At 62.7% G+C, this 226,320-nt stretch carries 217 protein-coding genes, 1 tRNA gene, 2 rRNA genes and 2 pseudogenes (2 of these 222 only partly in view); 119 read left to right on the forward strand and 103 right to left on the reverse strand.

The features are described from left to right. The 3 genes from M1D34_RS01970 to M1D34_RS01980 all read left to right on the forward strand — a co-directional run. A 23S ribosomal RNA gene (locus M1D34_RS01970) occupies positions 1–2,496 on the forward strand; it begins 310 nt to the left of the window's first position. A 222-nt stretch (positions 2,497–2,718) separates the two neighbouring features. Then, positions 2,719–2,833, forward strand: a 5S ribosomal RNA gene (gene rrf / locus M1D34_RS01975). A gap of 138 nt (positions 2,834–2,971) precedes the next feature. Then, positions 2,972–3,048: transfer RNA gene (locus M1D34_RS01980), tRNA-Met, on the forward strand. 206 nt (positions 3,049–3,254) lie between these two features. Here M1D34_RS01980 and M1D34_RS01985 read toward each other — a convergent pair. The 6 genes from M1D34_RS01985 to M1D34_RS02010 all read right to left on the reverse strand — a co-directional run bounded on the left by M1D34_RS01985 (position 3,255) and on the right by M1D34_RS02010 (position 8,019). Beyond that, complete coding sequence (locus tag M1D34_RS01985; protein ID WP_498779751.1) at positions 3,255–3,560, reverse strand: hypothetical protein; 306 nt, start codon at positions 3,558–3,560, stop codon at positions 3,255–3,257. Next, positions 3,560–5,125, reverse strand: coding sequence for an IS66 family transposase (gene tnpC, locus M1D34_RS01990; protein ID WP_498780409.1), 1,566 nt, complete (start codon positions 5,123–5,125; stop codon positions 3,560–3,562). The genes M1D34_RS01985 and tnpC overlap by 1 nt, the downstream gene beginning before the upstream one ends. A gap of 72 nt (positions 5,126–5,197) precedes the next feature. Beyond that, positions 5,198–5,545, reverse strand: a complete 348-nt coding sequence (tnpB, locus tag M1D34_RS01995) for an IS66 family insertion sequence element accessory protein TnpB (RefSeq protein WP_018240454.1) — start codon at positions 5,543–5,545, stop codon at positions 5,198–5,200. Further along, entirely contained in the window at positions 5,542–5,904 is a 363-nt protein-coding gene (locus M1D34_RS02000; RefSeq protein ID WP_498779747.1) for a transposase, read from the reverse strand. Before M1D34_RS02000 ends, tnpB begins: the two co-directional genes overlap by 4 nt. Positions 5,905–5,994: 90 nt before the next feature. Beyond that, positions 5,995–6,921, reverse strand: coding sequence for an MBL fold metallo-hydrolase (locus M1D34_RS02005; RefSeq protein ID WP_498780411.1), 927 nt, complete (start codon positions 6,919–6,921; stop codon positions 5,995–5,997). A 151-nt stretch (positions 6,922–7,072) separates the two neighbouring features. Continuing rightward, positions 7,073–8,019, reverse strand: a protein-coding gene (locus tag M1D34_RS02010; protein WP_011970797.1) for an IS630-like element ISRm2011-2 family transposase whose coding sequence is annotated in 2 segments (ribosomal slippage) — positions 7,073–7,680 and positions 7,680–8,019 — 948 coding nt in all. Because the reading frame shifts where the segments join, the coding sequence is not laid out codon by codon here. A gap of 102 nt (positions 8,020–8,121) precedes the next feature. Between M1D34_RS02010 and M1D34_RS02015 the strand changes: the two genes are divergently transcribed. Together M1D34_RS02015 and M1D34_RS02020 are read left to right on the forward strand one after the other, a co-directional pair. Then, complete coding sequence (locus M1D34_RS02015; RefSeq protein ID WP_498780413.1) at positions 8,122–9,096, forward strand: LysR family transcriptional regulator; 975 nt, start codon at positions 8,122–8,124, stop codon at positions 9,094–9,096. Between the two features lie 177 nt (positions 9,097–9,273). Beyond that, positions 9,274–10,794 carry an FAD-dependent oxidoreductase gene (locus M1D34_RS02020; RefSeq protein WP_498780415.1) on the forward strand — a complete coding sequence of 507 codons (1,521 nt, stop codon included), beginning with the start codon at positions 9,274–9,276 and terminating at the stop codon, positions 10,792–10,794. Between the two features lie 56 nt (positions 10,795–10,850). On the opposite strand, the gene M1D34_RS02025 is transcribed toward M1D34_RS02020, so the two are convergent. Then, positions 10,851–11,576 carry an aspartate/glutamate racemase family protein gene (locus M1D34_RS02025; protein ID WP_027993364.1) on the reverse strand — a complete coding sequence of 242 codons (726 nt, stop codon included), beginning with the start codon at positions 11,574–11,576 and terminating at the stop codon, positions 10,851–10,853. A gap of 31 nt (positions 11,577–11,607) precedes the next feature. Next, a complete protein-coding gene (locus M1D34_RS02030; RefSeq protein WP_004434214.1) occupies positions 11,608–12,234 on the reverse strand; it encodes a flavin reductase family protein in 627 nt (208 codons plus the stop codon). Between the two features lie 134 nt (positions 12,235–12,368). On the opposite strand from M1D34_RS02030, the gene M1D34_RS02035 reads away from it, so the two are divergent. Next, complete coding sequence (locus tag M1D34_RS02035; RefSeq protein ID WP_004434209.1) at positions 12,369–13,046, forward strand: GntR family transcriptional regulator; 678 nt, start codon at positions 12,369–12,371, stop codon at positions 13,044–13,046. A gap of 80 nt (positions 13,047–13,126) precedes the next feature. On the opposite strand, the gene M1D34_RS02040 is transcribed toward M1D34_RS02035, so the two are convergent. The 9 genes from M1D34_RS02040 to M1D34_RS02080 form a co-directional block, all read right to left on the reverse strand. Further along, entirely contained in the window at positions 13,127–14,131 is a 1,005-nt protein-coding gene (locus tag M1D34_RS02040; RefSeq protein ID WP_498780419.1) for an ABC transporter ATP-binding protein, read from the reverse strand. Further along, complete coding sequence (locus tag M1D34_RS02045) at positions 14,128–15,111, reverse strand: ABC transporter ATP-binding protein (RefSeq protein WP_027993365.1); 984 nt, start codon at positions 15,109–15,111, stop codon at positions 14,128–14,130. Before M1D34_RS02045 ends, M1D34_RS02040 begins: the two co-directional genes overlap by 4 nt. Then, positions 15,104–16,597: an amidohydrolase family protein gene (locus M1D34_RS02050; RefSeq protein WP_498780421.1), complete on the reverse strand. Its 1,494-nt coding sequence runs from the start codon at positions 16,595–16,597 to the stop codon at positions 15,104–15,106. The genes M1D34_RS02045 and M1D34_RS02050 overlap by 8 nt, the downstream gene beginning before the upstream one ends. Beyond that, entirely contained in the window at positions 16,597–17,793 is a 1,197-nt protein-coding gene (locus M1D34_RS02055) for an amidohydrolase family protein (RefSeq protein WP_498780422.1), read from the reverse strand. Before M1D34_RS02055 ends, M1D34_RS02050 begins: the two co-directional genes overlap by 1 nt. A gap of 5 nt (positions 17,794–17,798) precedes the next feature. Continuing rightward, positions 17,799–18,749: an ABC transporter permease gene (locus M1D34_RS02060; RefSeq protein WP_010970062.1), complete on the reverse strand. Its 951-nt coding sequence runs from the start codon at positions 18,747–18,749 to the stop codon at positions 17,799–17,801. 34 nt (positions 18,750–18,783) lie between these two features. After that, positions 18,784–19,752: an ABC transporter permease gene (locus M1D34_RS02065; protein ID WP_004434190.1), complete on the reverse strand. Its 969-nt coding sequence runs from the start codon at positions 19,750–19,752 to the stop codon at positions 18,784–18,786. A 60-nt stretch (positions 19,753–19,812) separates the two neighbouring features. Further along, positions 19,813–21,375 carry an ABC transporter substrate-binding protein gene (locus M1D34_RS02070; RefSeq protein WP_498780424.1) on the reverse strand — a complete coding sequence of 521 codons (1,563 nt, stop codon included), beginning with the start codon at positions 21,373–21,375 and terminating at the stop codon, positions 19,813–19,815. Between the two features lie 277 nt (positions 21,376–21,652). Next, positions 21,653–23,143, reverse strand: a complete 1,491-nt coding sequence (locus tag M1D34_RS02075; protein ID WP_498780426.1) for an amidohydrolase family protein — start codon at positions 23,141–23,143, stop codon at positions 21,653–21,655. A 77-nt stretch (positions 23,144–23,220) separates the two neighbouring features. Next, positions 23,221–24,801: an ABC transporter substrate-binding protein gene (locus M1D34_RS02080; protein ID WP_498780428.1), complete on the reverse strand. Its 1,581-nt coding sequence runs from the start codon at positions 24,799–24,801 to the stop codon at positions 23,221–23,223. 188 nt (positions 24,802–24,989) lie between these two features. Between M1D34_RS02080 and M1D34_RS02085 the strand changes: the two genes are divergently transcribed. Next, positions 24,990–26,465, forward strand: a complete 1,476-nt coding sequence (locus M1D34_RS02085; protein WP_498780430.1) for an amidohydrolase family protein — start codon at positions 24,990–24,992, stop codon at positions 26,463–26,465. 58 nt (positions 26,466–26,523) lie between these two features. Here M1D34_RS02085 and M1D34_RS02090 read toward each other — a convergent pair whose 3' ends face one another. The 9 genes from M1D34_RS02090 to M1D34_RS02130 form a co-directional block, all read right to left on the reverse strand. After that, a complete protein-coding gene (locus M1D34_RS02090; RefSeq protein ID WP_498780432.1) occupies positions 26,524–27,837 on the reverse strand; it encodes an aspartate aminotransferase family protein in 1,314 nt (437 codons plus the stop codon). Positions 27,838–27,851: 14 nt separating this feature from the next. Next, a complete protein-coding gene (locus tag M1D34_RS02095) occupies positions 27,852–28,520 on the reverse strand; it encodes a cysteine hydrolase family protein (protein ID WP_498780434.1) in 669 nt (222 codons plus the stop codon). After that, positions 28,517–29,545 carry a branched-chain amino acid ABC transporter permease gene (locus M1D34_RS02100; RefSeq protein WP_498780436.1) on the reverse strand — a complete coding sequence of 343 codons (1,029 nt, stop codon included), beginning with the start codon at positions 29,543–29,545 and terminating at the stop codon, positions 28,517–28,519. Before M1D34_RS02100 ends, M1D34_RS02095 begins: the two co-directional genes overlap by 4 nt. Before the next feature lie 12 nt (positions 29,546–29,557). Next, a complete protein-coding gene (locus M1D34_RS02105; RefSeq protein WP_010970054.1) occupies positions 29,558–30,448 on the reverse strand; it encodes a branched-chain amino acid ABC transporter permease in 891 nt (296 codons plus the stop codon). A gap of 3 nt (positions 30,449–30,451) precedes the next feature. Next, on the reverse strand, positions 30,452–31,159 hold the full coding sequence (locus M1D34_RS02110; protein ID WP_127596057.1) for an ABC transporter ATP-binding protein: 708 nt from the start codon (positions 31,157–31,159) through the stop codon (positions 30,452–30,454). Further along, positions 31,152–31,886 carry an ABC transporter ATP-binding protein gene (locus tag M1D34_RS02115; protein WP_004434161.1) on the reverse strand — a complete coding sequence of 245 codons (735 nt, stop codon included), beginning with the start codon at positions 31,884–31,886 and terminating at the stop codon, positions 31,152–31,154. Before M1D34_RS02115 ends, M1D34_RS02110 begins: the two co-directional genes overlap by 8 nt. Before the next feature lie 51 nt (positions 31,887–31,937). Beyond that, positions 31,938–33,110 (reverse strand): ABC transporter substrate-binding protein, encoded by a 1,173-nt coding sequence (locus M1D34_RS02120; RefSeq protein WP_015007905.1) that lies wholly within the window; start codon positions 33,108–33,110, stop codon positions 31,938–31,940. Positions 33,111–33,229: 119 nt separating this feature from the next. Next, the gene (locus tag M1D34_RS02125) at positions 33,230–33,880 is read right to left on the reverse strand and encodes a cysteine hydrolase family protein (RefSeq protein WP_028010000.1); all 651 of its coding nucleotides are present in this window, start codon (positions 33,878–33,880) and stop codon (positions 33,230–33,232) included. Further along, positions 33,870–34,685, reverse strand: coding sequence for an N-formylglutamate amidohydrolase (locus M1D34_RS02130; protein ID WP_107608300.1), 816 nt, complete (start codon positions 34,683–34,685; stop codon positions 33,870–33,872). The genes M1D34_RS02125 and M1D34_RS02130 overlap by 11 nt, the downstream gene beginning before the upstream one ends. Positions 34,686–34,843: 158 nt before the next feature. Here M1D34_RS02130 and M1D34_RS02135 point away from each other — a divergent pair, with 158 nt between their 5' ends. Together M1D34_RS02135 and M1D34_RS02140 are read left to right on the forward strand one after the other, a co-directional pair. Beyond that, complete coding sequence (locus M1D34_RS02135) at positions 34,844–35,746, forward strand: MurR/RpiR family transcriptional regulator (RefSeq protein ID WP_004434149.1); 903 nt, start codon at positions 34,844–34,846, stop codon at positions 35,744–35,746. Next, complete coding sequence (locus tag M1D34_RS02140) at positions 35,736–37,049, forward strand: glutamine synthetase family protein (RefSeq protein WP_498780441.1); 1,314 nt, start codon at positions 35,736–35,738, stop codon at positions 37,047–37,049. Before M1D34_RS02135 ends, M1D34_RS02140 begins: the two co-directional genes overlap by 11 nt. A gap of 99 nt (positions 37,050–37,148) precedes the next feature. Here M1D34_RS02140 and M1D34_RS02145 read toward each other — a convergent pair whose 3' ends face one another. Then, positions 37,149–39,362 (reverse strand): TonB-dependent receptor, encoded by a 2,214-nt coding sequence (locus tag M1D34_RS02145; protein ID WP_498780443.1) that lies wholly within the window; start codon positions 39,360–39,362, stop codon positions 37,149–37,151. Between the two features lie 401 nt (positions 39,363–39,763). On the opposite strand from M1D34_RS02145, the gene M1D34_RS02150 reads away from it, so the two are divergent. The 10 genes from M1D34_RS02150 (at position 39,764) to M1D34_RS02195 (ending at position 51,038) form a co-directional block, all read left to right on the forward strand. After that, a complete protein-coding gene (locus M1D34_RS02150; RefSeq protein WP_498780445.1) occupies positions 39,764–40,231 on the forward strand; it encodes a group III truncated hemoglobin in 468 nt (155 codons plus the stop codon). A 224-nt stretch (positions 40,232–40,455) separates the two neighbouring features. After that, the gene (locus M1D34_RS02155) at positions 40,456–41,043 is read left to right on the forward strand and encodes a thioredoxin family protein (protein WP_498780447.1); all 588 of its coding nucleotides are present in this window, start codon (positions 40,456–40,458) and stop codon (positions 41,041–41,043) included. Positions 41,044–41,110: 67 nt separating this feature from the next. Further along, positions 41,111–42,754, forward strand: coding sequence for an FAD-dependent oxidoreductase (locus tag M1D34_RS02160; RefSeq protein WP_498780449.1), 1,644 nt, complete (start codon positions 41,111–41,113; stop codon positions 42,752–42,754). A 3-nt stretch (positions 42,755–42,757) separates the two neighbouring features. Continuing rightward, complete coding sequence (locus M1D34_RS02165) at positions 42,758–43,087, forward strand: 4Fe-4S dicluster domain-containing protein (RefSeq protein ID WP_010970046.1); 330 nt, start codon at positions 42,758–42,760, stop codon at positions 43,085–43,087. 17 nt (positions 43,088–43,104) lie between these two features. Continuing rightward, positions 43,105–43,941 (forward strand): ABC transporter ATP-binding protein, encoded by an 837-nt coding sequence (locus tag M1D34_RS02170; RefSeq protein ID WP_015007896.1) that lies wholly within the window; start codon positions 43,105–43,107, stop codon positions 43,939–43,941. Positions 43,942–43,952: 11 nt separating this feature from the next. Further along, a complete protein-coding gene (locus M1D34_RS02175; RefSeq protein ID WP_498780452.1) occupies positions 43,953–44,816 on the forward strand; it encodes an ABC transporter permease in 864 nt (287 codons plus the stop codon). Between the two features lie 58 nt (positions 44,817–44,874). Next, positions 44,875–45,909: an aliphatic sulfonate ABC transporter substrate-binding protein gene (locus tag M1D34_RS02180; protein WP_015007894.1), complete on the forward strand. Its 1,035-nt coding sequence runs from the start codon at positions 44,875–44,877 to the stop codon at positions 45,907–45,909. Positions 45,910–46,050: 141 nt separating this feature from the next. Then, a complete protein-coding gene (locus M1D34_RS02185) occupies positions 46,051–47,490 on the forward strand; it encodes an MFS transporter (protein ID WP_498780454.1) in 1,440 nt (479 codons plus the stop codon). 93 nt (positions 47,491–47,583) lie between these two features. After that, positions 47,584–49,578 (forward strand): transketolase, encoded by a 1,995-nt coding sequence (gene tkt, locus M1D34_RS02190; protein WP_498780456.1) that lies wholly within the window; start codon positions 47,584–47,586, stop codon positions 49,576–49,578. Between the two features lie 26 nt (positions 49,579–49,604). After that, a complete protein-coding gene (locus tag M1D34_RS02195) occupies positions 49,605–51,038 on the forward strand; it encodes a xylulokinase (protein ID WP_015007891.1) in 1,434 nt (477 codons plus the stop codon). A 16-nt stretch (positions 51,039–51,054) separates the two neighbouring features. Here the strand turns inward: M1D34_RS02195 and M1D34_RS02200 are convergent, their stop codons facing one another. After that, positions 51,055–51,789 (reverse strand): GntR family transcriptional regulator, encoded by a 735-nt coding sequence (locus M1D34_RS02200; RefSeq protein ID WP_010970039.1) that lies wholly within the window; start codon positions 51,787–51,789, stop codon positions 51,055–51,057. A gap of 333 nt (positions 51,790–52,122) precedes the next feature. On the opposite strand from M1D34_RS02200, the gene M1D34_RS02205 reads away from it, so the two are divergent. From M1D34_RS02205 to M1D34_RS02220, 4 genes are read left to right on the forward strand one after another with little or no spacing between them, the layout of a single operon-like run. Then, positions 52,123–52,893 (forward strand): SDR family NAD(P)-dependent oxidoreductase, encoded by a 771-nt coding sequence (locus M1D34_RS02205; RefSeq protein ID WP_498780458.1) that lies wholly within the window; start codon positions 52,123–52,125, stop codon positions 52,891–52,893. A 57-nt stretch (positions 52,894–52,950) separates the two neighbouring features. Beyond that, positions 52,951–53,916 (forward strand): substrate-binding domain-containing protein, encoded by a 966-nt coding sequence (locus M1D34_RS02210; protein WP_028009988.1) that lies wholly within the window; start codon positions 52,951–52,953, stop codon positions 53,914–53,916. 50 nt (positions 53,917–53,966) lie between these two features. Next, positions 53,967–55,472: a sugar ABC transporter ATP-binding protein gene (locus tag M1D34_RS02215; protein ID WP_498780460.1), complete on the forward strand. Its 1,506-nt coding sequence runs from the start codon at positions 53,967–53,969 to the stop codon at positions 55,470–55,472. After that, on the forward strand, positions 55,469–56,461 hold the full coding sequence (locus M1D34_RS02220; RefSeq protein ID WP_498780462.1) for an ABC transporter permease: 993 nt from the start codon (positions 55,469–55,471) through the stop codon (positions 56,459–56,461). The genes M1D34_RS02215 and M1D34_RS02220 overlap by 4 nt, the downstream gene beginning before the upstream one ends. A 218-nt stretch (positions 56,462–56,679) precedes the next feature. On the opposite strand, the gene M1D34_RS02225 is transcribed toward M1D34_RS02220, so the two are convergent. The 15 genes from M1D34_RS02225 to M1D34_RS02295 all read right to left on the reverse strand — a co-directional run bounded on the left by M1D34_RS02225 (position 56,680) and on the right by M1D34_RS02295 (position 70,629). Next, positions 56,680–57,438 carry an SDR family NAD(P)-dependent oxidoreductase gene (locus tag M1D34_RS02225; RefSeq protein ID WP_027993392.1) on the reverse strand — a complete coding sequence of 253 codons (759 nt, stop codon included), beginning with the start codon at positions 57,436–57,438 and terminating at the stop codon, positions 56,680–56,682. A 30-nt stretch (positions 57,439–57,468) separates the two neighbouring features. Beyond that, positions 57,469–58,998: a xylulokinase gene (locus M1D34_RS02230; RefSeq protein ID WP_498780464.1), complete on the reverse strand. Its 1,530-nt coding sequence runs from the start codon at positions 58,996–58,998 to the stop codon at positions 57,469–57,471. Next, positions 58,995–60,542 (reverse strand): xylulokinase, encoded by a 1,548-nt coding sequence (locus M1D34_RS02235; RefSeq protein ID WP_498780466.1) that lies wholly within the window; start codon positions 60,540–60,542, stop codon positions 58,995–58,997. The genes M1D34_RS02230 and M1D34_RS02235 overlap by 4 nt, the downstream gene beginning before the upstream one ends. Positions 60,543–60,546: 4 nt before the next feature. Continuing rightward, positions 60,547–61,293, reverse strand: a complete 747-nt coding sequence (gene deoC, locus M1D34_RS02240) for a deoxyribose-phosphate aldolase (protein WP_498780468.1) — start codon at positions 61,291–61,293, stop codon at positions 60,547–60,549. Positions 61,294–61,295: 2 nt separating this feature from the next. Further along, entirely contained in the window at positions 61,296–62,186 is an 891-nt protein-coding gene (locus M1D34_RS02245; RefSeq protein ID WP_010970030.1) for an SIS domain-containing protein, read from the reverse strand. Positions 62,187–62,198: 12 nt separating this feature from the next. After that, on the reverse strand, positions 62,199–63,059 hold the full coding sequence (locus M1D34_RS02250) for an MBL fold metallo-hydrolase (protein ID WP_153314626.1): 861 nt from the start codon (positions 63,057–63,059) through the stop codon (positions 62,199–62,201). After that, a complete protein-coding gene (locus tag M1D34_RS02255; RefSeq protein WP_010970028.1) occupies positions 63,056–63,988 on the reverse strand; it encodes a phosphoglycerate dehydrogenase in 933 nt (310 codons plus the stop codon). The genes M1D34_RS02250 and M1D34_RS02255 overlap by 4 nt, the downstream gene beginning before the upstream one ends. Positions 63,989–63,992: 4 nt before the next feature. Next, on the reverse strand, positions 63,993–64,946 hold the full coding sequence (locus M1D34_RS02260; protein ID WP_127596009.1) for a shikimate dehydrogenase family protein: 954 nt from the start codon (positions 64,944–64,946) through the stop codon (positions 63,993–63,995). Further along, the gene (locus tag M1D34_RS02265) at positions 64,943–65,596 is read right to left on the reverse strand and encodes a bifunctional 4-hydroxy-2-oxoglutarate aldolase/2-dehydro-3-deoxy-phosphogluconate aldolase (protein WP_107608286.1); all 654 of its coding nucleotides are present in this window, start codon (positions 65,594–65,596) and stop codon (positions 64,943–64,945) included. The genes M1D34_RS02260 and M1D34_RS02265 overlap by 4 nt, the downstream gene beginning before the upstream one ends. Next, entirely contained in the window at positions 65,593–66,237 is a 645-nt protein-coding gene (locus M1D34_RS02270) for a glucose-6-phosphate isomerase (RefSeq protein WP_107608285.1), read from the reverse strand. Before M1D34_RS02270 ends, M1D34_RS02265 begins: the two co-directional genes overlap by 4 nt. 30 nt (positions 66,238–66,267) lie before the next feature. After that, entirely contained in the window at positions 66,268–67,032 is a 765-nt protein-coding gene (locus M1D34_RS02275; RefSeq protein ID WP_013844798.1) for an SDR family oxidoreductase, read from the reverse strand. A 1-nt stretch (position 67,033) separates the two neighbouring features. Beyond that, positions 67,034–67,762, reverse strand: coding sequence for an SDR family oxidoreductase (locus M1D34_RS02280; protein ID WP_013844797.1), 729 nt, complete (start codon positions 67,760–67,762; stop codon positions 67,034–67,036). 17 nt (positions 67,763–67,779) lie between these two features. Next, complete coding sequence (locus tag M1D34_RS02285) at positions 67,780–68,874, reverse strand: glycerol dehydrogenase (protein WP_010970021.1); 1,095 nt, start codon at positions 68,872–68,874, stop codon at positions 67,780–67,782. 35 nt (positions 68,875–68,909) lie between these two features. Next, entirely contained in the window at positions 68,910–69,680 is a 771-nt protein-coding gene (locus M1D34_RS02290; RefSeq protein WP_080599775.1) for an SDR family NAD(P)-dependent oxidoreductase, read from the reverse strand. A 241-nt stretch (positions 69,681–69,921) separates the two neighbouring features. Further along, positions 69,922–70,629, reverse strand: coding sequence for a GntR family transcriptional regulator (locus M1D34_RS02295; RefSeq protein ID WP_015007872.1), 708 nt, complete (start codon positions 70,627–70,629; stop codon positions 69,922–69,924). A 121-nt stretch (positions 70,630–70,750) separates the two neighbouring features. Between M1D34_RS02295 and M1D34_RS02300 the strand changes: the two genes are divergently transcribed. The 25 genes from M1D34_RS02300 to M1D34_RS02420 all read left to right on the forward strand — a co-directional run bounded on the left by M1D34_RS02300 (position 70,751) and on the right by M1D34_RS02420 (position 97,728). Continuing rightward, entirely contained in the window at positions 70,751–71,821 is a 1,071-nt protein-coding gene (locus tag M1D34_RS02300; protein WP_498780474.1) for an Ldh family oxidoreductase, read from the forward strand. A 60-nt stretch (positions 71,822–71,881) separates the two neighbouring features. Then, positions 71,882–72,046, forward strand: coding sequence for a hypothetical protein (locus tag M1D34_RS02305; protein ID WP_498780476.1), 165 nt, complete (start codon positions 71,882–71,884; stop codon positions 72,044–72,046). Between the two features lies 1 nt (position 72,047). Then, positions 72,048–72,821 carry an SDR family oxidoreductase gene (locus tag M1D34_RS02310; protein ID WP_010970017.1) on the forward strand — a complete coding sequence of 258 codons (774 nt, stop codon included), beginning with the start codon at positions 72,048–72,050 and terminating at the stop codon, positions 72,819–72,821. 518 nt (positions 72,822–73,339) lie between these two features. Further along, positions 73,340–74,527, forward strand: coding sequence for a sugar ABC transporter substrate-binding protein (locus M1D34_RS02315; RefSeq protein WP_498780478.1), 1,188 nt, complete (start codon positions 73,340–73,342; stop codon positions 74,525–74,527). Between the two features lie 132 nt (positions 74,528–74,659). After that, positions 74,660–76,144 (forward strand): sugar ABC transporter ATP-binding protein, encoded by a 1,485-nt coding sequence (locus M1D34_RS02320; RefSeq protein WP_015007867.1) that lies wholly within the window; start codon positions 74,660–74,662, stop codon positions 76,142–76,144. A gap of 9 nt (positions 76,145–76,153) precedes the next feature. Next, positions 76,154–77,203: an ABC transporter permease gene (locus tag M1D34_RS02325; protein ID WP_498780480.1), complete on the forward strand. Its 1,050-nt coding sequence runs from the start codon at positions 76,154–76,156 to the stop codon at positions 77,201–77,203. A 258-nt stretch (positions 77,204–77,461) separates the two neighbouring features. Further along, a complete protein-coding gene (locus M1D34_RS02330; protein ID WP_015007865.1) occupies positions 77,462–78,367 on the forward strand; it encodes a LysR family transcriptional regulator in 906 nt (301 codons plus the stop codon). A gap of 178 nt (positions 78,368–78,545) precedes the next feature. Further along, positions 78,546–79,490: an ABC transporter permease gene (locus tag M1D34_RS02335; protein ID WP_027993407.1), complete on the forward strand. Its 945-nt coding sequence runs from the start codon at positions 78,546–78,548 to the stop codon at positions 79,488–79,490. Further along, positions 79,487–80,305 carry an ABC transporter permease gene (locus M1D34_RS02340; protein ID WP_010970011.1) on the forward strand — a complete coding sequence of 273 codons (819 nt, stop codon included), beginning with the start codon at positions 79,487–79,489 and terminating at the stop codon, positions 80,303–80,305. The genes M1D34_RS02335 and M1D34_RS02340 overlap by 4 nt, the downstream gene beginning before the upstream one ends. Further along, on the forward strand, positions 80,302–81,930 hold the full coding sequence (locus tag M1D34_RS02345) for an ABC transporter ATP-binding protein (RefSeq protein ID WP_248448284.1): 1,629 nt from the start codon (positions 80,302–80,304) through the stop codon (positions 81,928–81,930). The genes M1D34_RS02340 and M1D34_RS02345 overlap by 4 nt, the downstream gene beginning before the upstream one ends. Continuing rightward, positions 81,926–82,789: a serine hydrolase gene (locus tag M1D34_RS02350; RefSeq protein ID WP_027993409.1), complete on the forward strand. Its 864-nt coding sequence runs from the start codon at positions 81,926–81,928 to the stop codon at positions 82,787–82,789. The genes M1D34_RS02345 and M1D34_RS02350 overlap by 5 nt, the downstream gene beginning before the upstream one ends. Positions 82,790–82,812: 23 nt before the next feature. Continuing rightward, entirely contained in the window at positions 82,813–84,357 is a 1,545-nt protein-coding gene (locus tag M1D34_RS02355) for an ABC transporter substrate-binding protein (RefSeq protein WP_027993410.1), read from the forward strand. Positions 84,358–84,517: 160 nt separating this feature from the next. After that, the gene (locus M1D34_RS02360) at positions 84,518–85,978 is read left to right on the forward strand and encodes a M20 family metallopeptidase (protein ID WP_498780484.1); all 1,461 of its coding nucleotides are present in this window, start codon (positions 84,518–84,520) and stop codon (positions 85,976–85,978) included. A 211-nt stretch (positions 85,979–86,189) separates the two neighbouring features. Then, entirely contained in the window at positions 86,190–86,420 is a 231-nt protein-coding gene (locus M1D34_RS02365; RefSeq protein WP_498780486.1) for a DUF6429 family protein, read from the forward strand. 123 nt (positions 86,421–86,543) lie between these two features. Continuing rightward, positions 86,544–87,536, forward strand: a complete 993-nt coding sequence (locus M1D34_RS02370) for a LacI family DNA-binding transcriptional regulator (RefSeq protein WP_153314604.1) — start codon at positions 86,544–86,546, stop codon at positions 87,534–87,536. A gap of 401 nt (positions 87,537–87,937) precedes the next feature. Beyond that, the gene (locus M1D34_RS02375) at positions 87,938–88,972 is read left to right on the forward strand and encodes a sugar ABC transporter substrate-binding protein (RefSeq protein ID WP_027993414.1); all 1,035 of its coding nucleotides are present in this window, start codon (positions 87,938–87,940) and stop codon (positions 88,970–88,972) included. Positions 88,973–89,072: 100 nt separating this feature from the next. Then, positions 89,073–89,831 (forward strand): ATP-binding cassette domain-containing protein, encoded by a 759-nt coding sequence (locus tag M1D34_RS02380; protein WP_010970003.1) that lies wholly within the window; start codon positions 89,073–89,075, stop codon positions 89,829–89,831. Next, positions 89,828–90,832 carry an ABC transporter permease gene (locus tag M1D34_RS02385; RefSeq protein ID WP_027993415.1) on the forward strand — a complete coding sequence of 335 codons (1,005 nt, stop codon included), beginning with the start codon at positions 89,828–89,830 and terminating at the stop codon, positions 90,830–90,832. The genes M1D34_RS02380 and M1D34_RS02385 overlap by 4 nt, the downstream gene beginning before the upstream one ends. Before the next feature lie 20 nt (positions 90,833–90,852). Next, positions 90,853–91,716 (forward strand): sugar phosphate isomerase/epimerase, encoded by an 864-nt coding sequence (locus M1D34_RS02390; RefSeq protein WP_127595958.1) that lies wholly within the window; start codon positions 90,853–90,855, stop codon positions 91,714–91,716. An 8-nt stretch (positions 91,717–91,724) separates the two neighbouring features. Continuing rightward, entirely contained in the window at positions 91,725–92,738 is a 1,014-nt protein-coding gene (locus tag M1D34_RS02395) for a sterol desaturase family protein (RefSeq protein WP_498780490.1), read from the forward strand. Between the two features lie 81 nt (positions 92,739–92,819). Next, positions 92,820–94,061 carry an NAD(P)/FAD-dependent oxidoreductase gene (locus M1D34_RS02400; RefSeq protein WP_498780492.1) on the forward strand — a complete coding sequence of 414 codons (1,242 nt, stop codon included), beginning with the start codon at positions 92,820–92,822 and terminating at the stop codon, positions 94,059–94,061. Positions 94,062–94,127: 66 nt separating this feature from the next. Beyond that, positions 94,128–94,457 (forward strand): MocE family 2Fe-2S type ferredoxin, encoded by a 330-nt coding sequence (locus M1D34_RS02405; protein ID WP_004434108.1) that lies wholly within the window; start codon positions 94,128–94,130, stop codon positions 94,455–94,457. Between the two features lie 62 nt (positions 94,458–94,519). Further along, positions 94,520–95,560, forward strand: coding sequence for an NAD(P)-dependent alcohol dehydrogenase (locus tag M1D34_RS02410; protein ID WP_498780494.1), 1,041 nt, complete (start codon positions 94,520–94,522; stop codon positions 95,558–95,560). An 81-nt stretch (positions 95,561–95,641) separates the two neighbouring features. Further along, positions 95,642–96,367 (forward strand): SDR family oxidoreductase, encoded by a 726-nt coding sequence (locus M1D34_RS02415; protein ID WP_498780496.1) that lies wholly within the window; start codon positions 95,642–95,644, stop codon positions 96,365–96,367. 131 nt (positions 96,368–96,498) lie between these two features. After that, the gene (locus M1D34_RS02420) at positions 96,499–97,728 is read left to right on the forward strand and encodes an NAD(P)/FAD-dependent oxidoreductase (RefSeq protein ID WP_028009947.1); all 1,230 of its coding nucleotides are present in this window, start codon (positions 96,499–96,501) and stop codon (positions 97,726–97,728) included. A gap of 95 nt (positions 97,729–97,823) precedes the next feature. Here the strand turns inward: M1D34_RS02420 and M1D34_RS02425 are convergent, their stop codons facing one another. Further along, positions 97,824–98,222 carry a VOC family protein gene (locus M1D34_RS02425; protein WP_010969996.1) on the reverse strand — a complete coding sequence of 133 codons (399 nt, stop codon included), beginning with the start codon at positions 98,220–98,222 and terminating at the stop codon, positions 97,824–97,826. A 259-nt stretch (positions 98,223–98,481) separates the two neighbouring features. On the opposite strand from M1D34_RS02425, the gene M1D34_RS02430 reads away from it, so the two are divergent. Then, the gene (locus M1D34_RS02430; RefSeq protein WP_498780499.1) at positions 98,482–99,324 is read left to right on the forward strand and encodes a DUF7986 domain-containing protein; all 843 of its coding nucleotides are present in this window, start codon (positions 98,482–98,484) and stop codon (positions 99,322–99,324) included. Positions 99,325–99,411: 87 nt separating this feature from the next. On the opposite strand, the gene M1D34_RS02435 is transcribed toward M1D34_RS02430, so the two are convergent. The 14 genes from M1D34_RS02435 to M1D34_RS02500 form a co-directional block, all read right to left on the reverse strand. Then, positions 99,412–101,973: a GcvT family protein gene (locus tag M1D34_RS02435; protein WP_153314595.1), complete on the reverse strand. Its 2,562-nt coding sequence runs from the start codon at positions 101,971–101,973 to the stop codon at positions 99,412–99,414. A 260-nt stretch (positions 101,974–102,233) separates the two neighbouring features. Further along, positions 102,234–102,593 carry a cytochrome C oxidase subunit IV family protein gene (locus M1D34_RS02440; protein WP_004434089.1) on the reverse strand — a complete coding sequence of 120 codons (360 nt, stop codon included), beginning with the start codon at positions 102,591–102,593 and terminating at the stop codon, positions 102,234–102,236. An 11-nt stretch (positions 102,594–102,604) separates the two neighbouring features. Continuing rightward, the gene (locus M1D34_RS02445; protein WP_004434085.1) at positions 102,605–103,327 is read right to left on the reverse strand and encodes a heme-copper oxidase subunit III family protein; all 723 of its coding nucleotides are present in this window, start codon (positions 103,325–103,327) and stop codon (positions 102,605–102,607) included. A gap of 12 nt (positions 103,328–103,339) precedes the next feature. Next, on the reverse strand, positions 103,340–104,038 hold the full coding sequence (locus M1D34_RS02450) for a cytochrome c oxidase subunit 3 (RefSeq protein WP_498780502.1): 699 nt from the start codon (positions 104,036–104,038) through the stop codon (positions 103,340–103,342). Next, complete coding sequence (gene ctaD, locus M1D34_RS02455; RefSeq protein WP_010969991.1) at positions 104,035–105,816, reverse strand: cytochrome c oxidase subunit I; 1,782 nt, start codon at positions 105,814–105,816, stop codon at positions 104,035–104,037. The genes M1D34_RS02450 and ctaD overlap by 4 nt, the downstream gene beginning before the upstream one ends. Positions 105,817–105,849: 33 nt before the next feature. Continuing rightward, positions 105,850–106,794 carry a cytochrome c oxidase subunit II gene (locus tag M1D34_RS02460; protein ID WP_010969990.1) on the reverse strand — a complete coding sequence of 315 codons (945 nt, stop codon included), beginning with the start codon at positions 106,792–106,794 and terminating at the stop codon, positions 105,850–105,852. A 137-nt stretch (positions 106,795–106,931) separates the two neighbouring features. Continuing rightward, a complete protein-coding gene (locus tag M1D34_RS02465) occupies positions 106,932–107,318 on the reverse strand; it encodes a c-type cytochrome (protein ID WP_004434074.1) in 387 nt (128 codons plus the stop codon). Between the two features lie 200 nt (positions 107,319–107,518). Beyond that, positions 107,519–108,586, reverse strand: coding sequence for an ABC transporter ATP-binding protein (locus M1D34_RS02470; protein WP_004434070.1), 1,068 nt, complete (start codon positions 108,584–108,586; stop codon positions 107,519–107,521). Positions 108,587–108,592: 6 nt separating this feature from the next. Then, positions 108,593–109,426: a carbohydrate ABC transporter permease gene (locus M1D34_RS02475; protein WP_018095793.1), complete on the reverse strand. Its 834-nt coding sequence runs from the start codon at positions 109,424–109,426 to the stop codon at positions 108,593–108,595. Between the two features lie 4 nt (positions 109,427–109,430). Beyond that, the gene (locus M1D34_RS02480; protein ID WP_004434064.1) at positions 109,431–110,366 is read right to left on the reverse strand and encodes a carbohydrate ABC transporter permease; all 936 of its coding nucleotides are present in this window, start codon (positions 110,364–110,366) and stop codon (positions 109,431–109,433) included. Between the two features lie 97 nt (positions 110,367–110,463). Next, entirely contained in the window at positions 110,464–111,726 is a 1,263-nt protein-coding gene (locus M1D34_RS02485; protein WP_010969987.1) for an ABC transporter substrate-binding protein, read from the reverse strand. 37 nt (positions 111,727–111,763) lie between these two features. Next, positions 111,764–112,936: a PLP-dependent transferase gene (locus M1D34_RS02490; protein ID WP_004434058.1), complete on the reverse strand. Its 1,173-nt coding sequence runs from the start codon at positions 112,934–112,936 to the stop codon at positions 111,764–111,766. Beyond that, on the reverse strand, positions 112,933–113,649 hold the full coding sequence (locus tag M1D34_RS02495; RefSeq protein WP_010969986.1) for a FadR/GntR family transcriptional regulator: 717 nt from the start codon (positions 113,647–113,649) through the stop codon (positions 112,933–112,935). Before M1D34_RS02495 ends, M1D34_RS02490 begins: the two co-directional genes overlap by 4 nt. Before the next feature lie 275 nt (positions 113,650–113,924). Next, positions 113,925–114,617: a GntR family transcriptional regulator gene (locus tag M1D34_RS02500; protein WP_498780508.1), complete on the reverse strand. Its 693-nt coding sequence runs from the start codon at positions 114,615–114,617 to the stop codon at positions 113,925–113,927. Positions 114,618–114,740: 123 nt separating this feature from the next. Here M1D34_RS02500 and M1D34_RS02505 point away from each other — a divergent pair, with 123 nt between their 5' ends. The 5 genes from M1D34_RS02505 to M1D34_RS02525 all read left to right on the forward strand — a co-directional run bounded on the left by M1D34_RS02505 (position 114,741) and on the right by M1D34_RS02525 (position 120,377). Next, on the forward strand, positions 114,741–116,108 hold the full coding sequence (locus M1D34_RS02505) for a glutamine synthetase family protein (RefSeq protein ID WP_498780510.1): 1,368 nt from the start codon (positions 114,741–114,743) through the stop codon (positions 116,106–116,108). Then, positions 116,105–117,418, forward strand: a complete 1,314-nt coding sequence (locus tag M1D34_RS02510; RefSeq protein WP_498780512.1) for an NAD(P)/FAD-dependent oxidoreductase — start codon at positions 116,105–116,107, stop codon at positions 117,416–117,418. Before M1D34_RS02505 ends, M1D34_RS02510 begins: the two co-directional genes overlap by 4 nt. A gap of 185 nt (positions 117,419–117,603) precedes the next feature. Next, positions 117,604–117,753 carry a hypothetical protein gene (locus tag M1D34_RS02515; RefSeq protein WP_028009935.1) on the forward strand — a complete coding sequence of 50 codons (150 nt, stop codon included), beginning with the start codon at positions 117,604–117,606 and terminating at the stop codon, positions 117,751–117,753. 151 nt (positions 117,754–117,904) lie between these two features. Then, the gene (locus M1D34_RS02520; RefSeq protein ID WP_498780514.1) at positions 117,905–119,338 is read left to right on the forward strand and encodes an aldehyde dehydrogenase family protein; all 1,434 of its coding nucleotides are present in this window, start codon (positions 117,905–117,907) and stop codon (positions 119,336–119,338) included. Positions 119,339–119,486: 148 nt separating this feature from the next. After that, positions 119,487–120,377 carry a DMT family transporter gene (locus M1D34_RS02525; RefSeq protein ID WP_033048142.1) on the forward strand — a complete coding sequence of 297 codons (891 nt, stop codon included), beginning with the start codon at positions 119,487–119,489 and terminating at the stop codon, positions 120,375–120,377. A 5-nt stretch (positions 120,378–120,382) separates the two neighbouring features. On the opposite strand, the gene M1D34_RS02530 is transcribed toward M1D34_RS02525, so the two are convergent. Both M1D34_RS02530 and M1D34_RS02535 read right to left on the reverse strand, forming a co-directional pair. After that, positions 120,383–121,561, reverse strand: coding sequence for an aminotransferase (locus tag M1D34_RS02530; protein WP_010969980.1), 1,179 nt, complete (start codon positions 121,559–121,561; stop codon positions 120,383–120,385). 45 nt (positions 121,562–121,606) lie between these two features. Next, entirely contained in the window at positions 121,607–122,674 is a 1,068-nt protein-coding gene (locus tag M1D34_RS02535) for a LysR substrate-binding domain-containing protein (protein WP_017264593.1), read from the reverse strand. Positions 122,675–122,866: 192 nt separating this feature from the next. Between M1D34_RS02535 and speB the strand changes: the two genes are divergently transcribed. The 8 genes from speB to M1D34_RS02575 all read left to right on the forward strand — a co-directional run bounded on the left by speB (position 122,867) and on the right by M1D34_RS02575 (position 130,616). Next, the gene (gene speB / locus M1D34_RS02540) at positions 122,867–123,925 is read left to right on the forward strand and encodes an agmatinase (protein WP_004434026.1); all 1,059 of its coding nucleotides are present in this window, start codon (positions 122,867–122,869) and stop codon (positions 123,923–123,925) included. A gap of 170 nt (positions 123,926–124,095) precedes the next feature. Continuing rightward, positions 124,096–125,175 (forward strand): ABC transporter substrate-binding protein, encoded by a 1,080-nt coding sequence (locus M1D34_RS02545; RefSeq protein ID WP_010969978.1) that lies wholly within the window; start codon positions 124,096–124,098, stop codon positions 125,173–125,175. A gap of 173 nt (positions 125,176–125,348) precedes the next feature. Next, complete coding sequence (locus tag M1D34_RS02550; protein ID WP_028009932.1) at positions 125,349–126,386, forward strand: ABC transporter ATP-binding protein; 1,038 nt, start codon at positions 125,349–125,351, stop codon at positions 126,384–126,386. Continuing rightward, positions 126,383–127,237 carry an ABC transporter permease gene (locus tag M1D34_RS02555; RefSeq protein ID WP_004434015.1) on the forward strand — a complete coding sequence of 285 codons (855 nt, stop codon included), beginning with the start codon at positions 126,383–126,385 and terminating at the stop codon, positions 127,235–127,237. The genes M1D34_RS02550 and M1D34_RS02555 overlap by 4 nt, the downstream gene beginning before the upstream one ends. Beyond that, positions 127,234–128,034, forward strand: coding sequence for an ABC transporter permease (locus M1D34_RS02560; protein WP_003525654.1), 801 nt, complete (start codon positions 127,234–127,236; stop codon positions 128,032–128,034). The genes M1D34_RS02555 and M1D34_RS02560 overlap by 4 nt, the downstream gene beginning before the upstream one ends. After that, positions 128,031–128,810: a carbon-nitrogen hydrolase family protein gene (locus M1D34_RS02565; protein WP_027993106.1), complete on the forward strand. Its 780-nt coding sequence runs from the start codon at positions 128,031–128,033 to the stop codon at positions 128,808–128,810. Before M1D34_RS02560 ends, M1D34_RS02565 begins: the two co-directional genes overlap by 4 nt. A gap of 159 nt (positions 128,811–128,969) precedes the next feature. After that, positions 128,970–129,923 carry a ring-cleaving dioxygenase gene (locus M1D34_RS02570; RefSeq protein WP_318880808.1) on the forward strand — a complete coding sequence of 318 codons (954 nt, stop codon included), beginning with the start codon at positions 128,970–128,972 and terminating at the stop codon, positions 129,921–129,923. A gap of 135 nt (positions 129,924–130,058) precedes the next feature. Next, positions 130,059–130,616, forward strand: coding sequence for an NADPH-dependent FMN reductase (locus tag M1D34_RS02575; RefSeq protein WP_498780520.1), 558 nt, complete (start codon positions 130,059–130,061; stop codon positions 130,614–130,616). Between the two features lie 184 nt (positions 130,617–130,800). On the opposite strand, the gene M1D34_RS02580 is transcribed toward M1D34_RS02575, so the two are convergent. The 4 genes from M1D34_RS02580 to M1D34_RS02595 all read right to left on the reverse strand — a co-directional run bounded on the left by M1D34_RS02580 (position 130,801) and on the right by M1D34_RS02595 (position 135,267). Then, complete coding sequence (locus M1D34_RS02580; protein ID WP_234835209.1) at positions 130,801–131,418, reverse strand: RES family NAD+ phosphorylase; 618 nt, start codon at positions 131,416–131,418, stop codon at positions 130,801–130,803. A 3-nt stretch (positions 131,419–131,421) separates the two neighbouring features. Next, positions 131,422–132,387: a hypothetical protein gene (locus tag M1D34_RS02585; protein ID WP_498781687.1), complete on the reverse strand. Its 966-nt coding sequence runs from the start codon at positions 132,385–132,387 to the stop codon at positions 131,422–131,424. Positions 132,388–132,838: 451 nt separating this feature from the next. Continuing rightward, positions 132,839–134,395: a VOC family protein gene (locus M1D34_RS02590; protein ID WP_318880811.1), complete on the reverse strand. Its 1,557-nt coding sequence runs from the start codon at positions 134,393–134,395 to the stop codon at positions 132,839–132,841. Further along, positions 134,392–135,267, reverse strand: a complete 876-nt coding sequence (locus M1D34_RS02595) for an SDR family NAD(P)-dependent oxidoreductase (RefSeq protein WP_003525644.1) — start codon at positions 135,265–135,267, stop codon at positions 134,392–134,394. Before M1D34_RS02595 ends, M1D34_RS02590 begins: the two co-directional genes overlap by 4 nt. Before the next feature lie 291 nt (positions 135,268–135,558). On the opposite strand from M1D34_RS02595, the gene M1D34_RS02600 reads away from it, so the two are divergent. Both M1D34_RS02600 and M1D34_RS02605 read left to right on the forward strand, forming a co-directional pair. After that, positions 135,559–136,311, forward strand: a complete 753-nt coding sequence (locus M1D34_RS02600; protein ID WP_003525643.1) for a Crp/Fnr family transcriptional regulator — start codon at positions 135,559–135,561, stop codon at positions 136,309–136,311. 124 nt (positions 136,312–136,435) lie between these two features. Next, positions 136,436–136,822, forward strand: a complete 387-nt coding sequence (locus M1D34_RS02605; RefSeq protein ID WP_003525641.1) for a response regulator — start codon at positions 136,436–136,438, stop codon at positions 136,820–136,822. 13 nt (positions 136,823–136,835) lie between these two features. On the opposite strand, the gene cysQ is transcribed toward M1D34_RS02605, so the two are convergent. After that, positions 136,836–137,612: a 3'(2'),5'-bisphosphate nucleotidase CysQ gene (gene cysQ, locus M1D34_RS02610; RefSeq protein WP_127595911.1), complete on the reverse strand. Its 777-nt coding sequence runs from the start codon at positions 137,610–137,612 to the stop codon at positions 136,836–136,838. 393 nt (positions 137,613–138,005) lie between these two features. On the opposite strand from cysQ, the gene M1D34_RS02615 reads away from it, so the two are divergent. The 7 genes from M1D34_RS02615 (at position 138,006) to M1D34_RS02645 (ending at position 144,758) form a co-directional block, all read left to right on the forward strand. After that, positions 138,006–138,908, forward strand: a complete 903-nt coding sequence (locus tag M1D34_RS02615; RefSeq protein WP_003525638.1) for a branched-chain amino acid ABC transporter permease — start codon at positions 138,006–138,008, stop codon at positions 138,906–138,908. A 4-nt stretch (positions 138,909–138,912) separates the two neighbouring features. After that, a complete protein-coding gene (livM, locus tag M1D34_RS02620) occupies positions 138,913–140,298 on the forward strand; it encodes a high-affinity branched-chain amino acid ABC transporter permease LivM (protein WP_010969969.1) in 1,386 nt (461 codons plus the stop codon). After that, positions 140,298–141,185, forward strand: a complete 888-nt coding sequence (locus M1D34_RS02625) for an ABC transporter ATP-binding protein (protein WP_003525635.1) — start codon at positions 140,298–140,300, stop codon at positions 141,183–141,185. Before livM ends, M1D34_RS02625 begins: the two co-directional genes overlap by 1 nt. Beyond that, entirely contained in the window at positions 141,182–141,907 is a 726-nt protein-coding gene (locus M1D34_RS02630; RefSeq protein ID WP_003525634.1) for an ABC transporter ATP-binding protein, read from the forward strand. Before M1D34_RS02625 ends, M1D34_RS02630 begins: the two co-directional genes overlap by 4 nt. 25 nt (positions 141,908–141,932) lie before the next feature. Beyond that, positions 141,933–142,277 carry a DUF6867 family protein gene (locus M1D34_RS02635; RefSeq protein ID WP_003525632.1) on the forward strand — a complete coding sequence of 115 codons (345 nt, stop codon included), beginning with the start codon at positions 141,933–141,935 and terminating at the stop codon, positions 142,275–142,277. A gap of 114 nt (positions 142,278–142,391) precedes the next feature. Then, positions 142,392–143,510, forward strand: coding sequence for a branched-chain amino acid ABC transporter substrate-binding protein (locus tag M1D34_RS02640; RefSeq protein WP_003525631.1), 1,119 nt, complete (start codon positions 142,392–142,394; stop codon positions 143,508–143,510). A 304-nt stretch (positions 143,511–143,814) separates the two neighbouring features. After that, positions 143,815–144,758, forward strand: a protein-coding gene (locus M1D34_RS02645; RefSeq protein ID WP_498780526.1) for an IS630 family transposase whose coding sequence is annotated in 2 segments (ribosomal slippage) — positions 143,815–144,151 and positions 144,151–144,758 — 945 coding nt in all. Because the reading frame shifts where the segments join, the coding sequence is not laid out codon by codon here. 109 nt (positions 144,759–144,867) lie between these two features. Here M1D34_RS02645 and M1D34_RS02650 read toward each other — a convergent pair. Next, the gene (locus M1D34_RS02650) at positions 144,868–145,320 is read right to left on the reverse strand and encodes a MarR family winged helix-turn-helix transcriptional regulator (RefSeq protein ID WP_013844779.1); all 453 of its coding nucleotides are present in this window, start codon (positions 145,318–145,320) and stop codon (positions 144,868–144,870) included. 180 nt (positions 145,321–145,500) lie between these two features. On the opposite strand from M1D34_RS02650, the gene M1D34_RS02655 reads away from it, so the two are divergent. From M1D34_RS02655 to M1D34_RS02700, 10 genes are all read left to right on the forward strand, one after another. Continuing rightward, on the forward strand, positions 145,501–146,502 hold the full coding sequence (locus tag M1D34_RS02655) for an alpha/beta fold hydrolase (protein ID WP_010969967.1): 1,002 nt from the start codon (positions 145,501–145,503) through the stop codon (positions 146,500–146,502). A 121-nt stretch (positions 146,503–146,623) separates the two neighbouring features. Beyond that, positions 146,624–147,601, forward strand: a complete 978-nt coding sequence (locus M1D34_RS02660) for a 2-hydroxyacid dehydrogenase (protein ID WP_498780529.1) — start codon at positions 146,624–146,626, stop codon at positions 147,599–147,601. 65 nt (positions 147,602–147,666) lie between these two features. After that, positions 147,667–148,500 carry an urease accessory protein UreD gene (locus M1D34_RS02665; RefSeq protein ID WP_498780531.1) on the forward strand — a complete coding sequence of 278 codons (834 nt, stop codon included), beginning with the start codon at positions 147,667–147,669 and terminating at the stop codon, positions 148,498–148,500. Between the two features lie 28 nt (positions 148,501–148,528). After that, a complete protein-coding gene (locus tag M1D34_RS02670; RefSeq protein WP_003525618.1) occupies positions 148,529–148,831 on the forward strand; it encodes an urease subunit gamma in 303 nt (100 codons plus the stop codon). Between the two features lie 12 nt (positions 148,832–148,843). Next, positions 148,844–149,098 carry a DUF1272 domain-containing protein gene (locus tag M1D34_RS02675; protein ID WP_107608246.1) on the forward strand — a complete coding sequence of 85 codons (255 nt, stop codon included), beginning with the start codon at positions 148,844–148,846 and terminating at the stop codon, positions 149,096–149,098. A gap of 11 nt (positions 149,099–149,109) precedes the next feature. Further along, positions 149,110–149,415 (forward strand): urease subunit beta, encoded by a 306-nt coding sequence (locus M1D34_RS02680; protein WP_498780534.1) that lies wholly within the window; start codon positions 149,110–149,112, stop codon positions 149,413–149,415. Further along, positions 149,412–149,831 carry a lysozyme inhibitor LprI family protein gene (locus M1D34_RS02685; protein WP_498780536.1) on the forward strand — a complete coding sequence of 140 codons (420 nt, stop codon included), beginning with the start codon at positions 149,412–149,414 and terminating at the stop codon, positions 149,829–149,831. The genes M1D34_RS02680 and M1D34_RS02685 overlap by 4 nt, the downstream gene beginning before the upstream one ends. A 3-nt stretch (positions 149,832–149,834) precedes the next feature. Further along, positions 149,835–150,485: a Urease operon accessory protein gene (locus M1D34_RS02690; protein ID WP_498780538.1), complete on the forward strand. Its 651-nt coding sequence runs from the start codon at positions 149,835–149,837 to the stop codon at positions 150,483–150,485. A 3-nt stretch (positions 150,486–150,488) separates the two neighbouring features. Continuing rightward, positions 150,489–152,201: an urease subunit alpha gene (gene ureC, locus M1D34_RS02695; RefSeq protein ID WP_003525612.1), complete on the forward strand. Its 1,713-nt coding sequence runs from the start codon at positions 150,489–150,491 to the stop codon at positions 152,199–152,201. Positions 152,202–152,293: 92 nt separating this feature from the next. Continuing rightward, positions 152,294–153,240, forward strand: a protein-coding gene (locus M1D34_RS02700; protein WP_011970797.1) for an IS630-like element ISRm2011-2 family transposase whose coding sequence is annotated in 2 segments (ribosomal slippage) — positions 152,294–152,633 and positions 152,633–153,240 — 948 coding nt in all. Because the reading frame shifts where the segments join, the coding sequence is not laid out codon by codon here. A gap of 377 nt (positions 153,241–153,617) precedes the next feature. Here the strand turns inward: M1D34_RS02700 and M1D34_RS02705 are convergent. Continuing rightward, positions 153,618–153,935, reverse strand: a complete 318-nt coding sequence (locus M1D34_RS02705; RefSeq protein WP_127596088.1) for a helix-turn-helix domain-containing protein — start codon at positions 153,933–153,935, stop codon at positions 153,618–153,620. After that, the gene (locus M1D34_RS02710; RefSeq protein ID WP_028009920.1) at positions 153,919–154,305 is read right to left on the reverse strand and encodes a type II toxin-antitoxin system RelE/ParE family toxin; all 387 of its coding nucleotides are present in this window, start codon (positions 154,303–154,305) and stop codon (positions 153,919–153,921) included. Before M1D34_RS02710 ends, M1D34_RS02705 begins: the two co-directional genes overlap by 17 nt. A gap of 297 nt (positions 154,306–154,602) precedes the next feature. Here M1D34_RS02710 and M1D34_RS02715 point away from each other — a divergent pair, with 297 nt between their 5' ends. The 5 genes from M1D34_RS02715 to ureG all read left to right on the forward strand — a co-directional run bounded on the left by M1D34_RS02715 (position 154,603) and on the right by ureG (position 157,405). Next, on the forward strand, positions 154,603–155,142 hold the full coding sequence (locus tag M1D34_RS02715; RefSeq protein WP_013844776.1) for a peroxiredoxin: 540 nt from the start codon (positions 154,603–154,605) through the stop codon (positions 155,140–155,142). Positions 155,143–155,331: 189 nt separating this feature from the next. Next, positions 155,332–155,628, forward strand: a complete 297-nt coding sequence (locus M1D34_RS02720) for a putative quinol monooxygenase (RefSeq protein WP_027993121.1) — start codon at positions 155,332–155,334, stop codon at positions 155,626–155,628. A 1-nt stretch (position 155,629) separates the two neighbouring features. Then, complete coding sequence (ureE, locus tag M1D34_RS02725; RefSeq protein WP_028009917.1) at positions 155,630–156,094, forward strand: urease accessory protein UreE; 465 nt, start codon at positions 155,630–155,632, stop codon at positions 156,092–156,094. Beyond that, positions 156,087–156,758 (forward strand): urease accessory protein UreF, encoded by a 672-nt coding sequence (locus tag M1D34_RS02730; RefSeq protein ID WP_153314554.1) that lies wholly within the window; start codon positions 156,087–156,089, stop codon positions 156,756–156,758. Before ureE ends, M1D34_RS02730 begins: the two co-directional genes overlap by 8 nt. A gap of 35 nt (positions 156,759–156,793) precedes the next feature. Beyond that, positions 156,794–157,405 carry an urease accessory protein UreG gene (gene ureG / locus M1D34_RS02735; RefSeq protein ID WP_153314553.1) on the forward strand — a complete coding sequence of 204 codons (612 nt, stop codon included), beginning with the start codon at positions 156,794–156,796 and terminating at the stop codon, positions 157,403–157,405. Between the two features lie 302 nt (positions 157,406–157,707). On the opposite strand, the gene M1D34_RS02740 is transcribed toward ureG, so the two are convergent. From M1D34_RS02740 to M1D34_RS02770, 7 genes are all read right to left on the reverse strand, one after another. Further along, positions 157,708–161,019, reverse strand: a complete 3,312-nt coding sequence (locus M1D34_RS02740; RefSeq protein ID WP_028003093.1) for an efflux RND transporter permease subunit — start codon at positions 161,017–161,019, stop codon at positions 157,708–157,710. Between the two features lie 15 nt (positions 161,020–161,034). Next, positions 161,035–162,222, reverse strand: a complete 1,188-nt coding sequence (locus tag M1D34_RS02745) for an efflux RND transporter periplasmic adaptor subunit (protein ID WP_153314552.1) — start codon at positions 162,220–162,222, stop codon at positions 161,035–161,037. Between the two features lie 604 nt (positions 162,223–162,826). Further along, positions 162,827–163,819 carry an ABC transporter substrate-binding protein gene (locus M1D34_RS02750; protein WP_003525601.1) on the reverse strand — a complete coding sequence of 331 codons (993 nt, stop codon included), beginning with the start codon at positions 163,817–163,819 and terminating at the stop codon, positions 162,827–162,829. A gap of 29 nt (positions 163,820–163,848) precedes the next feature. After that, positions 163,849–164,718, reverse strand: a complete 870-nt coding sequence (locus M1D34_RS02755; protein WP_003525600.1) for an ABC transporter permease — start codon at positions 164,716–164,718, stop codon at positions 163,849–163,851. After that, positions 164,715–165,599 carry an ABC transporter permease gene (locus M1D34_RS02760; RefSeq protein WP_013844772.1) on the reverse strand — a complete coding sequence of 295 codons (885 nt, stop codon included), beginning with the start codon at positions 165,597–165,599 and terminating at the stop codon, positions 164,715–164,717. Before M1D34_RS02760 ends, M1D34_RS02755 begins: the two co-directional genes overlap by 4 nt. A 2-nt stretch (positions 165,600–165,601) precedes the next feature. Next, entirely contained in the window at positions 165,602–166,000 is a 399-nt protein-coding gene (locus M1D34_RS02765; protein ID WP_127598622.1) for an endonuclease domain-containing protein, read from the reverse strand. Between the two features lie 139 nt (positions 166,001–166,139). After that, complete coding sequence (locus tag M1D34_RS02770; RefSeq protein WP_027993125.1) at positions 166,140–166,931, reverse strand: ABC transporter ATP-binding protein; 792 nt, start codon at positions 166,929–166,931, stop codon at positions 166,140–166,142. Between the two features lie 121 nt (positions 166,932–167,052). Between M1D34_RS02770 and M1D34_RS02775 the strand changes: the two genes are divergently transcribed. Then, positions 167,053–167,466, forward strand: a complete 414-nt coding sequence (locus tag M1D34_RS02775; RefSeq protein WP_027993126.1) for a cupin domain-containing protein — start codon at positions 167,053–167,055, stop codon at positions 167,464–167,466. Between the two features lie 51 nt (positions 167,467–167,517). On the opposite strand, the gene hydA is transcribed toward M1D34_RS02775, so the two are convergent. Together hydA and M1D34_RS02785 are read right to left on the reverse strand one after the other, a co-directional pair. Continuing rightward, positions 167,518–168,972 (reverse strand): dihydropyrimidinase, encoded by a 1,455-nt coding sequence (hydA, locus tag M1D34_RS02780; protein ID WP_013844770.1) that lies wholly within the window; start codon positions 168,970–168,972, stop codon positions 167,518–167,520. Between the two features lie 177 nt (positions 168,973–169,149). Continuing rightward, positions 169,150–170,400, reverse strand: coding sequence for a Zn-dependent hydrolase (locus M1D34_RS02785; RefSeq protein WP_498780546.1), 1,251 nt, complete (start codon positions 170,398–170,400; stop codon positions 169,150–169,152). Between the two features lie 278 nt (positions 170,401–170,678). Here M1D34_RS02785 and rutR point away from each other — a divergent pair, with 278 nt between their 5' ends. Next, positions 170,679–171,320 (forward strand): HTH-type transcriptional regulator RutR, encoded by a 642-nt coding sequence (rutR, locus tag M1D34_RS02790; protein WP_003525590.1) that lies wholly within the window; start codon positions 170,679–170,681, stop codon positions 171,318–171,320. A gap of 394 nt (positions 171,321–171,714) precedes the next feature. On the opposite strand, the gene cyaC is transcribed toward rutR, so the two are convergent. Next, positions 171,715–173,388 (reverse strand): adenylate cyclase CyaC, encoded by a 1,674-nt coding sequence (gene cyaC / locus M1D34_RS02795; RefSeq protein ID WP_498780549.1) that lies wholly within the window; start codon positions 173,386–173,388, stop codon positions 171,715–171,717. Positions 173,389–173,535: 147 nt separating this feature from the next. Further along, the gene (locus M1D34_RS02800) at positions 173,536–174,435 is read right to left on the reverse strand and encodes a LysR substrate-binding domain-containing protein (protein ID WP_498780551.1); all 900 of its coding nucleotides are present in this window, start codon (positions 174,433–174,435) and stop codon (positions 173,536–173,538) included. 104 nt (positions 174,436–174,539) lie between these two features. On the opposite strand from M1D34_RS02800, the gene M1D34_RS02805 reads away from it, so the two are divergent. Continuing rightward, entirely contained in the window at positions 174,540–175,562 is a 1,023-nt protein-coding gene (locus M1D34_RS02805) for a zinc-dependent alcohol dehydrogenase family protein (protein ID WP_498780553.1), read from the forward strand. Positions 175,563–175,626: 64 nt separating this feature from the next. Here the strand turns inward: M1D34_RS02805 and preA are convergent, their stop codons facing one another. Together preA and M1D34_RS02815 are read right to left on the reverse strand one after the other, a co-directional pair. Next, a complete protein-coding gene (preA, locus tag M1D34_RS02810; RefSeq protein ID WP_498780554.1) occupies positions 175,627–176,940 on the reverse strand; it encodes an NAD-dependent dihydropyrimidine dehydrogenase subunit PreA in 1,314 nt (437 codons plus the stop codon). Positions 176,941–176,971: 31 nt separating this feature from the next. Beyond that, positions 176,972–178,333 carry an NAD(P)-dependent oxidoreductase gene (locus tag M1D34_RS02815; RefSeq protein WP_498780556.1) on the reverse strand — a complete coding sequence of 454 codons (1,362 nt, stop codon included), beginning with the start codon at positions 178,331–178,333 and terminating at the stop codon, positions 176,972–176,974. Between the two features lie 199 nt (positions 178,334–178,532). Between M1D34_RS02815 and M1D34_RS02820 the strand changes: the two genes are divergently transcribed. The 9 genes from M1D34_RS02820 to M1D34_RS02860 all read left to right on the forward strand — a co-directional run bounded on the left by M1D34_RS02820 (position 178,533) and on the right by M1D34_RS02860 (position 188,539). After that, positions 178,533–179,486 (forward strand): sugar-binding transcriptional regulator, encoded by a 954-nt coding sequence (locus tag M1D34_RS02820; RefSeq protein ID WP_003525579.1) that lies wholly within the window; start codon positions 178,533–178,535, stop codon positions 179,484–179,486. Between the two features lie 193 nt (positions 179,487–179,679). Next, positions 179,680–180,990: an ABC transporter substrate-binding protein gene (locus M1D34_RS02825; protein WP_003525578.1), complete on the forward strand. Its 1,311-nt coding sequence runs from the start codon at positions 179,680–179,682 to the stop codon at positions 180,988–180,990. A 189-nt stretch (positions 180,991–181,179) separates the two neighbouring features. After that, a complete protein-coding gene (locus tag M1D34_RS02830) occupies positions 181,180–182,052 on the forward strand; it encodes a carbohydrate ABC transporter permease (protein ID WP_003525576.1) in 873 nt (290 codons plus the stop codon). A gap of 5 nt (positions 182,053–182,057) precedes the next feature. Then, positions 182,058–182,888: a carbohydrate ABC transporter permease gene (locus tag M1D34_RS02835; protein WP_018095728.1), complete on the forward strand. Its 831-nt coding sequence runs from the start codon at positions 182,058–182,060 to the stop codon at positions 182,886–182,888. A gap of 30 nt (positions 182,889–182,918) precedes the next feature. After that, positions 182,919–183,920: an ABC transporter ATP-binding protein gene (locus M1D34_RS02840; protein WP_498780561.1), complete on the forward strand. Its 1,002-nt coding sequence runs from the start codon at positions 182,919–182,921 to the stop codon at positions 183,918–183,920. Further along, positions 183,917–184,690 carry an L-iditol 2-dehydrogenase gene (locus M1D34_RS02845; protein ID WP_498780563.1) on the forward strand — a complete coding sequence of 258 codons (774 nt, stop codon included), beginning with the start codon at positions 183,917–183,919 and terminating at the stop codon, positions 184,688–184,690. The genes M1D34_RS02840 and M1D34_RS02845 overlap by 4 nt, the downstream gene beginning before the upstream one ends. Before the next feature lie 26 nt (positions 184,691–184,716). Continuing rightward, positions 184,717–186,201, forward strand: coding sequence for a mannitol dehydrogenase family protein (locus tag M1D34_RS02850; RefSeq protein ID WP_107608235.1), 1,485 nt, complete (start codon positions 184,717–184,719; stop codon positions 186,199–186,201). Then, a complete protein-coding gene (locus M1D34_RS02855; RefSeq protein ID WP_003525568.1) occupies positions 186,198–186,872 on the forward strand; it encodes an HAD family hydrolase in 675 nt (224 codons plus the stop codon). The genes M1D34_RS02850 and M1D34_RS02855 overlap by 4 nt, the downstream gene beginning before the upstream one ends. A gap of 83 nt (positions 186,873–186,955) precedes the next feature. After that, on the forward strand, positions 186,956–188,539 hold the full coding sequence (locus tag M1D34_RS02860) for an FGGY-family carbohydrate kinase (protein ID WP_498780566.1): 1,584 nt from the start codon (positions 186,956–186,958) through the stop codon (positions 188,537–188,539). Between the two features lie 381 nt (positions 188,540–188,920). Here the strand turns inward: M1D34_RS02860 and rsiB1 are convergent, their stop codons facing one another. Further along, positions 188,921–189,715, reverse strand: a complete 795-nt coding sequence (gene rsiB1 / locus M1D34_RS02865) for a PhyR-type response regulator RsiB1 (protein ID WP_003525566.1) — start codon at positions 189,713–189,715, stop codon at positions 188,921–188,923. A 160-nt stretch (positions 189,716–189,875) separates the two neighbouring features. Here rsiB1 and rsiA1 point away from each other — a divergent pair, with 160 nt between their 5' ends. From rsiA1 to M1D34_RS02880, 3 genes are all read left to right on the forward strand, one after another. Then, positions 189,876–190,043 (forward strand): anti-sigma factor RsiA1, encoded by a 168-nt coding sequence (gene rsiA1, locus M1D34_RS02870; RefSeq protein WP_003525565.1) that lies wholly within the window; start codon positions 189,876–189,878, stop codon positions 190,041–190,043. 7 nt (positions 190,044–190,050) lie between these two features. Further along, positions 190,051–190,605 (forward strand): RNA polymerase sigma factor, encoded by a 555-nt coding sequence (locus M1D34_RS02875; RefSeq protein ID WP_003525557.1) that lies wholly within the window; start codon positions 190,051–190,053, stop codon positions 190,603–190,605. A 293-nt stretch (positions 190,606–190,898) separates the two neighbouring features. Continuing rightward, positions 190,899–192,404 (forward strand): sensor histidine kinase, encoded by a 1,506-nt coding sequence (locus M1D34_RS02880; protein ID WP_010969936.1) that lies wholly within the window; start codon positions 190,899–190,901, stop codon positions 192,402–192,404. A gap of 181 nt (positions 192,405–192,585) precedes the next feature. Here the strand turns inward: M1D34_RS02880 and M1D34_RS02885 are convergent, their stop codons facing one another. The 7 genes and pseudogenes from M1D34_RS02885 to hemP form a co-directional block, all read right to left on the reverse strand. Then, positions 192,586–193,017 carry a hypothetical protein gene (locus M1D34_RS02885; RefSeq protein ID WP_498780569.1) on the reverse strand — a complete coding sequence of 144 codons (432 nt, stop codon included), beginning with the start codon at positions 193,015–193,017 and terminating at the stop codon, positions 192,586–192,588. A gap of 47 nt (positions 193,018–193,064) precedes the next feature. Continuing rightward, on the reverse strand, positions 193,065–193,427 hold the full coding sequence (locus M1D34_RS02890) for an ElaB/YgaM/YqjD family protein (protein ID WP_003536371.1): 363 nt from the start codon (positions 193,425–193,427) through the stop codon (positions 193,065–193,067). 206 nt (positions 193,428–193,633) lie between these two features. Next, on the reverse strand, positions 193,634–194,422 hold the full coding sequence (locus tag M1D34_RS02895; protein WP_127597912.1) for a heme ABC transporter ATP-binding protein: 789 nt from the start codon (positions 194,420–194,422) through the stop codon (positions 193,634–193,636). Positions 194,423–194,430: 8 nt separating this feature from the next. After that, a complete protein-coding gene (locus M1D34_RS02900; protein WP_498780572.1) occupies positions 194,431–195,549 on the reverse strand; it encodes a FecCD family ABC transporter permease in 1,119 nt (372 codons plus the stop codon). After that, positions 195,536–196,486, reverse strand: coding sequence for a heme/hemin ABC transporter substrate-binding protein (locus tag M1D34_RS02905; protein ID WP_498780574.1), 951 nt, complete (start codon positions 196,484–196,486; stop codon positions 195,536–195,538). The genes M1D34_RS02900 and M1D34_RS02905 overlap by 14 nt, the downstream gene beginning before the upstream one ends. 57 nt (positions 196,487–196,543) lie before the next feature. After that, positions 196,544–197,604: pseudogene (locus tag M1D34_RS02910) on the reverse strand (hemin-degrading factor). Between the two features lie 10 nt (positions 197,605–197,614). After that, entirely contained in the window at positions 197,615–197,797 is a 183-nt protein-coding gene (gene hemP / locus M1D34_RS02915) for a hemin uptake protein HemP (RefSeq protein ID WP_318880832.1), read from the reverse strand. Positions 197,798–197,984: 187 nt separating this feature from the next. Here hemP and M1D34_RS02920 point away from each other — a divergent pair, with 187 nt between their 5' ends. The 5 genes from M1D34_RS02920 to hmuQ all read left to right on the forward strand — a co-directional run bounded on the left by M1D34_RS02920 (position 197,985) and on the right by hmuQ (position 200,651). After that, the gene (locus M1D34_RS02920; RefSeq protein WP_027990618.1) at positions 197,985–198,419 is read left to right on the forward strand and encodes a hypothetical protein; all 435 of its coding nucleotides are present in this window, start codon (positions 197,985–197,987) and stop codon (positions 198,417–198,419) included. A gap of 40 nt (positions 198,420–198,459) precedes the next feature. After that, complete coding sequence (locus M1D34_RS02925) at positions 198,460–199,386, forward strand: energy transducer TonB family protein (RefSeq protein WP_498780577.1); 927 nt, start codon at positions 198,460–198,462, stop codon at positions 199,384–199,386. Between the two features lie 205 nt (positions 199,387–199,591). After that, complete coding sequence (locus tag M1D34_RS02930) at positions 199,592–200,005, forward strand: DUF2325 domain-containing protein (RefSeq protein ID WP_003536357.1); 414 nt, start codon at positions 199,592–199,594, stop codon at positions 200,003–200,005. 52 nt (positions 200,006–200,057) lie between these two features. Next, positions 200,058–200,324, forward strand: coding sequence for a hypothetical protein (locus M1D34_RS02935; protein WP_027990615.1), 267 nt, complete (start codon positions 200,058–200,060; stop codon positions 200,322–200,324). Positions 200,325–200,336: 12 nt separating this feature from the next. Further along, positions 200,337–200,651: a heme-degrading protein HmuQ gene (gene hmuQ, locus M1D34_RS02940; protein WP_003536354.1), complete on the forward strand. Its 315-nt coding sequence runs from the start codon at positions 200,337–200,339 to the stop codon at positions 200,649–200,651. A gap of 237 nt (positions 200,652–200,888) precedes the next feature. On the opposite strand, the pseudogene M1D34_RS02945 reads toward hmuQ, so the two are convergent. The 5 genes and pseudogenes from M1D34_RS02945 to M1D34_RS02965 form a co-directional block, all read right to left on the reverse strand. Continuing rightward, positions 200,889–201,109, reverse strand: a pseudogene (locus M1D34_RS02945) (type II toxin-antitoxin system Phd/YefM family antitoxin); the annotation flags it as partial. Positions 201,110–201,231: 122 nt separating this feature from the next. Next, a complete protein-coding gene (locus M1D34_RS02950) occupies positions 201,232–201,606 on the reverse strand; it encodes a DUF423 domain-containing protein (RefSeq protein ID WP_498780580.1) in 375 nt (124 codons plus the stop codon). 5 nt (positions 201,607–201,611) lie between these two features. Next, positions 201,612–202,004 (reverse strand): globin domain-containing protein, encoded by a 393-nt coding sequence (locus M1D34_RS02955; protein ID WP_318880839.1) that lies wholly within the window; start codon positions 202,002–202,004, stop codon positions 201,612–201,614. Between the two features lie 127 nt (positions 202,005–202,131). Beyond that, positions 202,132–202,536 carry a type II toxin-antitoxin system VapC family toxin gene (locus tag M1D34_RS02960; RefSeq protein ID WP_498780582.1) on the reverse strand — a complete coding sequence of 135 codons (405 nt, stop codon included), beginning with the start codon at positions 202,534–202,536 and terminating at the stop codon, positions 202,132–202,134. After that, positions 202,533–202,805, reverse strand: coding sequence for an AbrB/MazE/SpoVT family DNA-binding domain-containing protein (locus M1D34_RS02965; protein WP_003536345.1), 273 nt, complete (start codon positions 202,803–202,805; stop codon positions 202,533–202,535). Before M1D34_RS02965 ends, M1D34_RS02960 begins: the two co-directional genes overlap by 4 nt. 136 nt (positions 202,806–202,941) lie before the next feature. Between M1D34_RS02965 and M1D34_RS02970 the strand changes: the two genes are divergently transcribed. The 8 genes from M1D34_RS02970 (at position 202,942) to M1D34_RS03005 (ending at position 210,422) form a co-directional block, all read left to right on the forward strand. Continuing rightward, a complete protein-coding gene (locus M1D34_RS02970) occupies positions 202,942–203,502 on the forward strand; it encodes a TetR/AcrR family transcriptional regulator (protein ID WP_498780584.1) in 561 nt (186 codons plus the stop codon). Positions 203,503–203,618: 116 nt separating this feature from the next. After that, the gene (locus M1D34_RS02975; RefSeq protein WP_064744416.1) at positions 203,619–203,891 is read left to right on the forward strand and encodes an SMR family transporter; all 273 of its coding nucleotides are present in this window, start codon (positions 203,619–203,621) and stop codon (positions 203,889–203,891) included. Positions 203,892–204,070: 179 nt separating this feature from the next. Next, on the forward strand, positions 204,071–205,126 hold the full coding sequence (locus tag M1D34_RS02980) for a dipeptidase (protein ID WP_498780586.1): 1,056 nt from the start codon (positions 204,071–204,073) through the stop codon (positions 205,124–205,126). 47 nt (positions 205,127–205,173) lie between these two features. Then, positions 205,174–206,814: an ABC transporter substrate-binding protein gene (locus M1D34_RS02985; RefSeq protein WP_003536336.1), complete on the forward strand. Its 1,641-nt coding sequence runs from the start codon at positions 205,174–205,176 to the stop codon at positions 206,812–206,814. A gap of 23 nt (positions 206,815–206,837) precedes the next feature. Continuing rightward, positions 206,838–207,899, forward strand: a complete 1,062-nt coding sequence (locus tag M1D34_RS02990) for an ABC transporter permease (protein WP_033051920.1) — start codon at positions 206,838–206,840, stop codon at positions 207,897–207,899. Further along, positions 207,896–208,828 carry an ABC transporter permease gene (locus tag M1D34_RS02995; protein WP_003536334.1) on the forward strand — a complete coding sequence of 311 codons (933 nt, stop codon included), beginning with the start codon at positions 207,896–207,898 and terminating at the stop codon, positions 208,826–208,828. Before M1D34_RS02990 ends, M1D34_RS02995 begins: the two co-directional genes overlap by 4 nt. After that, positions 208,825–209,658 carry an ABC transporter ATP-binding protein gene (locus tag M1D34_RS03000; protein WP_318880840.1) on the forward strand — a complete coding sequence of 278 codons (834 nt, stop codon included), beginning with the start codon at positions 208,825–208,827 and terminating at the stop codon, positions 209,656–209,658. Before M1D34_RS02995 ends, M1D34_RS03000 begins: the two co-directional genes overlap by 4 nt. Continuing rightward, positions 209,655–210,422 carry an ABC transporter ATP-binding protein gene (locus M1D34_RS03005; protein ID WP_003536332.1) on the forward strand — a complete coding sequence of 256 codons (768 nt, stop codon included), beginning with the start codon at positions 209,655–209,657 and terminating at the stop codon, positions 210,420–210,422. The genes M1D34_RS03000 and M1D34_RS03005 overlap by 4 nt, the downstream gene beginning before the upstream one ends. A 434-nt stretch (positions 210,423–210,856) precedes the next feature. On the opposite strand, the gene M1D34_RS03010 is transcribed toward M1D34_RS03005, so the two are convergent. Then, positions 210,857–211,774 carry a sugar kinase gene (locus M1D34_RS03010; RefSeq protein ID WP_498780589.1) on the reverse strand — a complete coding sequence of 306 codons (918 nt, stop codon included), beginning with the start codon at positions 211,772–211,774 and terminating at the stop codon, positions 210,857–210,859. A gap of 134 nt (positions 211,775–211,908) precedes the next feature. Here M1D34_RS03010 and bglA point away from each other — a divergent pair, with 134 nt between their 5' ends. Beyond that, on the forward strand, positions 211,909–213,552 hold the full coding sequence (bglA, locus tag M1D34_RS03015; protein ID WP_027990605.1) for a beta-galactosidase BglA: 1,644 nt from the start codon (positions 211,909–211,911) through the stop codon (positions 213,550–213,552). 183 nt (positions 213,553–213,735) lie between these two features. Here the strand turns inward: bglA and ade are convergent, their stop codons facing one another. From ade to M1D34_RS03055, 8 genes are all read right to left on the reverse strand, one after another. Further along, entirely contained in the window at positions 213,736–215,433 is a 1,698-nt protein-coding gene (gene ade / locus M1D34_RS03020) for an adenine deaminase (protein ID WP_153313308.1), read from the reverse strand. Between the two features lie 87 nt (positions 215,434–215,520). Continuing rightward, entirely contained in the window at positions 215,521–216,849 is a 1,329-nt protein-coding gene (gene aptA / locus M1D34_RS03025; protein WP_498780591.1) for an omega-aminotransferase AptA, read from the reverse strand. A gap of 89 nt (positions 216,850–216,938) precedes the next feature. After that, complete coding sequence (locus tag M1D34_RS03030; RefSeq protein WP_010969916.1) at positions 216,939–217,472, reverse strand: ATP-binding protein; 534 nt, start codon at positions 217,470–217,472, stop codon at positions 216,939–216,941. Positions 217,473–217,617: 145 nt separating this feature from the next. Continuing rightward, positions 217,618–217,962 (reverse strand): ArsR/SmtB family transcription factor, encoded by a 345-nt coding sequence (locus M1D34_RS03035; RefSeq protein ID WP_498780594.1) that lies wholly within the window; start codon positions 217,960–217,962, stop codon positions 217,618–217,620. A gap of 118 nt (positions 217,963–218,080) precedes the next feature. Next, the gene (locus M1D34_RS03040) at positions 218,081–218,824 is read right to left on the reverse strand and encodes a HugZ family pyridoxamine 5'-phosphate oxidase (RefSeq protein ID WP_013844757.1); all 744 of its coding nucleotides are present in this window, start codon (positions 218,822–218,824) and stop codon (positions 218,081–218,083) included. A gap of 25 nt (positions 218,825–218,849) precedes the next feature. Further along, positions 218,850–219,899, reverse strand: a complete 1,050-nt coding sequence (gene choV, locus M1D34_RS03045) for a choline ABC transporter ATP-binding protein (protein ID WP_498780596.1) — start codon at positions 219,897–219,899, stop codon at positions 218,850–218,852. Further along, entirely contained in the window at positions 219,896–220,741 is an 846-nt protein-coding gene (gene choW / locus M1D34_RS03050; RefSeq protein ID WP_003535852.1) for a choline ABC transporter permease subunit, read from the reverse strand. Before choW ends, choV begins: the two co-directional genes overlap by 4 nt. Positions 220,742–220,897: 156 nt before the next feature. Then, positions 220,898–221,854, reverse strand: coding sequence for a choline ABC transporter substrate-binding protein (locus tag M1D34_RS03055; protein WP_153313309.1), 957 nt, complete (start codon positions 221,852–221,854; stop codon positions 220,898–220,900). Between the two features lie 286 nt (positions 221,855–222,140). On the opposite strand from M1D34_RS03055, the gene M1D34_RS03060 reads away from it, so the two are divergent. The 4 genes from M1D34_RS03060 to M1D34_RS03075 form a co-directional block, all read left to right on the forward strand. Next, positions 222,141–222,728 (forward strand): thymidine kinase, encoded by a 588-nt coding sequence (locus tag M1D34_RS03060; RefSeq protein WP_010969910.1) that lies wholly within the window; start codon positions 222,141–222,143, stop codon positions 222,726–222,728. Between the two features lie 160 nt (positions 222,729–222,888). Then, the gene (locus M1D34_RS03065) at positions 222,889–223,977 is read left to right on the forward strand and encodes a hypothetical protein (protein WP_153313310.1); all 1,089 of its coding nucleotides are present in this window, start codon (positions 222,889–222,891) and stop codon (positions 223,975–223,977) included. Positions 223,978–224,038: 61 nt separating this feature from the next. Next, positions 224,039–225,187 carry a hypothetical protein gene (locus tag M1D34_RS03070; RefSeq protein WP_498780600.1) on the forward strand — a complete coding sequence of 383 codons (1,149 nt, stop codon included), beginning with the start codon at positions 224,039–224,041 and terminating at the stop codon, positions 225,185–225,187. Positions 225,188–225,190: 3 nt separating this feature from the next. Next, positions 225,191–226,320, forward strand: partial view of an AAA family ATPase gene (locus tag M1D34_RS03075; RefSeq protein WP_498780602.1) — the 5' portion only. Its footprint extends 787 nt past the window's final position; the window shows 1,130 of its 1,917 coding nt (coding positions 1–1,130); it begins with the start codon at positions 225,191–225,193; its stop codon lies beyond the right edge, outside the window.

Consider the following 226,320-nt stretch of genomic DNA (forward strand, 5'->3'; position numbering starts at 1 on the left):
GGACCAGGCCAGTGGCAATGAGGAATAAAGTGGAACGATCTGGAAAGTTCGGCCGTAGCGGGTGACAGCCCCGTACACGTAGAACACTCATTGTCCTTGAGTAAGGCGGGACACGTGAAATCCTGTCTGAACATGGGGAGACCACTCTCCAAGCCTAAGTACTCGTGCATGACCGATAGCGAACAAGTACCGTGAGGGAAAGGTGAAAAGCACCCCGACAAGGGGAGTGAAATAGAACCTGAAACCGGATGCCTACAAACAGTCGGAGCCCGCAAGGGTGACGGCGTACCTTTTGTATAATGGGTCAACGACTTAGTGTGGCATGCAAGCTTAAGCCGGTAGGTGGAGGCGTAGCGAAAGCGAGTCTGAACAGGGCGCTTTAGTATGTCGCATTAGACCCGAAACCGAGTGATCTAGCCATGAGCAGGTTGAAGGTTGGGTAACACCAACTGGAGGACCGAACCCGCATCTGTTGCAATAGATTGGGATGACTTGTGGCTAGGGGTGAAAGGCCAATCAAACTCGGAAATAGCTGGTTCTCCGCGAAAACTATTTAGGTAGTGCGTCGACCGAATACCCTCGGGGGTAGAGCACTGGATGGGCTATGGGGACTCACCGTCTTACTGATCCTAACCAAACTCCGAATACCGAGGAGTACTAGTCGGCAGACACACGGCGGGTGCTAACGTCCGTCGTGAAAAGGGCAACAACCCTGACCTCCAGCTAAGGTCCCCAAGTCATGGCTAAGTGGGAAAGGATGTGAGGATCCCAAAACAACCAGGATGTTGGCTTAGAAGCAGCCATCATTTAAAGAAAGCGTAACAGCTCACTGGTCTAAATAAGGGTCTTTGCGCCGAAAATGTAACGGGGCTGAAGCCATGCACCGAAGCTGAGGCTTACGATCTTCCTCGGAAGACGTAGGGGTAGCGGAGCGTTCCGTAAGCCAGTGAAGGGATACCCGTGAGGGGTCCTGGAGGTATCGGAAGTGCGAATGTTGACATGAGTAACGATAAAGAGGGTGAGAGACCCTCTCGCCGAAAGACCAAGGGTTCCTGCTTAAAGTTAATCTGAGCAGGGTTAGCCGGCCCCTAAGACGAGGCGGACACGCGTAGTCGATGGGAACCACGTTAATATTCGTGGGCCTGGTGGTAGTGACGGATTGCTCAACTTGTCCGGACTTATTGGATTGTCCGGGCGGGGACGCGGTTCCAGGAAATAGCTCCACCGTATAGACCGTACCCGAAACCGACACAGGTGGTCAGGTAGAGTATACCAAGGCGCTTGAGAGAACTATGTTGAAGGAACTCGGCAAATTGCACGCGTAACTTCGGAAGAAGCGTGACCCTTTTCTACGCAAGTAGGATGGGGTGGCACAGACCAGGGGGTAGCGACTGTTTATCAAAAACACAGGGCTCTGCGAAGTCGCAAGACGACGTATAGGGTCTGACGCCTGCCCGGTGCTGGAAGGTTAAGAGGAGGGGTGCAAGCTCTGAATCGAAGCCCCAGTAAACGGCGGCCGTAACTATAACGGTCCTAAGGTAGCGAAATTCCTTGTCGGGTAAGTTCCGACCTGCACGAATGGCGTAACGACTTCCCCGCTGTCTCCAACATAGACTCAGTGAAATTGAATTCCCCGTGAAGATGCGGGGTTCCTGCGGTCAGACGGAAAGACCCCGTGCACCTTTACTATAGCTTTACACTGGCATTCGTGTCGGCATGTGTAGGATAGGTGGTAGGCTTTGAAGCGGGGACGCCAGTTCTCGTGGAGCCATCCTTGAAATACCACCCTTATCGTCATGGATGTCTAACCGCGGTCCGTCATCCGGATCCGGGACAGTGTATGGTGGGTAGTTTGACTGGGGCGGTCGCCTCCGAAAGAGTAACGGAGGCGCGCGATGGTGGGCTCAGAGCGGTCGGAAATCGCTCGTCGAGTGCAATGGCATAAGCCCGCCTGACTGCGAGACTGACAAGTCGAGCAGAGACGAAAGTCGGTCATAGTGATCCGGTGGTCCCGCGTGGAAGGGCCATCGCTCAACGGATAAAAGGTACGCCGGGGATAACAGGCTGATGACCCCCAAGAGTCCATATCGACGGGGTTGTTTGGCACCTCGATGTCGGCTCATCGCATCCTGGGGCTGGAGCAGGTCCCAAGGGTTTGGCTGTTCGCCAATTAAAGCGGTACGTGAGCTGGGTTCAGAACGTCGTGAGACAGTTCGGTCCCTATCTGCCGTGGGTGTAGGAATATTGACAGGATCTGTCCCTAGTACGAGAGGACCGGGATGGACATATCTCTGGTGGACCTGTTGTCCTGCCAAGGGCATAGCAGGGTAGCTATATATGGAAGGGATAACCGCTGAAGGCATCTAAGCGGGAAACCCACCTGAAAACGAGTATTCCCTTGAGAACCGTGGAAGACGACCACGTTGATAGGCCGGGTGTGGAAGTGCGGCAACGCATGAAGCTTACCGGTACTAATCGTTCGATTGGCTTGATCGTTCCCATTGCTTATGCTCATCGAAGATGAGCATCGCAACTTTCTTTGTCCTCACGCGCGTAGCGCTGCGGACGGCGCGCGCCACAAGGCGCGACGCGCTCTGCGCTTGCGGCCTCACGGCCGCGGCGACAGACAGAAGACGTGTTCAAAACGAAGCAATCGCTTCACCAGCTTCTCAAATCGGTTCGAGCCTGCAGCGCAGGCTCAATCTTGCGCTTTGCCGACCTGGTGGTTCTGGCGGGGTGGCTGCACCCGTTCCCATTCCGAACACGGCCGTGAAACGCCCCAGCGCCGATGGTACTTCGTCTTAAGACGCGGGAGAGTAGGTCGCTGCCAGGTCTGCAAAACGCAGGATAAACAAACCGATCATCTTCTCTCACAAGCCGGACAAACTCGGCGAGATTTTGCTTCGCAAAACTCGGCGAGATCTTGGCTCGCAAAACTCGGGCGAGGTTTTGCTTCGCAAAACTCGGATAACGCGGGGTGGAGCAGCCCGGTAGCTCGTCAGGCTCATAACCTGAAGGCCGCAGGTTCAAATCCTGCCCCCGCAACCAAACACACACATACACATACACACCAAAAGGCCCGCAGCAGCGGGCCTTTTGGTGTTTGAGGGCTACCCAGCGCCGATAGGGCGGCCGGCCCCGGTACTCACTGGATTAGAACTGCCAACCGGCGGGAACCCAGGCATAGCCGGCGTCCGTCTTGAGCATTCGTGAGCGTCCGGCGAAGGCATTTTCGCTTGGTCGAGAGGCCGATATTATAGGCCGCGTTTCATCTCGTCGGCCATAACGCGTTCGACCACATCCGGATCGCATTGTTCATCGACGAGAAACTGGCGGATTCCACCATCCCATGTCCGTATGTCGGCGAGGAGATTTTGGAGTTCGTCCACGCCGTTCTCGGTCAGACCCTTTGTGCCGTATTCGGTGCCGTCGCGGACATAAAGCAATTCGCCCTCGCTGATATTATCCGAGTTGGCGGTCACCTCTTCGATCAACTCGAGGTTCTCGCCGATCATCTCAGCGACCTCTTTGAGGGTATAGATGATCCTTGAGCGTGCCATCACGCAGCCTCGCACCGGTCTTTTGCCGGAGTCCACTGCCACGGGAGCAGTTCCTCAAGTCGATCCTTCGGATGGCTCTGGATCCTGGTCAGGACGTCTGCCAGATAGGCCTCTGGATTGTGGCCATGGAGTTTAGCTGTCTCGATGATAGTCAGGATATTGGCCATGCGCTCGCCGCCCTTGTCTGACCCGGCAAAGAGCCAATTTTTTCTTCCAATTCCGAGTGGCCTCATGGCGCGCTCAGCTATGTTGTTATCGATTTCGACACGGCCATCGTCAATGTAGACGCTCAAAGCTGCCCATCGCGAGAGAGCGTATCGCATCGCTTCTGCAAGCTTCTGTTTCTGCGGCAGCGTCGAAAGCGTCGTTTCAATCCAGGCCTTAAGGTCCGCCAGGATGGGTCTGGCGTGTTGCTGGCGCAGTGTTCGCCTCTCGTCAGCCGACATGCCGCGGATACGATCCTCGATATCGTAGAGTGCACCGATGCGCGACAGAGCCTCGTCGGCGATCGGAGATGGCTTGAGCTTGATCACATCATGGAACTTGCGGCGCACATGCGCCATGCAGGCAGCTTCGATGATCTGGTTGCCGTAAAGCTTGCTATAGCCAGCATACCCATCCGCATGCATTACGCCGCTGAAGTGAGCGAGGTGTTCAGCCGGATGCACGCCCTTTCGGTCGGGGCTATAGTAATAGGCGATCGCTCCGGGCGTGGGATCCTGGTAGCCGCTGCCATCGAAGACATAGACCCAGACCCTGCCGGTTTTCGTCTTTCCTCGTCCAGGGTCGAGAACATCGACCGGGGTATCGTCCGTGTGTATTCGGTCGACCGCGGCGATATGGGCTCTGATCAGCAAGATGAGGGGCGAAAGCAGAACGGACACACGGCCAACCCAGTCCGCCATGACAGACCGGGAGATGTCTATTCCCAGGCGGTCGTACATCTCGGAGAGACGGTAGAGCGGGATGTGATCGTCGAACTTGGCGACCATGATATGCGCGAGCAACCCCGGACCGGGCTTGCCTCGCCCGATCGGCAAGGTCGGCATTTCGCCAGACACCGTCGTATCGCAGTCCTTACAGACCATGCGCTTCTCGATATGCCGGACGATCTTCACAGAAGCCGGCACATGCTCCAACACCTGGACCACCTTGTCGGCCGCCTTCAGGAAGGACATGCCACCACAAGTCGGGCAACTGCAGGGCGCTATGTACACCCGCTCTTCAGTTGGAAGGCCATCCGGCAGAGGTCTGCGTTTCGGCTTGTCGGGGGTATCATCCAGATCTGGCAGCAGGCCTTTTCCGGAACGAGCATCAGCTTCGGCGCGAGAGGCTTCGATCTCCTCGAGCATCAGTTCGAATTGCTCAATCTTCCGATCGATCTTTTCCGAAGAAGCGCCGTGCTGCCGATGTCGGAGCAGTTCCAGCTGCGCGCGCAGAAGACCGATGATCGAGTCGCGTTTGATGACTTCGGCTTCTTGCGCGCTGAGTTTCGCCGCCTGTTCAGCGACGAGCGCGCGCAATGCCAATAGCTCGTCATGACTGTCCAGCGGCGGTGCTTTCATGCCCAAAAACATAGCCGATTTGCAGCGAAAGCACTAGCGTTTTGCCCAGGATGTCCCTGTAAAATATAGCTTTTATCCCGTGCGGCCAGGGGCGGAAGTCCACGCTGGTCGGCGCCAGTCAATCCCTTCAACAAGCATCGACAACTGAGCCTGCGTCAGATGCGCAACACCATCTTTCGCCGTCGGCCAAGGAAAGTATCCGCGCTCGAGAATCTTGTAGAATAGGCAGAACCCTTGGCCGTCCCACCATAGAAGCTTGATCCGGTCGGCGCGCTTTCCACGGAACCCGAAGATCGCTCCGGACCCCGGCGCTTCCTTGATCACCGCCTCGACCATTGCAGACAGACCATCGATACCGCGCCGCATATCGGTCACCCCGCAAGCCAAGTAGACCCGCACATTTCCTGTCGGCCCGATCATGCAGCCTCAACACACGCGATCAACGATGACAGCGTCTTGCGTTCAATGTCCGCCGGAACTTTCAAACTGCGACCATTTCGTAGCTGGATCTTGATAAGCACCGGCGCCCCGCCGGCTGCCGGCATCTGCCCGAGGCTTATTTCGTTGACCAGGTGGACCGGAAGGAACGATGCTGACACATCGAAGTGGCTAAGCGTTTTCCGCCATAAACGGATCTGCGCAGGATAAATGTCATGGTGACGAGCGACATCACCAATGCGAACGCCCGGTTGATCGGCTTCAGCCAATATCGCCAGCTTCGCTTCCTTCGACCACCGCCGCCTACGCTCAACGCCGGAAATGATCTCCATGCGAGCCATGCCAACCTCCCAGATCTGATATTAGTGTCAGCACTAATGCTGGTTCTAATGCCAGAACATCGCCTAACTGGCTCGTTCAGCAAAATCCGCTCACCGGACGCTCACGAGCATTCGGCCAAGGCCCGGGAACGGATAGTGGAAGCCGAGGACGAGGAGCCGGTCTGCCGCCGCCCTGTCGAAGATGCGGCGGCGGGATGCGAGTGCGGTGTCCTTGTCGCGATCTGGCCCGGGCAACCAGGGCCGGTCGACATTGACGATCGGGTGGTAGGCGAGATCGGCCGTCAGCAGGAGCTGATCGTTCCCGGATTGAACAAGGAAGTTCGCCATGCCGGGGGTGTGGCCGAATGCTGGAAGCGTGGTCAGCCCAGTGACGATCTCCGCGCCGGCTTCGTACAACTCAATCCCGTTGGTGACGGGTTCAACGCTCCGCTTGATAGCCGCTGCGAAATTGCGGCGGAAATCCTCGGGCACCGGCATGTAGGAAAGGTCCGGAACGTTGCGGACGAAGAAGTCCCAATCGGCACGAGGCGCAAAGACGGCCGCGCGCGGAAATGCCTTGCCGCCCTCCGCTGTTCGAAGGTTGCCGACATGATCCGGGTGCGTGTGCGAGACCACCACGACGTCTATGTCCTCGGGCCGTAAACCAATGGCGGCCAGGTTCTCGAAGATGCGACCGCCTTGCGGACCCATGGTCTGCCCGGCTCCGGCTTCGAGAAGGACCCGCTTGCCATTCGTCTCGATAAGAAGCGTGTTGAGATTCAGCGTCAGCCGGTCGGTCGGCAGGAAGGCGCGCCTCAGTACGTCCTGCAACTCTGCCTCCGGCGCATTGCTGGCGTATATTCGCGGAGGGCCGCCGAGCAGCCCGTCGCTCAGCACGGTCGCCGAGATGTCGCCGACGCGAAAGCGGTAATAGCCGGCATTTCCACCTTGAGCTGGAAGCGACGCGGGGGGAGCCTGCGCAGAGGCCATGCCGGCCGGCAAGATCATTCCCGTGACGGCCGACGCGGCTGTCAGCATGATCTTCCTACGATTCAGAGTAATTTCACTCATACCTTTGATCCCGTCAAAATAGCTGATTGAGGTGCCGCATCTGATTTCGGCGTCGGCGGTAACGGCCGCGGCTATCCCTGGAGCCGTCTGTCGACTTGTTCTCTAGAGCGGTATGTATTTAAGCCCGTTCATATCCCGCCTCTTTGAAGTAGGCTGCGCATTCCTGTGGGGTGACGGCTTGGAGAATGTGGCGCAGTTCGTCATGGATTGCATCGCGTGATCTGGCCTGTGCCTCACGCAACCAGTGCTTGATTTTGGCGAAGAGCTTTTCGATCGGATTGAGATCGGGGGAATATTTCGGCAGAAAGAACAGGCGGGCGCCGGCCTTACGGATGGCGGCGCGGATCTCCTGACCCTTATGGGAGCCGAGATTGTCCAGGATGACGATGTCGCCGGCTTTGAGTTCCGGCACCAGAACTTGCTGGACATAGATGCGGAAGCGTTCGCCATTGATCGGGCCATCGAGGATAAAGGGAGCGCTGACGCGGTCGGCCCTGAGTGCGGCGACAAAGGTCATGGTGTTCCAATGGCCGAAGGGGGCGTAGCCCACCAGTCGTTCGCCGCGAGGCGCCCAGCCCCGCAGCGGCGCCATGTTCGTCTTCGTCCAGGTCTCATCGATGAAAACGAGGCGGGCGGGATCAATTCCGGGGCAGTGCTTCAGCCATCGTGCCCGGTGGCGGGCGACGTCGGGCCGCTCCCGTTCGCTGGCGACCAGCGTCTTTTTTTATAACTCAACCCCTCTTCGTGCACGAAGGTCCAGACGGCGCGATAATCCACCTTCAGGCCGCGCTCGCTCAACTCGGCGACAAGTCCGTGCAGCGTGAAGTCGCGCTCGCGGCAGCGGCAAAGCAGCCAAGCCCGGTGCGGACCGGAAAGCTTGCGGGGCTTGTGCCCACCCATCTGGCCGGGTGCGGCGCTGCCCGTCTCGCGAAACCGCCGCACCCAATCGATCGCGGTGCTGATGCCGATGCCGAAGCGCTTGGCCGCTGCCCGGCACGATAGGCCCTCGCCCGTCACCGCATCGACAACGCGTTCCCGAAGATCATTCGAAAAAGGTCTCGCCATAAAGGCCGGCCTCCTTCACCGGCCTGAATGGTGAATCTGATTTGCGCAGAAAAAGGAATCCCCTTTCCGATTCCGCCTAAATGCATCCCGCTCTAGCTAGGGATGACACAGGTCGGGCGTGCGGATAAGCTAATCAAAACCGATCAGCTTATTAAGCAGGGCTTTGCAATGCGACCACTACGGCTTGACAGCTTGGAGATCTTCGAGGACGTCGTGCGCTGTGGTGGCTTTAGAGCCGCCGCGCTTGGCAGGGGTGTTTCGTCGTCCGCCATCAGTCAATCGATCAGCGTGCTCGAAGAAGCGCTGGGGATACGGCTGCTGAACCGAACGACACGTAGCGTCGCGCCTACTGAAGCGGGCGAGCAGCTTCTCGAGCGGTTAAGGCCCGCTCTTTACGAAATCAGAACAGCGGTCGACGATCTCAATCAGCTTCGCGAGCGTCCATCCGGCACCGTGCGGATCAACGCACCGGGGCCGGCCGCCGACCACGTTCTGTGCCCTCTGACCTTTGAGTTCATGAAAGTTTATCCCGACGTCAATGTCGAGATCGTCAGCGATGCTGCGATCATCGATATCGTGGAACAAGGTTTCGACGCTGGGGTGCGCTTCGGGAACCAGCTCGCCCGGGACATGATCGCCATGCCCCTCGGCCCGGCCTTGCGATATGCGATCGTGGCCTCGCCTGATTATCTTCGCAAGCGCGGTCGACCCCACTCACCGCGCGATCTCCTACAGCACGACTGTATTCGTCGCCGCTTCCCCGGCGGAACCATGGTGACGTGGAAATTTGCGCGTGACGGCGACGAAGTGGAAATCACCCCGAAAGGTCGGTTGACATTGAGCTCGGCGCATCAAGAGCTCCAGGCCGCGCTTGCGGGATCGGGAATCGCTCACCTGTTCGAGGATTATGTCCGCGATGATGTCGAACAAGGCAGGCTTGTCGAGTTGCTCTGCGACTGGAAGCAGAAACTGCCGAGTTGGTATCTGTATTATCCGAGCCGGCGACATACGAGCGCGGCCATGCGGGCTTTCCTCGAGTACATCCGCAATCAGCGACAGCACCCCGATCTTCGATGATCGCAAGTAAAGATGAAGGCAGGCTCGGCAACCAAACCGATTCATAGGTCGGCAAAAGCGGGCCTATCGTCGTGTGGCCCAGTGGGCAGCCGCAGCCTCCGCGGGGCCCGGCGGCAAGGTCCGGGGGAACTTTGTGTTTCCGTTGTTCTTTATTGAGTGCCGTTGGAGATAACCTCGATGAACGCGCACGATGAAAGAACCGTTTCCCTATGGGCCGCGATCAAGGTCGCGCCTGATGCCGCCCCGCTCCGGCAAGATGATCACGCCGACGTTGTTGTCGTCGGTTCCGGTATTGCCGGCCTTTCGGTGGCCTATGAGCTCGCCCTTGCGGGGCTGAAAGTGGCCGTCATCGACCGCGGCCGGATCGGTGGCGGTATGACCGCTCGCACGACCGCGCACCTGACTTCCATATGTGACGACTATTTTTCCAAACTCATCGACCTGCGGGGGCGGGAGGTGGCTCGCCTTTTCCATGAAAGCCAATCTGCCGCAATTGACCGCATCGAAGCGATCCAGGAGACAGAAGCTGTCGCATGCGACTTCCGGCGCGTGGACGGGTTCCTGTTTCCGTCAACCGGAGATCAGGAGGCGACCCTCGACCGCGAACTCGATGCGGCGCGGCAGATCGGTGTCGACGCCGAAAGGATCACCGGCGTGCCGTTTGCGGGGTTTTCCGCTACACCCGCGCTCCGCTATTCCCGTCAGGCGACATTTCACCCCCTCAAGTATCTGCGCGGACTGGCCGCTGGGATACGCGCACGCGGCGGCATGCTTTATAGCGAGACGGTGGTCGAAGAGGTTGAGGAAACCAAAGACGGTGTCCGCGTTGCTACGGACGCCGGCTTCGAGGTTGCCGCAAAGTGGGCCGTCGTGGCGACCAATTCACCGATCAACGACCGTGTCGCTCTCCATACCAAGCAGGCGCCCTATCGAACCTATGCGATGTCCTTCGAAATCGGCCGCGGGCTGATCCCGGACGGGCTTTATTGGGATACCGAAGATCCATACCATTACGTGCGCCTGCAGCGCGGCGACAACGAAACGGATTTTCTCGTGGTCGGTGGCGAAGACCACAAGACGGGCGCGGCCGACGACGGGGAAGAGCGCTTCGCAGCCCTGGCAGACTGGACGAAGCGCTTGGTTCCGAATCTTGGCGTCGTGAGCCATCGATGGTCCGGCCAGGTGATGGAGACCATCGACTATGCGGGCTTCATCGGCCGCAATCCGGGTAACGAGCGGGTCTTCGTGGTTACCGGAGATTCCGGCGAGGGAATGACCCATGGCGTTGCAGCCTCGCTGTTGATCCGTGCCCTCGTTCTCGACGGCGACAGCGGGTGGCGGGGGCTTTACGAGCCATCGCGGAAGACCCTAAGGGCGATTGGCGACTACCTGTCGGAGAATTCGACGGCAATCAAGAACTTCTCCGAATATGTCGCGCCGGGCGAAATCGAATCCATCGACGCATTGCGGCCGGGGGAAGGGGCCATTGTCCGCGAAGGCTTGACCAAGGTTGCCGCCTTCCGAGATGAAGATGGCACGCTTTACCGGCGCTCAGCGTCATGCACGCATGTGGGCTGCCACGTGCACTGGAATTCCCTCGAGCGCTGCTGGGACTGCCCCTGCCACGGCTCCCACTTCGCCGTTGACGGCACCGTTCTGAATGGACCGGCTGTGTCGCCGTTGGCCGATCCCGGCTAAGCAAGCCAAGGCGAACGTCAATCACCTCAAAATAGTGTCAGCAATGGTGCTGTTCTCTAAGCACAAGCCTTGTGACCGGCCGCGGCTTTGATCCGCGGATAGGCGTAAGTGTTGACCTTGGAGGTCGCGTATCCTGCGCCAAGCAGCGCTTCGGCCATCTTTACAGCAGCAGTCACGCCATCGATCACCGGCACTCCTGTCGCCTTCTGGAGGCGGTCACATAAGGATGACATTCCCGCGCAGCCAAGGACGATCGCTTCGGCACCATCCTCGGCCTTGGCAATCTCGATTTCCTTGAGCAACAGCCGCTCGGCTCTTTGCGGATCTTCCTCGAGGGCGAGGACCGGAAGATCGATAGCACGTACTTTCCGGCAATGACGCTCGGCGCCGTAATCGCTTACCAGATCCTCGATGATCGGAACCGAGCGCGGAAGCGTCGTTATGACGGAGAAGCGACGGCTGATCGTCATGGCCACCTGTACCGCAGCCTGGCAAATGCCGATCACGGGGCCTTTGGCGACTTCGCGGGCCGCGTGCAGTCCCGGGTCGTCGAAACAGGCTATGACATAGGCGTCGACGCCCTGCGCCTCGCCCTGACGGATCTCCGCCAGCATTCCCGGAACTGACATGGCTTCGTCTGCACCACCTTCGATACTGGCCGGCGTATCGGTCGGATTGGAGGCGGAGACGTGAGTGTGGGCATGTTTGACCAGCAAGGCGCTTTCGAGTGCTTGCGCAGTCATGGAGGCTGTGGAATTGGGATTGATGAGATGAATATGCATGATGAAATTCTCGGTTGCCTCCCGTTGATGCCTATTTCGTCGGCTTGACGAAGTCGGCGATCGGCGGGGCCTTCAAAACGAACTGGCGGTCTGACGTGATGTAATTGTCGGCATGAAGCCGGGCGATGGGCTGGTAACGTTCCGGATCCACATAATGACCTTCGGCGTCAAGGCAATCGCGGCGCACATGCATGTGCACCACCTCGCCCAGCACCAGCGTGCGGCGCGGATAGTCGATCAGGCGCTCGACCCGGCATTCGAAGATGCACGGCGCCTCCTCGGCATAGGCAACATCGATCTTGCGGCACCGGGCGGCTTTCAATCCGGCCATTTCCAGCTCGTCGACCTCGCTGTCGAAGCCAAGGCCGCAGATCAACATCTGTTGAGACAACGCCATGTCGACCATGCTGATGGCAAATTCACCGGAACGGCGAATATTGACCATCGTGTCCTTTGGCTCGCCGGTCAAACGCGGCTGGATACCCAGGACGACGATGGCCGGATCATGTGAAAACACGTTGAAGAAACTCATCGGCGCAGCGTTGCTGTGCCCGCTCTCGGAGCGGGTCGTCACGAGCGCGATCGGGCGCGGGCCGATGAAATTCGTCAGCAGCCGATAGCGGCTTTGCGGCTCAATTTCTTCAAAGTCGAATTCCATCGCGGTTCCAAAATGTAGGTCTTATAATCTACAATAAGCTTTCATATTGTAGACAATATTGCAAGCCATTTGAATCCGCGAGTTGACTTTTTCACGCGCTTGGCGATTGTCTGTTTCAGCAAGGAGAACAGGGTATGCGCGAACAAGCCGCGATGTCGGTCGAGCAGATTGTCGAAAGGGTATGGCTTTCCATCGCTGAACGGCGATTGCGTCCTGGCGTGCAACTCAAAGAAGAACAGCTCGCCTCGATTTTTCACGTCAGTCGCGCACGTGTTCGTCAGGCGCTGACCGTTCTCGCACGCGACGGGCTCGTAACGATCATTCCCAATCGCGGTGCTTTTGTTTGCAAGCCATCCGTGGAAGAGGCTCGCGACGTGTTTTTCGTTCGCCAGGCGGTGGAGCGATGCGTCGTGGAGCGTCTCTGCAGTTCGATGTCGAAGGATGGCGTGAAGCGGCTCCGCGATCATGTCAAGAATGAGCGGATCGCCAATGCCGAGGACAGCACCACGGATATCATCAAGCTTTCCGGCGGCTTCCATCTTTTGCTGGCCGAACTGACCGGGTCGGATTTCCTGTTTACGACAATGCGCGACCTTATCGCCCGCAGTTCGCTGATTACGGCCGTTTACCGGAACACCACGCGCTTCAATTGCGGTCCGGACGAGCATGCCGACATCGTCAAGGCGATTGCGGCGAAAGAAGCCCAAAGAGCCGTACATCTCATGTCGCATCATCTGGAACATGTGGAGTCCGAGCTCGACTTGAGCGAGATACGCGACTTTTCGCACGATCTTCGCGCAGCACTGGCTTGAAACGGCGGAAAGCCCGCATCGTGATCTATTCCAAGATGTTGAGACGCGGGATGCGGGCGGAAAACCGCACATACTTTTCCTCATCCCGCTTCAGGTAAACGTTCCGCTATCACGTCCTCGGCCAGATGACAGGCTACCCGGGTACCGTTGCGCAACACCCGCACCTCAGGCACTTCCTTGGAGCAGCGCGCCGTGGCGACCGGGCAACGCGGGTGGAAGGCGCAGCCGGAAGGCGGCTTCAGCGGGCTCGGCACTTCGCCGCTGGCGGGCTCGCGGTTGCGGTTCGGTGCCTCGATGTTCGGAATCGTCTGCAGCAGGAGCCGCGTGTAGGGATGGCGCGGCTGCGCGAACAGCTCTTCCGTGTCGCCTTCCTCCACGATACGGCCCAGATACATCACCGCGATGCGGTCCGACATTTGACGAACGACGCTCAAGTCATGGCTGATGAAGAGATAGGTAAGCCCCAACTCGTCCTGCAGACGGCGCATCAGGTTCAGGACCTGCGCCTGCACCGACACGTCGAGCGCCGAGGTCGGCTCGTCGCAGACCAGAAATTCGGGCTCGCTCGCCAGCGCGCGGGCGATCGAGATACGCTGGCGCTGCCCGCCTGAAAATTCGTGCGGGAACTTCTCGCCATCGGATGGCGAGAGCCCGACAATGCCCAGAAGCTCTTCGACGCGCTCCGTCACCTCGGCCGCGGTCTTGCGCAGCTTCAGTTCGCGCAGCGGTTCGGCGATGATGTTCTTCACCCGCCAGCGCGGATTGAGCGAGGCGTAAGGGTCCTGAAAGATCATCTGCGCCGAGAGGGGCGCGCCGCTCTTGCCCGGCGCGAAGCGTATCCCGCCGCTCGTCGGACGATGCAGGCCGGTGACAAGGCGCGCAACGGTGGATTTTCCGCATCCGCTCTCGCCGACAATGCTGAGACAGCCGCCGGCGGGAACGGTGAAGCTGATATCGTTCACGGCCTGCAGATACTGCCGCGGCTTGCGCTCCACTACCCGGTTGAGCCAGGGAGCGGACACGTCGAAAGTCTTGACCAGCCGGTCGACGGTTAAAGCCGGGGTCTTTTGCAACGGTTTGGTCATGCGGTGCCTCCTGCGCTCAGCCAGCAGGCGCTTGCGCTCGGGCCGGCAAATATGAGTTCCGGGCGTTCGCGCCGGCAGCGCGGCCCCGCCATCTTGCAGCGCGGATTGAAGGCGCAGCCGTTGGGTATCGCGTCCAGACGCGGCATGGAGCCGTCGATCTGGTTGAGCCTCTCGACACGCGCGCCGAGCGACGGAATCGAACCCATCAGACCCTGCGTATAGGGATGGCGCGGCTGGTGCAGCACCTGTTCGACAGCCCCGATCTCGATCAGCCTTCCGGCATACATGACTGCGATGCGGTCGGCAGCTTCCGCGATCACGCCCATGTCGTGCGTGACGAGCATGACGGCGGTCTGCTTCTCCTTGCACAATTTGCGCAGGAGCGAGATGATCTGCGCCTGGATCGAGACGTCGAGCGCCGTCGTCGGTTCGTCGGCGATGACGAGTTTCGGCGACGCTGCAAGCGCCAGCGCGATCACGACACGCTGGCGCATGCCGCCCGAGAACTGATGCGGATATTGATTGACCCGCTCCTCCGGCGAAGGAATGCCGACATCACGCAGCAATTGCACGGCGCGGGCGCGGGCTTCGGCCTTGCCGAAACCGAGGTGCCGGCGAATGGTTTCGACGAGCTGTGCGCCAACCGAGAACAGCGGATTGAGCGAGGTAAGCGGATCCTGGAAAATCGCACCGATCTCGCGGCCGCGGATCTTTTCCATGGCGCGGTCATCGAGCGTATCGATGCGACGTTTGCCGAGCCAGACCTCGCCGCCGGCGATATGGCCCGGCGCTTCGAGCAGGCCCTGAATGGCGAGCCCGGTCATGGACTTGCCCGCGCCGGATTCGCCGACGACGCCGAGAATCTCACCCGGCCGGATCGACAGGCTGACATCCGACAGCGCGGTTACCGTGCCGCGACGGCTCGGAAAATCCACACGCAGGTTGCGAACTTCAATGACTGGTTCCTGGATGTCACCCATTTGCGTCCCCCTCTATCGGATAGCTGGGCGGGAAGATTGCGGCGACCGGAGGATTGTTCCAGCTCCGCTCGGGATATTTGGCGATCAGCCCGTCATATTGGGCCTGCGCCCGAATGCGCGCCTCTTGCATGTCGAAGCCGGCCAGCCGGCGATCCAGCATGGAGACGCGGCCATCGACGAAGACCGCATGCGTGATCTTGCCGGATCCCCCGGTGACGATCGTGGTGATCGGATCGATGGACGGAGCCATGACGGTGTCGTCGAGGCGGAAGACCGCGATGTCTGCACGGGCCCCCGGTGACAGATGGCCGAGATCGGAACGGCCCAGTGCCTTGGCGCCGCCGGTCGTCGCCGCATCGAACAGGTCGGCAGATCGCAGGCGGTCCGGTGCGCCGTCGGCGATGCGGCCCGTGATAAGACCCGCAAGCAGGTTCATCAGCATGTCGGCCGGCGTCGTATCCGTCCCCATGGCAATATTGATCCCGCGCCTGATGCAGGCGGAGAAGGAGTTGAGGATCGAGCCGCCACGACCCGAAACCAGCGGACAATGGACGATGGAAACGCCGTTCGCCGCGTAAAGACCGAGATCCTCTTCCGTGGCGTTGGTGGCATGCGGCGCGATGAGGCGGTCGCTCAACAGACCGTGCTTTGCAAGCCAGACCGGCGCGGTCGAGCCGTGCAGCATCCGCACCGTGTCCACCTCCATCGCGCCCTGTGCCATGTGCAGCCGGAATTTGCAGCCGAGATCGCGTGCGGCGGCATCGGTGCGCTGCAAAAGCCTGATCGTCGAGGTCTCGACACGGTCCGGCGCCAGCATGCCGCGCACCAGATCGCCATGGCTGCCATTCTGGCGCTCGATATAGGCAATGGCGTCGTTCAGACCCTGGAAGCCGCGTTCCTCATCGAAGACAGGCACCATCTTGCCCGGTGCTTCCAGCACCATGCCGCCCGAGCGGTAGGCGGGGCTGAGATAGACACGCAAACCCAGTTCGCCCGCGGCCTGTGCAGCGGCATCGAACTCGGCGACCGTTTCACCCCATTCACGGTAAAACAGCGACGCAATGGGAGCGGCAGTGGTGATACCGTTCAACAAAAGCTGGCCGAAAGCGAACCGCTTCTGAAAGGCCAGCTCCTCCTGCGTGTACATTTCATAAGGACCGGCTTCGACATAGGAGCGCGGCCAGACGCGGCCCTTTGCCCAACCGGGATGATTGTCGATGCCGAGGATGGTGGAATCGAGATCCGACAGTGCATCGAGATCGATCAGGCCGGGGCTGATCAAGGCATTGCCGAAATCGATTCGGCGGGCCACTTCCCCGGAGAAACGGTGCCCGACGAACAGAATCTCGCCGTTTTCGAAAACCACTTCGCCGTTGCGGAGAAGCCGATGGCTGCCGTCCTTATGTCCGACCACCCAGCTGGCGGTGATCAGTGTGCGCCCTTCCGGACGACGGCCGAGCGGAAGAGTATTGAAAGCTTCGCTCATTACGGCATCTCCACCACGGCGACGCCCTGACGGGCTGTGACGCGGCCGCCCTTGACGACCAGCGGACGCGGAGCGACATCCACCACCGCATGCGCCAGCGTTTCACCGGTCAGCAGGGTGAGATCGGCATTGCAGCCGACTTCGAGGCCGTAATTTTCCAGGCGCATGACATCCGCACCGCCCTGCGAGACGATGTGCAGCACATGTTCCAGATCGTGATCCGAGCGCACGCCGTTCTTCATGCCGATGATCTTGGCGCGGTCGAGCATATCCGGCTGACCCCACGGGCCCCAGGTGTCACGGATGCCGTCGCAGCCGCCGCCGATGCGCACGCCCGCTTCCTTCAGGCGCTTGATCGACGGCACCGTGGCCGAAGGCGCACCTGTCGTGAGGATGGCGACATCCAGAATGGCGAGCTGTTCGATCAGCTGGCCGACGCGCAGATAATCGTTCATGCCGAGCGCAAAGGCATGGCTGATCGCCACCTTGCCTTCCATGCCGTTGGAGCGGATGCGCTCGAAGATGAGCTCCATGGTGAAGGCGCCGAGATCGCCCGTCTCATGCAGGTGAATGTCGATCGGCACGCCATGCTTGGTGGCGAGCGCGAACAGAATGTCGAGCTGGCCCTTCGGATCGCGGTCGATGCCGCACGGATCGATGCCGCCCAGCACTTCGCAGCCCTGACGCAGCGCCTCGTCGAGCAATTCCTTCGTGCCGGGCATGACCATCAGGCCCGACTGCGGAAACGCGACGATTTCGATGTCGATGACGCCCCTGAGCTTTTCGCGCGTTTGCCAGACGCCCTCGACCAGCGACAGGCCGTGAACCGGGTCGATGTCGACATGGCTGCGGATATGCGTCGCGCCATGAGCCGCCAGACCGATCGCATGGCGCATCGACTGACGATGCGGATCGATGCCGATCTCGAGACGGTGCTCGCGTTCGAAATCGATGCGCTCGCGCAGGATCGCGGCGCGGTTGTTGACATGCCACGGCATGCCCCAGGTCGTCTTGTCGAGATGGGTATGCGCATCGATCAGGCCGGGGACGACGATAGCATTGCCGCCGTCTTCCACGGGCATGCCCGGCTCTGCTTCAAAACGCCCGAAACCGGCAATCTTTCCGTCCCTGATCAGGACATCGCAGGTTTCGCCGCCTGCCATGGGCCGGACGTTGCGGAGCAAAAGGTCGTTCATATGGCTTACCTCAGTTTCGGATTGAGAGCATCGCGCAGCCAGTCGCCGAGCATGTTGACGGCCACGACCAGCAGGCAGAGCTGAATGACGGGGAAGAGCACGATCCACCAGGATCCGGAAAACAGGAACTGGTTGCCGATGCGGATCAGCGTTCCCAGAGACGGCTGGCTCGGCGGCATGCCGATGCCCAGGAACGAAAGCGTGGCTTCGGTGAGGATCGCCATGCCGAAGTTGAGCGTCGCCGCCACCATGATCGGCGTCAGCGTATTGGGCAGGATATGGTTGGCCATGATGCGCCGGGCAGGCACGCCGATCAGCCGCGCCGCCGACACGTAGTCCTTGCCGGTTTCGACGATGGCCTGCGCGCGCACCGTGCGCGCATATTGCACCCAGGCGGATAGCGAGATGGCCAGGATGAGCACTGCAGACGCGCCGACCTCTCGCAGGCTGACGGGCAGCATCTGACGCACGACCGTCGAGACCAGAATGGCGACGAGGATGGTCGGAATGGACAGCGTGACGTCGCCGAAGCGCATCAGCAGATTGTCGATGAACCCGCCGAAGTAGCCGGCGATCAGCCCCGCGCTCATGCCGATCAGCAGGGAGAGCGCCACAGAGGCGATGCCGATGACGATGGAAATGCGCGTACCGTAGAGAATGGCCGACAGCATGTCGCGGCCCTGCGTATCGGTGCCGAGAAGATAGGGCCATTCTCCACCTTCCTCCCATACCGGCGGCAGTTCGGCCTTCCACATATCGAGCGCCGCACCGTCATAGGGGTTCTGCGGTGCGATCAGCGGTGCGAACAGTGCCGTCAGGATCAGGATCGCCAGAAGCGCGGCGCTGAACATCGCCGTCTTGCTATGCGTGAACGACCACCACACATCGCTTTGGCGCAGACGCTGGAAAAGCGAAGGACGCGTGACGGGCGGAGTTTGAGAGGTCTGGATGCTCATCGGTCTTGGCCCCACAGTCGGTTCAACGGGCACTTCAGCGGGCTGTACGCAAGCGGGGATCGATTACCGCATAGGCAATGTCCACCAGCGTGTTGAGCACGACGAAGATGAAGGAAATGATGCAGAGATAGGCCGCCATCACCGGGATATCGAGGAAGGTGACGGCCTGGATGAACAGCATGCCCATGCCCGGCCACTGGAATACGGTTTCGGTGATGAGCGCGAAGGCAATCAGCGAACCGACATTCATCGCGGTCATGGTCACGACCGGCATCAGGCAGTTGCGCAGCGCGTGGCGGAAATAGATGCGCCAGCGCGGAATGCCGCGCGCCCGGGCAAACTTCACGTAATCCGATCGCAGCACTTCCAGCATTTCAGCGCGGACCAGACGCATGACCAGCGTGACCTGATAAAGCGAAAGCGCGACGGACGGCAGCAGGATCGCCGCGCGGCCCGAAGGCGTCAGGAGCCCCGTCGACCACCAGCCAAGCTGCACGACATCGCCGCGACCGAAGGCCGGGAGCCAACCGAACGTAACCGAGAAGACGAGGATCAGCAGGATGCCCACGACGAAGCTCGGCAGCGAGACGCCGACAATGGAGATGAACTGCAGGCCCTCCGTATACCATTTGCCGCGCTTGATCGCCGTCAGCACGCCGAGGGGAAGGCCGAGCAGCAGGGAGATCAGGGTGGCAACCAGCACCAGCTCCAGGGTCGCCGGAAAGCGTTCGGCGATCAGGCTCAGCACATCCTGGCCATTGCGGTAGGAAATGCCGAAATTGCCCTGCGCGGCGTTGACCACGAACCGGGTATATTGTGTCATCAGGCCATCGTTGAGACCCAGACGCTCGCGCAGATTGTCGCGGTCGGTCTGCGTCATCTGCTCGTTGGCCATCATCTCGACGGGGTCACCCGCCAGCCGGAAAATCAGAAAGGCCAGCAAAGCGACGGCCAACATCACCATGACGGCGTTTGCCAGGCGTTTTATGATAAAAACCAGCATAGGAATTCCTCGGTCACGGGACGCTCCGGGAATCCACCTCCCCGGAGCGTCGTGATTGGATTATTCGGCAAACTGCGTCAGCCAGTGGCGCGGCTTGTTGTCCGGCAGTTGCACGATCTTGTCGATCTTGTTCGACATGACCCAGGCCATCGGCTGCTGGTGCAAGGGCAGCATCACGATCTCGTCCTTCACCATTTGCAGCGCCTTGCTTTGCAGCGCCAAGCGCTTGGTGCGATCCATTTCGGTCGAGGCCTGCACGATCAGCTTGTCGATCTCCGGATAGCTCCAGCCGCCCCAGTTGAAGACGCCGGCATTGGCCGTCTTCGTCTGAATCATCTGGAGAAGGATCGAATAGCTGTCGAGCATCGGTTCCGTGGCCCAGCCGATCAGATAGACGTCGGACTTGCCGCTCGTACGCTTCGGCGCCTGTGCGGCGGTGGGGGCAATGTCGAGCTGCGGTTTGAAGCCCGCGCGGCTCAAAAGGTTCACCAGCCCCTGGCAGAGCTCTTCCTCGTTCACATAGGCGTCGGTCGTGCAGACCAGCGTGAACGGATAGTCCGAAGCGCCAGCCTCGGCCAGAAGCTTCTTCGAAAGGGCAGGATCGAATGCCAGCGTCGTGTCCAGCTCGGGAGCGTAACCCGGAATTTCCGGCGCGACCACCGCGCCTGCCGTGCGCGACTTGCCGCGCATGACGCGCTGCTGGATCAGATCCCGGTCGAGCGCATGGGCAAAAGCCTGACGCACGCGCAGGTCGTTGAATTTGTTCTCCGAACCGTTTGCGAGTTCCGGCTTGCGGTTGAAGCCGACCATGACGGTACGCAGATCGGTGCGCTCCATGACTTTCAGGTCGGGCTGCGCCTGCAGCCGCGGCAGATCCTGCGACGGTGCGTTTTCCGTGAAGTTGACTTCGCCGGACAGGAGCGCGGCGACGCGCGTCGCCGCCGAGGTGATCGGCGTGAACTCGATGCGGTCGACGTTGGACTTGGAGGTCTTGTCCCACCAGTCCGGGTTTTTCACGAGGACCGTCTTGGAATCCGGCACCCTGCTTTCCAGCTTGAACGGACCGGTGCCATTGGTGTGATAGGTGGCGTAGCCTTCGATCTTCGCGCCGACATCGGTCGGCTTTTCCGAATTGTTGGTCTTCAGCCAGCCAGCATCGAAGACGTGGACGTTGGTGAGGTCGTTGAGAAGCAGCGGATAGGGCCCGCTCAGCTCGATATCGATCGTATGGTCGTCCACCTTCTTGGAGGACTTGTAGGCCGGCAGGTTGCCGCGAAGCGGCGAAACCGGATCGCTGACGCGCTTCAGGGATGCGAGCACGTCGTCGGCAGTGAATTCCGCGCCATCGTGGAATTTCACACCCTTGCGCAGGTGAAAGCGCCAGACCGTGTCGGAAACAGTTTCCCAGGATTCGGCAAGGGCCGGTTCGATCTTCAGATTGGCGTCGTAGCGCACCAATCCTTCATAGACATGATTGAGAAAGGACAGCGTATAGCTGTCGCCATAGGAATAGGGATCAAGCGAGTAGATATCGCGCGCCGCTCCCCATTTCAGCGTTTCGGCGTGGCCGGACAAGGTCAGGCCCATCAGCATCGTGGCCGCAAGGCCAAGTTTCTTCATCATAAGTTTGCTCCGCTTCTGGAAATTTGCGCCTCCTTTTCGGAGGTCTGTTGTCATGCACCGCCGCATCCGTCGCCGGTTGCGGTATTCTCAAACACTTGCGCCGGATGGGCGCGCACCGGGGTTGGGTGTGATTTTCCTCCTTACGACATGACCTGCCTCCCAGGTCATTTGAGGATAGTATGGCGATCGGCAAAAAGTTGTCAACGTGATTGTAGACAATATTTGTCCATTCGGCGTCATGATGTATGTCGACAAAATGCTCGATCCAGGCGAGTCCCTACTGGATCTTCCATACTGGATAGCTCGGCGAGAAGATTTTCCCGACAGGCGGATGCCGCCAACTGCGATCCGGATATTTGGCAATCAGGCCGTCATATTGTTGCTGTGCCTGCTCGCGCGCCGCAATCATGTCGATGCCGGCAACCTTGCCGTCCAGCATGGAAAGGCGCCCGTCGACAAAGACGGCCTGCGTCACCTTGCCGGAACCGCCGACGACCAGCGTAGTGACGGGATCGACGCTCGGGCTCATATGGACATCGTCGAGACGGAAGACGGCGATATCCGCTTTCGCGCCGGCGGCCAGCCGCCCGAGGTCCCTGCGACCCAGCGCTTTCGCGCCGCCGAGCGTGGCGGCATCGAACAGATCTTTCGAGAATACCGCATCCGAAGTCTTTTCGCCGATACGGCAGGCGATCAACCCGACCAGCAGGTTCATCAACATGTCGGGCGGCGCGGTATCCGTAGACATGCCGATATTGATGCCGAGGCTGCGGCAGGCGGAGAAGGAATTGAGAATGCTGCCCATGCGCGCCGAAACCAGCGGCGAATGGGCTATCGAAACACCGTGTTGCGCGTAGAGCTGCAGATCCTGTGGCGAGGCGTAGGTTCCATGCGGCGCGATCAGCCTTTCGCTCATGAGCCCATGATCCGCCAGCCATTGCGGCGCGGAAACGCCATGCAGCCTGCGCATGGTCTCGAGTTCCAGATTGCCCTGCGCCATATGAATTCTGACGCGGCAATTGAGATCGCGCGCCGCGGCCATGGTGCGCTGCAACAGGGGCAATGTGCAGGTTTCGATACGGTCCGGCGCCAGCATTCCGTTGACCAGGCCGTTATGGCGGCCATGGTTGCGCTCGATGAAATCGATCGCGTCCGCAAGGCCTTGCAGTCCCCGCGGCTCGTCGAACGCCGGCTCGATACGCCCTGGACCCTCCAGGATCATCCCACCGGAGCGATAGGCGGGGCTCAGAAAGACCCTGAGCCCGAGATCGCCCGCCGCCTCGGCCGCGGCCTCGAATTCCGCGACGGTTTCGGCCCATTGGCGATAGTAGAGCGAGGCGATGGGCGCGGCGGTGGTGATGCCGTTCAACAGCAGGAGGCCGAAAGCGAACCGCTTCTGGAACGCAAGCTCCTCGGCGGAATACATCTCATAAGGTCCGCTCTCCACGTAGGAACGTGGCCAGATGCGCCCTTTGGCCCACCCGGGCTGGTTGTCATGGACGAGCAGGTAGGTATCGAGATCGGACAGGGCGTCGAGGTCGATCAGGCCGGGGCTGACCAGCGCCGTACCGAAATCGATACTGCGCGCCACGTCCCCCTCGAAGCGCGGCCCGGCATAAAGCACCTCGTTTCGGTCGACAACGATTTCGCCGTCGGGGATCAGAGCGTGGCCGCCATCGCGCCAGGCGAGCACCCATCGTGCGGTTATCAGCGTTCTCCCATCGGGCCGTTCACCCAGAACGAGATGGCTGGATAGATCAGGTTTCATGAGATTTTCGATCCTGCTGCATATCAAAAGAGCGCCTCACCGGGGTGAAACGCTCTGATTGCGGGCTGGAAGTCGGCCTATTCGGCCATTTGCGTGTGCCAGTGGCGCGGCTTGTTGTCGGCGCGGAAATCCACGCTCTTGACCTTGTCCAGCATGCCCCAGGCGATCGGCTGCTGGTGAAGCGGGATCAGGATGGCCTTGTCCTTGGCGAATTTCAGCGCCTGTTCTTCCAGCGCGAGACGCTTGGCGGTGTCAGGTTCCTGTGCCGCCTTCTTCACCAGATCGTCGAGTTCCGGATAGGACCAGCCGCCATAGTTGGACACGCCCGTCGAGCCGCTGCGTGTGGAGAGAACCTGAGACAGCAGCGAATAGGCATCGAGTGTCGGTTCGTTTGCCCAGCTCAGATTGAACATGTCGGCCTTGCCATTGGTGCGCTTCGGCTGCTGCACGGCGCGGGGGCCCATGTCGATGGTGGGCTGGAAGCCGGCACGCTTGAGCATGTTTGCAATGCCCGAGCAGATGTCTTCCTCGTTGATGCTCTCGTCGTTCATGCACAGATAGGTGAAGGCGAGATCCTTCTGGCCGGCATCTTCGAGCAGCTTCTGGGCAAGCTTGGAATCGGCAGGCTGATAAGTGTCGAGCGACTTCGCATAGCCGGCGATTTCCGGTGCGATGAGCGAGCCGGAAGGCCGCGCCAGACCGCGCATGATCTTCTTGTTGATGAGATCGCGATCGATGCTTGCTTCCACGGCCTGACGGACGCGAAGGTCCAGGAACGGGTTCGGACGCCCGTCTTCAAGCTTCCCCTTGCCGTTGAAGCCGATGAAAACCGTACGCAGCTCCGTGCGCTTGCTTACGGTGATGCCCGGCGAGGATTCCAGGCGGGGAAGATCCTGAATGGGGGCGGAATCGAGCAGATCGATTTCGTTGGAAAGAAGCGCCGCTACACGCGTTGCCGCCGACGAGATCGGAATATATTCGATCCGGTCCAGATTGTGCTTCTTCTGATCCCACCACTGATCGTTGACGAGGAGAACGGTCTTGCTGTCCGGAACGCGGCTTTCCAGCTTGAACGGGCCTGTGCCGTTCGTGTTGTGCGTGGCGTAATTCTCGGTGTTGGACGCAATATCGGTCGGCTTTTCCGCGTTGTTGTCCTTCAGCCATTTGGCGCTGAACATGAAGATATTGGTCATGTCGTTCAGGAACAGCGCACTCGGCGCCGACACCTCGATATCGACCGTGAAATCATCGACCTTCTTGACGCCGACATAGAGCGGAATATTGCCGCGCAGGGGCGAAGTCGGGTCCGAAACGCGGTTCATCGAGGCGACCACGTCGTCGGCGGTGAAATCCGCGCCGTCGTGGAATTTCACGCCTTTGCGCAGGGTGAAACGCCAGTGTTTGCTGTCGATCAGCTTCCACTCGGTGGCGAGCGCCGGCTCGATCTCGAAGTTCGGGCCATAACGGATCAGACCTTCATAGATGTGGTTCAGGAACGCCAGATTGGATGTCGAGGGAACGGAATCCGGATCGAGCGAATAGATATCTGCCCGGCTGCCCCAACGCAGCGTCGCGGCACTTGCCGAAGTGGCCAGCGCCGGCGCGGCAATAGCCGCTGCGGCCAGTGCCGATATCAGAAACCTGTTTAAACGCGACATGAACTTCCCCTTATGACGGTCGATAGACTGGTTGGCCCGCATTTTTGGGCAGTATCATAACCGATTGTTTTATTGTCAACGATATTGTTGCCAATTATGAATCAGAACATCGACAGTCCGATACGGCACCACGGGCGCTGAAACACGCATCGAAATACCGCCAACGGCATTTTTGAAGGGAATAGGAAATGGATGGGTTCCTGCTGCTTCACGGGACGATCGTCACCGTCGACGAGACACGGCGGATCATCGACGATGGTGCGCTGGCAATCGAGAACGACAGGATTGTCGACATCGGCACATCGCAAGCGCTGGATCCCCGTCATGCCGGAAAGAAGGTGATCGACTGCCGGGGCAAGATGATCATTCCCGGGCTGATCGATGCTCATGGGCACGCCGGCCATGCCCTGATCCGCAGCATTGGCGCGGACACCAATTCGCTCTGGATGCGCATAGTGACGCCGACCTACTATCACTATGTCACCCGCGACTACTGGTATGCGGATGGCCTCGTCTCGGGCCTGGAAAGACTTCGTGCGGGCGTGACCACCTCGGCCAGCATCATCACATCGATGCCGCGCAGCGACGATCCGGTATTCGCGATCAATCATGCTCGCGCCTATTCGGAACTCGGGCTTCGCGAGATCATCTGTGTTGGCCCAGCGGGTCTGCCCTGGCCGCAATCGGTCACGCGGTGGGAAAGCGGCAAGCCGGAGCGGCGCAGCGTCTCCTTCGAGGAGATGATCGAGGGCGCCGAAGCCGTCATCGAAAGCCTGAACGGAACGGCCGACGGGCGCATCAAGGTCTTCCTGACGCCGTTCACGATCGTGCCTTCGGTCGAACCGTCGAACGCATCGACACCGGACTTTGCCGTCAATCTGACTGAAAATGACCGGATGCAGGCGCGGCGCATTCGCGAAACTGCGCGCAAATGGGGCGTCCGCATTCATTCCGATGCCTTCGCCGGACAGATACGCATGGCCTGGCAGGACAGGGAAAACGCGCTGCTGGGCCCCGATGTGCACCTGCAGCATTGCTGGGGAATTTCCCACGAAGAGATCGACATCCTGGCCGAAACCGGCACCCATGTCACCCACGCGCCACCCGGACGCTCCACCCCGATCATGGAGATGATGGCCCGGGGCGTGCCGGTCGCGATCACTTCGGACGGCGCGGCTCCGAGCCGTCATTTCGATATGCTCCAGATCGCGCGCAGCGCCCAAGCCACCCAGCACATCCTGCACAATCACGACCGCTATATCCTGCCGCCGGGTAAGGTTTTCGAGATGATCACCATCGATGCGGCCGGCGCCATCGGCATGGATCACGAGATCGGTTCGCTCGAGGTTGGCAAAAAGGCGGATATCGTCATCATCGACATGCGCAAGCCGCATCTGACGCCCAACTGGATGCCGGTTCACCGGCTGATCCACCAGGTTCTCGGCAGCGATGTCGATACGGTGATCGTCGACGGCAGGATCATCATGGAGGAGGGCAGGGTACTGACCGCCGACATGCATGAGGCGCTGGCTTTCGGTGAAGCCGAAGCAAAGGCGCTTGTGGAGCGGGCCGGTCTGCACGCTCACATGCACGATCCCGGCTGGAAGCAATTGCATCGCACGTTCCAAAGTCCGATTCCGCTGCCGCCCGTGCCGGACCACTGAACTCAGCTGATGGGAGACCAGGAAGCCCGCAAAGCGTCCGTGAATACCAGCGACGCCGTTACCAGCCGGCAAAATCTCTGAGCAAGGCCTCATCGATCCGCCCAGCCGCCACATCGGCGAGCGCCTGGCCGAGCATAGCCACACCCGACTCGGCCTCCGCCGGCGTCAATGTCAGCGACGGCGTGAGTTCGAGGACGTTGGACTGCACGCCGACATAATAGAGGACGAGACCGAGTTGGAAGGCGCGGTAGACGGTCAGCGCCGCCTGACGCGAAGCCGGTTCGCGGCTGGCGGGATCCGTCACAAGTTCGATGCCGAGGGCGAGGCCGCGGCCGCGCACATCGCCGATCAGCGTGTGGCGGGCGGTAAGGCGGTCAAGCGCTTCGCGCAGCACCTTGCCGCTTCTTTCCGCATTCAAGATGAGGTGGTCGCGCTCGATCGTCTGCAACACGGCCAGCGCGGCGGCCGCGCAGACGGGATTGCCGTGCACGGTCTGCAGCGAGAAGGCAACGCTGTGGTTCATGATGGCTTCCGGACCGACCACCGCAGAGATCGGCAGGCCGCCGCCAAGGCCCTTGCCGAAGACGACGATGTCCGGTTCGATACCGGAATGCTCGAAGGCGTTGAAGCGGCCGCTGCGGCCGAGGCCGACCTTCACCTCGTCCGAGACGATCAGAATGCCGTGCCTGCGGCAGAGCGCTTCCACCGCCTTGAAGAACCCGTCCGGCGGCACCAGCATGCCGCCGTCCGACTGGATCGGCTCGATGAAGAAGGCTGCGACCTCTTCCGGCGGCACTTCGGTCGCGAAGAGCCGCTCGAGATGGGCGAGCGCGGCGTCCCTTGCAACCTCGGGGCTGCCCGCGGCATAGCTGTTCGGATAGGGCACGAGCGTCAGGCCTTCTGCCCGACTGCCCTGTTGTGCCGGATGGCCGGAAACGCCCATGGAACCGATAGTGCCGCCGTGATAGGCCCCGTGGAACGCAAGAATGCGCGCCCGGCCGGTGGCGGCGACGACGATGCGGGCGACCGTCTCATTGGCGTCGGAGCCGGAATGGCCGAACCAGACGCGGCCGCGGGCGCGCTCCGGCACGAGCGAAAGCAGCTTTTCGGCGAGCAGCACGCAAGCCTCGTTGGCCGATGAAAGATAGCTCGCGCCCGCCTGATCGGAGAGCGCGCGGCCCACCGCCTCACGGATCGCCGGGTGGGAGTGGCCGAGGCTCGCCGCGCCCCAGGAGGCGGAGAAATCGAGAAGCTGCCGCCCGTCGTCGGCGGTCAGATAGGCGCCGCTGCCCCCGACGACCGCCTGCGGAAAAAACCGCAGATGCGCCATTTTGGAAACCGAGCGGCTTTCGCGGGCGTAGAGACCTGGCACGCAGGCAATCTCCTCTATTTGAAAAAGGTGAGAACCTCTTCGAGCGAGACGACATGGCAGTAGATCATGTTGATGATTTCCAGTTCCCGCCGGTGCAGATCGTCCGTCGCCGCGGCGCCGCAATCGTCGACGACGACCACGCCGAAACTTTCATCCGCAAGGCTGCGCACTGTCGAGGAGACGCACTGGTCGGTGAAGATGCCGCAGCAGATGACGTCCTTGATGCCCATATTGTGGAGGATGAGGCGAAGGTTCGTACCCGTCAGCGTACTGTCTGTCGTCTTTGTGACGACGATCTCGTCGCTACGCGGTTCCAGCTCCGGAACGATCTGTCCCTCGGGCAGCTCCTTCGGCAGGAGCAGGTAATTGAAGCCGGGCTTCTTCTGGCTCAGCGAGCGGTCGCGCCCGTCCGGCTTCAGGCAGGCGATGCGGGCGAAGATGACCTCCACCTTGCGCTTGCGGCATTCGTCGATCAGCCGCGCCGTGTTCGGTATCACCGTCTTGCGCATACGCTCGTAGAAAGGTTGCCAGCGGGCGGTTTCCTCAGGCGTATCCTTCGGGTCGAGATAGGTGTTCTGGATGTCGATGACCAGCAGCGCCGTCGTCTCCGGATCGAGCGCGATGTCGTCCGGCTCCTCGGCACCGGCATAGTAGAAAGATCGGTAGGCGGTCTTCCAGTTCATGCAACTGTCTCCTTCTTGCGGCGGGCGCGGGTGAGGATGTGGCCTATCTCGCGGTTCGGGAAGAGACCGCCCGGCTTGACGATCATCACGGCGATCATGGCGAGCGCGAGGACGATTTCCGTGAGGCCGACGACCTGGCCGGCGCCCAGGGCGGTGGCGTTGAGCGCGCCTTCCGTGCCGCGCAGCCCCTCATAGGCGAAGGTGACGAGAATCGTGCCCGCCACGGCGCCCGTCACGGTGTTGGCGCCGCCGATCACCAGCATGGTGATGATGAGGAACGTCTCCTTCAGATAGAAGGCTTTCGGCGCGAACGAGGTGATGAAATGTCCCCACAGCGCTCCGCCGATGCCGGCGATGAATGCGGCAAGGATGAAGGCGCGCCAGCGCAGTTGCGGAATGTCGGCGCCGAGGGCCGCCGCGGCGACCTCGTCCTCCCGCGAGGCGCGCAGCAGCTTGCCTGTCCGCGATTCCTTGAAGGCAAGCGCCACCACCACCACGATGGCTGCGACGATCGCGGCGACCGGCATGTCCGTGGTCTTCGGCAGGCCGAAGAGCGTGCGCGGGCCGTTGGTGAAGGCGCTCCAGTTGTTCATGACCGTGTAGAGCACGACGAGCAGCGCGAAGGAGGTGATCACCGACGCCGCATCCGAAAGCCGCATCAGCGGATAGGCGACGATGGCCGCGACGACGGCGGCCAGCACGCCCGCCGCGAACATGGCGAGGAGCGGCGAAACCTCCACGACCTTCATGAACTCGTAGAGATCCGGCAGCGCCATGCCCTTCATCTGAGCCGGGATGGTGAGCACGGCGGACGTGTAGGCGCCGAGGCCCATGAAGCCGATATGGGCGAAGGAGAGCAGGCCAGAATTGCCCATGAAGGTCTGCAGGCCGATGACCAGCACGAGCGAGATCAGCAGGTTGGTGGCGATACGGTCGTAGAGGCGGATGCCGAGGAGCTGGCTCCCGACGGCGATGGTAACGATGACGCCGATGAGAATGAGGGCGGTGAAATAGGAGTGTTTCATGGTCGCGCTCCCTCAGGTCCGCTGTCCGCTCGCCGGACCCCTGATGAGGCCGTCGGGGCGCCAGAGCAGGATCAGGATGACGAGGCTGAAGGTGAAGGCGTCGCGGAATTTCAGCAGATCCTGCGACAGGGTGTAGTTGAGCGTGGTGTCGATGAGGGCGAGCAGGAAGCCCCCGACAACCGCGCCGGGCAGGCTCCGCATGCCGCCGATGACCGTGGCGATGAAGGCGACGAGCAGCGGCTCCAGACCGATGCCCGGAACGACGGTGCCGATGCGGCCGATCCAGAGAATGCCGACGACGCCGGCGAGGAAGCCGGAAAGGGCGAAGGCGGACGAGATGATGAGGTTCGCCGGCACTCCCAACATGCGCGCCATGGTGAAGTTCGTCGCCGCTGCGCGCATGGCGATGCCGAGCGTCGTCCTGCGCATCAGGAAGGCGACGCCGGCGAGCAGGGCGATGGAGGCGGCGATGGTGATGAGGTTGCGGACCGGGGTGATCGCACCGCCGATCGAGACGGTCTGCGAGAAGATGTCCGGCAGCGGCACGTTGCGAGGCCGCGGCGAGATGAAGAGCAGCGCCGCGTTCTGCAGCAGGTTGGAGAAGGCGAAGGATGTGATCAGCACCGCCGTCACCGATTTGGCCCGCACCGGACGGAAGGCGGCATAGTCGGTGATGATGCCGAAGAGGATCGCCATGCCGACGGCGAGCACCGCCATGACGATCCAGGGCAGGCCCGAGCCGCTGGCGAGAAACATCGTGTAGCCGGCCACCATGATGAGTTCGCCATAGGCGAAGTTCACGAGGCGCAGGATGCCGTAGATGATGACGAGGCCGAGTGCCATGAGCGCATAGGCGCCGCCGAGGCTCAGGACGTCGATGACGAACTGGATCGCGAAAGCCATGGATCAGCCTCCCAGATAATGCGCGCTGAGGTCGCTGGTCGAGCGGATTTCCTCGGCCGTGCCTGATGCGACGATGGCGCCGAGGCGCATGACGAAGGCGCGGTCGGCGACCGCGAGCGCCTGGTTCACGTTCTGCTCGACGAGCAGGATGGTGAGGCCGGATTTCTTCAGCGTCTCGATCATCTCGAAGATGCGTTCGACGATGGCCGGCGCAAGGCCGAGCGAGGGTTCGTCCAGAAGAAGCACCCGTGGCCGCGCCATCAGCGCGCGGGCGATGACGAGCATCTGTTGCTCGCCGCCGGAGAGCGTGCCGGCCGCCTGTTTCGAGCGCTCGGCAAGGCGCGGGAAGAGCGTGTTCAGCTTCTCGAGGTTGTCGCGGTTGCCGGCCTGGTCGCGGCGGTGGATATAGGCGCCGAGCATCAGGTTTTCGGCGACCGTCAGGTCCGGGAAGACGTCGCGGGTTTCCGGCACGGTGGCAAGGCCCGCGCGCACGACCTGTTCGGGGCTCGCCGCGGTGATGTCCTTGCCTTCGAGCGTGATCGTGCCGCCGGACGCTTTCAGCGCGCCGGCGATGCACTTGATGGTCGAGGATTTGCCGGCACCATTGGCGCCGAGCAGGCTCACCAGCTCACCCTTTCGAAGCGTGAAGCTGATGCTGCGCGCAGCGCGGATCGCACCGTAGCTGACGGAAAGGTCGGTTACGTCAAGCATGGGCCGCCCCCTTGCCGAGATAGGCTTCGATAACGGCCGGGTGGCTGCGGACATGGGCGGCGTCGCCCTCCGCGATCGTGCGGCCGGAGGCGAGCACATGCAGCCTGTGGCAGAGGCGCATGATGAGACCCATGTCGTGGTCGATGATCAGAAGGCCGAGGCCGCGTTTCTCGGGCAACTCGGCGAGCGTGTGCAGCAGGGTTTCCGTCTCGGCATCGTTCATGCCGGCGGCGGGCTCGTCGAGCAGCAGAAAGCGCGGCTCGGCGGCGAGCGCCCGGGCGATTTCGACGCGGCGCTTGTCGCCATAGCTGAGGCTTTCGCCAAGCTCGTCCGCCTTCGCCGTCAGGCCGAGTTCGGCCAGCAGGCCTTTCGCGCGTTCAGCCGACACGGTGCGGGAGGCGCCCTTTGCCAGCGCCGCCGCCTCGACATTCTCCATGACCGTCATAGAGTTGAAAATGCGTACGATCTGGAAGGAGCGGCTGACGCCCGCAAGCGCGATCTCGCGCGGCGAGAGACCCGACAGCGTGGTGTCGCCGGCGGCGATCGTGCCGGTCGCCAGCTTCACCTGGCCGGTGATGGCATTGATGAGCGTCGTCTTGCCGGAGCCGTTCGGCCCGATGAGGCCGACGACCTCGCCGGCGGCGACCGAGAGCGAGACATGGTCGAGTGCGCGCAGGCCGGTGAATTCCACCGACACGTCGTTTACCGCGAGACGCGTTTCAGACATGGCTTTTCCGAAGTGATGGGGCCGGCCTTGCGGCCGACCCGAATTGACCGATCAGGGCTTAGGCAGGGATTCCGGCTTACGCCATCCGACGAAGCTCGGCTTGCCGCCCTTGAGCTCGATCACGGCCGCAGCCTTGTTCGGCACATGGCCTTCCTCGTTCGTGCCGTAGTCGAGATCGCCGGTCAGCAGCTTGAACTGGCCATCTTCCAGTGCCTTGGCGAGCGCTGCGCCTTCGGTCGTTCCGGCCGCCTTGACCGCCTCGGCGAGCAGCATGATCGTATCCCAGCCCGTCGAGACGAAGGACGTGTCCGGCGCCTTGCCGAACATCTCCTTGTAGAGCTCGATGAACTTCGGCATGTCCGGATGTGCCTCCGGGCCCATCCAGGTATGCGTGACGAAATAGACGTCGTTGCCGAATTTTTCGCCGAGCGCCTCGTGCATGGCCGGGTCGTCATAGGCGTCCCCGCCGAGAACCGGCGCATCGTAGCCCACCTCGCGCAACGCGCGGATGATCACACCGATGTCGGTGCCGTAGGAGGAGACGAAGATCACGTCCGGCTTCTTGCCGAGCGCCTGGAGACGGGCGAGCTGGGCGGAAAAATTATTGTCGCCGTTCGTGTAGGTGTCTTCGAGCAGAATCTCGCCGCCATCGGCCTTGAATTGCTCCACGAAATATTTCGAGAGCGACTTGGTATAGGCGATGAACTGGTCGGTGACGACATAGGCCGTCTTCCAGCCCTTTTCCTTCACGGCGAAATCGGCGGCCGTCGCGCCCATCGTGGTATTCCACATGGAGAGCGTGAACTGCTTGTCGCCGAGCGACCAGGAGGAATAGAGCGGGTCGGAGGCGCAAGTCGAGATGCCGACGAGGCCTGCCGATTGCGCCTCCCGGCTCGCGGGCGAACCGAAGTCGAAATCGCACGGTGCGACGATGATCTCAGCACCCTTGTCGATCAGTTCGACCGCGACATTGCCGACCGTCACCGGATCCGACTTGCCGTCGATGTTGATGAACTCGATCTGCTTGCCCAGCAAGCCGCCATTGTCGTTGAGATACTTCACGGCGACCTTCGCGCCGTTGTAGCCGGGCGTGTCGAGGGGAGCCTGAATGCCCGTCATCGAGAGTGCGCCGCCGATCAGGATCTTGTCGTCGTCGGCAATGGCTGTGGAAGAGGCAAGCGCGAAGCTCGCCGCTGCGAGAAACAGTCTGGAAGTCTTGTTCATGGTCGTTCCCCTTATTGATGCCATTCGGCAGTGATGGTTCTGCGGCCTGGTCTTTTGACCTTCTTGTGCGGACCGCTCTCGTATGCTCCTTATTTGCCTCCCGTCGGCCGTTTGGGCAGTTATTGCCCGATTTCCTTCAAAAGATCGTCGGTCGATATCTGGCGGCAATAGCCCTTGATTGCGCTCAGCGAGGTGCAGTGACGTTCCTCGGAATAGGTGCCGCAGGCATCCGGTACGAGCGTCACCAGATAGTTGAGGTCGCAGGCGTCGCGCACTGCCGATTCCACGCATTGGTCGGTCAGGAGGCCGCACAGTACGATCTGCCTCACCCCGAGATTACGCAGCACATAGTCGATATGGGTGGAGACGAAGACACTGGAGGAACTCTTCGGGAAGACGATTTCGTCCTCCAGCGGTTCGAGCTCATCGATTACCTTACCATCCCAGGAGCCCTTCGGCACGTTGAAGCCGGTGATCTTGTAGTCGAGGCTGCGGTCGCGGCCGTCCTTCGTCAGGCTCTCGATCGTCGTGTGCAACACCTCGATGCCGGCCTTGCGGAAACCGGCGAGCAGGCGCTGCATGTTCGGTATCGCCACCTCGCGGATACGGTTGAAGTAGTAGCCGTACTTGCCGGCAATATCCGCATCGGAGACATCCTTGAACTCGCCCCCCTCGCGGCTGACCGAAAAGTTCTGCACGTCGATGAACAGGATGGCGGAAGCGGCCGGGTCTAGCGGCACGTCGCGGGTGGTCAGATGGTCAGCGGCCATCATTGGTTCCTTCGATGCTTTCTGCCGCAAGCCGGAGGGGGCCGGCCAGCCGGTCCGCCCATTCCTGTTGCCCGCGGGCGTCGTTGATGAGGTCGTTGCGCACTTCGAGAAGCACATGCGGAATGCCGCGCCGCTCGCCGTGCACGGGGATCGTGTAATCGGAGAGATCGTCGACGTGGTACGGCTCGTTGAGCCTGACGGTAACGTCCGGATTGGCGGCGCGGAAGGTTTCGGCCAGTCGTTGGGCGAAACGGGCGTCGCGATTGTAGAGAAGGCCGAGTTCGAAATTCCGGACTGCGCCGGTCGCGCGCATCACGGGCGTGAAGCTGTGTACCGAGACGAGGAAGAGCGGCTTGCCGGTCGCCTGTCTCCGGTCGAGCGCGACGGCGATCGCCTCGTGCAGCGGCTGATGGATTTCCACGTAGCGGCCGCGGCGTTCGCGGTCGGACAGGTCGACATTGACCGGAACGACGGTCCCGTCGCTCTGCGCCACGAAGCAGTCCGTCGCTTCGAAGGGACGGTTGCAGTCGATGACGAGCCGGCTGTATCGCTGCAGGACGAGCGCTGCATCGAGGCGTTCGGAAATGCCGCGCGCAACACCCTCGGCGCCGACGTCGTAGGCGATGTGGCGCTCCATTTCCTCGGGTGCAATGCCGAGATCGCCAAGCGCTGCAGGCAGGGCGCGGCCCGCATGCTCGCAGGTGAGGAAGATCGTCGATCGGCCGGTGGGATTGATCCATTCTACGGGATCGGGGTCACCCGCCTGCAGCAATCCGGTCGTGTCGCGATCTGCGAGCCTGAGCATGAGATGAGATCCGTCGTGCGGTCCGGCGCGGGCCGGCGGCGCGGGCTTCGATGGCGATCAGTCAAAGAAATTTTTCAATCATAGTCAATCTGATTTTTCTATTTGACTAATTTTTTTCATGACGCGAATATTCGTTCCAGCAAGGGGAAGACACGCTGATGAGCGATGGGAAATCGTCGACGACGATCCGCACGAGGATCCGCGAGGCCGCCGGGCAGCTGACGGCCAGCGAGCGCAAGATCGCCAATGCCATTCTCGCCGATTACCCCTTCACCGGCCTGGAAAGCATTCAGGAACTGGCGGCCAAGACCGGCGTCAGCGCGCCCTCCATCACCCGTTTCGTCAGTAAGATCGGCTGCGGCGGCTTTCAGGACCTGCAACGCCAGTTGATCGCCGAGCTGAAGGAGGGCCGGCGCTCGCCCCTCGACCTCAAATCCAGCCAGAGGCCGGTCGGCCATTCGGAGTTCCTGTCGGAATATGTAGCGCGTGTTTCGGCCGTCATGGGGGAAATGACGGGGATGGTCTCGCAGGCACAGTTCGACATTCTGGCCGAGCTTCTCGCCGACCCGTCGCGCAACATCTTCCTGCTCGGCGGGCGCGTCAGCGACAGCATCGCATCCTTCCTGTCGATCCATCTCCGGCAGATCCGCAGCGGCATCTACCACATGGCCGACAACCCGGAATTCTGGCCGGAGCATGTGCTGCGCATGCGCAGGAAGGATGTCGTGCTGCTGATCGATTTCCGGCGTTACCAGCTCAGCCTCGCACGCCTCGCCGAGAACATCGCCCAGAAGCGTGGCGCGACCATCGTCGTCGTCACCGACAAGTGGATGTCGCCGGCTGCCCGCAGCGCCGATCACATCGTCGCGCTGCCGATCGACGCCGGCACGGCCTGGGACACGGTTTCGGCTGCCATGGCGCTCGTCGAGGCACTCATCGTGCGCGTCTCGGAGGCCGATTGGGAGGCAACGCAGAAGCGTATCAAGGATTGGGACGGCATCCGCTTTGCGATGCCGGGCTACGACCAGGACAGCATCAACGGGGACGCAGATGAAACGTGAGGAAATGATGGTCGCCTGCTGCGGCGATCTCTCGGGCAAGGTGCGCGGCAAGGCCTTTCCGCTGGCGCAGATGGACAAGCGCTTGCGGCGGGGCGTCGGCTGGACGCCGACCAATGTGCAGATCACCTGCTTCGACGCGATCGCCGAAAGCCCCTTCGGCTCGCTCGGAGACCTCATGCTCATTCCCGATCCGTCGACCTGCGTCAGCTTCGAAAGCGAGGAGGGGGCGCCGAAGGAGAACTTCGTTCTCGGTAACATTCGCTATACCGACGGCCGCCCGTGGGAATTCTGCACGCGCTCTATTCTCGAGGCCGCCCTGCAGCGGTTGCAGAGCGTGGCGGGTGTCACGCTTTACGGTGCCTTCGAGCATGAATTCCAGCTCAAGCACCGCCTTGGCGATCTCGGCAAGGCCTTCACGCTCGGAGGGTTTCAGGAGGAACGGCATTTCTGCGAGGCGATCATCGCGGCAATGCGTGCGGCGGGCGTGACGCCCGATACGATTCTGAAGGAGTTCGGCGCCGGTCAGTTCGAGGTGACGATGGGCCCCCAGAGGGGCGTCACCATCGCCGATCATTCGCTGATTACCCGCGAACTTGTCGGTCTCGTCGCCCGCGAGCTTTCCTATGAGCCGACCTTCACGCCGATCCGCGATCCGGCCGGGGTCGGCAACGGCGTGCATGTCCACATGAGCATGCTGGATTCGGCGGGTGACCCGGTCACCTACGATCCGAACGGCAAACATGAGCTGTCCGATGTCGCGGGAAAGTTCGTCGCCGGCATTTTGAAATATCTCGACTCGATCATTGCGATCACGGCGCCGAGCGTGGTCTCCTACCTGCGTCTCACGCCGCATCGCTGGAGCGCAGCCTTCAACAATCTCGGTTTTCGCGACCGCGAGGCATCGGTGCGCATCTGCCCGGTTTCCGACATCAGCGACATCGCCCGCGCAGCCCAGTTCAACTTCGAATTCCGTGCGGCCGATGCAACCGCCAACCCGCATCTTGCCCTCGCAGCAATCGTTCATGCCGGGGTACAGGGCATCGAGGAGGGTCTCCCGGTGCCGGAGGCGACACAGGAAGATCTTTCGCTCCTGAGCCCGGAGGCCCTTGCCACCCGTGGCTACGTCCGCCTGCCGCAGACACTCGAGGCGGCCCTCCAGCGCTTCAAGGATGATGCGACGGTGTGCAGCTGGTTCCCCGAAGGCTTTGCCGACGTCTACGTCAAGCATAAGGAGGGCGAGATAGGTTATCTTGCGGGCAAGACCCAGGCGGAGGTCTGCGCGGCCTACGAAAGCGTCTACTGAAAAGCGATAGGGACGCGGCGTCTCCCCGAGCCAGGTGCCGCCGCTGTGCACGTAAACGGCCGCGCCAACAGGCGCGACCGTCCTGCCTGGATTTCAGGTTCAGAAATCAAACGATGTCGAGAGCATGAGCGTGCGCGGCGCGCCAGCGGAAAGGAAGCCGCGCGCCGACGACGCCCAATAGTTTTCGTTGAAAACGTTGGCGACGCTGGCGCGAAGTTCGATCGGCTTGCCGCTTTCCCGCTCATAGAGATAGCGAGCCCCCAGGTCGACGCGCGTCCAGCCGGGAACCTTCTGGGTGTTTTCCTTGTCGTAATAGGTGCTGCCGCCATAGACCACACGACCCGTCAGGGTAAGATCCTCCACCCAGGGCGTGTCATACTCGCCATAGATGCTGACCGCAGTCTGCGGTATGCCCGGAACGCCTCTGCCGTCGAATGCCCCGCCTGCCGTGTTCTTCAGCTCCGCATTCATGAATGTCACGCCTCCCAGAACACGTATGCCGTTCACAGGCTCACCGAACACGGAAAGCTCGATGCCACGGTTGACCTGTAAACCGTCGATGCCGAAGATATTGTCGGCGGGATTCGTGTAGCCGCTCTCCTGGCGGATTTCGAACAGGGCAGCCGTCAGCATGAACGAGCCCAGATCGTATTTCAGGCCGATCTCCTTCTGGTCGTGGACATAGGGCGGGAAGATTTCGTCCGCGTTCGTGGCGGTGCCGGGCGCAATCTCGCCTTCCGACAGTGCTTCCACGTAATTGGCATAGACTGCCAGTTCGTCGGTAATGTTGACGACCCCAGCAACCGCAGGACTGAACCGGCCCTCCTCGTAGAGATAGTTTCGCTTGCCGACCGGGCGGTCAGGATTGCCTGGCCGCGTGTTGAAGCCGCGTGAGCGGACATCCTGGTAACGGCCTCCAGCCGTCAGCAGGAATCTGTCGTCAAAGAAGGACAACGTATCGGAGATGGCGAAACTGGTGGAAAGAAGGTCGGCAAAAGGAACGAGGTCGCTGGAGCGCGGGAAACCGCTTGTGTCGACCGAACCATCCGGCAGATAGACCGGATCGTAGATGTTGGTAGGATATTCCGGCGGCAGGCCGAGCGCACCCCGCAGGAAACTGCCGCGATCGTTTTCGTTGAGGCTTCGCGACACCGAGATCGAAAGCTGGTGGCCGACGGGGCCCGTGTCGAAATCCGAGCGCAGGCCGATTTCGCCGGAAAGGCCCTGGATCTGCTGCGGCTGGATGGCAAGGCTGGACGTAGCATCGCCGTTCGAATTCAGGATGGTGTAGGAGGACGTCAAAAAATCCTCCCGGTAGCGGCTTGCTCCACCGGCGGCATAAAGGGTCGTGTTGTCGAAAACGTCGAACTCGATCCGCCCCGCAATCATGCGATATGTGCTGTCGTGATATTCGAAGGGGTTGGCGGTGTTGATTTTTCCGTTAGGTGCAGCCGGGATTTCGATGCCCGGAACAGCGCCATTGAACAACGATGTGGGCGCGTCGATGTCCTGCTTGGACTGGTTGAGGTCAAGCGATGCGCGAACCCGGTCGCCACGATAATCCAGCCCCAGCGAAGCGACGCCCACTTCGTTTTCGCTGTGCTCGAGCCTTGTATCGCCGCCCCGGTAGGCACCGTTGAAGCGGACACCCCACTCGCCCTCGGGGCCGAAGCGACGACCGACATCCAGATGCGTCCCGAGTTGCGAGTCGGACATGTATGTTGTCGTCACACGCGTCAGCGGCTCATCGGTGGCGCGCTTTGGAACAAGATTGAGGGTGCCGCCGACCCGACCCATGCCGCCATTGACGAGCGCCGTCGGTCCTTTCAGGATTTCGACCCGCTCGATGCCTTCGAGAAAACTGCGCCTCGGATTGGCGAGATAGGGAAGGCCGTCATAAAGCGTGTCGAGATTGGTAACCGAAAAGCCGCGAATGAAGAACGAATCACGCTCGCTGAATGCCGGCGCATCCTGACGCACGGACGGATCGTTCAGCGTAACATCCGCAACCGACTGCGCCTGCTGATCGCGGATCAGCTTTGACGTCAGCGCCGTGATGCTGAACGGCGTCTGAAGAACGGGACGGTTCCCCAGCATGCCGATCCGCGCCCCGGTCGCAACCTGGTCGCCGGCGTAAGGCTCAGGAGGCTGCCCGATCGTGCTCGTTGGAGCGGTCCCTTTATTCGACTGCCCCGTGACCACGATCGTTTCCAGCACCGTCGCATTGCCATCGGAAGCATTGCCGTTCCTGGTCCGAATTCCGGTTTGCCCGTTTGGTTGCTGTTCCTGCCCGACTGCGGATGCAACCGACATAGCAAGAAGCGACACCCCCGCAAAAGCTACACGGCTCCATCGATGCGACGCAACGCTCGAAATACCCCTCGACACTCTCTTACCCCTCGATCTGCGATTGACATAAGTCCTGCGCCCGCTCGATCCTGGTACGGTTCAAACGGGCATCCACGCTGGTAAGACGATCGAAGTCGGATGATTTTTCAGGGGCTGAAGCGATTCCCGGAAAACAACCAAAAGCTGTCAGATCGAGATGAGAAGGTTGATCGGCCCGTCATCGGACACTCGTCTGGCGGCACGCCGGAGCGAACCCGTGTGCCGCCTTGTCGGGCAGATTGCCGCATTCTGCAGTTCGGCTTTTGGCGCGACGTCCGCAACCCCTATATAGTGGGCAGCATAAACGGCCGAACCGGGCGGATGGTATGAGCGACGAATTGAAGGGCCACGCTGTGCAAAGCGCGGCTATGCGCGAACGCGCAGAAGCGGAGATGAAAGCACTGGGGATCGATGAAGCGTTCATCGGAAAGCTGGTCGACACGTTCTATGCGCGGGTGCTCGCGCATCCGGAGCTTGGGCCGGTGTTCGACGCACGGCTTTCGGGACGCTGGCCGGAGCACATGGAGAAGATGAAAAGCTTCTGGTCCGCCGTTGCCTTCCGCAGCGGCGCTTACGGCGGAAAGCCGGTGCAGGCGCATCTCGGCGTCGCCAATATGTCTCCGGAGCTCTTCCCGAAATGGCTGGGGCTCTTTGCCGCGACCCTCGACGACATTGCACCGAATGAGGAAGCGAAGGCCTGGTTCATGGGCACAGCAGAGCGCATCGCGCGTAGCCTGACGCTCTCGCTCTTCTACAATCCGGCGCTCGACGACCCGGCACTCAAGCGCTCCTGAAAATTGGCGCCTCTGGCGATGAGGTGCCGCCGAGCGGACTTCCATCGCCGACTTCGATGCGCGCAGCCGATGTTCCACACCCGTGCTGACCGGCAAAGAATCCTTGCGTCCAGCACTCTCACGCCAATGATATCTACGCGGAGCCGTTCAAACGAAAATTATTGTCTACTAATTCTATATAATATACGATTTACTCCTCCTCATCGGCTTGTCAGGAGGACACCATGCCCAAGACTCAATCCAATTCCATCACACTGGGAACGCGCGCTGCGGACTTCGTCCTGCCCGACGCGGGGGGAAATCTGTTCACTCTCGCGGAATTCAAGGACAGCCCGGCGCTGCTTGTCGCTTTCATTTCGAACCGCTGCCCCTTCGTCGTTCTGATCCGTGAAGCGCTGGCGAAGTTCGCGGGAGATTATGCCGGGCAGGGGCTCGCCGTCGTCGCGATCAACAGCAATGATGCAGAGGCGTTTCCGGAAGAGACGCTCGAGCGGGTCGGCGCAGAGGTGAAGACTTTCGGCTATGGCTTTCCCTACCTCAAGGACGCGTCGCAAAGCGTCGCCAAGGCCTATGGCGCGGCCTGTACCCCGGATTTCTTCCTTTATGACCGCGAACGGCGGCTCGTCTATCACGGGCAGTTCGATGACGCTCGCCCGGGTAACGGCAAAGATGTGACGGGCGCCGATCTGCGCGCCGCCGTCGATGCGGTGCTGAAGGGTGAGGACGTCGGTACCACTCAGGTCCCATCGATCGGCTGCAACATCAAGTGGACAGCCGGCAACGAGCCATCCTGGTTCCCCACGGCCGCCTGAGCGGCGCTCTCACTGCCGGGCCGGGAAGGCCCGGCACCGCCCTCTTCATCCTGTAGATCGGTGCACCATGGCTTCGCGTCGCAATGAACAGCCTGCGGAAAACGGGCGTCTCATCGAAACGGATGTGCTCGTCGTCGGTGGCGGGCCCTCCGCCGCCTGGGCGGCACTGTCCGCCGCCGAAGCAGGCGCGCGCGTCGTGCTGGCCGACAAGGGCTATCATGGCACGAGTGGGGCCACGGCGCCGTCCAATACAGGCACGTGGTGCGTTCCGCCCGGCGAGGGCCGTGCGGCCTCCGTAGAGCAGCGCTTCAAGCGGACGGCCGGCCTTGCCGACCGGCGCTGGATGCTGCGCTCGGCAGACCGGGCTTACGAGAACCTGCAGAAGCTGGTCGAATGGGGCTACCCCTTTCCGAGCGAGGAGGACGGCAGCCTCTACGTCGCCAATCTGCGCGGCCCGGACTACATGCGCTTCATGCGCCGGCGCGTGCACAAAGCCGGCGTCACCATTCTCGATCATCATCCCATCCTCGAATTGGTCGGTGACGACAATCACATCGGCGGCGCGGCGGGGCTCGTGCGCCGCACCGGCGCAAGCTTCCGGGTGTCGGCGGGTGCGGTCGTGCTCGCCACCGGCGGGTGCGCCTTCTTCGAGCGCATCCTCGGCGGAACGGGTCTGACGGGCGACGGCTACCTGTTTGCCGTGGAGGCCGGCGCGTCCCTTTCGGGCATGGAATTCACCGGCAAATATACGCTTGCGCCGCACGGCTCGTCACTGAACAAGGGCCTTCCCTTCCGTTGGGCCACCTTCTATCGAGAGAACGGGGAGGTGCTTCGCGACGGCCGCGGCGAGCCGGTCACCAACGGCATCGGCGGCGGCGAACGGCAGGTGGCTGACGCCATGCTCTCCGGTCCGGTTTATGCCAGGTTGGACCTCGCCGAACCCGCCATGCGGGACTGGCTCCGGCGCGGCCAGCCGAACTGCTTCCAGCCCTACGACCGCATGGGCATCGACCCGTTCGAGGACCTCTTCCGCGTCGAACTCAAATATGAAGGCACGGTGCGCGGCACCGGCGGCATCCGCCTCGTTACCTCCGACTGCGCAACCGGCATTGCCGGCCTCTATGCGGCCGGTGATGCGGCGAGCCGCGAAAACGTGACCGGCGGCGTCTCCGGCGGCGGCGCCGTCAACGCGTCCTGGGCAATCGCCAGTGGCTGGTGGGCGGGCCATGGCGCGGCACAGCATGCGCGCCGCCGCCGGGGCCGCGACAATGCACGGCTGCAAGCGCTCGGCACGACGGGTCTCAGGGGAAGGGGCGAGCGCCAGGATATCGACCTCGCGGCCGCCGCCCGGACGGTGCACGACGAGATCGCGCCGCTCGACAAGAGTTACTGGCGCACGGCCGGGTCGCTGGAAGCGAGCCGCAGGGTGCTCGAGGACCTCTGGTCGAAGCTCAGCCGGACGAAGCCTGCGACCGGCATCGAACGCCTTCGCTCGCGCGAGGTCGCGTCGGTCACGGCGAGTGCGCGCTGGACGGTGGCCGCGGCCCTGCTCAGGACCGAAAGCCGCGGCGTGCATCGCCGGCGCGATTTCCCGGGAGAGAACGAATCACAGGCGGGCCGCATCATCGTCTCCGGCCTCGATCGGGTGACGGCGGTACGCGAGGACCTTGCGCTCGAGGACCTGGCGCTCGGAATGGCGCAGGAGGGCTGAGCGATGATCGAAGTCGTCTCCACCGACCGCTGCATTCGCTGTGACATCTGCGAGCGCATCTGCCCCGCCTTCGTCTTCGACCGCGACGAAACCGGCCTTCCCGTCATCGCCCGGCAGGACGACTGCCAGACCTGCTTCCTCTGCGAAATCTACTGTCCGGCGGATGCGCTTTATGTCGCCGAACAGGCGCACGGGCCGATCGGCATCACCGAGGCCGAAGTTCTGGAGCGCGATCTTTTCGGTCTCTATGCCCGATCGCTCGGCTGGAGCCGCGGGCGCGCCGGAGGGGCACAGAATGATCCGACCCGCCACATCCGTGTGGCGCAGGTCTGAATGCAGGAGAGACGAACATGGAACGCATAGCCGTCAATGGGGTGTGCAAGACCTTTACCCTGAAGCCGGGACAGACCGTGACCGTGGACGGCGTGACCTCCAACCGGATCGCGGTGCTCGACGGCGTCGATCTCAGCATCGATCGCGGCGAGTTCATCACGCTGGTCGGGCCCTCCGGCAGCGGCAAGTCGGTGCTGCTTGACGTGATTGCGGGGCTGACCGGGGCGACCTCGGGCGTTGCCAGCATCGACGGCATCGAGGTGTCGAAGCCGCATGCCCGCACGGCCTATGTCTTTCAGCAATATGCGCTCTTTCCCTGGCGCACGGCCTTGCAGAATGTCGAATATGCCCTGGAAGTGCGCGGCGTTCCGGCCGCCGAGCGGCGCGAGAAGGCCCGTCATTTCCTGCACCTCTTCGGGCTCAAGGGTTTCGAGGACCGTTTCCCCTCTCAGCTTTCCGGGGGCATGCAGCAGCGCGTGGCGATCGCCCGGGCACTGTCGACCGATCCGCAGGTACTGCTGATGGACGAGCCTTTTGCCGCGCTCGACGCCCAGACGCGGGACATCCTGCAAAGCGAGCTCTTGCGCATATGGGAGCAGATAAAGACGACCGTCGTCTTCGTCACGCACTCGATCGACGAGGCGATCTATCTGGCCGACCGCGTGGTGGTGATGACCGCCCGTCCGGCGAGGGTCAAGGAAATCGTCGAGATCGATCTGCCGCGCCCGCGCGACCTCGATATCCGCAACGGTGAAGCTTTCAACGCCTACCGCGGGCGCGTCTGGGAAAGCCTGCGCGACGAAGTGAGCAAGGCTCAGCGCGACTGGGCTCTTGCTTCCAGCTACGCCAACTGAGGGAGGATCCGATGAGCCTCATTGCAGACCGCAACCCGCCGCTGCGCAGTTCCCTGGTCCTGCGCCGAAAGCGCGCGCTGCCGAAGACGCCGACGGCGCTCGGTCGCACCTTTACCACATTCACCCTCGGGCTCCCGGCCGTCATCGCCTTTGCGCTCCTGTGGGAGATCGCGCCGCGCGCCGGGTGGATCAACGCGCTCTTCTTCCCGCCGCTGAGCCAGGTGCTCGCGGTACTGTGGGAGATGATCGTCTCCGGGCAGCTTGCCGACCACATCGGTATCAGCCTGGAGCGTGCCGCGATCGGTTTCCTGCTCGCCTGCGTCACCGCCGTGCCGCTCGGTTTCCTGATGGGCCGCTATTCGCTCTTCGAGAAGGCCTCCGATTTTCTCGTCCAGACGCTGCGCAACACGTCGCAATTCGCGCTTCTGCCGGTCTTCATCCTCGTTCTCGGCATCGGAGAAGCCTCGAAGATCGCCATCACCTTCTACGCCGCCGTCTTCTTCCTGCTGATCAACACCATTGTCGGCGTGAAGTCGGTCGATCCATTGCTCGTCAAGGCGGCGCGTTCCATGGGCACGTCGGATTGGGACCTTTTCAAGAAGGTGATCTTCCCCTCCGCCATTCCCTCGATCGTCGCGGGAGCGCGGCTCGGCGTGAAGACCTCGCTCTTCTCGGTCATCGCCGCTGAAATGCTCGCCGCGCAATCCGGCATCGGCTACCTCATCCAGCATTCCTCGCTGATGCTGGAAACCGACCGGATGTATGCGGGTATCCTGACGCTGACGATCATCGGCCTCCTGCTCAACTACCTGCTCGTTGCCGGCGAGCGGCGGGCGACGCGCTGGCGCGGTAGCGCCGAAAGCGGACCGAACTGACCCTCGTACAAAGTAGCTGCTTTCATCAACGAACCGCCGATCTCGAAAGGATTCATCGATGACATCCCCCTCGATCCGCCCGCTTCGCCGGACGCTTCTGAAACTTGCTCTGGCCCTTTCGATCCTGCCGGTCGCCGGCCTTGCGCCGGCCTTGGCCGGCGAGGCGAAGCCGGACGCCATCCGCATCGGCTCGACGGCGCCCGGCCACCTGAAATTCATTCTCTATCGCCATAAGAAGCTGCTCGAAGACGAGTTTTCGAAGGAGGGCATCAAGATCGAGCTGACGACCTTCGACGGCGGCTCGGCTGCCACCGTTGCGCTCGGCTCCGGCGCCCTCGACTTCACCTATATCGGCAACAACCCGTCGCTCCGCCTGGCGGCGACCGGTGCGGACGTAAAGCTGATCGGTCTTTCGAGCTGGAATCGCTCCAACGAAACACAGATCGTCGTGAAGCCGGATTCGCCGATCCGGAAGATAGAAGACCTGAAGGGCAAGAAGGTCGCGTACCTCTCGGGCACCGTGCGCCACTCGACCTTCGCCAAGGCACTGAAGGCGGCCGGGGTCTCGATCGGCGACGTCGAGAGCCTCAATCTCGGCATCGAAAGCTCCGGGCCGGCGCTTGCCCGCGGCGACGTCGATGCCATCGTCGAAAGCACCGGACCGGTGCAGAAACTCGTCGAAGAGGGCCAGGCCCGCGTGATCTTCGATGCCGGCGTATCGGGAAGCCCGGAATGGGCCGTGCCGCATCTCATCAGCGTCAATGGCGATTTCGCACGCAAGTACCCGCAAATCGTCGCCCGCCTGCTTGCCGTCGACGTCGCGGCAGCTCGTTGGGCGGATGCCAACCCGGAGGAAACGATCGCGATCTTCGTCAAGGAAACCGGCAACAGCGACAAGGCCGTGCGCGCGACCTATCCAAATGGCAAATTCTACCAGGATCCCGAAATCACCGATGCAGCCGTTCGCGCGCTCCAGGGGGAGGAAGCCTTCATGGCCGATGCCGGCTTGCTGAAGGGCAAGGTCGATTACCGGACATGGATCGACCGGTCGTTCTACGAAGCGGCGATCAAAAGACTTGCCGCCAGCAACTGACATGTATTAGGCCCGGGCGTCGGCGTTCATGGACCGGCGCCCCTTTCAGAGCATTTCAATGTTTCATGAAAACACCGAAGGGCTCTAACCATTTGAACCACGCACTTCCGGGCGGAAAAGCATTACCCACTTTTCCTGGAAGTGCTCTGGCTGTTCGTGATGACTTCCATTCCCTCTTCGCCGCTCCCCCTTCATCGCACCCGGATCGTCCCGGCGGTCGTCGCCGTGGCCTTCTTCATGCAGATGCTCGACAGCACGATCATCGCGACGTCGCTGCCGGCCATGGCGCATAGCTTCGACACCGACGTCGTCGCGCTCAATATCGGTTTTACCGCCTACCTGCTCGCCATGGCGGTATTCATTGCCCCCGCCGGCTGGCTTGCCGATCGTTTCGGCGCGCGGGAGGTCTTTCTGACCTCGATCGTGCTGTTCACGCTGTCCTCCGTCGCCTGCGGCTTTTCCGGCTCGCTTTTGCAATTCACCGTTGCGCGGCTGTTCCAGGGTGCGTCCGCCGCGCTGATGACGCCGGTGGGGCGCCAGCTCGTCTTGCGCGGTGCGCCGAAGGGGGAACTGGTGCGGGCGATCGCCACCATCACGTGGCCGGCCCTGATAGCGCCGGTGATCGGGCCGCTGATCGGCGCCTGGATCACCACTCACAGCGGCTGGCAATGGAACTTCTTCATCAACCTGCCCCTTGGCGTTCTCGGTGTCGTTCTCGTTGCGTCCTTCGTGCCGCGCGTACCGGGGGAGGGCGCCCGCCCTTTCGATCTCGTGGGCTTTCTCCTTACCGGCGGCGCGCTGGCGCTGACCTTGGCCGGGCTGGAGCTCTCCAGCGCCTCTGTCGGTCCCGGCCCGCTCACCATCCTGGCCTCCGGCGTCCTGACCGGCTGTTTCGCCATCCGCCATCTGCAGCGAACGCCGAATGCCCTTCTCGATATGGCAGTGCTGAAGGTTCCGACCTTTGCCTTCGCCACCCTTTCGGCGGGGACCGCCGGGCGGCTGGCGGTCAATGCCACGCCGTTCCTGCTGCCGCTGCTGTTTCAGCTGGGTCTGGGCTTCGACGCGGTGGAGACAGGGTCGCTCGTCTTGGCCTATTTTCTCGGCAATCTGCTGATGAAAAGCGTGACGACGCCGGCGCTCCGCCTGTTCGGCTTCCGCTCGCTGCTCGTGGTCAACGGCGTGATCGCGGCGCTGACGATCGGCGCCTTCGCATTTGTCGACGGCGAGACCCCGCACATGCTTCTCTTCGCGCTGCTTGTCGCCTGCGGCCTCTCTCGCTCGATGCAGTTTACCTCGCTGACGACGATCGCCTTCGCCGATGTCACGCCGGCGCAGCGAAGTGCAGCCACGACCATCTCCGCCATGCTGCAGCAGCTCGCGCAGCTACTCGGGGTCGCCGTCGCCGCGTCAATCATCCGCCTGTCGTCCTACCTGCGCGCGGACGGGGCGGATGGCGGAATGCTGATGGATATCCGCGCCGCTTTCCTTTGCATCGCGGCCATAGGGCTGGCTTCCGCACTGCGCTTTCTCGCCCTCCCGCACGATGCGGGCGTCGATGTGTCGGGACACCGCCGCCGCTGAAGCGCCTCAGGAACCAGGCAAGACTCCAGCAAATCTCCCTTGTCATGTTGTAATTACAACATTATAGGATGAAGAGATATTTGGAGGCTTCATATGTCCGACCGCCGTGCGCTGGCGAACGCCATTCGATTTCTAACTGTTGACGTCGTGCAGACGGCGAATTCGGGCCACCCCGGAACGGCCATGGGAATGGCGGACATTGCCGAGGTTCTGTGGAACGACTTCCTGCGGCACAATCCGGCCAATCCGAAATGGATCAACCGTGACCGTTTCGTGCAGTCGAACGGACATGGGTCGATGCTGACCTATTCGTTGCTGCATCTCTCCGGCTACGGGCTTACGGTTCAGGACCTGAAGGATCACCGCAAGCTGCATTCCAGGACGCCCGGCCATCCGGAATACGGAATCACGGCAGGGGTCGAGACGACGACCGGCCCACTCGGCCAAGGTTTTGCCACGGCGGCCGGCATGGCACTGGCCGAAAAGAAGCTTGCGCAGGAGTTCAATCGCGACGGCTTTCCCGTGGTCGATCACTTCACCTATGTTTTCGTCGGGGACGGCTGCCTCATGGAGGGCGTAGCGCAGGAGGCCGCCTCGCTCGCCGGCACTTTGAAGCTCAACAAGCTCATCGCCGTCTATGACGACAACAGGATCTCCATCGACGGCGAGACGCCGGGCTGGTTCGCCGACGACACGGCCGCTCGTTTCCGTGCGCTCGGCTGGAACGTCATCGCGGACGTGGACGGCCATGATGCGGAGGCAATCACCGCGGCCTTCGATGCCGCCCGCCGCTCGACCGACAAGCCGACCATGATCTGCTGCAAGACGATCATCGGCTATGGATCGCCGAACAAGCAGGGCAAGGAGGAGGTGCATGGGGCGCCGCTCGGCGTGGAGGAGGTGGCCCGCACCCGCGAGCACCTTGGCTGGAAGCATGAGGCTTTCGTCGTGCCGGATACCGTGATGCGGGCCTGGGACGCCCGCCCGCGCGGCGAGAGGGCGGAAGCCGAATGGAATGCACTTTTTACGGCCTATGAGGCAAAGCATCCCGAACTGGCCGCCGAGCTGATGCGGCGTACAGCAGGCCGGCTGCCGGACGATTTCGATGCGGTCGTGGCAAGCGAGGCAGAGCGGATTCTTGCTCAAGAACCGGTCAGGCAACCGATCCGCAAGGCTTCCAACCGCGTTCTCGGCAATCTCCTCGCAAGCGTGCCGGAGGTGATCGGTGGTTCGGCCGATGTTTCGATGTCGACGCTGGCCTGGACAGGTGCGGCGCGTTCCATCACGCCGGACGATTTTTCAGGGAATTTCGTGCACTATGGCGTGCGCGAGTTCGGCATGTCGGCAATGATGAACGGCATGGCGGCCCATGGCGGTCTCATCCCCTACGGCGCCTGCTATCTCGTGTTCAGCGATTACAGCCGCAATGCCGTGCGCCTTTCGGCGTTGATGGGCCTCAAGACCATCTTCCTCTACACGCACGATTCGATCGGAGTGGGCGAGGACGGACCGACGCATCAGCCGTGCGAGCAACTGGTGGCGCTCCGCGCGATCCCGAACATGTCGCTCTGGCGGCCGGGCAGCGAACTGGAGGCTCTCGTTGCCTGGGAATCGGCGCTGAAGCGTGAAGGGCCAAGCGTTATCGTTGCTGCGCGACAGGACGGTGCGGTTTTCGCGCACCGGAGCGGCGATCTCGACGGTATCCGTCGCGGCGGTTACGTGCTGCAGGACGCGGGCGGAAAGCCCGATATCGTCCTCGTTGCGACCGGGTCCGAGATCGGCCTTGTCCTCGAAGCCGCGGCGATGCTGGAGGGGCAGCGCAAGGCGGTTCGGCTCGTCTCCATTCCCAATGGCAATCTCTTCGCAGCGCAGGACCGTGACTATCAGGAAAGCGTGCTGGCTTTCGGCACGCCGACGGTATTTGTCGAGGCGGCCTCTCCGCTTTATTGGTACCAGTTCCTCAAGGGACCGGGTACGGTCGTCGGCGTCGACCGTTTCGGCGAATCCGCGCCAGGACCGGAAATCTACCGCGCCATGAACCTGACGGCTGAGCGGATCGTATCCGAGGCCGGTCAGTTCCTGTGCTGACACGATGATCCAATGATGGGGAAAGCATGTATCTCGGCATCGACCTTGGCACCGGATCGGTCAAAGCGCTTCTGATCGACGGCGACGGCAAGGCTGTCGCCGAGGCCGCGCGGGCCTATCCCGTCTCCTCGCCCATGCCGGGTTATGCCGAGACGTCACCCGCGGATTGGTGGGCACAAACGGTGGCGGCCGTGCGCGCCTGCTGCGACGGGCACGGTGGCGACGTTCGCGGCATCGGCCTCTCGGGCCAGGCACACGGTCTTGTCGCCGTCGGTGCAGACGCCAAGCCGCTTCGGCCCGCCATTCTGTGGGCCGACCAGCGTGCGACGGCGGAAATGGAGGCGGTGCTTGCCCTCCCGGAAGCGGTGCGGCGTCCGCTCGCCAATCCCGTTGTCAGCGGGATGGCCGGTCTCTCCCTGCTGTGGCTGCGGCGGAACGAGCCGGCCACCTATGCCGCGATTCGCCGCATTCTCGCCCCCAAGGATTGGCTGCGGCTCGTCATGACGGGCGAGGTCGCGACCGAGCCCTCCGACGCGTCGATGACGCTGCTCTACGATGTCGGAGCCGGCCGCTGGGCAACCGATGTCCTCAGCTCCCTTTCGATCGATCCCGCGATCCTTGCACCCATCGTCGAATCCCATTCGATAGCCGGCAGGTTGAGTGCGGCCGCGGCCGCCGAGCTCGGCCTTGCTGCCGGCACGCCGGTGGCCGCAGGTCTTTCCGATACGGCTTCCTGCCTCTTCGGCATGGGCCAGACGAAGCCCGGCTCCACCATCCTCCAGGTGGGATCGGGCATCCAGATCATGTCGGTGGTCGAATCCATCGAACCGCGGGTCCAGCCCTTTTACAACAGCTATCGCGGCATCGGCGGCAATCTCTACTCGATGGCCGCCCTCCAGAACGGCGGCACGGTATTCGAATGGGCCCGCACTGTCCTCGGCGCCTCCTGGGCGGAAATGTACCGCTCCGGCTTCGAGGAGAACGAAGGCAATGGCGGCGTCATCTTCCTGCCCTATGTGACGGGCGAGCGAGCGCCGCTGCTCGATCCGAACGCCTCGGCCGCCTGGGCCAATATGCGCCTTGGCTGCACGCGCGGCCAGCTCATCCGCTCGGTCTTCGAAGGCGTTGCCCTCGCCGTGCGCGACAGTTGGGATGCCTTGCGCGGTGTCGGTGTTTCGGCCGATCGGATACTCCTGACCGGGGGCGGCAGCACGGACCCGCGCTGGCAGCAGATGCTGGCGGACATTCTGGAGGTGCCGCTTGTGCCGGCACACGATCTCGGCAATGCCACAATCGGCGCGGCCTATCTCGGCGGCATGGCCGCCGGCCATTGGCGCTGCATCGAGGCCATCCCGTTCCCGGACGATCTCGGCAGGCCGATCGAACCCCGCCCGTTCCAGGGGCTCGACGCACTCCTGCCCCGGTTTCGCGCCACCTATCGTGGCCTCAAGCACGCCTGAGAATGCCGCACCGGTCTCAATAGGTCCGGTGCAGGTCGATGGTCAGCCGGGTGCGATCGGGATGGTGCCAGGACTCGTAATATTCGAGCACCTGTTTGTTCTGGTCGTAGGTGACTTCCCGGTTGAACAGGACGTAACTGTTCATTTCCACATGTAACTGGGCGGCGATCGCCTCTTCATTGATGCGGGCGAGCTCGACCTGCCGTTTGCCGGTCGTCGCCACGGCGTTATAACGCTTGGCAAGATACTGATAGAGGGAGACGTCCTCGAGCTCCTTCGACTGCAACAGGTCGGGAAAGCGCGAGTAGGGCAGGAAGTTGCGCACTACGAGGAAAACCACCCCGTCCGCATAGCGCAGGCGCTCCAGAAACACCGCATCGTTTTCGCCGATCTGCTCCGCGACATGGGCGGGCGGCTTGATGCGCTCCTGCTTCAACACCCGGGTCGTCAGCTTGAACCCGGCCTTGGCCATGCTTTCAAGCAGGGGATCGAGCTGCTGGACGAGCGCGATCGGCACCTTGCGTTCCAGCACGAAGGCGCCGCGGCCGCGCTCCGTCTCGATGAGATTGTCGTGGGCAAGCGACTGAAGCGCCTGCCGGACGACGCTGCGCGAGACGTCGTACTGCTGACAGAGTTCGCCTTCGGTCGGCAGCTTGCTGCCGGGAGGATAAGCGCCGGATTCGATCGCGGCCCGTAGCTCCCCCGCGAGCTGAAAATAAAGTGGGATGGGTGAACTGCGTTCGATGCTCATGCGAATCTCTGCCTTTCGTACCGTGGCGGGCAACTCTGCCTGTCCTACCCATGACCTGACAAGCGGACATCTTTAAATGCGTCCGACTGGTGTACCGGCCGTTGACACCCGCAGTGCATTCTGATTACGATGTACGTACAACATTACAAAAAGCCTTTCTGATATAACAGACTGGGCTGGGACATCAAATCCGGGAGTAGTGGGGGGTCGCGATCGGCTCCCGGACAGCAAAATCGAGGACCGACGGTTCGCAGCCGAGGGCCGCGCAGTTGCGCGGCCTCCCGGACGCGCGCCCGGAGGTCGGGCTACGGCATGCACAGAGGGAGGATAGGGGTGTATCTCGAACGCTTCAGGCTCGACGGCGAACTTGCGGTCGTCACCGGAGGAGGACGCGGCATAGGGCTCGCAAGCGCCGATGCGCTCGGCGAGGCAGGCGCGCGCCTTGCCATCATCGAACGTGATCCGGCGCTCCTTGAAGAGGCCCATGCGATCCTTCAGGCGAAGGGCTACGACGTCTCCGTGCACGAGGGCGACGTTACCGATCCAGCCCGGATGCAGGCAATCGCGGACGAACTAACCGTGAAAGGCGGCGCTTCCATCCTCGTCAACAATGCGGGCATCGCGCTCAGTGACATCCCGGCCGAGGACATGGAGGACGAACGCTGGCTCAAAGTCATCGACGTCAACTTGAACGGCGTCTACTGGTGCAGCCGCGCCTTCGGCCGGCACATGCTTTCGGCCGGTCGCGGATCGATCGTCAATGTCGGCTCCATGTCCGGCTTCATCGTCAACCGGCCCCAGCCGCAGGCGCACTACAACGCCTCGAAGGCCGCCGTACACCACCTGACCAAGTCGCTCGCCGCCGAATGGGCGCCGCGTGGCGTGCGGGTCAACGCGGTCGCGCCCACCTACATCGAAACGCCGCTCAACGCGCTCGTCGAGAACGACAGGCCCATGCTCGACCGCTGGCTCGATTCCACGCCCATGGCGCGCATGGGCAAGGACCACGAGGTCGCAAGCGTGATCCTCTTCCTGTCCTCCCCGGCGGCCAGCCTGATGACCGGATCGATCGTGCTTGCGGATGGAGGATACACGCTCTGGTGACCGCATCCATGCCGGATGCCGGAACGAACGAACAGCAATCAATAAGGAGGAGTTACAATGTCCAGCATCAAGACGCTTCTGGCAGGGTCCGTGGCCTTGTTCTGCCTGACCTCTGCTGCCATGGCCGAGGAGTGCAAGGTGGGCCTCACCATGCCCTCGCTCAATGCGCCCTATTTCGCGGCGCAGGTCGCTGCGGTTGAAAAGGCGGCCAAGGACCGGGGTTGCGAGATCACGACGGCGGACAGTCAGAATGACTTTTCCAAGCAGATCAACGACGTCGAGGACATGATCGCCAAAGGAATCGACATTCTGATCCTCAACCCGCGTGACCAGGAGGCGCTCGTTCCGGCCGCCGACGCCGCTACCAAGGCCGGCGTGAAGGTCGTCGTGATGGATTCCACGCTGAATCCCAAGGCCAACGTCGTCACCCAGGTCCGCTCCTCGAATGACGAGAACGGCCGTCTCGTCGGCGACTGGATCGCCAAGAAGATGAAGGGCACGCCGATCAAGATGCTCCTCCTGTCCGGCAATCAGGGCAATCCCGGCGGCCTCGATCGCCGCATGGGCGTCATCAAGGGCATCGTGGAAGGCCAGCTCGTCAATGAAGGTGCGGTCAACCTCCAGATTCTGGGCCAGGGCTGGGGCGACTGGGCGACGGACGGCGGGCTGAAGGCTGCGGAAGACCTGTTCCAGGCCCATCCGGACGCCAACCTCGTCGTCGGCGAAAACGACTCCATGGTCCTCGGCGCGGTTCAGGCCGCGAAGGCTGCCGGTCTCGATGGCATCCTGTTTGCCGCCGCGGCCGACGGACAGCGCGAGGCGCTGGAGATGGTCAAGGAAGGGACCTACGGCGCCACCGGCCTGAACGATCCGGACCTCGTCGGACGCACCGCCTTCGATATCGCCTACAAGGCCTTCAAGGGCGAGCTTCCGGCCGACTTCCCGAAGCTGCACCTGACGCCGGCCGACGTCATCTCCGCGGAAAACGTCGACAAATACTACAACCCGCAGTCCGTATTCTGATCGACGAAGAATAGGATGCACCGGGTCTCCGGTGCATCCCTGGAGAGCCAATGACCGTACTTGTCAGACTGTCCGGCATCAGCAAGAACTTTAGCGGAGTACAGGCCCTGAAGGGCGTCGACTTCGACCTGAGGGCCGGCGAAGTCCATGCGCTGGTCGGTGAGAACGGCGCGGGAAAATCCACGCTGATGCGCGTGCTTGCCGGCGAAATGAAGCCGACCTCCGGGAGCGTCAGCATTCACGGCGAGACGATGCAGCATTCCGGCGCGCGGGGCGCCGCCGGCCGGGGCATTTCGGTGATCCATCAGGAACTGGCGCTGGCGCCCGACCTGACGGTCGCGGAAAACATCTTTCTCGGGCGCCTGCCGCGCATCGTCAATCACCGCCGGCTGCGCAAGGCGGCCAGCGAAATCCTCGAACGCCTCGGCTTCGATATCGACCCCGCCACCCACGCCGGACGCCTGACCGTCGCTCACCAGCAGGTCGTGGAGATCGCCAAGGCACTCTCCAACCGGGCGCGCATCATCGTCTTCGACGAGCCGACCGCGGTGCTTGCCAACACCGATGCCGAGCGCCTGCTCGCGATCATCCGCGAGTTGCGCGCGGGCGGTACCGGCGTCGTCTACATCTCCCACCGTCTGAACGAGGTCTTCGACCTTTCAGACCGCATCACCGTCATGAAGGACGGCTCGCATGTGGAAACGCTGGAGACCTCCGCAACGGATGTCGACGCGGTGATCGCACGCATGGTCGGGCGGCAGATGTCCGCGCTTTTTCCATCCAAGGCCGGGCGTGTGCCGGGCGAGGTGGTCGTCCGCGTGCGCAACGTTTCGCGCGGCCGCAAGGTCCGCGACGTCAGTTTCTCGGTCCGTGCCGGCGAGGTCGTCGGCCTCGGGGGTCTCGTTGGTTCCGGCCGTACCGAAGTCGCCCGCCTCGTCTTCGGCGCCGACAAGATGGATTCGGGCACTGTGGAACTCAACGGCAAACCGCTCCATCTCTCCTCACCGCGCGAGGCCGTGCGCGCCCGCATCGGCCTCGTTCCGGAAGACCGCAAGCAGCAGGGCGTCATCCTCGATGCGCCGATCCGGATCAACACGACGCTTGCCAGGATCCGCAGCATATCCCGTCTCGGCTTCCTCGACGCGGGCAAGGAGCGGCAGGTCGCCGTGGCGCTTGGCGCCGAGATGCGCCTCAAGGCGTCGAGCGTCGACGCGCCGGTTTCGAGTCTTTCGGGCGGCAACCAGCAGAAAGTGGCGCTTGCCAAATGGTTTCACGCCGATTGCGACCTGCTCATCCTCGACGAACCGACGCGCGGCGTCGACGTCGGAGCGAAAGGCGAAATCTACAATCTGATCAATGAGCTCGCCAAAGCCGGGAAAGCAATCCTCGTTATTTCGTCCGAACATCAGGAACTGTTCGGCATCTGCGACCGCGTTCTCGTGATGGCGGAAGGGGCTATCGTCGGCGAACTCACCGAAAGCAAGTTCACCGAGCAGCAATTGCTGACGCTGGCAATGACCCGGTCGGCCAGGGAAAGGGATGAGACAAGCCAATGAGCATTACGTCCGCAAGCGCCGCCGCGCCCTCGTCGTTTACGCCGCGCGTTCTGGACGCGATCCGCCACTACGGCACGTTCGGCATCTTCCTGGTGCTGGTGGCCGTCGCGTCCTTCTGGTCAGATGCGTTCCTGACGGAGCGCAACCTGATGAACGTCGTGCGCCAGGTCGCCTCCGGCGCCGGCATCATGGCCATCGGCATGCTCTTCGTCGTGCTCACGCGGGGCATCGACCTCTCGGTGGGCTCCATCGCCGCCGTCGGATCGGTGCTCTGCGCCCACCTTGTCGCGGCACAGGGCTACGGCGTGCCGATAGCGATCCTGCTGGTCATTCTGACCGGCGCCGCCTGCGGCGTGGTCACCGGCTTCTTCGTCGCCTACATGCGTTTGCCGTCCTTTGTCATCTCGCTGGCGATGATGGCGATCGCCCGCGGCATCTCGCTGATCATCAGTGCTGGCCGCCCAATCACCATGGGATCGCCCGGCGCGTCGCTCGTCGATTTCGGCAGCGGCTTTCTCTTCGGCATTCCACAGCCAGCGATCCTGATGCTGGTCATCTATGCAATCGGGGGCGTGGTGCTGCTCTATACGAGCTTCGGCCGCATCGTCACCGCGATCGGCTCGAACGAGGAGGCCGTGCGGCTCTCCGGCGTGCCGGTCGAGCGCTATGTCTTGTCGGTCTATGTCATCAGCGGCGCGCTCGCCGCCGTCGCGGGCATCGTCGCTGCGGGACGGACGGGCATCGGCACGCCTCAGGTCGGTGTCGGTGCGGAGCTCGATGTCATCGCGGCGGTCGTCATTGGCGGGGCCAGCCTCATGGGCGGGCGCGGCGGCATGTTCAACACGCTGCTCGGCGCGCTGATCCTCGGTATCATCACCAACATCATGAACCTCGCCGGCGTGCCGGGTTATCACCAGAACGTCTATCTCGGACTGATCATCATCCTGGCAATGCTCATACAGTTCGTCACCGCCCGATCGCGCCGTTAGGCCACCCAAGGGGGCGAGGGGAGGTGCCCCGCGCAACGCTGGTGATCATGGTGGCGGAGGCGCTCGCCAGGGCCTTCGCCCCGCTTGCGGGGAGAAGGTGGCCGACAGGCCGGATGAGGGGCAAGCCAGAGCGGGACGAGGAAAAGTGTGCGCGGTTCTCCGCCCGATTCCGCTCTCGTGATCTTAGGTCGATCCGACCTGAAATCATCGTGATCTCACTAAAAGCCGCCGACCACGAAGCCGCCATCGACTGGCAAGTCCGCGCCGGTGATGAATTCCGCGGCAGGCGAGGCGAGGAAGAGGGCGGTTCCCACCAGGTCGTCCACGGTGCCCCAGCGCTTGAGCGCCGAACGCTGGGCGATCTTCTCCGCCGGTACCGGGTCGGTCCAAAGACCCTTCGTCATGTCGGTCTTGTGATAGCCGGGCGAGATGGCGTTGACGCGGATGCCGTCCGGGCCGAAGGCGTGAGCGAGATGGCGCGTGAGGCCGAGCACCCCCGACTTGCTGGCGCCATAGGCCGGCACGAGCGGATCGCTGACATAGCTCAGCATCGAGGCCGTGTTGAGAATGACACCGCGCGAGGCCTTCAGGAGCGGCAGGACGGCCATGGCGAAGCGCATCTGGCTATTCAGGTTGACGTCCATCACCTCCATGTAGGTGGCGTCCTCGAATTCCGCCTCGGGCCGGGCAATGCCTGCGCCGTTGACCAGAACGTCGAGCTTGCGCAGCGTCCTGGCGAAGGCGTTGATCGCTTCCGGGTCGCGCACGTCGACCCGCTCGAAGCGGATTGCCGTGTTTTCGGGGTCGGCCGCGGCAGCCTTGAGCTTTGTTTCCGAACTGCCGAGCGCGATGACCGATCCGCCGAGCCGGGCAAAGCCCTGTGCGATGGCAAGGCCGATGCCGGACGAACCGCCGGTGACGAGAATGTCCTTTCCGGCAAAAAGGTCCGGACGAAACGTATCGATGATGTCTTTCATGAATTCCTCCTCAGGCATGATAGTCGTTGTTCAGGGCCGCGTGCCGGGCGGGTGGATCCGGGCGGCAAGCGCATCCATGTCGTCATAAAGCGCCATGCTGTGATGATAGAGCCGGTCGAAAACCGGCTGGACATGGCTGTAGACCTCGACCCATGCGGGGTCCGGCGCGATTTCGTCCGCATAGCGCACATAGGCGTCCGCCGCGTCGTCCGGCCGGGAAAAGCGGCCCGTCGCGGTCGCGGCCATGGCCGCGCAGCCCATGAGGCCGCATTCGGGTTCTTGCGGCACCAGCACCGGTGTGTCGAAGACGCTTGCCTTGATCTTGAGCCATAGCTTCGTGCGGGCACCGCCGCCGGCCGCTATCATGCGCTCCAGGCGCTTGCCCGAGCTATGCTCCATGATACGGATATGACGGGCCATGGCGAAGGCGATCCCTTCCAGTATGGCCCGGTGCAGGTGCTCCATGCCGTGCCCGGCGCCGAGGCCGAAGAATTGTGCCCGTGCATTGCGATGCTGACCGAGGCGTTCGCCGGTGAGAAACGGCATGAACAGCAGTGCCTCGCAGCCGGCCGGCGCCTTTTCGGCGCGCGCGACGATGTCGCCATAGCTCAGCGCGCCGTCATGGAAGGCGCGCCGCGCCCAGCGCATGCCGTCGCCGCCGGTTTCGAGAAGCACGAAGGGAGCCCAGTTGCCTTCGATGGTGGCGACGTTGGAAATCTCCGGATCCAGCAGGGGCTTGTCGGCGATCATCGTGACGATGGCACCGGTGCCCGTGCTGTCCGATCCGAGGCCGGGCCGGCAGACGCCCGAGCCGAGCAGCGCCATCGGATAGTCCGCTCCGCCCACCATGACGGGCGTGCCGGCGCTCAGTCCTGTTGCGAGAGCGGCCTCGTCCGTGACGCGGCCGATGATTTCCAGAGGGTTGCGGATGGGCGGTAGCAGCCGGGCATCAAGCCCCATTCGCTCGATCATCGCCGGCGACCAGGCGAGCGTTGCAGGGTTCATCAGGAAGCTGCAGGAGGCGTCGCCGGTATCCATGGCGATCTCGCCGGTCAGTTGGAAGTTGATGTAGTCCTTCGGCATGATGGCGACGGCGCTGCGCCGATAGGCCTCGGGGTCGGCATCGCGCACCCATTGCAGCTTGAAGCCCGGCCAGGCCGGGGTCGGCGTGTTGCCGCTTTCGGCGAGATAGCTGTCGGGCTCGTTCTCCGCCTCGAAACGGCGCACGAGGTTCAGCGTGCGCTTGTCGTTCCAGAGCGGTGCGGTATCGCGCGTCAATTGCCCGGCATCGTCGATGAGCACGAGACCGTGCATCTGGCCGCATACAGCGATGATGGAAATGCGCTCGCGTGCGCCTTCCGCCTTGTCGAGCACGGTTCGAACGGCGGTGCAGGCCCCCTCCCACCAGTCGAGCGGTCGCTGCTCTGCCCAGCCGAACTGCGGCACGATCTGGTCGTGCTCGCGCGCGGCGATTTCGACGATCTTCCCGCGGGTGTCGATGAGCGCCGCCCGCACGCTCCCGGTACCGACGTCGATCGCGAGAAAGAGTTCTCCGGTCATGTTGCGGCCTCCCTCAATGCGGCGAGTGCGCCGGACAGTTCGTGTTGCTGCTCGGCCGCCCGGCGATAGGCAGCAAGCGCGGCCCGGTAGACCTTGCGCGCTTCCGGCGCGGGTTCGCTGCGTCCTTCCGCAACGTGCAGCGTGCGGATCGGCAGGAAGTCCTCCCACAGACCCATGCCGACGAAGGCCAGCGCCGCAGCACCGAGTGCCGCCGCCTGCTGATCGACCCTCGTCTTGACGATCGCGCAGTCGAAGACATCGGCGAAGACCTGCCGCCAGAAGGCGCTGCGCGCGCCGCCACCGACGATGATCATTTCCGGGCCGATGGCCGTCATCCGGCGCAACTCGTCCAAGGCGATCCGCAGGCCGAGTGCCACCCCCTCGAGCGTTGCGCGCAGGATGTCGGCACGGCCGTGCTGCAGGTCCAGCCCGACGAAGCCTCCGCGCACCGCCGGCCCGCCCTCGAAGCTCGTGCCGCCGCCGAGCGTCGGCACGAAGATCAGGCCGCGCGCACCGGCCGGAGCCTCGCCGGCGAGCCGGAAGAGCGCGTCATGGACGTCCATGCCGGCAACCTTGGCCGCATGCTTCACGTCCGGCAGCAGCGTGTCCGTCACCCAGTTGAAGCTCGTGCCGGAGGAAAAGATCGAGGTCGCCGAAATGAACATGCCTGGCGCCACATGGGCGAACACGAAGGGACGCACCCGATCGTCGAGGAGGGGCTCGGAAGCGGAAACGGTGATCCAGCTCGATGAGCCCATCGAGGCATAGGCGTCGCCCTCGAGAAAGGTGCGGCCGCCAAGCGCCATGCAACTGTTGTCTACGCCACCCGCGACGACTTTCACCCCTGGGAAGAGACCGAGCCGTTCGGCAATTTCGGGCAGGACGTCGCCGAGGACATCGGTGGAGGCGACGATGGGCGGGAACAGCTCCCGGCTCAGTCCCGCCGCTTCGACAAGCTCGGCGGAATAGCGCCCTGCCTTGAGATCGTAGACGCCGGTGCCCGAGGCATATGACGGATCGGTGGCAGTACGGCCGGTCAGCCGCAGGTTGATGTAGTCCTTCGTGCCGATGATCGTGCGTGTCCGCGCGAAGATGTCGGGTGCGTTCCGGCGCAGCCACATGGCCTTGAACACGGTGTAGAGGGGCGCCGGAAAACCGTTGCCGGTCGTCCGGTACCAGGTGTCCGGATCGACGCGCGTGAAGAAATCCTCCGCTTCCGCGACGGCGCGTCCGTCGGACCAGATCGGTACGAACTCCTGCAGAAGCGCGCCGTTTTCGTCGAGCGGAAGGCAGCCGAGGCTGTGGCCCGACACGGCAATGGCGCGGATGTCGCCGGCCTTTACCGCGGTATTCTCGAACAGAGTCCGCAGGCTGGCGCAAATAGCCTCCCACCAGTCTTCGGGACGCTGCTCGTGACAGGAGGACGAGGGATAGAACGTTCTGTAGGAAACGACCTCTTCCGCAATGCAGGTCCCGTCGGGACGGAATATCGCCGCCTTGACGCCACCGGTCCCGAGGTCGAATGCCGCAACGGTGTCGCCCATGGCGTCAGCCCGCCTTGCCGGCAATGTCGAGGCGGCCGCCGGGCAGGGCGGCGCACTGGCGCACGAGGTCGACGGCGACCTGCGTGTTGATGCCGAAGCGGGTGACCCCCAGACGCATCATGCCCGCGATGGCATCGAGCGAACGGATGCCGCCGGAGGCCTTGATCTCCACCGCGTCCCCAACGGTTTCGACGATGAGTTTCAGCTTTTCCAGCGTCGTGGCGCTCGGCGTCCAGCCGGTGCCGGTCTTCACGAAGGCGGCTCCGCTTTCGGCAACGATCGTCGACGCCGCCCGGATCTCCTCGTCCGTCAGATGGGCGAGTTCCAGAATGACCTTGAGCGGCACCGGGGCAATAGCCTCTGCGACGGCGCGTATCTCGTTGCGGACATAGCCGAAGTCGCCGGATTTGAGGCGGCCGACATTGATCATCATGTCGAGTTCCTGCGCGCCGTTCTCGGCAAGCTCCACAGCCTCGGCGGTCTTGGTACGGGTGCTGTGGCCGCCCGAGGGGAAGCCCACCGGACCGCCGACAAGCGTCAGGCCGCCCGAGGGGACGAGGCTTCTGAGCAGCGGCACGAAATTCGGCAGGGCATGCGCAGCGATGAACCCTTCCGCAACCGCGATTCCCGCCAGCTCCCGCACGTCCGCCTCCGTGTGGAAGGCCTGGACCGCGCTGATATCGATCAAGGCGGCGAGATCGCGAGGGGCGAGCGAGGCCGGCGGCTGGCGGCGGTTGCTTGTGTCGTTCATCTCTATGTCTCTGTGCTCGTGCGTAGGTAACGAAGATTGCGCTTCATGCCGGTGAAAAGATCGACATGTTCTGCGCCCCGGCGCAGTGCGACGCTGGTGGACAGGATGTCGACGACCGTCAGCGCGGCGATGCGGGAGATCGTCGGCGTGTAGATGTTGGTATTTTCCAGCGTCTCGACCATCAGCACGATATCGCAGAATTCGACCAGCGGGCCGTCCGACCCGACGATGCCGATGACCTGACAGCCGCTCTCGCGCGCCCGGCGCGCGGTTTCGATGATCGCCAGCGTCGCGCCGGTATTGGAGATGACGACCGCGACGTCGCCGGGCTTCAGCATGGAAACGACCATGATCTGCTGGTGGGCGTCGGTTTCCGCGCCGCAGGGGACTCCGAAGAGGGGAAACTTCTGCTGGGCGTCGCGCGCGACGATGCCCGATGCGCCGAAACCGAAGAACTCGATGCGATTGGCCTTGGCGAGCGCGTCGACGGCTCGGTCGACCTGGACCGGGTCGAGGTGATTGCGCACCCAGTCGAGGCTGGTGATCGTATAGTCGAAGATCTTCTCCGAGACCTTGGCCGGAGTGTCGTCGGCGTCGATGACCGAGTGGGTCGCGGACATGCCGAGCGCCAGACTCTGGGCGAGGCGGAGCTTGAAGTCCTGATATCCCTGGCATCCGATCGAGGCGCAGAAACGGATCACTGTCGGCTGGCTCACCTCCGCCCATTCCGCCGCCTCGGCGATGGTCGCATTGATCACGCGCTTCGGATCGGCCAGAACGAGTTCGGCTACCTTGCGGTCCGACTTGCGCAGATCCGCGCGCTTCAGCCTGATGACTTCGAGTATGTTGTTGTTGCCGCCGATCGTTTTGGGCTGGAGCGCATTGGTCGACATGGAGATCCCCGGTTACTTGGACAGTCGGTATTCGACCGACAGCTTTGCCCGATGGAGCCGTACCCTGCAATCAGCGGCCGCCGATTTGGCGTCGATCACCCGAGGGTCTTCGGTATTGAAGGCGAACATGCCGTAGTGATGGGCGATCATGTCGGACGCGCCGATCCGCTCCGCCAGCAGGCATGCCTCGTCCAGCGTCAGGTTGCCGGCAATGCCGGCCTCCGTAAGTTCGGCGCGGCGGCCGTTGACCGGCAGGAGCGCCAAGTCTACCCGGAAGGGCGATACCTCCTCGACGAGACCCTCGTAAGGGATCGTGTCACCGGAATGATAGAGGCGCGCACCCTCGGCCGCGATCACATAACCGAGGAACCTGTGCCAGCCCTCGGGGGTGCGTTCGAGTGTTTCATGCGCGGCGCGGATTGCGGTGACGCCGAGTCCGGCAAGAGGTTCGATGCGCTCGCCCGCGTCGACTGCGACAAGCCGTTCCGGCCTGACGCCGATACGCTCCTGCGCGGCAGCCAGCGCGGCGCGGGGCACGACGAAGCGGCAATCCGGGTTGGCCGCGGCGATCGGCATGAGGGTCTGTGGATCCATGTGGTCGGTATGCTGATGCGTCACGAGCACGAGGTCGACCGGGCCGAGCGCGGACGGGGCGACCGGTGCCGCCATCATGCGGTCGTGCTCGAAGCGCTTGCCGCGGTATTTTTCCGCGAGGCTGTCGGAGAGATAGGGGTCGACGACGATACGGAAGCGGTTCGTCGCGATCACGAAACCGGCCTGCCCGAGCCAGTAGAGCCGGATGCCGCCGGCGGGCGGCGCGGCGAGCCGCTCGGTAAGCGAAGCCGAAAAAGGCACGGTCGACAGCGACATCATGCGCTCTCCTCCTCCAGGGCCGAGAGAAGGTTCGTCACGGCAATCGCGGTCGCCTTGCTGACGCTCTCGTCGGTCAAGCCGCCGATATGGCTGGTGGCGATGACGCGCGGATGGCTGGCAAGGGAGCCGGGCGCCGGCGGTTCCTCGACGAAGACATCGGTCGCATAGGCCTGCAGCCGGCCCTCGTCGAGTGCGGCGCGCACCGCCACCTCGTCCACCAGTGTTGCGCGTGCGGTATTGATGAGGATGGCGTGCGGGGGCACTGCCGCCAGACGCGCCGCATCGACGATCGGGCGGCCATCGGCAGGTGCCGGGCAATGCAGCGAGACGATGTCCGCCTCCGCGAAGACCTCGTCGAGGCTCCCCCATTTGAACGGGCCATACACTTCGACGTTCGGGCGGAACGGATCATGGGCGATGACGCTGGCCCGCATCGCCGAGACGGCGCGTGCAACGCGTTTTCCGATCGCGCCGCAACCGATAATCCCGACGGTGCGTTCGGCGATTTCCTTGCCGCGCGAGCGGGGCCAGCCGCCGGCGCGGATGCCGGCCGTTTCGGCTGGAATGTGACGCAGGGCGGCAAGGATAAGCCCGACTGCAAGTTCGGCCACGCCGACGGCGTTGGCCCCCTCGGCCTTGAGGACGCGGATGCCGCGTCCCTTCAGCAGGGAGAGCGGCAGATTGTCGATGCCGGTGCCGTTGCGGCTGATCGCCCGCAGACTGTCGGCGGCGGCGATGACCCTGTCGGAAACGGGCTCGACGCCCGCCAGCCAGCCGACACAGCCCGGCACGAGATCGATCAGTTCGGCCTCGTCCGGCATGCGGCCCGGCGTGGAGAATACGAGCTCGAATCCAGCCTGCCGAAGCGGCTCGAGTTCCGGCGGCGGGGCGAGGGAGAGCGAACGGGGTGTCACGAGAATGCGCTTCACGGCGTCACCCCTTTGCCGCCTCGATGGCGATCTGCGAAATCTCGTCGAAGGCCGGCCCGGAGGTCGGAATGACGATGTCGAACACTTCCGCGATGACCTGAGTCCAGCCGTGCAGGAAATAGGTCCATCCATCCTCCACCTGCAGCCCGCGCCTGGCCTGCTGCCGTCGCGCCTGATCGAGAAAGACGAGGTCGCCGCGATAGTTGAGGTCCCAGGCGATGGCGCGCTCGGGGAAAAGGCCGGCATCGGTGATCGGCGAACCCGGCGCGTCCTTGCCGAGACCGGTCGCGTTGATCACCATGGAACCGGGCTTCAGCGAGGCCATGGCCGCATCGTTCAGCTCCGGCCGGTCGGCCAGGACATAGTCGACCTTCACGCGGGCGCCCATTGCCTCGTGAATCCGCTTCAATTCCTCGAGGCGGGGGCGCGACCGGTTGGTCACGACGATGCGCGAGGGCAAGTCGTCCCCCCGCTTTTCCTGCATGAGATGCCAGGTGATGGCGATGGTCGAACCGCCGGCTCCCATCGACAGAACTTCCGCGCCGGTTTCGGCGAAATGGCCGGCCGGCAAGAAGCCGTCGATGGCGAGACCCGATGAAATGGGGTCCTTGGCGTGGCAGACGAGCTTGCCGCCGCGTTTCGACAGGCAGCTCGTCTCATGCATCAGCAGTGCATGCGGATCGATCACGTCGAAGAGATCGCGTGCCGCATTGAACAGGTCGATCTTGTGGGTCGTGACCAGCGCGCCGAGCGACAGCGGGTCCGACTTGATGAAGGAAACGGCCTCCCGATAGGCCGCCGGGTCGGCATGAAGCGGAAAGTCGATACCTTTCAGGACCGCGTCCTTCAGGCCGAGGTGACGCGCCCAGGCGGGGAAGACCCGCATGATCGAGCTTTTCGCCGTCGTCACGCCGATGAAGTAGAAGGTTGGCTGGATCGCGGGCTGGTAGCGATTCATCGCGTCACCTCGCGTATTTCCTTTGCCCGTGCGACTGCCGCGCGCGCCTTTGCCGTGATGTCGCCCCAGCGACCTTCGCCGATGTCGGCCTTGGTGGCGATCCAGGTGCCGCCGACGGCGGCCACCGCACCGAGCTTCAGCCATTCATGCATGTTGTCGAGGCTGACGCCGCCGGTCGGCACGAAGCGGGTGCCGAGATGAGCGAAGGGGGCACTGATCGCTTCCAGCATCGACGGGCCCCCGGCCGCCTTGGCCGGAAAGAATTTGGCGAGCTTCAGGTCGTTGCGGGATACGGCCGTCAGGTCGGAGGGCGTCATGATGCCTGGAGCGAATGGAAAATCCTTGGCCTTGGCGGCCGCGACGATCTCGGCGTCGAAGCCGGGCGCGAGGCCGAAGCGCGCACCCGCGCTGATCGCTGCACGCAAAGCGTCCGGCGTCAGGATCGTCCCGGCGCCGACCAGCAGTTCCGGGCGCTTCTCGGCCATGATCGCGATCACCTCGGCGGCCGCTTCGGTGCGGAATGTGATTTCGGCAAGCGGCAAGCCGCCTTCGAGAAGCGCATCGGCCAGGGCGACGGCGTCGGAGGAGCGCTCGATCGCGATGACCGGGACGACACCGAGAGTTGCGGCTTGGTCGAACGGAGCAATCATGCGTTTTCTTCCTTCTTCTCGCGGCCATAGAGCGCGGCGACCGTCGCCGCGTCGCGCATCCGCCAGTTGGGGTTGTCGATCTGTTTCCAGCCGCCCCTGCCGTCATCGATGATGCGCGCACGCATGCCGCCCGCCTTGGCGATGCAGTCGTAGTCCTGGCCAGAGTCGGCAGGGTAGCAGAAGAGCATCACGAGATCGTCGCCGCCGATATTCACCGACCGGTGGATCCAGTACGGCGGCACGTAGCAGACCGTCTGCGCGTCGACGGCCACGACGCGGACTTCGCCCTCCGGAGATTCCAGCAGCATGAGGCCGCGGCCCTTCTGACCGTAGTAGATTTCCGGCCGGTCCGATTGCTTGTGAATGTGGCCGCGGGTGACGAAATACTCTTCGCCCACCTTGCCCGGCAGCATGCGGGTGACGCCGAAAATGAGGTCGCCGGTGCGTTCGTTGGGGCGGAACTCCGAGACCTCGTAGACGACCGTATCGTTCCAGGTTTCCTGCATGGCAGAGAATGCCGCCTCGTCGGCATAAAGACCGGCGAGATCGCGGAAGCGTTTCTGGTAGGCGCCCGTTGCATCGCTCATGGCACCGGTCCGAAGGTCGACCCGGCACCCTGCGGGCTCAAATAGCTTTGTCAAAGTGATTCCTCGTATGTCTCGTTCTTGGTATCAGGTGATCGTGTAACCGCCGTCGATCATGAGGTTCGCGCCGTTGACCATCGCGGCCGCGCCGCTGGCGAGGTAGAGTACCGATGCGGCGATCTCCCATGGCTTGGCGAAGCGCCGCGTCGGGATGGCGGCCCTGGCGCGCTCGCCTTTCTCTCCAGCCCAGCCGGTCAGCCCGAGTTCGGTTTCCACCACTGTCGGCGAGACCGCGTTGACGGTGACCCCGCGCGGACCCCATTCCAGCGCCATGCAGTTCGTCATGCCGATAATGCCCGCCTTGCTGGCGCAGTAGGCGACATGGCCCTCGATGCCGATGATCGCCGCCTGGGAGGCCATGTTGACGATGCGGCCCGACCCCTGCTCCAGCATGCCGGGGGCGATCGCACGCGCCATGAGGAAGGCACCCTTGAGATTGACGGCGAGCGTGCGGTCCCATTCGGCCGTCGGATAGCTTTCCGCAGGGGCAAGCGGCCCGATGCCGGCATTGTTGATCAGAATGTCGATCCGGCCGAAGGCTTCGGTAACCGACTTGACGGCTCGCTCGACTCCCTGCTCGTCCGTCACGTCCGCCACATGGGCGATGTGGCCGGTGCCGAGCGAAACGGCCACATCCGAAACGGCGGCGTCGCGGTCAAGAAGCGCGACGCGCGCCCTCTTCGTGGCGAAAGCTTCGGCAACTGCCCTGCCGATGCCGGTGGCGGCGCCCGTGACCACGACGGTCTTGCCACTGAAATCGAGCAGGTCGTCGAAGGAGGGGATTTCCGTCATGTCAGAATTCCTGGCCTGTGTGGGTGATCGTCATCTCCTGGAGATTGACGTCCTGCGGCAGCTCGTAGGCAAAGAGCATGGTCCGCGCGATGTCGTTTGCATCCAGCCCGCCGTCGAGCTGTTTGCGGCCGCTGTCCCAGAAATCGTAGGCGTCCTGGTGGGTGATGGTCTTGTCGATCTCCGACTTCGCAACACCGGGCGAGATGACCATGACGCGGACGCGATATGACGACATGGTCTGGCGCATGCCTTCGCTGACGGCATGCACGAAATGCTTGGTGCCGCCATAGACGTCATGGTGCGGATAGACCTTGCGGCCTGCGATGGAGGAGACATTGACAATGGTGCCGCAGCGCCGCTCCTTCATGCCGGGAGCGACCGCGTGCATGCCGTTGAGAACGCCGAGGCAGTTGATGTCGACGAGATCGCGCCATTGCGCAGGATCCTGCTCGTCGAGCCGGGCGAGACGGGAGACGCCGGCATTGTTGATGAGGCAGTCGACCGGGCCGAACCGCGCCTCACCCTGCCGGATCGCGCTTGCGAGCGCATCATAGTCACGGACGTCGGCGGCGACCGCGAGCATGTTCGGAAGCGCCATCGCCTCGATCAGTTCGGATCGGCGGGCGATCAGAAGCAGGGGATAACCGGCAGCCGAGAAGACGCGTGCGGTTTCCTGACCGATGCCGGCGCTTGCGCCGGTGATCATGACGAGCGGCTTTCTGCCGGTCATGGCTTGCCTCCCGTCGGTCAGTGGATGCTGCGTGAAAAGGCGTCGAGCGCCAGGATCGCGTCGCGCACGGCCGGTACGGTAATGGTGACCGGCGTGGCATAGATGATGTTGCCGGGCCGGCAGGCGGCTTCCGCCACGCGGCCGATCTTGGCGGGGACGTCATCGACGATGCCGAGGTCCGCCAGTTTGGTCGGCAGTCCGACGCTGCGGCAGAAGCGTATCATCGCCTCGATCTCGGCTCGGTCGCGGTTCTCCAGCATCAGCAGGCAAAGCGTGCCGAAGGCGACCTTCTCGCCGTGGAAATACCCATGCACCTCCTCCAGCACTGTCAGGCCGTCATGGATGCCATGGGCGGCCGAGCAGCCGCAATTCTCGAAACCGAGGCCCGACAGCAGCGTGTTCGCCTCGATGATGTTTTCGACCGCTGGGGTCAGCAGGCCGGCCTCGACGGCGATCTTCGCCTTGACGGCATCGCGTGTCAGCACATCCTGGCAATGCCGGGCGATCGCCATCCCGGCTTCGGTAGCGGGAAAGCCGCCGGCCACATAATTGTCGGTGCGCGACTCGATATTGGAGCGGGCCTCGAACCAGGTCGAAAGCGCATCGCCGATCCCCGCGACGAGGAAGCGTGCCGGCGCGGCTGCCACCAGCGCGGAATCGACGACGACGGCGTCCGGGTTGCGGGGCAGGCGGAGCGCCTCCTCGTAAACCCCATGTTCGGTGTAGCGCACGGCAATCGCGCTGCAGGGCGCGTCGGTCGAGGCGATCGTCGGTGCGATGACGATGCGCGCGCCAGTGTCGATTGCGACGATCTTGGCGGTGTCGGCCGTCTTGCCCCCACCCACGCCCACGAGAATATCGCTGCCGTGCTCGATTGCGACCTTGCGTACGCGCTCAATCTCCGAGGTGCAGCACTCTCCGCCGAACCGCTCGAAGCGGATATCGAGCGAGTCGCCGCAGCTTTTGCCGATGCGTTCGCTGAGTGCGTCGAACAGCACGCGGTCGATCAGGACGAGCGCGCGTTTGCCGAGCGGCGCCAGATAGGCCGCCAGCTTGTCGATCTCGCCCGCACGCTGGATGTATTTGTTCGGACCGCCGAATGCCCGTGCCATTCAATTGCTCCTATCGGTGCATGGTGGTGTGAAGGTCAGTGGATGGTGTAGCCACCGTCGATGGTGAGCACCGAGCCGGTGACATAGCTGGCGGCGTCCGAAGCGAGGAACAGCACCGCCGCCGCGACTTCGCTGGCCTTGCCCGCGCGGCCCAAAGGCGTCATGCCGAGCCAGATCTTCGACCATTCGGGGTCATCCAGACCACCCTGCGTCATCGCCGTCTCGATATAGCCGGGGGCGACGGCGTTGATGCGGATGTTGCTCTTGGCGAATTCGCCCGCGAGCGACTTCGTCAACATGTGCACGCCCGCCTTGCTGGCGTTGTAGGCGACCTGGTTCTGCGGCAGGTTGCTGATGTAACCCGAGATCGATCCGATGTTGACGATCGAGCCGCGCCCGGCCGCCGACATCGTCTCGATAGCCGCGCGACAGCACCAGAAAAGGCCGGTCAGATTGGTGTTGATCACCTCGTCCCAGGTTTCCGGCTCGAGTTTCAGGCTGTCGCAATGGCGCGCGATCCCGGCATTGTTCACGAGGATGTCGAGCCCGCCCAACTCTGCTGCTGCCTGCCTGACGACCTGCTGCGCAGCGCTCTCGTTGGAAATGTCGGCGGGCAGGTAGATCGCCTCGATCCCCTTCTGCCTCAGTTGCCGGACAGCCTTTTCGCCTTCGTCGCGCGAGCGGGCGGAGATGGCCACGCGCGCACCGGCTTCGCCAAGCGCCTCGGCACAGGCGAAGCCGATGCCGCGACTGCCGCCGGTCACGAAAGCGGCGCGCCCATTCAGTCTGAAAAGCTCAGCGTACACTTTTCCCCTCCCTGGCTGGCGCATCCCGGCGCCTCTAAAAATGTAGTTTAATTACCTTGACAATCGAGTGTCAATCCGAAAATCTAGCGTTCAGGGATGGAATTACCGGGTAAAGCACGAAATTACTACATTTATCGTGATATGGCTTCGGTAAAATGTAGCTTAGCTACAATGGGAGGGCTATTGCATGGGCGTCCGGCGTCAATGCCGTTTCCGGCCGGACCGCTGGAAGGGTGGGACCTCAGCGACGGGTTGCGCGGCGTCGTCCCTTGGCCGCCGCCGCCCCTTCAGCGTCGCGCGCCTTTGCCGCAGCCAGATAGTGTTCCCGCGTCGAGGCGATGTGCCGGCCCATGAGGTCGATTGCGGCATCGTCGTCGCTTCCCGCGACCAGTTCGGCAAGGCGCACATGGTCTTCGAACGAGGAGGCGTTGAGCGAAGGGGCGAGCGAAAGGCGGTTGCGCAGCGCCTGCACGCGGAAGGCGATCAGTTCGTAGGCCTCCAGAAGATAGGCATTGTCGGCGAGTTCGAAGAGGACCATGTGGAAGCCGCCGTCGAGAGTGCGGTAGCGTTCCGCGTCGTCGGCATCGAGTGCCTCGCGCATCTCCTTGACGATATCGGCCCATTGCCGGGTGAGCGCCTGGCGGTCGGTGGCAAGCGCCATCCGCATGGCCGCCAGTTCGAGCACCTCCCGCAGCTCGGAAAGCTTCCGGACCTGATTTGCATCCATGTCGAAGACGAACGAGCCTCTCTGCGGATGCACTTCGATGAGGCCCTGGCGCTTGAGCACCATCAGCGCCTCGCGCACGGGCGTCTTGGAAACGCCAAGCTCGCTGGCGAGCGCGATCTCCGAGAGCGGTTCGCCGAGCTGGAACTCGCCGCGCACGATACGGCTGCGGATTTGCTGCGCCGCCTGGTCGGTCAGCGATGGGCCGCGGTCAAGTGTGTTCATGAGGTCTCCCTTCCATTCAAAAGCTCGAACGCAGGCACGTCGAACCTGTCTGATATTTACACTGAGATATCAGATATGATACGTCAATTCTCGTCGCCCGCAATCTCTAGGTAGGCTTGATATGTCCGTCCAGACACTAGTTGCCCCTGATTTGCTCGAAGCGCGAGTCGAAAACGCGTTGCGCCAGGCCGGCGCTGCACAGGACTCGGCCGAAGCAGCGGTGCGGGCGATGATGCACGCCTCGCGCATCGGGGTGGACAGTCACGGCGTGCGGCTGGTGGTTCATTATGACCGCGTGCTGCGGGGCGGCCGGGTCAACGGCACGCCGAGCATGACGGTCCGCCGGACCGCGGCCGCCACGGCCGTCGTGGACGGCGACAACGCTCTCGGCCACCACGCGGCCTATGTCGCCATGGATCAAGCCATCGAACTGGCGCGCGAAAGCGGCATCGGCGCGGTCGGCGTCATTCGTTCCTCGCATTTCGGCGCCGCTGGCGCCTATGCACGGGTCGCCGCCGAGGCGGGTATGATCGGCTTTGCCACCACCAATTCCGATAGGGTGGTTGCGCCGTTTCAGGGTCGCGAGGCTTTCCACGGCACCAACCCCCTGGCTTTTGCCGCTCCGAGCGGCAGCGCGCGGCCTTGGCTGCTCGACATGGCAACCTCGTCTATCCCGCTGAACCGGCTGCTTCTTTACAAGTCCCTCGGCGTGTCCTTGCCGGCGGGGGTCGCAGTCGACGAGGAGGGCCAGCCGACCATGGAGCCTTCTGAAGGCAGGACGCTTCTGCCGCTCGGCGGTGTGGATTTCTCCTTCAAGGGCGCGGCTCTTGCCGGCGTCGCGACGCTGCTGTCGGCCATCCTGCAGGGCATGACCCTTGATCATGACCTCATGCCCATGGTCGGAACGGACGATTATTCGACTCCGCGCGGAATGGGTCATTTCCTGCTTGCCATCGATCCGGACCGATTTGGCGGACGCGACGTCTTCAACCGGGGCATGGCTGCCTATCTGGAAGCCCTGCGGGCCGCGCCCGCGCAGGAGGGGGCCGAAGTGCTGGCGCCGGGCGACCGCGAGTGGCGTGTCGAAGCCGCACGTGCGCAAACCGGCATTCCGATCGATCCCGATACCGCGGCCTTTCTTGGTCTGCTGCGGGACCCGGCCGAACCGGCCGGAAACTCCGAGGAGAATTAGTTTCATAGCCAACACGTGCCGGGGCAGGGAGCCTCCGGCCATCAACTGGGGAGGAATAACATGAAAACGATGCTGAAGCAGGGGTTGCTGGCCGCAGCGCTGTTGACCTCGACGGCGCCGGTCGCCATGGCGCAGGAATGCGCGGATGCGGATCGCAAGCCGTCTATATCCAGCACGGTTGAGGTGGGAATGACGGACCGGCAGTGCCCGGCCAGAAAGGAATGATATGTACCTGAGGAAATTCGATCTTTCCGGCCGCGTGGCGGTGGTGACGGGAGCCGGGCAGGGGATCGGCCTTGCCTGCGCCGAAGCGCTTTGCGAAGCGGGCGCGGCGGTCGTGCTGACCGACATCAGCGCGGAGCGCTGCGAAGCCGGCCGGGCCGCGCTTGCAGCCAAAGGATACGTGGTCGAGACCGACCTGATCGACATCGGCGACAGCGCTTCCGTCAATGCGGTGGCGGACCGGCTGGCGGTCAGCGGCAGGGCGGCCGACATCCTCGTCGCAAATGCCGGGATCGCCCATGCCGGCGTTCCGGCCGAAGAGCTCTCGGATGCGGACTGGGAGCGGATGATAGGCATCAATCTCAGCGGCGCTTTCCGGTCGTGCCGGGCCTTCGGCAGGCATATGCTGGCCAAGGGCAGGGGATCGATCGTCACGATCGGTTCCATGTCCGGCACGATCGTCAACCGGCCCCAACAGCAGGTGCACTACAATGCGGCCAAGGCGGGCGTCCATCACCTGACCCGTTCGCTTGCTGCCGAGTGGGCGGCCCGCGGCGTGCGGGTGAACTCCGTCGCGCCGACCTATATCGACACGCCGCTTCTGACTTTCGCAAAGGAGGACAAGCCGATGTACGAGCAATGGCTGGACATGACGCCGATGCATCGCCTCGGCCAGCCGGACGAGATCGCCTCGGTCGTGCTCTTCCTGGCCTCCGACGCCTCCAGCCTCATGACCGGTTCCATCGTCGCCGCGGATGCCGGCTATACCTGCTGGTAAGAGCAATTCCAGGAAAAGTGCGTAGCGGTTTTCCGTCCGGGATTGCGGCAAAGGGCCAGAGCAATTCCAGGAAAAGTGCGTAGCGGTTTTCCGTCCGGGATTGCGGCAAAGGGCCAGAGCGATTCCAGGAAAGGTGCGTAGCGGTTTCCGTCCGGGATTGCGGCCTTTAGGGAGGGCGGGAGCGATCCCGGTTTCATTTATCATCCTGACATGCTATACGTACAACATGATAAATAGGCGCCGACTGGAGTTTCTGGCGGCGCCCCCTTGCTCCTGGGTAAAATGTAGTCACGCTACATACCCAGTTCAGATGCCTGCCTGATTCTCTCTGGGATTTTCCATCATAGAACGGTTTGCTTGCGCTTTGTTGAAATGAAGCATGGCTTATCGCAAGCAGGACCCGCAAAAAATGTAGTTGAATTACGAAATGGCATTGTCTAGCATCGCCCTTGCGTGAGTGGGAGAGCCGGTCGGCGTCCGCCGCACGTGTGGAGGAGAATTCGAGAGGGAGGGGAGCTATGTTCAAAAAGCTCGCAAAATCATCGCTGTTCGCGGCGGCAGCGACTATCGCACTCTTGCCGATGCTGGGCGCTGTGCCGGCCGTTGCGCAGGACGGCGAAAATATCGACGTCACCATCGGTTGGGTGCCGCCGGACATTACCGGCGTCTTCAAGACGGCCACGAATTTCTTCGAGCTGGCTGCCGAGGACGCCAATAAGAACGGTTTCAACGTCAAGGTTCTGACGAAGTCGCCGACCAGCCCTACGGCCTTCGCCGAGCAGGTCAGCATCATCGAGGACATGATTCAGCGCAAGGTCGATCTCATCGCCGTTTCCCCGGCTGAAGTCGCGACCGTCAAGCCGGCCCTTGCCCGCGCCACGGAAGCCGGCATCCCGGTCGTCGTCGTCAATCTGCTCGAGCCGATCGACGGCGTTGACGTCTCGTCCTACATCGGCTTCGACAACACGCAGGGCGCGGAGGTGAGCGCCTATTCGGTCGTAGATTATTTCGGCGGTCCGGGCGTGCTTGGTACCGGCGACAAGGTCGATGTCGAACCCGGCACCTATCTCGACCTGAAGTTCTGGGAGGATATCGCTTCCAAACTCTCGGCCGAGGACAAGGCCAAGATCAAGGCGCGCGGTGCCATCATCGAGGGTGTTGCCGGGGGCTTCTACTCGACGGCCCGCCTCGAGGGATTCCGCAAGGTGCTCGAGCAGTTCCCGGGTATCGAGATCGTGGGCGGCACCTGCGCCGGCGACTGGAACCGCGAGAAGGGCACGCGTTGCGCCGAGGATATCCTGCAGGCCAATCAGGGCAATCTCGATTTCATCTGGGCGGCGTCGAACGAGATGGGCCTCGGAGCGATGCTGGTGGCCGGCTCGCAGAACCGGCTCGAAACCACGCAGGACGGCGCGGCTGTCGGTGACACGAAGGTGGCGATCTTCACCAATGACGTCACGCCGGAGTCGGTCGACCGCATAGCCGAGGGCAAGATGATCGCCGAAACGACCCATGGCTTCGCCGATTGGGGTTGGTTCGGCACCAAGTTTGCCGTCGAACTCGCCTGCGGCCTGGAAGTGCCGAAGACCTTCGACATTCGCCCGCGCAGCGTTTACGAGGCGAATGCGCGCAACTTCTATCCGGAACCGAAGCTTGAGCCGATCGACTGGAAGACCATCCGGGCGAACTGCAAGAAAGCCGACTGAGCTTCTCCCAGGGCTGCGGAGCATCTTCTCGAGAGAGGGGTGCTCCGCGCCGCCGCTTGTATGCAGATGCAAACGGCGTGCGGAGGTAGAAAGGGCACGTTCAGTGCCAGTTCCTAGCGGTAGTTGTGGGGCATGGACCAGCACGAAATCCTTCTGAAGCTCGAGAATATCGAGAAGCGCTTTCCCGGTGTCGTGGCGTTGAAGTCGATCTCGCTAGAGGTGCGCGCGGGCGAGGTGCAGGTGCTTCTCGGCGAAAACGGCGCGGGCAAGTCGACGCTGATGAAGATTCTCGCCGGCGAACATGCGCCGACGGGCGGGGAAATCGTGGTGGGTGGCCGCAAGGTTTCGGCGCTGACGCCGACGCTTGCCACGGAACTCGGCATCGGCCTCGTGCATCAGGAACTGAGTCTTGTCCCGGCGCTCAGCGTCGCCGAAAACATCCTGCTCGGCCGGATGCCGCGCAATGCTTTCGGCAGGATAAACTGGGGCAAGGCCTACGAGGACGCGCGCCGCGCTCTCGAGGCGCTCGGCGTTTCCATCGATCCGACGGCCGAAGTGCGCACGCTCGAAGTGGCCGAGCAGCAATTGATCGAGATTACCCGCGTCCTGGAGCGCGGCCCGCGCATCCTTCTGCTCGATGAGCCCACCTCGGCACTCTCGGATAATGAGCGCAGCCGGCTCTTCGATGTCATTCGTCGCCTGAAACAGCGCGGCCACGGCATCATCTACATTTCCCATCACCTCTCGGAAATTCCGATGATCGCCGATCGCGTCACGGTGCTGCGCGACGGCCTCGTCGTGGAGACGCTGCCTGCCGACGAGGCAGACGAGGCGACGGTGATCAGGCTGATGGTCGGCCGCAGGCTGGAGGAACAGTTTCCCAAGGAAACGGTGGAACTCGGGGCGCCCGTGCTTGCCGTCGAAAACCTCGCCTCCGGCCGCACGCTCAAGGATCTTTCCTTCACCCTCCGCCGTGGCGAAATCCTCGGCATCTACGGCCTGATGGGCGCGGGACAGGCCGAGATCGCCAACGCCCTGTTCGGCCTGCAGGCGGTCAAGACCGGTTCGATCGAGGTCGGGGGCAAGCGCGCGGATTTCCGGCATTCCTCTGATGCGATCGCGGCGGGGCTCGGTCTGATCTCCCGCGACCGCCGGCAGAGCCTCGTGCCGATGCAGCCGGTCGGTCCCAATCTCAGCCTCTCCTGGCTTTCCGGGAAGTCGCTTCTGTCGCGGCTCGATCTTACGCGCGAGCGCGAGGAGGGCAGCCGCTACATTTCCGATCTGCGCATCCGTCCGGCTTCCACCACGCACAAGCTGTTCTTCTTCAGCGGCGGCAACCAGCAGAAGGTCATTCTGGCGCGGTGGATGTCGAGCGGCGCGCGGATCCTGATTTTCGACGAGCCGACCCGCGGCATCGATGTCGGCGCCAAGGCAGAAGTGTTCGCGGTGATGAGCCGGCTGGTGTCGGAAGGCGCGTCAATTCTGATGATCTCCTCGGAGCTCAACGAACTGATCGGCATGGCGGACCGCGTGCTCGTCATGCGGAGCGGACGCCTCTCGGCGGAGCTGCCGAGGGAAGAGATATCGCAGCAGAACCTGCTGCGATATGCAAGCTAGGGAGTGGGAATGGATATGCGTGCGGAAAAGAACCCGGACATCCCGGCCGGTGCGGCTGGTGCCCGCAAGACGAAGTTGAAGGCGGTCGTCTTTCAGGCTGGTCCGCTGATCGCCCTGGTCCTGCTCATGACCTATCTCGCCTTTGCCACATCCAACTTCCTGACGCTCGACAACCTTTCCAACGTGGCGCGGCAGTCCGCATTCGTCGCCATTCTCGCGGTCGGGCAGACATTCGTCATCCTGACGGGCGGCATAGATCTTTCGGTCGCGGCCATCGCGGCGCTTTCCGCCTCGATAACCGCCGTCCTGCTCACGCAGCCGCTCGTGCTGTTCGGTATCGATTTCGGCTTCGTGCCGCCGCCGGTGGCGATCCTCATCGGGATTCTCATCGGCATGGCCGCCGGTGCGCTCAACGGCTGGCTCATCTCCAAGTTCAAGATCCCGGATTTCATCGCGACGCTCGGCACGATGACGGCGTTCCGCGGCGCGGCGCTGCTGGTCACCGACGGCCTGCCTGTCCCCTCCTTCAATGCCGGCCGGCAACTTCCCGAAAGCCTGATCTGGGTCGGCGGTGGCCAGCTCTTCGGCGTGCCGGTGAGCGCGCTCATCGCTCTGCTCTGCGCGGCTGCCGGCTGGTACGTGCTTCGCTACACCGCGCTCGGGCGAGCGATCTATGCCGTCGGCGGCAACCGTGCGGCTGCCCATTCGTCCGGCATCAGCATTTCGCGCACCAAGATCATGACCTATGCCATTTCCGGGTTGCTGGCCGCGATCGCGGGCATCATCCTGGTCGGGCGCCTCAACTCCGCCAATGCGCTTATGGCGGATGGCGAGGAGCTGCGTTCCATCGCCTCCGTCGTCATCGGCGGCACCAATCTCTTCGGCGGCGAAGGCGGTGTGTGGGGATCGATCATCGGCGCGGCCATCATCGGCGTGCTCGGCAACGGCCTCAACCTGCTCGATGTCAGCCCGTTCTGGCAGCGCATCGCGCAGGGCGTCGTCATCGTGGTCGTCGTGATCTTCGACCAATGGCGCCGTCGCAGCATGACGCGCGTTTGAGATCTATGAAGAGAGCCCGGCGCTGCAATAGAGCGGGATGTGGAAAAGTGTGGGGCGGTATTCGTCGGGGAGTGCGTAGTTCCAAAAGGATAGAGCGCCTTTGGTGTCTAAATGAACACTGAACACGCTCGATCTGGTGGCCACCTATTGCTTTGTCGGTGACGAAAAGCATGCTTCTGTCGAAGACACCGCCGGCCTTCCAGCAGGGCATTTCCGGCTGGTTGTGACGAAACATGCTGCCACCGAGGTGTTGACCCCATGAACATCAAGCACCTGGAAGTCCTGCGGACACTCCTTGCAACCGGTTCGACCATCGCGGCCGCGAAGGCCATGGGTCTCAGCCAGTCGGGAGTGAGCCGCATGCTGCAGCAGCTTGAAAGCGATTTGGCGATCACGCTTTTCGCCCGCGACAAGGGCCGGTTGATTCCGACGCCGGAGGCGACGGTTCTTGGGCGTGATGCGCAAAACGTGCTGCTGGCCATCGAGCGCATGTCCGGCCATGCGGAGGACCTTCGCAACGGCTCCGCCGGGCCGGAGATCGTCCGCATCGGGCTGCCGAGCAGCATGTGGGAAAATTTCGCACCCGCCATGTTGATCGACTATGTCAGGGATTTTCCCGGCGTTCGCATCGAGACATTCTTCGAGACGACGACGGCGATCACCAAACTGGTCGAGGAACGCGTAATCGACCTCGGTTTTTTGCGCATCGAAGGCGAAACGGGGCCGGGCATTGCGATCGACAAGGTTGCGAGCGGTGAAAGCGTCTGCGTCGTTCCGAAGGATCACTCGCTCGCCGAGTTGCCCGAGATCACCGTCAAGCATCTGCGAAACGTGCCGCTGATCCTGATCGGCCGGCAGCGGCCGAACCGCATGGCGCTTGACCAGGCCTTTCAGCGGGCAGGGGTAAAGCAGATGGTAAAGATCGAAACCCACACCAACAGTTCGGCCTGTTCCTATGTCGCGCATGGACTGGGCGTCTCGATCATCAGCAGCTTCTATGCGAATCTCTACCGTCACCTGCCCGTCGTATACCGGCCGTTCGTGCCTCGTGCGACACAGGAATTCGGGTTGGTGCGTGCAGCCGGAGTTCCGCTCTCCATCGCCGCCCAGGCGCTCAGCGACGCCCTCAAGAAGCAGATCCGGCTTTCGCAAGAAGAACAATAAAACCAACATATTGGCTCTTTTGAGCACTCCGTCCCATTGCTCGGCGACCTTCCGAAGCCCGCATAAGGCTATGACGAACATGCATAATATTGCGCGTCATTCCTCATTCCCGCATAGTCTGGGCCGAAGAAACCGATGATGGCTCGATTTCAACCCGACCATCAATCGTGGGGAACCGATGCTACGCTTTATCCTGAGCCGTCTGATGATGGCTATTCCGACGATCGTGCTTGTCGCCGTGGCGGTCTTTGCACTGATCCGCTTCATTCCCGGTGATCCCGCCGCGCTGATGCTGGGGGACATGGCTCAGCCCGATCAGATCGCAGCGATGCGCGTGGAGCTCGGTCTTGACAGGTCCATGCCCCAGCAATTCCTGATCTGGGCCGGCGATGTGCTGCGAGGCGATTTCGGCCGCTCGATCGTCAATGACGAGGCGGTGCTGCCGCTGGTCGTTTCGCGCTTTCTGGTGAGTGCGGAGATTGTGGTCGTCGCCGTGCTTCTGGCAAGCCTGATTGCCGTACCGGCAGGCGTGATTGCCGCCTGGCGTCAGAACAGTCTGACGGACCTGGCTCTGGTCGGAACGGCAACGGTTCTCCTGTCCATCCCGACTTTCTGGCTCGGCTTGCTGCTGCTGTTGCTGTTCGGGCTTGAACTCGGCTGGCTGCCTGTTCTGGGCTATGTCTCGATCGGCGACAATCTGACCGCTGGTTTGCTCTATCTCGTCCTGCCCGTCGTGACGCTCGTCATCCATGAAGCGGGAGTGCTGATCCGCATGGCGCGTGCCTCCACGTTGGAAGTGCTGCGTCTCGATTACATTACCCACGCCCGTGCGAAAGGGCTGTCGGAAAGCGCCGTGCTCTGGCGCCATGCGTTCAAGAACGCCTTTGGTCCGACCTGGACGATGATCGGCCTCATCCTGGGCAATCTGCTGGGCGGAATTGCCGTCATCGAGACGGTCTTCACCATTCCGGGGCTCGGCCGGCTGATGGTGGACAGCATTTTCGCGCGCGACTACCCCGTTATCCAGGGATGCCTTCTGTTCGTTTCGCTCTCCTATGTGCTGGTCAACCTCGTCGTCGACCTTCTCTACCCTCTCTTCGATCCGCGTGTTGTCGCCGAATGAAAAAGTTGACCCTCAACGGACTGATCGGCGGCATCCTGATCGCCATCCTGCTCGTCACCGCTGCCGTCGGTCTCTTCTGGACACCGTTCGACCCGATGAAACTCTCCTTCACGGCGCGGCTTGCAGCTCCCGGCCCCGCGCATCTGCTCGGCACCGACGAATTCGGCCGCGACGTCTTGAGCCGCCTGATGGTGGGCGCCCGCGCCAGCGTCTGGATCGGCGTGCTCACCGTCGGCTTCGCCACTGTCTGCGGGACGCTCATCGGCCTCATCAGCGGTTATGCGCGCGGCTGGGTGGACGGCGTCATCATGGCTGTCAACAACGCGCTTCTCGCTTTTCCCGGCATCCTGCTGGCGCTCGGGCTGCTCGCCGTCTTCGGCGCCAACCAGTACGGCATCATCTTCGCGCTCGGCATCGCCTATACGCCTTCCATGGCGCGCGTCGTGCGAGGCGCCGTGCTTTCGCTGAGGGAGCGGGAGTTCATCGAGGCCTCGCGGGTAATGGGCAATGGCGAACTTTATACGATGTTGCGCCATATCCTGCCGAACTGCGTGGCGCCGATCACGGTTCTCGCCACCTCCATGTTCGGCTGGGCCATCCTGTCGGAAAGCGCGCTCTCGTTTCTCGGCCTCGGCGTACCGCCGCCGGCGCCGACCTGGGGCAACATGCTGGCGGCCGGGCGGCCATTCCTCCAGCAGGCCGCATGGCTCGGATTGTTCCCGGGTCTGTGCATCGCGCTGACGCTGCTTGGCATCAATCTTCTGGGCGACGCGCTCCGCGACAGGCTCGACCCGCGCATGAGAGGCCTGAAATGACGATGGACAAGCTTCTCACCGTTTGCGGCCTTTCGCTTGAAGTCGCAAGAACCGGCCAGCAGGTCGTCAAGTCGGTCTCCTTCGACCTGGCGCCGGGCGAGATCTTCGGCATCGTCGGCGAAAGCGGCTCCGGCAAGACGCTGGCGACCCGAGCGCTGATCTCGCTGCTGCCGCCGACCATCAAGGTCGCTGGCGGGTCGGTGTCCTACAAGGGCCGCGACGTGCTGAAGATGAAGGAAAATGAGCTTCGCCATCTGCGCGGCGCAGAGATCGGCGTCGTCTTCCAGGAGCCGATGACCTCACTCAACCCGTCGATGACGATCGGCCGGCAGCTGGAGGAAGGACTCATCCTGCACACCAAGGCCTCGGCGCAGGAGCGACGTTCCCTCATACTCGACATGTTGAAGCGGGTCGGCATCCGTGATCCGGAGGGGGCGCTTTCCTCCTATCCGCACGAGTTTTCGGGCGGCATGCGCCAGCGCATCATGCTTGCCTCCGTCATGCTTTTGAAGCCGGCGCTGCTGATCGCCGATGAGCCGACCACGGCACTCGATGCCGTCATCCAGCGCGACGTGATGGAACTGATGGTGGAACTGACGCGGGCCGAAGGTACGGCCGTTTTGCTGATCAGCCACGATCTTCCGATGGTGGCGCGCTACACGAGCCGTATCGTCGTGATGGAAAAGGGCGCGATCGTGGAAAAGGGCCGGACCGAGGACCTGCTCAAGGCACCGCAGCATCCCTACACGAAGAAGCTCCTCTCCTCGCTGCCCTTCCGCGGCCGGCCGCGCCAGATCGATCTGACGAGCGTGCCCATGATCTCGGCCCGCGATATCATCGTGGACTATGCAGGCCGAAAGTCGCTGTTCAGGAAGAACAAGCCGAAGCGCGCGCTGCATGGCGTCAGCATCGACATTCACGAGGGCGAGGTCGTGGCACTCGTCGGCGGTTCCGGCTCCGGCAAGACGACGCTCGGCCGCACCATTGCCGGTCTCGTCACGGAAAGCGAGGGCCGCATCCGGTTCCAGGGACGGCCGCGCACTGAAAACTGGACCGATTATCGCCTCAACTGCCAGATGGTGTTCCAGGATCCTTATTCATCGCTCGATCCGCGCATGACCATCGAGGCGCTGGTCGAAGAGGCGCTGAGGCCGGTGCCGGGCCTGGATGGCAAGGCCAAGCGCAAGCGTACCCTGGAAACGCTGGAGGAAGTCGGGCTCGGGGTCGACTATGCCGGCCGTTATCCGCACGAACTCTCCGGAGGCCAACGCCAGCGCGTCGCCATTGCGCGTGCGATCGCGCGGCGCCCGCGATTCCTGATCGCGGACGAACCGGTTTCCGCGCTCGACGTGACGGTCAGGGCGCAGGTCCTCGATCTCTTCTCGGATCTGCAGAAACGCTACGGCTTTTCGTGCCTGTTCATCAGTCACGACCTCGGCGTCGTCGAACAGGTGGCCGACCGCGTCGTCGTCATGCAGGACGGCCGGATCATCGAGGAGGGAGACCGCGACACGGTTTTCGACAGTCCGAAGGAAGCCTATACGCGCCGGCTTCTCTCGGCCATTCCCGCCCTCGACCAGAACGAAAAGGGCGGCGTGACACTCAAATGGCGTCTGGAGAATTGATGTGCTAACCGATTCTGGCCCGGTGATGGAAAGGCTTGCGCAGATCTGCGACGCGCAGCCTTTCGTGACGCGCTTCGTTGTGCGCAACCTCAAGACCGGAGAGACGATCGAACGCGGCGCCGACGAGGAAACGCCTTCTGCCAGCACCCGCAAGACCTCGATCATGATGGCGGCGCTGAAGGCCGTGCACGAGGGGCGGCTGGATCTCGACGAGCCCATCACTTACGAAGCCCGCTTTGCCGAGGAAGTCGCGAGCGGCATGTTCCGGTATCTGACGCCGGGGATCGTGATTTCGTTGCGCGATGCCATAACCGGCATGATGGTGCTGAGCGACAATGTCTGCACCAAGATGGTCTTCGAGCGTCTGACGCTGGAGGAAGTCGACAGCTACTGCAAATCGATCGGCATGCACGGTACGCATCATCGCTTCCTCATTCCGCCGCTGGCCCTACCGCCGGATCATTCGCTGACCTCGGTCACGACCACGACAGCCCGCGATCAGGCCTTCCTGTTGCAGACGATCCTGGACGCGCAGACCTCTCCCGAGGCGATCGCGAAGCTCGGCACATCGCCGGAGTTGTGCGCTTATGCCTTGCAGACGCTGAAGAACCAGATCCTGCGCTATGCCATCCCGTCGCGCCTGCCGTTCGGCACGGTGGTTGCGCACAAGGGCGGCACCGGCAAGCGCGGCCGCATGAATGCCGGCATCGTCTACCGCGACGGCGCCCCCTTCTACATCATCTCCGCCTATACCGACGAAGTGCCGCAGGTCATGCCGGACGGCACACCGGGCTACACGATGGCGCTCGAGACAATCGGCAGGCTCTCGCGTGCCTGCTGGGACGGATTCCACTCATAACGATCAATAAAGAGGGTAGAACAATGAAAAAGCTTCTTCTTGCGGGCGCCGCGCTGCTCGCCATGGCCAATACAGCAGCAGCACGCGACATCACCATCGCGCAGAGTTCCGACCTGCGCAGCAACAATCCGGGCGTCAACCGCGACGGCAATACCGACAGCATCATCCTGCACATCGTCGAAGGCCTCGTCGGCTACAACAATGTCGGCGAAGTGAAGCCGCTCCTCGCCAAGAGCTTCGAGATGTCGGCCGATGGGCTGACCTATACTTTCAAGCTGCGCACCGACGTGAAATTCCACAACGGCAAACCGATGACGGCCGACGACGTGGTGTGGAACTGGACGCGCTACCTCAAGCCCGAGACGAAGTGGACCTGCCTGAAAGATTTCGCAGAAGGCGGGGCCGCGCCTGTAGCCGGCGTCAAGGCCACCGATGCGGCGACCGTCGAGATCACGCTCGCAAAGCCGTCGGCCGTTTTCCTTGGCCTGATGTCGCGTCCCGAATGCGGCTTTACCGGCATGATTTCGCCTGATTCCGTCGCTGCCGACGGCAGCTTCGCCCAGCCGATCGGGACCGGCCCCTTCATGTGGGGGGAGTGGAAGAAAGGCGAGTACATCCATCTCGAGAAATTCGCGGATTATGTATCGCCGGAAAACGAAGGAAAGCCGGACGGCATGGTCGGTTCGAAGCGGCCCCTTGCAGACGGTGTCAAGTTCATGGTCATTCCGGATGCCTCGACGGTGAAGGCAGGTCTGGAATCCGGTGTGCTCGACACGGCGGAAATCTCGCCGGATCTCATTCCCGAATTCCAGGCGAGCGACACGATGCAATTGATCGTCGCGCGCAATAACGGCAAGAATCTCTTCTACATTCAGACCCGCGACAAGGTCCTGAGTAATCCGGGCGTGCGCCGCGCCATGGCGATGGCGCTCGATCTGGATCAGCTCGTTGCTGCCGCCTCCAACGGCACGGGCGAGGCGAACGGCTCGATGGTGTCGCAGGACTCGGTCTATTTCAGCGAAACGCAGAAGAAGCGTCTTCCCTACGACATCGAGGCCGCCAAGAAGGAGCTGGCGGATGCCGGCTACAACGGCGAGCCGATCTCGATCATCGCCAACAAGCGCGGCAATGTGCCGAGCTTCCCGGCCGCCGTCATGGCGCAGGCGATGATGCAGCAGGCCGGCCTCAACGTTCAGATCGAGGTGCTGGACTACGCAACCCAGGTCGACCGACGCCGTTCCGGCAATTACCAGGTCATTTCGCAGTCGGTCGCGCCGCGCCTCGACCCCGCGCTGATGTATTCCTTCTACGTCGGCGACAAGGACGAGAACGCTTCTCTGATGTGGGACGATCCGAAAGCCATCGAACTGATGAACGCAGCCTATGCCGAGGCCGATCAGGTCAAGCGCCAGAAAATCTTCGACGAGTTCCATGAGCTCATGCTGAAGGAAATGCCGGGCATCTTCCTTTACGACATGGTCGATGTCTGGGGCGCGACCAAGAAGCTGAAGGGCCAGCCGGTCTGGCAGTCGAACGCCCGCCTTTGGGAAGTGTCGGTCACCGACTGAGCCCCTGTTACCTGTGCCGGGCGGCAGAACCCCGACCCGGCCAATCCATCATCCATCGGACCGATCCGGCGAAGCGACCTTTGCGCGTCTGAAAAGACGCGCAGCGCTGCAGGCGCCGGGCGATCTCCTGCGCCCGCCCATCGAAATACGAGGACATGTCATGAACCAAGAGGACGTGATGTCGATTGCCGCGGCGATCGAATCGATGAAACCGGAGTTTACCCGCTTGAGCGACAGCATCTGGGATTTCGCCGAGCTGAAATTCGAGGAGCAGCGCTCGTCCGGGTTGCTTGCCAAGGCTCTCGAAGACAATGATTTTTCCGTTCGGCGCGGCGTGGCAGGCATGGACACGGCCTTCATCGGCGAGTCCGGTAGCGGCAAGCCGGTGATTGCCTTTCTCGGAGAATTCGATGCACTCGCCAGCATGAGCCAGGCCGCCGGGATTGCCGAGGCGAAGCCGCTTTCCGAAGGCGCTAGTGGCCATGGCTGCGGCCATAACCTGCTCGGCGTCGGCTCGCTGATGGCGGCAATCGCACTCGCCCGGCATCTGAAGGCCAACAATCTGCCCGGGACGGTGCGCTACTACGGCTGCCCTGGCGAGGAGGGCGGCTCCGGGAAGACCTTCATGGTGCGTGCCGGCCTGTTCGACGACGTCGACACCGCGCTCACCTGGCATCCGGCACCGTTCAACGGAGTGCGCTCCACCAACAATCTTGCCGTTCTCGAATATTTCTACCGCTTCAAGGGCGTGGCCGCGCACGCCGCGAATGCTGCCCATCTCGGCCGTTCGGCACTCGACGCTGTCGAACTCATGAATGTCGGCGTCAACTTTCTGCGCGAGCACATGCCGCAGGATTGCCGGGTGCACTATGCAATCACCGATGCCGGGGGCAGGGCGGCGAATGTCGTGCAGGCGAACGCCGAAGTGCTCTACCTGATCCGCGCGCCGGAAATGCCGCAGGCGCTGGACCTCGCCACGCGCGTCGAGAAGGTGGCGCGTGGTGCAGCCATGATGACCGAGACGGAGGTGGAGATCGTCTTCGACACGGCCTCGACCAACCTCCTGCCCAACATCACGCTCGAGACCGCCATGCATGAGAACATGGTGGCGCTCGGCCCGATCGCCTTCGACGAGGCCGACATCGCATTCGCCAGATCCATTCAGGAGACGTTCTCGCAAGAGGCAATCAAAAGCAGCATCCGCCTCTACCAGATGAAGCGCGACGTCTTCTCCAACGCCAATGTCGATGGGTCGTCACCACTGCATCTCGGCCTGCGCGTATTCGAAGGCCATTCACACTTCCGTGCCGGCTCGACCGATGTCGGCGATGTCAGCTGGGTGACGCCGACGGCGCAGTGCTGGGCGCCGGCATGGGCGATCGGCACCAACCCGCATACCTGGCAGGTCGTGGCGCAGGGCAAAAGCCCGATCGCCCACAAGGCCATGGCGCATGCCGCCAAGACGCTCGCCACGACGGGTCTGTCGCTCATGACTTCCCCGGACCTGCTTGCCGCCGCCAGGGCGGAATGGCTGGAGAAGACGGACGGGAAATCCTATGTCTGCCCCATTCCGGCGGATGTCACTCCGGGATCGCATCCGCATGGTCGACCCGTCCGATGATGGCGTTTCGGCTTCGATCCTTCCGTCAGGCATCGACCGTCCCCGCCACCTCCATCTTCGGATTGCGAAATCCATCGCGATCCACGCTCCCAGCAGCTTTGCGTAGAACGGCACGGTATGGCTTTTCAGATTGGGGATGCGAACAGGGTTGTGCGGAGCATAGTAGTGCGGAGTATAAAAGAGGAAAGGAGCGCAACGAATGGATTCGCCGATGGAGATCGACAAGGATAGGATAGACGAAACGGTCCTGGCTTTGCTTTACCTCACCCTCGACGGTGACGGCCGCGCCTGGAAGGCATTCGACTGGAAAGCCCTGGATCGCCTCCACGAGAAGGGTTTCATCGGCGATCCGGTCAACAAGGCGAAGTCCGTTCGGCTTACCGACGAAGGAATCGCCCGGTCCGAAAAACTCTTCCGTGAGATGTTCTGCATCGGCAAATAAGCTTCCCCGGACGTTCTTCTCTTCTTCGAATCGCAAAAATACTCTAGCTCTTCTGCTTTGACGCAATTGCTGGCGGGAACCGCTAGGCGGTCTCCCGGAATTGCTGCAGAGGCGGCACGGGGTATGAAGCGGAAACTCATTGACGTCGCGAGGCGCGCCGGCGTCGGGCATGCGACGGTCGATCGGGTTCTGAACGAGCGCGGCGGGGTACGGCCGGAGACGGCGAAGCGGGTTCTGGACGCGGCACGGGATCTGGGGTTCGATCGCAAGCTTCCCACGCTCTACCGGCAAGGTCTGCGCTTCGAGGTGCTGCTGGGGCGACGGCAGATGCCGCTCTGCGCCAGATTGAGCGACGCCATCGTCCGCTTCGGCCGGCCGTTTGAGGATATCGTCGCGATTGAGCGGACTTTCGTCGACGAGACCCGGCCCGAACTGGTCGCGGAAGCCATTCTCAAAAGCCGCGGCAACGCGCTGGTCGTCTACGGCCAGGATCATGAACTGATCATCGATGCCATAGCCGAGGTCACATCGGCCGGAAAACCCGTCGTCACCATCGTGTCGGACGTCCCCTCGGCTCCGCGCCTAAGCTATGTCGGCATCGACCACTACAAGGCCGGGCGCTGTGCGGCCTTCTTCCTGGCGAAAATGGCGGGGGAGGGCAGCATCGTCCTGCTGTGCAGCAGCCTCTACTATCGGGCACAGGCGGAGCGGATCAGCGGTTGCCGGGACGGCATGGCGGATCATGCGGATCGGCAGTCGGTCTCGGCGCTCGTCGAACTCGACGAGAACGATCCGTTTGCGGACGAGGAGTTGTCCAAGGCGCTCGAGGCCGGCAAGGTGACGGGCATATACAATGCCGGCGTGAGCCATGCCGTCCTCGGACGCGCTCTCGCGGCCAACTGCCTCGGCCCGCCCCCTGTTCTCGTCGGCCACGACATCTCGCCGGATGCGGAGCGCATGCTGCAGGAGGGGGCCATGACGTTGGTGATAGATCAGAATCCCGACCTGCAGGTCCGCAAAGCCCTGCTTATCCTTGCGTCGCGCTTCGGACTGCCGGGCGTCGTCGCCGAGAGCCCGGTCGTGCCCTTCACCGTGCTCGTCAGGGATAGTCTCTGACGCGAGTGCTCCGTTCTCAGTGGACATGTTGCGACCCGGTCGAGCCGCGGGGTGCCTACCGTCGCGCGCATCATTTGCGTTGAGGGAATTCCCTCAAAATACCTCTAGGCCACACCATGCATGTTGCTATTCTGAAACAACCAGAGGCTGAGGTTTCGAGGAGCGGCTGCGGAGCGTGAGATGCAGGGAGTGCTGCACCTCTTCTCGCGGGCCCCCTCTGCTGCATGTCTTTCTTGATCGCCGATCAAAGGAGACATGCAGCAGATCAAAGTGCCACAGCAACTTTTGCGCGTCTGATGGGATGCGCGGCGCTGGAGGGAGGACGACGATCGGGAGGAAGCGATCGTCGGCTGGAAAGCGCGGCTTCGGAATCGGGCACACTGTCAGCCAGGGAGGAAACGATGACAGAAAAGAACGGGAATGGACGGAATGAAAGCAATGCGGGGCCCGGTGTCGGTCGCCGCCTGTTTCTGAAAACGGCGGGCATAGGCGGCGTGGCGGCAGCCAGCGGATTGGCCGCGCCGGCACTCGCAACGGGCGCAAAGCGGAAAGTCGTTTTCGTTGCGCATGAGGATATCCCATTCTTCGCCCCGGTTCGTGCCGGTTTCAAGGAGTTCGGCACCCTACGCGACTGGGATGCCCAATTCTTCGCCCGCGGCACGCCGGCAAACGTCGCCGAAACCGTGCGGCTGCAGGTCGATGCATTGAATTCCAAGCCCGATGCCGTCGGCTTTACCCGCATCAACGAGACCGCTTTCGACGAAAACATCATGCGCGCCAAGGACGCCGGCATTCCCGTCGTTCTCTACAACGTGGCGAGCGCCGGCTACGAGAAGCTGGACGTTCCCTTCGTCGGCCAGGATTTCATCCCCGCCGGCCGGGTGAACGGGCTTCAGGCCGCCAAATATGCCCATCAGCTTACCGGAAAGACCGAGGGCAGGATCCTGATCGATAATCCCTCGCCCGGCGTCAGCGCCCTGGAAGAGCGCGCCACGGGCACCGAGCAGGGTATCGACGAATACAACAAGCAAAACGGCACCAACTACACATATGAGACTTTCACCACGGCCAACAGCCAGACCGAGGCGTTGTCGCGCATCGACGCCAAGATGCGCGCAACTCCCGACGTGGTCGGCTTTGCCAGCACTGTCTCAGGCAACTGGTTCGCCGCGATCTGGGCCGAGGACAACGGAATGACCGGAAAATTCGCCAATGGCGGGTTTGATCTCATCCCGGGCGTCCTCGAGGCCATCGCCGCGGAGACGTCCCACTGGGCGATCGGGCAGAACCCCTTTGCCCAGGGCTGGGTCACGGCGTCGCTGCTCGATATGCAGCTCGAGGCCGGGTACAAGCCGTTCGACTACGACACGGGCGCCGAAGTCGTCGACAAATCGAACATCGAAGCGGTGGCCGAGCGCGAGGCGCGCTTCGGCTAAGCGAGCGGTCACGTGCGCCCCGCACGGGGCGGCACATGTCAAAGGGCGAGGGCGATACCGGCGACTTGTTTCGTCGGCATCGCTCGAGCGGGGAGGACACATGCTTCGAGTTCAAAACCTGACCAAACGCTTCGGCCATGTGACGGCCATAAGCAACGTTTCGGCCAATATCCGCAAGGGCCGGGTGACCGCTCTCCTGGGCGATAACGGTGCTGGCAAATCTACCTTGGTCAAGATGATCTGTGGAACCTATAAGCCGACGCAAGGCAGCGTCTGGGTCAATGGCAAACAGGTCCACATGGACAGTGCGCGCGATGCACTGGCCTTGGGGATCACTGCCGTCTATCAGGATCTGGCGCTGGTCGACCAGCGCAACGTGATACACAACATCTCGCTCGGCAATATTCCCACCAAATGGGGCGGGCTGGTCGTAGATCGCAAGAAGATGCGGGAGACCGCGGAAAACGCTCTCAGTTACATGAAGGCGAAGCTTCCTTCTCTCGATATCCCGGTCTCCTCGATGTCTGGCGGGCAGCGTCAGGCCGTGGCGATAGCGAGAGCCTGTGCCTCCGGCGGGCAACTCGTCATCATGGACGAACCGACGGCGGCGCTCGGGATTCGCGAGCAGCGCATGGTGCTCGATGTCGTCCACGACCTGCGGGCGCATGGCACGTCTGTTCTGATCATCAGTCATAATCTGGATCATGTTTTCGAGGTGGCCGACGATCTCCTCATCCTGCGCGGCGGCCGCGTCGTCGCGGAAGTCGAGCGCAATGCCGTCAGTCACGACGAAGTCGTTCGTCTGATTCTGGCGGGCCAACCCCGAGACGCTGACCTTGAAGAGGAGGTAGCCGCATGAGCGAGGCGAATGTGACTATGGCATCATCCACCCCGCAAGCCGCGCTCGGCAGGAAGCTCGTGGCCGCAGCGGCAAATTCCCGCGAATTGTCCGTCATCCTGGCTGCGCTCGCCATGTTCGTCGCGCTTTCACTTTCGACGGACACGTTCTTTACCGAACTAAATCTGCTGAACCTTCTGAGGCAGATATCCGTCATCGGCATTCTTGCCGTCGGCAGCACCTTCATCTTTATCTCCGGCGAGATCGATTTGTCGGTCGGCGCATTGCATGGGCTGCTGGCGATGATCTGCGCCGCCTTGGCGATCAAGATGGAGGGCAACATCTATGGTGCCGCGCTCGTCGTGGTGGCTCTGGGCGCGATATTGTCGGGCATCAACGGTGTCATCACGACGAAACTGCGCATTCCCTCCTTCATCACCACGCTCGGCATGCTCAGCATCTACAGCGGCGCGACACTGGTGCTCTCCAAGGGCATGCCGATCTCCGGCCTGCAAAACGACCTTTTCCGCTCCCTCGTCGCCGGCCGGCTCTTCGGGGTCGTTCCAGCGCAGGTGATCTGGATGGTGGCCGCGGGCATATTCGGCACCTACCTCCTGCTGTTTACCCGCTTCGGCTATAACGTCTTTGCCACAGGCGGCAACAAGAACGCGGCCAAGGCCGTCGGCATCAACACCGACCGGGTGAAGATTCTCGCCTTCGTGGTCAGCGGTATCATGGTCGGCGTCACCTCCTTCATTCTCGTCGGCTGGTTCCGTGGCGTGGACCCGCAGACCGGCAACGGCCTGGAACTCAGCGTCATCGCGGCGGTCATCATCGGCGGCACCGGCCTGTTCGGGGGGCAGGGAAGCGTCCTCGGCACGCTGGTGGGCGCGCTGATCATCGGCATGATATCGAACGGCACCGTCCTGCTGGGCGTGGATTCCTATTATGAGCCTGTGGCGCATGGAACGGTCATCCTGCTTGCCGTCATCATCGATATCTGGGTGCGCAGGCAGCGGTGAGGGCGGGCGGGGAGAAGGGAATGTCCAAGAGAATAATCTTTACACAGTCGATCTGGGCGATGGAGCGCCGCGATCCCGATGGTGCGGAACGAAGCGCCGAGGAAAACCTGGATATGATTGCTGCGGCCGGCTTCGACGGTATCAGCGGTCCGTGCGCGGAGGCGGCAGCCGCCGATGCGCTTGCGGGCGCGGCGGCCGCGAGGGGGCTCGCCGCCCAGGCGGAATGGCAGTGCTTTCCCAAGACGGTCGACGATTTGAAGCCGGTGCTCGATTTCGCGGCGAAATGGGGCGGTCATCACATCTGCCTGCAGCCCGACGTCCGGCCACGCCGCTTCGAAGATTGCGTGCCGCTGCTCGAGAGCTGGCTGAGGCTCTCGGAGCAATCGCCGATACCGGTCTGGATCGAGACGCACAGGGACCGGATGACGACCGATCTCTACTTCACGCTCGATCTCCTCGAGGCGTTCCCGACCATGGAACTCGTGGCCGACCTTTCCCACTATCTCGTCGGGCGTGAATTCGCATGGCCCGTCAGCGCGGAAAACCATGGCTACATCAACAGCATCCTCGACCGGTCCCGGGCGCTGCATGGACGGGTCGCCAGCCGCGAGCAGGTACAGATCGAGATCAGCTTTGCGCACCACAAGCCGCTGGTCGACCAGTTCCTGGACTGGTGGGAAAGGGCGATGCGCAACTATCTCCTTCGCCCGCAGGACGAGGCGCCGTTCGCATTCAATTGCGAGCTGGGCCCGCGGCCATATGCGATCACCGATCGCGACGGTCGCGACACGACGGACCGATGGGCTGAGGCGCTGCAACTGCGAGACCTCGTAAGGGAACGCTGGGCGCGGGTGCAGGGCAGTCTCGCGTCATCTGCGGCTTGAAGAACATAATGGAGGAAACGGATATGAGTGACGCTGTTCAACCCGAAAAGCCGAATACCGGCGGCTGGGCGCCGCCGAAACCCGTCGAGACGCCTCCGGTCTTCGTGTGGCCTCCCAAACCCATGGCGCTGTTCAAATGGCTGTTCGGCAAGGAGGGCTACCTGCTACCCCTCAACATTCCGATCATGCTGATCTCGACCTTCATCTGGTGGTATTTCATTCCCGACCTGGAGCGGATGAAGACATTCGAATTCGGGTGGATCGCGCAGGTTTATGCCGTCAATCTGGTGTCGCTCGTCGTCTGGACCACGATCTGGCATGCCCGTTTCTACGTGCAGCGGGCGCAGGACACTGAGTACAAGTACAACAGGCGCTGGCCGAAGGATACCGAGACGTTCATGTTCGGCAGCCAGTTGCTCGACAATATGTTCTGGACGCTGGTGAGCGGTGTCACCATCTGGACCGCCTATCTGGTGGTTACGCTGTGGGCGATGGCCAACGGCTGGCTACCCTACCTCGATATGGCGGAGCATCCCTTCTATTTCGCGCTGTTCATGTTCTTCATCGCCCTGTTCCGTGAGTTTCATTTCTACTCCGTCCACCGGCTGCTTCACTTCGGGCCGCTCTACAGGTGGGTGCACTCGATCCATCACAAGAACTCGAATCCGATCCCGTGGTCGGGCATGGCGATGCATCCGGTCGAACACCTGTTCTATATGTCCGGCGTACTCATCCACTGGATCATCCCATCCAATCCGCTCCTGGTGGTCTACCATCTGCAGCACCTGGCCTTTATGCCCGCCCCGGATCACAGCGGCTTTGCCAAGCTGGTCGTGAACGGCAAGGCGCAGATGGATGTCGCCACCTACATGCACTATCTCCACCACCGCTATTTCGAGGTGAATTACGGCGGGGATGGTTCCGTGCCGCTCGATCGCCTGTTCGGGACCTGGCACAACGGGTCGGCGGAAGCCCATGAGCGGATGAACAGGCGCTTCAAGGAAAAGAAACTCCAGCGCTGAAGTTCAAACCCACCCGTGTCCGGCCGGCCACGCCGGCCGGCGGGCTTCGGGGAGCATGGCATGAGACCTAGGAGAGGGCCGGTGCATCAGGAAAATATGGTTATCGTCGGATGCGGTCACGCTGGCGCGCGAGCGGCGCAGGCCTTGCGGACGAACGGTTGGCACGGCGGGATCACGTTGGTGGATGGCGAGGGCCGCACGCCATACGAACGCCCTCCGCTGTCGAAGGCGGTGCTGAAAGGAGAGAGCGAGGCAGAGGATGCCCCGCTCTTCCCCGCGGACTTTCTCGCGAAGAACGACATCCACGTTCTGAAAGGGGTCGCGGCCGCGGCGATCGATCGGCCGACGAGGCAACTGCGATTGTCGGATGGCGGCTCCATCGCCTATCACCGTCTCCTGCTGGCGACCGGAGCGGAGCCGCGCAACCTGATCGTGGCGGGTGCCGACCTGCCCGGTAGCCACACGCTGCGGAGCGCGGACGACGCCGCCCGGATCTTTCCTTACCTGCGGCCCGGGGCGGAGATCGTCATTGTCGGAGGCGGGCTAATCGGCCTGGAAGCGGCTGCGAGCGCCACCGTCCGAGGATGCAAGGTTACCGTGGTCGAAGCAGGGCCCAGGCCGATGATGCGGGCGGTGCCGGCAGAGCTGTCCCACGAAGTCCGCCTGTTCCATGAAAGCAAGGACGTGTGCTTCGTTCTTGGACGCCAGGTGAGCGAGTTGGAAGGCGATGGTCGGGTCCGTTGCGTTCGTCTCGACGACGGCACGGTCCTGCCATGCACAGCCGTGGTGATCTCGGTGGGCGTCTCCCCCCGGACGGCGCTTGCGGAGGCCGCGGGACTGGAAATCGACAACGGCATCGCTGTGGACCGTTTCCTGCGGACCTCTGACCCCTTCATCTATGCCGCGGGAGACGCCTGCGCTTTCGAGCAGGTCTCCGGCCCGCGCATGCGCCTGGAGTGCTGGAAGAATGCGGAGGATCAGGGAACGCTTGCCGGCCGGAACATGCTTGGCAGCGACGAAGCGTACGTGCCGTTGCCATGGATGTGGTCCGATCAGTTCGACCGGACGATGCAGATTGCCGGCCAGGCCGGAGGCAGCGCGGAAGACGTGCGGCGGCGTTGCCCGGACGGTACGCTGCTGATCTATCACCTCGACAAGGACCAGATGATCCTCGGCATCAGCGGCTTCGGCTCCATTCGCGAGGTTTCGCGGGGGGTCCGGATGGGTCAACTCCTCATGGAAAGGGGAATCCGGCCTGGAAGAAAGGCGCTGGCGGATCCGGAATTCGACCTGCGGTCACTCGCCAAGGCGGCCGTGGCCTGAAGAGCGCCGCTCCGAAGGAAAGGGGCAGAACGTTGTGGAAGTGCATAGTGAAAAGTGGAGTTGGGAATGTTGGACGATAGGAACTGGGTCAAGGCATGCGACGCGAAGAAGGTCGGCCGAGAGGATGTTGCACGGTGGGACCACAGCGGCCGCAGTTTTGCGATATTCCGGACCGCTGACGATCAATATTACGCAACCGATGACATCTGCACTCACGAATATGCTCATATTTCGGATGGTTTCGTAGAGGGGACGACCGTCGAATGCCCAAGGCACGCCGGCTGCTTCGATTTCCGCACCGGCGAGGCGCTTAATCCGCCGGTTTGCGTCAACCTGCGCACCTTTCCCGTGAAAGTCGTGGATGGCGCGGTATACATAGACATCGACGAGCGATGATGCTGGCAGGCTCGTTTGGCCTGCGGCGGTAACGGCGACCCACAGCACGAGGAGATCAGATAGTGGCAAAGGCGCTTGTACTTGAAAAGAAGGGGCAGTTGTCGCTGCGCGACATCCCGGTCCGGCGGGATCTGTCGCCGACCGACGTGCTGATCGGAATCCGCACCGTCGGCGTTTGCGGCTCCGATGTCCACTATTATACCCATGGAAAGATCGGGCCCTTTGTCGTCAACGAGCCGATGATATTGGGCCACGAGGCCGCGGGCGTCGTTCTGGAGGTCGGCTCGCAAGTCCGGCATCTGAAGAAGGGTGACCGTGTCTGCATGGAACCCGGCATTCCGGACCTCTCCTCCCGGTCGTCCAAGCTGGGCATCTACAATGTCGATCCGTCCGTACGGTTCTGGGCCACGCCGCCGGTCCATGGATGCCTGACGCCCGAGGTCGTTCATCCGGCGGCCTTCACCTATCGTCTGCCCGACCACGTGTCCTTCGCGGAAGGGGCGATGGTCGAGCCGTTCGCCATCGGCGTACAGGCCGCCCTTCGCGCGGGCATCAGGCCAGGCGATGTCGGCGCCGTCATGGGGGCCGGCCCGATCGGCATGATGACGGCACTGGCCGCGCTCGCGGGGGGATGCTCCAAGGTCTACGTGGCCGACCTCGCGCAGCCGAAGCTGGATGTCATCGGGGCCTATGAGGGTATCGAGACAATCAATGTCCGCCAGCAGGCGGCATCCGAGGCTCTCGCGGAGGCGACGGGCGGCTGGGGGGCGGATGTCGTCTTCGAGTGCTCCGGAGCCGCACCCGCAATCCTTGCTCTTCCGAGTCTTGCGCGCCCGGGCGGAACCGTCGTGCTCGTCGGCATGCCCGTCGAACCCGTCCCCTTCGATATCGTCGGTATGCAGGCCAAGGAACTGCGGATCGAGACCGTGTTCCGCTATGCCAATGTCTACGACCGCGCTATCGAACTGATCGCCTCCGGCAAGGTCGATTTGAAACCGCTGATCTCGGCGACCATTCCGTTCGACGAGAGTATCGCGGCCTTCGACCGCGCCGTCGAGGCGCGCCCCACGGACGTGAAGATACAGATCGAGATGCCGGCTTAAGGGCCGGTGGCTCGGCTCTCCGAACGCCGGCAACGTTGCCGGCCGGTACCAATCGCAAACCGACAAGCGTCTGGATTCAACATGGAATTCTCCGGAAAATCAGTCATCGTCACAGGCGGCGGCAAGGGCATCGGACGGGCGACGGTGGCGCTTCTGGCCGCGCGCGGTGCTCAGGTCGTGGCGCTCAGCCGCACGCAGTCCGATCTGGACGAACTCTCCAGTCAGACCGGCTGCCACGGCATCGTGGCCGACCTTGCCGATGCGGCGGCGGCGCGTGCCGCCATGGTGGAAGCGGGAACCTGTGACATCCTCGTCAATTGCGCGGGGACGAACGTGCTGGAAAGCCTCATCGACATGACGGATGACGGTTACGACATCGTCATGAACACAAACCTGCGTGCCGCACTCATCTGCGCGCAGGAATTCGCCCGAGCCCGCATGGCGGCCGGTGGCGGAGGAGCGATCGTGAACGTCACCAGCATCGCGGGCCACCGCGGGTTTCAGAATCACGTCTGCTACGCGGCGTCCAAGGCCGGTCTTGAAGGCGCGACGCGCGTGATGGCAAAGGAACTTGGCCCATACGGGATCCGCGTCGTGGCCATAGCGCCCACGATCACGATGACTGAGCTTGCGGCCGCGGCCTGGGCGGATCCGCAAAAGAGCGAGCCGATGATGGTCCGTCATCCCGCCGGGCGTTTCGCGACGGTCGACGATGTCGCAAGGAGCATCGCCATGCTCCTCTCCTCGGATGCCGAAATGGTATCGGGAGCCGTCCTGCCGGTCGACGGCGGGTTCCTTGCCGTGTGAGGGATCGAGCCGAGCGAGATTTCGCCGAGCAACTTCGACGTCTGACGCCTTTCCTCCGGGCTTTCCTGCCGGTTCCAGTTTATGCCCATACATGACATTGTGCGAATCTGGAGCAAACTCTGAAGACCGGGATGATGCCTGAAAGAATCGTGATCGTGGGGGGCGGGCAGGCCGGCGGCAGGGTCGCCCAGATACTGGCCGGTTCTCCCGCCAATCTCGATATTGCGCTGATCGGGCTTGAGCCGCATCCGCCGTACAACCGCCCCCCGCTTTCCAAGGGCGTGCTTTTGGGAAAGTCCGAACTGAAGGATTGCGTGATCTGGCCGCAGGGCGACGCGACGGCGGGCAGGGTGCGGTTCTATCCTGGTCGCAGGGCGGAATCGCTCGATATTCATGCGAGACATGTGATCACGGATGATGGGGCGAGGCTCGATTACGACAAGCTCGTCCTAGCAACCGGATCACGCGTGCGCCGCCTATCGGTTCCAGGTGCGGAATGCGACGGCGTCTTCACCTTGCGCACCTTCGATGATGCCGTCGCGATCGCACGGCGATTTCACAGGAGCAAGCGTCTTCTCGTCGTAGGCGGCGGCTTCGTCGGGCTCGAGATCGCCGCGGCAGCCCGTTCGCGCGGGCTCGAAACGGTCGTCGTCGAAGCGACCAACAGGTTGCTTTCGCGAATAGTCCCTCAGGAGATCGGCGCGGCCCTGGCGCGCTACCACGAGGCTGCCGGCGTCTCGTTCCGCGTGGGCTCGATGGTCGAGAAGCTTGTGGCCAACCGCTCCGGAAAACTGAAATCGGCAGTTTTGTCCAACGGCGAAACAGTTCCATGCGACCTGGCGGTGATCGGTGTCGGCGTCACGGCGAATACCGAGCTTGCCAAGGAGGCGGGATTGGACGTCCAAGTCGGCATCCGCACCGATTCGGCGCTGCGTGCCTCTGCCGACGGTGTCTACGCATGCGGAGATGCGGTCTCTTTCTGGCATCCGTTGTTCGAGCGCTATGTACGCGTCGAGGCCTGGCAGAATGCGGAGGACCACGCACGGGTCGTGGCGTCTCAGCTTCTCGGGCAGGACATGGTCTGCGACACCGTGCCCTTCTTCTGGTCGGACCAGTATGAGTGGTCGATGCAGATTGCCGGCATTCCCTATTTCGGCAGTCAACTCGTCACGAATACCGTGGAAGAGGCCAGGATCCTTTACCACCTCGATGCCCGCGGCCGCCTCGTCGCCGCGACCGGCCTGGGCCATGACAGGCTCATCGGCAGGAAGATCGCCGAGGCGCGCCGGCTGATCAAGCGGCGCGCCCGGCCGAATCCGCAGATGCTGAAGACAGGGCGGATTCAGTTGGAGGATGGTTAGGCATCAGTTGCCGCCGAACCGCACCCGCAACGATCTCTAGCCCGGGTCGAAATTCGCGAACCAGGAGGCGCTTCGGAGCCAGTCTCGTTGCGACGTCAGGATTTCTGCGCGTTGCCCGGAAGTAGACTTTGCGGCTCTCCGATTTCTACCGCATGCCTGTCTGGATCAAAGAAGCGGAACACTCGCTGCCCCCATGCTTGACGCTCTATGGGATGTATCATTTCCACGTGCGGTGCGATGTTTTCGAAGGCCGCCTCGATGTCCTCATGTTCGAAATACAACAGGAGATTTCGTCGCCCATAGGGTTCTTCCGCAACAATCGCTTTTCCCCAAATGGTTTCTTCAAGTGAACTACCCTCGTGGATCGCAAAGCCGGTCTCAAAAAGGACGAAGTTTCCGAAGTCCTCCAATACCTTCAGACCCAGTCTCTTTTGGTAAAAGTCCTTGGAGCGATCGATGTCTCGGACGAACGGGATCGGGTTGATAAAGCGCATTGGACTCCCTGTGTAAGTGCAAAGTCGTCCGGATCGGCTTCGCGCCGTGACGCGCGCAACGGAAGGTCTTCCGCACATCTTACTGGCTGTGTCGTAAACGACAACTGAACCGCATCCTTTGACGCGACGAGGGGCCGAAACTGTGAACTGGTGCATCTTTTCCAGTGATGGCGAATGACAATTCGAGTGCGGAGCGTTTAGCTTTCCGGAGGGAGAAAGTGAATGGGATTTCCCCTTTTCAGAACGGAAGGAGGCAGCGATGGCGAGCGGACACAAACTCGAGCGGCTGACGAAATGGGCATCACGTCCGGAATGGCACGAGGCGATGGAGAACTTGCTCGACAGCCATGTCTTCCTGGTCACCGGACGTTACGACCTCGACCTCGATGAGCTTGCGGATATTATCGGAGAGACGGCTGTCATGAACCTTTGGGCGTGCACGTTCGAAGACATGCTCTCGCGCGATTTCGACGGGCGCAATCTTGCCCAAGACTATCTCAAGCGCCGGGGCTGGAAGGAGAGTGCCAGCAACCGCGCCTATATCAAGGCATTGAGCGATGCGCGCATGAGCCTCTACGAAGTCAGCGGTATCAAGCGGGGTCAAGGCTTTTTCGCGCGCGATCTTATGCGCGGCGGCGAGCCGGTCTGGGTCAATGAGGGGTTGAGGACCCATGACCTCGCCGAGGGGGATCGGCTGGCTGCGCGCATCGTCGAGGTCAACGGACGCGCGGAGCTCGGCTTGGCTACCTTGTGGTTTTCGCTGGTGGCGAGCGAAGAGGTCATCGAGACTTTCGAGGAACTGAAGAACCTGAGCCGGAAGGAAATGGCCGGCATGATGACCGGCCTGGTCGAAGCCCTGGAGGCCGAGGGCGGCATGGCCGATGCGGTGGACGGGATCAGCCTCGAAGAGTTCAAACAGGCAATCGCCGGGAATGCCGGGGACGCGTCGGACGAGCCGATGGGAATCGAAGCCATTCTCGCATCCAGTCCCGAGCAGTTCACCAATATCTGGCTGGAGCATATGCTGAACAGGCTCATCGGCCCGCCGCCGGGTCTGGAGGACGATGCCGACGAGCCTGAAGAGATCGACGACCGAAAATAGGAAGGTGCGCGCGGCAGGCGTATGCGATCACGTCCCTGGTTTCACGCCGGACCGGCCTGAAACCAGGGACACTTTATCCGGCCCCGGTTACGTCCGCGGCTTCAGGTTTTCCGGATCGTAGAGCGGCTTGTAGCCGACGCCGGCGACCTCGACCGGGTAGGTCTCGGCGAAATACTCGACATTGAGCTTGCGGCCGACCTGGCAATGGGACCAGGGCAGATAGGCGAGCGCTATGTTCTTCCCGATCGTCGGACCGTAGGCGATGGAAGTGGTGTAGGAGCGGCGGCCGAGTTCGTCCACCAGCACCTCGCCGGTCTCCGGGTCCATGACCGGCAGGTTGCCGACCGGGTAGCGCTTCACGCCGTTCCTGTCGGTGTTCTCCGTCATGACGAGCGTGCAGAGCATGGCGGGCTGGTGCTCGCGCGCCTTGTATTCCAGATGCTTCGCCTTGCCGCGGAAGTCCGCTTCCTTGACCTTGGGACGGGCAAGGTCGGCCTCGATAAGGTTGTAGTGGGTGAGAAGATCCGCGTTCTGCAGGCGGAGGCTCTTTTCCATGCGGCGCGAGTTCGCATAGGTCTCGACGCCGAAGGCCATGACGCCGGTGGCGCGCAGCGCATCCCAGACGGCCAGGCCGTCCTCGTATTTCATGTGCAGTTCCCAGCCCTGCTCGCCGACATAGGAGATGCGGAAGGCGGAGACCGGCCTGCCGGCGATCTCGATCTGCTTGATCGAGGCGAAGGGGAAGTTCTCAGGATCGAGGCCCGCCGGTTCCGCCACCACCTTCTTCAGCGTCTCGCGGGCATTCGGGCCCCAGATGCCGATGGTGACGAACTTCTCCGAAACGTCCGTGATGGTGACGTCTAGGCCCCGGTCTTCCGCGACACGGCGCATATAGTGGAAGTCGCGCGGGCCGGCATCGGCGCCGTTCACGAGGCGGCAGCGGTCGGCCATGCGGAAGACGGTGAAGTCGGCCCGCACCATGCCCTCGTCATCGAGGAAGTGGGTGTAGATGCCCTTGCCGATATTGCCGTCTCCACCGATCTTGGCGGCGCAAAGCCATTCGAGAAGCTCCACATGATCCGGACCTTCGATATCCACCATGTGGAAGTGCGAGAGGTTGACGATGCCGCAATCCTCGCTCATCGCCAGATGTTCGGCGTTGGAAACGCGCCAGAAGTGGCGGCTGTCCCACTCGTTCTCGCGTACCGGAATGCGGTTGCCGTATTTCTCGAGCAGGTGCTCGTTGGCGGCATAGCCGTGCGCACGCTCCCAGCCGCCGAGTTCCATGAAGTAGCCGCCGAGCTCCTTCTCGCGCTCGTAGAAGGGCGAGTGCTTGACGTTGCGGCCGCTGGCATAGGGCTCGCGCGGATGCACGGCCGGGAAATAGATCTTCTGCGCCGCCTCGAAGCAGCGGCCTTCGATGAACTTCTCTTCGATCTGGTGCGGATAGAAGCGGGCGTAGTCGATCGAGGCGTGGTCGGTATGGGTGCGCCCGTCCGTCATCCAGTCGGCGATCAGCTTGCCGTAGGCCGGGCCGTCCTTCACCCAGATGGCGACGCAGTACCAGAGGCCGCGCACCTTCTGGCTCTCGCCGCAGGAGGGGCCGCCGGCAGCCGATACCTGCAACAGGCCATTGAAGGAGTGGCCCTCGTTATAGCCGAGCTCGCCGAGGATCGGCGTCAGTTCCATGGCGCGCTCGAGCGGCTCGATGATCTGCTCCATATCGAGGTCGCGCTGCGAGGGCGACAGGCGTGCCTCGTGCTTTTCGAGAATGTCGCGCGGATGGCAGAGGCGCGGATTGTCGGTCTCGTAATAGCCCCATTCGATCTGGCCGCCCTCGGTTGTCTTCGGGTCGCCGGTGTCGCGCATATAGGCCGAGTTGCCCTGATCGCGCAGCAATGGGAAGCCGATTTCCTTGCCGGTACCTTCGAATTCGTTGTACGGGCCGAAGAAGGTGAGCGGATGATCGACCGGCATGACGGGCAGGTCCTCGCCGACCATTTCAGCGATCAGGCGACCCCAGATGCCGGCGCAGACGACGACATGGTCGGCCATGATCGTGCCGCGATGCGTGACGACGCCCTTGATGCGGCCGTTCTCGACAAGCAGCGCAGTTGCCGGAGTATTGCCGAAGATCTGCAGCTTGCCGGACTTTTCCGCCGCATCGACCAGCTTGCCGGCAACCGTCTGCGAGCGCGGGATGACGAGGCCGGCATCCGGATCGAACATGCCGCCCATCACCTGATCTTCCTCGATCAGCGGGAACAGCTTCTTGATTTCGGCCGGCGAGACATAGTGTGCGCGGGTGCCGAAGGCCTTGGCGGAGGAAAGCTTGCGCTTGATTTCCTCCATCCAGACGTGGTCGCCGGTGCGTGCGACTTCCAGGCCGCCGATGCGGGCGTAGTGACCCATCTTCTCGAAGAAGTCGATCGAATATTGCGTCGTCCAGACCGAGAGATAGTCGTGGCTGGTGGTGTAGCAGAAGTCGGAGGCATGTGCCGTAGAGCCGATATCCGTCGGGATGCCCGACTTGTCGATGCCGACGATATCGTCCCAGCCACGCTCGATGAGGTGGTGGGCGATCGATGCGCCGACGATGCCACCCAGTCCTACGATTACGACCTTCGCCTTTTCCGGAAACTCTGCCATTGATGCGACCCTGGTTAATTTTGAAGCCGGATATTAGAGCCTGCCGCGCCGCGAGTTGAGCCTGTCTACGACATAATCATCGTGCTGCACGACCAGAATGTTGCCGGTGGCGGGCGGGGAAGGCCGCGGCCGCTGGTATGCTCATCTAGCTGATATCGCGAGAAAATACACCCGGCGGGGCGGCGAGGTACAAGCTTTTCCTCGAACAGGGAGTCGGCAGGCTGATGCGTCGCCGAAACGCGACCTTTCGGCAGTCGCTTTTACTCGCCGCCACCGAAGAAGGTGAGGCGCGTGAAGAGGACATAGTTCGATTCCGACACCATCAGCGCCACGAAGACGAGCACCAGCAGCGGGGGCAGAATGATCGCGTAGATCAGCGCCAGGCGCTCCCACGCCATATGCATGAACACGGCTACGATGAGGCCCGCCTTCAGCATCATGAAGATGAGGATCAGCGACCAGCGGAGATAGCCCTGCAGACCGAAGTAATCGACGAGGTATGAAAGAGCGCTGAGGACGAACAGCAGCCCCCAGACCAGGAGGTAGAGCTTGATCGGGTGCTGCTGGTGCTCCGTGTGGGCCGCCGCATGTTGTGCCGGATGTGTTTCCGCGTGAGCCATGATGCCCTCCCTCACCACAGATAGAAGAATGCGAAGATGAAGACCCAGACCAGATCGACGAAGTGCCAGTAGAGGCCGGTTATCTCGACGATCTCGTAGCGCCCCTTGCGGCTGGTGAAGAAGCCGCGCCGCTCCGTTTCGAAATCGCCGCGCCAGACCTTGCGGGCGACGATCAGCAGGAAGATCACGCCGAAGGTGACGTGGGTCCCGTGAAAGCCGGTGATCATGAAGAAGGTAGAGCCGAATTGGGCGGCGCCCCAGGGGTTGCCCCAGGGCCGCACGCCCTCGGCGATCAGCTTCGACCATTCGAACGCCTGCATGCCGACGAAGGCGGCGCCGAAAAGCGCCGTCAGAAGCATGAGCGCCGCGGTCTTGCGCCGGTCGCGGCGGTAACCGTAGTTGACGGCCATGGCCATGGTGCCGCTGCTCGAAATGAGAACGAATGTCATGATGGCGATCAGGATCAGCGGCATGTGCGTTCCGCCGATTTCGAGTGCGAAGACCTCGCTCGGATTGGGCCATGGAACGGAGGTGGACATCCGCGCCGACATGTAGGCAAGCAGGAAGCAGCCGAAGACGAAGGTGTCGCTGAGGAGAAAGATCCACATCATGGCCTTTCCCCAGGAGACATCCTTGAAGGTGCGCTGGTCGGAGGCCCAGTCCGACGCGAGCCCCGCCAGACCGGCGGGGCGGGGGAGCGTTTCTGCGGCGGGCTTCTTCATCGGTGCAGACATGTTCAGCGGTTCCTATGTCAGCAGTTGGCGGCAGAACTCGATCACGCCGCTGGCCCAGCCGGCAAAGAGAACGAAGAGAACCAGCCAGACAATCAGCATGAAATGCCAGTAGATGGCGCAAAGCTCGATCGACAGGCGCGTTCTGTTGCCGAGCGGTGTTTGCGAGGCATGTGCGGTTACCCGGCCGAGAGCGAAAAGCCCCCCGATGATGTGCAGGCCGTGCATGCCCGTAAGCAGATAGAAGAAGCTGTTGGCCGGATTTCCGGCGAGGAAATATCCGGCGTCCGACAGCGCACGCCAGGCGAAGAGCTGACCCGCCAGGAAAGCGAGGCCAAGGGCGAGCCCGGCCAGGAGACCGATCCGGGCTGCCTCGTCGTTCCGCCGCTCTGCCTCAACCTTTGTCCAGTGCAGGGTGATGCTGCCGGCGGCGAGGATGCCCGTATTGAGCCAGAGAAGGCCGGGCAAAGGCAGCGCGCCCCAGTCGGATGACGCCATCCGCATGAAATAGGCGCTGATCGCAAGTGAAAACAGCGCGCCGACGACGGCGAGAAATACGCCGAGGCCGATTTTTGCCGGCGGCAAACGTGTTGCGCCCCGGCGGTCGTGGAAGTGACCGACCTCGAGCCAAGGGCGCGATGTCAGGCGCTGCCCTGCGAGCCACCAGGCGATGATGGCGGCGATAGCCGCCAGAAAGAAGGCGACGATGCTCATGAGACGGTCTCGTGACTGAGGCGGCCGGGCGTCGGCTGGTTCTGCGGGATGAAATCTTCCGGCGCGCCGGGGACGCTGTAGTCATAGGCCCAGCGATAGACGACGGGCAGTTCATTGCCCCAGTTGCCGTGGGGCGGCGGCGTCTCGGGCGTCTGCCATTCGAGCGTCGTCGCTCGCCACGGATTGCCCCCGGCCTCCCGGCCATGGCGCAGGCTCCAGGCGAGATTGAAGAGGAACACGATCTGCGCAGCGCCGACGAGAAGCGCCATGACGCTGATGAAGGCGTTGAGCTCCGCGATCGAGGTCGTCACGAAAGACGCTTCGCCGAGCTCGTGATAGCGGCGCGGGACGCCGATGAGGCCGAGATAATGCATCGGAAAGAAGATGGCGTAGGCGCCGATGAAGGTGACCCAGAAATGGATCTGGCCCATCGCCTCGTTGAGCATGCGCCCGGTGATCTTCGGATACCAGTGATAGATGGCGCCGAAGATCACCATGATCGGCGCCACGCCCATGACCATGTGGAAATGCGCGACGACGAACATCGTGTCGGAGAGCGGCACGTCGACGACGACATTGCCGAGAAAGAGGCCCGTCAGTCCGCCATTGACGAAGGTGACGATGAAGGCGAGGGCGAAGAGCATCGGCAGGGTCAGATGGATGTTGCCGCGCCAGAGGGTGAGGACCCAGTTATAGACCTTGATCGCCGTCGGCACCGCAATGATCAGCGTGGTCGTGGCGAAGAAGAAGCCGAAATACGGGTTCATGCCGCTCACATACATGTGGTGCGCCCAGACGATGAAGGAGAGGCCGCCGATGATGACGATCGCCCAGACCATCATGCGGTAGCCGAAGATGTTCTTGCGGGCATGGGTGCTGATGAGATCGGAGACGATACCGAAGGCGGGCAGCGCGACGATGTAGACTTCGGGGTGGCCGAAGAACCAGAACAGGTGCTGGAAGAGGATCGGGCTGCCGCCGCCATATTGCAGCTGCTCGCCCATTTCGACGATGGCCGGCATGAAGAAGCTCGTGCCGAGCAGCCGGTCGAAGAGCATCATGACGCAGGCGACGAAAAGGGCAGGGAAGGCAAGCAGCGCCATCACCGTCGCGGTGAAGATGCCCCAGACGGTCAGCGGCAGCCGCATCAGCGTCATGCCGCGCGCGCGGCCCTGCAGCACGGTCACGACATAGTTGAGGCCACCCATGGTGAAGCCGATGACGAAGATGATCAGCGAGGAGAGCATCATGATGATGCCCCAGTCCCGGCCTCCGGGCGTGCCGGAAAGTACCGCCTGCGGCGGATAGAGCGTCCAGCCGGCACCGGTCGGTCCTCCGGGCGTGAAGAAGCTTGCGGCCAGGACGATCACGGCGAGCAGATAGATCCAGTAGCTCAGCATGTTGGCGTAGGGAAACACCATGTCGCGCGCGCCGACCATCAGCGGGATCAGATAGTTGCCGAAGCCGCCGAGGAAGAGGGCAGTGAGCAGATAGATCACCATGATCATGCCGTGCATGGTGATGAACTGGTAGTAACGCTCGGCATCGATCAGCTCGAATGTGCCGGGAAAACCGAGCTGCAGCCGGATCAGCCAGGACAGCACCAGCGCCACCATGCCGATGGCGATCGCGGTCATGCTGTATTGAATGGCGATGATTTTGGCATCCTGGCTGAAGACATAGCGCGTCCACCAGCTATGCGGATGATAAAGCTCAACATCCTCGACTTCGGGAGGCGGAAGTGCCTCGCCAATACCGGACCGGACGTCGACCATCATATCTCCTCCCCAGGGGCTACTTCACGGCGCCTCCTACTGCGCCGCTGAGGCGGCGACCGTGGTCGCCGCCGGGCCGAAGCATTCTCGCTCTTCTTTGAAAAGCGCGGATGCTCCAGTTCCTTGTTCGGTCGCAATTCCGGACGGAAAACCGCTACACACTTTTTCTGGAACTGCTCTTGTTTCCGATGATGCGGACAGTTGCGAAAAGGTCTGCTGCTCGGCGAGCCAGGCCTGGTAGTCTTCCTCGGTGTCGACCACGACGGTACCGCGCATCTGCGGGTGACCGACGCCGCAGAGCTCGGCGCAGAGTATCTCGAAGGTTCCGGTCCGCGTCGGCGTCAACCAGAAATAGGTGATCATGCCGGGCACCATATCCATCTTGGCGCGGAATTCGGGGACGTAGAAATCGTGCAGGACGTCGACCGACCGGAGCAGCATCTTGACCGGCTTGCCGACCGGCAGATGAAGCTCCCCGCCTTCGATGATGATGTCGTCCTGCCCGGCGGCGTCGTCCCGATTGACCCCGAGGGTGTTTTCGGGGGCGATATCGCGCGTTTCCGTCGTGCCCAGCTTACCGTCCGCGCCGGGCAGCCGGAAGCTCCACAGCCATTGCTGGCCGATCACCTCCACTTCGGACGCATCCTGCGGGACGGTGACGAACTGGTTCCAGACGAAGAGGCCCGGCGCCAGCATCGCCGCGACACCGAAGGTCGTGCCGGTCGCGAGCCAGCCTTCGAGCCGCCTGTTCTCCGGCTCGTAGGCGGCGGTATTGCCCGGGCGGTGGCGGAAGCGCAGGACGCAATAGGCCATGAACAGGACCACGGCGGTGAAGGCGATGCCGGTGATCCAGAAGGTTATGGTGATGGTATTGTCGATGTAATTCCAATTGGAGGCGATCGGGGTCCACCACCAAGGACTAAGCAAATGGAACAACACTGAGCCGACGGCCAGCAGAACCAGAATCACTACCACGGCCATTCCCTGTCCCTCCCCGCCGTGATCGGCCGTGAGACGAATACTTAAATCCGCAGAGTTCCAATCACAATTATTGCACGAACGGAAAATACTGGCAAATCATCGGGAAGAGATCGAATTCTCACTTCCCGCAAGTATTCCTATTTGGGATGCTGCTTCAGGTAGGCGATCACATTGGCAATCTCCTCGTCCTTCTTGAGGCCGGGGAATACCATCTTGGTGCCTTTGACCTTGGCCCTGGGATTACGGAGATATTCGGCCAGCGTCGCGTCGTCCCAGACGAGGCCACCCTTGCCCGCATCGATCATGGCTTGCGAATATTTGAAGTCAGCATGGGTGCCGGCCGTCCGGCCGATGACGCCTTGCAGCGAAGGGCCGACCTTGTTCTGGTCCTTGTCGATCACGTGACAGGTGGCGCATTTCTTGAAGACGGTGGCGCCGGCCTCGGCATCGCCCTCTTGGGCGAGCCCGGCGACCGGACAGAGCGAGAGTGCCGAAAAAGACAGGGCAGCAAGTGCAATTCGCATGATACTTCCTCAATTTCGCCCGGCGCGGGGCAAGGAAGGCTATCGTCAAATCTGCTTTGGCGGTGCTTGCTTCTCTTAAGGAATGGTGCGCCGGGGCGGTTGATACGTGCGACAGGAAAGAAGCTAGTCCATGCCGTAGAGAAGTCAATTGCTCCTTCTAGGTAAGCCTGAACCTGCTGGGCCGCCATTCGGGGCTCGCGTCAGACGCGTTTGCCCTCCGCATCGAAGAAATGCAGGTGGTGAGCGGGGAAGTGGACGGGGATCGTGCCGGACGCCGTCAGGAAGGATCGGTCGTTGGTGAAGACCTTGAAGGTCGCCCGCCCGAGCGAGAGATGCAGGATGATGCCGAAGCCGGTCGGCTCGACCAGGTCGACGCCGGCAAGCAGCGTCTCCGGGCCGTGGCCGGCAAGCACGACATGTTCGGGACGGATGCCGAGCGTCACCTTTGAGTTATTCGAAACGGGCGCGGCCGCGTCGAGCGGAATGCCGATCTCATCCGACATCTCGAAGCGCGGCGCGTCGCCCGCGTGGTAGGCACCCTCGAAGAAATTCATGCCCGGCGAGCCGATGAAGCCGGCGACGAAAAGGTTGGCAGGACGGTCGTAAAGATCGAGCGGGCTTCCGACCTGCTGGACCACGCCGCCATTCATGGCGACGATCCGGTCTGCGAGCGTCATCGCCTCGATCTGATCGTGCGTCACATAGATGGAGGTGGCGCCGAGATCCTTGTGCAGTTTCTTGATCTCGGCGCGCATCTGCTCGCGCAGGCGCGCATCGAGGTTGGAGAGCGGTTCGTCGAAGAGAAACGCCTTCGGCTGGCGCACGATGGCGCGGCCCATGGCGACGCGCTGGCGCTGGCCGCCGGAGAGCGCCTTGGGGCGGCGGTCGAGCAACGGGTCGAGGCCGAGCTTGGCAGCGGCGCCCGCAACGACCGTCGTTATCCTGTCCTTGGCCGTCTTGCGGAGCCTCAGGCTGTAGCTCATGTTCCTGGCGACCGACATATGCGGGTAGAGCGCATAGGACTGGAACACCATGGCGATGTCGCGGTCCTTCGGGGCGAGTTCGTTGACCCGCCTGCCGGCGATGCGGATCTCGCCGCCGGTCACGCTCTCAAGCCCGGCGATCATGCGCAGAAGGGTCGACTTGCCGCAGCCGGAGGGACCGACGAGCACGACGAATTCGCCGTCGCTGATCTTGAGGTCGACGTCGTGCAGCACCGGGTGGGTACCGTAGGACTTCTTGATGTTGGCGATGTCGATGGAAGCCATTGCGTATCAGCCTTTCACCGCGCCGGCCGTGAGGCCCTGGACGAGATAGCGTTGAATGAGGAGGAAGAAGAGGCAGGCCGGTATCAGCGCCAGCACGCCGGCGGCCATCATCTGCCCGAAGTCGACCGAGAATTTCGAAACGAAGGACAGGAGCCCGACCGGGAAGGTCGCCTGCGCGTTGCCGGAGATCAGCATCAGCGAGAAGAGCAGTTCGCTCCAGGCGGCGGTGAAGACGAAGCCGAGGGTGGCGGCGATCCCGGGTAGGGTCAGCGGCAGGATGATCTGGCGGAAAGCGACGAACTGCGTCGCGCCGTCGATCATCGCCGCCTCTTCCAGGTCCTTCGGAATGCCATCGAAGAAGGACTGCATCAGGAATGTCGCGAAGGGAACGTTGAAGGCGGTGTAGACGACGACGAGCCCGGTGAGGCTGTTGGTCAGCCCCAGCGGCGAGAGTATCTTGAAGATCGGCGCGACCAGCATCACCAGGGGAAACATCTGCGTCAGCAGCATCAGCGTGACCAGCCAGTATTTGCCGCGGAACCGGAAGCGCGAGAGCGCGTAGCCGGAGAGCGAGGCGAGGATGGTGACGATGACGGCGGTCGACCCGGAAACGATCAGGCTGTTGCGGAAGAACACCGGGAAGGCGCTGTGCCGCAGCACGAAGTCGAAGTGTTCGAGGCTCGCCCGCGACGGCCAGAGACGAATGCCCTCCGAATAGAGGAGATCGTTCGGCGTGACGGCGACCTTGAGCAGCCAGAAGAGCGGGAAGAGCGCGAAGGCGATATAAGCGAGGATCGCCAGGCGATGGGCAATGGTCAGAAATGCTTGCTTGGCGCGCATGGTTTCAATCCTTGCTCAGGAGCCACTGCCTGAGGATCACGATCAGCAATGAATAGGCGAGGAGCAGCGCCAGCAGCACCAGCGCGATCGCCGAGGCATAGCCGAAATCCAGCCGCTTGAACGCCTGGGTGAAGATGTAGCTTGCGACGATCTGGGTTCGGTCCGCCGGTCCGCCATTGGTCATGACGATGATGAGATCGGCGAAATTGGAGATCCAGACCGTGCGCAGCAGAATGGTGATCGCGATCGTCGGCGCCAGGAAGGGAAGCGTGATCGAAAGGAAACGCTGCAGCGGGCCGGCCCCGTCTATGCTCGCCGCCTCGTAGAGGTCGCGCGGGATCGCCTGGAGTGCTGCGAGCAGGGTGATCGCGAAGAAGGGAATGCCCCACCAGATATTGGCGACGATCGGTCCCCACATGGCAAGCTGGGGATCGGACAGGATGTTGGTCGGCTGGCTCATGATGCCGAGGGCGAAGAGCCAGTGCGGCAGCGGGCCGACGACGGGGTTGAAGAGCCAGGCCCAGTTGAGGCCGGCCAGGAAACTCGGCACCGCCCAGGGCAGGAAGACGAGCGCCTGCGCGATCGCGCGGCCATGGAACGGTTTGTCGAGCAGGAGCGCCAGTATGAGGCCGAAGGCGAATTGCAGGAAGACCGAGGCGCCCGTCCACCAGAGCGTGTTGCGCAGCGATCGGAAGAAGGCCTGGTCCTGGGCGAGCGCACGGAAGTGATCGAGGCCGACGAAACCGCCGGAGAAGGGGTTGAGCAGCTGGATATCGCGGAAGGCGTAGGAGATGCCGAGCACCAGAGGCACGAGCATGACCGTAACGATCAGGATGAGCGCCGGAGCGGTATAGAGATAAGGCGCAGAGGCGTCGGCGATCCGCTTCATCAGCGGCGGACGGGTTGCGGGCAGGCCGTCATGGCGTGCGGCATAGGCCATCGATCGAAATTTCCCCTTTTTTGACCGCCGTTATCGATCGGCGTGCCTTTTCCTGCGTCGGACGACCGGCGGCGGCTGACCGCCGCCGGTGCCTGCGTTACTTCTTGTTTGCGAGGTATTTCTGCTGCGCCTTGGTCAGGTAGTCGGCCCATTGGTTGGCGAGCTCTTCCGGCGTGATGTCGCCGAGCAGGGCCTCCTGGGTCGTCTTGATGGCGAGCGAATCCTTGAAGAAGGCGAATTCTTCGAGATAGGTCGGCATGACCGTCAGCACGACGTCCTTGTCGGCGAGTTCGTCGAACCAGCCCTTGAACTGCGGGCTCGCATAGAAGGGGTCCTTCTCGGCCGACTTATGGACGGGCAGCGCGCCGGTGCGCTTGTTCCACTCGATATTGCCTTCCGGGCCCTCCAGCGTTTCGATCAGCTTCCAGGAGAGGTCCTTGTTCTGGCTGGCGGCAAGAATCGACCAGCCGGCAAAGCCGATCGTGGTAAAGGCCTTGCCGCTCGGCCCCTTGGGCATGGTGGTCACGCCGAAATCCTCCGGCTTCATGCGCTGGGCGATCGCGATCAACGCGTCCGGATCCTGGTCGAGGAAGGCGCAGGTGCCGCTGTAGAAGCCGGCGACGATCTCGTTGAAGCCCCAGTTGACGCTGTCCTTGGGGGCGAGGCCGTTCTTGTAGAGGTCGATGACCCAGGTGAGGCCCTTGATCCAGCCTTCGCTGTTCATCGTCGAGGTGCCGTCCTCGTTGAAGAACTTGTTGTCGCCGGCCATGGTCGCGCCGAACATCACCCAGCCGTTGAGGCCGCCCGGACCGCCGCGCAGGCAATAGCCCGATTTGCCCGGCAGCTTGGAGACCGCCTCGGAAGCCTTGACGAAGTCGTCCATCGTCTTCGGCGGCTCGGCGACGCCCGCTTCGGAGAGCAGCTTCTTGTTGTAGAACATCGCCCGGAGATAGAAGCCGTAGGGCAGCATATAGGCGGTGTCGTTGACGTCGCGGCCGAGTTCGAGCGCGCGCTCGGTGAGGCCGGGCGTATGCTCCCACTTTTCGAGATAGGGCTCTAGGCTTTCGAGCATGCCGTTATTGGCGTAGAGCGACAGCCAGGTGTCCGGCATTTCCATGACGTCGGGGATTTCGCCGGCCGAGACCATGGTCGCGAATTTCTGGAAGGCTTCGCCCCAGGGCAGCGAAATGATCTCCACGGTCGTACCGGGATTCGCCTGTTCGAACCTGGCGACGATCGACTTCAGCGTTTCGGTGCGCTCGGGACTGGTGATGACCTCGACGAGCTTCAGCTTCGTATCGGCAAGGGCGCTGCCGGCCATCAGCGTGGCAAGCAGGGTGGCTGTGATCAGTTTCCTCATTTTATCGTTCCCTTTGTTCTCGCTGGTTGCGTGTTCGTCAGCCTGACGAAGCGGCCGTCATCGCCGCTTCGAGATCGCTCCAGAGGGCCTCCGTTCCCTCCAGGCCGACATGGAGCCGTACCGACCGCGGTGAAATGCCGAAGGCTGCCGCGGAATTGGGCTCGGCTTTCTGCGCCAGAACGACTTCGCCCGGCACGATGAGGCTTTCGTGGCCGCCCCAGGAGACGCCGAGCTTGAACAGTTTCAGGTGATCGGCGAATCGGCGCACGTCGACGCCTTCGCGGAAGATGAAGGAGAAGAGCCCGGAGGTGCCGGAGAGACCGGGAGGCAGATGGTTGCCGAGGCCCGGGTGGCAGACGGTTTCCACCAGCGGATGCTCGGCCAGGCGGCGGGCGACCGCGAGCGCCGAGCGCTCATGTGCCTTCATCCGCACCGGCAGCGTGCGCATGCCCCGGATCAGCAGCCAGGCGTCGAAGGGCGAAAGCTTGCCGCCGAGATAGGGATAGGCTTCCGAACGGATGCGGCCGATCAGCTCGCCCGACCCGGCGACGACGCCGGCGACGACATCGCTATGGCCACCAAGATATTTCGATGCGGAGTGAATGACGAGGTCGACGCCGAGCGAGACCGGCTGCTGAAACACCGGGCTCGCCCAGCTGTTGTCGATGACCGTGACGATCCCCTGCCGGCGTGCAAGAGCCGCAAGCGCTGCGACATCGTGCGTGTCCATCACCCAGCTGGTCGGGCTTTCCATGTAGAAGAGCTTTGCGCCGGGAAGCGCCTTGGCAACCGCCTCTTCGTCGCGCCCGTCGACATAGGTGACCTCGACACGCATGCGCTTCAGATGCGTGCCGAAGAGTCGGAACGCATCGGGATAGACATGCTTCACGGCGACGATGCGGTCGCCCGGCTCGACGAAGGAGAGGACTGTGGAGGAGATCGCCGACATGCCGCTTGCGAAACCGATGGCGTCCTCGGCGCCTTCGAGCTTCGCCAGCATCTCCTCGAAATGCCTGACCGTCGGATTGAGGCCGCGGGTGTAGATGGGCCGCACGCGCTCTCCCCGATAGGAGGCGACCATCTCGTCATAGTCCTTGAAGGTGAAGAGCGAGGTCTGCACGATCGGCGGTACGACGGCGTCGAAAGCGTTGCTCTCGTCATGCGCGACGATAAGGGAGGCTCTCTCGAACGGATCGAGACCGTTGTTCATTTGGACATTTCCTTGATGTCTTCCTCGACGACCGCGAGGATCTTCAGCGTTTCCGCGCGGGCGGCCTCGGCGTCCTGCGCCGCGATTGCGTCGAAGAGCGTCCGGTGAAAGGGAAAGGAGCGCCTGGCGAAATCCGAACGGTCGAAGGGCTCGTCCCAGAAGCGTTCGAAGGCCTCGCGCATCTGCTCGAGCAGTTGTTTGAAGAGCGGATTGTGGGTCGCGTCGTAGATCGCAAGATGGAACGCGAGGTCTTCCGGGCCGGACGTTCCCTTGGCGAGATGGACCCGCTCCATCTCATCGAGCTTCGTTTCGATGTTGACGAGGTCGGCCTCCGTGCGGCGCCGGGATGCGACCATGCCGGCCTCGACCTCGATGCCGCGCCGCACTTCGAGCGTCTGCAGAAGCGCGTCGCGAAGGTGCTCGGTGTCGAGCGCCAGCGGCATATGGATGGTCGCGTTGGAAATGGCGCGCAGGAGATAGGTGCCGCTGCCCTTACGCGCCTCGACGACGCCGAGCGCCTGGAAGTGGCTCAGCACCTCACGAATGGTGGAGCGGCCGACGGCGAGCGCTGCCATCAGTTCCCGCTCGGCCGGCAGCCGGTCCCCGGGGTTCAGCCCCGATCTTTGAATGAAATCGGCAAGAGCGGATATCACCTGCTGCGCCCGGTCTGCGGGCGGCAGGGGCAGGAGCATCGCTCTATCCCGCAGGGGCATCCGGTTCTCCCAAGACCAGAATTGGTCTGACATCTGAGCAATATGCTAGGAATAGGAGAGGTGGTCAAGGGGCAGGTGAACGTCACGTTGAGTCCTGAGGTCTGCCCCTCACCCTAGCCCTCTCCCCGCGCGCGGGGAGAGGGGACACCCTTGTGTTCCGCCTCAGTCTCAATGGGTCAAAAACGGACTCGTCCCCTCTCCCCGCAAGCGGGGAGAGGGTTAGGGTGAGGGGCAAATCTGGGGTTCAGACCTAGTGGAGCAAATCCGAGGCTCATTTACCCCGCCAGCGCGAGCAGCTTGCCGATCGCCTGCTGATCGAAGCCGCCGATGCCCTCGCGGATGTCGGCGGCGATGGCTTGCGCCACGGCGTCCTCGTCACGCCTTCTCAGGGCCTCGATGGCCTCGCGGTGACGGTCGATGACATAGAATTCCGTGACGTGCTCCATGGCAATGCCGAGGATCGGCCCGAGCTGGAGCCAGAGGCTCTCGATGAGCGGCATGGCGACCTGATCGGGATTGGCCGTATAGATCTGACGGTGAAATTGCTGATTGGCGATCAGCGCCTGCGCCTTCTGCCCCGCGAGGATCGCGGCCTCGATCGTATCGTCCAGCGCGACGATGCGGTCTATCTGCCGGTCGGAGAGATGGGCGACGGCCCTGCGGGCGGCGTGGCTTTCAAGCGCGATACGAAGCGAGATCAGCTCCTCGAAACACGCCGGCGTGATCCGCGGCACGACGATGCGCCGGTTCTCCAGAAATTGCAGGGCGCCGATCGAGGTCAGCTGACGCAGTGCTTCGCGCACCGGCGTAGGGCTGCTCTCCAGTGCGTTTGCGAGCCCGCGTATGGTGACGGAGGTTCCGGGGCGGAAGGCGCCCACCATGATCGCCTGCCTGAGACGCGCAAAGGCATAGTCGTGGGTCGTCATACCTTCCGGCCGATCAAGGGCGGGCAGGGCAAGGGTCTTCAAGACGGCGATTCCTCCCGCATCCAGGCGTTGGAACGAGTCGATCCTACCGACCCGGTGCAGCTTGACTTCAAAACTGTAACTATGTCAATTTCCGAAGAATGTGATCACAAAAAGAAATGCGATATGTCAATCGATGCGGACGACCCCGAAGTGTTCCAGTCCTGGCTTGAGCAGAACGGCCCGATAGAAAGTATCCAGGCGGTGATCTGCGACCTGAACGGCATCATGCGCGGCAAGCGGGTGCCGGTGGAACAGGCCAGGAAGGTGCTCGGCGGCGGCATCCGCATGCCGCTCTCGATCGTCGGCGTCGACGTCTGGGGTGAGGACATCATCGGCAGCGCGCAGGTCTTTGCGACCGGCGATCGCGACGGCATCTGCGGCGTCACGGGACGAGGGGCCCTGCCGGTCAACTGGACGTCGCGGCCGAGCGCGCTGGTTCCGCTCTGGCTGTTCGTCGAGAACGGCAGGCCCTTTCTTGCCGATCCGCGCCAGGCGCTAGCGGCGATCATGCGCGAATATCGCGAACTGGGGCTGCGCCCGGTGGTGGCGACGGAGCTGGAATTCTATCTCATCGATCCCGAGCCGGACAGCGCCGTCCCGCCGATCTCGCCCTATACCGGCAAGCGGCTCGATTCCGACGCGATCCTTTCGATCGACGAGCTCGACGATTTCGGCGAATTCTTCTCCGACGTCTACAGGGAGTGCGCGCGGCAGAACGTGCCGGCCGATGCGGCGATCGCCGAAAACGGCATCGGCCAGTTCGAGATCAATCTGCTGCACAGCGACGATCCGCTGAAGGCGGCGGACGACGCGATCTTCTTCAAGCGCATCGTCAAGGGGGTCGCCCGCAAGCACGGACTCGCGGCGACATTCATGGCCAAACCCTACGGCACCCGTTCCGGCAACGGCATGCACGTCCATTTCAGCCTGCTCGACGAGGAGGGCAGCAACGTCTTCGACGACGGCAGCGACGAGGGATCGGCCGTGCTCAAGCATGCGGTGGCCGGCCTCCTGCGCGGCATGGCCGAGACGACGCTGATGTTCGCCCCGCACTTCAATTCCTACCGGCGGCTGCGGCCCGACACCCATGCGCCGACCTCGATTTCCTGGGGTTACGAGAACCGCACCTCGGCAATCCGCATCCCGGGCGGCAATCCGGCGGCGCGGCGGATCGAGCACCGCGTTGCGGGCGCCGATGCCAATCCCTATCTCGTCATCGCCGCGATCCTCGGCGCCGCGCTCGTCGGCATCCGCAACAAGTGGAAGCCGCCGGCGCCTGTCGAGGGACGAGCCTATGCGGCGGAGAAATTGCCCAAAATACCTGCCGATTGGGGGCAGGCGGTCGACGCCTTCGAGGCCGGACCGATCGCCGCCGAGATCTTCGATCCCGTGCTTCGCTCCATGCTGATCGCCTGCAAGCGCCAGGAGATAGCCGGCTTCGCCGAGCAGGTCACGGATTACGAATTCAGCGCCTATCTGGAAATCGTATGATGGCACGGAAGCAGAAATCCTATGCCGGCGACGGCAGCTACCCGGCGAGCTATTACGCCGTATCGCGCAACATCATCCGCAATCCGGTCAAGCTGGAAGGCCGGATCGAAACCGACATCTGCATCGTCGGCGCGGGGTATTCGGGCCTTTCCACGGCCATTCATCTCGCCGAAAAGGGCTACAAGGTAACTGTGGTCGAGGGTGCGCAGGTGGGCTGGGGCGCCTCCGGGCGCAACGGCGGCCAGATCGTCAACGGCCTCAATGCCGGCCTGTCGACGATCGAGCGCCGCTACGGCGAGGATGCCGCCCGCTTCATCGGCGGCCTTGTGCAGGAAGGCGGACGGATCATCCGCCGGCTCGTCAGCCAGTATCGGATCGACTGCGATCTGAAGCCCGGCAATATCTATGCCGCCTATACCGGAGCCCACATGAAGGAGCTCGAGGCCAAGCAGGCGCTCTGGCGCAAATACGGGATGGACGATCATCAGCTTCTCGACCGCGAGGCGCTGCGCAAGCTCGTCAATTCCGAGGCCTATTGCGGCGGCATGCTCGATACCACCGGCGGCCATATGCATCCGCTCAATCTGGTGCTCGGAGAGGCACGCGCCTTCGAGAACCTCGGCGGCGTGATCTATGAGATGTCACCGGTGACCCGTGTCGACCACGAATCGGCCAGGCCGACGGTTTATACGGACGGGGGCGAGGTTTCCGCCCGGATCGTCGTGCTTTGCGGCAACGCCTACCTCGGCGATGCCGTGCCGAAGCTCGCCACCCGCGTCATGCCCGTTTCGACCCAGATGATCACCACCGCGCCTCTCGGCGAGGAGCTTGCCCATTCGCTGATCCCGAGCGACATGTGCGTGGAGGACGTTCGCTATATTCTCGATTATTTCCGGCTGTCCGCCGACAAGCGGATGATTTTTGGCGGCGGCACCGTCTATGGCGGTACCGACCCGGCGGATGTCGTGGCGAAACTCAGGCCAAATCTCGAAAAGGTCTTCCCGCGGCTCAAGGGCGTGAAGATCGACTATGCCTGGAGCGGCAACTTCGCACTTTCCTTCACGCGCGTGCCGCAAATGGGGCGGATAGGCAGCAATACCTATTTCGCCCATGGCTATAGCGGCCATGGCGTGACGGGCTCCCACCTCTTCGGCCGCACTCTTGCCGAAGCGATCGACGGCGACGTGTCGCGCTTCGATGTCTTCGCGAAGCTGCCCTGGTATCCATTCCCCGGCGGACGGATGTTTCGCGCGCAGTATTCCACTGTCGGATCGTGGTGGTACATGCTCAAGGACGCCGTCGGCTGGTAGCCGGGGCGATCGCTCCTGGGCATCAGATTCGCTGAGAAAACCGTGTATTCCGCACTGCCTGGCAGGCCGGTTAAACGAATTTTTCATTTCTCGTTTGATCCGTGGGAAAAAATTATCTAGGAATTTGATCAAGAATATAGGAGAACAACGGCAACAGGCCAACGCCCCAACAGCGGAGAGACATAATGAACGCGACCAAGGCGATGACCCAATCCCGCTATACCGTCTACCGGGCTCGACCCGCCCGTCGTCCGACTGCGAGGCACTTTACCCACGCCATCGCGGTGGCTGCAGCCTTCACTTTCATCTGCGCGCTCCTCATCGGCGCGTTCTGATTTCGCAACGGCTGCAGGTGCTCATGCATCTGCAGCCGTTCATCGGCCGGTGCCGTTTCTTCGACACGCTCCCTTCCGCTTTTCCGCCCTTGTCCGCGTGCAGCCGCCGTCGTAGCCTTGCCGCCGGAAATCAGACGGGATGGAGGAGCGAATGCTCGACAAGCGGAAATTCTACATCGACGGCAAATGGGTTGAGCCGGCCACGCAGAACGATCTTCTGGTGCTCAATCCGGCGACCGAGAAGCCGATAGCGGTCATCTCGCTCGGCACCGCCGTCGACGTCGACCGGGCTGTTGCAGCCGCCAAGAAGGCCTTCGCAAGCTATAGCCGGACGACCGTCGAGGAACGGCTGGCGCTGCTCGAAAAGCTGCTCGCGATCTACAAGCGCCGTTACGATGAAATGGCCGACACCATCACGGCCGAACTCGGTGCGCCCAGAACGATGAGCCACGAGCAGCAGGCGGATGTGGGCGTCGGTCATCTGCAGGGCTTCATCGATGCCCTGAAGCGCCTGAAACTCAGGGAAAAGCTGCCGAATGGCGACACGCTCCTGCGTGAGCCGATCGGCGTCTGCGGTCTCATCACGCCGTGGAACTGGCCGGTCAACCAGATCGCGCTCAAGGTTGTCCCGGCGCTTGCGACCGGCTGCACCTGCGTCCTGAAACCCAGCGAGTTCACGCCGCTGAACGCCATGCTCTACGCCGAGATGATCGACGAGGCGGGCTTCCCGGCCGGCGTCTTCAACCTCGTCAACGGTGACGGCATCCATGCCGGGGCGGCGCTGTCGAAGCACAAGGACATCGACATGATGTCCTTCACCGGTTCGACCCGGGCCGGTATAGCCGTCAGCAAGGACGCCGCCGATACGGTCAAGCGCGTCACGCTCGAACTCGGCGGCAAGTCGCCGAACATCGTCTTCGCCGATGCCGATATCGAGGAGCGGGTGACCGCCAGCATTCTCGAATGCTTCAACAATTCCGGCCAGTCCTGCGATGCCCCGACACGTATGCTCGTCGAGCGCAGCGCCTATGACGAGGTCGTGGAAATCGCCAGGCGCGTCGGCATGGAGGCGAGGGTCGGCGATCCGACGAAGGATGGCTCGCATATAGGCCCGCTCGTCAGCCATATTCAGTTCGAGCGGGTGCAGGCGCTGATCGAAGCGGGCGTTGCCGAAGGCGCGACGCTGCTTGCCGGCGGCCCCGGCAAGCCGGAAGGCTTCGAGACCGGATATTTCGTCCAGCCGACGATCTTCGCCGATGTCGACAATTCCATGCGGATCGCGCGCGAGGAAGTGTTCGGACCGGTGCTTTCGATCATCCCCTTCGATACGGAAGAGGAGGCGATCGCGATCGCCAACGACACGAATTACGGCCTCGCGGCCTATGTGCAGACCCGCGACCGCGAAAGGGCGGAGCGGGTGGCGTCGCGCCTCCGGGCCGGCATGGTGCACATCAACGGCGGTCCCCACCGCTACGGAAGCCCCTTCGGCGGCTACAAGCAGTCCGGCAACGGCCGGGAAGGCGGGATGTTCGGGCTCGAGGACTTCCTGGAGGTCAAAACGGTTCACCTGCCGGATGCGGCCTGACCGATAGTCTCTCCCACGGCCGCACGTTTTCGCGTGTGGTCGTTTTTCGCCTATCGGGCGAATTCGGCTGTCGCTCGCGGCGCGGTTCTGATAGCTGGCTTGCCGCGCGCCGGTTCTGCGGCGCGCTTCCCAGCCATCGGACATCGCCGTGACCCAAGCCGCCAGTTCCGCCGCTCCCCGTAACAGACTTGCCATGGCCGCACTCATCATCGGCGGTGCCGCCATCGGCGGATCGCCGATCTTCGTGCGTCTCTCGGAAGTGGGGCCGATGGCCACTGCCTTCTGGCGTGTCGCGCTGGCGCTGATCCCGCTGGTGGCCTGGTCCCGGCTGCGCGGCGGTGCAGCCGCGGAGAAGCCCCCGCAGTGCTTGTCCGATTACGCTCAGCTTATCCTGCCGGGCGTGTTTCTCGCCATCGATCTCGCAGCCTGGCACCTTGCGCTCACCATGACCTCGGTTGCCAATGCGACGCTGCTTGCCAATCTGGCGCCGGTCTTCGTGACGCTGGCGGGATGGGCTCTGTTCCGCTCGGCGGTCAGCGGCATCTTCCTGGCCGGCCTCGCCACGGCGATCGCCGGCGTGGTGGTCCTGAAAGGCGGTCCGGCGGCACTCGGCGGCGGCGATCTCGCCGGCGATGGGATCGCCATCGTCGCGGCCGCGTTCTATGCCGGCTACATTCTCGCCATCGGGCGTCTGCGAAGCCGCTTCAGCACCAACCGGATCATGATCTGGAGTACCGCATCGGCAGCCGTTTGCATGCTGCCGATGGCCCTGTTGACCGAGCAGTCGCTTTTCCCGCCGAGCGCCTTCGGCTGGGCCATGCTCTTCGGACTTGCCTTCGTCAGCCACGCCGGCGGGCAGGTGGCGATTACCTATGCGCTCGCTTTTCTGCCGCCGGCCTTTTCTTCGCTGACGCTGCTCCTGCAGCCGGTCGTGGCTGCGCTGCTCGCCTGGGTTCTGCTGAGCGAGCCGGTGGGCCTCATGCAGGCGATCGGCGGCGCGATCGTGCTGATCGGCATCCTGATCGCCCGCCGCGGCTGAACCACTCAGATACCCGGCAGCTCGAATCCCGCGAGGCGCTCTTCGAGCTTGAGGATCGTCGCCACGTCCGCATTGGCGAAGGCGAAGCGCAGATAGTTTTCCTGACCCTCGCCGAAATAGTCGCCGGGCAAGCAGAGGACGCCGGCGAGCTTCGCCAGCTTCTCGGCGACGAATTGCGACTCGATGTCGGGGAAGGGGTGGCGGATATAGGCAAAATAGGCGCCGACGGCCTGCAGCTTCCATTGCGGCAGCCGGGTCATGATCGTCCTCAGCGCCTCGGCGCGGGCGGCGATTTCGGCGCGGTTGGCAAGCCGCCAGTCGGCAAGCGCCGGTATCGCCCTCGCGACCGCCGCCTGCGGGGAACGCGGGGCGCAGATCTGGAGATTGTCCATGATCTTGGCGATCTGCTCGACCACCTGCGGTCCGGCGGTGATCGCGCCGAGACGATGGCCCGGAATGCAGAAGGACTTCGAGAAGCTGTAGAGGCCGATGAAACCGTCCTCCCAGCCCGGCGTTCGAAGCAGGCCATGCGGCGCGGCGGCCGCATCCGGCAGGAAGTCGCGATAGGTTTCGTCCAGAATGAGCCAGGTTCCGTTCGCGCGGCAGAGCTCGTAGATGCGCTGCAGCAGTCCGGGCGGGTAGACCGCTCCGGTCGGATTGTTGGGCGAAACGAGCGCGAGTGCCCGGATGCCCGGCCGCAAGGCAGAGGCGATGGTCTCGACCTCGGGCAGGAAGCCGGCGCCCGCATCGAGCGGCGCAAGCTCGACATCGATCCCCAGCATCGCCAGCGTGGTCTCCTGGTTGAAGTAATAGGGATTGGTCATCAGCACCGTGTCGCCGGCCCCGGCGACGGCCATCGCGGCACAGATGAAGGCCTGGTTGCAGCCCGAGGTGATGTGGATGTTGCCGGCGGCGATCGCCCCGCCATAGAGCGCCGCCACATGCTCGGCATAGGCTTGGCGCAGTTCCGCTTCACCCTCGATCGCCCCGTAGCCCGTATAGGCCGTCGACGCCGCGGCTTCGCCCAGCCATTTCAGCATGTCGGGATGAGCGGGATAGCCGGGCACGGCCTGGGAGAGGTCGATCAGCGGGCCTTTTGCCCCGTCATAGGCCTTCGCCCATGCGAGCACCGAGGGTATCGGCGGCGGCGAGAGCTTTTCGACCAGGGGATTGAAATGCGGCATGGCGGATTTCCTGTTGTTGAAGCGGACGGGGTTCTCAGCCCCGCATTATGATTTGATTTTGCGCTTCTGCGGACGTTCCGGACGCCGGTTGCGCGGCGCGGAACGGGGCTGAAGGCTCTTCGGCGTGGTGTTGCGGCCGGCATCTTCGGGCTTCGACATGCGGCTGCGGATGATCGTGCGGGCGGACATCTGCAGCTCCGGCATCGGGTCGCTTTCGAGTGCGGCAAACAGCCAGTCGATGAAAACGCGGACGATCGGCGCGGCGCGAACCTCGTTGCGGCAGGCGACGAAAAAGGCGTCGTTGGCCGGAACCGTCAGGTCGAAGGGGGCGATCAGCTCGCCGCGGGCGATCAGGCTGCCGGCGGTGATCGTATCGCCGAGCGCAACGCCCTGGTTGTGGAGGGCCGCCTCGGTCGAAAGCCGCGCATCGCTCATGAAATGCTGGCGGCCGCGCTGAAAATCGATGGCGTCGGCTGCGGCGAGCCAGGTGTTCCACTCGCGGCCGTCGTCGCCATGCAGCATCACGTGGTCGCGGATATCCCGGATGGAGCGTAGCGGCCGCATGTTGAGGAGCGTCGGGCTGACGACCGGGAAAAGCTCGAGCCGGCTCCAGAGCCTCGACCAGCAGTCCTGCCAGTTGCCGTCGCCATAGAGCAGGCAGACGTCGACATCCGGGGAGTCGAGGTTCGCCTCGTCATTGGAGGCGATCAGCCGCAACTGGACATCGGGGAACTGCTCGGTAAAGAGGTGCAGGCGCGGAATCATCCAGAAGGAGAGCAATGCCGGGACGCAGGTGACGGTGAGCTCCCCGCTCGTCGCGGGCCGCGTCATCGCCGCGGTTGCCGCGGCGATCTCGGCGAAGGCATGCGTCACGGCAGGCAGGAGCAGCGCGCCCTGCGGCGTCAGCCTCAGCCGCTTGCCGCCCCGCTCGAAAAGGGGCGCGTTGAAGGAGAGTTCGAGCGCGCGGATCTGATGGCTTACTGCGCCATGGGTGACGTTGAGCTCACGCGCCGCAGCGGAAACGGAGCCGCGCCGGGCGGTTGCCTCGAAGGCGCGCAGCGGATTCAGCGGAGGCAGGCGGCTCGACAAGAAGAGGCTCCGGAGAGGCGGCATTTATGTGAATTTTTCTCACATCAAACGCTATAACAATGTCAATTGCTTTTCCAGAAGAATTGTCTCCTAATATGCGCAACAAAGGCAAAAGCCGGGGAACCTGATCGCGCCGCTTCGGATCGGCACTACGCAAGTCGTGACTTGCGGTGCATCATGTGCCAGCCCCGGCCGAACGATACGGAGGTCCGGCGCATGGCTTGGGATGAACAGAAGCTCAACGAATTGAAGGCGAAATATGGCGAGAGCCATGGCGGCGAGCTCTTCGATCCGACCTTCCGCAAGGTCGCGGACAAGATTTTCACGAAGAGCGGCACGCGGCTGGCGCCCTATTCCGGCATTCCGACATTCCTGACCGCACCCCATATGCCGGTCGATGCCGATGACCCGGATTTCGGCAATCTTCAGGTGGCGATGATCGGCGTTCCCATGGATCTCGGCGTCACCAACCGCCCGGGTTCGCGCTTCGGACCACGGGCGCTGCGCGCGATCGAGCGGATCGGCCCCTATAATCACGTGCTCGGCTGCGCCCCGGTGCATGATCTCCGGGTCGCCGACATCGGCGATGTTCCCTTCCGCAGCCGCTACCGGCTCGAAATCAGCCACGAGGACATCGAGAAGCGGATCAGCCAGATCGTCGATGCTGGCGTCCTGCCGCTCTCCGTCGGCGGCGACCATTCGATCACGCATCCGATCCTCAAGGCCGTGGGCAGGAAGCAGCCCGTCGGCATGATCCATATCGACGCGCATTGCGATACCGGCGGCGCCTTCGACCTGACCAAGTTCCACCATGGCGGCCCATTCCGCAACGCCGTTCTCGACGGCGTGCTCGACCCGACACGCGTCATCCAGATCGGCATCCGCGGCTCGGCGGAGTATCTGTGGGAGTTCTCCTACGAGTCCGGCATGACGGTCATTCATGCGGAGGAGGTCACCGGACTGGGTATTCCGGCGATCATCGAAAAGGCGAAGAAGATCGTCGGCGACGGTCCGACCTATCTCTCCTTCGATGTCGACAGCCTCGACCCGAGTTTCGCGCCGGGCACCGGTACGCCGGAAGTCGGAGGTCTGACGACGCGGGAGGTTCTGGAGTTGATCCGCGGGCTGAAGGGCGTCAATCTCGTCGGCGGCGACGTCGTCGAGGTGGCGCCGCAATACGACACGACCACCAATACAGCCCATGCCGGCGCCCAGGTGCTCTTCGAGATCCTGAGCCTGATGGTCTTCAGTCCGGCCGTTGCCGGCAAGGGCTGATGCGCGGATGAACGATCCGAAATCGATGCGCATGGCGGGCACGAGCGGATCACGATAATCTGATGCCAAATCACTCTCTTCGCTGAAGCGCAGCGGGGACAAAGTGCGCAAGGAATCAACTAGAACAAGGGAACGCGGCGCAAGCCGCCAAAAAACAAAGGAGACATGCGATGATCATCAATTCCATCAAGCGCCGCACGCTGCTCGGTGCGGGGCTTGCCGGCGCGTCGATGCTGGCGATGCCGGCAGTGCTGAGGGCGCAGGACAAGTCGCTGAAGGTCGGCGTCTATGGCGGCTACTTCAAGGACTCCTTCGACAAGAACATCTTCCCCGAATTCACCAAGGCAACCGGCATCGCGATCGAATCCGTCGCCGAGCCCACCGGCGAGGCATGGCTCGTCCAGCTCGAACAGGCTGCGCGCGCCGGCCAGGCGCCCGCCGACGTTTCCATGATGTCTCAGGTGGCGATGCTCAAAGGCCAGGCGACCGACCTCTGGACGCCGATCGACATGGCGAAGATCAAGAACGGCTCGAACCTGCTCGACCGCTTCGTCAACAAATATCCGGACGGCCGCATCGCCGGCATCGGCGCCGTTTCCTGGTACATCACGCTGGTGACCAACACCGACGTCTACAAGGAGGCGCCGACCTCCTGGCAGGCCTTCTGGGATCCGGCGAATGCCGACAAGCTCGGCCTCCTGGCGCTGGTCTCCAACTCCTTCCTGCTCGAAGTGACGGCCAAGACCTTCATGGGCGGCACCAATGCGCTCGACACCGAAGAGGGGATCCTCAAGACCTTCGAGAAGCTCGCCGAAGTGAAGCCGAACGTCCGTCTCTGGTACCGCGACGAAGCCCAGTTCGAACAGGCGCTGAAGTCGGGTGAAATCCCGATGGGGCAATATTATCACGACGTGACCGGGCTCGCCGCGGCGGATGGTCATCCGGTGCGTTCCACCTTCCCGAAGGAGGGCGGCATCCAGGATTCCGGCTGCTGGGCGCTTTCGCGCGCGTCGCAGAAGGTCGAGGAAGCCCACATCTTCATCGATTACATGTGCCAGCCTGCGGTCCAGGCGACGCTCTCGCGCAAGGTCGGCACCTCGCCGACGGTCAAGCGCGAGTCCACCGATCTGACGGATAAGGAATTCGCCGCCGTCTCCTCGGACATCGAGCCGATCGTTCCGCGCTACGATCTCTACCAGACCAAGTCGGATTGGCTGAACCAGAAGTGGACGGAACTGATCGTCGGCTGAGGCCGGCCACGAGCCGCCGCCTCGGTATCCCGGGGCGGCGCAGCCAATTGCACGGACCTTAAACCGGAAGCGGTTTAGGGATAAGCTGATGTTGAATTTTTCAAAATGTCGCCGAGGCAGCGCGTCTGACGTGGCCGGTGACATCCGCGTATGACGCGCGAAACGGGGAACATATGTCGGGACTTGCCCTTCAAAACGTCGTCAAGGAATTCGGGTCGTTCAGGGCCGTCAACGATGTCGACCTGACGGTGCCGCACGGCACCTTCGTCTGCATGCTCGGGCCGTCGGGCTGCGGCAAGACCACGCTCTTGCGCATGATCGCCGGTTTGGACCTGCCGACCTCGGGTTCCATAGGGCTCGACGGCGAGGACATCACCCGGGTTCCGACGCATAAGCGCAATCTCGGCATGGTGTTCCAGTCGCTGGCGCTGTTCCCCCATCTGACCGTCGGCGAGAATATCGCCTATCCGCTGCGCATCCGCGGCGCGCCGAGGGAAGACCAGAAGAAACGGGTCGACGAGCTGCTTTCGATGATCCACCTGTCGGGCTATGCCGACCGGCCGGTCTCGAAGCTCTCCGGCGGCCAGCGCCAGCGCGTGGCGATAGCTCGGGCGCTGGCGATCTCGCCGAAGCTCTTCCTACTCGATGAACCCCTGTCGGCGCTCGATGCCAAGCTGCGCGAGGCGATGCAGGTCGAGCTCAGGCAGTTGCAGCAGAAGCTCGGCATCACCACCATCGTCGTCACCCACGACCAGCGCGAGGCGATGACCATGGCCGATACGGTCGTGGTCATGAACGGCGGCGAGATCCGGCAGGCTGCCTCGCCGATCGAGATCTATCGCCGGCCGGCCGACAGCTTCGTCGCCGACTTCATCGGACAGACGAATCTGATCGAAGCGGAGGCGGACACTTCGGGCCGCGTGACGGTGCTCGGTCAGCCGGTGCCGGGCCTGCAGTTGCCGCCGGGTGCGGCGAAGGCGATGCTTTCGATCCGCCCGGAAGACGTGCACCTGACCGCGCCGGGTGCCGGAGCGCTTTCCGGCACGGTGACCTTCGTGCGCGATCTCGGGGGCACGATCGAGACATTCGTCGATGTTGCCGGCCGGCAGATCGTAGCGGTTTCGACGCCGCGCGCCCGGCCGCAGGTGACGGTCGGCCAACAGGTCGGCGTCGCTCTCACACCCGATGTCTGTGTGGTGCTCGCCAGATGAGACGCGAACCGCCCCGGACCCTCGGCGACTACCTGCCGATCCTCTTCCCCGCGGGGATGCTGACGATCTTCTTCGTGGTGCCCTTCGGCACGATGATCGCAGTCAGTTTCTTTCAGCGCCAGCAGGGCGGCTTCTATACGCCGGCCTTCGTTTACGACAATTATGCCCGCTTCCTCTCGGCCTTCTTCGGCGGCGTTCTCGGCTTTTCCCTGATGCTGGCGATCGCGGTCGCCGCGTGCTGCGTCGTTTTGGCGCTGCCCTTCACCTATCTGCTCACGCGTATGGCGCGCCGGGTGCAGGTCGTGTGGCTCGTCGCACTGCTCTCCGTGCTTTCTCTCTCCGAAGTCATCATCGGTTTTGCCTGGTCCACCCTATTCTCACGCACGGCCGGCATCACCAACATCCTCGTGGCGCTCGGGCTCATGGGTGAGGCGAAGGCGCTCACGCCGAGTTTCGCCGCTGTGCTGACCGGCATGGTCTATCAGGCCTTCCCCTATACCGTGCTCGTGCTTTTCCCCGCGCTCGTGCGCCTCGACCCGACGCTGACGGAAGCGGCCCGCACGCTCGGTGCCTCGCCGCTCAGGGCCTTCTTCACCGTCGTCGTTCCGGCGCTGAGAAACACGATCACCGCCACGCTGATCATGGTCTTCATCTTCGCGCTCGGCTCCTATCTCCTGCCGCAACTTCTCGGCCGGCCGCAGCACTGGACGCTGTCGGTGCTCATCACCGATCAGGCGATCTATCAGTCCAACATGCCCTTCGCCGCGGCGATGGCGGTGTTCCTCGTCCTGGTGACGCTTGGGCTGGTGGCGTTAACCGTCATCGCAGGACGGAAGGGAGAGGCCGCATGAGCACCATTTTCCGCAAGGTCTACTTCTCCCTGATCGGGCTCTTTCTCGCTTTGCCGCTGATCGTCGTCGCCGGCGTATCGGTCAACGCCAAGCAGACGCTCGCCTTTCCCCCGCAAGGATTTTCCACATCCTGGTACGGGGAAATCTTCCTGAACCCCGAATGGCGCAGCGCGCTTGTCGCGTCGGTGACGCTCGCGCTCCTTTCCGCCGCACTTGCGGTCGCGATCGCGCTGCCGCTCGCCTGGTTCCTGTGGCGGCGCGTCGCGCCATGGGCGAACATCTTCCAGCTTCTGGGGGTCGCGCCCTTCACGCTGCCGCCGGTCATTACGGCGCTCGGTCTGCTCACCTTCTGGGCGACGGCCGGCTTTTACGGCCAGCCCTGGACCGCCGTCGTCAGCCACGCGATCTTCTTCGTGACACTGCCGCTGGTCACGCTGTCTCTCGGCTTCACCTCGATCGATCGGTCGCTGGTCGAGGCGGCCTCGACGATGGGCGCGGATGACCGCACGGTCTTCCGCACTGTCGTTCTGCCGTTGATCCTGCCCTATATCGTTTCGGGCTATGCCTTCGCCTTCGTGCTGTCGCTCAATGAGTATATCGTTGCCTACATGACCGTCGGCTTCACGATGGAGACGCTGCCGATCAAGATCTTCAACGCGCTTCGCTACGGCTATACGCCGACCATGGCCTCGGTGACGATCCTCTTCGTCACGACGGCCGCGGTCATCTTCAGCCTCGTCGCCCGCTTCGGAGACCTGCCGAAGCTGCTCGGCGCCATGTCGTCGGACGGAAAATGATGAAGCTCGCTGCCCTGCAGATGAAGAGCATTGGCGGCGACGTGGCCGCCAATCTCGCCCGCATCGAGCGGGCGGCGATCGGGGCTTCCGGCGAGGGTGCGAGCCTGCTCGTCGCCCCCGAGCTCGCAATCACCGGCTACGGCGCGGGGGAAGCCATTCGCAGGCTCGCGGAGCCGGCGGATGGGCGGATCGTTCGAGAACTTGGGCGCATCTCGCTCAAAACCGGCATCGCCATTGTGGCCGGATTCGCAGAGCAGGGAGCGGACGCCGTCTACAACAGCGCCGTCCATGTCGATGGCGATGCCGTCCCGGTTGTCTATCGGAAGTCGCATCTCTATGGCGATTACGAGCGCTCGCTCTTCACGCCGGCGGAGCCCTCGACGCGCCTGTTCAAACATCGTGGCGTCACTTGCGGCATGCTGATCTGCTACGATGTCGAATTCCCCGAAAACGTCCGTCGCCTGGCGCTTGCGGGTGCCGATGCGGTGCTGGTGCCGACGGCCCTCCCGGCCGGATGGTCCGGGACTTTCATCACCGACCACATGATCCGGACGCGCGCCTTCGAGAACCAGCTCTTCGTCGCCTATGTCAATCACTGCGGTTCGGACGACATGTTCTCCTTTGCGGGCCTCTCGCTGATAGCGTCACCGGATGGCCAGGCACTGGCAAAGGCAGGTTCCTCGGATGAAACCCTGATCATCGCCGAAATCGACCCCCAGGCATTTGCCATTTCGCGAGCGGAGAATACCTATCTCATGGACTTGAAACACGACTGATCTGCCAGATCGTTCTCAATCGGAGAACAATCTGTTCGCGTCGTCCCCTCTTTTGGAAACGCTCGGCCGGATCGATATTGTGCTCAACGGAAATGCCCGCTCTGCAGGCCCGCGCGTCTGACGCAAAAGGCGATGCAGCATAGCGATTAGGAGGCAATCATGAGCTTGCAACTGACTGGTATCCACCATCTGACCGCGATAACCGCCAATGCGCCGGAGAACCTGCGCTTCTACACGGGGACGCTGGGTCTCCGCCTGGTCAAGAAGACCGTCAACCAGGACGACACCACGGCCTATCATCTCTTCTATGCCGACGGGCAGGCGACCCCCGGCACGGATCTGACCTTCTTCGACTGGCCGGTCGGACCCGAAGGACGCGGCACGCACAGCATCTCGCGGACCGGGCTTCGGGTCGGCAGCGCCGAAACCGTGCGGTGGTGGAAGAGCCGTTTCGATGAGTTGGAGGTCGCTTCCGGTGAGGTGGCCGAAATCGACGGCCGCATCTCCCTCGATTTCGAGGACGGCGAGGGCCAGCGCTTCCGGCTCGTGGACGACGGCGGATTGGCGCCGTCCCACCCATGGGAAAGGAGCCCGGTTCCGTCCGAGCATCAGATCAAGGGCCTTGGGCCGATCACCATCAGCGTGCCGGACATCAGCAACACCGCGCTCGTGCTGACGCGTGTCATGAACATGGCCGAACTGCGGAGCTATCCGTCGCCGGATGGTGTCGGAGAGGTGCATGTCTTCTCGATGGGCGAGGGCGGGCCGGCGGCCGAACTGCATGTGGCGGTCCAGCCAGACCTGCCGGCTGCTCGCCAGGGGGCCGGCGCCGTCCACCACGTGGCCTTCCGGGCGCCGGATGTCGAAGCGCTGCACCGGTGGACGGAGCGGCTCGGCGAGTTCCGCCTGCCGTCGAGCGGCGAGGTCGAGCGCTTCTACTTCCGGTCGCTCTACTTCCGCGAGCCGAACGGGATCCTTTTCGAGATCGCCACCGACGGACCCGGCTTCGCCGTCGACGAGCCGATGGAAACCCTCGGCGAAAGCCTGTCGCTGCCGCCGTTCCTCGAACCGAAGCGGGCGCAGATCGAAGCGAGACTGAAGCCTCTGGAGTAACGGCTGCCGCTCTCGTCGGGCCGAGACATGGAGAGCCGGAAGCGATTCCGGCTTTCCTTTTGCCGCGAGCCCGCTAGTTTTTCGACTGACGCGGGATTTGCGCGGCATCGCGCCAGCGAAAGGAAATTGTCGTTCATGACCAAGCTTCTCGGCATATCGGGCAGTCTGCGGAAGGCCTCCTTCAACACTGCATTGCTCAAAGCCGCACAGGCGGTCGCGCCGGACGGGGTCGAATTCGAGACCGCGACCTTGCATCGCATTCCGCTATATGACGGAGACGTGGAGGCCGAAAGCGGCGTTCCAGCCGCTGCGGAGGCGCTGAAGCAGAAGATCGTCGCGGCGGACGGCGTCATTCTCTTCACGCCGGAATACAACAATTCGGTCCCGGGCGTTTTCAAGAATGCAATCGACTGGCTGAGCCGCCCGCCAGCCGACATAAAGAAGGTCTTCGGCGGCCGGCCGTTCGCGCTCGCCGGCGCATCTTCGGGGAGCTTCGGGACCATTCTCAGCCAAAACGCCTGGCTGTCGGTGATGCGGACGCTCGGCGCCGAAATGTGGTCGGGCAAGCGGCTGATGGTGCCGAAAGCCAACACGTTGTTCGACGGCGACGGACAACTAAAGGACGATCAGACCCTGGAGAGGCTGCGCGGCTTCGTACAGGCCTTCGCCGATCACCTGGCAATGAGGAACTGACGTAGCGTTCGAAACTGTGGAGCACGCCGACTTTCCGGCTGCCACCACCATTCCCGGTGAGCGGGGTGAGGGCTCTTGAAGCAAACCCCTCCCTCTAACCGAAACGCGGGATCGTGATCGTAGCGATTCCCTCACAGGGGCGTCTTCGGCTCAGCCCGAAACAACCGCGGTTCGATCTTTTTGGTCAGGTGATTGGAAGACTGGTATCAAAAACCGCACCATGCAGACGCATCAACTGGTCCGTTCTCGCCGGGTCATCTTCGAACCGCTGTCCCGGCAATGTCACAAGATCACTCGATAAGACACGATCGAACAGGGCGTAGCAAACCTCGCCGTTATTGTGTCGGGACCTATAAGCAAGACCATCCAGATCCGGATAATCCTCATGCAATGCGAGCGCGAGCGCACGAGATGGTGCGTAGTCTGCCCCAGCACTGATGGACGCATCTACGCCGTGAAAGAGTAGCCCTTCGTCCATTAACTTTGCCAGAACTAATTGGCGATGCAGTCGAAGTGGTGTCCACATGCGCTCTTCCACGAACGCTCGCCGAACGATGCGGTTTGCAAGCCTACGAAGAACGGTCTCAACAAATGCCCCTTCGAGGCGTTGCGCGACGTACAGAAGGCGATACTGGCCCGCAGGCGCATCGAACCGGCCTTGGGGTGTCGCACCGGGCGCCGGCCCAAAGAAGATCGCACCATGAATCTTCTGATGGACGCGGACAACGACGTCGCCTGCGTCTAATGCAGCAATTCTTAATCCCGAGGGAAAGCGGGCTGTTGGCGCAGTATAAGCGGGCACTCCTCAAGCCTCGTCCATGCCAAGATAGGCTTTGGCCGCCGTTACGACTTCGCCAACGCGCCCTCCGGCAAGGATTCGCTGTGGTGTATCTGCCAAGTTCGGATCGGTGTCGATCAGAAACTGCAGCATCGACCAACGGCCGGCACCGCTGTCATCAAAGAGTTTGGTCACCTTGGCCAACCCCTCTAGCAGGCGGGTGTCGTTATCCACGGTAATGAACTGGAACTTGGGAAGAACGATTTCCGATCCGTGCATGAGACCGAATGCCGAGCCCAACTTGACCCGCTTGTGGAGGGCCTGCCGGGTCGTGCCGAGCATCTTCGCGCCCTCAGTTAGAGAGACCCCACCGCCGGAACGATCGAGAAGAGCAGTGCTGATGTTGAGGAACCTTTGGTCATTGCTCAATTCAATCGCGCTGGTTCCTCCCTCGACCTCCGCCAAGAGATCGGCCGAGAGCTGAAACTGGTCGGCGGCGAGATCTATGTGCTTGGCAAGCTCCGAGAATGCTCGGGGCCTATCATACTGGCACAACCGCAACAGCTCGGTACGAGCCGGTGTCAACTCGGTCAACAGAACGAAAGCATCGATAGCCAACTGCTCGGCGCGTGGGGTAGGGGTCCACCTGTGCAACAGAGCTTGTCGAACCTCCCTCGAACGCGCGAGACAGTCATCCACAATGTGCGAGTACCAGTTACGCCTTGTCTTGACGCGGTGAACCGATGAACGCTGATGCCGGGGAAGTTCGAAGTCCGACACTGATGCCTCGTGAAACGCAGCCCCCATAAGAAGTGCTGCCGAGTGGAGCCGCGAATTGAATACGAACACAAGTTTCAAGGTAGGGCTCGCCGAAACGTCAGGGAGAAGCGTCTCGCGAACGCGCATGTTCCAGTGACGAAACTCCTCACTGTCTGCCCAATGGTGGTTCAATCGCAATTGATGACCAGCCCACTTCTCAAGCCCTCGATCCATGTCTCCTGCAGTTGGACGGTCGAATACGAGACCGGCGAGGTACTGAGAGAGTGTCTGTCCTGCTTCTCGAGCGTGCAGCTCTGCAGCAGCGCGCACGACCGGATCTATGTCGGTCGCAGATCTTGTGTGTTCGCTCATGGCCTACTCACGGCTCTCGCCGTCACGAGAGCAGCACAGGGTTGATGGTTAGGTTGATATATACAGTCGTAAGCGTGGTATATCAACCTCGAGCATCAAGCCATCAACAGCACCTCATGGGTAGGTTCCATTCCAACAGGACAGCGTTGGCGAAATGCGCCGGCTGTTCGCCATTTCTGCAGGGTTTCTTGGCGCGGGAGCCTCAGCGGCATCCGGGATTCCGACCGCTACGCTATGGACCCGTGATTTCAAGGCGTCAGGCGTGCAGTCGCCTTGGATCAAACTGCAGACCGACTATTGGGCCGGCCCACATCTAAATGCCGGATTCCGCGAGCCAGGGCCGGATGACGGCGATGTCTTCCACGCCTATTCCGTGGCCGGTATCGAGGTCGGCTTCCTCGAAATCGGCTCCGCTGGCCCTGAGCGCCGTCTTCAGTTCCGGTGCGTGTTTGCCGTAGGGATCGTCCTTGCCGGTGAGCATCAGCACTCTTGTGCCGGCGAGGTCCGGTTCCGGCGCGCTTTCGAGCGCCGCCATTGCGCGCATCATCACGGCGTTCCTGACGATGCCGGGGTGGAGAAGCAGCACGGCGGCGAGCAGGTTGGCGCCGTTGGAGTAGCCGATGAACACGGTCTTCTCCGGGTCGAGGCCGTAGCTCTCGCGCGCGCCCTCCACGAAGGCGGCAAAGGCTTCCGCTTCCGAGCGAATATCCTGCTGGTCGAATTTCGTCATCGAGAAGCGCCGGAACCAGCGCGGGAAGCCTTCCTCGGCGCTGCGGCCGCGCACGCCCAGGAGAGTCGCATGCGGATCGAGCTGATGGCCGAAGGGCAGCATATCGATTTCGTTGCCGCCGCTGCCATGCAGCAGCACGAAGGTGCGATCGTTCGCCTTCTCCGGGCGGTGGAACCGATGGATGAAAGGAAGGTCGCGCTGCGGCACCCTGGGTTCGCCGGGCAGCGCAAATTGCGGCAGCCTGACCAGCGTTGCCGTGGGGTCGCTCGCCAGATGCGGGGGCAGGAACAGCGTCGTGCCGAGAGCATCCGGAGCTTCGTCGACGGTGAAGCCGGGCCCGTCCGTAGCGAGCTCGCAGAGCGCACCGCCAGGCTCGCGTACATAGAGCGAGAAGAAATATTTCCGGTCATGCGCATTGGTGGCGCCGGCGTGCTCCTGCTCGAGATCGGCTCTCACCGCAAGCACGGTCGCCTCATCCGGGGCGCGGAAGGCGATGTGGTCGATCGTGCCGGTGCCGGGGGCGGCACTCCAGAAGCCGCCGGCATCGCGGACATCGATCACGTCCCCGGACGAGGAAGTGAGGCGGCGGATGCTCTCCGTCGCTCCCGTCTCGGTGTAGCCGAAGTGGTTTTGAAGGAAGTGCGCCGTGTCCTTGGGTTTTTCCGTGAGCACCGTTGCGCCGCGTAAGCGGCGGATGGAGTCCGTTTCGGGGATGTCCCGGCCCGCCCAGGGCGCGGGCTCCGCAAGCGCGTTCGTTCCCACCAGCTTGACGATCACGCCGTCCGGATCCTTCAGACGCAGGACCGGTTCGCCGAATTCCTGCGAAGGGCCGGTCGCCTGGATATTGAAGTTCAGCGCCCGCGTCATCCAGTAGCCGATGCTTTCGGGCGGAATGGCGAAGGCGATCTCGCTCGGCTGGCCGTGGCCGACCCGGCCCGGAGAGCCGTCCTCCCAGACCAGGAAACTCACGAGAGAGCCCGGCGAGCCCGCGGCGTCGCCGTAGAAGAGATGCAACTGATTGGGATCTTCGTAGCCGCCGGTCCGCTTGACGAGGTGCAGCCCCAGGAAGCCGACATAGAAATCGACATTGGCCTGTACCTTGCGGGCGATCAGGGTGATGTGATGAATGCCGCTCGTCACGGTTTGGTCCTCCCTGCCGTCGTCCCGGCGAGAAACGACTGGAAGGCCTCGCCGTAGTCCGGGTGCCAGCGTGAAAGCGGCGGCCGGTTCTCGACGATGTCTCCCGCTGCCCAAAGGATCCGCTTTTCATCCGTCGGACGCGCGACCTCGTTGTCGGGGCAAAGGATATAGAAGTCGCCGCGGGCAAGGCCCTCCATCATGAAGTCCACCGTCTGTTCCGGCGTCCAGGCGCCGGCCGGCTTTTCCGTGCGTCCTTGCGCGGTGAGGGACGTGTAGACGAAACCGGGGATCAGCAGATGCGCATTGACCTTGCAGTCCTCGGTATTGCGCAGTTCGTGCTGCAGGGCCTCGGTGAAGACCTTCACGCCCGCTTTCGAAAGGTTATAGGCGGGATCGCCGGGCGGCGTGGTGATGCCCTGTTTCGAACCCGTGTTGATGATGAGCGCCGGCTGCCCGTGGGCAATCATAGCCGGGGCAAAGATGCGCGAACCGTTGATGACGCCCCAGAGATTGACGCCGATCACCGCTTCCCAATTTTCGAGCGGGCCGAAGAGGGAACTGCCTGGCTGGACGCCGGCATTGTTCATCAGCACATGGACGTGGCCGAAGCGCTCGCGCGTCGCGCGCGCCAGGGCCACGAGGTCGTCCGCCAGCGACACGTCGGTCTCGATCGCAGCGACATCGCCGGAACCGCCCGGAGCCGCCTTCGCTACCTCGGCTGCCGCTGCCTGCAACTTCTCACCGCCAAGATCCGCGAGCACCACCTTCATTCCGAGGCTGGCGAAGCGCCGTGCCGAGGCAAGGCCGATGCCCGAGGCGGCGCCGGTCACGACGGCGACGTTGTTCTTGTCGATAGCGGAGTAGGACAACATGGGCTTCAATCCTGCTAGATCATGTTCATGAATTCAGGTCGGTCCCCAGCCTAAGTCACGGACCTGATCGACTCCAATATGTCAGAGCGGGATGCCGGCGGAAACCGCGCCCGTTCTTCCAATCCGCTCCAACAACGGGTAGAGGCAGACATAGGGTCTGGCCGCGGGCAAGTCCATGATGCGAGGCGGTGTTCACCAGCTTTCGTCTTCGACCTTGTCGTTCTTTTGCGCCATGCTACCTTGTGAAGTCCGCCCCCATCCGCTCCGGTCCGCCGGGCCTCGAGATACTTCATGATAACCGAAGGAAAATTCACCAAAGGCACGCCCTGCAGGGACTGTCCCTTGCGCCCGCTTCCGCTGTTCCGCCCGTTCAAGGCGGAAGAACTTGCATTCGTCTCCCACTTCAAGATAGGCGAACTCGCCTTCGGCGCGAGCGCGACGATACTCGCAGAAGGGGAGCAAAGCGAACATCTCTTCACGGTACTTTCCGGATGGGGCTTTCGCTACAAGATGCTCGATGACGGCCGGCGACAGATCCTGAACTATGTGATGCCGGGCGATATCGTCGGGCTGCAAGGCACTCTCATGGGCGAGATGCAGCATTCGATCGAGGCGCTTTCGCCGGTCGTTCTCTGCGTCTTCCAGCGCGACAGGCTCGCAGAACTGTACAGGGAGCACCCCGACCTCGCCTATGACCTGACCTGGATCGCAGCGCGCGAGGAGAGGATGCTGGACGAGAATCTGTTGAGCATCGGCCGCCGCTCCGCTGTGGAGCGGGCAGCCTACCTCATCGCCTTTCTCTACCAGAGGGCCGCCACGCTGGAACTCTTCAGCAGCGGTTGGAGCGTTATTCCCGTCACGCAGCAACATGTTGCCGACACGCTCGGCCTCTCGATCGTCCACACCAACAAGACGCTGAAGAAGCTGGCCGCCAGGGGTCTCCTGCGTTGGGCCGAGAAGGGCTGCGACGTCCACGACATCGACGGCTTGCTTGCGCTTGCAGGCTGGGACGGATTGAGCGAGCCGAAGCGGCCGCTGATTTGATGCGAAGCTTCATGCGTCAAATTACGTACAACATGTCTTTTTTAAATGCGCCCGGCCTACCGGGTGTTCTATTAGCCGCTTCTTTGAGGTCTCGAAAATCGAGGAGACCGAGGATGCAGATATAATGCCAGTCAGTCAGGTTCCGCCGGCCATCAAGTCAGTCCTCGTCCTCGAGGATAATTTCCTTATCGCACTGGACATGGAGGAGATGCTCGTCGCTCTCGGGGTGACGAGCGTTGACGTCGCCACCACCAAGTCAAAGGCGATGGAACTCATCGCGGATCATACGTACGATTTCGCAATTCTCGACATCAACCTGGGGGATGACACGAGCTTTGCCGTTGCCGATGCGCTGATGGCACGGGGTATAAGCTTCGGCTTCACCAGCGGCTACGGGGAACTGTTGGCGCTGCCCAGCCATCTTCGCGATGTCCCGAGGATCGACAAACCCTTCAGCGAGGGAACGCTCGGCAGCCTCATCGCCACGGCCGCCCCTTCGAGAGACATGTGACCGCGGTTGCGGGTCACGCCCTGCCGCGCGAGATGAACCAGGGATTGGCGAAGTCGCTGTCATCCGATTGATTGCGCTTGCCGTAGCCAAGCGGATTGCCCCCCATCGTCAGTGTTTCACCGCCTGCCGACCTCAGGATCGCGTCGCCCGCCGCGGTGTCCCACTCCATCGTCCGGCTGAAGCGCGGATAGATGTCCGCAATGCCTTCGGCCAGCAGGCAAAACTTCAGCGATGAGCCGACGGCCTCATGATCGCTGATGCCCTGATCGGTGAGGAAGGAGATCGTCTCGGGGCTGTTGTGCCAGCGGCTGGTAAGCGCCATCGGCCGGTCGCCGCAACGGCGGCAGCCGATGGTGGTCCATTCGCCCGTGACCTGTCCATCCTCGACCACCGCCTTCTTCGCCATGCCGGCGGCCGCCGAATAGATGAGGCCGAGAGCCGGTGCATAGACGACACCGACGACGGGTGCACCGTTTTCTACGAGCCCGATATTCACGGTGAAATGGCTGTTGCGTTCGACGAATTCCTTCGTGCCGTCCAGCGGGTCGACGAGGAAGAACCGCTTTCCGGCGATATCGGGAACGCGACCTGCGGCGACCTCCTCCTCCGCGACGATCGGAATATCCGGAAAGGCGGCCGCCAGATCGGCAAGGATGATCCGCTCGGCACGATGGTCCGCATCGGTCACGGGCGAGGCGTCAGCCTTGTAGGTGACAGCCGGACCGGCACGGTAAATTTCCAGGATGGCTTGTCCGGCGGCGAGTGCCGATGTTTCCAGTATGTCCAGCATTGCTTCCTGTTCTTGCGGTCGAGGCGATTCGCTTTGGAGCGCCTCGCCTCTTATCAGACGGGCAACGGCCACTGTAGCACTTGAATTGCTGCGCGGGTCACTTGCCGCGGCGGGCCCGGGGCTTCCCACCAAGTAACGCGCCTCACTTCATTGCCGCTTTCAGCCCTTTGCTGCCGAAGTTGGCTATTTCGCAAGCGAATGCTGCTGAAATTTTCATTTTTCTGGCTCCAAAAGTGTCAAATCGATTTTATCGCGGAACAATTTGGTGGTGGCGCATTTTTTAGCTTTCATTTTCATTTGAAAGCGGTATGAAATCGGGCTTAGAGCATGCTCGAAAACGAGTATTAAAAAACAAGAGATCGGACCGACAGGATCCGGTCCAGGGGAAGATTGATGGAGTATTTTGTCCAGCAGCTCGTCAACGGGCTGACGCTTGGGTCTATTTATGGTATGATCGCGATCGGTTATACCATGGTCTACGGCATCATCGGCATGATCAACTTCGCCCACGGCGATATTTTCATGCTTGGCGGCTTTGCCGCATTGATCGTCTTCTTGCTTCTCACGACATTTATTGCCGGCGTGCCGGTTGTACTGGCGCTTTTGATCATGATGGTCGTCGGTATGCTGACGGCTGCGCTTTGGAACTGGACCATCGAGCGCGTGGCCTATCGCCCGCTTCGCGGCTCCTTCCGTCTGGCGCCGCTGATCACGGCGATCGGCATGTCGATCGTGCTGTCGAACTTCATTCAGGTGACGCAGGGTCCGCGGAACAAGCCGATCCCGCCGCTGGTCTCCTCGGTCTATGACCTGTTCGGCATCTCGGTTTCGCTGAAGCAGATCATCATCGTCGTGATCACGGCAATCCTGCTTTCGGTCTTCTGGTACATCGTCAACCGAACTCCGCTCGGACGAGCCCAGCGTGCGACCGAACAGGACCGCAAGATGGCAGCCTTGCTCGGTGTCGATGTCGATCGCACGATCTCGGTGACCTTCATCATGGGAGCCGCGCTCGCCGCCGTCGCCGGGACGATGTACCTGATGTATTACGGCGTGGTCGTGTTCACCGACGGTTTCGCTCCGGGTGTCAAGGCGTTTACCGCTGCCGTTCTCGGTGGGATCGGCTCGCTTCCCGGTGCCGTGCTCGGCGGCTTGCTGATCGGCCTCATCGAGTCGCTGTGGTCCGCCTACTTCACCATCGACTACAAGGATGTCGCGACCTTCTCGATTCTCGCGATCGTCCTGATCTTCAAGCCGTCAGGTATTCTCGGACGACCGGAAGTCGAGAAGGTATAGTTCCATGGCAAATGTCGCATCCACAACCGCAAGCGCCGGCAGCGAGCTGACGGCGCGGGCGCTCCGCGAGGCTGTCTTTGCGGGCCTCATCACGCTCGGCATGTTCGTGCTCTTCGTCGGCCTCAAGACCGACCAGAACATCCGCAACGAACTCATCCTCACGCAGCGCTGGGGCCTGCTCGCGACCTTCGTGGCCATCGCCATGGTTGGCCGCTTCCTCATGGTCGCCTATGTCCAGCCGCGGCTGGCGCAGCGCAAGGCGGCGAAGGCGGCCGCGCCCGATGTGGTGAAGGAGGAGACGTTCTTCAGCCGCAACTGGTCGAAGATCGCGGTCATCCTGCTGCTGATCTACCCACCGGTGATCGTCGCGCTCGTGGGCGTCCAGGGATCGCTGAAATGGGTCGACAATTTCGGCATTCAGATCCTCATCTACGTGATGCTTGCCTGGGGCCTCAACATCGTCGTCGGTCTCGCCGGACTGCTCGACCTCGGCTATGTGGCCTTCTATGCCGTCGGCGCCTATTCCTACGCGCTGCTCTCCAGCTATTTCGGCCTGTCCTTCTGGGTGCTGCTGCCGATTGCCGGCCTTCTCGCCGCCTGCTGGGGCGTCGTCCTCGGCTTTCCGGTGCTGCGCCTCAGGGGCGACTACCTCGCCATCGTGACGCTCGCTTTCGGTGAGATCATCCGCCTCGTGCTGATCAATTGGACAGAGGTCACGAAAGGCACGTTCGGCGTTTCCGGCATCGCCAAGGCGACGCTCTTCGGTATCAAATTCGATGCTACGAAGGACGGCTTCGCGGCAATGATGGGCCTGCCGATGTCTTCGGCCTATTACAAGATCTTCCTGTTCTATCTGATCCTCGGTCTCGCCCTGTTGACGGCCTTCGTCACGATCCGGCTGCGCCGGATGCCGATCGGCCGCGCCTGGGAGGCATTGCGGGAAGACGAGATCGCCTGCCGGTCCCTCGGTATCAACACCGTCACCACAAAGCTGACGGCGTTTGCGACGGGGGCGATGTTCGGCGGCTTTGCCGGTTCGTTCTTCGCTGTGCGTCAGGGCTTCGTCTCGCCGGAATCCTTCGTCTTCCTGGAATCCGCCGTTATCCTCGCCATCGTGGTTCTCGGCGGCATGGGCTCGCTGACGGGTATCGCCATCGCCGCCGTCGTCATGATCGGCGGCACGGAAATCCTGCGTGAACTGACCTTCCTCAAGATGATCTTCGGACCGACCTTCACGCCGGAACTCTATCGCATGCTGATCTTCGGCCTCGCCATGGTCGTCGTCATGGTCTGGAAGCCGCGCGGCTTCGTCGGATCACGCGAGCCGACCGCGTTCCTGCGCGAACGCAGGGCAATCTCCGGCAGCTTCACCAAAGAGGGGCACGGCTGATGGCCTTTGGGACCGACACCATGACAAAAGATCCCATCCTCAAGGTTGAACGCCTGTCGATGCGCTTCGGCGGTCTCATGGCCATCAACGACTTCTCCTTCGAGGCGGAGCGCGGCGAGATCACCGCGCTGATCGGTCCGAACGGAGCGGGCAAGACGACGGTGTTCAACTGCATCACCGGTTTCTACAAACCGACGATGGGCATGATCACCATGCGGCAGAAGTCGGGCGCCGAATTCCTTCTGGAACGGCTGCCGGATTTCGAGATCACCAAAAAGGCCAAGGTGGCTCGGACCTTCCAGAACATCCGCATGTTCTCGGGCCTGACGGTGCTCGAAAATCTGCTCGTTGCCCAGCACAACAAGCTGATGCGGGCATCCGGCTATACCATTCTCGGCCTGTTCGGCTTCCCGGCCTATCGCGAGGCATCCAGGGAATCGATCGAGCTCGCCAGGCACTGGCTCGAAAAGGCATCGCTGACCGAGCGGGCCGACGATCCGGCCGGCGACCTGCCCTATGGCGCTCAGCGGCGGCTCGAGATCGCCCGCGCAATGTGTACCGGGCCGGAGCTTCTCTGCCTGGACGAGCCCGCGGCGGGTCTCAATCCGCGTGAATCGCTCGCCCTCAATGCGCTGCTGCAGGAGATCCGCCGCGATACCGGCACCTCCATCCTGTTGATCGAGCACGATATGTCCGTGGTGATGGAAATATCGGATCACGTCGTCGTGCTCGAATACGGTCAGAAGATTTCCGACGGCAACCCGGACTTCGTGAAGAACGATCCAAGGGTCATTGCGGCCTATCTGGGTGTCGAGGATGAAGAGGTTGAAGAGGTGATCGGAGAAATCGAGGAAATCGAGGGCGAGCGTGGGGGGCCCGGACAATGACTGCGCCCCTGCTGCATGTGAGAAGCGTCGAGACCTATTACGGCAACATCCGCGCGCTGAACGGCGTCGACATGGAGGTCCATCGCGGCGAGATCGTGGCGCTGATCGGCGCCAATGGCGCCGGGAAATCGACGCTCATGATGACGATCTGCGGCAGCCCGCAGGCGCGCACCGGCTCGGTTCACTTCGACGGCCAGGACATCACGCGTCTGCCGACGCATGAGATCGCGCGTCTGAGGATTGCCCAGTCGCCGGAAGGGCGCCGGATTTTCCCGCGCATGACGGTGCTCGAGAACCTCCAGATGGGTGCGAGCCTCGACAATCTGAAGCACTTCAAGGAAGACGTCGAAAAGGTCTTCACGCTTTTCCCGCGGCTCAAGGAGCGGCAGGCGCAGCGTGGGGGTACGCTTTCGGGAGGCGAGCAGCAGATGCTGTCGATCGGCCGTGCGCTGATGGCCCGTCCGAAGCTCCTGCTGCTCGACGAGCCGTCGCTCGGGCTTGCGCCGCTGATCGTCAAGGGCATCTTCGAAGCGATCAAGGTGCTCAACAAGAACGAGGGACTCACCGTGTTCCTCGTCGAGCAGAACGCCTTCGGAGCGCTCAAGCTCTCCGATCGAGGCTATGTAATGGTCAACGGCCGTGTGACGATGAGCGGGTCGGGCAAGGACCTCCTCGCCAATCCGGAGGTTCGCGCGGCCTATCTCGAAGGCGGCCGCCATTGATCCGCCGCGTCTGGAGTTGAGTGAGATGCAGGGAATTCTCTACGAAGAAGCCTCGATCTGGCAGTTTTTATTCATCACCTGCGTTCTCGGGGGCTGGACGGCGTGGCGGACCGGCAAGAGCGTCGCGGAAAGCTGGGGTGGCGTTCCGCGGCTCGTGATTTATGTCGCGCTTTTGGGCTGGGGCATCCGCTTCATCCATCATGCGCTTTTCAACGGGACGATGTTCACCCTGCAATACTATATCGTGGACACGCTCGTCCTTTTGTTGTTTGCTACCGCTGGTTTCCGTTACTATCGGACCAAGCAAATGGCCAGCATGTACTATTGGCTTTATGAAAAAACCTCGCCTTTCTCCTGGAAGGCAAAATAAGGGAACAGCGCGTGCCGGTCCGCGCGGCCGGTGCGAAAGAACACCGGCGCAATGATGGTGGGCATTGCGCAGGCTTATGAAACGAGACCCGCTCGAATAATTGGGAGTAACAAGATGAAAAAGTCTCTTCTGTCGGCCGTTGCGCTGACAGCAATGGTCGCCTTCAGCGGCACCGCGTGGGCTGACATCCTGGTCGGTGTCGGTGGTCCGTTGACTGGTCCGAACGCCGCCTTCGGCGCGCAGCTCCAGAAAGGTGCAGAACAGGCGGCCGAGGACATCAATGCTGCAGGCGGCATCAATGGGGAACAGATCAAGGTCGTACTCGGCGACGACGTTTCGGATCCCAAGCAGGGTGTTTCCGTCGCCCAGAAATTCGTGGCCGATGGCGTGAAATTCGTCGTTGGTCACTTCAACTCGGGCGTCTCGATTCCCGCATCGGAAATCTATGCGGAAAACGGCATCCTGCAGGTGACGCCAGCCTCGACCAACCCGCAGTTCACCGAACGCGGCCTGTGGAACACCTTCCGCACCTGCGGCCGTGACGACCAGCAGGGCGCCGTTGCGGGCGCCTATATCGCGGCCAATTTCAAGGACGCGAAGGTCGCCGTCATTCACGACAAGACCCCCTATGGTCAGGGCCTTGCCGACGAAACCAAGAAGTCGATGAACGAAGCCGGCGTCACCGAGGCGCTCTATGAAGGCATCAACACCGGCGACAAGGACTTCTCCGCACTTATCGCCAAGATGAAGCAGGCTGGTGTCTCGATCGTCTATTACGGCGGTCTGCACACGGAAGCCGGCCTGATCATGCGTCAGATGAAGGACCAGGGCCTGAAGGCGACGATGATGTCGGGCGACGGCATCGTCTCGAACGAACTGGCCTCGATTGCCGGCGATGCGGTCGACGGCACGCTGATGACCTTCGCACCGGACCCGCGCAAGAGCCCGGCCGCCAAGGACCTCGTCGAGAAGTTCCGCGCCGCCGGCTTCGAGCCTGAAGCCTACACGCTCTATGCCTATGCGGCCCTTCAGGTGATCGCAGAAGGCGCCAAGGCCGCCGGCAACACCGATCCGCAGGCGGTCGCCGAAGCCATCAAGGCCAAGGGCCCGTTCAAGACGGCAATCGGCGAGCTCGGCTTTGACGAAAAGGGCGACATCACCCGCCCGGACTACGTCATGTACACCTGGAAGAAGGGTGACGACGGCAAGTTCAGCTACTTCCAGAACGAATAGTTCTTTTTCATAGGCAATCTGGAAGGCCCGGCGGCATACGCCGGGCCTTCTGCTGTTTGGAGCCAGCGAGATTGCTTGGAAGAGCAAATCGGACGATCAGAAGGGTCTAAGTGTTAGAGCGGGCTGAGGAAAAGTGTGTGCGGTTTTCCGGCCGCATCCCGCGTCTCGACTTCTTGGAATAGATCACGGCCATGTAGGTCGACCCGACCTAGAGCGCGTCCGATGAAAGCGGAATCGGCGCGAGGATTCCTTTTCAGAGCGTTCTGTGATTCCCTCCTCCTGTCTTTGATTTGTCGGAGGGAACATGGCCCGAGCATTGAGTGATGATCTTCGCCACCGGGTTCTGGCTGCGTCGGCTGGTGGGATGTCCGCGCGGTCGGCTGCAGCGCGGTTCGGGATCGGGATTTCGACGGCGATTGCCTGGATCGCGAGCGCCCGGCAGGGTCAGGTGAGCGCTGCCAAGCAGGGTCGACCTGGAGGTTCCCGTCTCGACGATCATGAGGCTTTCATCATCGGCATGATCGAGGCGTCGAAGGACATCACGCTGAACGAGATGGTTTTGCGTCTGGAAGAGGACCGATCCGTCTCTATCGGCCGCAGCACCCTCGACGTCTGGCTGCGCAAGCGCGGCTTCACATTCAAAAAAAGACCGCACATGCATTGGAGCAGGAGCGGCCAGACCTCCTGAAGCGGCGTCAGGACTGGTTCGATGCCCAGCTTGATCTCGATCCAGCCCGCCTCGTCTTCATAGACGAGACGGGTCTTTCCACGAAGATGTCCCGGCTTCGCGGTCGCGCGCCGCGCGGAGAGCGTTGCCGATCGGGCGTTCCGCACGGTCATTGGAAAACTACGACGTTCACCGGGGCGCTCAGGCTCTCCGGCATGACCGCACCGATGGTCCTTGACGGGGCGATGAATGGAGTGGCTTTCCGGGCCTATGTCGAGCAGGTTCTCGTGCCGACCCTCACGCCCGGCGACATCGTCGTCATGGACAACCTGCCGGCTCACAAGGCAGATGGCATCCGACAGGCCATAGAAACCGCCGGCTGCACGCTGCTCTATCTCCCGCCCTACAGCCCCGACTTCAACCCGATCGAAAACGCCTTCTCAAAGCTCAAGGCGCTTCTGCGGGCACGGGCCGAACGCTCCGTCGACGCCCTGTGGAACACCGTTGGCGACATCGTCAAACTCTTCGAGCCGCAAGAGTGTGCGAACTACTTCGCAGCAGCAGGATATGAGCCGGTTTAAAGTGGACGTGCTCTAGGTAACTCCCGTGGTTCGATAGGACTGTTTGTGAACCACTCTGGTTTGTCAAGGTTCCATTCGAGAGCCGACGCTTCCTGTTCAATGACGCACTTTATCGCAGCAGCGACGCCCGGAGAGCCGCGATTTCTCGTTTTAGCCGGGCGACCTCTGCCGGCTCCATTCCCGTCGCATCGGCAATGCCGATCGGAACGCGGCTTGCTTTTTCCCTGAGCGCGCGGCCGGTCTCGGTCAGTCGCACACGCACTTGCCGCTCATCGGCCTTGTCGCGGGTCCGCAAAATGTAGCCCATGGCTTCCAGCCGCTTCAGCATGGGAGTGAGGGTGCTCGACTCCAGGAACAGCTTCTCGCCCAGACTGCCGACGGTCTGGTCGTCCTTTTCCCAAAGAGCAACCATCACGAGGTATTGCGGGTAGGTCAGGTCGAGCTCGTCGAGGAGCGGCTTGTAGACACGCGTGAAGGCGTGATTTGCGGAGTAGATCGCAAAGCACAGGAAGTTGTCGAGCTTCATGAGTTCCTCCGAGGAGGGGAGGTTTGTCTTCGCCATCGCTTCGGTCCCGGTTGTCGTGCCCACTAAAATAAATCGTTCGCGATATAATCGCAAGGTATTGACACCGGACGGAGCGCACGATAAATATCGCACACGATTTAATCGCCTTCGATATAAAATTGCGTTAGCGGTTGGATCGTGAATTATGACCGGATTTCAGGGAAAGGAGCATTTCCAATGACCAAGTCTCAGGTGAAGACAACCACGAACGACGTCTCCCGCAGAGAAATTCTGGCAGGCGCAATCGGCGCCGCCACCGCCACCGCCGCGGCCGCTCTCTCGGCCGCCAGCCCGGCCGTCGCCGGGGGTGCTGAGCCGCCCGCCGGTGCGGCGACCCCTGGAGCAACCGGCAGCAGGATCATCACGCGTGATGGCGTCGAGATCTATTATAAGGACTGGGGTCCGAAGGGCGGACCTGTGGTCATCCTCAGCCATGGCTGGCCGCTTTCGTCGGATAGCTGGGAGGCACAGGCCTTCTATCTCGCCAATAACGGCTTTCGGGTCGTCACCCATGACCGCCGCGGCCACGGCCGTTCGAGCCAGCCATGGGACGGCAACGACATGGACCATTATGCCGACGATCTCGCCGATCTGATCGAAACGCTGGACCTCAAGGATATCTTCCTTGCCGGCTTCTCGACCGGCGGCGGCGAAGTCGCCCGTTATATCGGACGCCACGGCACGGCGCGCGTCGCCAAGGCAGGACTGATCTCGGCAGTGCCGCCCTTGATGGTCAAGACCGACGACAACCCCGGCGGTCTGCCAAAGGAGGTGTTCGATGGCCTGCAGGCCGCCAGCCTCGCCGATCGCTCGCAGCTTTACCGGGACATCGCCTCGGGCCCGTTCTTCGGCTTCAACCGGCCCGGCGCGAAACCTTCGCAGGGCATGATCGACAGTTTCTGGCTGCAGGGCATGACGGCCGGTCACAAGAACGCCTATGACTCCATCGTCGCCTTTTCGCAGACGGATTTCACGGAGGACTTGAAGAAGTTCGATGTGCCGACGCTCATCATCCATGGCGACGATGACCAGGTCGTGCCCATCGATGCGGCCGCGCGTGCCTCCAAGAAGCTGGTCCCTCAGGCCGAGCTGAAGGTTTATCCGGGCGCTCCGCACGGCATCACGGATACCCACAAGGACCAGCTCAACAAGGACCTGCTCGACTTCGCAAGGTCCTGAGACAGCGGGATTGCTGCAGGCAAAGCAGCTGAAAAGGGCACCGCCGGGTGCCCTTTTTGTATCTGACCGGCTACCCATCGGCTCGATTTCATGCACTATCCGGAAGGGTTCCGGGAGACAAATGATGACCGCCAAGCCGCGCATTCTTATCACTCGCCGCTGGCCGCAGGCCGTGGAGCGGGTTTTGGCCGAAAGGTTCGATACAGTCCTCAACGAGGAGGACCGGCCGCTCGACAGGAGCGCGCTCGCAGACGCCTTGCGCAATTTCGATGCGGTGCTGCCGACCGTCTCGGACCGGCTGCCGGCCGATGTTTTTACGGGCGGAGGTCTTCGCACCCGGATCCTCGGCAATTTCGGCGTAGGCTACAATCACATCGACGCCGGAGCTGCCAAGGAAGCCGGCATCGTGGTGACGAATACGCCCGGCGTTCTGACCGATTGCACTGCTGATCTCGCCGTATCGCTGCTGCTCGCCGCCGCGCGCCGGACCGGCGAAGGCGAGCGGCAGGTGAGGGCGGGCGCCTGGGAGGGGTGGCGGCCGACCCACATGACCGGAACGAAGGTGACGGGCAAGACGCTCGGCATCATCGGCTTCGGGCGAATCGGAAAAGCCATGGCGAAGCGCTGCCATTTCGGCTTCGACATGGACATCGTCTTCTACAACCGCTCCAGGGTAGCGCCGGAGGAAGCGGCGCGCTTCGGGGCCCGCCAGCTCGATACGGTCGAGGACGTGCTCAAGGCAGCGGACTTCGTGTCGCTGCATTGCCCGGGCGGCGGCGAGAACCGGCATTTGATCAACGCGGCGCGCCTTGCGGCAATGAAGCCTGGCGCCTATCTCATCAACACGGCGCGGGGCGATGTCGTGGACGAGGCGGCATTGATCGAGGCCCTTGAGAAGGGCGTGATCCGCGGCGCCGGGCTCGATGTCTACGAGGCGGAGCCTGACGTTCCCACGCGCCTGCGAGCGCTCGAAAACGTCGTGCTGCTGCCGCATCTCGGCAGTGCCACGGAGGAGACGCGCACGGCAATGGGGATGAAGGTCGTCGACAACATCACGGCGTTCTTCGCGGGCCTGGAGCCGCCGGACCGGGTGGCGTGATCTTGGCACTTCGGCAACGCGGTTCGGGCGAAGACCCGTCCGCAGGGGAGCTTCGGCAAACGTCCATGGAACCGGCAGCGATCATCGCACCGCAGCGGGCGAGGGGAGAGGGGCGGCTCGTCGCCAAGGCTGAAGGCGGCCGCACGCGCATCGCCGAGCTCTACCAGGAAGGCTGCGCCAAGATCCGTCTGCCGAGGACCTTCGATGCCTCGATGGAGGCCGTGCTCATCAATTCGTCGGGCGGCGTGACGGGCGGTGACCGACTTTCCTGGGAGTTCAGGGCGGGCAAAGGCACGAAACTCACGCTGACGACGCAGGCCTGCGAGAAGGTCTACAAGGCAGCCGCCGGCACGGCCGAGATTGCGACGCGCATATCGGTCGCCGCCGGCGCTCACGTCGACTGGCTGCCGCAGGAGACGATTCTCTTCGATCGGTCGGCCCTGTCGCGGAGCCTCGAGGTCGACCTCGCCGCCGATGCATCCTTTCTCGCGGTGGAGGCCGTTCTGATCGGCCGCAAGGCCATGGGCGAGGAGGTGCGCGCCGGCCTCTTCCGCGACAATTGGCGAATTCGAAGCGGCGGCAGGCTGATCCACGCGGAGAACCTCGCCTTGGCCGGCGACATCGCGGCGCTTGCGTCCCGGCGAGCGGTGCTCGACGGCGCTGCCGCCTTCGCGACCCTCGTCTATGCCGCGCCGGACTGCGAGTCGCAGCTTTCCAAACTGCGCTTGGCGCTCGCGGGACATGCCCTGTCCGGCGTCAGCCACTACGACGTCGGCTGTCGCGACAAGATCGTCGCCCGCGTTGCTGCGGCCGATGGGTTCGCGCTCAGAAAAATCCTCATCCCGCTCATTTCGCACTTGCGTAAAGACGCGTCAGTGCCGAAAGTCTGGACTCTCTGATCCCTGCAATCGATCTGGACGGCGACGCATGAATCTCACTCCGCGTGAAAAAGACAAGCTGTTGATTTCCATGGCGGCGATGGTCGCGCGCCGGCGGCTCGAGCGGGGCGTGAAACTCAATCATCCCGAGGCGATCGCCCTCATCACCGACTTCGTCGTGGAAGGCGCGCGAGACGGCCGTTCCGTCGCCGAGCTGATGGAGGCAGGCGCCCATGTTCTCACCCGCGATCAGGTGATGGAGGGCATTGCGGAGATGATCCACGACATCCAGGTCGAGGCTACTTTTCCCGACGGGACGAAGCTCGTCACCGTCCACGAGCCTATCCGTTAACGAGGAGGCACCATGCTCAGCCTGCGTCCGAACTGCGAATGCTGCGATCGAGACCTGCCACCCGATAGCGGCGATGCGATGATCTGCACCTTCGAGTGTACCTTTTGCGCCGGCTGTGCGGAAACGAAGCTTGGCGGGACTTGCCCGAATTGCGGCGGCGAACTGGTTCGGCGCCCGGTGCGGCCCGCGGCAATGCTGAAGAAATATCCGGCATCGACGGAGCGCGTCCTGAAGCCTCAGGGCTGTGCGCCCGAACGAGCCGCCTGAGGGGAGCGAACATGATTCCAGGTGAGATTGTCGCCGCCGCCGGTGAGATCGAGTTGAATGCGGGCCTCGAAACCGTCAGCATCGAGGTTGCCAACTCCGGGGACCGACCGGTGCAGGTCGGTAGCCATTATCATTTCGCCGAGACCAATCCGGGCCTGATCTTCGACCGTGACGCCGCGCGCGGCAAGCGGCTCGACATTCCTGCGGGTACGGCCGTCCGCTTCGAGCCGGGACAGACACGGCAGGTGACGCTCATCCCGCTTTCGGGAAAACGCGAGGTTTTCGGCTTCCGCCAGCAGGTCATGGGGAAGCTATGAGAGCGGCCGCTCCTGCTTTGAGCCTGTTGTTGTGCTGCACGGCTTCCGCCGATGCGCAACAGCCTGAGCCGGATTGCCGGAAGGCCGTGACCCAGATGGATCTCAACATTTGCGCCGATCAGGGCTACCGGGCGGCGGATGCGGAGCTGAACAAGACCTACCGCCTTGCGGTCGCGGCCATGCAGGCGACCGACAAGGAGCTTGGCGATATCGACGCGGCTTACGTCGGAGCGCTCGAGGCACTGAAAAAAGCCCAACGGGCCTGGATCGGCTATCGCGACGGCCAATGCGAACTCGCCGGGTTCGAGGCGAGGGGCGGCTCGATGGAACGCATGCTGGTCTCCGGTTGCCTCGCAGAGCTGACACGCAAGCGCACCGCCGAGCTCAAGGAACTCATGGAATCTGCGGAGAATTGATCATTGCAAAGCGGCCGCGTCATCATGATCGTTGGCAATGGTGACGTGCCCGGGGGCGCTGCCGCGACGATCGATGCAGCCGATCTGGTGATCCGTTTCAACGATTGCCGCTCGGTCGGGAAGGGCGGCAGCAGGACCGATATCATCGCCGTCTGCAACACCGGCCGCCCGGCACTGTCCATGCTCGGCGGCGGGCGCTGGAAGACGAGTGCGGCGGTCCGGCAGGCACGCGAGCTATGGAGCGTCCGCTCCGGAGCCAGGTTCGCCGCGATGCGGGCAGCACTTGCCGGGACCCATCCGGATCTCGACGATTTCTGCGACGACTATACGGCCGGCTTCGAGAGCTTCGCGCGGGCGACGGCACGCAAGCACCGGGTCATCGCGGCCGAGACGCATGACCGGCTGGAGCGCGATCTCGCCCGCTTCGCGCCGTCGCCTTACGTCGCGCCGTCGAGCGGTCTGGTGGTGATTGCCGACATCGTGTCGAGCTTTGCCGCAGCCGGCGACGATGTCGTGCTTGCCGGCTTCGGCCATATCGGCTGGCAGTGGCACCCGTTCGCCGCCGAGCGCCGCTATGTCGATGCGCTCGCAGCGCAAGGGCGGCTTCGCCGACTTCATCCATTTGCCTCTTCAGATTTGCCCCAGGGAGCCTGATCCATGTCCTACAGAATGTCGCGCGCGGCCTATGCCAACATGTTCGGTCCGACCGTGGGCGACAAGGTGCGCCTCGCCGACACCGAGCTCTTCATCGAGGTCGAGAAGGATTTCACCACGCATGGCGAGGAGGTGAAGTTCGGGGGCGGCAAGGTCATCCGTGACGGCATGGGCCAAAGCCAGGTGACGCGCGAAGGCGGCGCGGTCGACACGGTGATCACCAATGCGCTTATCCTCGATCATTGGGGGATCGTGAAGGCGGATATCGGGCTGAAGGACGGGCGGATCGCGGCAATAGGCAAGGCCGGCAATCCGGACATGCAGCCGGGCGTCACCATTATCGTCGGCCCGGGTACGGAGGTCATCGCCGGCGAGGGCAAGATCGTCACGGCCGGGGGCATGGACAGCCATATACACTTCATCTGCCCGCAGCAGATCGAAGAGGCGTTGATGAGCGGCCTGACCTGCATGCTCGGCGGCGGGACGGGACCGGCGCACGGTACGCTCGCCACGACCTGCACGCCCGGACCGTGGCACATCGCCCGCATGATCGAAGCGGCCGATGCGTTTCCGATGAATCTCGCCTTTGCGGGCAAGGGTAATGCGTCGCTGCCTGGCGCGCTCGTGGAAATGGTACTCGGCGGCGCGACCTCGCTGAAGCTGCACGAGGATTGGGGCACGACGCCGGCCGCCATCGACTGCTGCCTCTCCGTCGCCGACGAATACGACGTGCAGGTCATGATCCATACCGACACACTCAACGAAAGCGGCTTCGTCGAGGATACGATCGCGGCGATCAAGGGCAGGACGATCCACGCCTACCACACGGAAGGCGCCGGCGGCGGGCATGCGCCTGATATCATCAGGATCTGCGGCCAGCCGAACGTCATCCCGTCCTCGACCAATCCGACGCGGCCCTATACGGTGAACACGCTTGCGGAACATCTCGACATGCTGATGGTATGCCATCACCTGTCGCCCACCATTCCGGAAGACATCGCCTTCGCCGAAAGCCGCATCCGCAAGGAGACGATCGCAGCGGAGGATATCCTCCACGATATCGGCGCCTTCTCGATCATTTCCTCCGACAGCCAGGCGATGGGGCGGGTCGGCGAGGTGGCGATCCGCACCTGGCAGACCGCCGACAAGATGAAGCGCCAGCGCGGACGGCTCAAGGAGGAGACCGGCGACAACGACAATTTCCGGGTCAAGCGCTACATCGCCAAATATACGATCAACCCGGCGATAGCCCATGGCCTCAGCCATGAGATCGGCTCGCTCGAGGTCGGCAAGCGCGCCGATCTGGTCCTCTGGAATCCGGCCTTCTTCGGCGTGAAGCCCGACATGGTGCTTCTCGGCGGCACGATCGCCGCAGCCCCCATGGGCGACCCGAACGCCTCCATCCCCACGCCGCAGCCGGTCCACTACCGGCCGATGTTCGGCGCCTATGGAAAGAGCCGGACCAACTCCTCGGTCACCTTCGTCTCGCAGGCGTCGCTCGATGCCGGGCTCGCCGGCAGGCTCGGCGTCGCCAAGGAGCTCGTCGCTGTCCAGAATACCCGCGGCGGCATCGGCAAGGCGTCGATGATCCACAACAGCCTGACGCCGCATATCGAGGTCGACCCGGAAACCTACGAGGTCCGCGCCGACGGCGAGCTCCTGACCTGCGAGCCGGCGACGGTGCTGCCGATGGCGCAGCGGTATTTCCTGTTCTAGAGCGGGATGCATTTAGGCGGAATCGGAAAGGGGATTCCTTTTTCTGCGCAAATCAGATTCACCATTCAGGCCGGTGAAGGAGGCCGGCCTTTATGGCGAGACCTTTTTCGAATGATCTTCGGGAACGCGTTGTCGATGCGGTGACGGGCGAGGGCCTATCGTGCCGGGCAGCGGCCAAGCGCTTCGGCATCGGCATCAGCACCGCGATCGATTGGGTGCGGCGGTTTCGCGAGACGGGCAGCGCCGCACCCGGCCAGATGGGTGGGCACAAGCCCCGCAAGCTTTCCGGTCCGCACCGGGCTTGGCTGCTTTGCCGCTGCCGCGAGCGCGACTTCACGCTGCACGGACTTGTCGCCGAGTTGAGCGAGCGCGGCCTGAAGGTGGATTATCGCGCCGTCTGGACCTTCGTGCACGAAGAGGGGTTGAGTTATAAAAAAAGACGCTGGTCGCCAGCGAACGGGAGCGGCCCGACGTCGCCCGCCACCGGGCACGATGGCTGAAGCACTGCCCCGGAATTGATCCCGCCCGCCTCGTTTTCATCGATGAGACCTGGACGAAGACGAACATGGCGCCGCTGCGGGGCTGGGCGCCTCGCGGCGAACGACTGGTGGGCTACGCCCCCTTCGGCCATTGGAACACCATGACCTTTGTCGCCGCACTCAGGGCCGACCGCGTCAGCGCTCCCTTTATCCTCGATGGCCCGATCAATGGCGAACGCTTCCGCATCTATGTCCAGCAAGTTCTGGTGCCGGAACTCAAAGCCGGCGACATCGTCATCCTGGACAATCTCGGCTCCCATAAGGGTCAGGAGATCCGCGCCGCCATCCGTAAGGCCGGCGCCCGCCTGTTCTTTCTGCCGAAATATTCCCCCGATCTCAATCCGATCGAAAAGCTCTTCGCCAAAATCAAGCACTGGTTGCGTGAGGCACAGGCCAGATCACGCGATGCAATCCATGACGAACTGCGCCACATTCTCCAAGCCGTCACCCCACAGGAATGCGCAGCCTACTTCAAAGAGGCGGGATATGAACGGGCTTAAATACATACCGCTCTAGGTTCTATAGCCCTTAGATCGTGGCACGATGCACGCCCGTGAGGTGCGCGACTTCCGCCACCGGCTCCTTGTCCTCATGGATGAGTTGGCGCGCGTGCGCGATCTGCTCGGCCAATAGGGTAGGGAAAGGGCCGAACCGCACGCCTCGCGCCTTCGCCGCGATCCGGCCGGCCCGCTCTCATCATCTAGCTACTGCATGTTTCCTTTAATCGTATCCGATTAAAGGACAAAAACATGCAGCAGATCAAAGTGCTACAGCGACCTTTGCGCGTCTGATAAGACGCGCGGCGCTGTAGGGCGTAGGGCCGGCCCAGGATGGGTTTATAGGCTGCAACATTGCCTCTTTGCCGGCAACGCAGCAATCAGGCAATCGCCGCAAGCCCTCTTTTCTGAACAACGGTCAGCAATCGCAGCGCCGGCCCTCCCGGCTTCTTCACCCCGCGCTCCCAATCGGACACAAGCCCCTTGCTCACATTGAGGTAGCGGGCAAAGACAGGCTGCGAGATATGTTCGCGCTCCCGAATAGCGCGAATTTCCTCCGGGGTCATTGACTCCACGGCCGTCAAGCAGGCGTCGTCGAATTCGCGCATCGTCTGCTTGTCGATCGCGCCGGCTTCAAATAGGCCCTCCATGGTTTCATGGATGGCCGCCATTGCCTCACTCTTATACTTCTTCGCCATCTTCAACCTCCGAAAAACGCCCTTTCCCGATCAGCACGGCCATGTGCGCATCTGATAGCGCAAGGAGTTCCTTCGCCATCTTCTTGAACAGGGCTTCCTCGCCGTCTTCAATGTTGGCCTGTTCACTCTTTGCAAAGCCGAAAACGAAGAATGCCCGCTGTTCCAGCCTAAACAGGATGATCGTGCGATAACCGCCTGACTTCCCTTGCCCCGACCTCGCGACACGCTGTTTGATCACGCCGCCGCCAAGATCGGCGTCAATCTGGCCTCGTTCGGCGCGGCGCACCGCGTCTACCAAGGCAGCGTCCGCGATCCTCTGCTTTCGAGTAAAACGCTCGAACCAAGCGTTCTTAAAAATCCGCACCGCCATCCTACCCGGTCTATATATAACACTAAGCGTTACACTTCAAGGTGCGGCGCTGTCCGTGCAAATTGCCTCATTGCCAGCAATATCATCAAGGCCTACCGGATCGGGGACTGTCGCCGCAGCTCGTTTAATTGCCCGGCAGTCATGCGCCTTCCGCATGGCTGCCATGCGGGAGGTCTCCAACCGTCGCTTTGATGCTGCACTGCAGCGGAAATTTCGTTAGGAAGTGCTCTCGCTTTCCGCCGGCGCGCCTGTCCTCCCAAGACTGCGCCGCCGGCAGCCAGTTCTTAGGAGATGATGATGCTCGGCAGAAAAGTTCCCGCTGTAACCTTCCGCACCCGCGTCCGCGACGAGTCCGTCGGCGGTTCCAATCCGTTCCGCTGGCAGGACGTTACCTCGGACGACTATTTCGCCGGCAAGCGCGTCGTGCTGTTTTCGCTGCCGGGTGCTTTCACCCCGACCTGCTCGACCTACCAGCTGCCGGACTTCGAAAAGCTCACCTCCGAATTCCGGACTCTCGGGATCGACGAGATCTACTGCGTCTCCGTCAATGACGCCTTCGTGATGAACGCCTGGGGCAAATCGCAGGGCCTCGAGAACGTCAAGCTCATTCCGGACGGTTCGGGCGAGTTCACCCGCAAGATGGGCATGCTCGTCGCCAAGGACAATCTCGGCTTCGGCATGCGCTCCTGGCGCTATGCCGCCGTCATCAACAACGGCGTTGTCGAGCAGTGGTTCGAAGAGGAAGGCTACTCCGACAACTGCGACAGCGATCCCTACGGCGTCTCCTCGCCGCAGAACATCCTCGCGGCGCTGAAGTCCAAGAAGCTCGCCGCCTGATCCCGATTTTACCGAATCGATAAAGCCCCGGCTGCCGCAAGCAGGTTCCTGAAAATCCACGCGATTTTCGCCTTCTTGCTGGTGCCGGGGCTTTTTCTTGCTACAGTGAAGACTTCCAGGAGGAGCGGATGCGGGGGCGCGAACCGTGCACGTTTGCTCGTTTCACCGGTAAGGGGAATGCAGAAATCCATGGTTTACATCATTGCATATCTGACGGCGCATGCGGGCAAGGGCGACGAGGTCGTGGCACTGACGACGCCGCTGATCGAAGCGACGCTGAAAGAGGCCGGTTGCGTCAGCTATGAGCTCTATCGCAAGCCCACGGATTCCGATGCGCTGGTGTTCGTCGAAACATGGAAGGACAGGGCGGCTATCGATGCGCATTTCGCCGAACCGCATCTGAAGGCCTTTCAGACGGCGGCGGCGAATCTTTTGGCGAGCGCCCGCGTCGAGATCGTGCATCCGGAAAAGATCGAGGTGGTCTGACGTGCCCTATCGCTCGACCGAAGTTCTTTCGCCCGGTCCCGGCGAAAGGGCGCCGCTTCATCGCTTGACCCTGACGCATGAGCAGCGCCATCTGCGCCGCAAGCTCCTGCACCTCGAAAACGACGATGTGGTGATGCTGGATCTCAAGGAGCCCGTGATGCTCGCCGATGGCGATCTTCTGGTGCTCGAGGGAGGCGGCCATATCGAGGTGAAGGCGGCAGCGGAAGCGCTTTACGACATCCGCGCGCGAAACCCGCTGCACCTGATGGAGCTTGCCTGGCATCTCGGCAACCGGCACCTCCCGGCGGCGGTGGAAGAGGGGCGGATTCTGATCGCCCGCGACCCGGTCATTCGCGCGATGCTGGAGGGCCTTGGCGCGACCGTCGATGAAGTGAACGAACCCTTCCATCCCCTGCACGGCGCCTATCACCAACACGGTCACGGCGATCACCACCGCCATGGCTGAGCATGCCGATACGCAGGCGCTCCTGCGTCTCGTTACCTGGCTCTCGCCCGCCTTTCCGGTCGGCTCCTTCTCCTATTCCGGCGGTCTGGAGCAGGCGATTCATGACCGGCTTGTCACCGGTGTCGACGATTTGCGGTTCTGGTGCGAAACGCTCCTGGATCACGGCACGACGTGGAACGACGCGCTGCTTCTGGCGGAAGGTTACCGTGCATGTGACGATGCCGCGCGGTTGATTGCGGCATCGGAACTGGCCGAAGCGCTGGCCGGATCGCGCGAGCGGCATATGGAAACCATGCTCCTCGGCGAAGCATTCCTGGCCGCCGCCGGCCACTGGCCGCACGCGTCGCTCGAATTCCCTGGCGCGAGGGCCGCCTATCCGGTGGCGGTCGGCGCGGTCGCCGGAGCGCACCGCACCGGCCTCGAAGCGGCGCTCGCCGCCTTTCTCAACGCCACCATATCGAACGCGGTGTCGGTGGCCATCCGCTGCGGCGTTACCGGCCAGCGCGACGGGGTCGGCATGCTTGCGCGAATGGAGAAAACGATAGGGGCGGTGGCAACGCGCGCCGCGCGCGCCTCGCTCGATGATCTTGGCGCCGCGACGATCATCGCCGACATTGCCTCGCTGAGACACGAGATATTGCATTCACGATTGTTCCGCACTTAACGGAACAACGGACGGACTTCGAAAGGATAGAAAAGATGCCATCGAAAAACGGTCCTCTGCGCGTCGGTATCGGCGGTCCGGTCGGATCCGGAAAGACGGCGCTCACCGACAAGCTCTGCAAAGCCATGCGGGAGAAATATTCCGTCGCGGTGGTCACGAACGACATCTACACCAAGGAAGATGCCGAGGCGCTGGTGCGCATGCAGGCCTTGCCTTCGGAGCGGATCGTCGGAGTCGAGACGGGCGGATGCCCCCACACGGCGATCCGCGAAGATGCATCGATCAATCTTCAGGCGATCGCCGATCTCAACCGCCGCATTCCCGATCTCGATGTCGTCTTCATCGAGTCGGGAGGGGACAATCTGGCAGCGACCTTCTCGCCCGATCTCGCGGATCTTACGATTTATGTGATCTCGGTCTGCCAGGGCGAGGAAATTCCGCGCAAGGGCGGACCGGGCATCACCAGGTCCGATCTGCTGGTGATCAACAAGAAGGATCTCGCCCCTTACGTCGGTGCCGACCTCGGGGTCATGGAACGCGACGCGGCCCGGATGCGAGCCGAAAAGCCGTTCGTGTTCTCGGATATGAAACGCGGCGACGGGGTGGAGCGGATCGTAGAGTTCCTGACGGTGCACGGGGGGCTCTAGATCACGATGTTTAGGTCGGTCGGCCTAAAAACATGAACGTGATTTGCTGCGAGATGGATGATGGCGCTTCTCCTCCTCCTCATCTCTGTGCTTGTCACAGAGATCCAGCAGCGCCGCGTCTGCGGCGCGGGAAGAGTTCTTTCAGCCCAAGGACTTGGTCTGGCTGGATCCCTGTGACGGGCACAGGGATGAGGAAATCAAACAAGCCGCCGCAGGTATCCCGAATCTCAACAGGCCTTAGATCACGTTGTTTTTAGACCGGGTCGACCCGCTCTGAGCAGCACCCCGGCGCAGCTCTCGTCCTATTCCGCGGCCAGCGCCGGATGGCTGATGACCTTGCCGTCGGACTTGCGGCGCTTCTCGTCTTCGAGCGCCTTGATGCGCTCTTCGAGGCTCTCGATCGTGCTGCCCTGTTCGGCGGCAAGCTTGCTCAGCGCCTCCTGGTCGAGCGGCAGTTCCTCCTCGTCCTTCTTGCCGATGAAGCGGCCGAAAGCCCAGGCGAGGAGACGCGACAGGTCGTCCATGATCAGGAAGAAGGACGGAACCACGACGAGGCTCAGGACCGTCGAAACGATGATGCCTCCGATGACGGCGATCGCCATCGGTGCACGGAAGGAACCGCCTTCGCCGACGCCCAGCGCCGAGGGCAGCATGCCCGCGGACATGGCGATCGAGGTCATGACGATCGGACGAGCCCGCTTCCGTCCGGCCTCGATCATGGCGAGCGTCCGGTCCATGCCGTGATGCATCATCTCGATACCGAAGTCGACGAGCAGGATGGCGTTCTTGGTGACGATGCCCATCAGCATCAGGATACCGATCAGCACCGGCATCGACAGCGCGTTCTGAGTCAGGATCAAGGCGGCTGCCACGCCGCCGATCGCGAGCGGCAGCGAGAACAGGATGGTGAAAGGCTGTATCACATCCTTGAACAGGAGGATGAGCACGACCAGCACCATCATCAGACCCAGCAGCATGGCGTTGCCGAAGCTCTCCTGCATCTCTGCCTGCACCTCGGCGTCGCCGCTTTCAAGGAACTGGACCGTTTCAGGCAGATCGGCGTCGGCGGCGATTTCCCTGAAGCGGGCCGATGCCGTGTCGAGCGCCACGCCGGCGGGCAGGTCGGCGCCGAGCTTGACGACGCGGTAGCGGTCGTAGCGCTTGATGGAACTCGGCCCTTCCGCATAGTTGATGTCCGCGACGCTCGACAGCGGAACGGTCGCTCCGGATGCCGTCTGGACCTTCAGGTTGCGGATCGCCGCCAGGTCGGTGCGAAAATCACGGTCGAGCTGCACCCGGATCGGGATCAGGCGCCCATCGAGCGCAATCTTCGTCAACTGCGCGTCGATATCGCCGATCGTGGCGATGCGGATCACCTCGGAGATCTGCGCCGTCGTGATGCCAAGGCGCGACATCTGCTCGTCGCGCGGCCGGATCTGCAGTTCCGGTCGGGGCAGCGCTCCCTCGGGGCTAACGTTGGCAAGCAGCGGATCTCGGCGCAGATCCGCTTCCAGGGTGGCGACCGCCTCGTCGAGATCCGCCTCGTTGCTGGAAAGCAGGTTGAACGACAGATCACGCTCGCCGCGATCGTTCAGCTTGGTGACGCGGACATCGGGAATCGATCGCAATCGGGCGAAGATTTCCTTCTCGATCTCCGATTGCGGCTTGATCCGACCGGCCGGGGGCAGCTTCGGCAGGTATTGGCCGATCAGCGGTGTGCGGCCGATCACGTCGTTGACGACCTTGTTGATCAGCGAATGATCGAGCTTCTCGAGCAGCACCGTGACGGCAGCGCGTCGCAGTTCGAGGTCGCCCTTGGGCGAGGCGCCGCCGAGTACGAAGACGTTTTCCACGCCGTCGATATCCTTGACGCGATTGTAGATCTCGGTGGTGGTCCGGTCCGTATCCGCGAGCATTGCGTCCGGCGGCAGTTCGATGGACAGGCTGACGCGCGAGCTGTCTTCCGGCGGCAGGAAGCTGCCCGGGACGAAGACGAGCAGCGCGACCACGGAACCGACCGAGACCAGGATCGCCGCAAGCAGCGTGGAGTAGCGCGTGTACCAGCGCTTCGTGGTGAAGCGTACGAGGCGCGTGTACTGGCGCATCATGAAGCCTTCATCGTCATGATGCCCGCTGACATCCGAAGGCTTCATCAGATAGGCGGCCATGACCGGCGTGATCAGGCGGGCGACCAGGAGCGAGAAGAACACCGAGACGGCGACCGTCAGGCCGAACTGGATGAAGTACTGTCCCGGAATGCCAGGCATGAAGGATACGGGCACGAAGACGGCGATGATCGTGAAGGTGGTGGCGATCACCGCAAGGCCGATCTCGTCCGCAGCCTCGATCGCTGCGCGGTAAGGCGACTTGCCCATGCGGATATGACGCTCGATGTTCTCGATCTCCACGATCGCATCGTCGACGAGAATACCCGTCGCGAGCGTCATCGCCAGGAAGCTGACGAGGTTCAGCGAGAAGCCGAGCAGTTCCATCACCCAGAAGGTGGGGATGGCTGAGAGCGGCAGTGCGACCGCCGAGATCAAGGTCGCGCGCCAGTTGCGCAGGAACAGCATAACCACGATGACGGCGAGCACGGCGCCCTCGATCAGCGTATGAATCGCCGCTTCGTAGTTGCCGTAGGTGAAGTAGACCGAATCGTCCACCATCTCGATGGAGACATCCGGATGCTTCGCGCGGATTTCATCGAGCGTCTTGCCGACGGTTTCCGCGACCGACACTTCGCTCGCCCCCTTGGCGCGGAACACGGCGAAGGTGACGCCCGGCTGCCCGTTGAAGCGGGAGAACGACTTCGGCTCCTCATAGGTGTCGATCACCTTGCCGAGTTCCGACAGACGGACGAAGCGGCCGTTCGGCAGCGAGATCATCGTACCCGCCAGCGCCGTTACGTCGCGCGTGTCGCCCAATGTGCGGATCGCCTGTTCGCTGCCGCCGACCTGGCCGCGGCCGGAACCGAGGTCCATGTTCATTCGGCGAAGCTGGGCGTTGACGTCGGCGGCGCTGATGCCGAAGGAATTCAGACGGTCCTCATCGAGCTCGACCCGGACCTCGCGGTCGGAGCCGCCGTAGCGGTCGACACGGCCGATGCCGGTTTGGCCCTGGATGGCGCGCTTGATCGTGTCGTCGACGAACCAGGAGAGCTCTTCCAGCGTCATGCCGGGCGACGAGACGGAAAATGTCTGGATCGCCTGGCCTTCCACATCGACCTTGGAAACGATCGGCTCTTCGATCGAGGTCGGCAGGTCGCTTCGGATGCGGTCGATGGCATCCTTGACATCCTGCACGGCCTGCGTCGTCGGGACTTCCATGCGGAAGATGACGGCGGTCGTCGAAATGCCGTCGGTGATCGTCGACTCGATATGGTCGACGCCGGAGACGCCGGCGACGGCGTCCTCGATCTCCTTGGTGACCTGGGTTTCCAGTTCGGCGGGCGCCGCACCGCTCTGTGTGACGGCGATCGAAACGATCGGCACGTCGATGTTCGGGAAGCGCGTGATGGGCAGCGAATTGAACGACTGCCATCCGAGCACCACGAGCACGAAAAACGCCAGGATGGGCGCGACCGGATTGCGGATGGACCAGGCGGAGAAGTTCATGGTCTCATGTTCCCGTCAGTTGGTTGCCGGCTCGGCGGATTCGACCGGATTGATGCGGTCGCCATCGCGCACATAGGCACCGGCCTTCGCCACCGCCTGCTCACCCGGTTTGATGCCGGAGAGTATCTCGATGAATTGTCCGTCCTGAATGCCCGTTTCGACAGGTACCAGGCGCACGACGCCGTCTTCGACCTTGCGGACGATGGACTTGCCGTCTTCCGATGTAACGGCCGTTTGCGGCAAAACCACCGCTTCCTTCTGCTCCGCCACGATCACTGCGCTGGCATACATGCCCGCGCGCGCCTTGGATGCGTCGGTCAGGCTGATACGCACCGTGCCGAGGCGGGTCTGCGGGTCGACCGTGGGCGCGATCAACCGGATCTTCCCCTCGATCGTGGTGGTGCTGCCGGCAAGCTTGACCGTGGCTGTCTGCCCCACGGCAAGCTTGATGACATCGGACTCGGCGACATCGGCCCACATCTCGATTTCGCCGTCGCGAATGATCGCGAACAGCGGCTCGCCGCTGCCGCTGGCGATCGCACCCACCTTGGCGTTCTTTCGCGAGATGACGCCGCTGACCGGCGCCTTAACGGCGGTTCGTGCGAGACGCAGGTCGACGTCGTCTATCTGGGCCTGCACCACCTTGATATCTGCCGTTGCGACGCTCACCGACTGCTCGGCCGAGCGGACGCGTGCGCGGCCCGCGGCAGCGAGCGCTTTCAAGCGGTCGGCCTCGGCCGTCGATACCGTACCGTTCTTGGAAAGCTGCACGGCACGCTCTGCCACACGCGTCGCCTCCTCCGAATTGGCCGTCACTTCGGCAAGCTGGGCGTGCAGCTGGGCAAGCGACGCCTCGGCCTTTGCGAGATTGGCCTCGAGCTGGCTCTTCTGCAGGAGCAGCGCGTCCTCATTGAGCACGGCGAGCGTGCCGCCTTCCTCGACCCGGTCGCCGACATCGACGTTGAGCGACCGGATGGCAAGTCCATCGACCAGCGGAGAGACGTAGATCTCGTCCACCGCCTCGATCGAACCGGTCGCAATGACGCGGTCGGTAATCGCACGCTCCGTCGCTTCGGTCACGACGATGGATGGCGGCGCCTGTTTTTGCGGGGACTTGACGGCCTCTTCGGCCGAAGCGCTTACAAGCGCGGACAGGAGCATCGCTGCACAAGCGCCGACGAGAGGCAGGAGTTTCTGAGCCATAGGCCTGTTTTCCCGAAGCTGAAGCAAACATGCCCGATCACGCCCGCGCAGGGGCGAATATCCGGCCGCAATCACGCTATTTCACCTACAGCGCCGCGCGTCTTGCCGGACGCGCAAGGACCGCTGCAGCACTTTGAATTGCTGCCCGGGGCAGCGGTGTCAAACCACAGGCACCGGACGGGAAGAAAATTCCCTGATGGGCAACCCTAAAGAAATAAAGATTCCTCCATACGCTTGCCCTCCAGTCAAACGTTCCGGCCTATGTAGGCGCCGGAGCAAATGCTTACAAGAGCGGCGAAGCAATGGTGCCTCACTATTTCTACTGTCATGCGTCTTCGGATGCAATACGGGTGCAACCTGAAGGTAGTCTTAACAACCACGGCAGGATGCGAGATTTTCGCCGTTCGACAGCGAGCCCTCCACGCTAAGCCATTGGAATCGAGCTTTTCTGGTGCCGGCGGGCTTCGGTCGGTGCGCTTCTCCAGGGTAGTAACGCTGCGACCTTTAACCACGGGGTGCGAGTTCTCGCTGCTGCGGCAAGCGGCACAACTCCGCTGGGGAGCGCGAGGCGAGGGCCACGCGCTCCTTCCGTTCGTGTGGAGTCCTACTTAAGCGCCGCGTCCGTGATGTCGTGCGTCCAGGCGCCTTCCGGCTCCTTGGATATGACCGGGTCGGAGCCGCCGGCCAGCAGCGACTGGACGGTGCGCTTGTAATCCGCCTCGTCGAGGGCGCCGCTGGAACCTGCAGTCAGCTTGGCGACTTCGCCCATCATGCGCTTCTGGTGCTTTTCCGTCTGCGCGCCGGTGGAGTCGTTCTCGAGTACGATATCGGCCGCCTCGTCCGGATTCTCCTCGGCATATTTCCAGCCCTTCATCGAGGCGCGGACGAACTTCACCATCTTGTCCTTGAAGGCCTCGTCCTTGAGCTTGTCCTCGAGCACGTAGAGGCCGTCTTCGAGCGTGGCGACGCCCTGGTCCTCATATTTGAAGGTGACCAGATCCTCCGGCTTGATGCCGGCGTCGATGACCTGCCAGTATTCGTTGTAGGTCATGGTGGAGATGCAGGCGGCCTGCTTCTGGATCAGCGGATCGACGTTGAACCCCTGCTTCAACACGGTCACGCCATCCGGTCCGCCATCCGTCGGGATCTTCAGGTGCGACATCCAGGAGAGGAACGGATATTCGTTGCCGAAGAACCAGACGCCGAGGGTCTTGCCCTTGAAGTCTTCGGGACCCTTCACTCCGGATTCCTTCAGACAGGTGAGCATCATGCCCGATGTCTTGAAGGGCTGGGCGATATTGACGAGCGGTACGCCCTTTTCGCGCGTGGCCAGCGCGGAGGGCATCCAGTCGACGATGACGTCGGCGCCGCCGCCGGCAATCACCTGCGCCGGCGCGATATCCGGGCCGCCGGGCTTGATTTCGACGTCGAGGCCCTCTTCCTCGTAAAAGCCCTTGTCCTTCGCCACGTAGTAGCCGGCGAACTGGGCCTGGGTCACCCACTTCAGCTGAAGTGTGACCTTTTCGGCGGCATTGGCATGGAAGGCGGCGAGCGAAAAGACGCCCGCTGCCAGCAGAGATGCAAGTTTCTTGTTCATTCCAGTTCCCTCTTATCGTTGCTTCATTGTCAGGTCCGGCCACTGCGGATGGACGGATGCCAGAAGGTGACGGCGCGTTCGATGAGCGCGACCACCCCGTAGAAGACGGAGCCAGCCACCGCCGCTACGGCGATTTCGGCCCAGACCATGTCGACATTCATGCGGCCCACTTCCGTGGAGATCCGGAAGCCCATGCCGACGATGGGCGTTCCGAAGAATTCGGCCACGATCGCACCGATCAGCGCCAGCGTGGAGTTAATCTTGAGAGCGTTGAAAATAAAAGGCCAGGCGGCCGGCAACCGGAGCTTGACGAGTGTCTGCCACCAGGAGGCGGCATAGGTGCGCATCAGATCGCGCTCCATGTGGCTGGCGGCTGCAAGCCCCGAAACCGTGTTCACCAGCATCGGGAAGAAGGTCATGATGACGACGACCGCCACTTTCGACTGCCAGTCGAAGCCGAACCACATGACCATGATCGGGGCGACACCGATGACGGGGAGGGCGGAGACGAAATTGCCAAGCGGCAGCAGCCCCTTCTGCAGGAAGGGCGAACGGTCGATGAGGATTGCGACGACGAAGCCGAGGCCGCAGCCGAGCGCGTAGCCGGTCAGCACGGATTTCAGGAAGGTCTGCCGGAAATCGGCCGCCAGCGTCGGCAGCGAATTGATCAGCCGCTGCCAGATCATCGAGGGCGCCGGCAATAGCACCGATGGAACGGCGAAGCCGCGGACGATGCCTTCCCAGAGGACGAGTATGGTGATGCCGAAGAGGAGAGGCACGGCAACACGTGCCGCGTTGTTCGCGGCGTCGCTTGCGAACTGCTTTCGGACCAGCCATTCGTTGACGGCCCAGGCAGCGAGCCAGAAGAGGATGGCGCCCGCGAGAGCGGCAAGGTTCATGGTTTTGCCCCCATGCGCTTCAGGACGGCCGTATGCGCCAGGCCGACGATCATGACGAGGACCGCGGCGAGTGCCGCAGCCATGAACAGCGCCGCCCAGATCTGTACGGTCTGTCCGTAATAGGACCCGGCGAGCAGGCGTGCGCCGAGTCCGGCGACCGCGCCGGTCGGCAGTTCGCCGACGATGGCGCCGACGAGCGAGATCGCGACGGCAACCTTCAACGAGGTGAAGAGATAGGGCATGGACGAAGGCCAGCGCAGCTTCCAGAAGGTCTGAGCGGGCGAGGCGTTATAGGTGTGCATCAGGTCGAGCTGGATCGTTTCGGGGCTGCGCAGCCCCTTGACCATGCCGACGACAACCGGGAAGAACGAAAGATAGGTGGAAATCAGCGCCTTCGGAAGCAGGCCGGAAATGCCGATGGCGTTGAGCACGACGATGATCATCGGCGCGATCGCCAGGATCGGTATCGTCTGACTGGCGATCACCCAGGGCATGAGCGATCGGTCCATTGCGCGGTTGTGGACGATACCGACGGCCAGCAGCACGCCCAGCACCGTGCCGATGCCGAAGCCGAGCAAAGTGGCCGAAAGCGTGATCCAGGCATGATAGACCAGGCTGCGCTTCGAGGTGATCGCCTTATTGGCGGTCGTATCCCAGATCTCGGCGATCACCTGGTGCGGAGCAGGCAGCACCGGGCGTTCCTGGGCCATGGTATTGCGGAGGATTTCGGAAAAGCCGATCTCGGTGCCGGCGCGGGCGGCGGTATCCCGTTCGAAAGGTGCGTTCAGGAAGACCGATGCGACGTACCAGCCCGCGATCAACAGGAGGACGACGGTGGAGACGGGAAGGAGCTTGTCCTTGAGGAGGCTTTCCTCGCGCATGGTCAGGCTCTCCCGCCATTCGTCGTTCGCTCGTCCCTCAGGAAGGGTGCGATATGTTGGCGAATGGTCACGAACACATGGTCGGGCCCGTCGAGTATTTGGGCATTGTCGAAGCGCAGAACGGTAAAACCTTGCGCCCCCAGGAAACGATCGCGCCGCTCGTCGTGGTATCGACCGGCGTCCGTTTCGTGGCTGTCGCCGTCAACTTCGACGATGATGCGTGCCGAAAGCCATGCGAAATCGGCGATATAGGGTCCGATTGGTGTTTCTCTCCGAAAACGGGCGCCGAGGGGACGCAGGTCGCGCAGCATGTTCCACATCGCCGCTTCGGCTTTGGTCATTTCCGTGCGTAGCTTCTTCGCGCGTTGTCTGGTCTTCGGGTCGATGTTCGAGTGTGCCAAAAACCCCTCCCGGTTCGCTTCGCTCACCACCCTCCCCACAAGGGGGAGGGACGACCCTGCCGCACCGGTTGCGGCAGACGCCGCTAAGCCCCTCCCCCTTGGGGGGAGGGGTTGGGGAGGGGTCATCTCCGCCCGACAGCTACTCGTCATAGCTGTGCCCCGCTCTCAAGCCCTCGCGCACGCGATGCGCGATCTCGAGGAATTCCGGCGTTTCCCGAATGCCGAGCGGACGTTCCCTCGGAAGGGTCGATTCGATGACGTCCGTCACGCGGCCGGGGCGGGGACTCATGACGATGATCTTGGTCGAGAGGTAGACCGCTTCCGGAATGGAGTGCGTGACGAAACAGATGGTCTTGTCGGTGCGCGCCCAGAGCTTGAGGAGTTGCTCGTTCAAATGGTCGCGGACGATCTCGTCGAGCGCCCCGAAGGGCTCGTCCATCAAAAGGAGATCGGCATCGAAGGCCAGCGCCCGGGCAATCGACGCGCGTTGCTGCATGCCGCCGGAAAGCTGCCAGGGATATTTCTTGCCGAAGCCCGAGAGGTTGACGAGTTCCAGCGTCCGCTCGATCCGCGCCTTCCGGTCCTCGCTGGAGTAACCCATGATCTCCAGCGGCAGCGCGATGTTCTTTTCGATCGTGCGCCAGGGATAAAGGGCGGCCGCCTGGAAGACATAGCCATAGGCGCGCCGCCGGCGGGCCTCCTCCGGCGTCATGCCGTTGACGGAAATGGTGCCGGCCGTCGCCTTTTCGAGATCGGCGATGACGCGCAGAAACGTCGTCTTGCCGCAGCCGGACGGGCCGATGAAGGACACGAAGTCGCCCTTGACCACGTCGAGATTCACGCCGGTAAGTGCATTGACCGGTCCGTCGCTGGTCTCGAACGTCAGGCCGAGGTTCCGGGCCGAGACCACGGAGGCGGGATTGGATGTCATGGACGGATTCTCATTATCGACTGCCTGTGTCAGACTGCTATCCGGACCCGCAACATGCAATGGCGGATTTGCCGGCGAGGTCGCCTGCTGTTGGCTTTTCAGCGTATTCTGGAGGACGGTCATGTCTCGATCACCCAATCCTGGCTGTCACGTGGTCCGCCCGGGCGATGCCTTTGCCGGCAAGCAGGGGCTCGATTATTTCGAGGGTATTGCCGCGGAAACGGTCGGCTCCACCGGCATCTGCATGCATCTCGTGACCATGCCGCCCGGTGCGCGCGCCAAGGCACATCTTCATGAGACCCACGAAACGGCGATCTACGTGCTCTCCGGCGAAGCGCACACCTGGTTCGGCGAGCGGCTCGAAGAACACGTGATCACCAGGGCGGGAGATATGCTCTACATTCCCCCCGGCGTGCCGCACCTCCCGGCGAACCTCTCGGACGCCCCTTGCACGGCGGTGATCGCCCGGACGGACCCGAAAGGAAACGAGAGCGTCGTGCTGCTGCCCGAGCTCGACGGGCTGGTGCCCTCCTGACTGCCCGGGTACGGTTTTTTCTCTAAAGGCACAGGGCTGCGGCATCTCGGATCAGACGCCGCTTGCGGGAATGCCGCTGCGCTGCACCGCCCGTGGCGCCGTCACTTCCTTCCAGGTGGAAAGCGCGGTGCTGACCGCCGGGAAGGGATCGCGCCGGACGAATTCGCCGTGGCCCTCCTGCGTCTTCACGGTTCCTTCCTCGATCGAAACCACGCCGCGCGTCAGCGTGAAGCGCGGCAGACCGGTGACCGTCTTTCCCTCGAAGACGTTGTAGTCGATCGCCGATTGCTGCGTCTTCGCCGAGATCGTCTTGGAGCGCTTCGGGTCCCAGACGACAAGGTCCGCATCGGCGCCGACGAGGATCGCCCCCTTCTTCGGATAGATGTTCAGGATCTTGGCGATGTTGGTGGAGGTTACCGCCACGAATTCGTTCATGGTGATGCGGCCGGTCGCAACACCATAGGTCCAGAGCATCGGCATGCGGTCTTCCAGCCCGCCGGTGCCGTTCGGGATCCTGGTGAAATCGCCGACGCCGAAGCGCTTCTGCTCGGTCGTGAAGGCGCAATGGTCGGTCGCGACCACCTGGAGCGAACCGGAGGCAAGCCCCGCCCAGAGGCTGTCCTGGTGAAGTTTGTTGCGGAAGGGCGGCGACATCACCCGGCGGGCGGCGTGGTCCCAATCCTTGTCGAAATATTCGGTCTCATCGAGCGTCAGGTGCTGGATCAAGGGCTCGCCGAAGACGCGCATGCCCTTGGCGCGGGCGCGCCGGATCGCTTCATGCGCCTGTTCGCACGAAGTATGAACGATGTAGACGGGACAGCCGGCCATGTCGGCGATCATGATCGCGCGGTTGGCGGCCTCGCCCTCGACTTCTGCCGGACGCGAATAGGCATGTGCCTCCGGGCCGCTATTGCCTTCCGCCAGCAGCTTCGCCTGCAGTTGCGCCACCACGTCGCCGTTTTCGGCGTGGACCAGCGGCAGCGCGCCGAGCGCCGCACAGCGCTGGAAGGAGGAGAACATCTCGTCGTCGTCCACCATCAGCGCGCCCTTGTAGGCCATGAAGTGCTTGAAGGTGTTGATGCCCTTGTCCTTTACGATCGTCTCCATCTCGTTGAAGACCTGCTCGCCCCACCAGGTGATGGCCATGTGGAAGGAATAGTCGCAGTTGGCGCGCGTCGATTTGTTGTCCCACATGGTGAGCGCCTCGAGCAGCGACTGGCCGGGCGAGGGGAGTGCGAAATCGACGACCATGGTGGTGCCGCCGGCAAGAGCCGCGCGGGTCCCGCTTTCGAAATCGTCGGAGGAATAGGTGCCCATGAAAGGCATTTCGAGATGCGTATGCGGGTCGATGCCGCCAGGCATCACGTAGCAGCCCGTGGCGTCGAGCGTCTCAGCGCCGGAGAGATTCGGCCCGATTTCGACGATCCTGCCGCCTTCCACCTTTACATCGGCCTTGTAGGTCAGGTCGGCCGTGACGATGGTTCCACCCTTGATGACAGTGCTCATTGGTTCGTTCCCCTGGATGGTGCTTTCGGCGGCTCGGGCCGCCTGCAGCGCCGCGCGTCTCAGACGCGCAAAGGACGCTGTAGCCTTTGAGTTGCTGCATGTTTTGTCCGTTGATCGGCTACGATCAAAGGAAACATGCAGTAGAAAAGGGCGGAACCACCGTCCCGCCCGCAAAACTCATTCCACGATTTCCGCCGTTTCGAGCACGGCGTGGAACAGGACGTCCGCACCGGCGGCCGCCCATTCCCTGGAAATATCCTCCGCCTCGTTATGGCTGAGCCCGCCGACGCAGGGGCACATGATCATCGTGGTCGGCGCGACCTTTGCGGCCCAGCAGGCATCGTGTCCGGCGCCGGAAACGAGATTCATGTGGCTGTAGCCGAGCTTCTCGGCGGCCCCGCGTACCGTCTCGACCAGCTTGGGGTCGAAGGTGACGGGGTCGAAATGCCCGACCGCCTCGATGGAACAGCCGACGCCGAGCCGCTCGCAGATTTTTGGCGCTTCGGCTTCGATCCGGGCGCGCATGCCGTCCAGTTTGGCCTGGTCGGGCGAGCGGATGTCGACGGTGAACACTACTTTACCCGGCAGGACGTTGCGCGAATTGGGCGAAAAGAACATCTGGCCGACGCCGCCGACGGCGCCCGGCTGGTTTTCCATGGCGACGGTCTGGACCATTTCGAGGATGCGCGCCATGGCGAGGCCTGCATTGACGCGCATGTCCATCGGCGTGGAGCCGGTATGCGCTTCCCTGCCGGTCAGCGTGAACTCCAGCCACCAGAGGCCCTGACAGTGCGTGACGACGCCGATCTGCTTGTTCTCGGCCTCGAGGATAGGCCCCTGTTCGATGTGGTATTCGAAATAGGCGTGCATCTTGCGCGCGCCGACCTCTTCATCGCCGAGCCAGCCGATGCGCTTCAGTTCGTCGCCGAAGCTCTTTCCTTCGGGATCCTTGCGGGCATAGGCGTATTCGAGGGTATGGACCCCGGCAAATACGCCGGAGGCGAGCATGGCAGGCGCAAAACGCGCTCCTTCCTCGTTGGTCCAGTTGGTCACGACGATCGGGTGCTTCGTCTTGATGCCGAGCTCGTTCATCGTGCGTACGGCCTCGAGGCCGCTCAGGACGCCGAGGACCCCGTCGAACTTGCCGCCGGTCGGCTGTGTGTCGAGATGCGAGCCGATATGGACGGGCAGCGCATCCGGATCGGTACCGGGTCGCGTGAGGAACATGGTGCCCATCTTGTCGACGCCCATGGAGAGCCCCGCCTCTTCGCACCAGGACTGGAAAAGCCGGCGACCTTCGCCGTCCGCATCCGTCAAGGTCTGGCGGTTGTTGCCGCCGGCAACGCCGGGGCCGATCTTCGCCATTTCCATCAACGAATCCCATAGACGGTCGGCATTGACGCGCCTATTCTCGCCAGGTGCTGCCATGGCGTTCTCCTCTATTGTCGGCCAGTCCCTCCCCGGGATAGCCCTCATGTTCCCGTCGGCAAATCGGGGCCTTGTTGCGATGCCCTTCGATCAGGCGTTGCCTTTGTCGGCAATCTGACTGATAATTTGACCGGTTGGTAAACATTACAACTTCCGTGGCGGCACTCAAGCCGGAAAAAGAAAAAAACAGGAGTTGTTGCTCAAAAAAAACGGCGCGTCCGATTTTTGGGCAGCCCGCGCCGGACGTCATATGCCTGGGGGTATGGACAGGGGACGAGATGGTACTTCCGAGAGCGGCTAGAACCCAGAGGCGCACGCGCATTCAGGAGGAGAAGGAGGAGCAGATCCTCGAGGCGGCGCTGGAGGTGTTTTCCGCAAACGGCTTTCGCGGTTCGACGATCGATCAGATCGCTGACGTGGCGGGCATGTCGAAGCCGAACCTGCTCTATTATTTCCGCACCAAAGAGGCGATGCATCGCGCGCTGATAGACCGCGTTCTCGACACCTGGCTCGATCCGCTGCGCGCGTTCGATGCCGAGGGCAATCCGGTCGCCGAGATCCGCAGCTATATCCGCCGCAAGCTCGAAATGGCGCGCGACTTCCCGCGCGAAAGCCGGCTGTTCGCCAATGAGGTCCTGCAGGGCGCCCCGCGTATCGTGGACGAGCTCAAGGGTCCGCTGAAGCAACTGGTGGACGAAAAGGCCGAGGTCATCCGCAGCTGGGCCAAGGCGGGCAAGATCGCAAAATGCGACCCTTATCACCTGATCTTCGCCATCTGGTCGACGACGCAGCACTATGCCGATTTCGACGTTCAGGTGCGCGCCGTGCTCGGCCAGGAGAATGCCGGCGAGGGGCGCTTCGAGGACGCCGCACGCTTTCTAGAGCGGCTGTTCGTCGACGGGCTGCAGGTGCGGGAGTAGGGGCTTTTTTTGGCGAGAAGCTTTGCGGCATGCCCCTCATCCGGCTGCCGCCACCTTCTCCCCGCAGGCGGGGAGAAGGGACAAGCGGCGCCAACTGAACCCCGCATTCACCGCCCGCCCGAGGGAGCGAGCGGGCGCGGCATATCCCTTCTCCCCGCCTGCGGGGAGAAGGTGGCGGCAGCCGGTTGAGGGGCAACCGAGACCGAGCGGGGTTGAGCCGGTTGGGTTCCCGAGGGATCCCTTTCATGAGCAGTATCCGCCGCCCTGGCGCGCAAGAGATATGTGCATGCCGTAGGCTTTCGACGGGGAGAAGGGACTCGCGGCTCGCGTCTTGCGTCTCCCCGTCCCCTCTCTCCCGCGCGAGGGGAGAGGGTGAGGGGCAAATCGGGGCTGGTCAACCCTGCATCGGCAGCGAAAGCGAGAGCTGCGCCGCGTCACCGATGATCCAGGTTTCCAGAGTGGCCTTGCGGCCCCGCAGGCCGATTTCGAGCCGTCTGTGGCCTTCGAAGCTGAGGCCGGCGCGCTCGACCAGTTCGGCGGAAACGGCAAGCTCGACGTCGTGCTCCTTCGCGAGGCCTTCCAGCCGGCTCGCCGTATTGATCGTGTCGCCGACGACCGTGAGCGAGGTTGCCTGGCCGTAGCCCATTTCGCCGATGATCGCCGGGCCTGCGTGGAGGCCGATGGCGAGCCTCAGTGGCTGCTCGAGCTCCCCTTCGAAGGTCTGGTTGAGCGCCCGGATTCCTTGCGACAACCGGGCGGCGGCCGAAAGTGCCTGGCGGCAGGCCTCCGGCAGAGGGGTCTTCAGTCCGAAGATCGCGAGCGCCCCGTCGCCGATGAACTTGTCGACGACGCCACCGGAACCTTCGACGGCTTCGCCGACGACTTCGAAATAGCGGTTGAGCAGAAAGACCGTGTCGTAGGGCAGCCGGTGCTCGGCGATGCGGGTGAAATCACGCAGGTCGCAGAAGAGCACGGCGACGCGGCGCTCACGTCCGCCGGCGTTCTGGCGGGCAAGCTGCGTCTTGATCCCGAGGCTGTCGGTGTCGAGGATGGGCACGACGCTCACATTGTGCACTGGGCGGAACTGGCAGGCGAGGCGTACGTTCTCGGGAGCGCCGATGCGGGTCAGCGTCGCGAGTTCTGCAGCTTCCGGCGGCGGCTGGCCTTCGAGCCCCTGCGTTATCCGCACGCGACAGGTGGAACAGCGCCCGCGCCCTCCGCAGACGGAAACATGAGGAATTCCGGCCGCCCGACTGGCCTCCAGAACGCTGAAGCCGAGGCTGACGGCGGCGACCCGGCCGTCCGGATAACGAATGCGAATACGGCCGCGCGCCGGCAGGGCGCGCAGAACGAGGGTGCCGCCGATCAGGCTTGCGAAGCCGCCATAGAATGCCAGCCGGATCTTATCGAGGAGGGTGGGGTCGACGCGAGGCGCCTGGCTGGCATAGGCCCTGTCGCCGTAACCGCCATGTTCCGCGTAGTCGCGCTCCAGTGAACGGGCGCCGTTGACGAAGCCGAGCAGTGCGAAGATCGGCACCAGCAGGGCGACGGTATAGAGCAGCGTTTCGTATTTCGGAAACCAGGCGCGCCCGCGCATCCAGAACCAGGCGCCAAGACAGGCGTGACCCCAGACGACGATGAGCGCAAGCGACTGACGAGAGGTGTTGAACGAGCTTGACCAGAGGGTGCGCAGGATCGCGGGGTAGTCGGGATAAACACCTGAAAGAAGCGGCTCCACACGGGCGGCGACCACGTGAGGCACGAGCAGAAAGGGCAGACTCAGGCCGAAGATGATCTTCAGGGCTTCGCCGACAGGCATGCGGAACGTTTGCCGCCGGTAGAGACTGTCGAGCGCCATCAGGAAATGCAGCAGCAGCGCGCCGTAGAGGAGGGCCGTTCCGGGAATGCTCTGCCAAACCGAGGTGAATATCCGCCGGCCCGTTTCCATCGCATCGATCGAGACGAGCCCGAGCGCGTGATTCGAGAAGTGCAAGAGCACGAAAACGCCGAGTACGGCCCCTGAGATCAGGTGCATCTTCTTGCGCGTGCTGGCGGATAGGATCGTCAAACAAACTTGCCTGGGTCTGGCGGCCTTGGAGCGGCTCGCTTCGGTGTCCTCCTTATTTACCAGATCATCGGTGCCGGCAACTTACGTTTTCTAAACGAACTGTTTCGCTTTTCGGGTGTTGCGCGGAGTGCGTGTTCCCATGCCGTCCTACTCCATGATGCGCGGCAATCCAGCGGCGAGTTTGTCGATCACCACCCGCAGCTTCGGCAGCATGTGTTCCGTTCGCGGCCAGACTGCATGGGCCTTGAAGATCAGACCCGGCCGGTCGGTGAGGACACGGACAAGTTCGCCTTTCTGCACGCGCTCGCGCACCAGCCAGCAAGGCAGCCAGGCAAGGCCGTGGCCGGCGGCAGCCGCATCGGCGATTGCGGCGAGATCGTCGAGCCTCAGCCGCGTTTGCGGCAGCACGATTTCCGCCGCCTTGCCGTCGGACGGAAAGGACCAGGATAGCGGCTCGCCTCCGCGGGCGTAGACGATGCCTTCATGTGCGGCGAGTTCGGCAACCGTCCTCGGCATGCCGTGCGCTTCGAGATAGGCAGGGGAGGCGCAGACGGTCATCCGCTGTTCCGCCACCGTGCGCATCATCAGGCCTGAGCCGTTACCGAGGGGGCTGTTGCGGATGGCCAGATCGAAGCCCTCGTCGAGAAGATCGATGACCCGGTCATTGAAGGAGAGATCGAACTCCAGACGGGGATGCGACCGCAACAGGTCGCGAAGCAGCGGCGCCACGCATTGGCGGCCGAAGAGGACCGGCATCGAGATGCGCAGGCGGCCGCGAATTTCCCGCCTCCCGGATTCGAGGAGGTCTTCGGCCGTTCTGATTTCGCCGAGCGCTTTTTGGCAGCTCTCGTAGAAGAGCTGCCCTTCTTCGGTGAGACTCTGCGTCCGTGTGGTGCGATGGAAGAGGCGCACGCCGAGCCGCCGTTCGAGCCGGGAGACCGTCTTGCCTACGGCCGAGCGCGAAAGATTGAGCCGGGCGGCGGCGGCGGAAAAGCCGCCGGCATCAGCAACTTCCACGAAAACCGAAATGCCGTTGAAGCGCTCCATGTATTGCGTCCTCCGGGGAACCAATGATGGGAATTCATATCGCAACCGAAGAAGAATATTCAACAGTATGCTCGCCTTACCGCAACAGATGAAAAGGAACGAGCATGTCCAAATGGATGCAGGAATGGAGCACGGAGACGGTGGGCCCCCACGATCTCAAGCTTGCCGAACGGCCGGTGCCGGAGGTCGGCGAGCACGATATCCTCGTGCGCACGCTTGCCGTATCGCTCAACTATCGCGACAAACTGGTACTTGAGACCGGCATGGGGCTCGATCTCGCTTTTCCCTTCGTGCCGGCCTCGGATATGAGCGGAGTGGTCGAGGCCGTCGGCAAGAGCGTAACGCGTTTCCGGCCGGGCGATCGCGTGATCTCCACATTCGCCCCCGGATGGCTTGACGGCTTACGACCCGGCACCGGCAGGACGCCTGCCTATGAGACGCTCGGAGGCGCGCATCCGGGCGTCCTGTCGGAATATGTGGTTCTCCCTGAAGGCTGGTTCGTCGCAGCGCCGAAGAGTCTCGACGCGGCGGAGGCGAGTACCTTGCCCTGTGCGGGGCTGACCGCCTGGTTCGCTCTTGTCGAGAAGGGTCATTTGCGGGCGGGCGACCGTGTCGTCGTGCAGGGTACCGGCGGCGTTGCGCTGTTCGGATTGCAGATCGCAAAGGCGACCGGAGCCGAGGTCATCGTGACCTCGAGCAGCCGCGAAAAGCTCGATCGGGCTTTCGCGCTCGGTGCCGATCACGGCATCAATCGCCTGGAGGAGGACTGGGTGGAGCGCGTCTATGCGCTGACCGGGGACCGTGGCGCCGACCACATTCTGGAGATCGCCGGCGGCGCCGGGCTCGGCCAGTCCCTGAAAGCGGTCGCGCCGGACGGGCGCATCTCGGTGATCGGCGTGCTCGAGGGCTTCGAGGTCTCAGGCCCGGTCGGGCCGCTTCTCCTGAAGTCTCCCGTCGTGCAGGGTATCAGCGTCGGTCACCGCAGAGCGCTCGAAGATCTGGTCGGGGCCGTCGACCGCCTTGGACTGAAGCCCGTCATCGACATGCGTTACAAGTTCACCGAGGTCCCCGAGGCCCTCGCACATCTTGACCGCGGCCCCTTCGGCAAGGTGGTGATAGAGTTTTGACGCGATAGGAACGCGGAAGGCCGCCGGCGATGCCGGCGGCCTTCCGGTCTGACTTGTACGTCCTTCACTCGGCGGCCTGGCGGGCCATCGGGTTGTTCGGATGGGTCGTCCAGTTGGCGTAGTTCGGGTCGACCGGTTTCCCGGTGCGCCGGTCGAGTGTGCCGGCCGCGAGCGGCTCCATGGTGATGCAGTTCTCCACCGGACAGACATTGACGCAGAGGTTGCAGCCGACGCATTCCTCCTCGATCACCTCGAAATGGCGCACGCCATTGACGAATTGGGTGATTGCCTGATGCGAAGTGTCCTCGCAGGCGATATGACAGCGGCCGCATTTGATGCAGGCGTCCTGATCGATCTTCGCCTTGGCGATATAGTTGAGGTTGAGATATTGCCAGTCGGTGACGTTCGGGACGGCTCGGCCGCTGATGTCGTCGAGCGTCCGATGGCCCTTGGCGTCCATCCAGTCGGAGAGGCCGGTGATCATCTCCTGGACGATCTTGAAGCCATAGGTCATTGCGGCAGTGCAGACCTGTACGTTGCCGGCGCCGAGCGCCATGAATTCGGCCGCATCCCGCCAGGTGGTCACGCCGCCGATGCCCGAAATCGGCAGGCCGTAGGTCTCCGGATCACGGGCGATCTCGGCCACCATGTTGAGCGCGATCGGCTTCACGGCCGGGCCGCAATAACCGCCATGGCTTCCGCGGCCGTCGATCGAGGGCTCCGGCGAGAAAGTGTCGAGGTTGACGCCGGTGATGGAGTTGATCGTGTTGATGAGCGACACCGCGTCGGTGCCGCCGGCCTTGGCAGCGCGGGCGGGCTTGCGGATGTCGGTGATGTTCGGCGTAAGCTTGGTGATGACGGGCATGCGCGTGTATTGCTTGCACCAGCGCACCACCATTTCGATGTATTCCGGCACCTGGCCTACCGCCGAGCCCATACCGCGCTCGGACATGCCGTGCGGACAGCCGAAATTGAGCTCGATGCCGTCGGCGCCGGACTCCTCGACCAGCGGCAGGATCGCCTTCCAGGCGTTCTCCTCGCAAGGCACCATGATCGAGGCGATCAGGGCTCGATCCGGCCAGTTCATCTTCACCTGCTTCATTTCGCGCAGGTTCACATAGAGATCGCGGTCGGTAATGAGCTCGATATTGTTGAAACCCAGCAGCCGCCGGTCGGCGCCCCAGATCGCGCCGTAGCGCGGGCCGTTGACATTGACCACCGGCGGTCCTTCTTCCCCGAGCGTCTTCCAGACGACGCCGCCCCAGCCCGCCTTGAAGGCGCGCTCGACGTTGTAGGCCTTGTCCGTCGGCGGCGCCGAGGCGAGCCAGAACGGGTTCGGGGATTTGATGCCGACAAAATTGTTGCGAAGATCAGCCATTGTTCTCGTCCTCTCGATCCTGTTCTGCTTTTCAAGCAACGGCGCTCGCCAGCGGCTGAGCCACGGCGAAAGCCCGGTCGATCGATCCGGCGGCATCGCGTCCCATCGCGACGGCCGAAACGGTGAGGTCCTCGCCCCCGAGCACGCAGTCACCGCCGGCCCAGACCTTTTCCAGCGAGGTGCGTCCTTCCGAATCGACGACGATGCGTCCGCTTTCCATGCGAAGGGCGCCGAGGCCGGAGGCCTCGAAGGCCTGGCCGATGGCCTTGAAGATCTGGTCGGCGGCAATGATTCCGGTCTCGCCGGTCGTTGTCAGCTTCCCGTTTTCAAGCGTGGTGTAGTCGAGTTCGATGCCGGCGACCCGGCCATCCTTGACGGCGATGCGCTTCGGCTGCAGCCAGTGGCGGATGGTGACGCCCTTGGAAGCCGCAAGGTCCTGCTCGAATTCCGAGGCGTTCATGTGCTCCTTGCCGCGGCGATAGCAGATCGTCACTTCCTCGGCGCCGAGCAGCTTCGCCTGGACGGCCGCGTCGATCGCAGTCATGCCGCCGCCGAGCACCACGACGCGCCGGCCGACCGGAATGTCGGCCTTTGTCTTCGACTGGCGAAGTGCGGCGATGAAGTCGACGGCGTCCTCGACGCCTTCGGCATTCTCGCCTTCGATCCGCAGTGCATTGACACCTGCAAGACCGAGGCCGAGAAAGACGGCATCGAATTCTTCCGCCAGATCGGCAAGAGAGAAGTCGCGGCCGAGCGCCTTGCCGTGGCTGACCTCGATGCCGCCGACCGAAAGCACGTATTCCACCTCTCTCTGTGCGAAGTCGTCCACCGCCTTATAGGCGGCGATGCCGTATTCGTTGAGGCCGCCGGATTTTTCGCGCGCATCGTAGATCACCACGTCGTGGCCTTTCACGGCCAGCCGATGCGCGCAGGCGAGCCCCGCCGGCCCAGCGCCGACGACGGCGACCCTGCGGCCGGAACGAGCGGCGCGCGAATAGAACTGCTTGTTTTCCCGCATGGCGATGTCCGTCGCGTAGCGCTGCAGGCGGCCGATTTCGACCGGCCGCTCCTCGGCCGTGTTGCGTACGCAGGCCTCTTCGCAGAGCGTCTCGGTGGGACAGACGCGGGCGCACATGCCGCCCAGTATGTTCTGGTCGAAGATCGTCTTCGCCGAGCCGATCGGATTGCCCGTCGCGATCTGGCGAATGAAGAGCGGGATGTCGATGGAGGTGGGACAGGCGGTCATGCAGGGCGCGTCATGACAGAAATAACAGCGGTCGGCGGCGACCAGCGCCTCGTGCCTGTCGAGCGACGGATGAAAGTCGGAGAAATTGGCTTCGTACTCGGCAAGCGGCAGCCGCCCGCCGAGAATCCCAGATTGCGTCGTTCCCATTTTTGGCTCCCAATGTTTTCTCAGGATGAGGGAACGGTAACATGCTTTATTTTTTTATCAAACGGTAAAATTTCCTTCCAAACCGGCGTAAAAGCCTGGAAAACCGGACCTTGCCGGCGGCAAGGTGCGGCGCACATCTCCCCCCGTTTGACAGCGCATGGAAAATAGTGGCAGCAAATCAAGGGGAAGGGAGCAGTCGATGGCACGCAAGGCGGAAAGCAGCAACAGGCTGGACGACGCAGCCCGCGCAGGCTGGCTCTATTATGTCGCCGGCCGTACGCAGGACGAGATTGCGTCGGTGATGGGAATTTCCCGGCAATCGGCGCAACGTCTCGTGTCGCTTGCCATGGCCGAGCGGCTGATCAAGGTGCGCCTGGACCATCCGATCGCCGCCTGCCTCGAAATGGCGGCGCGTCTCAAGGAGAAATACGATCTCAAGCATGTCGACGTCGTCCCGAGCGATCCAGGTTCCGATTCGACCACCGTGGGCATCGCCGAGGCCGGGGCGGCGGAAATCGAGCGCTGGCTGAAATCGGCCGAGCCCGTGGTGCTGGCGATCGGCACGGGCCGCACGCTGAAGGCGACCATCGACCAGCTGCCATCGATGGAATGCCCGCAGCACCGTATCGTTTCGCTCACCGGCAATATCCGGCTCGACGGGTCGGCCGCCTATTACAACGTCATCTTCAGCATGGCGGACACGATCAAGGCGCGGCATTTTCCCATGCCCTTGCCGGTTCTCGTCTCCTCGCCGGAAGAGCGGGAAGTCCTGCACAAGCAGAGCCTGGTGCAGATCGCCCTGGAACTCGGCGCCGAGGCGGACGCTGCCTTCGTGGGCGTCGGCGAACTCGGGCCCGACGCGCCGCTTTGCGAAGACGGGTTCCTGGCGCGCGATGAAATGGCACGGCTGATGGCGGCGGGCGCTGCCGGCGAGATCTGCGGTTGGATGTTCGACCACGAAGGCGTGCTCCTGCCCGACAGCATCAATGAGCGCGTCGCCTCGGTTCCGCTGCCGCCGCGTGACCGCGCGTCGGTCATCGGCATCGCCAAGGGCAGGCGCAAACACGAGGCGCTGCGCGCCGCACTCAAGGGCAGGATCATCAACGGTCTCGTCACCGATGAGGCTACGGCCGACTATCTGCTCCGGGTCTAGATCGCGCAGCCGGTCGCGGGACCGCGGCATCGACGCGCTTCTCCCGAAATCTCCGTAAAAAATGCGAAGCTAAAACATCTTCTTAGCCGCTCCCGCGCATCGCGGCGACAAATGCGGATTGACATTTCAGCTTAATCGGTGAGTAATTGCTCACGAGCAAGGCAAATGCTCAATTTCTTCTGGGAGGAAGTCGATGAATTTGAGAACTTTCCTGCTGGGCACGTGCTCGGCAGTTGCTCTGGCGGGTCTGGCCCAAGCGGAGACCCTGACCATTGCCACCGTGAACAACGGCGACATGATCCGGATGCAGAAGCTGACGGACGATTTCACGTCGAAAAATCCGGACATCCAGCTTGAGTGGGTCACTCTCGAGGAAAACGTGCTACGCCAGCGCGTCACGACCGACATCGCGACCAAGGGCGGTCAGTACGACATCATGACGATCGGCACCTATGAGGTGCCGATCTGGGCGAAGCAGGGCTGGCTCCTGCCGCTCGACGATCTCGGTCCCGAATACGACGTCGACGACCTTCTGCCGGCGATCCGCAGCGGCCTGACCATCGACGGCAAGCTCTATGCAGCACCGTTCTACGGCGAGAGCTCGATGGTCATGTACCGCAAGGATCTGTTCGAGAAGGCCGGTCTGACCATGCCCGATGCGCCGACCTGGGATTTCATCGCCGATGCGGCCCGCAAAATCACCGACAAGGGCAACGAGATCTACGGTATCTGCCTGCGCGGCAAGGCCGGCTGGGGCGAGAACATGGCTTTCCTAACGGCCACCGCAAACGCCTTCGGCGCCCGCTGGTTCGACGAGAACTGGAAGCCGCAGTTCGATCAGCCGGAATGGAAGAACGCACTCGACTTCTACGTCAAGCTGATGAATGACGCAGGCCCGCCCGGCGCCTCGTCCAACGGCTTCAACGAGAACCTGTCTCTGTTCCAGACCGGAAAGTGCGGCATGTGGATCGACGCGACCGTCGCCGCCTCCTTCGTGACCAATCCGAAGGAGTCGACCGTCGCCGACAAGGTCGGTTTCGCGCTCGCTCCAGACACCGGCCTCGGCAAGCGCGGCAACTGGCTCTGGGCCTGGAACCTCGCCATTCCGGCAGGATCGCAGAAGGCGGAGTCGGCGCAGAAGTTCATCGCCTGGGCGACGGGCAAGGATTATCTGAAGCTCGTTGCCGAGAAGGAAGGCTGGGCGAACGTTCCTCCCGGTACCCGCACCTCGCTCTATGAGAACCCGGAGTACCAGAAGGCGGCGCCCTTCGCGAAGATGACCCTGGACTCGATCAATGCCGCCGACCCGAAGAACCCGGCGGTGAAGCCGGTGCCCTATGTCGGCGTCCAGTTCGTGGCGATCCCGGAATTCCAGGGCCTCGGCACGGCGGTCGGGCAGGTGTTCTCGGCGGCCCTGGCCGGTCAGATGAGCGTGGATCAGGCGCTTGCCAGCGCGCAGCAGCTGTCGACCCGCGAAATGACCAAGGCCGGCTACATCAAGTGAGCTCCCAAGGAGCCGGAGCGTCTGCTGGAAACAGTGAACGCTCCGGCTACCTCCAGAGCGGGACGGGGAAAGGGGCAAACCCGCCTTCGATCCGCGTTCCGCTCTGACTTTTCCAATTCATGGCGCGCGTTCGGATGGCGATACGCTTGCCGTTTTGAAGAACCGCGTCGACTTCACACGGGGGACGCCATGGCGACCTTGCACACCCGCTCCGCCGCGCGACTGATGATCGCGCCCTCGGTGCTCCTGCTCCTGGCCTGGATGATCGTGCCGCTGGCCATGACGATCTATTTCTCGCTGCTGCGCTACAACCTGCTGATGCCGGGAATGGAGGAGTTCGCGGGGCTTACGAATTACACCTATTTCCTCACCGACCCGGCCTTCTTCCAGGCGATATTCAACACGCTCGCCATCGTTCTCGGCGTGCTCTTCATCACCGTGGTCGGCGGCATCGGGCTGGCGCTTCTTCTCGACCAGCCGATGTTCGGGCAGGGGATCGTGCGCATCCTGGTGATCGCGCCCTTCCTCATCATGCCGACTGTGGCGGCGCTGGTCTGGAAGAACATGTTCATGAATCCCGTGAACGGGCTTTTCGCCTGGCTTGCCAAGCTTCTCGGATTGCAGCCCTTCGATTTTCTTGCCAATGCGCCGCTTCTCTCGATCATTCTGATCGTCGCCTGGCAATGGCTGCCTTTCGCCACGCTCATCCTGCTGACGGCGCTGCAGTCGCTCGACGAGGAGCAGAAGGAAGCCGCACAGATGGACGGCGCAGGCGCGGTAAGCCGCTTCATCTATCTCGTCCTGCCGCATCTCTCACGGGCGATCACGGTGGTCATCCTGATCCAGACGATCTTCCTGCTGTCGGTCTTCGCCGAGATCCTCGTCACCACCAATGGCGGTCCGGGTACGCAGAGCACGAATCTCACATTCCTCGTCTACGCCCAAGCCCTTCTGCAGTTCGATGTGGGCGGCGCCTCGGCGGGCGGGATCATCGCGGTCATCCTCGCCAACATCGTCGCATTCTTCCTGATGCGCATGATCGGCAAGACGCTGGAGGCTTGAGACCCATGGCACGCAACGTCTCTACCGGGCGCAAGCTCATCACGACCGTGGTGGCCTGGACGATCGGAATCCTGATCTTCTTTCCGATCCTCTGGACCTTCCTGACGAGCTTCAAGACGGAAGCCCAGGCGATCGCCTCTCCGCCGGTCTTCCTCTTCTTCGACTGGACGACCGAGAACTATTCCGAGGTGCAGAGCCGGTCGGATTACCTGAAGCACTTCATGAATTCGGTGGTCGTTTCCTTCGGCTCGACCCTGCTCGGCCTGTTGATCGCGATCCCGTCGGCCTGGGCGATGGCGTTCTCGCCGACGAAGCGCACCAAGGATGTGCTGATGTGGATGCTCTCCACCAAGATGATGCCGCCGGTCGGCGTGCTGGTGCCGATGTATCTGATATTCCGCAACTGGGGACTGCTCGACACGCGCACAGGGCTCGTGATCGTGCTGACGCTGATCAACCTGCCGATCATCATCTGGATGCTCTACACCTATTTCAAGGAAATCCCCGGCGAGATCCTCGAAGCGGCGCGCATGGACGGCGCCTCGCTCTCCAAGGAGATCATCTATGTGCTGACGCCGATGGCGATACCCGGCATCGCCTCGACGCTGCTGCTCAACATCATCCTTGCCTGGAACGAAGCGTTCTGGACCTTGAATCTGAGCGCCGCGAAAGCCGCACCGCTCACCGCGTTCATCGCCTCCTATTCGAGCCCGGAGGGTCTCTTCTACGCCAAGCTGTCTGCGGCCTCCACGATGGCGATCGCACCCATCCTCATTCTCGGCTGGTTCTCGCAAAAACAGCTCGTGCGCGGCCTCACTTTCGGCGCAGTCAAATAAGGCCGACGCGGTTCAAATAAGGGTAAGACCATGGGAAGCATCACTCTCAAGAACGTATCGAAGGTCTTCGGCGCCCACGCCGTCATCCCCTCGATAGACCTCGATATCACCGACGGCGAGTTTGTCGTCTTCGTCGGCCCCTCGGGCTGCGGCAAGTCCACGCTTCTGAGGCTGATCGCCGGACTGGAGGACGTCAGCGATGGCGAGATCGTCATCGACGGCCGGAACGCCACCGAGCTGCCGCCGGCAAAGCGCGGGCTTTCGATGGTGTTCCAGTCCTACGCGCTCTATCCGCATATGAGCGTGCGCTCCAACATCGCCTTTCCGCTGAAGATGGCGGGTGAGGACAAGGCCTCGATCGACAAGAAGGTCGAGGACGCGGCGCGCGTCCTGAACCTCACCGACTATCTCGACCGCAAGCCCCGCCAGCTTTCCGGCGGCCAGCGCCAGCGCGTCGCGATCGGCCGGGCGATCGTTCGCCAGCCGGAAGCCTTCCTTTTCGACGAGCCGCTGTCTAACCTCGACGCCGCGCTGCGGGTCAACATGCGACTGGAGATCAGCCAGCTTCACCAGCAACTGAAGACGACGATGGTCTACGTGACGCACGACCAGGTGGAGGCCATGACCATGGCCGACAAGATCGTCGTGCTCAACCGCGGCCGCATCGAGCAGGTGGGCTCGCCCCTCGACCTCTACCGCAGGCCGGACAATCTCTTCGTCGCCGGTTTCATCGGGTCGCCGAAGATGAATTTCGTCACCGGTGCGCCGGCCGCGGCCCATCAGGCCCACACGATCGGCATCCGCCCGGAGCATATTGCCCTTTCGAAGGATCAGGGCACATGGCGGGGCACGGTGGGAGTGGCCGAGCATCTCGGCTCGGACACCTTCCTGCACGTGAACGCCGACGGCATCGGTACTTTGACGGCGCGCGTCGGCGGCGACTTCGCGGTGACCCATGGCGATCAGGTCTACCTGACGCCCGATGCTGAGCGCCTCCACAGGTTCGATGAAAAGGGACTGGCAATTCGATGAAACGTCTTGAAGGAAAGAGCGCGCTGATCACCGGATCGGCGCGGGGTATCGGCCGCGCTTTTGCCGAAGCCTACGTGCGCGAGGGCGCCACGGTCGCCATCGCCGACATCGATATCGAGCGGGCGAGACAGGCGGCGGCGGAGATCGGGCCTGCGGCCTATGCGGTCCAAATGGATGTGACCCGGCAGGACTCCATCGACGCCGCGATCGCCGCGACTGTCGAACATGCCGGCGGGCTAGACATCCTCGTCAACAATGCCGCGCTCTTCGACCTCGCGCCGATCGTCGAGATCACCCGCGAGAGCTACGAAAAACTGTTCGCGATCAATGTCGCCGGCACGCTCTTCACGTTGCAGGCGGCCGCCAGGCAGATGATCGCGCAGGGCAGGGGCGGCAAGATCATCAACATGGCGAGCCAGGCGGGCAGGCGCGGGGAAGCTCTGGTGGCGATCTATTGCGCCACGAAGGCTGCAGTCATCAGCCTCACCCAGTCGGCCGGTCTCGATCTCATCAAGCACCGCATCAACGTCAACGCCATCGCTCCCGGCGTCGTCGACGGTGAGCACTGGGACGGCGTCGACGCGCTTTTCGCCAGATACGAGGACCGTCCGCGCGGCGAGAAGAAGCGTTTGGTGGGCGAGGCCGTTCCCTTCGGGCGCATGGGTACCGCAGAGGACCTGACCGGCATGGCGATCTTCCTCGCCTCGGCGGAAAGCGACTACATCGTCTCGCAGACCTATAACGTCGATGGCGGCAACTGGATGAGCTGAGGCTCGTTCGCGAAAGGATTGAAAGGATGGCGACCAAACTCTCCCTTGCCACGCTCGACGCGGTCAAAGCCACGGCCGGCGTCCCGAACTACGGCCGGCATGACCTTCGGGCCGGCATCGTGCACTTCGGCGTCGGCAATTTCCACCGCGCGCATCAGGCGGTCTATCTCGATGACCTTTTCAACCTGGGACGCGATCGCGATTGGGCGATCATCGGCGCGGGTGTCCTGCCATCGGACAAGGTCATGCGCGACAAGCTCGAAGCGCAGGATTTCCTGACGACGGTGGTCGAGCAGGACAACAACCGCACGGGCGCGCATGTCACCGGCGCCATGATCGCCTATCTCGAGCCCGGCGACACGCCCGCGATCGTGGCGCAGCTCGCGAGCCCGCTCATCCGCATCGTCTCCCTGACGATCACCGAAGGCGGCTATTTCATCGATCCGGCATCCGGCGTCTTCGACCCGGCGCATCCGGCGATCGTCGAGGATGCGCGCGATCCGGCGGCTCCAAAAACCGTCTTCGGCCTCATCCTGGCAGGGCTCGCCGAACGCCGCGCCAAGGGTATTCCGCCGTTCACGATCATGTCCTGCGACAATATTCCTGGAAACGGGGAGGTCACCCACGCTGCCGTTTCCGGTCTGGCGCGCCTTTCCGATCCAGGCTTTGCGGACTGGATCGATGCCAATGTCGCCTTTCCGAACGGCATGGTCGATCGCATCACGCCGGCGACCGGTGCCCGCGAGATCGGCATCGTCGCCTCGCAATACGGAATCGACGATGCCTGGCCGGTCTTTTGCGAGGAATTCAAGCAATGGGTGCTGGAAGACCGCTTCCCGCAAGGCCGCCCGGCGCTGGAAGAGGTGGGCGTTCAGTTCGTGCCCGACGTGGCGCCGTACGAGCACATGAAGATCCGTATCCTCAACGGCGGCCATGCGGCGATCGCCTATCCGGCGGCACTGCTCGACATCCATTTCGTTCATGAGGCGATGGAGGAGCCGTTGATCCGCGCCTTCCTGTCAAAGCTGGAGCACGACGAGATCATCCCGGTGATACCGCCCGTTCCGGACACGGATCTGAAGGATTATTACAAGCTCATCGAGACGCGTTTCTCCAATCCGAAGATCGGCGACACGGTCGCGCGGCTGGCGCAGGACGGCTCCAACCGACAGCCGAAATTCATCCTGCCGTCGACGGCCGACCGCCTGCGCCGCGGCGAAGACGTCGTCGGGTTGTCGCTCGTTTCGGCGCTGTGGTGCCGCTATTTCGCCGGCAAGTCGGACAGCGGCAAGGAAATCGTTTTCAACGACGCCAACGCCGACCGGCTGCATGCCGCCGCGGTTGCAGCGAAGGACGATCCAATGGCGTTCCTTGCGCTTTCCGACATCTTCGGCGATGTCGCGCAATCCGATCTCTTCCGCCGCCGTTTCGCTCACGCGTTGAAAGTGCTTTGGGAAAAGGGTACGCGTGCCACGCTCCAGCTTTATCTGGACGGAAACCTCGGGGAATGACGATGGTGGGGCACGCCTCCAGGCTGGTGATTTTCGATTGTGACGGCGTATTGGTGGACAGCGAACCGATTTCGCTCGGGGTCCTCGTCGACGCGCTCGCGGCTGCCGGCGTTTCGATGACGGCGGAGGAGGCGAGCGAGCGCTTCCTCGGCCGCAGCTTGAAGACCATGTCGACGATCCTGCACGAAGAACACGGACTTGCGACCGACGAGGTATTTCTCGAAGGCATGCGGACCCGGCTCTATGCACGGTTTCGCGAGGAACTGAGGCCGATCGCCCGCATACGCGAGGCGGTGGAAGGCCTGGGCACCGCCCATTGCGTGGCTTCGTCGAGCCAGCCGGAGCGCATCCGCCTCTCGCTGACCGTGACGGGGCTCATCGATCTCTTCGAGCCGAACATCTTCAGCGCCAGCATGGTGGCGCGCGGCAAGCCGGCGCCCGACCTTTTCCTGCATGCAAGCGCGGAGATGGGCTATCACCCGTCCGATTGCATCGTCATCGAGGACAGCCCGGCCGGCATCGAGGCGGCAAAGTCCGCCGGCATGCGCGTCTTCGCCTTCGCGGGGGGCAGCCACGCACGAAACGACCGCCACCGGCGGACGCTCGCCAGCCTCGAACCCGACGTGCTGTTTGACGACATGGGCGAATTGATACAGTTTGTCCGGCAATAGGGAGAGCAGGACGGGGCGGTTTTGCGGCCGCGTCGTCCCGCTCGGCGAAAATCCATCATTTTTCGGGACGGGGGCATCCATTGATGCGCGAATATGTCGTGGCGGTCGATATCGGAACCGGCAGCGCCCGCGCCGGCGTCTTCGATCGGCGAGGTAAGCTCCTGGCGCGGGCCGATCGGACGATTGCAATGAACCGTCCGGAGGAAAACCACGCCGAGCACGATTCAGAGGACATCTGGGCTGCGGTCTGCGGTGCCGTCAGATCGGCGCGCGAGAAGGCCGCTGTGCCGGCCGAGAGCATCGCGGCGGTCGGCTTCGACGCCACCTGTTCGCTCGTCGTGCGCGATCGCGACGGCGCGCCGCTTTCGGTCAACCGTCAGGGGGAGGCACGCTGGGACACCATCGTCTGGCTAGACCACCGGGCGTTGGCGGAAGCCGATTTCTGTACGGCGACCAAGCATCCCGTTCTCGATCATTCCGGGCGGGTGATGTCGCCCGAAATGGAAATGCCGAAGCTGATGTGGCTGAAGCGCAACCTTCCGCAGCAATGGGAACGGGCGGGGTATTTCTTCGACCTCGCGGACTACATGTCCTGGCGGTCGACCGGGAGTACGGCCCGCTCGCGCTGTACGCTGACGGCAAAATGGAACTATCTCGCCCACGAGAGACGCGGCTGGCAGCAGGATTACCTGGAGCAGATCGGTCTTGAGGACCTCCTCGAATGTGGTGGATTGCCCGAAGAGACTTTGCCGGTGGAGCGCGCCGTCGGTCGCCTGAGCGCGAGCGCGGCGGAGGAGCTCGGGCTCGACACCGGATGCCAGGTCGCGCCGGGGCTGATCGATGCCTATGCCGGGGCGCTCGGCGTGCTCGGCGGCTTCGCGGACGCGCCGGCGAAGCTGGAGCGCCAGCTGGCACTGATCGGCGGAACTTCGAGCTGCATCGTCGCCTTTTCCAAGGACATGAAGCCGGGTTTCGGCATGTGGGGGCCCTATTTCGAGGCGGTCTTGCCCGGGCTCTGGCTCATCGAAGGCGGTCAGTCGGCGACCGGAGCGCTGCTCGATCATATCGTGCGGCTGCACGGAGGCGGACTGCCGCCGACGACCGAAACGCATGCGAAGATCATCGAGCGCGTGCAGGAAATGCGCGCGGTTCATGGCGTCGACTTTGCCCAGCGCCTTCACGTGCTCCCGGATTTCCACGGCAACCGGTCGCCGCTTGCCGATCCGCATGCACTCGGCGTCATCAGCGGGCTGCCGCTCGACTCCTCCTTCGATGCGCTGTGCCGGCTCTATTGGCGAACCTGCGTCGCGATCGCGCTCGGGATTCGCCACATCCTCGAGATGATGAAGGAAGCGGGCTACGAACTCGACACGCTGCACGTGACCGGCGGGCATGTGCGCAACCCCCTGCTGATGGAGCTTTACTGCGACGTCACCGGCTGCCGGGTCGTCGCACCCCAGGCGCCCGACGCCGTTCTCCTCGGCACGGCGATGACGGCGGCCGTCGCCGGCGAGCTCTATCCGGACCTTGCCAGCGCCGGACCGGCGATGTCGTCGGCTGGAACGGAGCGGCTCCCCGACCCGGCGCTGCGCCGCATCTACGACCGGGATTATCGGCGCTTCCTCGCGCTCTATCGGCATCGCGAGGAACTGGAGTCGATGGAGTGAACTGAGATGCGGGAAGGTGCAGATTTCATCTGCAGATCTTGCCGATTATCCGCGGAACCTTTTTTCGCCTCGTGCATTATGGCGATAACCGGACGGTGACGCACATCGCCCCCAATGTGACGTCGGAGGCATACCGCCGGTTGCCAACTCACATCCCCCCTCAGTGAGTTGCCAAAGCTCAGCCAGTGCCCTTCCCTCGGCACTGGCTGTTTTGCTTCGGGGTATGATCGCCGAGCGTGTTTGGGTTGTTGACGGTGGTTACCATCGAACCTCATTCCTGTGACGAGCACAGGGATGAGGGTGAAAGCGACAGGTGCAGGGTATAGGGGAAGCTTGCGAGGCGATCCAGGGCCGATCGGCTCTGGATCCCGCGCTTCGAATTCAGGCGGCTGCCTTTGTCGTCTCGTTGAAGAACAGCGCCTGGCTGATCAGGGCCTTCACCATTTCCGGATTGAAAGGCTTGGTGACGAGGAACGTGGGCTCGGGACGTTCACCCGTCAGGAGACGCTCCGGGAAGGCGGTGATGAAAATCACCGGAACGGCGGCCGTCTTCAGGATTTCGTTGACGGCATCGATTCCCGAGCTGCCGTCCGCGAGCTGGATGTCTGCGAGCACCATGTTCGGCTTCGTCGTCTCGTAGAGGGCGATCGCTTCGTCCTTGGTGCGTGCGATCCCGGTCACGCTGTGGCCGAGGCTTTCGACCATTTGCTCGATGTCGATCGCGATCAGCGGCTCGTCCTCGATGATCATGATCTCGGTTGCAACCTGACGGGAAATTTCCTGGGATGCGCGGTCGAGAAGTGCGGCCAGCTTGGCGGCGTCTACATCGAGTACTTCGGCGGCTTCCTGTGGCGTGAACGCCTCGACCGATACGAGCAGGAACGCCTGGCGTGCGAGCGGCGAGACCGCCGCGAGGTTGACGGATGCGCGCTGTTCCCAGGCAAAGGGCGATACCGGCTCCGGCACGAGGACGGAAGACGAGCCGAACATGGATGTGAAGAGACGGAACAACGCTACCCTGTCGCTGCTTGCTTCCGGAAAGATCGACGTGTCCGCGATAAGTGCCTCGAGCACGGCCGCGACATAGGCATCTCCAGAGGTCTGCGACCCGGTCAGGGCACGTGAATAGCGGCGCAGATAAGGAAGAAATGGAGCAATACGGGTGGACAATGTCATTCAGGGACTCCCTCGATCCATGGCGAAATATCGTTGCGGAAACGTTTCTCCGAAAAAATGGTTCCGCTTCGGAACATTTCATTTTTCCGAGGCGTTATGGTGCAGGCGAACTTTCAAGGGCGAAATTGCAACAATGAGATATACGACAGGGGCAGGGCGGATGATCGGTAAAAGTCCGTCCTCCGACGATCCGAATGCGCAGATTGCGGTGAAGCTGAAGGCCCTCTACCAGTCGGTGCAGGAGGAAGCGATACCGGCACGCTTTCTCGATCTACTGGAAAAGCTGGAAGCTGCGGAACAGCAATCGGCTCTGCAGGGCAAGGAGTAAGCGCCGGATGTCATCCGAAAACCAAGAGTTCAAGCGTGAGATGCTTGCCGCGCTGCCGAGCCTGCGCGCCTTTGCGATGTCGCTGATCGGGCGGCACGACCGGGCGGACGATCTCGTGCAGGACACGATCATGAAGGCCTGGGCCAAGCAGGATCATTTCGAGATCGGTACCAACATGAAGGCCTGGCTTTTCACGATCCTGCGCAACGAGCTTTACAGTCAGATGCGCAAGCGTGGGCGCGAGGTGCAGGACAGCGACGGCCACTTGACGGAAACGCTTGCACATCACCCGGAACAATACGGCTCGCTCGATCTGCAGGATTTCCGCCGGGCGCTCGAACAGTTGCCGCCCGATCAACGCGAAGCGATCATCCTTGTGGGGGCCTCGGGCTTCTCCTACGAGGAGGCCGCCACGATCTGCGGTTGTGCGCTCGGAACGATCAAGAGCCGCGTCAACAGGGCGCGTCAGCGGCTGCAGGAAATTCTACAGGTCAGGGGAGAAAACGACTACGGGCCTGACGAGACCTCCGCACCCATCACCTCGCGTGCCTTCGTTTCGTGATTCGATCCTGCAGCGCGGTCGTATCGGACGCGCAAGGGCCGCGGTAGCACCTCGATTTGTTGCATGTCCTTGAATCGGTAACGATTCAAGGACATATGCAGTAGAGCGGTGCCGGATAACGGTGGCTCGGGAACGGAAGCGGGCATTCCGAGGGCAGCGTTCGATCGACGGAGCGCGGTCGCCATATTGCTCCAATTTGCTGTATGTTTTCATCCTTGGATCGGCTCCGGTCGAAGGAAACATTCAGCGGAGCCGAATTTCAGGTGCCTGCGCGAGTTTGGAGTTCAGGCCGGATGCGTGAAAAGACAGAGGCGATGCTTCCAGCGGTAGCGCAGGTGCTCGACGCGCCGGAGCGGCTCGGTGTCCTTCAGGCTGCCGTGCCGGACATGTCGGTCCCCGACGAGGATTTCGACGGGCTGGCGCGGCTTGCCGCGAGCCTTTTCGACGCGCCTATCGCTCTCGTCAGCCTGGTCGATCGCGAATGGCAATGGTTCAAGGCATGCATCGGAACGACGGAAACGCGGTCGCACGTTCGCGAGTCCTTCTGCGTTCATACGATTGCGGCAGGCGATGGCGGCCCCTTCCTCGTGCTTGATGCCTCCCGCCATCCGGCGTTCCGCCACCGCCGGGCGGTCGGCAGTCCGCCATTCGTGCGCTTTTATGCGGGCGCGCCGATTGTTCTGGACGGTCAGGCGATAGGAACCGTCGCGGTTCTCGATGTCGAGCCCCGGTCCGAGGTCTCGGCCAAGCGGCAAAGCGAGCTGCAGCGCATCGCAGGTGTCGCCGCCTCGCTGTTCAAGCTGAAGGACGAGGCGCGCCGCCGTGCGCTCAAGGAGGCAGCGCTTTCGCGCGAGGAGCAGCGGCTCGCCATGGCGCTCGACGCGGCCAATGTCGGCAGCTGGCTCTGGGACATTCGCGCGGGTACGGTCTCCGGCAATGGCGCGATGATGCGCATGTTCGGCCTTCCGCCGGAGCGCACCGTCGGCGCCAAGGCGATCTTCTCCGCCATTCATCCCGAGGATCGCATCCCGACCTTCTCGAAGCTCCGTCAGGCGATGGCTGCCAACGAGGAATATGACGGCATGTTTCGCATCGGCACGAACGGGCGATGGCTGCTCGGCCGCGGCCGCGTGCACGACCGGGACAGCAAGGGCGCGCCGCTGAGCTTTCTCGGCATGACGATCGACGTCTCGGACCAGCAGGCGTCGGTAAACCGTACGCGGCTGTTGCTGAAGGAGCTCAACCACCGGGTCAAGAACACGCTTGCAATGCTCCAGTCGCTCGCCCGCCAGACGCTCCGGCAAACGAGTGACCCGGCCGAGTTCATGACCGCCTTTGCCGGCCGGCTTCAGGCGATTTCCGAGGCGCACGGGCTCCTTTCCGACTACGAATGGGGCACGATCCACCTTTCGGAACTGATTTCGAAACAGTTGCTGCCCTATGTCAGCGACTATTCCCAACAGGTCGAGCTGCACAAGGACGAGATCCTGCTGGGTCCCGACCAGGCCGTCGGGCTTGGACTGGTGCTGCACGAATTGGCGACGAACGCCGTAAAATACGGCGCGCTCTCGGTCCCGACGGGGAAGATCGTGCTGACCGCGCGCCGCGTGGTCGAGGACGGCGAGTCCGTGCTGCATCTGACCTGGACCGAAGTGGGCGGGCCGCCCATTCGGGAGCCGCGTCGCCGCGGTTTCGGCTCGATCCTGATCGAGCGCAGCCTGGACAAGATCATCGGGAGCTCGGTGAAAGTCGAATATCTGCCTGCGGGGGTCACGGCGTTGATCCGGCTGCCGCTTTGATGATTTGCCCCTCATCCGCCTGCCGGCACCTTCTTCACGCAAGCGGGGCGAAGGGGACTCGCGGTTCGCCCCTCAGTCACCCAACGACGAATGATGGGCCTGAGGCTTGTCCCTTCTCCCCGCTTGCGGGGAGAAGGTCGCGGCAGCGGGATGAGGGGCCACCCAAGTGCGGAATTCCAAACTAACGATCGTCGCTGCGCTTGCGGCCCCGGCTCAGTCCGAGCAGCGCGGCAACGGCAATCCCGGTCGCCGCGCCCAGCAGCGGCTGCTTGCGCAGGATGCTTGTCACTGCGACGAGCGCAAGATTCGTCCGCATCGCCGAACGGCGCCGGCGTTCGTCGGCAAGCCGGCGGTCGCGGGCGTTCAGCCCGGCCATGAGGCCGATGACGACCAGGGCGGTCACCACCAGGGCGGCGGTTACCGTCAGCGCTGCGGCGACGGGCGAATAGCGCGCCGAGAGAAGCAGGGCGATTGCGATCAGGGCGAAGACGTAGGCGCTGCCGAGAAGCACGGCGATGATGGCCCAGAGGACCGCATTGCGCTTATAGCGCGACGCCGCAGCGGCGGCGTCGAACGCAAGCAGGGCCGACAGGACAGTCCCGAGTGTCCCCATAAGGTAGCTCCCCTTCATACTCGGTCAACGCGATGCCTGGCAGGGCCTCATCGGCGCAGCAAAGCGGCTGCGATGAGGCCGATTACGGCTGCGGTGCCGAGCGTCGCAAGAGGATGCTCGCGTATCGTCCGACGGACCTCCCTTTCCGTATCCGCATAGCGGCCGCGCAAGTCGGAAAGCATCTGCTCGCCGCTCTCCATCAGGGCGTGCAGGTCGGTTTCGGCCTGGTCACGGGCGCCGCGCGCCTTGGCCTTTGCGTCACGCGAAGCCGCAGCGCCGCGGTCGGCAATCAGCGCCATGAGCTGCGCGATGTCTTCGCGTATTTCGTTCAGCTGATCCTCTACCGACGGGTCGATCGCGCTGCCGTTGCGCTTGCGGCTGCCCGAGCCTGAGAACATGCCTGTCGCCATTGTCTTCTCCCTCGCTGCTGTGCCGGCGCGAAACGGCCGGCATGTGATCGGTTCATGCGAATCGGCCGGCGAAGGCACACTCCCCGGCTCTTTTGTGCGCCCGATAGGACACGCGGCGGCGCGATGTACACGCCGGCATTGTAGATCAACGCATGAGGGAGGAATTTGTTTCGGTAAATCCTGACGTTGCCGCGGTGAGCTCAGCTTCACATCGTGGCGGACTGCGGCAATACGAACGGGATATCGTGTGCCGGAGCGACGCTCACCCGCATTCGGCAGCCGAAGACCGCTTCCATGGTCTCGTCGGTCAGCACGTCTTTCGGTGCTCCGCGCGCCCGGATGCGGCCGGCTTTCATCATCACGATCTGATCGGCAAACATCGATGTAAGGTTGAGATCGTGCATGACCGCGACGACACCGCCGCCGTCGGCGCAGAATTGGCGCGCAAGCCGCATGATCGTGAGCTGGTGGCGGATGTCGAGGCTCGATACCGGCTCATCGAGCAGGAGATAGCGCGGTTCACCGGCTGCGACCGGGGCCGAGATCTGGCAGAGGACGCGCGCGAGCTGGACCCGCTGCTGTTCGCCGCCCGACAGCTCCTGGTAGAAGCGCCCCGAAAATCCGGCAAGATCGACGGCTTCGAGCGCCTGGTCGGCAATCCGGCCGTGGGCGGAAGCCCCGCCGCCGTTCGCCATGAGGCCGAGGCGCACGATCTCCCGAACGGTGAACGGAAAGGAAATGACGGTCGACTGCGGCAGCACGCCGCGCTTGAGCGCAAGCTCCCACGGTTTCAGGCTTGCGATGTCGCGACCGTTGATGGTGACCTTGCCGGCCGAAGGCGTGAGCTCGCCCGAGATCGCCTTCAAGGTCGTGGTCTTTCCCGATCCGTTCGGGCCGACGATTGCAGTCATTGCACCGGGGGCGGCTTCGAGGGAGATGCCGTGCAGCACCTGTCTTCCGGCGAGGCGGACGGAAATATCGGATGCTCTGATCATGGCCGCAATCAAAGTCCCATGTTCGACCGGCCCCTGAGCAGCACCCAGAGAAAGAAGGGCGCACCCACGAAGGCGGTGATGATGCCGATCGGCAGTTCGGCCGGCGACACGATGGTGCGGGCGAGCATGTCGGCGAAGATCAAAAGCGTGCCGCCAAGCAGGGCTGAGGCCGGCAGCAGGTAGCGATGATCCGGGCCTATGACCAGCCGCAGGAGATGCGGAACGACGATGCCGACGAAGCCGATGCCGCCGCTGACGGCCACCGACGCGCCGGTGGCGCCGGCGACGCTTAGGATGGCGATGTTTTTCAACCGCTGGACCGGGACGCCCATGTGATAGGCGGCGGCTTCGCCGAGCGTGATGGCGTTGAGCCCGCGCGCCAGGAAAGGGACGACTGCAAGAGACAGGAGGATGATCGGTCCGGCGGCGGCGATCTTGGTCCAGTTGGCGCCGGCAAGCGATCCGAGGCCCCAGAAAGTGAGATCGCGCAGTTGCTTGTCGTCCGCGATGAAGACGAGTACGCCCGTGACTGCACCGGCAAGCGCGCCCAGCGCAATGCCCGCCAGCAGCATCGTCGCGACCGACGTCTGGCCGCCGCGGGTCGCGATCCGGTAGAGCAGCAGCGTGGTGGCAAGGCCGCCGAGGAAGGCGCCGAAGGGGAGGGCATAGAAGCCGAAAACTGCGAAGAGCGGGCCAAAGGCAACATCACCGAGCACGATCAAAAGCACCGCGCCGAGGCTTGCGCCGGAGGAAACGCCAACGAGGCCGGGATCGGCCAGCGGGTTGCGGAAGAGGCCCTGCATCACCACGCCGGAAACGGCAAGCGACGCGCCGACGAGCATTCCGAGCACGGCGCGCGGCAGGCGGATATCGAGGATGATGATGCGGTCGCGTGCGCTCATGGCCTGATCGGTCTCGCCGGAGAGCCAGCGAAAGATACTGGAAAGCGATGCATCCGCCGCGCCGGTCGTTATCGACGTCATGAACGTCGCCGCCGCAAGCACCGCCAGCACTGCGATCAGGCAACGCGCCAGGCCCGCCCGGTCTCCGCTGCGCCAGTCGCGGACGATCCGGGCGGCAAGTGCCGGCCTGCGCATCGCGCCTTCCATGGCCTCACTGCGAGGCATTGGTCTTCTTTCCGTAGATTGCGGCGTTCAGTTCGCGGATGGCACCTGCCGTGCGGGGGCCGAAGCCGAGCAGATGCAGCCCATCCATGCGGATCAGTGCCTTGTTCTTCGCAGCCGGGGTCAGGCTGAGCGCCGGAAGGGCGAAGAGTTCGTCGTGGCCTGCAGCGTGGCTGCCGCCGCGATTCATCATCAGGACTACATCGGGCTTGGCCTCGATGATCGCCTCCTCAGTCAGTGCCTTGTAGCCGGGCAGGGTGCCGACGGCGTTGACCGCGCCGGCAAGCTCGATGATACCGGCGGCGGCGGTGCCGGTACCGGAGGCGAGAACCCTGCCGCCCTGGGTGCTTAGAATGAAGAGGACACGCTTGCGCTCGCCTTGCGGGCGAGCGGCACTGTCGGCCATGGCGGCGGCGAGATCCTTCTCCACGGATTGCGCGAGCGTTTCGGCCTTTTCCTTCACGCCGAGGAAAGCGCCGACCGCGCGGATCTTATTGACGATGCCGTCCTTGTCATAGGTCTCGGGGACGCTGGTGAAGGGAATGTTCGCCTCTTTGAGCACAGCGAGCGCTTCCGGCGGGCCGCTGCCCTCGACGGCGACGATTGCCGTCGGATTGACTGCGAGGACGCCTTCGGGCGCCAATTGCCGCATGTAGCCGACATCCGGCAGCTTGGTTGCCGCCTCCGGGTAAATGCTGGTGGAGTCGCGGCCGACGAGGCGGTTCTCCTCGCCGAGCGCATAGATGATTTCAGTAATCGCGCCGCCCACCGAGACGACGCGGGAGGTGTCCGGCTGCTCGAGCACCTCGGCCATCGCCGGGCGCAGGAAAGGCGGGGCTCCCGGCGCAAGCGAGGGCAGCACGAAGGGCGCCGACAGCGCGAAGGCCGCGAGGGCCATTTCCCAACGCCGAAGACGGCGGATAGCGAAGCCGTTCATCATCACTTCCTTTGAATCTATGCGTGTCGTCCCAAACCGCCGCCCGGTTGGGCGGCACCATCAGGCCGCGACGACGGCTTCCAGACGGGGCAGCTCCTCGACCAGGCTGCGCCATTCGGCCCTCTCCGAGGAACCTTCCTTACGCTTCCCGAAAAACTGGATGATCATCTCGCCCTTGGCGTCGAGCCCTTCGAGGGAGGTCACGTGTCCGTCCGCGGTCGGCTTGCGCACGGCCCAGAGCTCGGCGGTATGGTCGGTGCGCAGATGCAGATGGAAGGTTTCATCCATCACGTTCAGCCACGGCCCCATCGTGCCGATCTTGACGACCGGACCGGAATGAATCTGGATGACGCCGCCATTGCCGACGAAGCACATGATCGGCAGCGCCGTCTCTGCAGCACTGCGCATCATCATCTCGATGCAGGCCGTGTCGAGCCGCCAGGCGAAGTCGTCGCCGATCGCGTGCAGCGCCCGGCGCCGTCCGATATTGAGCTTGCGCAACATGCCGGGGACTGATGCGTGTCCGTGAGCTTCGACCAGCGGTCGCGCAGCTCTGCCGTATCGACTGCGGCATCGACCGCATCGTCGGTTGCGGGCGCGCCGGCATCGGCGATGAAGTCCTGCGACTGGTCGTCCAGGCGAAGATCTTCGACCATCTTATCATAGGCGGCGAGGTTCGACTGGGGACGCAGATGAACCTTGTGGACGGCATGACCCCACTTGTCGAAGAACTGCAGGCTGCGGCGAACCTCCCCTTTCGCATCCGTCTTGGTCACGGCGAAACCATGTGCCCAGGCGCCCGGAAAGATGCGCAGGTCGATTTCGGAGCCAAGCACCAGAGCCGCGGCGTGTCCTTGCTTGATGTTCTCGTAGACGCCGACCTTTTCGTGGACGGCGCTTTCGTTGCGGGTAAGCGCAAGGACTTCGCCCAACTCCTCGACGCGCTCGAGGAAGCGGCCGGCGCTGCTTTCGATCCGGACCGCGGTGAGGCCGCATTCGGCAGCGACGAGCGCTGCCTCCGAAATGCCGAGCTTCGCGGCGATGTCGCGTTCGCGCAGTTTCGGATTCTCGGCGCGATAGGCCCGGATTTCGGACGGGGTGGGGCGAATGCTCTTAGTCATCGTCATCTCGCTACTTGTTCAGAATCAGCTTGCCCTGGCGGGTGATCTTCATCCGGTAAATCGCCCCGTCGTGGGAAATGAGAATCTCGTTGTGGCCGCGGAAAAGGTCGTGGCTCTCGACGATCGGTTGCGGCCGGTTCAGCGGCGTCACCGTTTGCGGGGATCGTGGACTATCGTTGTCGTTCGGTGTCACGGTCTTGCCAATTCGCGAGTTGGAGACGAGACGAGCGCGTCATCCATTGGTCCCGCCCATTCCATTTAGTATCTTGACTTCATTACTCATATTTCTTTAAGGACGCAATACCGGAATGTTGTGGTCAACTTAAAAGCAACGCGTGCGGGGACCCAATGGACCGACGCGGACAGCGAGTGGTGTCAGGATGACTTATTTTTCCCGTTTTGCCTTTGCGGCCTGCGTAGCTCTCGTCACGGCAGGGGCAGCCCGAGCGCAGGATGCCGCCGCGCCGGCCGGCCTTTCGATCGAGCTCAACGAGATCGCGCCGTCGGAAAAAGGATGCAAGTTGACCTTCGTCGCCGGTAACGCGCTTGCTCAGTCGCTTTCGAAGGTTTCGTTCGAATTCGTGCTCTTCGATCAGAAAGGCCTGGTCGAGCGCATGGCCGTGCTCGATTTCAGGGATCTCCCCGCGGGCAAGACGAAAGTCAGGCAGTTCGATCTGCCGGGTACAAAATGCGAGGCGGTGAAGAGCCTGCTGATCAACGATGCACCGACCTGCGTCGGCGAAGGCGTCGACAAGAGCGCCTGCATGACCGACCTGAAGACCGGCTCGAAATCGGCCGTGGAACTCAAGGGCTGAGGTTCGCGTCCTCGAAATTGCCGGCGGAAGGCAAGACAGAATGAAACACATGGCGAAATGGGCGGCGGCGATCGGCCTTTCCCTACTGGCGCATGCCGGCGGGGCGATGTTGCTTGCGCCCGAAGAGGAAAAGGAGCTGGCGCTCATCGCCGGCGGCTCCACCGTGGAAGTGTCGCTGCTCGGCAATGCTTTCGAAGATACCGTCCAGGCGGGGGACCCATCCGAAGTGGTGGAGCCGGCGGAAGAGACGCCCGAGGAACTGAAGCCGACCGAAAGCGAACCGACGGAAGAGGTGGTCGAAGCCGTGGAGCCGGTGCCGACCGAACCTGTCTCCCAGGAGCCGTCCGAAATGACGCCGACGGAAGCGGACGTCATCCTTCCCGCAGCAGAAATGCCGGCGAGCCAGGTCGAAGAATCAGACGTGATCGCAAGCATCGCTCCGGTCGAGACCGTCATTCCGCAGGAGAGACCGGACCCTGAGGAAGTCCTGAAGCCCGAAGTCGAGAAGGTTGAGCCGAACAAGGAGCCGGCGAAGAAAAAGAAGGTCGTCCGGAAAAAGGCAGGTGAGGGCGGCACTCAGGCGAAATCGCAGAAAAAGGGCAAGGCCGACGGCGCAGAGACTGCCACGGCGGCTGCCGCCACGGGAGAAAGCCGGGGCGCCTCGCGGGAAATCGGCAATGCCGCGGTGTCGAACTATCCCGGCAAGGTCAGAAGAAAGCTGACCCGCGCTATTCGCTACCCGGCCGAGGCTAGACGGCAAGGCCTGCGTGGAGTTGCCCATGTCAGCTTTACCGTAACGTCCGGTGGTGGGGTGGCAAGGGTCGGCATAACGAAGAGCGCCGGTTCGCCCGTCCTTGATCAAGCCGCGTTGGAAACCGTGCGCCGGGCAGCACCCTTCCCAGCCATTCCCGCCGGGGCGGGGCGCGACAGATGGGAATTCAACATTCCGGTGGCCTTCACCCGGTGAATTCAGGCTGCGACCTGCTTCCGCGAGCAAGGAATATGCCGCGGGAGACAGGCTCTAAAAATATGATTAAAGCACTCATGTTTATACTTTACTCCCTCTATCAAGTTTTATAGGTTGCCTCCGTCACGCAACCGATCGGTGTGTGCCAAATCTGATTGGCGATGGACGGCAATGCCGGCGTCGCGGAGCAAGACGGAGACGACGGATGGGTGGCAAGCGGCACCAGAATTCAGGCAAGGGCGGCAAGGGCAGGGCGAAAGACGCGGCGAGCGCGCCGCAACCGAATGCCGGCAAGGTAACGCTCGAGGGCCGCAGCTTCCTCTATGTCGGCGGGCGCGACTGCCAGGTCGCGCATCTGCGCCAGATCGCCAGTTCCTACGGTGCGGAACTCATCCACCATGACGGTGGTTTACGAGAGGCGGTATCGCGCATCGATCGTGTCCTGCCCTCGGTCGACTGCGTCTTCTGCCCGATCGACTGCATCAGCCACGATGCGTGTCTTCGCGTGAAGACGGGCTGCAAGAAGTGGGGCAAGGCCTTCGTGCCGCTGCGCAACGGCTCGAAGTCGAGCCTCGAGCGGGCGCTTCAGGATCTGACCGGAAACGGAAGCGAGAATTGAACCATATACGAGCGGTCAGACGGCATTCCTGCCGGCCGCATGGAGCTTTCAAATGCATGACGAGCGTCCCGATCAGATGACGATGATCGGTCTCCACAAACTCGCTTCTCAATTCGGTGACGGACTGGTCCCCGAGCTCTACGAGCTTCTCACCCGCCGGGCACGGATGCTGGAGGAAAACGAAAACGTGACCGAGTTTCCCAGCTGGCAGGCGCGCCCGCCGGCGAGGGATCCTCTCGGCCTTGCGCCGCCGAGCGAGGGAGCTATCCTGCCGTTTCCGCGAATGATCGCGCAGCCCGTCTCGCAAAAGAAGGCCTAGGAGAGTTAACGCATGTACTTCGCCATGAACCGTTTCCGTGTCGCAGCCGGTCAGGAGGAGGCCTTCGAGGCGGTCTGGAAGGCGCGCGACTCTTCTCTCTCGGAGATGCCGGGCTTCATCGAATTCCATCTGCTGCGCGGCGACAGCGTGCCGGAGGAAGGCTACACGCCTTTTATTTCGAAATCGGCCTGGGAGAACAGGGACGCCTTCATCGCCTGGACCAAGTCCGACAATTTCCGCGCGGCGCACCGAAGCGCCGGCGAAAACAAGGCAATGTATCTCGGTCCGCCGAAGTTCGAGGGCTTTACCGTCGTCGAGGGTGCCTGATCTTAGGCCTGTTGAGATTCTTCTATCGAAGGACTGCAGTCTCTCCGCTTCCTCATCTCTGTGCTTGTCACAGAGATGAGAGCAGCGCCGCGGCTGCGGCGCGGGGAATGTTTTTTCAGTCCACGGACTTGGTCTGGCTGGATCCCCGTGACGAGCACAGAAATCGGCCCGCTTTCACCGAGCCGCGAAAATCCAACCCTTTGTTTTGCCAACGTTCAAGTGCAGCCGTGAGGCTTCGCCTTCCCAAAGCGCAATCTATCATTCTCACGCATAGAATGGAAGAAATCAGGCCCTTCTCCCGCAACCTTGCCTTTCAGCAGCCCGATCGTGAACTTGTTTTGCGGAAGGGCAACGATCCGGGCAACAGGGACTGTTCCCTTGGCGATGACGACTTCTTCGCCCGCCGCCTCGATAAGTTTGGACAGGTTCGTTTTGGCGTTACGGATGGTAACCTGCATAGGAACCTCAATCAGCTAACCGGCCTGCACATAGAGCATTTTTCGCCCGGGAATCCAGCCTCACTGCCTTCGAAGGCACCTAGCCTTTGAAGCTGCGCAGCTTTCCGGAAATACCCTACGTCTCACGCGTCCTCATCACGCTTCCGAGGCAGGAATGCCCCGATCGCGACGGCAAGCCAGCCGGCCATCATCGTCAGGCCCCCGAGCGGCGCTGACATTGGAAAGAGGCCGTGGCCCGAGAAATGGCGCATGGTGAGGTCTCCGGCAAAGAGTGCCGTGCCTGCCGCCAGCAGCAAGGCAGCGAGGGCGGCGGTGCGGAAGTGCGCCCATCCGGCATGAAGCGCGACCAGCGCCGGTGCGTGGGCGAGGCACATGGTCGATGCGCCGCCGAGAAGACGCGGATCGCCATGCGAAGCGGCGGCGGCACTCGCGACGCCGAAGAGGCCCATGAGGCCGGCGACGAAAAGCATGGTCGAGCGCAGCCCCCTGTTCGGCATCCTGGCTATTCCTTGTTCTGCATATGATGGGCGAGCCGGGTGATCGGCTCCAGAATGATCTCCCTCAGCTTCGGGTGGGAGACGGTTTCTTCGAGTGCGCGGCTGAAGCAGAGAAGCCATTCGTCGCGCTCGAGAGGCCCGATCCCGGCAATGAAGTGCCGGCGGCGCAGCATGGGATGGCCGCGTTTCTGCACATAGATCGGCGGTCCGCCAAGCCAGCCGGTCAGATATTCGTAGAACTTCTCCTCGCTGCCGGTCAGATCCGGCGGGTGGACCGCGCGGCAGTGCGCAGCCTCCGGCAGGCTGTCCATCAGTTCGTAGAAGCGCTGCGTCAGAGCACGCACGGTGGCATCGCCACCGATCGCCTCGTAAAGCGTCGTCGTTTGCGGTTCCGTCATGGTCACAATCCTCGCCGGGATTGGTACAGCGCGCGACCCGGGCGGGCAATGGCTCGCCATTCCTTCGCTTGCGGCTTTTCGGCGCGGCAGACATGCTCGTTAGGAGGAGGCGTGGAAAACGTGTCGCCTATCGCTCAAGCCAGTTTTCCAGACTAAGGCCACGAACGCGGCTGAACTCACGGATATTGTCCGTCACCAGCGTCAGGTCCAGCGCATATGCATGCGCGGCAATCAACAGATCGTGGGAGCCGATGGTCTGCCCCAGAGACTCCAATTCCGCACGAATGCTGCCATATCGGGTGTCGGCCGGAATATCCAATGGCAGCACCGGGACGATTTCCAGCAAGCTTTCGACCTTGGCGAGCAACTTCGCCGATCCCATTTTTGCGCAACCATACCGCAACTCGGACGCGACGACGATGCTGGTGTAAATCTCCTTCGGGCCGATCCGTTCGATGCGTTGCGCAGCCGGTCCGAACGGATTGTGAATGACGTCGCTGATGATGTTCGTATCGAGAAGATAGCCGTTCAAAAGATTTTCTCCGGCCGGGCGGGTATATCCTCAACATCCGGGAACCGGTCTTCAGGTCCGAGGGGAGCTTCCTTCTTCCACTCCGCGAGAAGCTCCACGATATCGGCTGGCCTGGCTATCGGTTCGATAATGAGTCTCGTTCCTTCGCGACGGATCAACACACGGTCTCCAGGCAACTCGAACTCCGCAGGAATACGGACTGCCTGGCTGCGGTTATTGCGGAACAGCTTTACTTCTTTAGGTCGCGATGACGGCAACGGGACGGGCATGGCATTCGTCTCCTTTGTATATGCCTAAATGTATATGCCGAACCATGTCAGATCAAGTATGATCTGCCTCGGCGCGACAAACATCGCCCTGAAGAAAGTGACTTGACAAACCGTCCAGACGGTATGTTTATGGGCCATGACAAGCGCCCCCTCCAGGAAGAAGCAACCGCAACGCGTCCGCCGGCAATTGCTGGAGGTTGCGGCACGCCTGTCGCTGGAGCAGGGCGTCGCCGCGGTGACCCTCGACGCCGTATCGCAGGCGGCGGGTGTCAGCAAAGGCGGGCTGCTGCACCATTTCCCCAACAAGCTGGCTCTCCTCGACGCCCTCTTCGATGACCTCGTCGCGCGTTTCGACAGCGCCCTCGACGAAGCGATGGCTGGAGATGCCGTCGAGAAGGGACGCTTTACGCGGGCCTATCTCGGCGTCTGTTTCGCGCTCGACGCGGAGGCGGAGGCGCAAGGCTGGCAGATGCTGACCATTGCGCTCCTGGCCGAGCCGCATCTCAAGGAGCGTTGGCGCGAATGGGTGGCGCGCCGGTCCACGCAATTCGCCGCGACGGACAGTTCGCCAAGTTGCCTGCTCGCCCGCTTCGCCGCCGATGGTGTCTGGCTGTCGGATCTGATGCGCAGCCATGACATCGAAGCACCGACCCGGGCGATCCTGCTTCAGAAGCTCAACGCGCTTTCGCTGGAATAGAGGGCCAGACCGGTGCCGCTTTCCCATACTTCGATCGGAGACGTTCCTTGAATCCCGCCACGCTTTACACCGTTCTGGTGATCGCCATCGTCTTCGAAGTGCTCGGCACTTCCGCCATGCAGGCGGCGCAGCACTTCACGCGGCTGACCCCCACCGTGCTCATGGTTTTGTGTTACGCAGTCGCCTTCTTCTTCCTCTCCTATGCGCTGCGCTACATCCCGGTCGGCATCGCCTATGCGCTCTGGAGCGGCCTCGGGATCGTGCTGATCTCGATCGCCGGCTACGTGGTTTTCGGTCAGAAGCTCGATCTGCCGGCCATTCTCGGGCTGGCGCTCATCATCGCCGGCGTGCTGGTACTCAACCTCTTCTCGAAGTCCACGTTCCATTGAGCGCGTGAAGATCGCGGCCGGCTTCCTGCAAGTTTTCGCTACAGCCTATCCACTGAAATTCCCGGATATTCATTGAAATGCGCGATCCGTTTCAATAGCATCGCGCTTCGTCTCCGTCCGGACGCGAGGTGGCGATGTCCCATCCCGATCCCCTTGATATAACGAAGGAAAATTTGGGAATGCAGGCGGTTTTCGACGGCCATAACGATGTGCTTTTGCGCCTTTGGCAACATGCACGCGGCGGTGCCGACCCAGTGGCGGAGTTTTCGGAGGGGACCGACAAGGGCCATATCGATGCGGCGCGCGCCAAGGCAGGCGGTCTCGCAGGCGGCCTCTGTGCGATTTACGTCCCATCCGGCGATCTGGTGCTCAAGACGCCGGATGAGAATGGCCATTACGCGACGCCCATGGCGGCGCCGCTCGACCACTTGCCTTCGCTCGCGACCGCCATGGAGCTTGCCGACATCGCGTTCAAGCTCGACCGCGCCGGCGCCTGGCGGCTTTGCCGCTCGGTTGAAGAGATACGTGCGGCGATGGCCGACGAGGTGTTTGCCGCCGTCCTGCATATGGAGGGCTGCGAGGCCATCGGGCCCGACCTCGCGGCGCTCGAGACCTTCCATGCCGCCGGACTTCGCTCGCTCGGCCCCGTATGGAGCCGCCACAACGTATTCGGCCATGGCGTTCCCTTCGCCTATCCGATGTCGCCCGATACGGGGCCCGGCCTTACCGAAGCCGGCTTCGAACTCGTGCGCGCCTGCAACCGGCTCGGCATTCTGATCGACCTCGCGCACATCACGGAAAAGGGTTTCTGGGACGTGGCGAAGACGACCGACCAGCCGCTCGTCGCCAGCCACTCCAATGTTCATGCGCTGACGCCAGTCGCCCGCAACCTGACCGACAGGCAGCTCGACGCCATCCGCGAGAGCCGCGGGCTCGTCGGCCTCAACTATGCGACGACGATGCTGCGCCCCGATGGGCAGGAGAACGCGGCGACGCCGCTTTCCGACATGGTCCGCCACCTCGACTATCTGGTCGAGCGTATGGGTATCGACTGCGTGGCGCTCGGATCCGATTTCGACGGCGCAACCATCCCCGAGGAAATCGCCGACGCGGCGGGAAATCAGAAGCTCGTTGCCGCGCTGGAAGACGCCGGATATGGTGACGCCGAACTGGCAAAAATATGCCGGGAGAACTGGCTGAGAGTTCTGGGTCAGGCATGGCACGAGCCTGCCTGATCATCATGAAGAAAAGCCCGAGAAGGGTTAAAAGAGGGAAGCGCAACATGATGCATAAGCTCAACGGACGTTTTCGAGTTCTTGCCGCCTCGGCGGCACTCGCCATGGCGATGGGTGCGGCCCAGCCGGCCTTCGCGGAAACGCCGAAGGATACGCTGGTCGAGGGCTTCGCGTTCGACGACATCATCACCATGGATCCGGGCGAAGCTTTCGAGCTCTCGACCGCCGAGATGACCAGCAATACCTACAGCCTGCTCGTCCGGCTCGATCTCAACGACACGTCCAAGGTCGTCGGCGATCTCGCCGAAAGCTGGACGGTCTCCGATGACGGACTGACCTATACGTTCAAGCTCAAATCCGGCATGAAATTCGCCTCCGGCAATCCGATCACCGCCGAGGACGTCGCCTATTCGTTCGAACGCGCCGTCAAGCTCGACAAGAGCCCGGCCTTCATTCTCACGCAGTTCGGCCTCACCGGCGACAATGTCACGGAAAAGGCGAAGGCCGCCGACGCGGAGACCTTCGTCTTCACGGTCGACCAGCCCTATGCGCCGAGCTTCGTGTTGAATTGTCTGACGGCGACGGTTGCTTCGGTCGTGGACAAGAAGCTCGTGCTCGAGCACGTGAAATCCGTGACGCCGAGCGACGAGTACAAATACGACAACGATTTCGGCAATGAATGGCTGAAGACCGGTTATGCCGGGTCCGGCCCGTTCAAGCTGCGCGAATGGCGCGCAAACGAGGTCGTGGTGCTGGAGCGGAACGAAAACTTCTACGGCGAACCGGCGAAACTCGCCCGCGTCATCTACCGCCACATGAAGGAAAGTTCGGGCCAGCGGCTCGCGCTCGAAGCCGGCGACATCGATGTGGCGCGAAACCTCGAACCCGGCGATTACGAGGCTGTCGGCAAGAATGCCGATCTGGCGACGGCGAGCGCTCCGAAGGGGACGGTCTACTATATCAGTCTCAATCAGAAGAACGAGACGCTGGCAAAACCCGAGGTACAGCAGGCGTTCAAGTATCTGGTCGACTATGACGCGATCGGCGCGACGCTGATCAAGGGCATCGGCGAGATCCACCAGAGCTTCCTGCCGAAGGGCGTGCTCGGTGCTCTCAACGAGAACCCCTATACCTTCGACGTCGCCAAGGCGAAGGAACTGCTGGCGAAGGCCGGCTATCCCGACGGCTTCACGGTCACGATGGACGTGCGCAACACCCAGCCGGTGACCGGCGTTGCCGAATCCTTCCAGCAGACGCTGGCGCAGGCGGGCGTGAAGCTCGAAATCATTCCGGGTGACGGCAAGCAGACGCTGACCAAGTATCGCGCCCGCAACCACGATATGTATATCGGCCAGTGGGGCATGGATTATTTCGATCCGCACTCGAATGCCGATACCTTCACCAACAATCCGGACAATTCCGACGAAGGCACGAACAAGACGCTCGCATGGCGCAACGCCTGGGACGTTCCGGAACTCAGCAAGAAGACCAAGGACGCGCTCCTCGAACGCGACAGCGCCAAGCGCGCCGATATCTACAAGGAGCTGCAGAAGACGGTTCTCGAGAATAGTCCGTTCGTCTTCATCTTCCAGCAGACGGAGGTCGCCGGGCTTCGCGGCAACCTCCAGGGCTTCAAGCTCGGACCGAGCTTCGACACCAACTACGTCTGGAACGTATCCAAGGAATAGTCGAAAGGACCGTTCCCTTGAGCATGAGCGGAATTGAACCCATGAGCGGGCGCCGGCGCGCCCGTTCCCGGAAGGCGTTTGTCGCGGTACTGCAGTTTCTCGTCGTCGTGGCAACCACCTATCTCGGCCTTCTCGCCGTCACCTTCTTCATCGGCCGCGTCATCCCGATCGATCCGGTGCTTGCCGTTCTCGGCGATCGGGCGCCGAATCACGTCGTGGAACGCACGCGCGAGGCGATGGGGCTCAACCTGCCGCTTTACCAGCAGTTCTTCATCTACTGCCGGCAAGCATTCACCGGCGACTTCGGGACTTCGGTGCTGACCACCAATCCGGTCATGGCGGATATCCGCCGCGTCTTTCCGGCGACCATGGAACTCGCGACGCTCGGAACGCTGATCGGTGCATTCATCGGCGTGCCGCTCGGCGTTCTCGCCGCCGTCAAGCGCGGCAGCATCGCCGACCAGGTGGTTCGCGTGATCGGCCTCGTCGGCTATTCCGTGCCGATCTTCTGGCTGGCACTGCTCGCGCTGCTCGTCTTCTATGCGCGGCTGCAATGGGTCGCCTATCCCGGCCGCATCGATATCGTCTACGAATACAGCTTCACGCCGGTTACCGGTTTCTACCTCCTGGACTCGGCCTGGCAGGGTCAATGGGATGTCTTCCGCGACGTCTTCCGGCACATCATCCTGCCGGCTTCGCTGCTCGGCTATTTCTCGCTCGCCTATATCAGCCGCATGACCCGCAGCTTCATGCTGAACGAGCTGCAGCAGGAATATATCGTTGCGGCGCGCGCCAAGGGGCTTTCTGAGGCGCGGATCATATGGACGCACGCGCTGCGCAATGCGGCGGTGCCGCTGGTGACGGTGATCGCGCTCTCCTATGCCGGCCTGCTCGAAGGGTCGGTCCTGACGGAGACCGTATTCGCCTGGCCGGGGCTCGGCCTCTACATCACCAATTCGCTGCAGAATGCCGACATGAATGCCGTTCTCGGCGGCACGATCATCATCGGATCGGTCTTCATCGCCATCAATCTCCTGTCCGACCTTCTCTACCGGACGCTTGACCCGAGGACGCGTGCCCGATGAGCCTTGCCACCGAAACACGCCCGACGACGCGCCGCGAGTGGCTGCTTTCAGATCGCCCGCAGTCGCGGACCCAGGCTCGGCTCGGCCGCGCCTATATGACCTGGCGGCGCTTCTCCGCCAACCGGCTTGCGGTGCTCGGCCTTTGCATTCTGCTGGCGCTCGTATTCGTTGCGATCTTTGCCGATGCGCTCGCGCCTCACTCTCCGGTCATCGGAAACCTTGCCGGCGCGCGGCTTCTGCCGCCCGGCAGCGAAGGTTACCTGCTCGGTACGGACGACCAGGGCCGCGATATCCTGTCCCGGCTGATACACGGTTCGCGGCTGACGCTCCTCGTCGTCCTTCTCGTCGCAATCATCGCGGCACCGGTCGGCCTGATCGTCGGCGCCGTCGCCGGCTATGCCGGCGGATGGGTCGACGCGGTCCTCATGCGCATCACCGACATCTTCCTCGCCTTTCCGAAGCTCGTGCTCGCGCTCGCCTTCGTCGCGGCGCTTGGCCCGGGGATCGAAAATGCGGTGATCGCGATCGCCATCACCTCCTGGCCGCCCTATGCGCGCATCGCCCGCGCCGAAACGCTGACGGTGCGCAATTCCGATTACATCGCCGCGGTGCGGTTGATGGGCGCGTCGCCGCTGCGCATCGTCTTCCGCCATGTCATGCCCATGTGCATGTCGTCGCTGATCGTCCGCGTTACGCTCGACATGGCCGGCATCATCCTGACTGCGGCTGGCCTCGGCTTCCTCGGTCTCGGCGCCCAGCCGCCGCTGCCGGAATGGGGTGCCATGATCGCCTCCGGCCGGCGCTTCATTCTCGACCAGTGGTGGGTGGCGACCATGCCCGGCATCGCCATTCTGATCGTCAGCCTCGGCTTCAACCTGCTCGGCGACGGGCTGCGCGATGCGCTCGATCCGCGGGAGAGCGGCCAATGAGCCCGCTTCTGACCGTCGAGGACCTCCGGGTCCGGTTCCCGACGCGCACCGGTGTAGTGGAGGCGGTGCGCGGCGTTTCCTTTACCCTCGGGCGCGAGCGCCTCGGCATCGTCGGCGAAAGCGGCTCCGGCAAGTCGCAGACGGGCCGCGCCATCATGGGGCTGACGCCGCCGCATGCGGAGGTGACGGCGAAACGGCTTGCCTTCGAAGGGATCGATCTTCTTTCGGCCTCCCCGAAACTCCGGCGGGACCTGCGCGGCAAGCGCATCGCCATGATCCTGCAGGATCCGAAATATTCGCTGAACCCGGTAATGAGCATCGGACGGCAGATCGTCGAGACCTTGCGGCGGCACGAGAAGGTCGGCCGCGCGGAAGCGCGGGAGCGGGCGCTCGACATGCTCGCGGCCGTGCAGATCCGCGATGCTTCCCGCGTCTTCGACCTCTATCCGCACGAGGTCTCGGGCGGGATGGGGCAGCGGGCGATGATCGCGATGATGCTGGTTGCCGGTCCGGAACTCCTGATCGCGGACGAGCCGACCTCGGCGCTCGACGTGACGGTTCAGCTCGAAGTCCTCGCGATCCTCGACAAACTGGTGGAGGAACGCGGCATGGGGCTGATCTTCGTGTCGCACGACCTGCGCCTCGTCTCGTCTTTCTGCGACCGCGTTCTGGTGATGTATGCGGGCAGGATCGTCGAGGAGATCGCCGCGTCGGAACTCGGCAATGCCAAGCATCCCTATACACGAGGGCTCCTGAACTGCATGCCGGTGATCGGGGCGGATCGCCATCCATTGCCGGTTCTCGACCGGAAACCGGAGTGGGCGCTATGACCGAGGCCGTATCCGTCGAAAATCTGAGCGTCGTCTTCGACGAGTTCAAGGCGCTCGACGCCGTCAGCGTAGATGTCGCGAAGGGCGAGTCCTTCGGCCTCGTCGGCGAATCCGGCTCGGGCAAGTCCACCCTTTTGCGCGCCGTCGCCGGGCTCACCGCCGCAAGCGAGGGGACGATCCGCGTTTCGGGCCGCGAGGTTCGTGGCACGCGTCGTGACAAGGCCTTTTATCGGGCGGTGCAGATGGTGTTCCAGGATCCTTACGGTTCGCTGCATCCGCGCCAGACGGTCGACCGGCAACTGATGGAGCCTCTGGCGATCCACGGCATCGGAGACGGCGAGCGCCGCATCCTGAAGGCCCTGGACGAGGTGGGCCTCGGTTCCAGCTTCCGCTTCCGCTATCCGCACCAGCTCTCCGGCGGCCAGCGCCAGCGCATCGCGATCGCACGCGCGCTTATCCTGGAGCCCTCGATCCTGCTCCTCGACGAGCCGACCTCCGCGCTCGACGCGTCCGTGCAGGCGGAAGTGCTGAACCTTCTCGAAGAGGTGCGGCGCGACCGCGGCCTGACCTTCATCATGGTGAGCCACGACCTCGGCGTCGTCACGCACATGTGCGAGCGGCTGGCCGTGATGCAGAACGGCCGCGTGGTGGAGCGGCTGAGTTCGGCTGACCTGGTGGCCGGCCGCATTGCCGAGGAATATACGCGCAACCTGATGGTCGCGAGCAAGGGGTTCAGGCGGGAAGCGGTGGCACAAAGCGCGTAGGGAATGGACCCTCTGTTCAACCGGGTTGATACTCGACATTTTAGACCGGGATGATGGTCGACAGATTCTGGGTAGCCGCGGTCTGAACCCCCCCCGTTGCCCCTCACCCTCTCCCCGCGCGCGGGGAGAGGGGACACGGTTGTGCATCTGCGTCAGCCTCGACGAACCAAAGCGAACTCGTCCCCTCGCCCCGCTTGCGGGGAGAGGGTTAGGGTGAGGGGCAGACCGAGGGCAGGGCCTTGCTTCGGGACAATCTGCCCTGCGGGGGAGATGCGCGGCAGGGCAGAGGGGATATTGCTGATACCCACCCGGATCCCGCTCCAGATCACGATGTTTTTAGGTCGGATCGACTAGAAACATGAAGGTGTTCGGTTCCAACAAGTTGAGACGCGGGATGCAGGCGGAAAACCGCACGCACTTTTCGTCATCCCGCTCTAACCCCGCGGCAGCTTTTCCCGTCCGATCAGCGCGCCATGGTGGCCGATCACAGCGGCCGCAATACGGGCGGCGAAGGCGGCGGCATCAGCCGGACTGTCGCCGATGGCAAGACGGGCGAGGAAGGAGCCGTTGAAGCTGTCGCCGGCGCTGGTCGTGTCGACGACGGCGGAAACCTGCGAGGCGGGAACGTGAACCCGGTCTTCACCCGTAAAATCTAGCGTGACGCCGTTTTCACCATCCTTGACCGCAACGTTTTCGGCGCCGAGCGCCCGATAGCGCTCGATCGTCGCTTCCACTGATGCATCGCCGAAATGCGTGGCCTCGTCGTCGAAGCTCGGCATCACCATCGTTGCCGCCCGGCCACCGGCTTCGATCGTCGCGCGCATCCGAGCGGCGTCGTCCCAAAGGCGCGGCCGGATGTTCGGGTCGAAGACGACCTGCCGTCCGCCCGCCTTTGCCCGCCGAAGCTCCGCAAGCAATGTTTCTGCCGCGTCCGGCGACAGGATCGCCAGGGTGATTCCCGAGAAGAACACCACATTCGCCGCCTCGATCGCCGCCCGCAGCCGATCGGGATCGTCGGCGAGCAGTTTGGCAGCGGAAGTCGAGCGCCAATAGGAGAAGCTGCGCTCGCCGTCCTTGAGATGGATCATATAGAGGCCGGGCGTCCGGCCTTCGATCCTGCGGATGTGCGCCGTGCCGACGCCGGTGCTCTCGATGAAGGCCAGCAGCTCGTCCGAAACGGTGTCGGTCCCGACGGCCGTGAAATAATCGACCGTCCAGTCCGCCGGCAGGAAGAGCCGGGCGTAGTAGGCGGTATTGAAGGTGTCGCCGGCATAGCCCTTGCGCAGCATGTCACGCTCCGCCTGCATGAGCTCCACCATGCATTCGCCGATCGAAAGCAGTTTCCCCGCCATTCAGTCCTCCCTTTCCGCTGATCCGAATTAAGCGCATGTCACTGCGCGAGCAAGCGAATGTTCACGACGGCGTTTACTCGAAGAAGCGGTGAAGATAAATCTGGCATTGCTAAATCAATCATGGAGAGTTGCGCATGCCGGCGGCATCGGGATCTGACGAAAACTGGTGGCGCGGAGCGGTGATCTATCAGGTCTATCCGCGATCCTTCCAGGACACGGACGGCGACGGAATGGGCGACCTTCGCGGCGTCACCCGTCGGCTTCCCCATATCGCCTCGCTTGGGGTCGATGCCATCTGGCTCTCGCCCTTCTTCACCTCGCCCCAGGCGGATATGGGCTATGACGTTTCGGATTATTGCGACGTCGATCCCATGTTCGGCACGCTCGCGGATTTCGACGAGATGCTGGCGGAGGCCCATCGGCTGGGGCTCAAGGTGATCATCGACCAGGTGATCTCGCATACATCCGACCGGCACCCCTGGTTCGTCGAAAGCCGCTCGAGCAGGACCAATCCCAAGGCGGATTGGTATGTGTGGGCCGACCCGAAGCCGGACGGCACGGCGCCGAACAACTGGCTTTCGATCTTCGGCGGTCCGGGCTGGGAATGGGACGGGGTGCGCCGGCAGTACTACCTGCACAATTTCCTCTCCTCGCAGCCGGACCTCAACTTCCACAACCCGGAGGTTCAGGAGGCGGTGCTCGCGACGGTCCGCTTCTGGCTCGACCGCGGCGTCGACGGTTTCAGGCTCGATACGGCGAATTTCTATTTCCACGACCGGCTTCTGCGGGACAACCCACCGCTGGTGCCGGATCCGGACGCGACGAGCCGCGATGCGCCGGAGGTCAATCCGTACGGAATGCAGGACCACCTATATGACAAGACGCAGCCGGAAAACCTCGATTTTCTGCGCCGGTTTCGGGCGGTGCTCGATGAATATGGCGGCCGCGCGACAGTGGGGGAGGTCGGGGACGGGTCACGCTCGCTGCAGACGGTTGCCGCCTATACGAGCGGCGGCGACAAGCTGCATATGTGCTATACCTTCGACCTGCTCGGACCGGAATTCACCGCGCGCCACTTCCGCCGCTGCGTCGAGAATTTCCAGTCGACGGTGACGGACGGCTGGGTCTGCTGGGCCTTTTCCAATCACGACGTGATGCGTCATGTCAGCCGCTTCGCGCTGCGCGAGGCCGACCGGGAGCGCGTGGCGAAGCTTGCGATCTCGCTGCTTGCCAGCCTGCGGGGCACCATCTGCCTTTATCAGGGAGAGGAGCTCGGCCTGCCGGAGGCGGAGCTTGCCTTCGAAGAATTGCGCGACCCATACGGCATCCGCTTCTGGCCGGCCTTCGCCGGACGTGACGGGTGCCGGACGCCGATGGTCTGGGAAAGAGAACTGTCGAATGCCGGCTTTTCCGCCGGAACCCCCTGGCTGCCGGTTCGCGATGGGCACCGGATGCTGGCGGTGGACGCGCAGGAGGGCGTGGAAGGGGCGGTGCTCGAGCACTATCGCCAGACCCTTGGGTTCCGTCGGGCGCAGTCCGCGCTGGTCGACGGAGACATGATCTTCCTGGGCACCAACCAGGACCTTCTGGTCTTCACGCGGGAAAAGGACGATGAGCGGCTGCTGTTCGTCTTCAACCTGACCCAGGAGCCGCAGACGTTTCACCTCCCGACGACGCTCGTCGCCGAGCCGCATCCGATGCCCGGTTTTGCACCGGTTTTCGCTGATAATGCGATCAAGCTCGCCGCGCTCGACGTTTTCTGCGGGAGGTTGCGTTAGAGCACTTCCAGGAAAAGTGTGTAACGGTTTTCCGTCCGGAAGTGCGTTAGATCAAACGGTTAGAGCATTTCAGTTTTTCCATGAAACAGTGAAGGGCTCTAGTGGAGTTGAGGTGCCGCTGCGACAGTGAATGCGGCACCCCCTCTGGCCAGAGGGGGCTTTCCGGATGCCGCGCCTCGACCGTCACCCGATCAGCATGAACCTGTCCACATCCACCAACCCGCGGTCGGAAATCTTCAAATGCGGGATCACCGGCAGCGGCAGGAAGGCGAGTTGCAGGAAGGGCTCTTCCAGCGTGGCGCCCAGGGCGAAGGCGGCCTGGCGCAGATGGTGCAGGGTGTCTCGCACGCGCTCGTAAGGTTCGAGGCTCATCAGGCCGGCGACGGGCAGGGCGATCTCGCCGGTGACCTTGCCGTCATGGACGACGACGAAGCCGCCCTTGATCTCGCCGAGTCGATTGACGGCAAGTGCCATGTCGTCGTCATTGACGCCGACGACGCAGATATTATGGCTGTCATGCCCGACGGTGGACGCGATCGCACCCTTCTTCAGGCCGAAGCCCTGGACGAAGCCATTGGCATGATTGCCGTTGACGCCGTGGCGCTCGATCACGGCAACCTTGATGATGTCCCGGTCGAGATCGACGCCGGTCCGGTTGCCTTCGGCGGGCAGGCGATACCGGCGGTGTTCGGTGATGATCTTTCCGGGCAGGACGCCGAGCACCGAAGTCTCGCCTTCGTTGTAGGGGAGGCCGAAGTCCGCGGCCTTGACTTCGCGTGCCTTGACGCTGTCGAGCCCCACCGGTTCGACCGGCTTGCGTCCGGCGAAGAGTGCATCCGTAACGCGCCGCCCGGCGGAAAGGACGAGTTCGGCCTTGCAGTTTTCCAGGCTGTCGACGACGACGAGGTCGGCGCGCCAGCCAGGTGCTACGAGGCCGCGATCGCGCAGGCCGAAGGCACGCGCGGCGGAAATCGAAGCGGCGCGATAGATGGCGAGCGGCTCGACGCCGGCGCTTATAGCCGTGCGGATCATATGGTCGAGGTGGCCCTGCTCGGCGATATCGAGCGGATTGCGGTCGTCGGTGCAGAGAGCCAGATAGGGCGACAGCCGCTCGGTGAGGATCGGCATGAGGGCCTGCAGGTCCTTGGACACGGAGCCTTCGCGTACGAGGATGTGCATGCCCTTGCGTATCTTTTCGAGCGCTTCCTCCGCGCTCGTGCATTCGTGATCGGTGCGGATCCCCGCCGCGAGATAGCCGTTCAGTTCCTTGCCGCGGAGCAGAGGAGCATGGCCGTCGATATGCCCGTCCTGGAAAGCATCTAGCTTGGCGAGGCAAACCGGATCCTTGTTGACCACACCCGGGAAGTTCATGAATTCGGCAAGGCCGATTACCTTCGGGTGATGACGGAAGGGCGTGAGGCGCCCGACCGGCAGGTCGGCACCGGACGTCTCCAGGTGGGTCGCCGGCACGCAGGAGGAGAGCTGGACGCGGATGTCCATGACCGTCTCCATCGCCGAATCCAGGAAATACTGGATGCCTTCGGTGCCGAGCACATTGGCGATCTCGTGCGGATCGCAGATAACAGTGGTGATACCGAGCGGCAGCACGCAGCGGTCGAACTCGTGCGGGGTAACGAGCGACGATTCGATGTGGAGGTGCGTGTCGATGAAGCCGGGAACGACGATGCGGCCGGTAACGTCGATCTCCTCGCGGCCCTCATAGTCGCCGCAGGTACCGACGATGCGCTCGCCCGAGATGGCGATGTCGGAGGCGACGAGCTCGCCGGTGACGAGATCGAAGAACCGCCCGCCCTTGAGCACGATGTCTGCCGGTTCACGGCCGACGCCCTGATCGATGAGACGCTCCAGCGCTTCGGACATGTGTGCACCTCGCCCTTGATGTTGATTCACGACAATAACCCTCTCCCCGGATCCGGGGAAAGGGCTTCGCAGCTGGTGAGGAACGCGTCAGATGTTGTTCTTCAGCACGTCGCGCAGCTTGTCGAAAAGCTCGTCGATCTGTCGCTTTTCGATGATCAGCGGCGGCGACAATGCAATGATGTCGCCCGTGGTGCGGATCAGGAGGCCTTTCTCATAGGCCTTCAAGAAGGCCGAGAAGGCGCGCTTCGTCGGCTCCCCTGCGATCGGCTCGAGCTCGACCGCGCCGATCAGTCCGATATTGCGGATGTCGATGACATGCGGGCAGTCCTTCAGCGAGTGCAGCGCCTCCTCCCAATAGGGGGCAAGCTCGGCGGCGCGCGTCAGCAGGCCTTCTTCCCTGTACGTGTCCAGCGTTCCGAGTGCCGCTGCCGAGGCGATCGGATTGCCCGAATAGGTGTAGCCGTGGAAGAACTCGATAAGGTGTTCCGGCCCGGTCATGAAGGCATCGTGGATTTCCGATGTCACGAAGACCGCGCCCATCGGAATGACGCCGTTGGTAAGCCCCTTGGCCGTGGTGATGATATCGGGCTTCACGTCGAAATATTGAGCGGCGAAGGGCGTGCCGAGACGGCCATAGCCGGTGATCACTTCGTCGAAGATCAACAGGATGCCGTGCTTCGTGCAGATTTCGCGCAGCTTCTGGAGATAGCCCTTCGGCGGGATGAGAACACCGGTCGAGCCGGCGACGGGCTCGACGATGACTGTTGCGACCGTCGAGGCGTCATGCAGGGTGACGATGCGCTCGAGTTCGGCTGCGAGATCGGCGCCGTGCTCGGGCTCGCCGCGGCTAAAGGCGTTCTTGGCCGGCAGGTGCGTGTGTGGAAGGTGGTCGACGCCCGTCAGCAGCGTGCCGAACATCTTGCGGTTGGCGACGATGCCGCCGACCGAGATGCCGCCGAAGTTGACGCCGTGATAGCCGCGTTCGCGGCCGATGAGCCGGAAGCGCGAGCCATTGCCCTTGGCGCGGTGGTAGGCGAGAGCGACCTTCAAGGCGGTATCGACCGACTCCGACCCTGAGTTGGTGTAGAGAACGTGGTTCATGCCCTCGGGCGCGATATCGACCAGCCGATTTGCGAGCTCGAAGGCTTTCGGATGGCCGAGCTGGAAGGCCGGCGCGTAGTCGAGTTCGCCCGCCTGTTCGCGAATCGCCTCGGTGATCTTCGGCCGACAGTGGCCTGCATTGACGCACCAGAGCCCCGCGGTCCCATCGAGAACCGTCCGCCCGTCATGGGTGGTGTAATACATGTCCTTGGCGTCGACGAACAGCCGCGGCTCCTTCTTGAACTGCCGGTTCGCCGTGAACGGCATCCAGAAAGCGCTGAGATCGTTGGGCGTGGTGTTCAGGCGGTTGGACATGTGTTTCCTCCTCGTCGAGTCCCGGCAATCCGGATTTGCCAGGCCGGATTCTTTACCCGCTGGTCAAACTATCAGCCCGCCGATGGGCGTCAAGCCAGGCGAAACGATCCGCTTTTCACGGCCTGGATCACGGCACTCAGCGTGTCCTCCCGGGTGTGTCCTTCGGTCGGGAGAACATGCCGTTCAAGGGGGCCGAGCGATGAGAGTTGCTGATGAAGCGCTGCGATGGGCACCGGGTCGGTCAACGTGTCACCGCCGCGCTGTTGGCAGCGCCGGATGGCTACATCGAGCGGCGGACGCAGAACGACGTAGTGGAGCGGTGCCGTTATTTTCCTGAACGGTTCCAGGAACCACGGTCCGACGATCCCGTCCACAACGACGAAATAGCCGCCACGTGCGTAGGTTGCGGCCACTTTCGTCAGCACATCGACGACGACGGCGTTTTGTTGGTGAGCTTCAGGCAAATAGGGTGGGATCGCCCCGTTCTTGATGAAATGCCAGAAGTCGTCGCAGTGAAGATGGACCTTCGACGATCCGGGCTCTGCGGCGAGCGCCTGCGCTGTCGTGGTCTTTCCGGAGCCGGGTGGCCCGGTGAGGACGAGAATTTCGCTTTCAAGGTTCATGGCGCGATCATGTAGCACGATGCTGCGGGCCAGTCAGCGACAGGACGGAGGAGAAGGCTGCTCACCCGCCAAAAATGAAGCCCCGCGATCGGATCGGCGGGGCTTGAGGAGGCGGTGCTGTTCGGTCGAAGGACGTCTTGGGAGATTACGCCGATTTGCGAACGAGAGGCTTTTCTTCCACGGCATCGGTGTCGTCGCCGTAAATGTCGGATAGTGCGCCCAGAATCTTCAATACGGCGTCGGACGAGCTCGAATAATAGATCGTCTGTGCGTCACGACGGGTGCTGACCAGATTCTGCGCACGAAGCTTCGAAAGGTGCTGAGAAAGAGCCGATTGGCTCAGCCCGACCTTATGGGCCAGGGCGCCAACCGCCATTTCCCCCTTGACGAGAGAGTCGAGGATGAGCAGGCGTTTCGGATTTGCCATGGCCGAAAGGAAACCGGCTGCTATCTCGGCGTCCTCGTGTTTTTCAGGCGGAAGAGGCTGCATCGTGTGCTCCATGCGAAAATTCATCACACGTAGTTATGATTGATGAAGCACGATAATTAGCCGTGATGCATAAAAGGGCAACCACCCCCTGCAAGAAATGGGGGTAGCTAAGATGCGATTAACGGTAAAGTTTTTTTAGAATTGGCCGTAATTCGGCCGCGTCGGCAAGGGGCGTCTCAAACTCCAGGCGGCGCAGACGGTCGCCGTCCGACAGGTCGAGCCCTGCCGAATCGATGCCGACGATCTTCCAGTCGCCTTCGGGTGCGCGGCAATGAGTGGTTGCATAATATCTCACGGCTTCGGCGTGATCGGCGTTCATGTGCTCGATCGCGCCGCCTTCCATCTCCGCGATCGCGGCCGCGGCCGGTGACGCGATGGCAAGATCCTCAGCCGTCAGCACATAGGCGCGGCCGAAGCCGCCATTGAGGCTTGCCCGCAATGGGTTGAGTCGGAAGAAGCCGAAGTCCGGAAAATCGACATAGAGTTTGGACTTGGGGTGCCGGCGAAGGAATCGTTCGCGAAGACGCAGGTGGAGCGCGCAATCCCGCGGGACAGCCTCCGCCTCGCACTGGACCGTCAGTCGCGGATGGGCGAGCGGGTCGCCTTTGCCCGGCTCGCCGGTCAGCAGCGAAGCACGCCGGTCCGCCGTGAGCGCTTGAGTATGGGTCGAAAGCCGCGACACCAAGATGACCGGCGTTCCGTCGATATCGATGCCCACGAGTACACGGCTGACGAAGGGGAAACCATCGCTCGCCGGCTCTATCGCGGCAAGCGCGCCGCTTCTCGCCGAACGAAGAAGCACCCGGGCAAGCTTGCGTGCTTCCTCGTCCGTCTCGCGCAGCACATTGGGTTTCTCGCTCATGATCGCCTCCTTCCGGCGGGCCGCGTCAACCTTTGTTGCGGTGGCGCGTCAACCCTTCGACGATGTTTTGCGCGTCGATGGTCCCGACGACGGAGCCGTTGTCGACCACACCTATGCTGCCCGGCTGGCGCGACATGGCGTCGAGAATATCGACGAGCGGCGTGGTGGGCCTGGCCGTTGCCGAAACGCCGGTATTGGCGGCGGCTCGCCCGACGCCGGTCTGCATCACATCCTTCGCCGTCAGCATGGTGATCGGGTTCATGTGCTGGACGAAATCGGCCACGTACTGATTTGCCGGCTTCTTCACGATCTCCTGCGGCGTCCCGCACTGGATGATCCTTCCGCCTTCCATGATGGCGATGCGGTTGCCGATGCGGAAGGCCTCGTCGAGATCGTGGCTGACGAAGATGATCGTCTTTTTCAGCCGCCGCTGGAATTCGAGCAGTTCGTCCTGGAGGCGCGTGCGGATCAGCGGGTCGAGAGCCGAGAACGGCTCGTCCATCAGCAGGATCGGGGCGCCGGTGGCAAAGGCTCTTGCGAGGCCGACCCGCTGCTGCATGCCGCCCGAGAGCTCGTTGACCTTGCGGTCCGCCCACTTGGCCAGGTTGACGAGTTCAAGCTGCTCGCCGACTCGCTTTCTTCGTTCGGCATCGGCAACGCCGGCCAGTTCGAGCCCGAACCCGACATTGTCCGCCACCGTTCGCCACGGCAGAAGCGCAAACTGCTGGAACACCATCGAGACCGTATGCATGCGGAAGTCGCGGAGCGACTTGGCGTTGCAGCGATAGGGGTTCAGCGATCCGTTCGCGGTCTTGACCTGGACCTCGCCGCGCACGACCGGCGCGAGGCCGTTGACGGCCCTGAGCAGCGTCGACTTGCCGGAGCCGGACAGACCCATCAGAACGAGGATCTCGCCTTCATTGATGGTCAGCGAAGCGCCGGCCACGCCCAGCACCAGGCCCGTGGCTGCACCGATCTCGTCGCGCGTCTTGCCCTGGTCGACCATCTGCACGGCAAGTTGCGGGTTCTTGCCGAAGATGATGTCGACGTTCTTGAAAACGACGGCGTCGCTCATGCGCCTTCTCCTTCATCGGACGAGCGGAAAAGACGGTCGAGAACGATCGCGAGAATGACGATACAGAGACCGGACTCGAATCCCCTGGCGATGTTTACCGTGTTCAGAGCCCTGAGGACAGGCACGCCGAGTCCGTCGGCACCGACGAGCGCCGCGATCACCACCATCGAGAGCGACAGCATGATGGTCTGGGTCAGGCCCGCCATGATCTGCGGCATGGCGAAGGGCAGTTCGACCTTGCGCAGCACCTGCCAGGGCGTCGCGCCGAAGGATTCGGCGGCCTCGACCAGCGCCGGCGGCGTCGAGATGATGCCGAGCCGCGTCAGCCGGATCGGCGCGGGGATGGCGAAAATGACGGTGGCGATCAGCCCGGGTACCATTCCCAGTCCGAAAAGGATCAGCGCCGGAATGAGGTAGACGAAGGTGGGGATCGTCTGCATCAGGTCGAGGATCGGCCGCATGATCGAGTAGATCCAGGCACGGCGCGCGGCAGCTATGCCGAGGGGCACGCCGACGGCCATGCTGACGAAGGTTGCCGCAAGGACCAGCGCCAGCGTCTCCGTAGTCTCCTGCCAATAGCCCTGATTCACGATCAGGAGCAGCCCGAGACAGGTGAAGGCGGCAATGCCGAGGGAGCGCCGGAACCACCATGCGAGCGCCGTCACGACGGCGATGATGATAAGCGGGTGCGGCGTCTGGAGGATGTAGAGCAGGACCGAAATGATCGCCGAAAGCACATTGGCGAGCTGGTCGAAGAACAGGTTGAAATTCGTCGTCAGCCAGTCGACGAAAGACTTCGCCCAGGCGCCGATCGGGATGGGGTTTTCAGTCAGGAATTCCACGAAACAGGGTCCCTCTTGCCAGGGTCAACACTCAGGTCGGAAGACCGGTGGAAAAAAGGCGGGGTGTTTCCCCGCCTCACTGCATTTCCCATATCGGAGCCGATTTGAGCATGGAACATGCAGCAATTCAAAATGCTACGCGTGATCTGCCGCCGATCAGAGGCCGAGGGCGGCCTTGACCGCGGCCATCCCGTCGCCGCCATCCTTGGTCGTGACCCCCGCAAGCCAGGGTTCGATGCTCTGCGGATTGTCCTTCAACCACCCGGCCGCAGCTTTCTCCGGGTCTTCACCGTCGTTGAGGATCTTGCCCATGATCTCGTTCTCCATCTGGAGGGAGAACGAGAGATTCTGGAGAAGCTTGCCGACATTCGGGCATTCGGTCGTGTATCCGGCGCGCACATTGGTGTGCACCGTCGCACCGCCGTAATTCGGGCCGAATACGTCATCGCCGCCGGAAAGATAGGTGAGCTTGAAATTGGCGTTCATCGGATGCGGTTCCCATCCGAGGAAGACGATCGGGTCGCCGGACTTTTCGGCGCGGGCGACCTGGGCCAGCATCCCCTGCTCGGAGGATTCGACGACTTCGAAGCCCTTGAGATCGAAGGTGCCTTTTTCGACCATGTCGATGATCAGGCGGTTGCCGTCATTGCCCGGTTCGATGCCGTAGATCTTGCCGTCGAGTTCGTCCTTGTGGGCAGCGATATCCTTGAAGTCCTTGATGCCGAGCTCCGCGCCCTTGGCATTGGTCGCAAGCGTGTATTTCGCGCCTGCGAGGTTTTCGCGCACCGTCTCGACGGATTTATCCTCGCGGTAGGGGGCGATATCCGCTTCCATGGTCGGCATCCAGTTGCCGAGGAAGACGTCGATGTCCTTGTTCTTCAGCGATGTGTAGGTAACCGGCACCGACAGCACCTTCACGTCCGTCTCGTAGCCGAGCGCCTCGAGGATGGTCGTCGCGGTCGCCGTCGTCGCTGTGATATCGGTCCAGCCGACGTCGGAGAAGCGGACGGTGCCGCAGCTTTCCGGCTCGGCTGCAAAAGCGCTTCCGGCAGTCAGGGTTGCCATGCAAACGGCTCCCGCCAGCATGAATTTGAGAGAAAGCGTCCTTATCATCGTCGTCGTTCCCCTGCCTTGTGTTCTTTTTTTAGCCAAACACCAATGAAGCGCGAATTCAAGCGCCCTGGCGTTTAAAGAAGTGTATTGCCTCAGTACATTAACGGGATGCACAATGCGACGCCTGATGTCGCAATGCCCGCGAAATGCCGGCCCGCCGAACCGATCAGCACTTGCGGGCCAAAGCATGTGCGTCCTTGCCGAAAACTGTGAGTCGCTGCGGGATGCTCTGGTCATCGGACGCGTGCCCCGTCATGTAGCGGGCACGATGTCCGGAGATGGGACCATGTCCAAACTTTATTTCAGCTATGCGACGATGAATGCCGGCAAGAGCACGCTGCTCCTGCAGGCCGCCTACAACTATCAGGAGCGCGGCATGCGCGTCGTGATGCTGATAGCAGCCTTCGACGATCGCGCCGGCCAGGGTCGCATCGCGTCTCGCATCGGGCTGGAATCGGAGGCGATCCCCTTCCGCGCAGAGGATGATCTCCATGGGCTGATCGAGCGCCTGAACGGCGACGGCTCCGGTGAAATCGCCTGCGTCTTCGTGGACGAGGCGCAGTTCCTCGGTGAAGATCAGGTCTGGCAGTTGGCGCGTGTGGCGGATCGCCTCGGCATTCCGGTCATGGCCTATGGCCTGAGGACGGACTTCCAGGGCAAGCTCTTCCCCGGCTCCATGGCCCTGCTCGCTATCGCGGATGAGTTGCGCGAAGTCAGGACCATCTGCCATTGCGGGCGCAAGGCAACGATGGTCGTCCGCCTCGACGGCCGCGGCAAGGTCATGCGGGAGGGCGCGCAGGTGGATGTCGGCGGCAACGAGAAGTACGTCTCCTATTGCCGTCGCCATTGGGACGACCGGATGCGCGAAGGCTGACGCGCAAGCCGACCGGCGGCGATGCACCGGCCCTGCTGCCCTGCACTCGAAAAAGCGGCCACCGCCCTTGTCGTTCCGTGCTAAACATCCTTTATATAAGTGCAATCAAGGGCTGAAACGGTCCGGCGTGCACTGCTGGCTGGCTTGAGGGGAGAAGGCAATGGCGACGCTGCAGAATTTTGATACGGAGATCGAGAAGACCAGAACCGTCGTCAAGGACATGCGCAGCAAGCTCGAGCAGTCCGGCGTCGTTCTCGAGCAATTCGCCAAGGCGGACACCAGGCTCGGCGACGTCAATTTCGATATCGAGAACGCCCGCATCCAGGACGTCGTCAACCAGCAGAAGGTGATGGAAGCCAACATCGCCGATCTGATCATCGGACTGGAAGACGCGACCAATGTCTTCGGTGCCGAGTTCGAGAGCATGAAGAGCTATACCGGCTACGAGAAGTTCATCGGCATCTTCTCAAGGCAGAAGATGCAGCGCTTGCGCACCGATCGCGTGCGCAACATGTCGCTTGCAGGGAACCTGCAGGAACTGCTTTCGAAATCGGACACCATCGTCGGCATCCTCAAGGACCAGAAGGCGATCCTCGACCAGCGATACAAGACCTCCGAGCAGAGCCTCATCCAGGTGATCGAGCGCCGCAAGGGCACGATGGCGGCGCTGGAACAGACGCAGAAGCGGATCGAAGAGCTCAACCCGCTGCTGCTCGATATCGAGAACAGGATCGCCGCCTCGACAGACCAGAAGACCCGAACCGACCTCGAGGGCGAGCGCTCGCAGCTTGCGACCGAATACAACGAAAAGCAGGCGAAGGAGCAGGAGCTTCTGGCCGAGAGCCAGACGCTCGAACGCTACACGGCCATGTTCCAGACCTTCGTCGATTCGCTGAACAACCAGATCGCCGCCCAGAACACGCTGATCAACAAGCTGACCATCGACACGGAACAGCGCATCGTTCTCTACAAGGCGCTGGAAGATTCGTTGAAGACGGCTGCGCAGCAGGACGTGGCACACAAGATCAACACGCTCGGCAGCCAGGTGGACACGGCCGCCGAGGAGACCATGGCCGGGATCGGCGCGGCCGCGCAGCGCCACATCGGCGACTTGCTCGAGATGCATGAAAAGAACATGCTTGCGACGCAGGATATCCAGCGGCGCAAGAAACTCGCCGACGACGCCTTCGCGCGCCGCTTCCAGACGGTGATGGACAAGCATAATGCCGCAAATTATGTGAAGCAGTGATCGGCAAGACGGCAATGACCCGATTTCCGACCGCCTTTCGGCATTGGCCGGGAGAGCTGCCATGAATACCGCCATTTCTCCGGCCGTCAGGCAATATTTCGGCTCCATCCGCGCGGCGCTCGCAGGGCTCGAGCTCTTCCTCGGAGACCGCAATTCGCCGCTTTACCGTGACACAGTCGTCGGCGAGATCATCGTTCCCTATCTTGCCCGGCTGAAAGCCTCGATCGCCTGCTGGGAAAACCGGATCGGTTTCGTCGAACAGTTTCGCATCTCGCGCGCCGAAAGCGGCTTTCCCGTTTTCCAGAACGTGCTGGAACTCGAGAACGACCGGCAGAATGCGGAGAAGCGGCTTGCGAGCATTCCTTCCGCCGATGCGCTGCGCGAGGAGATGGTCGATTTCATCCTGAGGCAGAAGGTGTTCCCCGAGGCGCTTCAGGCGCGCATGGCCGAAAGGCTCTATCTGGAGCAGATCGGCAAGGGGGATATCTTTTCGCCGTTCGTGCTGCCGGAGACGATCCGGGTCGCGGTCAATTCGAAGACGATGCGGCCCTTTTACGTCGTTTCCTGGGGCGCGTTCGACGGCAGCCAGACGCTGCCGATGATCTATATGGCGACGATCGAGGATTCCTCGGAAAATATCGTCGAGATGCTGGTGACCGAGGATGGCAAGCTCAATCCGGACGTCCAGATTCCGCTGCCGGTCGGCGGCCTGCTCAATCCGGAGCTCGCAAGCCGTTTTGACGATTTCGCCTCCAAGAACAGCACCTATTCGCTGACGCCGGTGACGATCGCCACCAATCTCGACAGGGACTTCCCGGAACTGCATCCGAAGCAGCTTCGGCGGATCGTGCTCGGCCCCTTCTATTCGGCGGGCATCACCGAGAACAATGCGAGGATCAACGACATTCTCTCCAGGGTGCGCAAGACCGAGAATGCGTGGCTGCTCACCTGGACGGTGCAGGAAGTCTTCTCGAAGGCGGAGCGGCCGGCGACGCGCGGCTTCTGGTCCTCCACCCAGGCGCAGGAGGAGTTTCACATCGACACCGCCGATCTGGAGGCGGCGCGCATGGGGGTCAGCGCTTACGAGAAGCATGCCCTGGTGCCGCATGACGCGTACCAGGCGCTCTATGCCTCCGGCGAGGCCGCCCAGGTCTTCGGCGATTACAAGGTGCATGTCATATCCGGCAACCAGGTGGTGAGCGAGGTCTGAGCCATGGCATTGAACACAGGGCTGACGACGCTGCATGAGGACGAGATCGCCAGACATCAGGCGGTGGCGCAGAGCCTGGTCACCAAGCTTGCCATTGTCGAGCGGGACGATGGCGCCGCCGCCACACCGCTGGCAGGAACGGGGCGCCGTTTCGTCTCGACGGTCTCGACCGGCGGTCAGCGCCGCAGCCGCGAGGTCGAACTCGCACGCACCATCCAGGCGGTTCGCAGCGCCGATCCGCTCCTGTCGCCGGCGCAGCATTCGGTACTCTATCGCACCCGCCGCGGTATCCAGGTGGCGATGGCCGTTGCCGATGTCTTCGCGCGGCAGACCAACCTTGAACAATTGCAGGCGCGTAACGCCACCGCGCCGCTGACCGGCGAGGATGCGGCTCATTTCAAAGCGCTGCTCTCTGCTTCGGCCTATATCGCCGCCTTCACGCTTGCCGCCTATCTCGGCGCGACGCTGCAGGGAGAGGGCGAGCCGGTGGACGATGCCGCAGAGCCGGATTTCCTTTTCGACACGCCGCAGGATGCGCTGAAAACCATGGTTGCCGGTCTCGACCGCAGCATTGCCGGTGCGCCGGACGAGCTCGCGCTGGTCGCACGGGCCCGGGCCTTTTCCCGCATCGCGATCGAGGGGCTGATTGCGCGCAAGGCGCGTTTCACCGGTCTGCAGAATTTCGAGAGCGTGCACATCCGGCTCGACCAGGACGATTTCACGCTCAACGGTTTCGACGTCGCGCCCGGGCAGAAGCGCAAGCCGCTGGTGATGACCTTCAAGAAGCCCGAGGAGATCATCGGCAACCACATCGCCAAGTACCAGGCGCTGAAGCTCGCCAAGATGCTGATGGCCTACGACTTCGACCGGCAGATGAACCCTTTCGTCGAACTCGGCGGTTTTCTGTTCACCTTCATCGGCGACGGCATGCCGGGCACCGGCAAGACGATCCTGATCCAGATGCTCGCCGGCATGCTGCACGAATATTGCGGCATCGCCGGTTATCCCTTCCATTACGAGAATTTCGGCGTCGACCAGATTTCCTCCTATCAGGGCAAATCGGGGCAGAATTGCAAGGAATTCGTCAACAATGTCGTGAACCCGCGGGCGATCGGCTTCGGCACGATCGACGA

It is taken from the genome of Ensifer sp. D2-11 (genome assembly GCF_054161295.1).

Bases quoted from the DNA above. Each gene is read 5' to 3' on its own strand.
- M1D34_RS02630 (WP_003525634.1), top strand. From the start codon at position 141,182: ATGACTGCGCCCCTGCTGCATGTGAGAAGCGTCGAGACCTATTACGGC.
- M1D34_RS02745 (WP_153314552.1), bottom strand. From the start codon at position 162,222: ATGGCTCAGAAACTCCTGCCTCTCGTCGGCGCTTGTGCAGCGATGCTC.
- M1D34_RS02585 (WP_498781687.1), bottom strand. From the start codon at position 132,387: ATGGATCGAGGGCTTGAGAAGTGGGCTGGTCATCAATTGCGATTGAAC.
- M1D34_RS02565 (WP_027993106.1), top strand. From the start codon at position 128,031: ATGATGAAGCTCGCTGCCCTGCAGATGAAGAGCATTGGCGGCGACGTG.
- M1D34_RS02120 (WP_015007905.1), bottom strand. From the start codon at position 33,110: ATGAACAAGACTTCCAGACTGTTTCTCGCAGCGGCGAGCTTCGCGCTT.
- M1D34_RS02145 (WP_498780443.1), bottom strand. From the start codon at position 39,362: ATGTCGGTTGCATCCGCAGTCGGGCAGGAACAGCAACCAAACGGGCAA.
- M1D34_RS02720 (WP_027993121.1), top strand. From the start codon at position 155,332: ATGGTTTACATCATTGCATATCTGACGGCGCATGCGGGCAAGGGCGAC.
- M1D34_RS02000 (WP_498779747.1), bottom strand. From the start codon at position 5,904: ATGGCTCGCATGGAGATCATTTCCGGCGTTGAGCGTAGGCGGCGGTGG.
- M1D34_RS02370 (WP_153314604.1), top strand. From the start codon at position 86,544: ATGAAGCGGAAACTCATTGACGTCGCGAGGCGCGCCGGCGTCGGGCAT.
- M1D34_RS02475 (WP_018095793.1), bottom strand. From the start codon at position 109,426: ATGCGCGCCAAGCAAGCATTTCTGACCATTGCCCATCGCCTGGCGATC.
- M1D34_RS02570 (WP_318880808.1), top strand. From the start codon at position 128,970: ATGAGCTTGCAACTGACTGGTATCCACCATCTGACCGCGATAACCGCC.
- M1D34_RS02215 (WP_498780460.1), top strand. From the start codon at position 53,967: ATGACCGTACTTGTCAGACTGTCCGGCATCAGCAAGAACTTTAGCGGA.
- M1D34_RS02340 (WP_010970011.1), top strand. From the start codon at position 79,487: ATGAAAAAGTTGACCCTCAACGGACTGATCGGCGGCATCCTGATCGCC.
- M1D34_RS03005 (WP_003536332.1), top strand. From the start codon at position 209,655: ATGACCGAGGCCGTATCCGTCGAAAATCTGAGCGTCGTCTTCGACGAG.
- M1D34_RS02770 (WP_027993125.1), bottom strand. From the start codon at position 166,931: ATGACATCCAATCCCGCCTCCGTGGTCTCGGCCCGGAACCTCGGCCTG.
- M1D34_RS02760 (WP_013844772.1), bottom strand. From the start codon at position 165,599: ATGCGCGAGGAAAGCCTCCTCAAGGACAAGCTCCTTCCCGTCTCCACC.
- M1D34_RS02275 (WP_013844798.1), bottom strand. From the start codon at position 67,032: ATGACGGAAATCCCCTCCTTCGACGACCTGCTCGATTTCAGTGGCAAG.
- M1D34_RS02640 (WP_003525631.1), top strand. From the start codon at position 142,392: ATGAAAAAGTCTCTTCTGTCGGCCGTTGCGCTGACAGCAATGGTCGCC.
- M1D34_RS02285 (WP_010970021.1), bottom strand. From the start codon at position 68,874: ATGGCACGGGCATTCGGCGGTCCGAACAAATACATCCAGCGTGCGGGC.
- M1D34_RS02355 (WP_027993410.1), top strand. From the start codon at position 82,813: ATGAAAAAGCTTCTTCTTGCGGGCGCCGCGCTGCTCGCCATGGCCAAT.
- M1D34_RS02900 (WP_498780572.1), bottom strand. From the start codon at position 195,549: ATGCCTCGCAGTGAGGCCATGGAAGGCGCGATGCGCAGGCCGGCACTT.
- ureC (WP_003525612.1), top strand. From the start codon at position 150,489: ATGTCCTACAGAATGTCGCGCGCGGCCTATGCCAACATGTTCGGTCCG.
- M1D34_RS02485 (WP_010969987.1), bottom strand. From the start codon at position 111,726: ATGAGGAAACTGATCACAGCCACCCTGCTTGCCACGCTGATGGCCGGC.
- M1D34_RS02020 (WP_498780415.1), top strand. From the start codon at position 9,274: ATGAACGCGCACGATGAAAGAACCGTTTCCCTATGGGCCGCGATCAAG.
- M1D34_RS02875 (WP_003525557.1), top strand. From the start codon at position 190,051: ATGTCATCCGAAAACCAAGAGTTCAAGCGTGAGATGCTTGCCGCGCTG.
- M1D34_RS02305 (WP_498780476.1), top strand. From the start codon at position 71,882: ATGAAAACGATGCTGAAGCAGGGGTTGCTGGCCGCAGCGCTGTTGACC.
- M1D34_RS02830 (WP_003525576.1), top strand. From the start codon at position 181,180: ATGGCGACCTTGCACACCCGCTCCGCCGCGCGACTGATGATCGCGCCC.
- M1D34_RS02105 (WP_010970054.1), bottom strand. From the start codon at position 30,448: ATGGCTTTCGCGATCCAGTTCGTCATCGACGTCCTGAGCCTCGGCGGC.
- M1D34_RS02015 (WP_498780413.1), top strand. From the start codon at position 8,122: ATGACACAGGTCGGGCGTGCGGATAAGCTAATCAAAACCGATCAGCTT.
- M1D34_RS02330 (WP_015007865.1), top strand. From the start codon at position 77,462: ATGAACATCAAGCACCTGGAAGTCCTGCGGACACTCCTTGCAACCGGT.
- M1D34_RS02625 (WP_003525635.1), top strand. From the start codon at position 140,298: ATGGCCTTTGGGACCGACACCATGACAAAAGATCCCATCCTCAAGGTT.
- M1D34_RS02360 (WP_498780484.1), top strand. From the start codon at position 84,518: ATGAACCAAGAGGACGTGATGTCGATTGCCGCGGCGATCGAATCGATG.
- M1D34_RS02460 (WP_010969990.1), bottom strand. From the start codon at position 106,794: ATGGCCGTGGTAGTGATTCTGGTTCTGCTGGCCGTCGGCTCAGTGTTG.
- M1D34_RS02050 (WP_498780421.1), bottom strand. From the start codon at position 16,597: ATGAGCGAAGCTTTCAATACTCTTCCGCTCGGCCGTCGTCCGGAAGGG.
- M1D34_RS02740 (WP_028003093.1), bottom strand. From the start codon at position 161,019: ATGAACTTCTCCGCCTGGTCCATCCGCAATCCGGTCGCGCCCATCCTG.
- M1D34_RS02845 (WP_498780563.1), top strand. From the start codon at position 183,917: ATGAAACGTCTTGAAGGAAAGAGCGCGCTGATCACCGGATCGGCGCGG.
- tkt (WP_498780456.1), top strand. From the start codon at position 47,584: ATGTCCGACCGCCGTGCGCTGGCGAACGCCATTCGATTTCTAACTGTT.
- M1D34_RS02605 (WP_003525641.1), top strand. From the start codon at position 136,436: ATGCCAGTCAGTCAGGTTCCGCCGGCCATCAAGTCAGTCCTCGTCCTC.
- M1D34_RS02535 (WP_017264593.1), bottom strand. From the start codon at position 122,674: ATGCCGCCTCTCCGGAGCCTCTTCTTGTCGAGCCGCCTGCCTCCGCTG.
- M1D34_RS02515 (WP_028009935.1), top strand. From the start codon at position 117,604: ATGAACGCGACCAAGGCGATGACCCAATCCCGCTATACCGTCTACCGG.
- M1D34_RS02840 (WP_498780561.1), top strand. From the start codon at position 182,919: ATGGGAAGCATCACTCTCAAGAACGTATCGAAGGTCTTCGGCGCCCAC.
- M1D34_RS02300 (WP_498780474.1), top strand. From the start codon at position 70,751: ATGTCCGTCCAGACACTAGTTGCCCCTGATTTGCTCGAAGCGCGAGTC.
- M1D34_RS02920 (WP_027990618.1), top strand. From the start codon at position 197,985: ATGACTTATTTTTCCCGTTTTGCCTTTGCGGCCTGCGTAGCTCTCGTC.
- M1D34_RS02415 (WP_498780496.1), top strand. From the start codon at position 95,642: ATGGAATTCTCCGGAAAATCAGTCATCGTCACAGGCGGCGGCAAGGGC.
- M1D34_RS02470 (WP_004434070.1), bottom strand. From the start codon at position 108,586: ATGGCTTCCATCGACATCGCCAACATCAAGAAGTCCTACGGTACCCAC.
- M1D34_RS02430 (WP_498780499.1), top strand. From the start codon at position 98,482: ATGGCGAGCGGACACAAACTCGAGCGGCTGACGAAATGGGCATCACGT.
- M1D34_RS02665 (WP_498780531.1), top strand. From the start codon at position 147,667: ATGGAACCGGCAGCGATCATCGCACCGCAGCGGGCGAGGGGAGAGGGG.
- M1D34_RS02405 (WP_004434108.1), top strand. From the start codon at position 94,128: ATGTTGGACGATAGGAACTGGGTCAAGGCATGCGACGCGAAGAAGGTC.
- M1D34_RS02775 (WP_027993126.1), top strand. From the start codon at position 167,053: ATGTCTCGATCACCCAATCCTGGCTGTCACGTGGTCCGCCCGGGCGAT.
- M1D34_RS02390 (WP_127595958.1), top strand. From the start codon at position 90,853: ATGTCCAAGAGAATAATCTTTACACAGTCGATCTGGGCGATGGAGCGC.
- M1D34_RS02955 (WP_318880839.1), bottom strand. From the start codon at position 202,004: ATGACGGAACCGCAAACGACGACGCTTTACGAGGCGATCGGTGGCGAT.
- M1D34_RS02160 (WP_498780449.1), top strand. From the start codon at position 41,111: ATGGCTTCGCGTCGCAATGAACAGCCTGCGGAAAACGGGCGTCTCATC.
- cysQ (WP_127595911.1), bottom strand. From the start codon at position 137,612: ATGCTGGACATACTGGAAACATCGGCACTCGCCGCCGGACAAGCCATC.
- M1D34_RS02425 (WP_010969996.1), bottom strand. From the start codon at position 98,222: ATGCGCTTTATCAACCCGATCCCGTTCGTCCGAGACATCGATCGCTCC.
- M1D34_RS02070 (WP_498780424.1), bottom strand. From the start codon at position 21,375: ATGATGAAGAAACTTGGCCTTGCGGCCACGATGCTGATGGGCCTGACC.
- ade (WP_153313308.1), bottom strand. From the start codon at position 215,433: ATGTCCGAAGCGCTGGAGCGTCTCATCGATCAGGGCGTCGGCCGTGAA.
- ctaD (WP_010969991.1), bottom strand. From the start codon at position 105,816: ATGATGGTCGACGTCCGGTCCGGTATTGGCGAGGCACTTCCGCCTCCC.
- M1D34_RS02560 (WP_003525654.1), top strand. From the start codon at position 127,234: ATGAGCACCATTTTCCGCAAGGTCTACTTCTCCCTGATCGGGCTCTTT.
- M1D34_RS02180 (WP_015007894.1), top strand. From the start codon at position 44,875: ATGACATCCCCCTCGATCCGCCCGCTTCGCCGGACGCTTCTGAAACTT.
- M1D34_RS02925 (WP_498780577.1), top strand. From the start codon at position 198,460: ATGAAACACATGGCGAAATGGGCGGCGGCGATCGGCCTTTCCCTACTG.
- M1D34_RS02495 (WP_010969986.1), bottom strand. From the start codon at position 113,649: ATGCCCCTGCGGGATAGAGCGATGCTCCTGCCCCTGCCGCCCGCAGAC.
- M1D34_RS02660 (WP_498780529.1), top strand. From the start codon at position 146,624: ATGATGACCGCCAAGCCGCGCATTCTTATCACTCGCCGCTGGCCGCAG.
- M1D34_RS02170 (WP_015007896.1), top strand. From the start codon at position 43,105: ATGGAACGCATAGCCGTCAATGGGGTGTGCAAGACCTTTACCCTGAAG.
- M1D34_RS02225 (WP_027993392.1), bottom strand. From the start codon at position 57,438: ATGAAAGACATCATCGATACGTTTCGTCCGGACCTTTTTGCCGGAAAG.
- M1D34_RS02880 (WP_010969936.1), top strand. From the start codon at position 190,899: ATGCGTGAAAAGACAGAGGCGATGCTTCCAGCGGTAGCGCAGGTGCTC.
- M1D34_RS02685 (WP_498780536.1), top strand. From the start codon at position 149,412: ATGAGAGCGGCCGCTCCTGCTTTGAGCCTGTTGTTGTGCTGCACGGCT.
- M1D34_RS02750 (WP_003525601.1), bottom strand. From the start codon at position 163,819: ATGAACAAGAAACTTGCATCTCTGCTGGCAGCGGGCGTCTTTTCGCTC.
- M1D34_RS02545 (WP_010969978.1), top strand. From the start codon at position 124,096: ATGATCATCAATTCCATCAAGCGCCGCACGCTGCTCGGTGCGGGGCTT.
- M1D34_RS02855 (WP_003525568.1), top strand. From the start codon at position 186,198: ATGACGATGGTGGGGCACGCCTCCAGGCTGGTGATTTTCGATTGTGAC.
- M1D34_RS02980 (WP_498780586.1), top strand. From the start codon at position 204,071: ATGCAGGCGGTTTTCGACGGCCATAACGATGTGCTTTTGCGCCTTTGG.
- M1D34_RS02260 (WP_127596009.1), bottom strand. From the start codon at position 64,946: ATGAATCGCTACCAGCCCGCGATCCAGCCAACCTTCTACTTCATCGGC.
- M1D34_RS02820 (WP_003525579.1), top strand. From the start codon at position 178,533: ATGGCACGCAAGGCGGAAAGCAGCAACAGGCTGGACGACGCAGCCCGC.
- M1D34_RS02130 (WP_107608300.1), bottom strand. From the start codon at position 34,685: ATGCTCAGGCTCGCAGATCGCGACACGACCGGATTGCTGCAGGCGGGT.
- M1D34_RS02005 (WP_498780411.1), bottom strand. From the start codon at position 6,921: ATGCTGACAGCCGCGTCGGCCGTCACGGGAATGATCTTGCCGGCCGGC.
- M1D34_RS02710 (WP_028009920.1), bottom strand. From the start codon at position 154,305: ATGGCGGTGCGGATTTTTAAGAACGCTTGGTTCGAGCGTTTTACTCGA.
- M1D34_RS02315 (WP_498780478.1), top strand. From the start codon at position 73,340: ATGTTCAAAAAGCTCGCAAAATCATCGCTGTTCGCGGCGGCAGCGACT.
- M1D34_RS02085 (WP_498780430.1), top strand. From the start codon at position 24,990: ATGGATGGGTTCCTGCTGCTTCACGGGACGATCGTCACCGTCGACGAG.
- M1D34_RS02675 (WP_107608246.1), top strand. From the start codon at position 148,844: ATGCTCAGCCTGCGTCCGAACTGCGAATGCTGCGATCGAGACCTGCCA.
- M1D34_RS02420 (WP_028009947.1), top strand. From the start codon at position 96,499: ATGATGCCTGAAAGAATCGTGATCGTGGGGGGCGGGCAGGCCGGCGGC.
- M1D34_RS02150 (WP_498780445.1), top strand. From the start codon at position 39,764: ATGAGCGACGAATTGAAGGGCCACGCTGTGCAAAGCGCGGCTATGCGC.
- M1D34_RS03030 (WP_010969916.1), bottom strand. From the start codon at position 217,472: ATGAACCTTGAAAGCGAAATTCTCGTCCTCACCGGGCCACCCGGCTCC.
- M1D34_RS02035 (WP_004434209.1), top strand. From the start codon at position 12,369: ATGCGCGAACAAGCCGCGATGTCGGTCGAGCAGATTGTCGAAAGGGTA.
- M1D34_RS02065 (WP_004434190.1), bottom strand. From the start codon at position 19,752: ATGCTGGTTTTTATCATAAAACGCCTGGCAAACGCCGTCATGGTGATG.
- M1D34_RS02480 (WP_004434064.1), bottom strand. From the start codon at position 110,366: ATGGCCTATGCCGCACGCCATGACGGCCTGCCCGCAACCCGTCCGCCG.
- M1D34_RS02060 (WP_010970062.1), bottom strand. From the start codon at position 18,749: ATGAGCATCCAGACCTCTCAAACTCCGCCCGTCACGCGTCCTTCGCTT.
- M1D34_RS02670 (WP_003525618.1), top strand. From the start codon at position 148,529: ATGAATCTCACTCCGCGTGAAAAAGACAAGCTGTTGATTTCCATGGCG.
- M1D34_RS03040 (WP_013844757.1), bottom strand. From the start codon at position 218,824: ATGAGCGAGAAACCCAATGTGCTGCGCGAGACGGACGAGGAAGCACGC.
- M1D34_RS02860 (WP_498780566.1), top strand. From the start codon at position 186,956: ATGCGCGAATATGTCGTGGCGGTCGATATCGGAACCGGCAGCGCCCGC.
- M1D34_RS02600 (WP_003525643.1), top strand. From the start codon at position 135,559: ATGATAACCGAAGGAAAATTCACCAAAGGCACGCCCTGCAGGGACTGT.
- M1D34_RS02210 (WP_028009988.1), top strand. From the start codon at position 52,951: ATGTCCAGCATCAAGACGCTTCTGGCAGGGTCCGTGGCCTTGTTCTGC.
- M1D34_RS02755 (WP_003525600.1), bottom strand. From the start codon at position 164,718: ATGAACCTTGCCGCTCTCGCGGGCGCCATCCTCTTCTGGCTCGCTGCC.
- M1D34_RS02380 (WP_010970003.1), top strand. From the start codon at position 89,073: ATGCTTCGAGTTCAAAACCTGACCAAACGCTTCGGCCATGTGACGGCC.
- ureG (WP_153314553.1), top strand. From the start codon at position 156,794: ATGCCATCGAAAAACGGTCCTCTGCGCGTCGGTATCGGCGGTCCGGTC.
- M1D34_RS02235 (WP_498780466.1), bottom strand. From the start codon at position 60,542: ATGGGCGACACCGTTGCGGCATTCGACCTCGGGACCGGTGGCGTCAAG.
- M1D34_RS02135 (WP_004434149.1), top strand. From the start codon at position 34,844: ATGAGCGATGGGAAATCGTCGACGACGATCCGCACGAGGATCCGCGAG.
- M1D34_RS02345 (WP_248448284.1), top strand. From the start codon at position 80,302: ATGACGATGGACAAGCTTCTCACCGTTTGCGGCCTTTCGCTTGAAGTC.
- M1D34_RS02320 (WP_015007867.1), top strand. From the start codon at position 74,660: ATGGACCAGCACGAAATCCTTCTGAAGCTCGAGAATATCGAGAAGCGC.
- rsiB1 (WP_003525566.1), bottom strand. From the start codon at position 189,715: ATGACATTGTCCACCCGTATTGCTCCATTTCTTCCTTATCTGCGCCGC.
- M1D34_RS02990 (WP_033051920.1), top strand. From the start codon at position 206,838: ATGAGCGGAATTGAACCCATGAGCGGGCGCCGGCGCGCCCGTTCCCGG.
- M1D34_RS03070 (WP_498780600.1), top strand. From the start codon at position 224,039: ATGAATACCGCCATTTCTCCGGCCGTCAGGCAATATTTCGGCTCCATC.
- M1D34_RS03055 (WP_153313309.1), bottom strand. From the start codon at position 221,854: ATGATAAGGACGCTTTCTCTCAAATTCATGCTGGCGGGAGCCGTTTGC.
- M1D34_RS02890 (WP_003536371.1), bottom strand. From the start codon at position 193,427: ATGGCGACAGGCATGTTCTCAGGCTCGGGCAGCCGCAAGCGCAACGGC.
- M1D34_RS02825 (WP_003525578.1), top strand. From the start codon at position 179,680: ATGAATTTGAGAACTTTCCTGCTGGGCACGTGCTCGGCAGTTGCTCTG.
- M1D34_RS02550 (WP_028009932.1), top strand. From the start codon at position 125,349: ATGTCGGGACTTGCCCTTCAAAACGTCGTCAAGGAATTCGGGTCGTTC.
- livM (WP_010969969.1), top strand. From the start codon at position 138,913: ATGGCAAATGTCGCATCCACAACCGCAAGCGCCGGCAGCGAGCTGACG.
- M1D34_RS02655 (WP_010969967.1), top strand. From the start codon at position 145,501: ATGACCAAGTCTCAGGTGAAGACAACCACGAACGACGTCTCCCGCAGA.
- rutR (WP_003525590.1), top strand. From the start codon at position 170,679: ATGGTACTTCCGAGAGCGGCTAGAACCCAGAGGCGCACGCGCATTCAG.
- M1D34_RS02325 (WP_498780480.1), top strand. From the start codon at position 76,154: ATGGATATGCGTGCGGAAAAGAACCCGGACATCCCGGCCGGTGCGGCT.
- M1D34_RS02125 (WP_028010000.1), bottom strand. From the start codon at position 33,880: ATGGCCGCTGACCATCTGACCACCCGCGACGTGCCGCTAGACCCGGCC.
- M1D34_RS02975 (WP_064744416.1), top strand. From the start codon at position 203,619: ATGCAGGCGGCGCAGCACTTCACGCGGCTGACCCCCACCGTGCTCATG.
- M1D34_RS02115 (WP_004434161.1), bottom strand. From the start codon at position 31,886: ATGTCTGAAACGCGTCTCGCGGTAAACGACGTGTCGGTGGAATTCACC.
- M1D34_RS02490 (WP_004434058.1), bottom strand. From the start codon at position 112,936: ATGAACAACGGTCTCGATCCGTTCGAGAGAGCCTCCCTTATCGTCGCG.
- M1D34_RS02055 (WP_498780422.1), bottom strand. From the start codon at position 17,793: ATGAACGACCTTTTGCTCCGCAACGTCCGGCCCATGGCAGGCGGCGAA.
- M1D34_RS03060 (WP_010969910.1), top strand. From the start codon at position 222,141: ATGTCCAAACTTTATTTCAGCTATGCGACGATGAATGCCGGCAAGAGC.
- M1D34_RS03000 (WP_318880840.1), top strand. From the start codon at position 208,825: ATGAGCCCGCTTCTGACCGTCGAGGACCTCCGGGTCCGGTTCCCGACG.
- M1D34_RS02030 (WP_004434214.1), bottom strand. From the start codon at position 12,234: ATGGAATTCGACTTTGAAGAAATTGAGCCGCAAAGCCGCTATCGGCTG.
- M1D34_RS02595 (WP_003525644.1), bottom strand. From the start codon at position 135,267: ATGTTGTCCTACTCCGCTATCGACAAGAACAACGTCGCCGTCGTGACC.
- bglA (WP_027990605.1), top strand. From the start codon at position 211,909: ATGCCGGCGGCATCGGGATCTGACGAAAACTGGTGGCGCGGAGCGGTG.
- M1D34_RS02385 (WP_027993415.1), top strand. From the start codon at position 89,828: ATGAGCGAGGCGAATGTGACTATGGCATCATCCACCCCGCAAGCCGCG.
- M1D34_RS02450 (WP_498780502.1), bottom strand. From the start codon at position 104,038: ATGAGCATCGTCGCCTTCTTTCTGGCGGCTATCGCCGCCATCATCGCC.
- M1D34_RS02895 (WP_127597912.1), bottom strand. From the start codon at position 194,422: ATGATCAGAGCATCCGATATTTCCGTCCGCCTCGCCGGAAGACAGGTG.
- preA (WP_498780554.1), bottom strand. From the start codon at position 176,940: ATGGCTGATCTTCGCAACAATTTTGTCGGCATCAAATCCCCGAACCCG.
- tnpB (WP_018240454.1), bottom strand. From the start codon at position 5,545: ATGATCGGGCCGACAGGAAATGTGCGGGTCTACTTGGCTTGCGGGGTG.
- M1D34_RS02885 (WP_498780569.1), bottom strand. From the start codon at position 193,017: ATGGGGACACTCGGGACTGTCCTGTCGGCCCTGCTTGCGTTCGACGCC.
- aptA (WP_498780591.1), bottom strand. From the start codon at position 216,849: ATGTCCAACCGCCTGAACACCACGCCCAACGATCTCAGCGCTTTCTGG.
- M1D34_RS03065 (WP_153313310.1), top strand. From the start codon at position 222,889: ATGGCGACGCTGCAGAATTTTGATACGGAGATCGAGAAGACCAGAACC.
- M1D34_RS02730 (WP_153314554.1), top strand. From the start codon at position 156,087: ATGGCTGAGCATGCCGATACGCAGGCGCTCCTGCGTCTCGTTACCTGG.
- M1D34_RS03035 (WP_498780594.1), bottom strand. From the start codon at position 217,962: ATGCAGCCTCTTCCGCCTGAAAAACACGAGGACGCCGAGATAGCAGCC.
- rsiA1 (WP_003525565.1), top strand. From the start codon at position 189,876: ATGATCGGTAAAAGTCCGTCCTCCGACGATCCGAATGCGCAGATTGCG.
- M1D34_RS02435 (WP_153314595.1), bottom strand. From the start codon at position 101,973: ATGGCAGAGTTTCCGGAAAAGGCGAAGGTCGTAATCGTAGGACTGGGT.
- M1D34_RS02950 (WP_498780580.1), bottom strand. From the start codon at position 201,606: ATGCCGAACAGGGGGCTGCGCTCGACCATGCTTTTCGTCGCCGGCCTC.
- M1D34_RS02080 (WP_498780428.1), bottom strand. From the start codon at position 24,801: ATGTCGCGTTTAAACAGGTTTCTGATATCGGCACTGGCCGCAGCGGCT.
- M1D34_RS01985 (WP_498779751.1), bottom strand. From the start codon at position 3,560: ATGGCACGCTCAAGGATCATCTATACCCTCAAAGAGGTCGCTGAGATG.
- M1D34_RS02970 (WP_498780584.1), top strand. From the start codon at position 202,942: ATGACAAGCGCCCCCTCCAGGAAGAAGCAACCGCAACGCGTCCGCCGG.
- M1D34_RS02395 (WP_498780490.1), top strand. From the start codon at position 91,725: ATGGAGGAAACGGATATGAGTGACGCTGTTCAACCCGAAAAGCCGAAT.
- M1D34_RS02835 (WP_018095728.1), top strand. From the start codon at position 182,058: ATGGCACGCAACGTCTCTACCGGGCGCAAGCTCATCACGACCGTGGTG.
- M1D34_RS02930 (WP_003536357.1), top strand. From the start codon at position 199,592: ATGGGTGGCAAGCGGCACCAGAATTCAGGCAAGGGCGGCAAGGGCAGG.
- M1D34_RS02905 (WP_498780574.1), bottom strand. From the start codon at position 196,486: ATGATGAACGGCTTCGCTATCCGCCGTCTTCGGCGTTGGGAAATGGCC.
- M1D34_RS02530 (WP_010969980.1), bottom strand. From the start codon at position 121,561: ATGCCGCATTTCAATCCCCTGGTCGAAAAGCTCTCGCCGCCGCCGATA.
- M1D34_RS02995 (WP_003536334.1), top strand. From the start codon at position 207,896: ATGAGCCTTGCCACCGAAACACGCCCGACGACGCGCCGCGAGTGGCTG.
- M1D34_RS02110 (WP_127596057.1), bottom strand. From the start codon at position 31,159: ATGCTTGACGTAACCGACCTTTCCGTCAGCTACGGTGCGATCCGCGCT.
- M1D34_RS02155 (WP_498780447.1), top strand. From the start codon at position 40,456: ATGCCCAAGACTCAATCCAATTCCATCACACTGGGAACGCGCGCTGCG.
- hydA (WP_013844770.1), bottom strand. From the start codon at position 168,972: ATGAGCACTGTCATCAAGGGTGGAACCATCGTCACGGCCGACCTGACC.
- M1D34_RS02650 (WP_013844779.1), bottom strand. From the start codon at position 145,320: ATGGCGAAGACAAACCTCCCCTCCTCGGAGGAACTCATGAAGCTCGAC.
- M1D34_RS02785 (WP_498780546.1), bottom strand. From the start codon at position 170,400: ATGGCAGCACCTGGCGAGAATAGGCGCGTCAATGCCGACCGTCTATGG.
- M1D34_RS02040 (WP_498780419.1), bottom strand. From the start codon at position 14,131: ATGACCAAACCGTTGCAAAAGACCCCGGCTTTAACCGTCGACCGGCTG.
- hmuQ (WP_003536354.1), top strand. From the start codon at position 200,337: ATGTACTTCGCCATGAACCGTTTCCGTGTCGCAGCCGGTCAGGAGGAG.
- M1D34_RS02310 (WP_010970017.1), top strand. From the start codon at position 72,048: ATGTACCTGAGGAAATTCGATCTTTCCGGCCGCGTGGCGGTGGTGACG.
- M1D34_RS02555 (WP_004434015.1), top strand. From the start codon at position 126,383: ATGAGACGCGAACCGCCCCGGACCCTCGGCGACTACCTGCCGATCCTC.
- M1D34_RS02175 (WP_498780452.1), top strand. From the start codon at position 43,953: ATGAGCCTCATTGCAGACCGCAACCCGCCGCTGCGCAGTTCCCTGGTC.
- deoC (WP_498780468.1), bottom strand. From the start codon at position 61,293: ATGAACGACACAAGCAACCGCCGCCAGCCGCCGGCCTCGCTCGCCCCT.
- M1D34_RS02045 (WP_027993365.1), bottom strand. From the start codon at position 15,111: ATGGGTGACATCCAGGAACCAGTCATTGAAGTTCGCAACCTGCGTGTG.
- M1D34_RS02850 (WP_107608235.1), top strand. From the start codon at position 184,717: ATGGCGACCAAACTCTCCCTTGCCACGCTCGACGCGGTCAAAGCCACG.
- M1D34_RS02075 (WP_498780426.1), bottom strand. From the start codon at position 23,143: ATGAAACCTGATCTATCCAGCCATCTCGTTCTGGGTGAACGGCCCGAT.
- M1D34_RS02985 (WP_003536336.1), top strand. From the start codon at position 205,174: ATGATGCATAAGCTCAACGGACGTTTTCGAGTTCTTGCCGCCTCGGCG.
- M1D34_RS02575 (WP_498780520.1), top strand. From the start codon at position 130,059: ATGACCAAGCTTCTCGGCATATCGGGCAGTCTGCGGAAGGCCTCCTTC.
- M1D34_RS02025 (WP_027993364.1), bottom strand. From the start codon at position 11,576: ATGCATATTCATCTCATCAATCCCAATTCCACAGCCTCCATGACTGCG.
- speB (WP_004434026.1), top strand. From the start codon at position 122,867: ATGGCTTGGGATGAACAGAAGCTCAACGAATTGAAGGCGAAATATGGC.
- M1D34_RS02715 (WP_013844776.1), top strand. From the start codon at position 154,603: ATGCTCGGCAGAAAAGTTCCCGCTGTAACCTTCCGCACCCGCGTCCGC.
- M1D34_RS02165 (WP_010970046.1), top strand. From the start codon at position 42,758: ATGATCGAAGTCGTCTCCACCGACCGCTGCATTCGCTGTGACATCTGC.
- M1D34_RS02140 (WP_498780441.1), top strand. From the start codon at position 35,736: ATGAAACGTGAGGAAATGATGGTCGCCTGCTGCGGCGATCTCTCGGGC.
- M1D34_RS02095 (WP_498780434.1), bottom strand. From the start codon at position 28,520: ATGAACTGGAAGACCGCCTACCGATCTTTCTACTATGCCGGTGCCGAG.
- M1D34_RS02230 (WP_498780464.1), bottom strand. From the start codon at position 58,998: ATGACCGGAGAACTCTTTCTCGCGATCGACGTCGGTACCGGGAGCGTG.
- M1D34_RS02100 (WP_498780436.1), bottom strand. From the start codon at position 29,545: ATGAAACACTCCTATTTCACCGCCCTCATTCTCATCGGCGTCATCGTT.
- M1D34_RS02935 (WP_027990615.1), top strand. From the start codon at position 200,058: ATGCATGACGAGCGTCCCGATCAGATGACGATGATCGGTCTCCACAAA.
- M1D34_RS02280 (WP_013844797.1), bottom strand. From the start codon at position 67,762: ATGACCGGCAGAAAGCCGCTCGTCATGATCACCGGCGCAAGCGCCGGC.
- M1D34_RS03010 (WP_498780589.1), bottom strand. From the start codon at position 211,774: ATGGCGGGGAAACTGCTTTCGATCGGCGAATGCATGGTGGAGCTCATG.
- M1D34_RS02295 (WP_015007872.1), bottom strand. From the start codon at position 70,629: ATGAACACACTTGACCGCGGCCCATCGCTGACCGACCAGGCGGCGCAG.
- M1D34_RS02680 (WP_498780534.1), top strand. From the start codon at position 149,110: ATGATTCCAGGTGAGATTGTCGCCGCCGCCGGTGAGATCGAGTTGAAT.
- M1D34_RS02375 (WP_027993414.1), top strand. From the start codon at position 87,938: ATGACAGAAAAGAACGGGAATGGACGGAATGAAAGCAATGCGGGGCCC.
- M1D34_RS02245 (WP_010970030.1), bottom strand. From the start codon at position 62,186: ATGTCGACCAATGCGCTCCAGCCCAAAACGATCGGCGGCAACAACAAC.
- M1D34_RS02200 (WP_010970039.1), bottom strand. From the start codon at position 51,789: ATGAGCATCGAACGCAGTTCACCCATCCCACTTTATTTTCAGCTCGCG.
- M1D34_RS02815 (WP_498780556.1), bottom strand. From the start codon at position 178,333: ATGGGAACGACGCAATCTGGGATTCTCGGCGGGCGGCTGCCGCTTGCC.
- M1D34_RS02365 (WP_498780486.1), top strand. From the start codon at position 86,190: ATGGAGATCGACAAGGATAGGATAGACGAAACGGTCCTGGCTTTGCTT.
- M1D34_RS02505 (WP_498780510.1), top strand. From the start codon at position 114,741: ATGTCAATCGATGCGGACGACCCCGAAGTGTTCCAGTCCTGGCTTGAG.
- M1D34_RS02445 (WP_004434085.1), bottom strand. From the start codon at position 103,327: ATGTCTGCACCGATGAAGAAGCCCGCCGCAGAAACGCTCCCCCGCCCC.
- choV (WP_498780596.1), bottom strand. From the start codon at position 219,899: ATGAGCGACGCCGTCGTTTTCAAGAACGTCGACATCATCTTCGGCAAG.
- M1D34_RS02265 (WP_107608286.1), bottom strand. From the start codon at position 65,596: ATGATTGCTCCGTTCGACCAAGCCGCAACTCTCGGTGTCGTCCCGGTC.
- M1D34_RS02805 (WP_498780553.1), top strand. From the start codon at position 174,540: ATGTCCAAATGGATGCAGGAATGGAGCACGGAGACGGTGGGCCCCCAC.
- M1D34_RS02705 (WP_127596088.1), bottom strand. From the start codon at position 153,935: ATGGCGAAGAAGTATAAGAGTGAGGCAATGGCGGCCATCCATGAAACC.
- tnpC (WP_498780409.1), bottom strand. From the start codon at position 5,125: ATGAAAGCACCGCCGCTGGACAGTCATGACGAGCTATTGGCATTGCGC.
- M1D34_RS02635 (WP_003525632.1), top strand. From the start codon at position 141,933: ATGCAGGGAATTCTCTACGAAGAAGCCTCGATCTGGCAGTTTTTATTC.
- M1D34_RS02440 (WP_004434089.1), bottom strand. From the start codon at position 102,593: ATGGCTCACGCGGAAACACATCCGGCACAACATGCGGCGGCCCACACG.
- M1D34_RS02250 (WP_153314626.1), bottom strand. From the start codon at position 63,059: ATGATGTCGCTGTCGACCGTGCCTTTTTCGGCTTCGCTTACCGAGCGG.
- M1D34_RS02335 (WP_027993407.1), top strand. From the start codon at position 78,546: ATGCTACGCTTTATCCTGAGCCGTCTGATGATGGCTATTCCGACGATC.
- M1D34_RS02615 (WP_003525638.1), top strand. From the start codon at position 138,006: ATGGAGTATTTTGTCCAGCAGCTCGTCAACGGGCTGACGCTTGGGTCT.
- M1D34_RS02465 (WP_004434074.1), bottom strand. From the start codon at position 107,318: ATGCGAATTGCACTTGCTGCCCTGTCTTTTTCGGCACTCTCGCTCTGT.
- M1D34_RS02965 (WP_003536345.1), bottom strand. From the start codon at position 202,805: ATGCCCGTCCCGTTGCCGTCATCGCGACCTAAAGAAGTAAAGCTGTTC.
- M1D34_RS02195 (WP_015007891.1), top strand. From the start codon at position 49,605: ATGTATCTCGGCATCGACCTTGGCACCGGATCGGTCAAAGCGCTTCTG.
- M1D34_RS02520 (WP_498780514.1), top strand. From the start codon at position 117,905: ATGCTCGACAAGCGGAAATTCTACATCGACGGCAAATGGGTTGAGCCG.
- M1D34_RS02510 (WP_498780512.1), top strand. From the start codon at position 116,105: ATGATGGCACGGAAGCAGAAATCCTATGCCGGCGACGGCAGCTACCCG.
- M1D34_RS02220 (WP_498780462.1), top strand. From the start codon at position 55,469: ATGAGCATTACGTCCGCAAGCGCCGCCGCGCCCTCGTCGTTTACGCCG.
- M1D34_RS02800 (WP_498780551.1), bottom strand. From the start codon at position 174,435: ATGGAGCGCTTCAACGGCATTTCGGTTTTCGTGGAAGTTGCTGATGCC.